Raw genomic sequence first — 230,686 nt, 5'->3', positions numbered from 1 at the left:
GCACCTGGTTTCCCATCGAGTACCGCTACGTCAAGGCAGACGACATACCGCTGAGCATGTTCGAGGGGCGCGACAGTTGTTCGATCTCGGTGCACCAGCACTATCAGATGGATCACCACAACTTGTTCGCCGCCATCGAGCCGATCTTCTGGAAGTACAACGGCCGTCCGCACTGGGGCAAGTTGCACACGCTCAATGCGCGCACCTTGCAACCGCTGTACCCGCGCTGGCGCGAGTTTGTCGAGGTGCGCCAGGCACTGGACCCTAGCGGCAAGTTTCTCAATGCGCATCTTTCGTCGATTCTGGGGGTGAGCTGATGGCGGTCGATCGACGCAATTTCCTGCTCGGATCATTGGGTGTCGGCGCTTTGTTGCTCGGCGTCGGCGCATGGCTGAGGCCGGGTGATCGCGGCTCGCCTTACAGTGAATATTTCCGTGCGCTGAACCGTGAGCTCAAAGAGAAAGGGCCGATGCGCCCGGTGCTGCTGATTGATCTGGACCGCCTCGATCACAACATTGATGTGGTGATGCAGTCGGTGCAGCGCGGCGGCAAGCAGCTGCGCCTGGTGGAAAAGTCGCTGCCGTCGCCGGGGCTGTTGAGCTACATCGCGCAGCGTGCGGGGACGCAAAAGCTGATGTCGTTTCATCAGCCGTTTCTCAACCACGATGCGGTGACGTTCCCGCAGTCGGACATCTTGCTCGGCAAGCCGCTGCCGGTACGTTCCGCTGCGCTGTTTTATCAAACCCACAAGGGCCCGTTCGATCCGGGCAAGCAATTGCAATGGTTACTCGACAGCCCCGAGCGCTTACAGCAATACCTCGCGTTGGCTCAGGGGCTGGGCACGCGGATGCGGATCAACATCGAGCTGGACGTGGGACTGCACCGCGGCGGCGTCAGTGATGTGAATGTGCTGGGGCAGATGCTCGCGCTGATCAACGCCAACCCGCAGCATCTGGAATTCGCCGGGTTCATGGGCTATGACCCGTTCGTGGGCATGGGCGTGCCGGGGATTCTGGGTTCGCCCGAAGAGCTGTTTGCCAAGGTCATGGTGATTTATCAGCGTTGCGTGGATTTCACTCGCCAGCAATTTCCGGCGTTGTGGCACGACGGTTTGTGCCTGAATACCGCCGGCAGCCCGAGTTATCGCATCCATGAAAACGAAACGCTCAGCAGCGAAGTCTCGGTGGGCACGGCGATGCTCAAACCGACGCACTACGACTTGCCGTCGTTGGTCGAGCACGTGCCGGCAGCCTACATCGCCACGCCGGTTTTGAAGAGCACGGGCGCGGTGAATATTCCGGCGCTGGATAACAAGTCGAGACTGTTCTCGTGGTGGGATCAGAACCAGCGCCAGACCTTTTTCATTTACGGCGGCAACTGGATGGCCGAGTTCGAATCGCCGCCCGGATTGCAAAGCAACAGTGTCTACGGCCGAAGTTCGAATCAGGAGATGGTTAACGGCTCCAGTGCCGTTGGCCTGACAGTCGAAGACCAGGTTTTCCTGCGGCCAACCCAGACCGAAGCCGTCCTTCTGCAATTCGGTGATTTGCTGGCGGTGCGCAACGGCAAAATCGTCGACACCTGGCCTGTCTACACCTGATCCAAAATCCCCCCTGTAGGAGTGAGCCTGCTCGCGATAGCGTCCTGTCAGCTGATATTTATTGTGCTGACATACCGCTATCGCGAGCAGGCTCACTCCTACATTGGATGTGTGTACACCCACACGCTGTAATGAAGCTTTTATGACAAAAGTTCGGTAGCACATAGCCAGTCCGGTCATGCCTATGTAACGCGCTTGAGGAGCCCGACAGGGCGCTTTTCACAAGCCGAGGCGGGACGCCGGGAGTGAGGCAATGGGGACTATGGAACGCTACTCGAAAGTGGGCATGCAGGAACTCGATCAACGTCTGTCGAAGATCGTTGAAGCCGCGCGCAAGAAGCCGGTGTCGGTGTATCGCTACGGCGCACCGTGGGTCTGGATCGTTTCGCAGGATGACTGGCAGGGCGCCTTGAAAGAGGTCTCCAGCTACATTCCGCCGGGCCATTCGCTGGTGTTGCTGCGCCCGCAGATCGACGATTTGCTCGACGCCCACCAGGGCCTTCTGCACGACCTCAATGCCGAGCCCGGCATGCTCATTCCCGCGCAAACGGTCATGCACATTCTGCTTCTGCAACTGCTGTATTCGGTGCCCAGCGAACAGCAACTTTACGAACAGCTCAATTACAACCTGCTGTTCCGCTGGTTCGTCGGCCTGGGCCTGAACCAGAAAGTCTGGAGCTTCAACGTCCTCAGTCGCGACATCGCCACGCTGCTCAACGAGCCGCGCGCGGTGCTGCTCATTCAAAAAATCATCGGCGAAGTGTTCTGCGGTGCCTTGCTGCAAATGCCCGAGTTCTCCTTGAACTTCGCGCTGTTGCACACGTGGCTGGGCAAGCACGCCTGCGCTTCGACAGCCAGCAATTGACGCCATACACGCGGCGTTCAAAACGCCAACAGGTCATCGCGAATTCAGGGGGTAGTGTGGAACCGATTTTCAAGTCACGGCTGGCGCTGTGGGGCTGGCTGCTGGTGACGGCGGGTGCGCAGCCGGTATTGGCCGAAGAGGCTGGCGAAAGCGCGGCGGCGCAGCGTCTGGTCGACGTCAACGAATACTTCGTGCGTGGCAACACCGTGCTCGATGCGCGGGCGATCGAGGAGGCGGTGTATCCGTTTCTCGGCCCACAAAAAGCCCTGAGCGACATCGAAGGCGCACGGGATGCGTTGCAGAAGGTTTATCAGCAGCGCGGCTATCAGTCGGTGTTCGTCGAGTTGCCGGAGCAAGCCGTGGCCGACGGCATCGTTTATCTGCAAGTCAGCGAAACCAAGGTCGGCCGGGTGCGTGTGGTCGGCGCCAAACACTATTCGCCGCTGGACATCCGCGACAACGTCCCGGCGCTGAAAGAAGGCGAGGTGCCGGACTTCGCCAAGGTGCAAGGCGAGCTGGCGCAACTCAACAAAACCCCGGGCCGGCAAGTGATGCCGTTGGTGCGCGAAGGCCAGCGCCCCGGCACCATGGACGTCGATTTGCAGGTCGAAGACCAGAACCCGTGGAGCGCCAGCGTCGGCCTCAACAACGACTACAGCGCCGACACCGAAAAGCTCCGCGCCGTGACCAGCCTCGGCTACAACAACCTCTGGCAGCTCGGCCACAGCATTAACCTGACGTACTTCACCGCGCCGCAGGACACCGATAACGCCAAGGTCTGGTCGGGTTCCTACACCGCGCCGTTGACCGAGCGCTGGAGCGTGCAGTTCTCCGGATACCAGTCCGACAGCAACGTCGCCACCATCGGCGGCAGCAACGTGCTCGGCAAGGGCCACAGCTATGGCGTGTCGGCGATCTACACACTGCCATCGAGTGGCAACTGGTCGAACTCGCTGTCGGCCGGCATCGACTTCAAGGACTTCGACGAGCGCCTGACGCTGTCCGGAGAAAGCGACAAGGTGCCGCTGCAGTACGCGCCGTTCACCTTCGCCTACAACGGCTTCCGTTACACCGAAAAGAGTCAGCTCGGCCTCGGCCTGAGCCTGGTCGCCGCCACTCGCAGCATCTTCGGCTACGGCAGTTCTGACGAGGATTTCGACTACAAACGCTATCGCGCCAAACCGAGTTTCGCCGTGCTCAAGGGCGATACCAATTACACCTGGACCTTCGACAGCGACTGGCAGAGCGCAAGCAAAGCCGCATTCCAGCTGGCCTCGGGGCCCTTGGTGTCCAACGAACAATTCTCCGCCGGCGGCGCGACCTCGGTGCGTGGCTACCTGGCCGCCGAACGCACCGCAGATGACGGCTTGCTGCTCAGTCAGGAAGTGCGCACGCCGTCACTGGCCAAATACGCCGGCAGCTGGATGCAGGACTGGCGCTTCTACGCCTTTGCCGAAGGCGCGCAGTTGTACCTGCGCGACGAACTGCCAGACCAGGACGCCAGTTACGCCCTGGCCAGTGTCGGCCTCGGCACCCGCGCCAGCCTGAGCAAATGGCTGTCCGGCAGCCTCGACTGGGGCTACCCGCTACTCGAAGGGCCGAACACCTCGAAACAGGAATCGCGCCTGCACTTCAACCTTCAAGCCACTTTCTAAAGGAGCACGTTCATGCAGCGTCTCATTCTTTCGTTGTTGATCTGCCTGGGCTTCGTGCTCCCGGCCACGGCTCAGGCCTGGTGGCAGGACGACTGGCACTACCGCAAACAGATCGCCGTCGACACCACACCGCAAGGTGCCGCGATCAATCAGCCGCTGGGCCGTACCGCGCTGTTGGTGCGCCTGCATACCGGCAACTTCACCTTCGATGGCGTCAAGGAAGACGGCTCGGATCTGCGTTTCGTCGCTGCCGATGACAAGACCGTGCTCAACCACCAGATCGAAAGTTTCGATGCGCTGATGGGCATGGCGCTGATCTGGGTCGATGTGCCGAATGTCGAGGGCGGGCAGCGTCAGGACATCTGGATGTACTACGGCAACCAGAAAGCTCCGGCCACCGGCAACGGTCAACTGACCTTCGACCCGAACTACACCGCGCTGTATCACTTCGACGGCGCCACCGGCACCCCGGCCAAAGACACCACGGCCTACGGCAACACCGCGCAGAGCGCGACCGGCGCGGCAATCGACGGTGTAGTCGGGCGCGCATTGCAGTTCAGCGGCCAACCGTTGCTGCTGCCGGCCAGTCCATCGCTGCAACATAACGCCGGCAGTGCGTTCACCTTCAGTGCCTGGCTGCGCCTGGATCAGGCCGGCGGCGAGCAACTGATTCTGGCCCGCCGTGAGGGCGCCAACAGCCTGCTGGTCGGCGTTAATCAAGGCGTGCCGTTCGTGGAGATCGACGGCCAACGTGCGCTCGCCACTCAACCGCTGAATCCGGGCCAATGGCAGCATGTCGCGCTGACCGCTGAAGGTTCGAAAGTCACCCTGTACATCAATGGTCGTGAAGGCGCGACCCTCGCTCAGGCAATGCCGGCATTCAACTCGGTAATGGCCATCGGCGCCGATCTGCACGAAGGTCCGTTCCAGCCATTCGCAGGCGCCATAGACGAACTGCGCCTGTCAAAAGTCGCCCGTCCGGCGCCGCTGCTGCTGGCTGATGCCACCTCGCAAGGTGCCGAGTCGAAACTGGTGGCTTATGGTGTCGATGAAGAACAGTCCGGTTTCGGTTTCGGCAGCCTCGGTTTCCTGCTCAACGCCGTGCCGGTGGACGCCTGGGTGATCATCGCGGTGCTGGTGCTGATGATGTTCCAGTCGTGGATCATCATGCTGCGCAAGAACCACACCCTCAGCCGCGTCAGCAAGGCCAACGAAGACTTCCGCGAGCAGTTCGCCAAGGTCGGCACGCGCCTGGAAATGTTCGCCGACGACGCGCAGCTCGCCCAGCGTCTGCAGCACTCGCCGCTGTGGCGCCTGTACTCGGTAGCGGTCAAGGAGATCCGCACCCGCCGCGAGCAGGGCGCCGATACCTCGTCGGTTTCCGCTGCAACCATCGAAGCGATTCGCTGCTCGATGGACGGTGTGCGCACCCGCGAGAACCAGGCCCTCAGCTCGAAACTCTCGACCCTGTCCAACGCCATTGCCGGCGGCCCGTACATTGGTCTGCTCGGCACCGTGCTGGGGATCATGGTGGTGTTCCTCGGCACCGCGATGGCCGGCGACGTCAACATCAATGCCATTGCACCGGGTATGGCCGCCGCTTTGCTCGCAACCGCCATGGGCCTGTTCGTCGCCATTCCGGCGCTGTTTGGCTACAACCGCCTGATCACCCGCAACAAGGAAGTCAGTGCCGACATGCGCGTGTTCGTCGACGAGTTCATCACCCGCCTGGCGGAGATGCACGGCGAGAGCCAGTTCAGTGAGTCGTCGCATCGCGGCCATCACGCCAACCATTCCGTACCGGCCTGAGGAGCACTGACATGGCGTCCGTAAATGCCTCCCACGACGATGACGAAGATGCCGCAGTGGACAGCATCAACATCACCCCGCTGGTCGATGTGCTGATGGTGGTGCTGGTGATGTTCATCCTCACCGCCACTGCGCAGGTCTCGGGGATCCAGATCAACCTGCCCAAGGCCAGCGCCTCCGTGTCGCTGTCCGAAGCCAAGACCAAGGCGATTTCGGTCAATGACGGCGGGCAGGTGTTTCTCGACGCTTACCCGGTGACCCTGGCCGAACTCGAAGAACGTCTGCGCATCGAGAAGGCGCAGAGCCCGGATTTCCCGGTGATCGTGCGCGGCGACGCCACGGTGCAGTACCAGAAAGTCATTGAAGTGCTGGATCTGTTGCGCCGGCTTGAACTGTCCCAGGTCGGTCTCGTCACCGGCAAACCGAGTCAGGGCTGAGTCATGACCGCACAACTCCCGATCGAGCCGTTGCCGGTGAAAAGTCCCGTGCGGCGCTACGTGAAGTGGGGCGCCGGGCTGCTGATCGGCGCTGTCGCGGCGTGGTTCCTCTGGCAGTGGGCCAACGACATGAGCGGCATCCGCCGCGAAGCGCCGAAGGTGCCGATGATCATTCCGTTACCGCCACCGCCCCCCCCGCCGCCGGAAAAACCACCGGAGCCGGAAACCCCGGTGGAAGAGAAAATCGTCGAGCCCGAACCGACGCCCGAGCCGCAAGAGGTCAAGCCCGAGGAAGAAGCGCCGCCATCGCCGGCGGACGACCTGGCCAACCCGATGCAAATGGACGGCGATGCGCAGTCCGGCAATGACGCGTTCAACATCGGCGCGGGCAAGGGCGGCGGCATGGCCGGCGCGGGTGGCGGGCGTTTGGGCACGGGGACGTACAGCCAGTTCCTCGCTTTCACCTTTCAACGCCTGCTGCGTGAGAACCCGGATCTGCGCAACCTCGCGTTTTCGCTGCAGGCCGATGTGTGGCTGAGCGGCGTCGGCGAGATCACTCGCGTGGAGCTGATCAAGTCCAGCGGCAACCCCGAGATCGACACCCAGGTACTGGCGGCGCTGCGCAACGCGCCGCACTTAAGCGAACGGCCGCCGGCCTCCATGACTTTGCCTGTGCGCCTGTCCCTGCAAGGGCGGCGTCCGGGTTAACCCCATTTATTTATCGCCAAGCATTCAAGCTTTGCCAAAAGGAGTTGTGTGCAGATGATTTCCAATGTGAATCGATTGTCTCTGGCGGTCGGCATGGTCATCGCGACCCTGGTCGGTCAGGCCGCGGCAGCGCCTGCGCCCGCGCCTTCGGAGAACGCCACGATCAATCTGATCCGCTTGCTGGTCGAGCAGGGCATTCTGAAACAGGACAAGGCCGATGCGCTGATCGCCCAGGCGCAGAACGAAGCGAACCAGGCGAAACAGGCGGCGTCCACCGCCGTGGCGGCCGGACCGGTTGCCGCGCCGGGCGATGTGCGTGTGCAATATGTACCGGCGGCGGTGCGCGACCAGATCCGCGATCAGGTCAAGGCCGAAGTCATGGCCACCGCCAAACAGGAAAACTGGGCCGCGCCGAATACCTTCCCGGACTGGGCCTCGCGCATCAGTTTCGACGGCGACATTCGCCTGCGCGACGAATCGCGCTACTACTCGGACAGCAACAGCAACGAGATCGTCGACTTCGCCAAGCTCAACAACAATGGCCCGTACGACGTTAACCCGAACAGCAGCACCAATCTGCCGCCGCTGCTCAACACCCGTGAAGACCGGACCAACCAGTTCCGTATTCGTGCGCGGCTGGGCATGAAAGCGGTGATCTCGCCGGAATGGACCGCCGGCATTCGCATCGGCACCGGTTCGGACAACAACCCGGTATCGACCACGCAAAGCCTCGGCGGCGGTTTTGCCAAAAAGGACATCTGGCTCGATCAGGGCTACCTGAACTGGAAACCTACCGATGAGCTGACGCTGACCGGCGGGCGCTTCGCCAACCCGTTCATGTCCACCGACATGCTGTATTCCAACGACCTCAATTTCGACGGCGTTGCCGCGATTTTCGACCACAAGCTCAACCACGACTGGGGCGTGTTCGGCACCGTCGGTGCGTTCCCGGTGGACTACACCAACGACACCGCCAGCAGCAACGGCTTCGACAAGGAAGAGAGCGACAACAAGTGGCTGTACGGTGCGCAGATCGGCGCCAAGTGGGCGATCAACAGCAACAACCGCCTCAAGGGTGCCTTGGCCTACTACCGTTTCGACGACATTCAAGGCCAGCGCTCCAGCCCTTGCGAGCCGTGGGCCGGTGCACCGGGCTGCGACAGCGACGGCAGCCGCGCGGCGTTCATGCAGAAGGGCAACAGCGTGTTCCTGCTGCGTGACATCACGCCGAACCCGCTCAACCCGACGACCACGCCGCAGCCGCAATTCGTGGGGCTGGCCTCCGAATTCAACCTGCTCGATCTGAACCTGGTCTGGGATGCCGACCTGCCGCAAGACTTCAAGCTGCGCAGTCAGGGCAACTACATCCACAACCTCGCGTATGACGAAGGCGACATGCGCAAGCGCTCGGCCGGGCAGATCGTCAACAACCTCGACAGCGACGGCAACGTCGAAAGTGGCGCCAATGCGTGGATGGTGCAGTTCACCCTCGGCAGCGCGCTGGACCTGAAAAAGCAGGGCGACTGGAACATGTTCGCCGGCTACAAGTACATCCAGCCCGACGCCTTGCCGGACGGCTTCAACGACTCGTCGTTCCACCTCGGCGGCACGAACGCCAAGGGCTATTTCCTGGGCGGCAACTACGGTCTGGCGAAGAACGTTTATGCGACCGGTCGCTGGATGAGCACCGAGGCGGTGTATGGCGCGCCGTTCGACATCGACGTCTTGCAGCTTGAGATCAACACGCGCTTCTAAGGCGCCCGGAGAACAATCATGCACGCACGAGTTTTACTGTTGGGGCTGAGTTTTTTCATTGCACAAGGCGCCCATGCCGAAGGCATGGAAGAGCGCCTGCGCACCCAGTTGCGCAGCACCACCCAGCAGTTGCAGGCCCTGCAAAGTCAGCAGGCCCAGGCCAGCGCCGCGCAACTGGCGGCGCAAAACGAGGCCAAGGCCGCACAGGCGCAGATCAAGCAATTGACCGCCGAACTGGCCAAGGCCAAGGGGCTCGCCGAGCAACTGGCCGGGCAACAGCAGAGCCTGCACAGCCAGGCCCAGGCACAAGTGGCGGCCAGTGCCGAGCAGACCGGCAAGTTCAAAAAGGCCTACGACGAGTTGCTGGTCATGGCCCGCGCCAAAGAGGCAGAACGGTCTAAGCTTCAGGCGCAATTGGCTGAACGTGACACACAAGTGCAGCAATGTTCAGTCAAGAATCAGCAGATGTACGGCGTCGCCAAGCAAATCCTCACCGCCTACGAAAACATCGACGTGGCCGAGGTGATGAAAATTCGCCAGCCCTTCGCGGACAGCGCCCGGGTCAAGTTCGATGAACTGGCCCAGGGGTTTGGCGACGAGCTCTACAAGACTCAATTCGACGCGCCGCAAGCTGCGCTCACGCACTGATAAACAAGGAAGAAAATATGACTCAATTGATCACCCACGTTTCCCCGCAATCGCTGACCGACGTCCTGCAAGCAGCGGGTTATCGCGTCAACCAGACCGAACAGAACGGCATCGTGCAGTTGCTCAGTGCCAGCCAGGGCATCGGCTATGCCGTGCGCTTCGGCAACCCGGCGGTGGAGCAGGGCAGCTACGTCGATTTCACCTTCAGCTGCGCGCTGCGCGTGCAGGGTGAGTTGCCGCAGGGCGTGGCCGAACAATGGAACGCCACCCGCCGTTTTGCGCGGTTGTCGTTGCAGGGCGAGTTTCTGGTGATGGAAATGGACGTGGTGGTGGCGGCCGGCGTGAGCAACGATCACCTGCGTGGCAATCTGGAATTGTGGGATCGCCTGCTGCAGGAATTCATTGTCTACCTGCGTGATTTCAGCCAGGCCGCGCAAGCCTCGACCGCCAAAGTCGCCGTCGCCGAGCAAGAGGAAGTCGCGCTGTGAAAAAACCTGCCATGGTGATCGGCGTCGGGGCAGTGGCGCTGTTGGTGGTGGCCGTGGCGCTGGTGCTGCGGCCGGGAAGTGCCCCGGTCGCGGCCCAGCAATCGGCGCCGGCGGTGGCGGCGGGGCCGGCAGTGGCGCGATTGGGCAATCAACAGGTCACGCCTGCGGAGTTGCAGGCGTTGCTGGCAACGGTGCCGCCCGCCACCCGCGAGCAATTGCGCGGCAATCGTGAGGCGCTGGAGCGCTGGATTCGTACGCGTCTGGCGGAAAAAGCCGTCCTCGAACAGGCCGATGCCCAGGGGTGGGCGCAGCGTCCGGAGGTGGCACGACAGACCCGTGCGGCGACCGAGCAGATTGTCTTTCGTGACTACTTGCGTTCAGTCAGCGAAGTGCCGGCGGACTACCCGAGTGCGGCCGAATTGCAGCAAGCCTATGACGCCGGCAAAGCCAATTGGCAGACCCCGCCGCTGTATCGGGTCAGTCAGATTTTCCTCGGGGTGAATGACCCGCAGAACCTGGAGAGCGTGCGCAAACAGGCTGCCGAACTGAGTAAAAAGGCTCAGGCGTCACCGGGGGGATTTGCCGCGCTGGCGACTCAGTACTCGCAGGATCGCGCCAGCGCTGAACGTGGCGGCGACACGGGGCTGCAACCGTTGCAGCAACTGGTGCCGGAAGTTCGCGGTGCCGTCGCCCGGCTGAAAGTCGGCGCGGTGTCCGACCCGGTGCAAAGTGCGGCCGGGTTCCATGTGATCAAACTCACTGAACAACAACCGGCGCGTACCGCGACACTGGACGAACTGCGCGATCAACTGACTCAGGCCTTGCGTGCCCAGCGTCAGGAGCAGATCGCCCAGGCTTATCTGGACGGGATGCTCAACACGGCAACGCTGAGCATCGACGGGGCCGAACTGAACAAGGTCCTCGAAACCAAGCCCTAGAAAACCCGTACACCACAACCCCTGTAGGAGTGAGCCTGCTCGCGATAGCGGTGTGTCAGGCAAAGAGATGTCAGGTGTGCCGATGCTATCGCGAGCAGGCTCACTCCTATAGGGGCTCTGCGTAATGCCTAAATACAAAGATCGACAGGGAGTCATCGATGTCATTCACCGAACCCGCAGGACGACAGGGCAGCGCCGACTACCGTTGGGCGCAGGAGGCCAGTGAACCCTGGCTGGCGCAGGCCGCGACCATCCCTGCAGAGGTCGCCCGTTACTTTCTGGTCAGCGCCCGCTGCGGCTGCTTCATGCAGGCTGCGCGCAGCCTCAATGTGCGCTCGACCTTGCTGCGCAAACAGCTGGCACAGCTTGAACAGGAATTGCAGCACACGCTGTTCAGCTTTCAGGGCAGCGCCCTGAGTCTCACCCGCGAAGGCCAGCAGCTACAGGCCAAACTGGTCGCGCTGGCCAACGAACGCAAACTCCCGGTGATCGAGCAACCGCTGATTCGCCTGGCCGTCGCCGAATCGATCCTGCATGACATCCTCGGCCGCGACCTGATCGCGTTACTGAGGCGCAACGCCAGCGTGCGTCTGGAAATCATCGCCCTCGACAGCGAACTGTCCCTGCGCGCCGTCAGCGCCGACATCGTGCTCTGGCTGGCCCATGGCGACACACCGTACCCGGGCCCGACCTTTGCGATTTCCAAGCCGCAGCGCCTCGCACGGCTGGACTATCTGCCGCACATCGCCAAACGTTACTCACGCGTCACTGCCCGCCCGGCCAGCGCCGAAGACCTCGCCGATTTCATGCTGGTGCAATGGCAGCACGACCGGCAGATCGGCAGTTTCCAGCCATGGAACCAACTGGTCGAACAGCGTCTGGCCGGCGTGGTGCAGATGCAGTCCTACGAGCTGATGCTGGAAATGATCCGCTGCAGCGCCTGCATCGGTTTGCTCCCGGCGTACATGAGCCGCTTCGACCGGGGGCTGGTCGCGTTGCCGGGTTTGTTTGACGAACCGATGCAGTTGCAGGCGTGGCTGGCGGTCAATGCGCAAACCCAGACAGTGGAAGAAGTGCAGGCACTGGTCGAACTGATCCACCACACCTTCGACGAACGCCACGAATGGTTCCAGCCCTGACCCCAATCCCTGTAGGCGTGAGCCTGCAAGTGGTTACCGCTGGCAGATGAGGTGATCGGCGGTTTAGAGTCATTGGCCACACATTCGATCCAGGAAGGATCCACCATGCCCGAGCACACTCCCGCCATCAAAATCGAACGCTTCAACGAATCGCACATCGAGGGCGTTACCGCGCTGTACAACGACCCGGCCGTGACCCGGCAGGTGTTGCAGATGCCGTTCCAGTCCACGGAAGTCTGGCGCCAACGGCTAATGGCGGACAACGAGCGGGCGGTGAAGCTGGTGGCACTGCATCAGGGGCAGGTGATCGGCAATCTGGGCCTGGAAGGCTACTCGCGGATTCGCCGCAGCCACGCCGGCAGCATCGGCATGGGCGTCGCCGTGGCGTGGCAGGGCAAGGGTGTCGGTTCGACGCTGCTGGCGGCGGCACTGGATGTCGCCGACAACTGGATGAACCTGCACCGCGTCGAGCTCACGGTCTACGCCGACAATGAAGCGGCCATTGGTTTGTACCGCAAGTTCGGCTTCGTTGACGAAGGCCTGTTTCGCGACTATGCGGTGCGCGACGGGCAATGGGTCGACACCCTGAGCATGGCCCGTCTGCGCACGCGTCCCACCGCCTGACTCAATCGCCCAGTGCGAACGCCACTGCCGACTGCGCATGCAGTTCGGTGGTGTCGAGCAGGGGCAGGGCGCTGTGCTCGGGTTTGATCAGCAGGCCGATTTCCGTGCAGCCGAGGATGATCGCCTGGGCACCACGGGCAGTCAGGGACTCGATCACTTGCCGGTAAATCTGGCGCGAGGCCTCGCTGATCACCCCCACGCACAATTCTTCGTAGATGATCCGGTGCACATCCTTGCGTTCGGCTTCGTCCGGCACCAATACCGTCAAACCCCGGGCAAGCAGACGCTGCTTGAGAAAGTCCTGTTCCATGGTGAAGGCTGTGCCGAGCAACCCGACCGTGCGTGCATCAATCTCCAGCGCAGCGCTCGCCGCCGGCTCGGCAATGTGCAAAAACGGAATGTTGATCGCTGCCTGAATCTGTTCGGCGACCTTGTGCATGGTGTTGGTACACAGCACCACGCATTCGGCGCCGCCCGCTTCGAGGCGGCGTGCGGCGTCCACCAGAATCGCCGCCGCATCGTCCCAGCGCCCGGCGTGCTGAGCCTGTTCGACAGGGCCGAAGTCAACGCTGTACATCAGCATTTGCGCCGAGCGCAACGGGCCGAGACGATCACGGACCTGTTGATTGATGAGGCGATAGTATTCGGCGCTGGACTCCCAGCTCATGCCGCCGATCAGGCCGATGGTACGCATTGGACTTCCTCTGATGATGCCCGTTGCGAAAAGTCGGGCGCCGGCAGAGTGTCCATTTGTTCAGTGCCTTGTGCCAGTGCAAAACAACTGTACCGCCGAACCTCTCGCAAAGTGTCACGGTGCCCGCTGGCGAGGTTAAACGTACGCCGGCGCTGCGATCTGTCACTATCGGCTCTTGCAGGTTCTCTCAGAGGAATGTACCGATGAACGACGTACAACAACTGGGCGAAATGCTTCGCCACTATGCCGAAAGCGAAGCGCACAAGAAGCAACTGTTCGAATCCCAATCGGCGGTGTGGACGGCGCGGATTACCGAACTGTTCGGCAATATCCAGCAATGGCTGGAACCGGTACAGGCCCCGCATCTGCTGGAGGTGAACCGCGAAGCGTATGTCGCTTTCGGGCCGAGCACGCCGGTGGAAACCTCGACCTTCAAGACTGAAAAGCTGAGCATCCTGATTGCCGGCAAACCGGTGGAGTTCGTGCCCGATGTGATGGGCAGCGCCGGACAGATTTCCCTGGCGGTGATGGGCCTGACGGCAGCGCGCTATGGCAGCATTTCGCTGGTCGGGTTGCCGGACGGCGAGTGGCAGTGGCGCAAGACCAATGGTCTGAAGGACCCGGACACGTTTGCCTTTGACGCCAACTTTCTTGCGCAGCAATTGCAGAGCCTGATTCCTCGCGATCGCTTTTAAGATCAAGGGCTTACCCCCCCTCACCCCAGCCCTCTCCCCCAGGGGGGAGAGGGGGGAAGGGGGCAGACCGAGTGCTGTTCAAAACCTGAGTTCGACTCAATATTTCAGGTCGGTGTAGTTCGCATAACTACTCGGTCAGTTCCCTCTTCCCCAGGTGGGTGTGGGGAAAGGGGGCAGGCCGAGTGCTGTTCAAAACCTGAGTTCGACTCGATGTTTCAGGTCGGTGTAGTTCGCCTAAACTACTCGGTCAGTTCCTTCTCCCCAGGTGGGTGTGGGGGAAAGGGGGCAGACTGAGTGCTGTTCAAAACCTGAGTTCGACTCGATATTTCAGGTCGGTGTAGTTCGCATAACTACTCGATCAGTTCCCTCTCCCTCCGGGGGGCGTGGGGGAAAGGGGGCAGGCCGAGTGCTGTTCAAAACCTGAGTTCGACTCGATATTTCAGGTCGGTGTAGTTCGCCTAAACTACTCGGTCAGTTCCCTCTTCCCCAGGTGGGTGTGGGGGAAAGGGGGCAGACCGAGTGCTGTTCAAAACCTGAGTTCGACTCGATATTTCAGGTCTGTGTAGTTCGCATAACTACTCGGTCAGTTCCCTCTTCCCCAGGTGGATGTGGGGGAAAGGGGGCAGACCGAGTGCTGTTCAAAACCTGAGTTCGACTCGATATTTCAGGTCGGTGTAGTTCGCCTAAACTACTCGGTCAGTTCCCTCTCCCTCTGGGAGAGGGCTAGGGTGAGGGCAACCCGGCTGACACCCCTCACATCTCGAGATTGACCCACCCCGGCTTCGCCACCTCCGGCGCCACCGCTTTCACAGTCTTGCCGGTGGCCATCTCCACCCGCCGCGCCACCTCCGGGTCATCGGCAAACGGCACCATGCTCGCTTCATCCAGACTGTCCGCCGTCTCCCGCCGCAAGCAGTACTCCACCGCCAGCCACAGAAACACCACGCCCAACACATTGAAAAAAATCTCCATCACGACCGGCTCCTTGCCTCAGGCGATCTGCGCTTCACTGCGCGCCAGCGCCACATCGGCCACACGCACCGTGCGCCAGACGTTATAAGCCATCAGCAACATCCCGGTGAGGAAGAACACCCCACCGGCAAACCGCACGATGAACCCCGGATGACTGGCTTGCAGCGCCTCGACGAACGAATAGGTCAGCGTGCCGTCCTCGTTGATCGCCCGCCACATCAGACCCTGGGTAATGCCGTTGACCCACATCGAGGCGATGTACAACACCGTGCCGATGGTCGCCAGCCAGAAGTGCAGGTTGATCAGCGGCGTGCTGTACATCTGCTCGCGGCCAAATACTTTGGGCACCATGTGGTAGGTCGCACCGAACGTAATCATCGCGACCCAGCCCAAGGCCCCGGCGTGCACGTGGCCGATGGTCCAGTCGGTGTAGTGGGAGAGGGCGTTAACGGTTTTGATCGCCATCATCGGCCCTTCGAAGGTCGACATGCCGTAGAACGCCAGCGACAGCACCAGAAAGCGCAGGATCGGGTCGGTGCGCAACTTATGCCAGGCACCGGACAAGGTCATCATGCCGTTGATCATCCCGCCCCAGCTTGGCGCCAGCAGGATCAGCGACATGGCCATGCCCAGCGACTGCGCCCAGTCCGGCAGGGCGGTGTAGTGCAAATGGTGCGGGCCGGCCCAGATGTACAAGGTGATCAGCGCCCAGAAGTGCACGATCGACAAGCGGTACGAATACACCGGGCGGTTGACCTGTTTCGGCACGAAGTAATACATCATCCCGAGGAACCCGGTGGTCAGGAAAAAGCCCACCGCGTTGTGCCCGTACCACCACTGCACCATCGCATCGGTGGCGCCGGAATACACCGGATAGGACTTGAACCAGTCCACTGGAATCGACAGGTGATTGACCACGTGCAGCATGGCGATCACCAGAATGAACGCGCCGAAAAACCAGTTGCCGACGTAAATATGCTTGGTCTTGCGCTGGACCACGGTGGTGAAAAACACGATGGCGTAAGCGACCCAGACCACCGCCATCCACACCGCGCCGGAGAATTCGATTTCGGCGTATTCCTTGGTGGTGGTGTAGCCCAGCGGCAGGGTGATCAGCATGATCACGATCACCGACTGCCAGCCCCAGAAGGTGAACGCGGCGAGCTTGTCCGAGTACAGCCGCACCTGGCAGGTACGCTGCACCGCGTAATAACTGGCGGCGAATTGCGCGCTGCCGGCGAAACCGAAAATCACCAGGCTGGTGTGCAGCGGCCGCAAGCGACCGAAGGTGGTCCACGGCAAGTCCAGATTCATGTCCGGCCATACCAGTTGCGAGGCGATCCATACCCCCATCGCCATGCCCACGACACCCCAGAAAACCGTCGCGATGACAAATTGGCGGACGACCTTGTAGTTGTAAGCCTGTCCGATTGTTGCTGTGCTCATGGTCAGTTCATCCACGGTTGCAAAGTCTTGCCAGGCCACCCTGGTCTGGCACGAGCTGCACTGTAGAAACCCCGCCAGAAACAAAACAGGCTCAGGAATCTTTCATTTGTGCGGATCAGATTGAAGGGCTGACTGCGGCGTTCTGCCGCGCCCTGATATGGTTTTTATGCGTTCAGGTGAATCTGTAACGTGCTGCGCTGCTTCGTCATAGTGCATGCAGAATCTGTAGGAGTGAGCCTGCTCACTCCTACAGCAATTGCGCACAATTCTGATGGGGTAGTTGCTGCATGTACCAATACGATGATTACGACCGCGCACTGGTGTTCGAGCGCGTTGCGCAATTCCGCGATCAGGTCGAGCGCTTCATGGCTGGAGAGTTGAGCGAAGAGGAGTTCCTGCCGCTGCGCCTGCAAAACGGCCTGTACCTGCAAAAGCACGCCTACATGCTGCGTGTGGCGATTCCCTACGGCACCTTGAGTGCCGAACAGATGCGCACCTTGGCAGACATCGCCAGCGATTACGATCGCGGTTACGGCCACTTCACCACACGGCAGAACATGCAGTTCAACTGGATTGAGCTCGCCGAAGTGCCGGACATTCTCGAACGTCTGGCGCAGGTCAACATGCATGCGATCCAGACCTCCGGCAACTGCGTGCGCAATATCACCACCGAGGCATTTGCCGGGGTCGCGGCGGACGAGATGATCGACCCGCGACCGCTGGCGGAAATCCTCCGGCAGTGGTCGACGATCAATCCGGAGTTCCTGTTTCTGCCGCGCAAATTCAAGATCGCCATCTGTTCGGCGAAGCAGGATCGTGCGGCGATCATGATGCATGACATCGGCCTCTATCTTTATCCTGGCCCAGATGGGCAAATGCTGCTGCGGGTGATCGTCGGCGGCGGACTGGGGCGCACGCCGATCCTCGGTCTGCAGATTCGCGAAGGCTTGCCGTGGCAGCATCTGCTGTCCTACGTCGAGGCGGTGCTGCGGGTCTACAACCGCCACGGCCGGCGGGACAACAAGTACAAGGCGCGGATCAAGATTCTGGTCAAGGCACTGGGCATCGAGGCGTTCGCCAAGGAAGTCGAAGAGGAGTGGCAGCACCTCAAGGACGGCCCGGCGCAGTTGACCGACGCTGAATACCAGCGGGTCGCCAGTGCGTTTGTACCGCCGACCTATCGCACCCTGGCCGATACCGATCTGGACTTCGGCACGCGACTGGCCGAGAGCCCGGCGTTCGCCCGTTGGGTCGCGCGCAATGTGCAGCCGCACAAGGTGCCCGGTTACACCAGTGTGGTGTTGTCGACCAAGCCGGGCATGGCTGCGGCGCCGGGGGATGTCACCGGGGTGCAGATGCTCGCCGTGGCGGACTGGTCGCAGCGGTTCGGCTTTGGCGAGATTCGCATCGCGCATGAACAGAACATCGTCCTGCCCGATGTACCCAAATCAGACCTCTACGCTCTGTGGCAACTGGCGAGCAAGCACGGTCTGGGCAGCGCCAACGTCGGTTTGCTCACTGACATCATCGCCTGTCCGGGCGGTGACTTTTGTGCGCTGGCCAACGCCAAGTCGATCCCGATTGCCCAGGCGATTCAGGCGCGCTTCGACAACCTCGACTACCTGCACGACCTGGGCGACATCAGCCTGAACATCTCCGGTTGCATGAACGCCTGCGGTCATCACCACATCGGCAACATTGGCATCCTCGGCGTCGACAAGAACGGCAGCGAGTGGTACCAGATCACGCTGGGTGGGGCGCAGGGCAAAAACAGCGCACTGGGCAAGGTTATCGGCCCGTCGTTCAGTGCTGCCGAAGTGCCGCAGGTGATCGAGCGGATCATCGGCACCTTCGTGCGTTATCGCGAGAGTGAGGAATCGTTTGTCGATACCCTGGCGCGCATCGGGCTGGAGCCGTTCAAGGAGCGGGTCTATCCGAAAACGCTGGAGGTGCCGGCATGAACAATCTGTTGCGACTGGAGCAGGGCGTGGCGCGGGTTGTGGCGGATGATCCGTGGACGCTGGTACGCGAGCCATTGATGCCGAGGCCCAACGGGTTGTTGATTCTGCCACTGGCACACTGGCTCGAATCGCCTTCGACCCACGCCGTGTGGCTTGGTCCGGACGATGAGGTCGAGAGCCTGGTCCCGTGGCTGGCGTCATTGCCGCTGATTGCCCTCGACTTCCCGAGTTTCCGTGACGGACGTGCCTACAGTCAGGCGTATCTGTTGCGCCGTCGTTTCGGCTGGACAGGGGAGCTACGCGCAATTGGCGACGTGTTGCGCGATCAGTTGAGCCATATGCGCCAGTGCGGCTTCGACAGTTTTGCCGTGCGCGAGGACAAGTCGGCTGAGGACGCACTCAAGGGACTCGCCGGCATGAGCGTGCTCTACGGCCGCTCGGTGATCGAGCCACGCCCACTGTTCCGAAGACGCTGACATCTTCCTGATAAAGGACACCGGTGTGGGTTTTGCGTACCGGGGAAACCCTTAGGGCTCCCATGAATCGGGCATTTTTCCTTGGGTCGATGGTGGCCTTTTGGTAGAGTCGCCGTCGCCAGCGGGTTTTCGGCTGGACGATGGAACCGAAGAAGGGAGTCTGATCAGTGAGTCCGGGCAAAAAAATCCTCGGCCTCACCGCGTTGCTTTTGATGCTGACGCTGTGGGCCAGTTACTTTTATGTATTCAAGGAAAACCGTGGCGGTCAGCTCGGCGGTGTCGGCGAAAGCACCGCGTGGTGCGGCACGCCGCCGTCTACCGAAGCGGCGTTGCTGGGCAAGGATCAACTGACCTTGCGCGTCACCAACAACCTGCGCGGCGAGTTCATGCTCAGCGGTTCGCTGGTGGTCTCCGAACGCACTTTCAACCGCTACGACCTCGCTCGCAATGAACTGCGTTTGCGTCTGGAGCCGTTGCAATGGTCCTACGGCGTGACGCCGATCTTTCTTGAGCAAGTCAAGGTTCAGCCCCTGAGCCGCAACCTCTCGGCCACCAACAAAAGCGCTTACGCCGAACTGGAGCCACGCCCGATCGGTGTGCAGGGTCAGGTCACCGAGTTCCCCTTCGACACCTACCGCTACGGCTACAAACCGGTGCTCTATTACCTCAAGGGCAGCGAGCGCGTCGATCTGCGCTTCAAGAACATCACCACGCTGATGGAGATGTCTAACACCTTCACGCCGATCCAGAAGTACAACCGCGTCGACTACATCAACGAGAAAACCTCGATGATCCGCGACGAGGATTACAAGGCGTACGGGCCGCACGAATGTGCCTTCAGCGTCGAGCGCAAAGGCTCGTTCAAGGTTGTCGTACTGTTGCTTCTTCTGGTGCTGTGCCTGCCGTTGCTGTTGGTGTTTTACCGCAATGAACCGGGGATCGACTTCCTTGCCACGCTGTTGGGTGCGGCGATCGTGCGGGTGCTGCTGATCGGGCCGGTGCAGGACTTCCAGTTGTACAACATCGACTTCCTGTTGGGGGCAGCGATTTTGCTGGTGGGCACGGTGTCGCTGATCAAGGCGATGCACATCAACAGCCGGCGGGAGATGGCGTTGCGCAGTGGCGAAACCTCTTCCTGGTAACGGGGTGAACCCCCGAAAAGCCCCTCACCCTAACCCTCTCCCGGAGGGAGAGGGGACTGACCGAGGTGTCTGTGGCCCTGCATCGACGTGAAAGACCGAGTCGATTATGGATTCAAAGCCAATCGCTCAAGTCGGCGGAATTCTTGAATATCCCCCGGTCGGTCCCCTCTATCTACCTCTGAAAGAGGGGACTGACCGAGGTGTCTGTGGCCCTGCACCGATGTGAAAGACCGAGTCGGTTATGGATTCAAAGCCAATCGCTCACGTCGGTGCATCTCTCGCATATCCCCCGGTCGGTCCGCTCTATCTACCTCTGAAAGAGGGGGCTGACCGAGTTGTCTGTCGTCCTGCACCGAAGTGGAAGACCGAGTCGATTATGGATTCAAAGCCAATCGCTCAAGTCGGCGGAATTCTTGAATATCCCCCGGTCGGTCCCCTCTATCTACCTCTGAAAGAGGGGACTGACCGAGTTGTCTGTGGCCCTGCACCGACGTGAAAGACCGAGTCGATTATGGATTCAAAGCCAATCGCTCAAGTCGGCGGAATTCTTGAAGATCCCCCGGTCGGTCCCCTCTATCTACCTCTGAAAGAGGGGACTGACCGAGGTGTCTGTGGCCCTGCACCGACGTGAAAGACCGAGTCGATTATGGATTCAAGCCAATCGCTCAAGTCTGCGGAATTCTTGAATATCCCTCGGTCGGTCCCCTCTATCTACCTCTGAAAGAGGGGACTGACCGAGGTGTCTGTGGTCCTGCACCGACGTGAAAGACCGAGTCGATTATGGATTCAAAGCCAATCGCTCAAGTCGGCGGAATTCTTGAATATCCCCCGGTCGGTCCGCTCTATCTACCTCTGAAAGAGGGGACTGACCGAGTTGTCTGTCGTCCTGCACCGACGTGAAAGACCGAGTCGATTATGGATTCAAAGCCAATCGCTCAAGTCGGTGCATCTCTCGAATATCCCCCAATCGGTCCCCTCTCCCTCTGGGAGAGGGCTAGGGTGAGGGAAGACAATTTCCAGCCGGTCACTTAAGCGCCGGATCGCCCATGTTCATATTCTTCCAGCCCTGCAACAGCATCTGCGGGCATTCTGGCTCAGATTGCTCCAATGCAGCGGATTCTTGAAGTTCACCAATGGCCAAGAGCTCGATGCAGCGTTGCCGGATGCTCGATGTCTTTCAAATGACGCTTGTGATCCGCCGCGCAGCCTTGCGTGAATATTGCGCTGTGCAATCGCAATTACTGAAGTTTTAGCTATACCTGTAACTCCCCCAGGCAAAGTTTTCGGCCTTCTGACAGGAGTTACAGCATGAAGCTAGCAGTGATGATGGGCACTCTGTGCATTGCCACCGTCGCAATGGTGGGTTGTTCCAGCAAAACCGTCGACCCGAAAGAGTACTCAGGATTCCTCAAAGACTACAGCCAGCTCAAGGAGGCCAAATCGCCGTCCGGTGCCGAGGTGATGCGCTGGGTCGATCCAAAGGTGGACGTCAAGAAGTTCACCAGTGTGTACATCGAACCGACTCAGCTCTACCCGAAACCACAACCGACCGCGAAAATTTCCCAACAGACCCTCAATGGCATCACTTCCTACTACGACCAGGCACTCAAGCGTGAAATCGGCAAAGACCTGCCGCTTGCAACCGGCCCCGGCCCAGGCGTAATGGTGGTGCGCGCGGCGATCACCGCTGTCAGCAGCAAGACCGAAGGCCTGCACGGGTATGAAGTGATCCCGATTGCCCTGGTCGCCGCCGCGGTAAGTACCGCCAGTGGTATCCGCGATCAGGAAACCACTCTGGCCACCGAGGCGGTTTTCCTCGATGGCGGCAACAACAAGGTCGTGGCGCAAGTGGTGCGCAAAGGCACCGGCAAACCGTTGGAAAACGACACGCAGGCGATGACGGCAAACGACGTCAAACCCGTGATTGATGGCTGGGCTTCCGACATGCGTCAGTCGTATCTGAAGCTCAAGTCCGCGAAATAACTGCAGCTCACTGCAGGAACTGCCAAAGGCTGCAATCTTTTGATCTCGTTTCAGTCGATCAACATCAAAAGATCGCAGCCTGCGGCAGCGGTTACAGGGGATATTGGGTTCAGCCGTTTTTCTTGGCCTGTTCGCGAACGCGTTCTTCTTGCGCACGCGCTTCGGGGGTGAACTCGGCGCCGAAGTCTTCGGCAGAAAATATCTGGCGGATTTCAATATCGGACTCGCCCGGCATCGGATTAGGGCAGCGCTTGACCCATTCGATGGCTTCTTCTTTTGATTTCACTTCCCAGATCCAGTAGCCCGCCACCAGTTCTTTGGTTTCGATGAACGGCCCGTCTATGACCGTGCGTTTGTCCCCGGAGAAATGCACGCGCGCGCCTTTGCTGCTCGGATGCAGGCCATCGCAATCGATCAGGATGCCGGCCTTGACCAGTTCTTCGTTGAAGTTGCCCATGGCGGTGATCAGCTCTTCGCTGGGCATGATGCCGGCTTCCGAGTCGACGCTGGCTTTTACAAGGATCATGAATCGCATGGCGGTTGCTCCGTGGATTGTGGGGATTTGTTGTTTAGTCGAACGGGCCACACTTGAATCGACAGGGTCTCTGGTAAAAGTGCGGAGAATTTTTCACACCGCAGATCCATTGTTGGAGTGAGCTTGCTCGCGATAGCGGTGTGTCAGTCAACATTTGCGTATATGAAAGTCCGCTATCGCGAGCAGGCTCACTCCTACAGGGGAATGGTTGTGGTTTTGTATACAGTTTTTCGCGCAGGCACCCAACAATTTCCAAACAGGGCATAGGTCGTCGGACAATTTCGTGGTTAACTTCGGCCTCTTGCATGCTTTCCAATCAAAACATCAGAAGGACTCAAGTCATGGCTCAAGTCACCCTTAAAGGCAACCCGGTTCAAGTCAACGGCCAGTTGCCACAAGCCGGTTCCAAGGCGCCAGCCTTTTCTCTGGTTGCCGGCAATCTGTCCGACGTCACCCTGAAAGACTTTGCCGGCAAGCGCAAAGTGCTGAACATCTTCCCAAGCGTTGACACCCCGACCTGCGCCACTTCCGTGCGCAAGTTCAACGCCCAGGCCAACGACATCGCCAACACCGTGGTGCTGTGCATCTCCGCTGACCTGCCGTTCGCCCAAGCGCGTTTCTGCGGCGCCGAAGGCCTGGAAAACGTCCAGAACCTGTCGACCCTGCGCGGCACCGAGTTCATCGAGAACTACGGCGTGGCCATCGCTGACGGCCCGTTGAAAGGCCTGACCGCCCGTGCCGTGGTGGTTCTGGACGAAAACGACAACGTCCTGCACAGCGAACTGGTCAAGGAAATTGCCGAAGAGCCTAATTACGAAGCGGCGCTCGCCGTTCTGAAATAAGTGTTCTGAAACAAGCGCTTTTACAATTGTTAACGGCCTGGCCCTGTCCAGGCCGTTTTCATTTGTGTATCAGTGTTTTGCCTCACACCTTGAAACGTAAGTTGAAGGTAAATTGCCGGTAAAGCTGCTTTGCTTAATTCCCGTCAGTGCTTATCGTTCAGCCTCCCGTAGAAGAAGCCCACGCGCCCAATGGTTAATCAATCCATGCAATCGTCCCCACGCAACTCTCGTCGCTGGCTGATCAGCCTGCTTGTCTTGTTGGTTATCGCCGTCCTCTGCTGGAAATTCTGGCCGGCCGGTTCAGCCCACAAGGAGGGCGGCGAGAAGGCGGCGGCCGGGCATACCGGGCGTTCGGGGATGATGCGGCCGGGCTTCGGTGGTGGCACCGGGCCAATTCCAGTGCGCGTGGCGCCGGCGGTCACGGGGGACTTCCCGCTGTATTACAAGGCGCTGGGCACGGTGACAGCACTCAACACCATCAATGTGCGCAGCCGGGTCGGCGGCGAACTGATGAAGATCAATTTCGAAGAAGGGCAGATGGTCAAGGCCGGCGACGTGCTCGCGGAGATCGACCCGCGCCCGTACCAGAACGCCTTGCTGCAGGCCGAAGGCACCTTGCTGCAGAACCAGGCGCAGTTGAAAAACGCCCAGGTCGATGTCGAGCGTTATCGCGGCCTGTACAAGGAAGACAGCATCGCCAAGCAGACCCTCGACACCGCCGAAGCGCTGGTCGGCCAATATCTGGGCACGGTCAAGACCAACCAGGCAGCGGTCAACGACGCCAAGCTCAATCTTGAATTCACCAAAATCCGTGCACCGATTGCCGGCCGGGTCGGTCTGCGTCAGGTAGACGTGGGTAACCTGGTCACCGCCAATGACACCACGTCCCTGGCGGTGATCACCCAGACGCAACCGATCAGCGTCGCTTTCACCTTGCCGGAAAACAGCCTCGAAACCGTGCTCGCCCGCTATCGCAGCGGCGCCAAACTGCCGGCCGAAGCCTGGGATCGCGGCGACACCAAACTGCAGGCCACCGGGGTGCTGCAAAGCCTCGACAACCAGATCGACGTCGCCACCGGCACCCTGAAGTTCAAGGCGCGCTACGAAAACCGAGATCAGGCGCTGTTCCCCAACCAGTTCGTCAATGTGCACCTGCTGGCCGATACCTTGAAAGGCGTGGTACTGGCGCCGTCGGCGGCCATTCAGTTCGGCACCAACGGTACCTTCGTCTATGCGCTGGACGGCGACAAGAAAGTCACCATCCGCCAATTGAAAATCGGCGCCAGCGACGGCGAAAACACAGTGGTCACCGAAGGTCTCGCGGCCGGCGACCGGGTGGTACTCGAAGGCACCGACCGCCTCAAGGAAGGCAGCGAAGTGGAAGTGGTCAACGACAGCAATCAAGTGCCGACCACGCCAACCGAACACCTGCAAGGCAAGGCCGCCGCCACGGCGCCGGACGCTGCCGTCGCTGACAAGGCCAAGAAGGGCGCATGAACATTTCGCGGCTGTTCATCCTCCGTCCGGTAGCCACCACCCTCAGCATGCTGGCGATTATCCTGGCCGGCCTGATTGCTTATCGCCTGTTGCCGGTATCGGCATTGCCGCAGGTCGATTACCCGACCATCCGCGTGATGACCCTGTATCCCGGCGCCAGCCCGGACGTAATGACCAGCGCCGTGACCGCGCCGCTCGAGCGCCAGTTCGGGCAGATGCCTGGCCTCACGCAAATGGCCTCGACCAGTTCCGGCGGTGCGTCGGTACTGACCCTGCGCTTCAGCCTCGACATCAACATGGACGTCGCCGAACAACAGGTGCAGGCCGCGATCAACGCCGCGACCAACCTGTTGCCGACCGACTTGCCGGCACCGCCGGTGTACAACAAGGTCAATCCGGCGGACACCCCGGTGCTGACCCTCGCGATCACCTCGAAAACCATGCTCCTGCCCAAGCTCAATGACCTGGTCGATACGCGCATGGCGCAGAAAATCGCCCAGATCAGCGGCGTCGGTATGGTCAGCATTGCCGGCGGCCAGCGCCAGGCGGTGCGGATCAAGGTCAACCCGGAAGCGCTGGCGGCCAACAGCCTGAACCTGTCCGACGTGCGCACCCTGATCGGCGCGTCCAACGTCAACCAGCCGAAAGGTAACTTTGACGGTCCGACCCGAGTGTCGATGCTCGATGCCAACGACCAGCTGACCTCGCCCAAGGACTACGCCAACCTGATCCTGGCCTACAAGAACGGTGCGCCGTTGCGGCTCAAGGACGTGGCGGAAATCGTCGATGGCGCCGAAAACGAGCGTCTCGCCGCGTGGGCCAACCAGAATCAGGCCGTGTTGCTGAACATCCAGCGTCAGCCAGGGGCCAACGTCATTGAAGTGGTCGACCGCATCAAGGCCCTGCTGCCGAGCATCACCGACAATCTGCCGGCCGGCCTTGACGTGACGGTGCTCACCGACCGCACGCAAACCATCCGTGCCTCGGTCACTGACGTGCAACACGAATTGCTGATTGCCATCGCGCTGGTGGTGATGGTGACGTTCCTGTTTCTGCGCCGTGCCAGTGCGACCATCATTCCCTCCGTGGCGGTACCGCTATCGCTGATCGGCACCTTCGGCGTGATGTACCTCGCCGGATTTTCGGTCAACAACCTGACGCTGATGGCACTGACCATCGCCACCGGTTTTGTGGTCGATGATGCGATCGTGATGCTGGAAAACATCGCGCGTTTCATCGAGGAGGGCGACAGCCCCATGCAGGCTGCGCTCAAAGGGGCGAAGCAGATCGGTTTCACCCTGATTTCCCTGACGCTGTCGCTGATTGCGGTGTTGATCCCGCTGCTGTTCATGGCCGACGTGGTCGGGCGGTTGTTCCGCGAATTCGCCATCACCCTGGCCGTGGCGATCCTGATTTCGCTGGTGGTCTCACTGACCCTGACGCCGATGATGTGCGCGCGTCTGCTCAAGCGTGAACCGGAAGAACACGAGCAGGGCCGTTTCTATCGGGCCAGTGGTGCAGTGATTGACTGGATGATTGCCGAGTACGGTCGGATGCTGCGCTGGGTGCTCAAGCACCAGCCTCTGACCTTGCTGGTGGCCATCGCTACGCTGGGATTGACCGTATTCCTCTATATGGTCGTGCCGAAAGGCTTCTTCCCGGTGCAGGACACCGGGGTGATTCAGGGCATTTCCGAGGCGCCGCAGTCGATTTCCTTTGCGGCGATGGGCGAGCGTCAGCAGGAACTGGCGAAGATCATTCTGCAAGATCCGGCGGTGCAGAGCCTGTCGTCCTACATCGGGGTTGATGGCGATAACGCCACGCTCAACAGCGGCCGCCTGCTGATCAACCTCAAACCTCACAGTGCGCGGAATCTGACGGCCACCGAAGTGATCGCGCGCCTGCAACCGCAACTGGACAAACTGGTCGGTATTCGCTTGTTCATGCAGCCGGTGCAGGACCTGACCATTGAGGACCGGGTCAGCCGCACGCAGTACCAGTTCAGCATGTCGTCGCCGGACTCCGAGCTGCTGAGCCAGTGGAGCGGGCGTCTGGTCGAAGCGCTGGCCCAACGCCCGGAACTGACGGACGTCGCCAGTGACTTGCAGGACAAAGGTTTGCAGGTCTACCTGTTGATCGACCGCGATGCGGCCTCGCGCCTGGGCGTCTCGGTGCAGAACATTACCGATGCGCTGTACGACGCCTTTGGCCAGCGGCAGATCTCGACCATTTACACTCAGGCCAGCCAGTACCGCGTGGTACTTCAAGCGCAAGCGGGGGAGCAGATCGGTCCGAAAGCGCTCGACCAGATCCACGTCAAAACCACCGATGGTGCGCAGGTGCGCTTGTCGAGCCTCGCCCATGTCGAAGAGCGTCAGGCACAACTGTCGATCACCCATATCGGCCAGTTCCCGGCGGTGATGATGTCGTTCAACCTCGCTCCCGGCGTGTCGCTGGGGCATGCGGTCGATATCATCGAGCAGGTGCAGAAGGACATCGGCATGCCGATCGGCGTGCAGACCCAGTTCCAGGGCGCGGCCGAAGCGTTCCAGGCCTCGCTGTCGAGTACCTTGCTGCTGATTCTGGCGGCGGTGGTAACCATGTACATCGTGCTCGGCGTGCTGTACGAGAGCTACATCCATCCGATCACCATCCTCTCGACACTGCCGTCGGCGGCGGTCGGCGCCTTGCTGGCCTTGCTGCTCAGCGGCAATGATCTGGGCATGATCGCGATCATCGGGATCATTCTGCTGATCGGGATCGTCAAGAAGAACGCGATCATGATGATCGACTTCGCCCTCGATGCCGAGCGCAACCAGGGCATGGCCCCGGAACAGGCGATCTATCAGGCGGCGCTGTTGCGTTTCCGGCCGATCCTGATGACCACGCTGGCAGCCTTGTTCGGCGCCGTACCCTTGATGCTCGCCACCGGTTCCGGGGCTGAGCTACGCCAACCGTTGGGTCTGGTCATGGTGGGCGGGTTGCTGGTGAGTCAGGTGCTGACGCTGTTCACCACGCCAGTGATCTACCTGTACTTCGATCGCCTCGGTCGGCGCTTTGGCAAGACCAATGCCGACAGCGAAGAGGTGGCGGTATGAAAGCAGCTACGAGCATCGAGCCTCAAGCTGCAAGAGAAAAGCAGCAAGGGCGCGGCAACCTGGCTTTTAGCTTGAAGCTTGAAGCTTGGAGCTCTGAGCCATGAATCTTTCTGGTCCTTTCATCAAGCGCCCGGTCGCGACCATGCTACTGAGCCTGGCGATCATGCTGCTCGGCGGCGTGAGCTTCGGTCTGCTGCCGGTGGCGCCGCTGCCGCAAATGGATTTCCCGGTGATCGTGGTGCAGGCGAGCCTGCCCGGCGCCAGCCCGGAAGTCATGGCCTCGACGGTGGCCACGCCACTGGAGCGTTCTTTCGGCGCCATTGCCGGCGTCAACACCATGAGCAGCCGCTCCAGCCAGGGCTCGACCCGGGTCATTCTGCAATTCGACCTCGACCGCGACATCAACGGTGCGGCCCGTGAAGTACAGGCCGCGATCAACGCTTCGCGCAACTTGCTGCCGAGCGGGATGCGCAGCATGCCGACCTACAAAAAGGTCAACCCGTCGCAGGCACCGATCATGGTGCTGTCGCTGACCTCCGATGTCCTGGAAAAAGGCCAGCTCTACGATCTTGCCTCGACCATCCTGTCCCAGAGCCTGTCCCAGGTGCAGGGCGTGGGTGAAGTGCAGATCGGCGGCAGTTCGTTGCCGGCGGTGCGTGTCGAACTCGAACCGCAGGCGCTGAACCAGTACGGCGTGGCGCTCGACGATGTACGCAAGACCATTGCCGAAGCCAATGTGCGTCGACCCAAGGGCTCGGTCGAGGACGGCCAGCGCCTGTGGCAGATCCAGGCTAACGATCAATTGGAGAAAGCCAAGGATTACGAGTCGCTGATCATCCACTACGCCGACGGCGCCGCGCTGCGCCTCAAGGATGTGGCCAAGGTCAGCGACGGCGTCGAAGACCGCTACAACAGTGGTTTCTTCAACGATGACGCCGCCGTGTTGCTGGTGATCAACCGTCAGGCTGGCGCCAACATCATCGAGACGGTCAACGAGATCAAGGCGCAGTTGCCCGCGTTGCAGGCAGTGCTGCCGGCCAGCGTGAAGCTGAACCTGGCAATGGACCGCTCGCCGGTGATCAAGGCCACTCTGCATGAAGCGGAAATGACCCTGTTGATTGCTGTAGCGCTGGTGATTCTGGTGGTGTTCCTGTTCCTCGGTAACTTCCGCGCCTCGCTGATTCCGACATTGGCGGTGCCGGTGTCGCTGGTCGGCACCTTTGCGGTGATGTACCTCTACGGGTTTTCGCTGAACAACCTGTCGCTGATGGCGCTGATTCTCGCCACCGGTCTGGTGGTGGACGATGCCATCGTGGTGCTGGAGAACATTTCCCGGCACATCGACGAAGGCGTCAAACCGCTGCAGGCCGCTTATCTCGGGGCCAAGGAAGTCGGTTTCACCTTGCTGTCGATGAACGTGTCACTGGTGGCGGTGTTCCTGTCGATCCTGTTTATGGGCGGCATTGTCGAAAGCCTGTTTCGTGAATTCTCCATCACGTTGGCAGCGGCCATCGTGGTGTCGCTGGTGGTCTCGCTGACCCTGACCCCGATGCTCTGTGCCCGCTGGCTCAAGCCGCACACACCGGGCCAGGAAAACCGTCTGCAACGCTGGAGCCGGCGCACCAACGACTGGATGGTCGGCAAATACGCCACCAGCCTTGACTGGGTGCTACGCCATCGGCGCCTGACCTTGCTCAGCCTGTTGATCACCGTCGGGGTCAACGTCGCGTTGTATGTGGTGGTGCCGAAAACCTTCATGCCACAGCAGGACACCGGCCAGTTGATCGGTTTCGTGCGCGGCGACGATGGCCTGTCGTTCAGCGTGATGCAGCCGAAAATGGAAATTTTCCGCCGCGCCGTGCTCAAGGACGATGCGGTGGAAAGCGTCGCCGGTTTCATCGGTGGCACCAACGGCACCAACAATGCGTTCATGCTGGTCCGCCTGAAACCGATCAAGGAGCGCAACCTGTCGGCCCAGAAGGTCATCGAACGCCTGCGCAAGGAAATGCCCAAGGTGCCCGGCGCGCAACTGATGCTGATGGCCGACCAGGACCTGCAGTTTGGCGGTGGTCGCGAACAGACCACGTCGCAATACAGTTACATCCTGCAAAGTGGTGATCTGGGCGAGTTGCGCGAGTGGTATCCGAAAGTGGTCACGGCGCTGCGGGCGTTACCTGAACTCACGGCCATTGATGCCCGTGAAGGCCGTGGGGCGCAGCAGGTGACACTGATCGTCGACCGCGATCAGGCCAAGCGCCTCGGGGTGGATATGAACATGGTCACGGCGGTGTTGAACAACGCCTACAGCCAGCGGCAGATTTCCACGATCTATGACAGCCTCAACCAGTATCAAGTGGTGATGGAGGTCGACCCGAAATACGCTCAGGACCCGGTTACCCTCAAGCAGGTGCAGGTGATCACCGCCGACGGCGCGCGGGTTCCGCTGTCAACGTTCGCCCATTATGAAAGCAGTCTGGAAGACGACCGGGTCAGCCACGAAGGCCAGTTCGCCTCCGAGGACATTTCCTTCGACATGGCCGAAGGCGTGACGGTGGAGCAGGGCAGCGCCGCCATCGAGCGGGCGATTGCCAAGCTCGGTCTGCCGGAAGACGTGATTGCAAAAATGGCCGGTACCGCCGACGCCTTCGCCGCCACCCAGAAAAGCCAGCCCTTCATGATTCTGGGGGCGCTGCTGGCGGTGTATCTGGTGCTGGGTGTGCTGTATGAAAGCTATATCCACCCGCTGACGATTCTGTCGACGCTGCCCTCGGCCGGGGTCGGTGCGTTGCTGTCGATCTATGCGTTGGGCGGCGAGTTCAGCCTGATCTCCTTGCTTGGCCTGTTCCTGCTGATCGGCGTGGTGAAGAAGAACGCGATCCTGATGATCGACCTTGCGCTGCAACTGGAGCGTCATCAGGGCATGACGCCGCTGGAATCTATTCGCAGTGCCTGCCTGCAACGCTTGCGGCCGATCCTGATGACCACGCTGGCGGCGATACTCGGGGCCTTGCCATTGCTGCTCAGCCGCGCAGAAGGCGCGGAAATGCGCCAGCCGCTGGGCCTGACGATTATTGGCGGGCTGATTTTCAGCCAGGTGCTGACGCTTTACACCACGCCTGTGGTTTACCTCTATCTCGACAAGCTGCGCCATCGCTTCAACCAATGGCGTGGCGTGCGTACTGACGCCGCTCTGGAAACTCCGCTATGACTGACCGTTCGCTTATCCATCTGGCCACTGTTCGCGGTTCGCGCCTGTTGAGTCTGTCGCTGTGCGTGGCGATGCTCAGTGCCTGCGCTGTCGGCCCTGATTACCAGCGTCCGCAGACCGCTGAAATCGCCCAGTACAAGGAGGCCGAGGGCTGGCGTCAGGCCAATCCCAGCGACTCGCTTGCGCGGGGCGCGTGGTGGGAACTGTATGGCGATCAACAGCTCAACGGCCTGATCGAGCAACTCAACAGTTCCAACCAGACGGTTGCTCAATCCGAAGCGCAATTTCGTCAGGCGCAGGCACTGGTGCGCAGTGCACGTGGGGCGTTTTATCCGAGTGTCGACCTGAGTCTGGGTAAAACCCGTTCCAGTCAGGGCACCGGCAGCAGCAGTTCGAGCCTGAGCAGTTCGTCCAGCGGTATTCGTGACACCTACAACGCGCAGTTGGGGGTGAGCTGGGAGGCTGACGTCTGGGGCAAGTTGCGCCGTGGACTCGAGGCCGACAAGGCCAGCGCCCAGGCGAGTTTTGCCGATCTGGCGGCCATGCGCCTGAGCCAGCAATCGGAACTGGTGCAGAACTACCTGCAATTGCGCGTGATCGATCAGCAGAAGCGCTTGCTCGAGGCCACCGTTGCCGCCTACGAACGCTCGCTGAAAATGACCCAGAACCAATACCGCGCCGGCGTTTCCGGACGTGACGCGGTCGCGCAGGCGCAAACCCAGCTGAAAAGCACCCAGGCCGATCTGGTCGATCTGATCTGGCAGCGGGCGCAATTCGAGAATGCGATCGCCGTGCTGACCGGGCAGGCGCCAGCGGACTTCAAGATTGCCGAAACCCAGACCATTCCGAACCTGCCGCAGGTGCCGTTGAGCCTGCCGTCGCAATTGCTGGAGCGCCGCCCGGACATTGCCTCGGCCGAGCGCTCGGTGATCGCGGCCAACGCCAATATCGGCGTGGCAAAGGCTGCGTATTACCCGGACCTGTCCCTGAGCCTGAGTGGTGGTTACAGCAGCAGCACCTCGAAAGACCTGATCAGTCTGCCAAACCGCTTCTGGTCGGTGGGACCGAAATTGACGTTGCCGCTGTTCGACGGTGGCATCCGTTCGGCGGAAGTCGACCGCACGGAAGCGGTGTATGACCAGACCGTGGCCAAGTACCGTCAAACCGTGCTCGACGGTTTCCGTGAAGTGGAAAACTATCTGGTGCAGCTGAAGGTGTACGAAGACGAAGCGGCGGTGCGCCAGGAGGCGCTGGACGCGGCCCGTGATTCCTTGCGCCTGACCGAAAACCAGTACAAGGCCGGGCTGATTGCCTACATCGACGTGGTGGTGGTGCAAGCGACAGCATTGAGCAACGAGCGCAGCGTGTTGACCATCCTGCAGAACCGCCTGATCGCCAGCGTGCAATTGATTGCCGCACTGGGCGGGGGTTGGGATGGCCAACTTGATGTATCCGACTCCCGCTGACCTGCAGGGGAATGTATTTTCAACCTGCTGGTATAGGCCGGCCTTCGCCCTGGCGGACGATCAAACAAGCGTTTCATCGGGTTGATGGCAATTTGCTCACTTTGTCAGTGCGTTCTTCAGCGCAATCAGTACAATCGCCGCTTTTGCCCGGCCGAGAAAGGACGCTATACCGTCAGGCTGGCTACGAGAATTTCCATGCTCATCGGTAGTTACTCCTACACCCTGGTTTTCATTTCTTTGTGCGTGGCGATTCTTGCCTCATACACCGCGCTCGACCTGACCGGGCGCATTGCCACCTCAAGGGGCCGAGCCGTGCATTTCTGGACGGCAGGTGGTGCGTTGGCCATGGGCGTTGGCGTCTGGTCGATGCACTTTATCGGCATGCTCGCCTTCAAATTGCCGATCGACCTGGGCTACGACATCGGGATCACCGCGCTTTCGCTGTTGATTGCGGTGCTGTCCTGTGGTTTTGCCCTGTGGCTGGTCAGCCAGCCCAAGCTGCCGGTGCTGCAACTGATCTTCGGTGCACTGACCATGGGCGCCGGTATCAGTGCCATGCACTACACCGGCATGGCGGCAATGCGCATGACACCGGGGATCGACTACGATCCGACGCTCTTCGGCGCATCGCTGTTGATTGCCGTCGGTGCAAGTGCCGTCGCGCTGTGGATCGCTTTCCGGCTGCGTCAGCATTCGCCCTATGTGCGCCTGATTCGCGCCGGGGCAGCGGTGATCATGGGCATCGCCATCGTCGGCATGCATTACACCGGCATGGCAGCAGCGCAGTTTCCCGAAGGCAGTTTCTGTGGCGCAACGCTCAATGGTCTCAAAGGCAATGGCGTTGACAGCCTGGTACTGATCACCACGCTGGCGGTGCTGTCGATTGCCTTGCTGACGTCGATTCTCGACGCTCGCCTTGAAGCGCGCACCGCCGATCTGGCGCACTCGTTGACCGTGGCCAATCGCGAACTGACGCAACTGGCCCTGCACGACACCCTGACCGGCCTGCCGAACCGCATGCTGCTGGATGACCGGATCAACCAGGCGATCAAGAAAGTCCATGAGCAGGGCGGTTGCTTTGCCTTGATGTTTATTGACCTGGACGGTTTCAAACCGGTCAACGATGCCTTTGGCCATCACATGGGCGATCAGTTGCTGCGCGAAGTGGGCTTGCGTCTGCGTGAGGATTTGCGCAGCCAGGACACGTTGGCGCGCATTGGCGGCGATGAATTCGTGCTGCTGGTGCGCCTGAGCGAGCCCAATGATGCCTTGAGTCTGGCGGCGCGACAGGTCGGCCTGATCGGGCAGTCGTTCCGCGTCGCCGAGCATGATCTGCAGATTTCTGCCAGCGTCGGTATTGCGCTGTACCCGGGCAATGGTCAGAACGCCCAGGAACTGCTGATGAACGCTGACGCGGCGATGTATCACGCCAAGGGCGGCGGCAAAAACGGCTACAGCTTTTTCGATGCGTCGATGAACAGCAATGCACGAAAACAGCTGCAATTGTTGCAGGACCTGCGTGCGGCACTCGAACACAACCAGTTCAGCCTGCATTACCAGCCGAAGTTCGACGCCGCCAATGGTCATCCGGTCGGCGCCGAAGCGCTGTTGCGCTGGCAGCATCCGTTGCACGGCATGTTGATGCCGGACAAGTTCATTGATCTGGCCGAGAAAACCGGGGTGATCATCGCCATCGGTGAGTGGGTGCTCAATGAAGCCTGCCGGCAGATGCGCGAATGGTACGTGCTGGGCTACACCGACTGGCGCATCGCGGTGAACCTGTCGGCATTGCAGTTCTGTCACGCCGGGTTGGTGCAGAGCGTGGCCAAGGCCCTGGCTACCCACCATTTGCCGGCCAACAGCCTGACCCTGGAAATCACCGAAACCACGGCGATGAGCGACGCCGACGCAAGCATGACGGTGCTGCAAGAGTTGTCCGACATGGGCGTGGACCTGTCGATCGACGACTTCGGTACCGGTTATTCAAGCCTGATGTACCTCAAACGCCTGCCGGCCAACGAGTTGAAGATTGATCGGGGGTTTGTGCGGGATCTGGAGCATGACAGTGACGATGCCGCGATTGTCTCGGCCATTGTCGCGCTGGGTCAGGCGCTGGGCTTGCGGATCGTCGCCGAGGGCGTGGAGACCGGCGTGCAGCAGGATTTCCTCACGCAGTTGGGGTGTGATTCGTTGCAAGGGTATCTGCTGGGGCATCCGATGCCGGCAGAGAAGTTCATGCAGAGCATCGTGAGCGCGGAGAAGCTGGCGGCGCTCTGACGTCACGCTGAGCGTTGTTCAAGACAAACACTGTGGCGAGAGAGCAAGCTTCCTCGCCACAAATGCAATACAACTGCGAAAGTCGCGGTACCGGCCGAGCCTTTGACAGAGCCCATGCAAAACCCGCCAATGGCGGTTATTCTTCCCCCCGACTGTTACGTGTGCATTGGGGGGAAGGTCTGCATGGATAAAGTCATTGTGATCACCGGCGGCGGACGCGGCATCGGCGCAGCCACGGCGCTGCTGGCCGCCGAACAGGGCTATCGGATCTGCATCAACTATCAGTCAGACGAGCAGGCCGCACAAAGCGTACTGGAACAAGTCCGCGCGCTGGGTGCGCAGGCTATTGCGGTGCGCGCCGATGTCAGTATCGAAGACGAGGTGATTGCGCTGTTTCACCGGGTCGATACCGAACTGGGCCGGGTCACCGCGCTAGTGAACAACGCCGGTACCGTCGGGCATAAATCGCGCGTCGATGAAATGTCCGAATTCCGCATTCTGAAAATCATGAAAACCAACGTCTTGGCGCCGATCCTCTGCGCCAAGCACGCGATCCTGCGCATGTCGCCCAAGCATGGCGGGCAGGGCGGCAGCATCGTCAACGTGTCATCCGTGGCTGCACGCCTGGGTTCGCCGAATGAATACGTCGATTACGCGGCGTCCAAAGGTGCGCTCGACTCTTTCACCATCGGTCTGTCCAAGGAAGTGGCGGGCGAGGGGATTCGGGTCAACGCCGTGCGTCCGGGTTACATCTACACCGATTTCCATGCGCTGAGTGGCGATCCGGATCGGGTCAGCAAGCTGGAGTCAGCGATTCCGATGGCCCGGGGCGGGCGGCCGGATGAGGTGGCGGAGGCGATTGTCTGGTTGTTGTCGGACAAGGCTTCGTACGCGACCGGGACGTTTGTTGATCTGGGTGGCGGCCGTTAATTCAACGGTGTCTGGACAGACCCCATCGCGAGCTGGCTCACTCCTGCAGGTGAACGCATTTCAAATGTAGGGGTGAGCCTGCTCGCGATAGCGATAGTTCAAACAACACAGAACTGTCAGAACGACCGCACAATCCGCCCCAGCGTCTCCATCGCCTTCTCCGAGTCCTCGGTCCACGGGCTGCCGTAATTCAATCGGATGCAGTTGCGAAAGCGCTGCGTCGGCGAGAATATCGGCCCCGGCGCAATGCTGATGCCTTGCGCCAATGCCATCTGGAACAACTTCAGCGAATCCATCTGCGGTGGCAATTCCAGCCACAAAAAGTAGCCGCCCGCCGGTTGGCTGACCCGGGTTTGTGCCGGGAAATAGCGAGCAATGGCCGCGAGCATCGCGCTCTGCTGTTCTTCCAGTGCGTAGCGCAGCTTGCGCAAGTGGCGGTCATAGCCGCCATGTTGCAGATAGTCGGCAATCGCCGCCTGTGCCGGCATCGAGGCACAGAGCGAGGTCATCAGTTTCAGCCGTTCGATTTTCTGCGCGTAGCGCCCGGCAGCGACCCAGCCGATGCGGTAGCCGGGGGCCAGGCTCTTGGCGAACGAGCCGCAATGCATCACCAGCCCTTCGGTGTCGAAGGCCTTGGCCGGTTTCGGCGCCTGCTGGCCGTAATAGAGTTCGGCGTACACGTCATCCTCGATCAGCGGCACCTGATGTCGGCGCAGCAGTTCCACCAGTTCCTGTTTCTTCGCCTCGGGCATGGTTGCTCCCATCGGGTTCTGGAAACTGGTCATGCACCAGCAGGCCTTGATCGGATGTCGCTCCAGCGTCTGTGCAAGCACGCCGAGGTCGATACCGTCGCGTGGGTGCACGGGAATTTCCACCGCTTTGAGTTTCAGCCGCTCCAGCACTTGCAGGCTGGCATAAAACGCCGGGGCCTCGATGGCGACCAGGTCGCCTGGCTCGGTCACCGCTTGCAGGCACAGGTTCAGCGCTTCCAGGGCGCCGTTGGTGATCAGCAGTTCTTCCATCGGCAGCATCAGTCCGCCGACCATGTAGCGCAGGGCGATCTGCCGGCGCAGTTGCGGGTTGCCCGGCGACATGTCGGTGACCACCATGCGCGGGTCCATTTCCCGGGCGGCGCTGGCCAGTGACCGCGACAGGCGTTGCAGCGGGAACAGCGTCGGGCTGGGGAACGCCGAGCCGAAGGGCACGGTGCTCGGGTCCTTGATCGATTCCAGCACCGAGAACACCAGTTCGCTGACGTCGACTTCGGTGGAGTCGTTGACGTGGCTGCTGATCACCGGCTCCGAAAACGGGCTCGGCGCATGGGTGTTGACGAAGTAGCCTGAACGCGGCCGGGCGCGGATCAGGCCGCGGCGTTCCAGCAGGTAATAAGCCTGGAACACCGTGGATGGGCTGACCCCGTAGGTCTGGCTCGCGTAGCGCACCGACGGCACCCGCTGGCCGGGGCCAAGGACGCCGGAGCGGATCAGTTCAGCGATGTCGTCGGCGAATTTTTCGTAGCGTTTCATCGAGGAGCCTTGGTGCTGGTTGATGATGAGGTGTGTCAGGAGAACTGCCCCTCACCCTAACCCTCTCCCAGAGGGAGAGGGGACTGATTGGGGGATGCTTGCGAACTACACCGACCTGAAAGTGCTTTGCTGAATCCACAATCGACTCAGCCTGAAAGTGCTTTGCTGAATCCATAATCGACTCAGCCTGAAAAGTGCTTTGCTGAATCCACAATCGACTCAGCCTGAAAGTGCTTTGCTGAATCCACAATCGACTCAGCCTGAAAAGTGCTTTGCTGAATCCACAATCGACTCAGCCTGAAAGTGCTTTGCTGAATCCATAATCGACTCGGTCTGAAAGTGCTTTGCTGAATCCATAATCGACTCGGTCTGTCAGGTCGATGTATAGCGACAGACACCTCGGTCGGCTCCCTCTCCCTCCGGGAGAGGGCTGGGGTGAGGGGAAAAGATTCTAACGGCTCAACGATTCATCGGCGCCACAAACCTGCTTTTCGCCACGCTATAAATCTCGGGTTCATCGCTGTCGGCAATCTTGAAACTCAAGGTCTGTGAACTGCTGGCCGGACGCTCCGTGGTCATCGCCACCGACACCGGCACATCGACAATCTCACCCGGCGCCAGGCTCAGTTCGGTCTTGCCTTGCAACTGGAAACCGTCGCCATCGACCAGGCTCAGGTTGTAGGCCTGGCGTTGCTGGGTCTTGTTGATGACCTTGAGGGTGTAGATGTTTTCGATCTGACCCTGGCCGTTCTCACGGAACAGCCCGCGATCCTTGGTCACGTCCAGCGACACCATCGGCCGTTCGACCAGCGCCATGGCCAGCGCGCCGATCATCACCAGCAGCACCGCGACATAGCCGATCAGACGCGGACGCAGCAAATGGGTCTTGCCCCCCTGCAATTCCCGTTCGGAACTGTAGCGGATCAAACCGCGCGGGTAGTTCATTTTGTCCATGATCGAATCGCAGGCGTCGATGCACGCGGCGCAACCGATGCACTCCATCTGCAGGCCATCGCGGATGTCGATACCGGTCGGGCAAACCTGCACGCACAACTGGCAGTCGATGCAGTCACCGAGGCCGGCCTCGGCGGGTTTCACCTCGCGTTTGCGCGGGCCACGGTTTTCGCCACGGGCTACGTCGTACGAAATTGCCAGGGTGTCTTTGTCGAACATCACGCTCTGGAACCGCGCATACGGGCACATGTGCATGCACACCGCTTCCCGCAGCCAGCCGGCATTGATGTAGGTGGCAGCGGTGAAGAACAGCACCCAGAACAGGCTGACGCCACCGATGTGCAAGGTCAGCAGTTCTTCGGCCAGCGGCCGGATCGGGGTGAAGTAGCCGACAAAGGTCAGTCCGGTCATCACGCTGATCGCCAGCCACAACGTGTGCTTGGCGGCGCGTCGGGCCAGTTTGTTCAGGCTCCACGGCGCCGCTTGCAGCTTGATCCGCTGGTTGCGTTCGCCTTCGGTGATTTTCTCGCACCACATGAAAATCCACGTCCACGAACTCTGTGGGCAGGTGTAACCGCACCAGACCCGCCCGGCGAACACGGTGATGGCGAACAGGCCGAACGCGGCAATGATCAGCAACGCCGAGAGCAGGATGAAATCCTGCGGCCAGAAGGTCGCGCCGAAGATATGGAATTTGCTTTCGGAAAGATCCCAGAGCACGGCCTGACGACCGCCCCAGTTCAGCCACACGGTGCCGAAGAACAGCAGAAACAGAAACCCCGCGCCGCTCATGCGCAACGTGCGGAACAGGCCAGTGAAGCTGCGGGTGTGAATCTGCTTGTCAGTTGAGCCGGCCTTCGCCTTCATCGGGCGACCCGGTACATTTTTTATGGTGGGGCTTGCTTCTACGGTTCGGACGGGAATTTGTTCGCTCATGGTCATTCGCTCATCAGCCTCCATCAGGCCAGCGCACTATGAGCGTCGATCTGTTTGCATAACAGACTCAGGTATTTCAATAAAAAGCGGATCAGATGAGATTCTGTGCAACGCCTGCGACAACTTGAAGCAGCCCGCAAACAAAGGCGCAAACGCCTATATCAGACGTTTGCGCGAGGTGTTGATCAAGGTCAGTCAAATCACCGAACCACTCTCGTCAGCCTTCAAGTGCTTGCGACCGTCTCTGGCGCCTGCAACGGTCAATTCGTCGGCTTCTGCTTCGGTGATGTACACGCGCCGGCCCTCTATTTCCACGAACGACATGGCTTTGTCGCTGTCCGTGCGGACTTCCAGGGTGTCGCAAATGCGGATTTCTTCGCCATTCTCGACCGTGAAAAAACACACTTTTTGTTCGGGATTGGATTCATCGACTCGAAGGGGCATGAGGGCAGTCCTTTTTTCAGGGGGGTCTGAAAGGTTAGGGCACAGGCTTCGCCGATCGTTCTGCGCAACTGATTAATGGTCGCCGCTGTCCATCGTTTATCCAGCCAATAACAAGGACTGTCCATGAACGCTTGGTGGCATGAAGTGTGGGAAACCCTGCAGGCGGAATTCGCCGACATCGGTGATGCGTCGCAGTTGACGCGGATCACCGTGCGTCTGCTGATGGCAGCGATTCTTGGGGGCATCCTCGGTTTCGAGCGCGAACACAAGGGCAAGGCTGCCGGGGTGCGCACGCACATGCTGGTGGCGCTCGGTGCGGCGCTGTTCGTGCTGGTGCCGCAGACGTCCGGCGCTGAATCTGACGCGATGAGTCGCGTGCTGCAAGGGGTGATTGCCGGGATCGGTTTTCTCGGTGCCGGCACCATCCTGAAAAACCGCGAAGGTGATGAAGGCCACGTGAAAGGCCTGACGACGGCGGCGGGGTTGTGGATGACCGCAGCCATTGGTGTGGCAACCGGGTTGGGCAGAGAGGCGACGGCGCTGTTCAGTACGTTGCTGGCGTTGGGGATCTTCAGCGTGATGCCGCGAATTGTCCGCGTGTTCGAAAAGGACGATGAGCGGAACAGGCACCTGTAGGAGCTGCCGAAGGCTGCTCCTACATGAGCCATATCAGCGCGCAGGGAAGAATCAGACGATAACCGGTGGCATCGTCGTCGGCGGTTCTTCCTTGGCCGGTGGCGTGGTGCCTGGCGGTTCCTGCTCGGGTACCGGTTGCGGTTCTGTCTCCGGCAGGGTGGGTTTGTCGATGTTCGGATCAGGCGTTTCGGCCGGAATCGGGATGTTCATCAGGGTGACCTCCGTGTGGCACATGGCGTGAGAAGTGCTTAAGTGGATTGACCACCTTGCGGCGAAAACGATCCGCTTTTTCGCACAGGCAAATCACTGTGAACTTTTCCCGGCGCCAGTCGCTCGGAACCTAGGTGAGTTCATTCCGGGGCAGGCGCTTTGTCGCGCACGCTGATCCGGCACAAGAGCGTCCCTGGGGCGTTAAGGAGAGATGCTCGATGACTGCTGAAAAACCTTCAGAGCTGAGCTACAACCCGCACATGCCGCTGTCGCAGGCGTTGCTGTTGCCGCGCATCGTTATCGAAAACACCATGCCGACCCTCGATGGCGGGCAGTTCGCCGTGAAGTCGATTGCCGGTCGTGAGGTGGTGGTTACCAGCAAGGTCTTCGCCGATGGCCACGACAAGCTGGCGGTGCGCATCCGCTGGCGCGAGGAAGGCGAGGAGACCTGGCAAAGCGAAGTCATGGCCGATCAGGGCAATAACGGCTGGCGCGGTCAGTTCCAGCCCGAGCATCAGGGCCGCTATCTGTATTGCATCGAAGCGTGGATCGATCATTTCGCCAGTTTTCAGTACGAACTGGAGAAGAAGCACACCGCCGCGGTGCCCGTCTCCCTGGAGCTGCAGGAAGGCCGGAGCATGGTGCAACAAGCCGCCGAACGCAGCGAAGGCCAGCTCAGCGAACAGCTGGCGTCGTTGCACCATGAGTTGTCCGGGTTGCTCGAAACCGAGCAGGTTGCGCTGTTTCTGCACTCGCGCAGTGCGCAACTGATGGCGCAGGCCGATCACCGCGCCTACCTGAGCGTCAGTCCCGAGTTCCCCGTGGACGTCGAACGCGAGCTGGCCGAGTTTGCCAGTTGGTACGAGCTGTTTCCCCGCTCGATCACCGACGATCCCGCTCGCCACGGCACCTTTAATGATGTGCACGCACGATTGCCGATGATTCAGGACATGGGCTTCGACGTGCTGTACTTCACGCCGATCCATCCGATCGGCCGCGCTCACCGCAAGGGCCGCAACAATTCCCTGACGGCAGCCCCGGATGATCCGGGCAGCCCTTATGCCATCGGCAGCGAGGAGGGCGGTCACGAGGCGATTCACTCGCAACTCGGCACCCGTGAGGACTTCCGCCGCCTGGTCGCTGCTGCCGCCGATCATGGCCTGGAAATCGCCCTCGACTTCGCGATCCAGTGTTCCCAGGATCACCCTTGGCTCAAGCAGCATCCGGGCTGGTTCAACTGGCGTCCGGACGGTACGATCAAATACGCGGAAAACCCGCCGAAGAAATACCAGGACATCGTCAACGTCGACTTCTATGCGCCGGACGCGATTCCGAGCCTGTGGGTCGAATTGCGCGACATTGTCATTGGCTGGGTCGAGGAGGGCGTGAAGATCTTCCGTGTCGACAACCCGCACACCAAACCATTGCCCTTCTGGCAATGGCTGATTGCCGACGTGCGCGCGCTGTACCCGGAAGTGATCTTCCTCGCCGAAGCCTTCACCACGCCGGCGATGATGGCGCGCCTGGGCAAGGTCGGTTACACCCAGAGCTACACCTACTTCACCTGGCGCAACACCAAGGCTGAGCTGGCCACGTATTTCACCGAACTGAATGAATCGCCGTGGCGCGAGTGCTACCGGCCGAATTTTTTCGTCAATACCCCGGACATCAACCCGGCGTTTCTGCATGAGTCGGGGCGCCCGGGTTTCCTGATCCGTGCGGCGCTGGCGACGATGGGTTCGGGCTTGTGGGGCATGTATTCCGGGTATGAGCTGTGCGAGTCGGCACCGGTGCCGGGCAAGGAGGAATACCTCGATTCTGAGAAGTACGAGATTCGCGTCCGCGATTTCACCGCCCCCGGCAACATCATTGCCGAAATCGCCCAGCTCAACCGTATACGCCGGCAGAACCCGGCGCTGCACACGCACCTGGGGCTGAAGGTCTACAACGCGTGGAACGACAACATTCTGTATTTCGGCAAGCGCAGCGCGGACGGCAGCAACTTCATTCTGGTGGCGGTCAGCCTCGATCCGCACAACGTGCAGGAAGCGAATTTTGAACTGCCGTTGTGGGAAATGGGTCTGCCCGATGACGCCACTACGCACGGCGAAGATTTGATGAACGGGCACCGCTGGGACTGGCACGGTAAATACCAGTTCATGCGCATTGATCCGGGGTATCAGCCGTTCGGTATCTGGCGGATTACGGCCCCTTAAACCATGTGCCAAACAGTGTGGCGAGGGGATTTATCCCCGTTGGGCTGCGAAGCGGCCCCGCTTTTTTTCAGCTGTGACATGTTGTCTGAATTGACGACTGCTGCGCAGCCGAACGGGGATCAATCCCCTCGCCACAGGGGTGACCCTGTGGCATCAGAGAATTCAGCAGGAGTTTCAAATGGCGAAGAAACCCAAGGCAGCCACATTCATCAAAGACCCGCTCTGGTACAAGGACGCGGTGATTTATCAGGTACACGTCAAATCGTTTTTCGACTCCAACAATGACGGCATCGGCGACTTTCCCGGGCTGATCGCCAAGCTCGATTACATTGCCGAACTCGGCGTCAATACCATCTGGCTCCTGCCTTTCTATCCCTCGCCACGTCGTGACGACGGCTACGACATCGCTGAATACCGTGGCGTCCACAGCGATTACGGGACGATGGCCGACGCCAAACGCTTTATCGCCGAGGCGCACAAACGCGGCTTGCGGGTGATCACCGAGCTGGTCATCAACCACACCTCCGACCAGCACCCGTGGTTTCAGCGGGCGCGCAAGGCCAAGCCCGGTTCGGCGGCGCGGGACTTCTACGTATGGTCGGATGACGACCAGAAATACGACGGCACCCGCATCATTTTCCTCGACACCGAAAAGTCCAACTGGACCTGGGACCCGGTCGCCGGCCAGTACTTCTGGCACCGCTTCTATTCGCACCAGCCGGACCTCAACTTCGACAACCCGCAAGTGATGAAAGCCGTGCTGTCGGTGATGCGTTACTGGCTGGACATGGGCATCGACGGCCTGCGCCTCGACGCCATTCCGTACCTGATCGAGCGCGACGGCACCAACAACGAAAACCTGCCCGAGACCCACGACGTCCTCAAGCAGATCCGCGCCGAAATCGACGCCAATTACCCTGACCGCATGCTGCTGGCCGAAGCCAACCAATGGCCGGAAGACACCCAGCTGTACTTCGGTGACACCGATGCCGCAGGTGTCAACGGTGACGAATGCCACATGGCCTTTCACTTCCCGCTGATGCCGCGCATGTACATGGCGCTAGCCCAGGAAGATCGTTTCCCGATCACCGACATTCTGCGTCAGACCCCGGAGATTCCCGCCAACTGTCAATGGGCGATCTTCCTGCGCAATCACGATGAACTGACGCTGGAAATGGTCACCGACAAGGAACGCGATTACCTGTGGAATTACTACGCGGCTGACCGTCGGGCGCGGATCAACCTCGGTATCCGCCGGCGCCTGGCGCCGTTGATGGAACGTGATCGCCGTCGCGTCGAACTGCTGAACAGTCTGCTGCTGTCGATGCCGGGCACGCCGACCCTGTATTACGGCGATGAAATCGGCATGGGCGACAACATTTACCTTGGCGACCGCGACGGCGTGCGTACGCCGATGCAATGGTCGATCGACCGCAACGGTGGCTTCTCCCGCGCCGATCCGGCCAGTCTGGTGCTGCCGCCGATCATGGACCCGCAGTACGGCTATCTGTCGGTCAACGTCGAAACCCAGGCCGGTGATCCGCACTCGCTGCTCAACTGGACGCGGCGCATGCTCGCCGTGCGCAAACAGTCCAAGGCGTTCGGCCGTGGCACGCTGAAAATGCTCTCGCCGAGCAACCGGCGGATTCTGGCTTATACCCGCGAATTTACCGACGCCGACGGCAAGCACGAGATCATTCTCTGCGTGGCCAACGTTTCACGCAGCGCACAAGCGGCGGAGCTGGACCTGTCGGCCTACGTCGGCATGGTGCCGGTGGAGATGCTCGGCGGTAACGCGTTCCCGCCGATCGGCCAGCTGAATTTCCTGCTGACCCTGGCGCCGTACGGCTTCTACTGGTTTGCCCTGGCCGCGGAAAACCAGATGCCGAGCTGGCATGTAGAACCGGCGCAAAGCCTGCCGGACTTCACCACGCTGGTGCTGAAAAAGCGCATGGAAGAACTGCTCGAAGCACCTTCGCGCGCGACGCTGGAGCAAGGCATTCTGCCGAGCTGGCTGCAAAACCGCCGTTGGTTCGCCGGCAAGGATGCGGCCGTCGACAAGGTGCATCTGGCTTACGGCGTGCGCTTCGGCGATGCCCAGCATCCGGTACTGCTCAGCGAAATCGAAGTGACCCGCGGCGGGCAGACCAGCCGTTATCAATTGCCGTACGGCTTTATCTCCGAGGATCAGGTCGGGCCGGCGTTGCCGCAACAATTGGCTTTGGCCCGTGTACGGCGCGTGCGTCAGGTCGGTCTGATCACCGATGCGTTCAGCCTCGAAGCGTTTATTCGCGCTGTGCTGCAAGGCATGCAGAGCAACACTGTGCTGGAATCGACCGAGGGCGAGATCCGTTTCGCGCCGACGCCGCTGCTGGAGACGCTCGGCCTCGGTGCCGAATCGGAAGTGCGCTATCTGTCGGCCGAGCAGTCGAACAGTTCGGTGGTGATCGGCAATAGCCTGGTGCTCAAGCTGATACGTAAAGTCGCTTCTGGCGTACACCCGGAACTGGAGATGAGCGCTTACCTGACCGAGGCCGGATTTGCCAATATCTCTCCACTGCTGGGTTCGGTCATCCGTCGCGATGCCCAGGGTGAGGACAATCTGTTGATGATCGCCCAAGGCTATCTGAGCAATCAGGGCGACGCCTGGGAATGGACACAAAACAACCTCGAACGGGCGCTGCGCGATGAACTCGCCGATGCCATGTCCGAGCAGGAACAGCATTACAACGCCTTGGGCGAGTTGCGCGATTTCGCCGGCATGCTCGGTCAGCGGCTGGGCGAAATGCACAAGGTGCTCGCTGCGCCGACCGACAACCCCGATTTCGCGCCGCAGGTGTCAACCGCCAAGGATGCGCAGGCGACCGGCAAGGATATCGCTGCCCAGGTCGAGCACGCGTTGAAACTGCTCAAGCAGCATCAGGGCGAGCTCAACGCGGCGGACCAGACGCTGGTGAAGACGCTGCTGGACGAGAAAAAAACCATTCTCGGCCACGTGCAGGATCTGGCGAAAAAAGCCGTCGGCGGTCTGCAGATTCGCGTCCACGGCGATCTGCATTTGGGCCAGGTGCTGGTGATCAAGGGCGATGCCTACCTGATCGACTTCGAAGGCGAACCGGCGCGGCCGTTGAGCGAACGCCGAGGCAAGCACAGTCCGTACAAGGATGTCAGTGGCGTGCTGCGTTCCTTCGATTACGCGGCAGCGATGACCATCAACGTGCACAACGTCGATCACAGCGCCGACTCCGAAGCGGCGCGGCATCGCGTTGCGCAACGGTACCTGCGTGAGGCCCGTGAGGCATTTGTCGAGGCATATCGTCAGGCGGCAGCTAGTCTTGAACATGCCTGGCAAGATCCTGAAGGTGCCGATGCCGCACTGGCGTTGTTCGGTCTGGAGAAAGCGGCCTATGAAGTGGCCTATGAAGCCGAAAATCGCCCGACGTGGCTGCCCGTGCCGTTGCACGGTTTGTATGGGTTATTGACGGGGCTTAAACCCTTTTCCGATCTTGGTGGAGAGTAGTCATGAGTTTCTCGAACAAGGAACAGGGTTCAGCGAAAGAAGCACTGCTGCCGGGGGCGAAAGACATCGACGCCCTGGTACGCGCGGAACATCACGACCCGTTTTCGATTCTTGGCCCCCACGGCGATGGCGCCGCTGGGCAGTTCATTCGCGCCTATTTACCGGGGGCGTTGAGCGTGGTGGTGCTGGACAAGGACTCGGGCGAAGAGCGCGGTTCGCTGCAACAGACTGAAACACCGGGGTTGTTTGTCGGTCACTTTGATCAGGCGCGGCCATACTTGCTGCGCACGCGTTGGGCCGGTGGCGAACAGGTCGCCGAGGACCCTTACAGCTTTGGCCCGTTGCTCGGTGAAATGGACTTGTATCTGTTCGCCGAAGGCAATCATCGCGACCTCAGTGCCTGCCTCGGTGCGCAACTGAAAACCGTCGATGGCGTCGACGGTGTGCGCTTTGCCGTGTGGGCACCGAATGCCCGGCGGGTGTCGGTGGTCGGCGATTTCAACGTCTGGGACGGGCGCCGGCATCCGATGCGTCTGCGTCATCCGTCCGGGGTCTGGGAGTTGTTCATCCCGCGTCTGCAAGCGGGCGAGTTGTACAAATACGAAATTCTCGGTGCCCATGGGATTCTGCCGCTCAAGGCCGATCCGATGGCGCTGGCCACCAGCCTGCCACCGGACACCGCCTCGAAAGTCGCCGCGCCCCTGCAGGTCGACTGGCAGGACCACGACTGGATGAACAGCCGTCGCGAGCGGCAGAAACATTCGGCACCGCTGTCGATCTACGAACTGCACGCGGGCTCGTGGCAGTGCGAACTGGATGATCTGGGCGAGGTGGCCCGTCAGTACACCTGGCCGGAACTGGCTGAACGCGTGATTCCGTACGTCAAGGAGCTGGGCTTTACCCACATCGAGCTGATGCCGATCATGGAACACCCGTTCGGCGGTTCCTGGGGTTATCAGTTGCTGTCGCAATTCGCCCCGAGCGCGCGCTACGGCACACCGGAGCAGTTCGCCGAGTTCGTCAACGCCTGCCACCAGGCCGACATCGGGGTGATTCTCGACTGGGTGCCGGCGCATTTTCCCACCGATACTCACGGGCTGGCGCAATTCGACGGCACGGCGTTATACGAGTATGGCAACCCACTGGAGGGGTTCCATCAGGATTGGGATACGCTGATCTACAACCTCGGGCGCACCGAAGTGCATGGCTACATGCTTGCATCGGCGCTGCACTGGTTGAAGCATTTCCACATTGATGGCCTGCGCGTCGATGCCGTGGCCTCGATGCTCTATCGCGACTATTCGCGCAAGGCCGGCGAATGGGTGCCGAACCGGCATGGTGGTCGGGAGAATCTGGAAGCCATCGACTTCCTGCGGCATTTGAACGATGTGGTGCATCTGGAAGCGCCGGGGGCCCTGGTGATCGCCGAGGAGTCCACCGCATGGCCGGGCGTCAGCCAGAGCACCCAGCAGGGCGGGCTCGGTTTCGCCTACAAATGGAACATGGGCTGGATGCACGATTCGCTGCACTACATTCAGCAGGATCCGGTGTACCGCGCCCATCACCACAATGAATTGAGTTTCGGTCTGGTCTACGCCTGGTCAGAGCGTTTCATCCTGCCGATCTCCCACGACGAAGTGGTGCACGGCAAGCATTCGCTGATCGACAAGATGCCCGGCGACCGCTGGCAGAAATTCGCCAACCTGCGCGCTTATCTGAGCTTCATGTGGACCCATCCGGGCAAGAAACTGCTGTTCATGGGGTGCGAGTTTGGCCAGTGGCGCGAGTGGAACCACGATCAGCAGCTCGACTGGTACCTGCTGCAGTATTCGGAACACAAGGGCGTGCAGAAACTGGTGGGTGACCTCAATCGTCTGTACCGCGAAGAGCCGGCGCTGCACGACCAGGACGACGCACCGCAGGGCTTCCAGTGGTTGATTGGCGACGATGCGATCAACAGCGTCTACGCCTGGCTGCGCTGGAGCAAGGACGGTCAACCGGTGCTGGTGGTGGCCAACTTCACACCGGTGCCGCGTCAGTCGTATCGAGTGGGGGTGCCGTTTGCCGGGCGCTGGAGCGAATTGCTCAACAGCGATGCCGACACCTACGCCGGTTCCAATTATGGCAATGGCGGCGGGGCGTTTACCGAAGAAGTGCCGAGCCATGGCCAGTCATTGTCGCTGGAACTGAATCTGCCGCCGCTAGCGGTGCTGATTCTTAAACCGGGGGCTTGATCCAGGCGCCGAAAAACCTGTGGGAGCAAACGTGCTCCCACAGGAATTTCCGGTGATCTGAAAATCACCAGCGCATGCGCACCCCAAGGCTGCCAATCAGCCCATTCAAATCATTGTCATCCACATCGCTGCTGTAATCCGCGCTCACATACAGACTGACCACCGGTGTCACCCGCGCCACCAGGCCCAGGCCCAGCTCGACGGTTGAAGACTTGCGACTGCTGCTGATTTTGTCGACTTGATCCAGGGTCACCGTGCTGCCCGTGTACACCGTGTGCCACAGGTTGGTGCGCACGTAGGGTTCGACCGGCAGACCGTTCAAATCGTAACTGCCTTTCAGGCGCGCGCCGACGCGGCCGCTCCACGCGGTCAGATCGGTGGATGACGCGTTGCCGGAGCCGGCGTAAGGCGTGTCGAGGGTGATGCGTTGATTGATCAATTGCGCCTGGGGTTCGACCACCCAGTTTTCACTCAAGCCAATTGGAAAACCGCCCTCCACCGAGAAGGTCATCGCGTGGCCTTCGGTGGCCTGGCGTGCGCCTTGTTCATTGCGACTGAAACCGCTGACCCGACCACCGCTGGCCGACAGATCGACATGCCAGCCCAGTGCACCGATCAGGCTGTAATAGGCACCGAGGCTCTGACCTTGCAGGTTGAGGGTGTCACGGGTCGGGTCGGACAGGGCGCGGCTGGTGATCACGCCGTTGCCGTTGGCCTGAATCTCGTTGAAACCACCCATCAGACCGATGGTCTGGGTATGGCTGCCGCTTTGCAGGGTCAGCACCGCCGGGCCTTTGAAATCACCGCTGCCGGGTGTGGCGAAACCCGAAGACAGCACATCGGTTTGCGCCTGACGTGCACTGCGTCCATACAACTCGTCCCACGCTGAGGGTGCGAGGTCTTCGGTGATCAGGCGCGTGCCTTGCAGATCGGGCCGTGGACTGAAGCGTTGCGCATTCGGGGTGATCACGGTTGTGGGCAGGGTTAGCACTTGCGCATCCGCGCGATACCACGGGGTGGTTTCATCCGCCGCAGGACCGGCCTGCGCCTCCATGGATGAGCACAGCAAGATTGAACTCGACACTGTGCAGAAAGTGATTTTGATCTCGTGTGGGGTGATTGAAGTTTTCATGGAGGTCTACCTTGCGGGCGCATGCGATATCTCGATGTGGCGTCTCTCCTACCCCGAACGAGGGGCGACCGAATGGAGCGGGGCGAACCGTGGCCGCTCGATTTCGCGAGTGCCCGAGGGTCGCCCCGGATAGTGTTTCCGGGGGTAGTAAGGTAGAGATAAGGAGAGTCGCGCTCATACGTCAAGAAATTGAACGATGAGCGGTAGTGGTAAATCGAGAGTCGCAAGCGTTTGTTTTTCTGCACATAACTAAGTATTTGTTTGCATGGAGAAACGCGATGAAAGTCCCGGGGTAGAGAGGTTCAATTGCCGACGGAAGGTCTACCAGCTGAGGCGAATACCCACATTGCCGACCACGCCGCGCAGGTCATTGCTGTCAATATTGATACTGTAATCGGTGCTGGCGTAAACGCTGACGGCGCGATCGAGCGTTAACACCACGCCCAGGCCCATGTCTGCTGTCGAGGACTTCTGCTCGGTGGTGATCACGTCATTGTCGCCAAATGTCACCGAGTCGGTGCCGGAAAAGGCCTGCCACAGATTGGCGCGCACATACGGTTCCACCGGCAGACCGCTGACTTGAAAACGGCCTTTGAGCCGAACGCCGAGACGACCGATCCACGAACCGTCCGAGTCGAAAGAGACCTTCGAGATCCCGTCGTTCTGGTTGTCGAGGGATATTTTCTGGTGGATGACCTGCGCCTGCGGCTCGATCACCCAGGTGTGATTGATCGGGAAGGGATAACCGGCTTCGGAAGATAACGTCAGGGCATGTCCACGGTTGTCCAGTTTGACCCCGCGAACGGAATGGTTGTCGCCGTCGAACCGGGTGCCCATCACGACCGTGTCGAGGTAGCCGCCGTGCGGATCGGTCAGCGTCCAGTACAAGCCGTAGCTATCGCCTTCCAGCTTGATTTTGCCGGCGCTGTTGTTGTGGAAGCCCTCGTTGAAGCCATCGACATCACCTTGCAAACGGCTATGGCCAACAAAGAAACCAACGCGTTGAGTCTGGCCGCCGGTGGTCTGGGAGCTGTACAGATCATTGCCGACCTGAAAACCGCTGAGCGAGCCGTCCAGTCGCGGTGTCACGGTGCCGGCCCAGGTTTGCTCAAGATTTTTGCCATAGACCCGGCCCCAACCCGCGCCGAATGCCCCGAGTTCCGTGAGCAGGCGCTGATCGCCCTGACGGTCATGAAAAGTGCCCAGCGCATTGAGGCTCAGTTGTGCGGCGGCGGGTGGCAATACCGACCACGTCGGGACTTCCGGGCGATACAGGGGAATTGGTGCGACGCCCGCCATGGCGGCGGGCAGCACAGGCAGGGTGGCGCTGATCACTGCGGGTGTTGGCGTTCCCGGTGCGCCCGATGAGGTTGCCAGAGGTGTGATGGCCGCCAGTACCGGCGTGGCAACCACCGGTACCAGAATCGGTGGCTGGGTCGGGTCGGGGTCAGGCACGCTCACCACTTGTGGCGCGACCACCGCCGAACGCAAATACCAGCTGTTTTCAGTCCCGGCCGTGACGCCACCCTTGAACAGGTAGTAGTCATACGCACCGGCGGATATCGGTGCGCTGAGGGTGAAGGCGTTATCGGTACTGACGGTGCTGCCTTGCGCCTGTACCAGTTGAATACCGTTGAGTTGAGTCAGCGCACCCAGCCCGCCGACGTTGGTGACCGTGATCACTGTGCCACCGCTGAGGCTACCGTTGCTGACCACCAGTTTGTCGCTGGGCGAATCATCGGCACCGACTACGCTCTGCAGCAGTAACCGGCCACTGCTGCCGACATAGTTGCCTTGCACCGTCAGCGCGTCGTCGGTGCGAGTGTTATTGCGCGTCAGGTCGACGATCCCCGAGTTGTTGACGCTGATGGCCTGGCCGACGACGGCCGGGGATACCGCGCCCTGCGCCGAAAACAACGCGCTGTTGGCATCCAGGTTCAACACGCCAGTGCCGGTGCCCGCGTCGCCCAGGGACAAGGTGGACGATCCCAGATCCAACTGCGAGCCGTTGCTCAGGTTGATCGTTTCCCAATTGCCGAACCGCGCGGGCAGCGCCGTTTGTACGTTGTCGAAAGTCAGCGTATCGCTGCCGACGCCGCCATCGACGCCGGGCGTCAGGGCCAGCACGCTGTCGTCGAGGTTGCGCAGGGTGGCGTTGTCATTGCCGACGTCCATCAGGATCGCCGAGCGGATAATGCCGCCGCTCCACAGCAATTGGTCATCACCGACACTGGCGCGAATCTCGCCGACGATTTCTCCGCCACTCACCGTGATGCTGTCGTTACCGCCGCTGACACTGACGTTGCCGCCGATGCGCCCGCCGGAAACAATGATGGTGTCGGTACCGAAACCGGTGACCAGATTGCCGAGAATCTGCCCGCCGGACATATCGAAAATATTGTTGTCGAGCTTCATGTCGACCCGGCCGATCGTGCCGCCGGTGAGACGTGCGACATCGCCGTCCTCGAAGGCACCGACAATGGTGCCGCCCGTCATCAGAAAGGTGTCGCGGCCGTCACCCTGGGCGAGCGAGCCGATCGAGCCGTCCGTCATGACAAAGTCATCAATGCCGTTGCCCTGATTGACTGCGCCGGTGATGACCCCGGAATTGATTTCGACCCGGTCGGCGCCGACGCCAAACGTCACGCTGCCGTTGATCCGGCCGCTGCCGTTGGCGGGGAAGGTCAGGCTGTTGTTGCCGGACAGGTCGGTCAGCGAACCGCTGGTGCCACTGTCGCAGATGAAAGTGTCATTGCCCGGCCCTGGAACAAGTGTGCACGCCGCCGAGGCGGGATAGCTGGTGAGCACCAGAAGCGAGGCAGGCAGGAGGAGCGCGTGCGGCAATGTTCGCAATGGCTGGATGTAGCGCGTCATGGCAATTCCCTAAAGCAGGATTTCGGGAATTCATCCTTGAGCGAGCAGGGGATCGGTACTTCCCGTGCAACTGATGCACTACATGAGATCCATGCTCTAACAAATTGAAAGCGCTACTCCTTAAGCTGATTTAGGTGTAGATGGTTTTCCCCTCGGAGCAAGCAAGACTGACGAGCGGTATTGCGGCAAGCGCCATTACAAATGCACTTCTACCGCCAGCGGCAAATGGTCCGACAGGTGCGTCCACGGCTTGTTGCCGAGGATCTGCGGGGCGTGACTGCTGGCATTGCGCAGGTAGATCCGGTCCAGTCGCAGCAATGGAAATCGTGCCGGGTAGGTCTTGGCCGGGCGCCCGTGATGGCGTTCGAAAGCTTCATGCAGGTAGTCACGCCGAGCGAGGGCGGCGTTGCCCTGCAACTGCCAGTCGTTGAAGTCTCCGGCGATGATGACCGGTGCATCGTCGGGTAACGATTCGAGCAACTGGCAAAGCAGTTGCAACTGCAATTGGCGGTGGCTTTCCAGCAGGCTCAGATGCACGCAGATCGCATGGACTTCGGCATGCCCCGGCACATCCAGCACACAGTGCAGCAGGCCACGGCGTTCGGGACCGGTGATCGACACATCAAGGTTGCGGTATTCGCGGATCGGGTATTTGGACAGTAATGCATTGCCGTGATGACCATCGGGGTACACGGCGTTGCGCCCGTAGGCAAAATCGCTCCACATGCTGTCGGCGAGGAACTCGTATTGCGAGGTTTGTGGCCATTCGTTGTAGCGGTTCGAATGCCGTTCGTGTTCGCCGACCACTTCTTGCAAAAACACCAGATCGGCCGAGGTACTGCGCACCGCCTCGCGTAATTCCGGGAGGATGAAGCGCCGGTTCAGCGCGGTGAAGCCCTTGTGGGTATTGACCGTGAGCACCCGCAGGCGATGAATGACTGGCGCGTCGACCACATGACGCTTGGGATCGCTGGACACGTTCGCTCCTCTGAATTCTGTCTTCCTGTACATGCGACTGATGCCGGTGGCTGGCAGTTCCTCCAATTGCTCGCGCAAACACCTGCAGGCGCAGCCTTCGGCAACGCCTACAGGATATTGGGTCGGGCTGAGAGTTTTTTGCAGGGCTCAGACGAAGACGATTTCGTAGGGCAGGCGCATCCTTTCGAGGATCACCGGCGGCAACATCGGCGCAATGCCGATTGCCGGTTCGCCTTTGAGCTGGCTGGCGTAGGCGTGGGTGGCGTGGCTTTTGCGCGCGACGGTCCAGGTGTCGAGGCGCAGTTTGCGCGCGCGTTCCCAGGGAATCAGTGCATGGTCGCGCTCCGGCCAGTGCCAGGCCCAGACCGGTACGTCGTGGAAGGTCGCTCCGGCCAGTTCTGCGGCTCTGGCGGCGGCGTGGCCGACCGCTTCGTGATCGTCGTTGCCATCCCCGCGCCAGGTGCTGAACACGGCATCGCCGGGGCGCAGGTAACGGCCGATGAAGGCCACCAGTTCGTTTTCCTTTTCGCGCAGGGCGTTGTCGGTGAAGCCGCCGCGCACCCATTTCAGGCTGTGCATCGGCAAGCCGAGGCGGCGCAAGGCTTCGACACTTTCCTGTGGGCGGAACACGCTCAGGCGTTTTTCCGACCATTGTCGGGAGCCGGGATGGCTGGCACTGCCGTCGGTGATCGACAGCAATTGCAACGGGTGGCCAAGGCCGGCGAGCAATTGCAGCAGGCCACCGCAGGTGACCACCTCATCGCCGGGGTGCGGGGCAATCACCACCGCACGGGCGCCGGCGGGCACCAGGCTATGGGTATTGATGACGGGAATGTTGTCGAGTTGGGCGGCGCTGTTCCAGATTTGCGCCGAGGGACTGTTTTCGCTGAGGGATAACGGTTTCATGGGTGCGACGTCCTTGTTGTGTCTGGCCCTCAGTCGGTGGCGTGGCCGCAATGGCCCGGCGCGTCCGACCCGTGAAGGCGGATTGTTTGCCATGCGACGCTCCGAACCCTGGATTGCCGCGCAGCAGAGTATTGCCCATGAAGTTAAATTCGTCGCGTCGCAGATTGATCTGATCCGGTTTTTTTTATTCCAGGTGTGCCAGATGTCGCAGATAGTCACCAAATCCTCCCCGTGCCCGGCTGTCGAGGCGGGCGCTGGTGCGGACCTGCGGGCGATGGCTCCAGGCGATGTTCGCCCCGGACAGTTCCAGCTCGCGTACCAATTGCACGTCTTCGTCGCAAGCCAGCGGTTTAAAGCCTCCGGCCCAGCGATAGGCGTCGGCGCTGATGCCCAGATTGGCCCCATGAATGTGCCGATGGCCGTCGCAGGTCCGGTAATGACGGTGGTAACGAATTTGCGCGGCCTCGTCGAAGGATTCGTCCCAGCGCTCGACCGTCACCGTGCCACACACGGCGTCTGCCCCGAGGCCCAACTGCGCCACCAGCCAGTCATCGGCCACACGACTGTCGGCGTCGGTACAGGAGATCCAGCGTGCGCCGCGCTCCAGCAACATGTGCGCCCCGGCAGCCCGGGCCTGACCGACATTGCGCGCCTCGATGTGCAGGCTCAGCACCGGGTATTGGCTGACGATGTGCGCCGAGCGGTCGGTGCAACTGTCGAGCACCACCAGCACTTCCACCGGTTCGCCAGCGAGCAGTCCGTGCTTGCTGGCGCGCAGGGCGGCGCTGAGGCTCTCGTCGAGCAGCGCTTCTTCGTTGTGTGCGGGAATCAGAATGCCGATCATCGCAAGCCCTCCAATGCTGCGACCGAGCGCGGTTCGCGGCTCCACAGCTCGAGGATGAAATCCGCTTCCTGATGCAGCACCAGGCGCGGTAGATGCAGGTGTTCGTGGATCAGGTCATGGACCTGCCGGGCGTTCAACGGACAGCCGTCGATGGGCGGGCGCCAGTGGCAGGCCAGCAGTTGTCCGTCGGCCGTCAGGGAATCACTGATCCGCCGGATCACTTCTGTCAGATCGGTACGGTCGAGGTAGTAGCCGATTTCGCTAAATACAATCAGGTCGAATTTTTCCTCCGGCCAGTCGCCGGGCAGACGGTTCTGACGGACTTCGGCATGGTCGAACAGGCTCAATCGGGTACGCGCCAGATTCACCGCCGCGTTCGCAGTGTCGCAACACAACAGACGATCGCAACGCCCGGCCAGCTCGGCGCTCAGCTCGCCATTGGCACAACCCGGCTCGAAGATCGCCCGATAGTGCGGACGTGGCAGCGCCGCGAGGGTGATCGCGCGTTTGCGTTGCTCGTACCAACGTTGGCGAAAGGCCCACGGGTCGTCGTTGCCGGCGAACAGGCCGTCGAAATAACGATCGTCGACACTCACAGGAACACCACTTCGAAAGGTTGCAGCAGGCGATCAATCACGTAGGGCGCCAACACCGGAGCCAGGCCGGCGTCGGGGTCGCCCTCCAGTTGACTGGCGAAGGCGTGCACCGCATGGCGTTTGCGCGCCACCTCGGCCGGTGTCAGGAGAATCTTGCGCGCCCGGTTCCACGGCACGCCGGCATCTTCCGGCGCGGCCCAGTGCCAGGTCCACACCGGTAATTCATGACAGGTCGCACCGACACGGCGGGCGGCTTCGACGCTGGCGCGGCCGACCGCTTCGTGGTCGCTGTGGCCATCTTCGCGCCATGTGGTGAACAGCACATCGTCGGCGCGCAAATGACTTTCAATGAAAGCGCTCAGCGCCTGTTCCTGAGCGGCCACCAAGGTGTCGGTGAAGCCACCACGCAGCCACTTCAGACTGTGCATCGGCAAGCCGAGGCGGCGCAGGGCTTCGGCCGATTCCTGCGGGCGCACCACGCTGAGGCGTTCCACCGGCCAGCGTTGCGAACCGGGATGGCTGGCGCTGCCGTCGGTGACGGAAATCAACTGCATCGAACGGCCCGCCGTGGCGAGCAATTGCAGCAAACCACCGCAACCGAGCACTTCGTCGTCCGGGTGCGGGGCGACGATTACGGCGCGTGCACCGGGCGGCACCAGTTCTTCGACGGTTATGCCCGGCACTTCGGCCAAACGTCTTGAACCCTGCCACTGATGCAGTGACGTGCCCTGGCCGACGATCGGATTGCTTCTCATAGCGACCAGACCTCGTCGGCTTGCCGGGTGACCAATTGACCGAGGGCGGCCAGATCGCGTTCGGCATGGCTTTGACGCAGAAACACCGGCAGGTCGGCGACCAGACCGGCGAAATGCCGATCCTTGCAAAAAGGCCCGGCCCCGAGCGCACGGCCGACTTCGCGGATCACTGACTCGGCCGACTGCTCGACCACGGCGCGGGCACGGCGGGCGAGCAGTTCGGCGTTGGCTTCGGGATGCGCGTCGATTTGCAGCGCGCTGAAGCGCAACACATCGGCGGCGGCCTGCAACGCACTGTCGACCGCGCCCAGATGGGCGAGGGCGTGAGGTTCTTCGCGTTGTGCGCAGTGCTGGCGCAGCGACTCGGCAAGCTGCCGCGCGGCACCGTACCAGCACGCGGCAATGCCGATCCCGCCCTGCCAGAAGCCTGGCCGTTGCAGGTAGTCGCCAGGACGGCCGATGGCCTGACCCTCGGCGTCTTCGAACACGACTTCGACGCTGCCGGTGGCACCCATGCCCACGGCGTGCCAGCCCTGATCGGTAATGCGCACCCCGGGTTGATCAAGGGCCACGGCCACCAGTTGCTGCTGATCGTTGCTGTCCCACGCCGTGAGCAAGGCATGGCTGAGCACCGAGGCACCGGAGCACCAGGCCTTGCGTCCGTTGAGCAACCCCATGTGCCCGGCGGGGGTGACCTTGACGCGCGCCTGCGGCGGCTCGGCCGCCCACATCCCCCACGTACTGCCGGGTGTTGGCGTGCCGCCCAGTTGCTCGATGATCGCCTGTGCGTCGGTGTGGCCCTCATAGAGTTTGCACAGCCCCAGATCATGTCCGCCGACCTGGGCCAGGCGCTGAAAGCGTTCCAGCGTGTGCCCGCTGCCCGGTAACGGCAGCCGGTCCAGACCGGCCTCGACCATCGCCCGCAGGCAACTGCCGAGGGCGACGGTGTCGGGATAATCCGGCGGGCGGCGGGCAAGGTAGCGTTGCAGATCCATATCAGTCTTCTTCATCACGTTGTAGTTCGAACAGCAGCAGCGAACGGCCGGTGACCGAATATTCATGCCCGAATTCGAAGCGTTCCTGACCACGGATCGACGGCTGATTGGTGTCGATCATGCAGGTCCAGAAACCGCCGTCAGGCACTTCCGGCAGGGTGAAGTTGACGATGTCGTGGTGCGCGTTGACCACCAGCAGCAGGGTTGCGTCGCCACCCTTGCGGCGAATTCCGGTTTCCTGGGCACGGCCATCGAGCAACATGCCCAGGCAACGGTTATGGGCGTCATGCCAGTGCTCGGTGGTCATCTCGGTCGCATCCGGCGCGAGCCAGGTGACGTCCTTGACGCCGATGTCCTCGTTGTACTCACCGACCAGGAAACGTCCGCGACGCAGGATCGGATACGCCAGGCGCAGCTTGATCAGGCGTTTGACGAATTTCAGCAGGGCCTTGCCGTCTTCGCTCAGGTCCCAGTTGACCCAGCCGATCTCGCTGTCCTGGCAGTAGGCATTGTTGTTGCCGTCCTGCGTACGGGCGAACTCGTCACCGGCGACGATCATCGGCGTGCCTTGCGCCAGCAACAGGGTGGCGAAGAAGTTGCGCATCTGTCGATGGCGCAGCGCGTTGATCTGCGGATCGTCGGTCGGGCCTTCGACGCCGTGGTTCCACGACAGGTTGTTGTTGCTGCCGTCCTGATTGTTCTCGTCGTTGGCCTCGTTGTGCTTGTCGTTGTACGACACCAGATCGTTGAGGGTGAAACCGTCGTGGGCGGTGATGAAGTTCACCGACGAATACGGCCGCCGTCCGCGCTGGTTGAACATTTCGCCGGAGGCGGTCATGCGACTGGCGAAGTCGGCGACCTGGCCGTCGTCACCTTTCCAGAACGCGCGCACGGTGTCGCGGAACTTGTCGTTCCACTCGACCCAGCCCGGCGGGAAATGACCCACCTGATAGCCGCCGGGGCCACAGTCCCACGGTTCGGCGATCATTTTCACCTGACGCAGTACCGGGTCTTGGCGGCAGGCAACGAGGAAACTGTGACGCTCGTCGAAACCGTCGTGATAACGGCCGAGGATGGTCGCCAGGTCGAAACGGAAACCGTCGACGTGCATCTCGCTGGCCCAGTAGCGCAGCGAGTCGGTGACCATTTGCAGCACGCACGGGTGGCTCAGGTCCAGCGTGTTACCGGTGCCGGAATCGTTGATGTAGAAGCGCTTGTCGTCGGGCATCAGCCGGTAGTACGAGGCATTGTCGATACCGCGCATCGACAGGGTCGGGCCTTGCTCGTTGCCCTCGGCGGTGTGGTTGTAGACCACGTCGAGGATCACTTCAAGGTTGGCTTCGTGCAGGTGCGCGACCATTTCCTTGAATTCGGCGATCTTGCCGCTGGCCAGGTAGCGTGGGTCCGGGGCGAAAAACGCGATGCTGTTGTAGCCCCAGTAGTTGGTCATGCCCTTGTGCAGCAAGTGCTGGTCATTGACGAACGCGTGGATCGGCAACAGTTCGACCGACGACACGCCGAGCTTGCGAATGTGCTCGAGCACGTCATCGACCATCAGACCGGCAAAGGTGCCCCGCACGTTTTCCGGCACCGACGGATGACGCATGCTGATGCCGCGCACGTGGGTTTCGTAAATGATGGTTTTGTCCCACGGCACGCTCACGCGGTGATCGTTGCCCCAGGTGTGCGCCGGGTCGATGACCTTGCACTTGGGCACGAAGGGCGCGCTGTCGCGTTCGTCGAAACTCAGGTCGGCATCGGGGTGGCCGATGGTGTAGCCGAACAGCGCTTCGGACCATTTCAACTCGCCGACCAATTGCTTGGCGTAGGGGTCGATGAGCAATTTGTTGTGGTTGAAGCGATGACCATTGGCCGGGTCATACGGGCCGTACACGCGGTAACCGTAGATCATCCCCGGATGTGCATCGGGCAGATAGCCGTGGTAGATCTCGTCGGTGTATTCCGGCAGCTCGATGCGTTCGATTTCGACTTCGCCGGTATCATCGAAGATGCACAGTTCGACCTTGGTGGCGTTGGCGGAAAACAGCGCAAAGTTCACCCCCAGGCCATCCCAGGTCGCACCGAGCGGGAAGGGCAGACCTTCACGGATTCTGGATGGCTCGGCGTGCGCGGCGGGCTCGGCTTTCTTTGGACTGGACATGATTGCTCCTGCAAATCGGGTTGGTTCGAATAACTGATCAACTGTGGGAACAGCATCGGTGGCGAGGGGATTTGGCGAAACGTCGCACCGCCCCGATCAGCTGCGAAGCAGTCGCAAAACCAGTGCACGCGGGATGTCTGACACATCACCGTTGCTGTTTTGCGGCCGTTGCGCGACTGATCGGGGACAAATCCCGTCACCACAGGCTTCTCTCCCTGACAGGGGTTATTTGAGGTTTCTTGAGGACGAGTTGGCCCTCGGTGGCGAGCGAACTCGCCACACAGTCGTTCAATTCAATAATCCGGGTGTGTCAGTTGGCCGGGGGCTTGCGTGGGGTCCGGGGCTTTTTCTCGGCGGCTTTTTCACCCGGCGGCACGACCTTGGCGGCGCTGGCCGGCTTGGCTTTAGCTGCCGCTGGTGCCTTGGGCTTGGCCGCCGGGGCCTTGGTGTCAACGCCTTTGCCGGCGGTTTTGCTGCTGGCGGCTTTCGGCGATTTCTTCGGCGCCAAAGCCTCGGCTTCAGCCAGCTTGCGTGCCATCTCCCAGTGGCGTGCTTCGTGACCTTCAGGTTTACCCTCTGATTCCCAGATCTGATAGGCGAACTCGCGGATGCGTTTATCGTCGGTACTCATCGCAATGCTCCTGAACTGAACTCGTCGTTACGTTAAGTGTTGGATAAAGAGATTGACCGGGACATCCCCCAGCGCTTCGCTGACATTCAGCTCCCTGTTTTTTGTGACTGCGGCGCTTTGAAAAAGTCCCTTCAGGTTTGTGTCGGAGGCGGCGAACGGTAAAACCACCCGCGTATCGCCCCAGCGCAGCGCATTGACCTGAGGGATAGCACCGTTTTCCAGCAGCGCCGCGCAGCGCACCGGGACGATCACGATGGCGTACGTCCCTTGGTGTTCACGGGCAAACGCCAGCACGTTGTGCGCCTGACTGCCGAGCACCTCCAGCGCCTGATAACGACCCCGGCGAAACAGCTCGGCATGCTCGGCACGAAGATTGAGCACCTCGGCGATCAACGCCTGCTTGATGCGCCCGTCACGCCAATTCGACAGCATTTGCTCAACCGGTGCAGGTGCCTGCAACGCCTGCGCCCGCGCGGCGTAATCCACCGGCCGACGGTTGTCCGGATCGACCAGGCTGAAGTCCCAGAACTCGTTGCCCTGATACAGGTCCGGCACCCCCGGCACGGTCATGCGCAGCAAGGTTTGCGCCAGACTGTTGAGCGCGCCGGCCGCAGCGATGTTGTTGACGGTCTTGATCAGCGCCGCACGCAACAGCTCACCTTCATCCCCCGTCAGCAGTTTTTCGGTGAAGGACCGGGCGGCGTGCTCATAGCTTTCGTTCGGTGCGCTCCAGCTGCTTTGCAGCTTGGCCTCGCGCAAGGCTTTCTGTTGCCATTGCCAGATGCGTTTGGCGTAGTCGGCGAAACCCGTCTGATCGCCTTCGCGCAGTTCCAGCGGCCAACTGCCGAGCAACGCTTGGTAGAGGATCAGTTCATCGCCGGTCGAGGGCTGTTGATCGTCGCTGCGCACCGGCCGGGCGAGGGCGCGCCACAGCTCGATCTGCTCGGCGTACCAATGGCTGCGTTCGCTGAGCACGGCGAGCCGTGCGCGGGTGTCTTCACCACGTTTGTGATCGTGGGTGGCGGTGGCCAGCAGGTTGTCGGGGAATTCGGCGAAGCGTTGCTGATTGACCGCGTGGAAATCGCTGAGCGGTGCACTGAACTGCTCGGTGTTGTAGCCGACGTCATTGCGCGACAGCAGCACCGCGGAGCGGTACAGCGCGGTGTCTTCCACGGCTTTGGCCGCCGCCGGCGAGGTCAATTGCTGGAAGCGTACGCACGCATGCTTGAGGATCTTGCGCGAGCGCCCGCGGGGTTTGCGCCGCCACGGCGTGCCACCGAGCCATGCGGCCACACAGTCGAGCACCGGCCAGTCGCCTTCGCCGAGGGTCTGCCGGGCACCGTCCATGGCCTGCTGGAAAAACACTTCATCCTGCGCGGAGCGGCCCATAGCGCCAATGTAAGTGCGGTACACCGGAAAGTGCACGATCAACGCCTGCAACACCCGGCGGATCGCGCCGAGGGTCAGGTCACGCGTCATCAGGTCATCGCGGGCCACCTGCAGCAAGGCCTGGGCAACGCTTTCAAAGTCACTGGCCAGCAAACCGTTGAGGATTTGCTGGCGCGCCAGTTGCGCTTCTTCGATAAACGCGGCGGGGCGTTCGGTGCGCCGTTGCCACAACTCACCGAGGACGTGTTCGCCGTCCGGATCGTGTTGCAGCAGCGACAACTGGTTCATGAACTCGTAACCGGTGGTGCCGTTCACGGCCCAGTCACGGTGCAGGGTTTCGCCGGCACCGAGGATCTTCTCGACGTAGATCGGCAGATGCCGGCCCGGCGCGAGCAGGTCGAGGCGCCGACGCAGCTTGCGGCAATAACCCCGGGGATCGGCGAGGCCGTCGATGTGGTCGATGCGTAAACCGTCGATCAGGCCTTCGCCGATCAACTGGAAAATCTTGCCGTGGGTGGCTTCGAACACCGCCGGACGTTCGACGCGCAGACCGCCGAGTTCATTGATGTCGAAAAAGCGCCGCCAGTTGATGTCATCGGCAGCGGTGCGCCAACTGGCGAGCCGATAGCTTTGTCGTTCGAGCAATTGATGCAGCCTTTGGAAGCCCGCTTCAGTGGTCGAGTCGTAAGCCTTTAGGGTGTCGTGAATCGCTGCAAGGATCGACGGCTCAGTCGCCAGTTCTCGCAACTCGTCTTTCAACGGCATGGCCAGCGCATGGGCGTCGCTTTGGTAACTGAGGGTACTGAACCGCTGGGCCAGAGACTTCAGGGCTAGCGGCGACTTGAGCAGCTCGGCGTAATCGCTCGGGCAGATCGGGAAGTGATGATCATAGTGTTCGACGTAAAAGCTGCCGCGCTGCGGATTGAACAACAGTTTCAGCATGCCTTCCTGCAGGGCGACGCCGTAGTCGCTGCCAAGAAACGGCAGCAGCAGCTGGCCTTCCATGAGCGGGTCCGGCGAATGCCACTGGATGTCGAAGAACTCGCCGTAAGGGCTCAAGCGTCCCCATTCGAGCAAGTCCAGCCACCACGGATTGTCGCTGCCGCCAACGGCCATGTGGTTGGAGACGATGTCGAGGATCAGCCCCATGTTGTGTTCGCGCAGGGTGCTGACCAGACGCCGCAGCGCCGGTTCGCCGCCGAGTTCCGGATTGACCTGGGTCGGGTCGACCACGTCGTAGCCGTGCATTGAACCGGCCCGGGCCGCGAGCAGGGGCGAGGCGTAAATGTGGCTGATGCCGAGGCGGGCGAAATACGGCACCAGCGGCACCGCTTGCTCCAGGGTAAAGCCTTTATGAAATTGCAGGCGCAGGGTTGCGCGCAATGGCTGGATTTGCGTCGGGCTCATTGGTCACGCTCTGCAGCCTGGAGACGCGCGCAGGCCAGCAGTTCCAGGCGTCGTGCGGCGTCGGCAGCGTCAAGTAACGCTTCGCTGGTGGCGGGCAGACGCCGCGCCCAGTTCGGGTGGGTGTCGATCGTCCCCGGCAGGTTGGCCTGTTCATTGATGCCCAGTGCATCTTCGAGGGGCAACAACACCAGGGGCGCGCGGGTGTGGCCGAGGAAGCGCACGCTGGCATCGACCACTTGATCGGCTTCGTGGGATTCCTCGCGGAAGTTCTGCGGGTCCTGGCTCAACGCATTGCGCAAACCTTCACGCTCGCGCTGGCGGTGATGACGCCATTCGATTTCGCCGTTGGCATCGACGAAACCCAGCCGTGCGTTCCAGTCGATGTCGCGGCCATGCCACCAGCCATTGAGCGTCGGCAGGTCGTGGGTGCTGGTGGTGGCCAGCGCATTGTCCGGCCAGTCGAGAATCGGTTTGAAGTAGGTGTTGTCCTGTTCGAACAGCAACACACGCATGCCGAGCATCGAGCGTGCGCTGAGCTTTTCGCGCAGACCGTCGGGCACGGTGCCGAGGTCTTCGCCGAGGACGATGGCCTGATGGCGATGGGATTCGAGGCTCAGCAGGCGCAGCAGATCGTCCACCGGGTAATACAGGTAGGCGCCGTCGGCAGGCGCTGCGCCGTTGGGGATCACCCACAGGCGTTGCAGGCCCATCACATGGTCGATGCGCAGGCCGCCGGCGTGGGCGAAATTGGCCCGCAGCATGTCGATGAACGCACGGAAACCTTTGCGGATCAGCCCTTCGGGCGAGAACGCGGAAATCCCCCAGCCCTGTCCGGAGCGGTTGAGAATGTCTGGCGGCGCGCCCACGGTGAGCGAGGCGAGCAGTTCATCCTGAAAGCTCCAGGCCTGACTGCCGGCGCCGTCGGCACCGACCGCCAGATCGGCAATCAGGCCGATGCTCATGCCAGCACTGCGCGCTGCGGTTTGGGCGCGTTCGAGGCAGCGGTGGATCAGCCATTGGCAGAACGCGAAGTAGCCGATGCGCTCGGCGTATTCTTCGGCAAACGCTTCCAGCGCGGCGCCGCGCGGGTCGTGCCAGTGCTCGGGCCATTGCCGCCAGTCGAGGCTTTCACCACGGGCGGCGCGCATTTCCTGAATGGCTTCGAAGCGGCAGTGGTTTTCCAGCGCTTCGCCACCGGCATGACGGAAGCTGGCGAAGTCCGGGTGCAACGGGTGATCGCCGGCGACGAAACCGTCGTACAACGCTTGCAGCAGCTTATGCTTGGCCTCGGCGGCGCTCGGCCAGTCGATCAGTTTCAGGTCTTCGAGGTGCGCGAACTGCTCCGCCAGACCTGCAGCGTCAATCGCATCGCGCAGCGCCCGTTCGCCGAGAATCGCCCCCGGTGCGGCATACAGCGAATTGAGGAACAAGCGACTGGACGGCGAATAGGGACTGTAGCGGCCAGTGTCGGCGCTGAACATCGCATGCAGCGGACTGATCGCCAGGGCGTCGGCACCGCGTTCGCCGGCCACCCGCGCCAGCTCTTCCAGGGCCTGGGTGTCGCCGAAGCCGCCATCGCCGGGTCGGCGCAGCGAATACAGCTGCACGCTCAGGCCCCAGGCACGGGGGATCGGGTTTCCCAGCGCATCGCCGACGCTGTAGCAGCGCTCCGGCGCCACTGCCAGGGTGAAGAACTGATCGTCGATGTGCACTTGCTGATAACCGACCGGAATCAGCCCGGGCAAAATCGCTTCGCCATCGAGTTTCAGGGTCAGCCGGGAACCGTCCTCGAGGTGAATTTCACACGGGGTGTGCGGCGCGAAATAGCGCGCCAGATCAAGCCCGACACCAACGTCGCTGGTCAGCAGCGGCGGCAGGTGGCGGTCTTGCTGCACTTGTTGCAGCTCCAGCAGGCTGGCGTCGATTTCCTGCGCGGTGCTGGCCGGGTGGCCCAGGCCGATCAGGACATTGCGCAGCACCGCCGGGGCGACTTTTTGCGGGCGTCCGTTGGCGTCGATCCAGTCGACGGCGAGGCCGGCCCGGCTGGCCAGAATTTCCAGTTGCGCATCGCTCATAGGCGCTCTCCATCCAGAGGTTGCAAAAGGGTTGCGGCCGTGAGGCTGACAAGCGCGCAATACGCGGGCAACAGGCCCGGATCCGACAGGGCGACGGCGGGTGGTTGCTGAAACAGCCACACGGTGTCGCTCTGTGCAGGGTTGACCACTGGCGTATCGCCGAGGTTCAGGTCAATTCGTAGCTCGCTGCCATTGCCCAGGCGCCAGCGCGCACTGACCGCTGCGTGACCGAGTATGTGCGCGCCAAGCGCCTGGGTTCCGGACAGGTTCGGGATGATGTATTGATGGCGCAATTGCAGCAGTTGGCGGTACAGCGCCAGGGTTTGCTGTTGCAGTGCGGTGCCACTGCCGATCAGCCGTGGCTGCGACGCGTGGAAGGTCTGTTCGGCGTTGGGGTCGGGGATCCGTTCACGCTGATGGGGATCGGTAAACGCGCTGAAGGCGGCGAACTCATTGCGCCGGCCCTCGCGCACCAGATCTGCCAGCTCACCGTGATGGCTGGTGAAAAACAGGAACGGTTGCTCGGCGGCAAACTCGTCGCCCATGAACATCAGCGGAATCATCGGCGACAGCAGCAACAGCACGGTAGCGGCTTGTACCGCACGCGGATCGGCCAGTTGATGCAGACGCTCGCCAAAGGCGCGGTTGCCGATCTGGTCGTGGTTCTGCAGGAACAACACGAATGCCGTGGAGGGCAGGTGTTCGCTGGGCTCGCCTCGGGGTTCGCCGTGACGGGTGATGTGGCCCTGAAAGACAAAGCCCTGACTCAGGCAGCGGGCCAGTTGCTCGGTGGGTTGCAGCGCGTAGTCGGCGTAATAGGCGTCGGTCTCGCCGGTCAGCAGCACGTGCAGGGCGTTATGGCCGTCGTCGTTCCATTGGGCGTCGTAGTCGTATTCGAGCAGGCTGGACTGGTTGAGCTCGTTTTCCACGGTCAGCCAGACATGCCGCGTCGGGTCGATCTGTTGGCGGATACTCCGGGCCATCTCACTGAGAAAGTCCGGGTCTTCGATGGCATGCACGGCGTCCAGGCGCAAGCCGTCGAAACGGTATTCGAGGAGCCACATCAGCGCGTTTTCGATAAAGAAGTCACGCACTTCGTTGCGTCGAAAGTCGATCGCCGCCCCCCACGGGGTGTGCTTGTCCTCGCGGAAGAAGCCCTTGGCGTAGCGGTGCAGGTAATTGCCATCGGGGCCGAAGTGGTTGTAGACCACATCAAGAATCACCGCCAGACCATGGCCGTGGGCGCTGTCGATCAAATGCTTGAGTTGTTCCGGAGTGCCGTAGGAAGCTTGCGGCGCGTAGGGCAGAACGCCGTCGTAACCCCAGTTGCGATCACCGGGAAACTGCGCCAGCGGCATCAGTTCGATGGCGGTGATGCCCAGGGCGGCGAGGCGAGCCAGATGCTGCTCGACTTCGGCAAAGCCACCGAGCGCACCGACGTGCAACTCGTAAATCACCGCTTCACTCCACGGCCGACCCTGCCAGTCACCGTGTCGCCATGCGTACGCCAGCGGGTCGACCACCACACTGTGGCGGTGAATATCGCCATCCTGCGCCCTGGAGGCCGGGTCGGGCACCTCCAGTTCGCCATCAATGTTGTAGCGGTATCGGGTGCCCGCCGGACAACGGGCCTTAATCACGAACCAGCCGTCTGCCTGTGGCAGCATCGGCAGGGATTGTCCGTTGTCCAGTTCGACACTGACGTAAAACGCATCCGGGGCCCACAGCGCAAATTGCGTGTGTTCGGCATCCTGCATGATCGCGCCGTGGGGCCAGGTTTCAGGGGACCGTAACGGCATTGTCAACGCTTCCTTTTACTTGTGGTGGGCTTTACCCAGCGCCTTGGCGACCAGTTGCTCATACAGTTCGGCGTAGGGTTCAACCGCCTTGCACCAGTTGAACGGCGCGGCCATGGCCCGGCAACGCATGGCATTGAGCAGCTCCGGGAAGGCAAACACCTTGAAGGCGCGGCTCAGGGCTTCGCGATAGCTGTCGGCGGTGGACTCGTCGAAAAGGAAACCGGTCACGCCGTTTTCAATGGTGTCGGCCAGGCCACCGGTATTGCGCGCCACCGGCAGTGAGCCGAAGCGCTGCGCATACATCTGGCTCAGGCCGCAGGGCTCGTAACGCGAAGGCATCAGCAGGAAATCGCTGCCGGCAAACATGCGACGGGCGTCGGTTTCATTGAAGCCGATACGCACGCCGATCTGGCCGGGGAAACGCAGCGCCAGCTCGCGCATGGCTTGCTCTTCTTCCGGTTCGCCACGGCCGATGATGGCGATCTGGCCACCTTGCTGGACGATGTATTCGGACACCGCTTCGGTCAGGTCCAGACCTTTCTGATAGACCAGACGCGAGACCACGGCGAACAGCGGGCCGGTGGAGTCGTTCAGGCCGAACAGCGCACGCACATGCGCGGCGTTGACAGCCTTGCCTTCCCAGTCGCCGATGGCGAACGGCGCGAACAGGTGCGGATCAGTGGCCGCATCCCAGCTCTCGTCAATGCCATTGGGGATGCCGCTGAGCAAACCTTGCTGGGTCTTGGCGGCGAGGAAGCCGTCGAGGCCGCAGCCGAAGTCCGGGGTGGTGATTTCCTGCGCATAGGTGGCGCTGACCGTGGTGATGTGGCTCGAATACGCCATGCCGGCCTTGAGGAACGACATCTTGCCGTAAAACTCCATGCCTTCCTGTTGCAGGGCATGGGTGGGGATACCGAGTTCCGGGCAGGATCCGAGGCTGGTCACGCCTTGATACGCGAGGTTGTGAATGGTGAACAGCGTCGGCGTGCGCTGCCCGCGCCAGTGCATATAAGCAGGCGCCAGGCCGGCGGGCCAGTCATGGGCGTGCACCAGATCCGGGCACCAGTGGATTTGTGCGAGGTTGGCAGCGATGTCGGCAGCGGCCAGACCCAGACGGGCGAAGCGAATGTGGTTGTCCGGCCAGTCGCGACCGTTATTGGCTCCGTACGGCGAGCCTTCGCGCTCGTAGAGTTCGGGGCAGATCAGAACGTAAATCACCAGCCCGTCAGGCATGTCCATGCGGCCGATCTTGCACGGGGGCAGCGCGGCATGCCCGCCGAGTTCGCCGATGATGTGGATCGGGTTTTCGCTGTGCATCACTTGCGGGTAACCGGGGATCAGCACGCGCACGTCGTGCAGGTGCGCCATGGCGCGGGGCAGGGCGGCAGAGACGTCACCCAGACCGCCGGTTTTCACCAGGTCGGCGATTTCCGAGGTTACGAACAACACTTTCTTCTTGTTGGGATTCTGTCTCGCTAACGGAGTCAGTGTCTTGGTGCCGGGGACGTTGATCGATCGGCTGCCGGGAACGCTGACAGTGCTCGCTTCACCAATTGACTGAGCACGCTCTCCCTGAATATCCAATGCCGCACTGATCATATGACTCTCCCGTCTTGTTGATCTGATTCTTGTCTTGAACAAGTGATGTCCATGACCACGTCCTGTGGCTGGGCGCAAATGCGCCACGCATCGGTGAGCAAAGCTACCCAACACGCGCAAGCAGAATGGGTGACGAGGCCATTGCAAGGAATGAACCAGCCGTGTTCGCCCTGCCTTTCAGATGACCTGCCGCCTTCAGCAAAAGTTTCGATTATTTTGCTGTGATGTGACCGGCCGGTCTGGCCCCGCGAAAACCAGTCTAGGCCAGATCCTAGAGCGGGCCAGAGCAAATGGGTAAATTGTTCGACAATCGGTTTGCCGCGAACGGTAACCCTCGTTTAAGAGGGCAAACGCACCGACGAAGTGCAGTTTTTTTTGCAGGCAAGAGCCAAAACGGTGACTGGGTGGTCACGATTATGTGCTAGCGGGAAAGGCGGGCGCACTGTTGTGGTGCGTGCATTTTGTTGATGGGGTGGTTGTTCTGGCCCCATCGCGAGCAGGCTCGTCCCTACAAGAAAAGGTATTTCAAATGTAGGAGAGAGCCTGCTTGTGATGGCGATGGCCAGCTCACAACAGGACCAACAGATTGACTCAGTTCAACAGGCGAATCGGCTTGCCCGCCGCCCACGCTTGAATGTCCTCGATCATCTGCGAAAAGAACTGTTCATAGTTTTGCCGACTGACATAACCCACATGGGGCGTCGCCAGCACATTGTCCAGTGTGCGAAACGGGTGCAGGGCCGGCAGTGGCTCCTCATCGAACACGTCCAGCGCCGCCCCGGCGATGCGTTGTTTTTGCAGCGCCTTGATCAGTGCCGCTTCATCGACGATCGGCCCGCGCGCGGTATTGACCAGCAGCGCCGTCGGCTTCATCCAGTCCAGCGCCTGGGCATCGACCAGCCCGCGACTGCGTTCACTGAGCACCAGATGCACCGACAACACGTCGGCCTGCTCGAACAGTGCCTGCTTGCTCACATACGTTACGCCGGCCTGCTGTGCGCGCTCAGCTGTAAGGTTCTCGCTCCACGCGATTACCCGCATGCCAAACACCTGGCCAAATTGCGCCACGCGCTGGCCGATGCTGCCCAGGCCAAGAATACCGAGGGTCTTGCCGTGCAGGTCGCCACCCAGACCCTGCTGCCAGTGGCCGGCGCGCAGGGAATTGGCTTCCTTCAGCAGATTGCGCGTGGCGGCCATGATCAAGGCCCAGGTCAGTTCCGGCGCCGCGTGTTTGTAGCTGTCGGTGCCGCAGACGCGGATTCCCCGTTTGGCCGCCGCCGGCATGTCCAGCGCGGCATTGCGCATACCACCGGTCACCAGCAGTTCGAGGTGGGGCAGACGGTCGAGCAGGTCTTCGTCGAAGCGCGTCCGCTCGCGCATCACGCAGATCACCTGGTACTTGCCCAGACGCTCGGCGAGTGTGGCATTGTCCGCCGGGTAGTCATGCTCGAACGTCACCTCACCCACGCTTTCGAGTACCGACCAGTCAACCACGTCGCGGGCGACGTCCTGCCAGTCATCGATCACTGCAATCTGCACCGCCATCAGCCTTACCTCATCAACGAACGGGATTGGTTGTATTCAGCCAGCCGAGCAGGGCTTTGTGGAATTGCGCCGGCTCTTCCATTTGTGGCGCATGGCCCATGCCGGGAAATTCCACCAGGGTCGACTGCGGGATCAGTCGGGCCACGTGTTTGCCGAGCACGTCATAGTGACCGATCTTCGCTTTGACCTCCGGTGACGCAAGGTCCTTGCCGATGGCCGTGGTATCCGAGGTGCCGATCAGCAACAGGGTTGGCATCTTCAAGTCCTTGAATTCGTAATACACCGGCTGGGTGAAAATCATGTCGTAGATCAGCGCTGAGTTCCAGGCGACTTGCGCCTTGCCCGGGCCTTTGCTCAGGCCGGCGAGCATATCCACCCAGCGGTCGAACTCGGGTTTCCAGCGGCCATCGTAATACGTCGTGCGCTCGTATTCACGGATGCCCTGGGCGCTGACCTTCAGTTCGCGCTGATACCACTGGTCCACGGTGCGATAAGGCACGCCGAGGGCTTTCCAGTCTTCCAGGCCGATCGGATTGACCAGCGCCAGTTGCTCGACCTGCTCAGGGAACAACAAGGCATAACGGGTGGCAAGCATGCCGCCGGTGGAGTGGCCGAGCAGGGTGGCTTTCTGGATGCCCAAGGCTTTGAGCAACTGCTGGGTGTTGGTTGCCAGTTGCTGGAAGCTGTATTGATAGTGATCCGGTTTGCTGGAGGTGCAGAAGCCGATCTGGTCCGGGGCGATGACCCGATAACCGGCCTCGCTCAAGGCCTTGATCGAACTGTCCCAGGTGGCGGCGCAGAAGTTCTTGCCGTGCATCAGCACCACGGTGCGACCGTTGGCCTTGCCGTGGGCGGCGACGTCCATGTACCCCATTTGCAGGGATTTGCCTTGGGACTGGAAGGCGAAGTGTTTAAGCGTGTAAGGGTATTCGAAGCCTTGCAGCTCCGGGCCGTAGGCCGGGCCTTCGACGGGCGCGGCCTCAGGGGTGGCGTGCGCGAGCAAAGGCATCGCGGCGCAGAGGAACAGGCCGGGCAGCCAGCGGGAAAGCGTGACGGACATAAGGGCAAACTCCATGAAAATCGGCCGATGCTGGAACGGCGGGATTAGGGCGACGTTAAACACAGGCAATGGCCGCGCTCGATGGTTCACCCGAGCCAGCCCAGGGTCAGCAAGGCCAGCACCGCATAACGCGCACCTTTGGCCAGGGTGACAATGAGCAGGAAACGCCCGAGCGGTTCGCGCATCACGCCGGCAATCAGGGTCAGCGGGTCGCCGATGACCGGCAACCAGCTGAGCAGTAACGACCAATGACCGTATCGCTCATAGTGCTTGCGCGCCCTGGCCATGTGCTCGGGGCTGACCGGAAACCAGCGCCGCCCCTGAAATCGTTCGATGCCACGCCCCAGCCACCAGTTCACCAGCGACCCCAGCACATTGCCCAGCGTCGCCACGGCGAGCAAACCCCATAGCCAGTAACGCTCGCTGACAATCAACCCGACCAGCGCCGCCTCGGACTGTAACGGCAGCAACGTCGCCGCGCCGAATGCGGCAAGGAACAGCCCGAAGTACGCAGCGCTCATCAATGGGCCGGGTAGTCCGCCACCACCACGTCAGCGCCGTCCTTCTTCAGACCGATCACTTGGTAGGCATCGCTCATGCCGTCCATTTCCATGCCCGGCGAGCCCATCGGCATGCCCGGTGCGGCAACGCCGAGCAGATCATCACGCCGGGTCAGGGCCAGCACTTGCTCGGCCGGCACATGGCCTTCGACGAATTTGCCGTTGATGATTGCGGTGTGGCAGGAGGCCAGACGCGGTGGCACGCCATGTTGTTGCTTGAAACTGCTCATGTCCGCTTCGACGTGATCGTCGACTTTGAAGCCATTGGCTTCGAGGTGGCTGATCCACTTCTTGCAGCACCCGCAATTGGCGTCGCGATGGACTTCGATCGGAATCAGGTCGGCGGCCTGAGCCAGGGAGGAGAGGAACAGGGCGCTCAGGGCGAGCAGACGCAGGTGGGTTCGCATGACAGGGCTCTCGCTTCGCGGTGGCAGTCAAAAAGAATGCATTTTGACCGTTTTTTATCGCCTGGCATCAACGCAATGTTTCCAGTTGTTGCGAGGCACACGGGGAGGATGATCGCCGATCACGGCTGACAGGTTGCTGAGCTCGAGATGACAAAGTTGTCAGGTGGGCGGATCCGGAGAGGTGTGGGCCTGCTCGAAAATGCGCTCGCTCAGACACTGAAACAGCGACTGAGCGATTGCTTTCGCGAGCAAGCCCGATCCCACAGCGGGCATCTGACTGACAGACAACCCGTAAAGGCGTGCAGCGATCAACGGACCTTGAAGCGGCCCATGATGGCGCTGACGCGGCTGTTGGCTTCCAGCAACTGACGGGTGTTGAGTTCGCTGGCGTGGCCGCTCTGTACCAGCTCTTCGACCATGTGGCGGATCTGCACCATGCTGCGGTTGATCTCTTCGGTGACCGCACTTTGCTGTTCGGCGGCCGTGGCGATCTGGGTGCTGAGGCTGTTGATATGGCTGACCGAGCCGGCCATTTCGTCCAGACCGGAGTTGACCCGAGCGGTGGCATCTGCCGCCGACTGACAACTGGCCTGGGTGTTTTCCATGGCGCTGACCGACGAACTCACCCCTTGGGTCAGGCGGGTCAACATCTCGTTGATTTCCGAGGTGCTGGCCTGGGTACGAGCGGCGAGGGCGCGGACTTCGTCAGCCACCACCGCAAAACCACGACCCTGTTCACCGGCGCGGGCCGCTTCGATGGCAGCGTTGAGGGCCAGCAGATTGGTCTGCCCGGCAATCGCACCGATCACCCCGAGAATCTCGGTGATGCGTTGGGCGTCCTGCTGCATGTTCTCGACTTTGTGAGTGGCACTGGCCACTTCGTCGATCAACGCCACCACACTGTTGGTCGCTTCACCCACGACAACGCGCGAACGGTCGGCGTTTTCGTTGGCGCGCTGGGTGAACGCCGCCGTTTCAGCGGCATTCTGCGCGACGCTTTCGGCGGTCGAGCTCATTTCGGTGATGGCGGTAACGGTCTGGTCGGTTTCTGAAGCGTGACGCAACAGGATCTGGCTGGTATGCGCCGAGGTCCGTTGCAGGTCGTCGAGGCTCGAGGCCATTGCACCGGTGGCCTGCGTTACTTCGCCGATCATGTTTTGCAGGTAGGCGATAAAGGTGTTCACCGAATGGCCAATGGCGCCGAGTTCGTCTTCGGCGCGAATGGTGATGCGGCGGGTCAGGTCGGCGTCACCGCTGGACAGCAAGTCGATGTTGGCTTTCAGCGCTTTCATGCGCTGGACCAACTGACGGATTGCATAAACCTGCAACAGCACCAACAGGATCACCAGTGGTATCTGCAACAGGCTCAGGCTGCTGAGGACATCGTCGCGTTGCGCGGTGAGCAGTTTGGTCGGCAGGGCGGTGGCCAGGAACCAAGGTGTGCCTTCGATGGGGCGCATGAAGAAGGTGCTGGCTTCACCGTTGTTGTCGAACTCCACGCGTTGCGCCTGATCACGGTTTTGCAGGCCGGCCTTGACCTGGCTGGCGAAGGTCGAGCTGCCGGCCAGTTCGCTGATGTTTTTCAGCACGATCGGGCCACTGATGCGCGAACTGTTGCTGATGATTTTGCCGTCAGCTTCGACGATCAGCATTTCGGCGTTGAGGTCCTTTTCCTTGCGGGCCACCAGATCATTAAAGAAGCCGAGGGTCACGTCGATGGTCGACACCCCCCAGGCGGCGCCGTTTTTCTGGATCGCCATGGCGCAGTTGGTGCGCGGTTCGGCGCTGGCGTCGTCCTTGTAGGCCGCTGCCCAGGCGCACTGACCGCGCGCAGTGGCCATGCCGCCCTTGTACCAGCTCTGGTCGTAATAGTTGGGTGCCGCATCGCTGTTCCAGAACGTGTTCACCGCCAGTTTGCCCGAGGCGTCACGGTGCCAGAAGGTGCTGAACTTGTTGCGCCCGGCTTCACGCTGGCCAGGTAGCGGCCAGATCCCGCCCCCGAAGACCTTAAGCTCGCCGTACTGATCCACCAGGCCCGGCAACACCGTGTCGATGGCCGCGCTGTCGAGCAGCGGAATGGTCTGGGTGATGCTGCGCTGTTGCGCCTGCACTTTGTTGAGTTCGCCCTGAATCTGCTCGGCGACTTCGGCGATACGGTTGAGCACCACCTGTTCTTCGGTCTGCCGCAGCTTGGGCGCGACCAGTTGGCTGATACCGACCACGGTCAGCACCGACAACAGCAGGATGAACAGAACCAGCAACAGCGTGTAGCGAGCCTGAATAGTACGAAGTGCGGGCATGGAAACCGGTCCTTGAGCTGCGATTCTTATTGTGGGTTCGGGAAAAAAACGGCGGGCTTTCTTACGTATCGTCGTGTCCGCTCGAAGCTTTAGGTACTTTCGTACAAGAACCTGCATGGCCGACCGGTGGTGCGTATCGAAACGGATACAAGAAAACCGGCCAGCGCGTTTGTCAGAGCAAAAAGCCTGGTGAAAATTATTCGGTTGAAGCCTCAATGCCATGGATTTTCGGCGTGACGCCGGTTTGTATCGAGTTTGTACGAGAATTGTAAAAACCTGATAAAAAAGGTTGGTGCCATTACTTTGCCCGCCGATACTTCCACGCACTAAAACAGGTCATCAAGGACATTCTTCATGCGCGACATTCAAGGAGCACAGTCATGACTATTGGCTACACGGGCGCCTGGCAAAGCAAGGCGGGCCTGTTGGTTCAGGACACCGGTGTGCGCGGCAAACCGGTTTCGCAAAACGCCAGGGTCAAGCAGATGCTCGCGCTGGTCGGCAACGATCCAAACGCACTGAACATCGCCGAAATGGATCGGCAAAAGCTGCACAAGAACGTCAAGGGCTTCGACCCGGAAAACGTCTCGGCGAAACAATTGGGCAACCTCAGCGCATTCCTGCGCGGCAAAGGTCTGATTACCGATCTCACCGCCATGACTCTGCTCAACGCGGGCGACAAGTTCGACCGCTTCGGTGTGCAGAAAGACCCGGACGCCAAGTTCAATGCCCTGGAGTACTTCGCGACTCAGCTGGACACTATCCAGAGCAACAGCATCAAGGGCGATAAATACGCCGCAGGCTTGATCCCCGAATACAAAAAAGCCATTTACGTGCTGCAGAACCTCAAGACCTATGGCATGGGCAACGGGCGAACGGCACCGACGGACAAAGGCGTCAGCGCCAAGGCGTGATCCTCGACAGTGGCCCGTTCCTGTCACGAACGGGCCAGGTCTTGCTGTCAGACGTCGTCGGGTTTTTGCTGAAGCCGATCCTGCAGGCGTTGCATCAGTGGGCAATGCAACTGCAGCGCACGGTCGCTATGCCCGCGGTGGAATAACGCCAGCCACCCGTCGCAGTGGCCATCGCCGGGCGCCAGCCCAGTGAAGACAAAGCCGATACTCGCCAGTCTGTCGACATCCAGCGCAAAGTGCCGAGACAATCCAAGCCTGAGCGAAACCAGCCAGTGCGCCGGCAACTCGCGCAATTGTTTGAGCAATCCCGGTTTGAGCTTTTCCAGCACCAGGTCATGCCGACTGGCGCCATGACCGACATGAATCGGTACGCCGCGCCAATGTGGCAATGGCTCTTCGACCCCTAGCTCATTGCTCAGGTGCAGCATGAACGCCTCATGTTGCATCGGCCACGTCAGGTCGGGCAGCGGACGTTGATAGCCGGGAATGTTCTGGAAACCGACAACGATGGATTCCCGTGTCGGGGGGGCGAGCGGTGACGGCACATAGTCGGGCAGCAATCCGGTGTTATGAAACCCCAGGCTGTGTGCCATGCGCTGTGTGTAGGGGTGACAAGTGACCTGCTTGATGGACAGATAGCGACAACCCAGGGCTTGCGCGTGCACCCGCAACTGCTCGCCCAGACGGGTGGCGATATTCTGGCCGCGAAAGTCAGGGTGGACGACGCTGACCGCCAGTTCTGCACCCTGACCAACGTTTTCGCGCAACAAGGTGGCATGCCCGAGGATCTGCCCGTCGACTTCTGCAACCAGCGAGTGCCAGCGCTGGCGGCTGTGGTGCTGGCTGATCATGTGCGGCAGGTAGACATCGGGTTGCGCGTATTGGTCGCCATACACTTGCCGGATCAGGCCGCTGACCGCCGTCGCATCGGCGTCGCGATAGTTACGGAGAATTAGCGGCTCCATCAGGCAGACTCCGCTGCATCATGTTGATAGTCACGCAGGTCCAGCACGCGCAGGCATTTGCCCGAACGAGGATGCCGCGGCAGGTCCTCGAAGGTGCAGTGCAGAATCCGCAGTTCCAGCAACTGATCCTTGCGCAATTGTTCGATCAACGGATACAGCTCGATGAGTCCGGCTTCCAGCGTCCGGTTAGCCTCGGCCACCGCCGGCGACGGGTGATTCGCCACCCATTTCAAGGTGAGCACGTCCTTGTGCATCGCCTGCTCAATGACCAGTTGCCAGGTGTCACTGTCCACATCGCGCCGGACACGCTCGCCGATTTCCCCCGGCATCAGCGACAAAATCCCGACCCGCACCCGTTCACTGCTTGCGCTGCGGCCCTTGAGGGCGAACTTGCGCATGGCCGTGCCTGCCGGTTCGCGCCAGCAGGCACGGTCGCCCACCGGGTAACGAATCACCGGCATCAAGCGGCGGGTGAGGTTGGTCAGCACCAACAGGCCGATGCGCTCGCAAGTGTCGATGACCTCACCGGTCTGCTCGTCGACGATCTCGACGATGCTGTGTCCGTCGCACATCCGATGCTCGCCCTCGCTGCAGTCACGGTGGCTGGCGCCGATCAATCCGGCGTCGACACTGGCGTAGCCAATGGAGGCGATGCGCGCGGCGGGAAACGCTTGCCGCAGTATTGTTCGCTGCGCGGCAAACAGGCTTTCACCTCCGTAGAGAATGGTCTCGACCTCGGGCAGCGTTTGCCCGCGCCCGCTCAGCCAACTGGCGAACGTGAGCAACTGCGCGGGCACACCGGCCAGCACATTGATCCGTTGTCGGGGAATGGTTTCGGCCAGTGCAGCCAGATCGACGCTGCCGGTGAACGGAAACTCGGTGATGTCGGTATCGACATGCTGCAACGCATCGTGAGTGAACAGGAAACTGGCGTACAGGTCACCGCAGAAAAACAGATTGGCAACGCGGTCACCCGGATTGAATTGCGCGGTCAGGCTTTGACCGAAGTCGGTCACGAACGCGCGCCATTCTTCGCGCTCGTAAATCGACAGTTTGCCGGCACTGGTCGAACCACCGGTCTTGAACACCAGCGCGGATGCCATGGGGCCGGTCAGGACGGGCCAATGGTCGAGCCTCTGGCTTTCGCGCCAGTATTGCAGTGGATCCACCACGGGTACGTTATCCAGCGAGTCATCGGATGCGCTGATAGCCGCCAGATGTTTGCGGTAAAACGGCGAACACTGGCGCGCGAACTTGATCAGTTCGCGTAGTTGGTCAGTAGTTTTCACGGTTATTGCTCTGAAGTTGTCTGGTTTTAGTTCAGGTGTACGGGTGAATAAGAACTAACGGCGCGCATCAATCACCGCGGCGGTTTTGCCACTGTGGGCGTTACGGGTGAACTTTCCGGGTACACAGACTTCAACTTCCATCACTAACAAACCGCTCTCGATAAGGGTCGTTAAAGTTGAATAGTCCGCGAGCCGCGCAAGTACTTCCGACGACGTCAGTTCGCTGCGCAACTGCAGGCGATCCCTGCCGTCGGGGGCGTGGTCGAGGACTAATTGAAACGGCACCTGCAGACGCTGCGTCAATTCGCTCAGGGAAATGAAATCGCTGCCAATGCGTATCAGCTTGCCGTGACGTTGCAACAATTCGAAGCGTGGCGATCTCAGGCCGCACGCGCACGCCCCGTCGACCCAGCGTCCGCTGTCACCGATGTCATAGCGCGTGATGGAATGACCTTCGCGGCCGTGCGAGGTGAACACCAATCGGCCGGTCTCGTTGCCCTTCACCGGAACGTCTTGCGCAAACTCAACGATTTCCAGTTGCTGGATATCGCTCATCAAATGAAACACGCCGTCGGCGCTGGCCGCGCAGGCGTGGCCGAGTGGCCCGGCATCCACGCTGCCGTACACCGCCGAGCGCACACTTGAAACGCCGCAGTCTTGTAGCAGTTCACGGGTGTGTCCGCTCAGGTGCTCACCGCCGAGAAACACTTTGGCGACCCCGCCGTAGGCCCGCAGATGCTGGCCTTCATTGAGGAACAGCCGGTGTACCGTGCTCGGCATGCCGATCAACACCGTCACCCGCTGCGCGATGATCAGTTGCGCAATGTCCCGGTAATCATCATCGCCAGGCGCACCCATCGGCAGGTGCGTGACCTGCAACAGTTCGAGGACTTTGGCAAAGCTGAAGAAGCCGCCGTACATTGCGCCACTGAAGAACAGGTTCATCACCCGGTCGTGCACCGGATCAAGACCGGCGGCGAACAGGCCGTCAGCGGTCGCGCGCATTTGTCGTTGAAAATCGCGATAGCTGAAACCCGCCAGCGCCGGGGTGCCGCTGGTGCCGCCCGAGCGGAACAACAGCTGCGCCTTCGGGTTGATCGGTTGGGCGGCAAACGCCTCTTTAGTCATGATGGGCTGCGCGCCTTGCAGCGCCGGCGCGGGTTGGCAATCAAGGCTGGCCTGTGCGGACAGCGCAGTCTGCGACAGGCTGACCGACACGCGACGGCTCAGGCGCTGCAACGCGTAGACACCATCGTGGGGCTCGCCGGCATAACCGTCGTGAATCGCCGCGACCGGGGCAATGCGGGTCACGCCGGCGCTGATCAATGTCTGCGCCAGTTCGGCGATCTCGGCGTCCTCACAGACCACTGCACAGCTTTGCAAGACGTTGCGCCAGGTCAGCAGGGTCGTGCCGAGCAGCGAGCGCGGCACGGGCTTGAGCAGCACACTGCGAAACAACGGGGACGGGCCGAGTTGACGATCATGGCTCCAGATCACCCGCCAGCCGGGGCCGCTCCAGGTCTGCCCGGTCTTGCCGGCAAAGCTTTGCCCCAGCCGCTCCATCTGTACGTGCGTGGTGATTTGCGCCGCTTCCTGCACGGTCGGCACCAGGGCTGGCCAGTGTTCGGCGCGGCGTGTGAAGGCCTGGGCGAGGCGGGCACCGATGTCACGCAGGACTGCCGGATCGTCGCTGTCGACCAACAGCCATTGCGGACTGGAACAGGCTTGCTGATCGAGTCGGCAGACTTCGTCGGCCACGGCCTCCAGTGCCTGCGCGGAAGCGGCGCTGGCGGTCAGGTAGACAAAGCTAATGCGATGGCCCCAATCGATCCAGCGACAACCGAGCGGGAGCTGCTGTCGTATGGCTTGCAACGCCGATTCGCCGCCCCAGGCCGCGACGCCATTGGCGTGTCGGCACAGTGCGCCGATTTGCGCGGTGGTCACCGGCAGCACGGCCACGTAACTGGCGAGCTGCCCGCTCGGATCGCATTGCAGCAAGGCGTGGAGCAGGCGTGCGGTCAGCCCTTGATCGCTGCTGCTCGGGCGCAGCCAGTTGACGTTCCCCGCGAGCAGGCCTTCGATCACTGCGCAAAATGCCAGCAACGGCGCATTGCCCGGGGTGATGTGCACCACCAGGCCCAAGGGGCTCCAGCGTTCGAAACGCGGTAGCCGGTAGTCGAAGCGGTGCAGCGAGTGCGGCTGCATACCGAGTTCGCGCTCGAGTTTGCCGCACAGCGCTTCAGCCTGGCAGAACTCGATCAACCCCTGGCGTTGCTCGGCATCGAGCGGCAGATCGGTGTCGCGCAGTTGTTCGGCAAACCGTTGCGCCGCGTCGATGATCGTGGCACTTGCCAGGGGAGCACTCAGTTGTCGCGGCAGGTTTTCAAGCAGTGACGCCAGCGCCTGATCGAGGCTGTCGGGTGTGCACAGGTGTCCGTCAAGTAAATACATTTCAATGACTCCCTAACAATTCGGCCGCCGCCATGGCACAGCTTCTGCTGGCCGTGGTGCCGGCGCGGCCATGTAATTCAAACCAGTCGGTGGAAAGCCCGCAGCCACAGCTGGAGCCCGGATGCAGAGTGGCGAGATCGCTCATCACCACGGCGTGGGCGGGGCTGGAGGAGATGTAGGGCGAAACGAAGCCCAGCAGTCCACGTTCGCCGTAGGGCAAGACGCAAAAGTCTGCGGGATTGCGCACGTAGACCCGCGAATAGACCGGCACATGGAAGCGGTGGTGAGCGCATTCGATATAGGGCACGGCATGCTCGACTGCGCCATAGCCGTCGCGACAATTCGCCAGGTCGATCCCCAGTTGTCGGTGAATCTGCGCATACAACTGCGCCCGTGGAATTTCCTGTGCCGCCCGGGTTTTCCAGCCACCGCCGAAAAACGCCAGCGAGCGGGCCGGCAGGCGCAGGTCGGCGACAGCGGTGGCCTGCATCTGTTGCAGGGTCTGCCAGAGGAACGCCGGGAAGCCGAAAATCCTTACCGGCAAGCCTTCTTCGGCAAAGGCTTGCAGGGCAGCGATGACGCCGAACAGATCGAATTGATGTCCGTTGCCGGTGCGTCGCAGGGCGTAACACACGCGATTGACCGGGGCGAAACTGCACAGGAACTGGTCGGTGTAAGAGGTGCCGAGGGCGATGCGCTCCTCCGGTTCGTAACCCAGGATCAGGTAATTGCATGGCGTGTCGGGCGTGTGCCAGTGGTAATGATGAAAAATGCGCGCAACCATGAACTGGGCAGCGGTAAGGCTGCGCTCGTCGTAACGCATGCGGCTTTTTTCGCCGCTGGTGCCGGAGGAGGTGAGTTCCAGGGCCGTTTCGCCGGTGGCGCTGAGCAGCAATTGCCGTTTGAAAAAACTGGCGAAGATCGGTGGCAGGCGCGACCAGTCATCGAGGTTGTCCAGGTCGTTGATCTGCAGTCCGTTAGCGTTCAACCAACGCGTGTAACCGGGGGTCTGCTCGCTGTGAAACCGGCTGATTTCGGCCATGGCGTGTTCGAAGAGACCCGATGGCACGGAATTCGGGCAATAGGGCGCCGCTGACGCGCAAAGCGCATCGCTGAGAGGTAAACCGGTCATGTTCGAGCCTTATGGAGTTGATGCGGAGTGGGACGTGTTGTTGGAGAGGAAGCCCAGCAGCAGGGGCAGGGCCAGCAGGCCGCCGCCGGCCGCCCAAAGGGCAAACAGTGACAAGCTGTTACCCCCGCCAGACGCGGCAATCAGCGCGCCGCCGGCGCCCATCACGGTAATGGAAAGCATGCCGATCAGCGCCGAGACCAGGCCTTTGCTGTCCTCGCTGCAGAACAGGGCCAGCCGATACAGCGCCGCATTGCTCATGCCCAGGCCCACCGCATACAGCGCGAGACTGGCGACGACGGCCTGCAACCCGGCACCGAGCTGACTGGATACGATCAGCGCGCCCAGACCGAGACAAAAAGGCCACAGCGCCAGGCTGACCAGACGCGGCAGCGGCTGGGTGAGCAACAGCCGGTCAAGCAACAGATTGCCGACGATGACCGCCGCGAAAACCGGGATTTGCCATAGCCCGTACGCCAGGGGCGTCAGGCCTTGCTGCTGCATCAATAACACCGGTGCGAGGCCGATCCAGGCAATCAGTGGCAGGCTCATCAGGCCCAGGGCGAGGCTGGCGGCGAGAAAGCGGTGGTTGCCCAGCAATGCCTGATAACGCTGCCGGGTATGGCGCCAGGAGAAAGGAATGCTTGCCAGGCGTTTACCGTCACGGCGCAGCGCCCCCACGGTTTCCGGCATGAAGGCATACAACCCGAGCCAGGCCAGCGTGGCGACCAGGCCAAGCATCAGAAACAGTTCGCGCCAGTCGAGCCATTCCAATAGCAGGGTGCCAACCAGCGGGCCGAGCAACGGAGACAGCAACGCGACGTTGCCGAGCAAGGCCATCAAGCGTACGGCGTCGGCCTCGCAGAAGACTTCCTGAAGGGCGGGGTAACTGACGGCGACGACAAAACCCAGGCTCATGCCTTGCACCAGCCGCAGCAGGTTGAACGCTTCTATGCTGCCGGCAGCGAACGCCGCCGCGCAGGCCGCGCTGAACAGCGCACAACCGGCCAGTAACATGCGCCGCCGCCCCAGTTGATCGGACAAGGGGCCAATCAGCCCTTGCAGGCAGACACCGCCGAGCAAATACAGATTGAACGCATAGGGAACATGACGGCTATCGGCATTAAACGTATGGATGACCTTCAACATGGCCGGCATGATCATGTCACTGGCCATGTAAGTGGTCAGTTCAAACAAGGTCAGTGCCAGACAGAATCCGAGCGCTCGTGTGGGAGGGATGTTTATCAAAATTCTCTGCATATGCTTTCTGGTTCATCAAGTTAAACAGCAAGAGTGCAGAGAGTAAGGGGCGGCTATGCGGGTTTATATGGATTTGGTGTGACGGTATATATCTATAGTTTGCGTATTTTTACTTTGGGAGGAGGTATTACAGTTGATGGCGAATCGTCCTACTGGTTTTGCAGATACTTTACGCAAAATGCGCCTACATTGCGTAAGCGCATTGAATGGCGGGAAATAATTGGACTCGGGTTATATCAGAAGTTCATCACTTAACGATGTTGATAATAGCCAGGGCCGCCCTGGTAATAACGGTGATGGTCATCGTGCCAGCCGCCGTGGGGGAAGATGATGCAGCCACTCAGGGTCAGCAGGGCAAGAACGGGAATCAGCCAGGTGATTCGACGCAGCATTTCAAAAATCCTCATGGTTACGCCGTCATGAAGCCAAAACTCTTCATCGGCTGTAACATGAGACCCCGAATGTCGCGGCGCATCCCCGTAAAAGGGTAAGCGCATGGCATGCAAACGGATACAAACCGGATACATTCCAAAGGTTCAGGAAACCGCAATGACCCAGAAGCAACGCTTGATATATTCGATTCTGATCGCCGTGTCTGTGCTGGTGATCATGCTTGGCCTGTCCTGGCTGCAGAACGCCGGGAAGATCGACGAGAAGACATTCCAGTACATCGCCATTGGCGTGGCAGTGGTTGTGGTGGTGATCAATGGTGTGATGCGCCGCAAGGTCAAGCCTTGACGGCGATCGCCGCGCCTTTCAATCGTTGTTGAGGACGGCTGCAGCCTGTGGATGCAGGCTGTAACTCTTGTCGGCGTTGAAGGTAATCACACCTTCAGCGCACAGGCGCTTGAGGACTTCGCGCACACTGAGGAAGGACAGCGGAATATCCAGATCCAGCAATTGGGTATGGACACCGCGCACGCCCAGACGACGATCGGTCTGCGCGGCGACCAGCAGGGCGTCGAGGACTTTGAGGCGAATCAGGCTGGTGCGCAGCCCGAAACTTTTCAGCAGCAGGCGGATTCGCTCGTTACCGTGACGGTCGACACGTGGCCCGAAATCGCTCGCGTGGGGGCTCATGGAAGCTCCTTGTTGCGCCTGGCTACCGTCCGTTGGTAGTTGCGAGTTGTACATGCGATGGCTCCTTTCAGAGTCTGATCGGGAGGGTTATTGGGGCGTTCTCTAAACAAGACGTATCAGCACGACAAATCATGAAAGAAAAAATGTGGAAAATTTGTCGGAAATTCGTTCTTTCCTTGTAATCACGGCTTGTATCCGCTGTCACGCGGGCTAAATTTTTTTCTCCGGCTTCGTTTCTTGCTCAGGCTCATTGCGCGTGGACGCGTGGGTGTTTTCAGAGCGGAGCGTAGCCTGTGTCGTTTTCCACGGTTGGCGTGATCCGCTCTTCGGCATTTCGATCAGGAGCGAGCGTGATTATTTCCAGGCAATTAACCGGACGGAAGCAGCTGCAAGCTTCGAGCTGCAAGCGGCAAGTTGAACATTCGGAATCACGGGACGGGTTGTGCTTTGACTCGAAGTTTGTTGCCAGAAGCTTGCAACTCACCGTCGCCGGTATGTTTCTCGGGCTGAGCGTGTCGGCCCATGCGTTCAGCCCGGCCACTGCGGCCAGTGCCGATATTCGGCGCACCGGATTTGGCGTGCCGCACATCCGCGCCGAAAACGAACGCGGCCTCGGTTTCGGCATTGGCTATGCCTACGCGCAAGACAACCTGTGCCTGCTGGCCAACGAAATCGTTACGGTCAACGGTGAGCGTTCGCGCTATTTCGGCCCTGAGCAGTTGACCGTCGAACAGCGCGAGAACCGTGTCAGCGATATGTTCTTTACCTGGCTCAATACGCCGGAGGCGGTGCAGGCTTTCTGGCAGGCTCAGCCGACCCCGGTGCGTGACCTGGTCGAAGGCTACGCCGCCGGTTACAACCGCTATCTGGCCGAACGCCGGCAGCAGGGCCTGCCGCAGCAATGTCAGGGTGAATGGGTACGTGACATCGCAGCGCAGGATGTGGTCAGGCTCACTCGTCGTCTGCTGGTCGAGGGCGGTGTCGGTCAGTTTGCCGAGGCATTGGCTGGCGCCACTCCGCCGCAAGCGACTGCCGCCATCAACCACGACTCACGGGCTTATCAACTGGCCGATGCCCGCCAGCAGCGTTTTGCCCTGGATCGCGGCAGTAACGCCGTGGCGGTGGGCAGCGAGCGCTCGTTCAATGGCCGCGGAATGCTGCTGGCCAATCCGCATTTCCCTTGGGTCGGCGGCATGCGCTTCTATCAGATGCACCTGACCATCCCCGGCAAGCTCGACGTGATGGGCGCCGCGTTGCCTGGGTTGCCGATGATCAACATCGGTTTCAACCAGCACCTTGCCTGGACCCATACCGTCGACTCCTCGAAGCATTTCACCCTGTATCGCCTGCAACTCGACCCGAAAGATCCGACGCGCTATCTGCTCGATGGCCAATCGCTGCCGATGAGCAAGCAAACCGTGACTGTTCAGGTCAAACAGGCCGACGGCCAGGTTACCGCTGTGACACGTGACCTCTACAGTTCGCAGTTTGGACCGATTGTGCAATGGCCGGGCAAGCTCGACTGGGACCATCAGTACGCCTACAGCCTGCGCGATGCCAACCTCGAAAACGATCGCGTGCTGAATCAGTGGTACACGATGAATCAGGCGACCAGTCTTGAGCAACTGCAAGCGTCGGTGCACAAGGTTCAGGGCATTCCCTGGGTCAATACGCTGGCCGTGGATGACAAGGGGCAGACGCTATACATGAACCTGTCGGTGGTGCCGAACGTCAACGCCGAGAAACTGGCCAGATGCAGCGATCCGCGCATGGGTACGCAAATGATCGTGCTCGATGGCAGCCACAGCGCGTGTGCCTGGGACATTGATCCGAACGCAGCGCAGAAGGGTATTTATGCCGCCAGCCAACTGCCACAACTGTTGCGCAAGGATTTTGTGCAGCACTCCAACGACTCCGCCTGGCTGGCCAACCCGGCGCAACCGCTGACGGGGTTCTCGCCACTGATCAGCCAGGAAGGGCAACCGCTGGGCTGGCGTTCACGCTATGCCCTGGCGCGCCTGGGCAATCCGGGTCAACAAGGGCCGTTGGGGGTGAAGGATTTGCAGCACATGGTGATGGACGATCAGGTGTATCTGGCGACTCAGGTGCTGCCGGATTTGCTGAGGTTCTGTGCCGGCGACCTCGGTGCCGATGCGCAAGCGTTGCAACCGCTGTGCGCCAGCCTCAAGGCCTGGGACGGGCGAGCCAATCTGGATTCGCGCCTGGGCCTGGTGCACTTTCAGAACATTATGCAAACGCTGCAGAAATCCTCCGATATCTGGCGCGTGGCGTTTGATCCGAAGGATGCCCGCCACACGCCGCGCGGATTGGCTGTCGAGCAGCCAGCGGTGGCCAAGGCGCTGCGTGAAGCGATGCTGGCATCGGTGGTGATGACCAACAAAATGGGCCTCAAACCGGATACGCGCTGGGGGGATATCCAGGTGGTCAGCAGTGGCGGGCAGCAGACGCCGATCCATGGCGGGCCGGGAACCCTGGGCATCTACAACGCGATCCAGAGCGTGCCCCGTGAAGACGGCAAGCTGGAAGTGGTCAGCGGCACCAGCTATCTGCAAGTGGTGACGTTCGACGAGAAGGGCCCGCACGCCCAGGGGCTGTTGGCGTTCTCGCTGTCCAGCGACCCGGCGTCGAAGTATTCCCGTGATCAGACCGAAGCGTTTTCGAAGAAGCAATGGAGCGTGCTGCCGTTTACCGAACAGCAGATCAAGGCTGATCCGCAGTATCAGGTGCAGAACGTCAGTGAGGCGGCAGACAAAGGCGGGAAGGTGGCAGCCCGGTAACGGCTGTCGTTGTTGCGTCAGACTTGAAGGCCGCCTTCCACGGAAGTGCGGCCTTCAGTTTTTTGGCGGTTGCTGCGGGATCGGGTTGATCACCGGATTGCCTTCCTTGTTGCGGGTCAGATAGACCGGCAGCACTTTCGGCAGCGAGCCGGCCAGGTTATTCAGCTCTTTGATGTTGTAAATGCCACCCACCCGAATCAGCCCGGTGTTGCTGTCGGCCAGCATCAAAGGCGTGTTGAGGTAGCGGTTGATCAGCGGCAGGGCTTCATTGAGCGTCAGGTTGTCCAGCACCAGTTTGCCGCTGCGCCAGGCCAGTGCGGTGTCGTTGGGGTAGGTCTGGCTGATCTGTGGCATGTAGTCGCCGTGTTTGTAACGTGCCTGCATCGACGGCCCAAGGCGCAAGCCATCGCCTGGCAGTGCGGTATTGCTGCTCACCAGCACCGAGCCCTCGATCAGGTTGACCCGCACCTGGTCTTGATACATCCAGACATTGAAACGCGTGCCTGTTACCCGAATCCTGCCTTCGCCTGCACGAACGACAAACGGGTGCTGCGTGTCATGACTGACGGAAAAAAACGCTTCACCTTTTTTCAGGGTGACGCGCCGTTCGTCCTTGTAGTTGCTGAAGGTCAATTCGGTGTTCAGGTTCAGTTCGAGCTGGCTGCCATCGCTCAGGGTGACCTGGCGCACCGTGTCGGTAGCGGCGTAATGCTGGTAACTGTCGGGCACCCAGCCCAGGTTCCAGCCGGCATAAGCCGCCAGCGGCAGAGCCAGGGTGCAGAGACCGGCGACGACCGCGTATTGCCGCCATGACCGCGGCGGCTGGCGAGGCGCAACATCCACGGCAGTCTCGGGGCGCGGCAGGTGCTCGGCGACTTCCCAGATTTCCAGCATCGCCTCGTACTCGAACGCGTGCAGGGGATGCGCATCACGCCATTGTTCGAAGGCGCGACGCTCCTGGTCCGTGCAGTCGGCCGCGTGCAGACGCATGCACCACTGCGCGGCGGCATCGGTGATCGCATCGTATTCGGTTTCCGAGAGAGTATCTTGGGTCATTGACTCGTCCTGATTTCGCACATTCTAACCTTGACCGGAAGTTGCCGAGAACCTGCGTTATGGCAACTACCCATCAAAGTGGAACTTATTTTTCGCTCCGGCGCCCAAAAAGCGGGACACATTGGAAGACTTAGCCATAAATGGAGTGAAAAAATGATCAAGAACACTTTCGCCGCAGTGATTGCTGCTGCCACGTTGCTTACTGCGGGTGCCGCGATGGCGGACAGACCGGGCGCAGGCTGGGTGACCATCGAAAAAGCCATTGAAATCGTCAAGACCAAGGCCGGTTATGTCGAGGTCTACGAGATCGAAGCCGACAACGACGGTTACTGGAAAGGCGAGGGGCGCAAGGCCGATGGGGCCGTCTACGAGTTCCGCATCGACGGTGCCTCGGGCAATGTGCTGCGGGATCAGAAGGATTGATTCCCTACGCCGCCAATGGAAGCGCAGGTTGTTAAACCTGCGTTTTTTTTTGCGCAATCAGGGCGTGATCGCCGGCGGCGGATCGAGCTGGCGACCCATTTCGCAAATCAGGTGGGCGATCGAATCGGCATTGCGCAAAATCACGTCGATGCGTATGTCCGATGAGCCCTGATCAAGAAACGCCGTGCGTGCCTCGTCAAGCGTCGGGCTCGAGGTCAGATCGAGAATGATTTTGCTCAAGTCTTTGCCACCAGGGGCCTGATCCAGGTTCACATAGGTGTTTCTTGTTCTGCTCCAGTGTGAAAACAGTTCGTCCCTGGGTGTGGCCAATGAAAGCGCCCGACGCTGGAAGGATTGCAGATCGTGTCGCATCGACAGTCCCAGCAGCGTGACGGTCGAAATCAGATCGGCAAACGGTCGGCGCGACTCCAGCGAGGCAATGTCTTCAGCCTTGCAGAACTGATGGGCGAACTCGTGAATCAATGTCGCCGCCTGAGCGTGAGCATCGACATCGAAAGGCTGAGTCATTACCGCGTTGTAGCGATCCAGAGCCGGGTTGAAGAAGTGTTCGGTGAAGTGCACCCGTTTGCGCTGATCGTTATTGAGCACGAATGCAATGATTGATGAGTAGGCGGTGTTCGAACCGACGACGAAGCGGTCGGTGTTCATCAGGTCGTCATCCGGGTCCACCAGTGCGTTGCAAATGGGCACGATTGCATTGTGGATTTTTTTCAACAGCCCGGTATCCACTTGCTGCACACCAAAAAAATCTCTGAAGAACGCCTCCAGTCGAAGACTCGGGGCATTGTTTTTCAAGAGCGCCAGATTGTGCAAACTGTTGAAGGCGTAGAACCGCGCTAGGTCGACGGCCTGCTGGATAGCTTGAGCTTTTCGTGGATGCTGTGCCTGAATGTCCTTCATTCCGACGGCCTCGATGTTCAGAACCGCCCGACGTTCCCGCTCGAGTCTGTAGGGCTCGTACAGTCTGGAGACGACTTTGCCGAAGTGAGCGGTATGGCGGTCGGCAGCGATCACCAGGTGCGTACCGTGCATTCTTAACGACGGGCCAGGCGTGGCACCGTTGACCAGTTGCCAGACGGCGCCGGGTTGTTCGACACCATAGACTTTGCCTCCGACGGTGGCGTAGCTGTGTCCGCTTATGCTGTCTTCGTAAACCCCGGTCCTGCGATTGTGCTTGAGGTCTGCGAGGGCCACCGCGTGGGTTTCGAATGACTGCAACTCGGTGCGCAGCGGGGAAGTCGTGCGCATGTGATGCCATGTCGGTGCTTGCGCGGCGGACGGCGACGTCGCGTCTTCAACGGCTGGCGCTTCGACCCTGGCTGGCACGTCTTCGGCGTCCTGCAGACTCTCGCGACTCAAACTCAGCATCTGCACGGCGCCGCCAATGAACGCCTGCAAGGCCTGTTTCCAGTGGTGGTTCTGGAGGGCTTCGGCCGAATCCTTGAAGTCTTTGTAGGCTTGCCAGAGAAACGTCACGTAAGACAACTTGCCCGGCAACAATCTGGACAGCAGGTGGATGCCCTTGCTGAACAGATTCTTCGCAGCCTCCCAGTCATCTTGCGCCGCAGGGAGGGACTGACAGCCGAGAAAGCGCTGCAACAGCGCAAGGTTGTCAGTGAACAATCGTGCCAGCAGGTTGCCCTGAACAGGGATCCCGACGTGGACCATTTCACTGGTTTCGCCAACGCTGGATTGCAGCAGCCGTTGAAACACAGCCTGCTGCTCCGTTGGCAAGCGGCGCAGCAGCAGGTCCTGCAAGGCCCCCGGTTTGTTCAGGGCGGCGATCAGCCCCTGCGGTTCCTCGAATTCATGGAACACCTCGTCGGCATACAGTGAATAAAGCACTAGCGGGCCTTGATCTCCGTTACCCGGTCCAATCACGTACAGGCCCGGAACTTCCACGGCCGTCACTCCGGCCGTCTTGGCCAGCGACAACGGTGCGACAAGCGCATGCGCACCCTCGACCGTCGCGCGTGCAACGCCGTCGGGCATGTCGAACACCTGACAGAGGTAGTCGAATGCCTTGGCGGACAATCGCTGTTGCAGTTTCAATCCGTGGGCGTGTTGCAGCAATTGCCAGGGCAGTTGCCGAAGGAAGCGCTGTTGACGCACTTCGGCACTGTCACTGCCGGGCGCGAGCGTCTTCGCTACCTGTTGGCTGTAGGTGGTGGAAATGTCCAGCGACAGCAGCAAGCGCCGCACAGCGTTTTGATCAAAGCCTTGGGGTAACGCCTGCGTGGTGGTGGAGGCAACCTTGAATCCGGTGCTCTGAGCCACGTTGATATGGTTCAGGGCAAACTCGCTAAGCGGGCGTGGGGGCCCTGCCAGGGTGAGGTTGGGAGTGATCCTGATCTGTTTCGGCTCGAGCCGGTTACCGGGAAAGCGTTGATCGAGCAGCGTCTTCAAGCGTCGGTCTACGTAGTTGGCAAGGTCGGGGAGGTCACTGAGGTAATCCTTGTGATCGGTGACACTGTGGCGCCATTGCTCGAGCAGCTCCAGATGCCGTTGTTGATCCTGTGGCGACGCCATGCCCAGCCAGGCAGGCAGCGACTGCTGCTGGTCAATGGCCTTGCCCAGTTGAAGGGTGCGCAACAGGTTGGTGTCGATCACGGTTTTTTTCAGCGTCGTCAGGACCGATGCCAGGCGGCTGTCGCCGTGCAGGCGCTGGCGAGCCTGATCGCAGCGCGCAAGAAAATACTCGATCGCCGATTGCATCGAATGTCGGGACACATCGCCTTTGATCAGTTGCAGTGCACCCAAGGTGTAGTCCTGGTGGAACTGACGATCTTTCGGAGCAAGATTTTCGACGAGGGCAAGGCGTCCCACACTGTCTTTCAGTCGCTGGTTCAGCACTCGTCGTGCATCGACGACGTCGGCAAAAACCTCAAGCCCCGTCGCGGGTGTCCACAGCACGGCGTGCCCCGAGTGTGCCGCATCGAGGCCGCCGCGTTCGGTCAGCATCACGCAGTGTGCCAGCGGCAATTGCGTCTGCCCTGAGGCACTGTCGAGGGTCAGCGACCAGGCATCTGGCCGGAAGCCGTTGAGCGAGCCCCGGTTATCGCGGTTGGCGTGCTCGGTGGTGAATACCGTATCGACTATTGCCTTGATGTCGGCCCTGAGCGAGCCACTCAGCACCCGCAACTGCGCCTCCCCCGTGATCCCTTCCACCCAGCCGTCGGCGAGCAGTGGTTGCAGATTTTCAAGGTACCGGCGCTGCTCGGTCACAACGGCACTGGGCTGAACCCGGAACGCGCCGGCGAGCAAGGCTTCGCGGTTGGCAAGGGTGCGTACCCGCTCGCGGGTTTTTTCCGCCAGCACCTCGGACGCCTGTTGAACCCCGGGCAGTGCCGGGCGGGTGGACCAGCGTTCGCCGGTGTTCAGTTCCAGCAAGCGTTCATGGATCATCGAGCGAATATCCAGCGCCTTGTCGAACAGTGCATGGATATCGACGGTGCCATCGCTGAGGCTGAACACCTGTAAGGCGAATTCGATGTTCTTGCGTTGCTTGGTAATGATCGCCTCGAACAGCACGGCGAAGGTCTCGCCGGCGAGACTTTCTCCGCTGACATACGGGTTGCCGAAGCCAATGAAGCGTTTGCGCTCTTCCAGGCTCAGCAGACCGAACAGTTCGTCTTCATGGCCGGGCGCGAGAAACTTGCTGTGCACGGTGTCCTTCAGATCGTTGTAGTCCTGGAGCACCTGCAAGCCCATGCTCGGGGTGTAAAGAAAGGCGTTGGCATGGCTGATCATCAGCGAGCCCGCCAGTTCGACGTAATTGGGTTCGTACTCCCACAAACGCACGTTTTCCAGGATCGGACGGCCGCCCGGCAGGCTCGCCGGGCTGATCATCTGGTGCAGGGTGGCAAACTGGCTGGCAGTGAGGATTTCGCTTTCGCGTTTGATCATCAGGTCGGCCCGAGCCTGTTCCGTCAGGGCCTTGGCGAAAAAGACGCGGCGCGGCGAACCGTCGGCGGAGGGTCCATCCCAATAGCGTTCCATTTCGCGAAACAGCCACATCACCAGTTTGCCCGCCACTTCCTTGAGGGCGGCTTCCCAGGTGGCCTGGTCACCGCTGGCAGGGTCATGGCCCGGATTGGAGAACTCGTGCAACCGGTTCGCCGGCCAGTCTCGGTGATACAGCCTCAGCACCGCTTCACTCAGACTCATTGAGTCGTGCCAGTGTTTACCGGTCTTGTCCGGGGCGCTGCCGTCGGCCTGCACAGTGCTATAGAAGCTGACGCGCGACAGCGTCTGCTCAATGTTGGGGAAGTGCGGGCTGAGCCGGCCATCGAGAATCTTCTCCAGCAACGAGGCCAGAGACGGCAGTTGTTTCAACTCATCGAGCATGGCTTCGGCGTTCAGTTGCTGGGCCGCCTGAATCGCGGCGCCCTGATGAGCAAAAATATCGCCTTCGATGGTTTCGTAGCTCAGCGTCAGGCGACTGTGTGCGGTCACCTGCCGGCGCTGGGCCAAGGCCAGAAACGCGAACATGTCGTCATCTTCATCCGTGCTTTCCAGATGGTTGCGCAACGCTGTCTGCAGGGCCGGGAGGCTGTCGTATTTCTTGATGCCGCCGTACGGGGTATAGAGGATGGCACCGCAGTCGTCCGGCGTTGCACTGAGGATGAACACCCCGGCCAATGTCAGGGCGGGCAGGGTGCCTGCCTTGATCTGAACGCTTTGGGCCAGCATCGGTGGCGACTGTTGGCTGCGCAGTGCCTGGGTCACCAGCGTGACATGGGCCAACCAGTCGAAATCTTTGTCGTTCAGGCCGTGGGTCTTGCCGAGTTCTGCCCTCAGCCCCTTGTATTTCAGGGCTTCGGGAAATAACAGCGCAGCGACGGGATTGAGCATCTTCAAGTCTCTTTGCGGGGCGCACTGATGAGCGCCGTCAGAAGGAGGCACGAGACTAGGAGGGGGGCGCGATTCACAGGTGGTAGATAGTTATTGCACGTTGCAGGTAAATGTCTGTCAGGCGGGTGCGCGGCGGGCACGCTCGCGATGATCGCGGCGTTATTGAGGGTTGACAGGCGGCAGCCCGGGCATGGTTAATCGACTGGCAAATTGTCCATACGCTGTTGTTCCCTCCAATAATCATTCTGGAGCTTCAGATGTCTGCGCCACACGATCATGTGTCCTCTGCTGCCTCGTCGTCGGTATCGCTCGACGCGCTGACGCAACTGCTTGAAACGATTTTCCTGCGCCACGGCACGTCTGACGAAGTGGCCCGGGTGCTGGCCGCCAACTGCGCCAGTGCCGAGCGCGATGGTGCCCATAGCCACGGTGTCTTCCGGATTCCCGGGTACGTCTCGACCCTGAAAAGCGGCTGGGTCAATGGCCATGCCGTGCCGCAGGTGGAAGACGTGGCTTCCGGGTTTGTCCGGGTCGACGCCGGCAACGGGTTCGCCCAGCCAGCACTGGCCGCCGCCCGGTCATTGCTGGTGGAGAAGGCGCGCCAGGCGGGGATCGCGGTGTTGGCGATTCGCAACTCCCATCACTTCGCCGCACTGTGGCCGGATGTCGAACCTTTTGCCGATGAAGGCCTGGTCGCGCTGAGTGTGGTCAACAGCATGACCTGCGTGGTGCCGCACGGCGCCGACCGCCCGCTGTTCGGCACTAACCCGATCGCCTTTGCCGCGCCGCGCGCCGGTGCCGCACCGATTGTCTTCGACCTTGCCACCAGCGCCATCGCCCATGGCGATGTGCAGATCGCCGCGCGCAAGGGCGAACGATTGCCGGCAGGCATGGGTGTGGACAGCCTCGGCCAGCCGACCCAGGACCCCAAAGCGATTCTTGAAGGCGGCGCGCTGTTGCCGTTTGGCGGGCACAAGGGCTCGGCGCTGTCGATGATGGTGGAACTGCTGGCAGCGGCGCTGACCGGCGGCAACTTTTCTTTCGAGTTTGACTGGTCCGGGCACCCCGGCGCGAAAACCCCGTGGACCGGGCAATTGCTGATCGTCATCGACCCGAGCAAGGCGGCCGGGCAGAGTTTTGCCGAGCGCAGCGAGGAGTTGGTGCGGCAGATGCACGGTGTCGGGCTCAAGCGTTTGCCCGGTGATCGTCGACACGCCCAGCGCGCCCGTTCACTGGCCGAAGGCATCCTGCTGGATCAGCAGACGCTGGCGCAGTTGCGCGAACTGGCAGGACAGTAATTTCGTTGCGCGCAAGAAAAAGGCGAGCCCTGAGGCTCGCCTTTCGTTGTCTGCCCGTTGCTTAACGGCGGCCCAGCAACAAGCCGACTACCAGACCGAAACCGGCCGAGATGGCCACGGTCTGCCACGGATGGCCGCCGATGTAGTTCTCGGTGGCATCGACCGCCGGTTTGGTGCGATCGCGCACGCTCGATACCGAGTCCAGCGCCTGCTGCAGTTTCACAGCGATTTGTCCGCGCAGGGTTTCCGCTTCCTCGCCGATCAGTGAAGCGCTGCTTTTGAGCAGTTTGTCCGACTCTTCGATCAGAGCCTGAAGTTCGCTGAAGGCTTGATCCTTGATTTGGTCTTCGGCAGCTTGCACGGCGGATTTCCGGGCCATTGGGTGACTCCTTGCAGTTGAATGGACAGTGATCAATGGAGTATGGCGGTACTTGAAAAGTTGCACCGAATTTCTCCTGGAAGAAAAACCAGCGCCGGAGATTTACACCAAGCGTGTAAGATGTCGCCATTTTACGCAGCAGGATAATTCCCCATGAGTTTCAATCTGGCCGACAAATCCCTCGCCGAGCGCGCCGCGCTGGAAGACGAGAAATCCCGTCTGTTCGAACTCTGGCAGAACAATCTGGGCAAAGCCAAAGGCGAAGCCGCACGGTTGTTCGGTGAACGTGCCAAGCGCAAGGGGAAGTGGGCCGAATGGGTCCGCGCGGAACTGGACGGCATGTCGCCACCAGAGTTCGCCAACATGGTACGCAGTGAGGTCAACCGCTTGATGGCTGCCAACAAGTAAGCAGCCTTAATCGCGGGCGAAACAGCGAACAATCGCTTCACGCACTTTCACCACCACCGGGTCGGTCTGGGCGTTGGTGCGCCAACCCAGTTCAATCGGATAACGCGGCAAGGCCAGTGGGCAGGGCAGCACGCTCAGCCCACTGAGCGCCGCGATGCTCCGGGCGGCATGTGCCGGAATCGTCGCCACTGCCTGACTGCCCGTGAGCAGATACGGCAGCGCGGCAAAATGCGTGGTCGAGGCACAGACGCGTCGACTCAGGCCCAGCGCGGCCAGGCCCTCATCGGTAATGCCGATAAAGCCGCCGGACGACACCAGCAGGTGCTCGCGGGCGACGAACGCCTCCAGGTCCATTTGCGGCTGGCCGGGCACCAGACTCGCAGGATCGACCAGACAGGCATAACCGCCTTCACCCAATACCTGACGGCTGAGCAGACGTTCGGCAAAGCCGCCAGCGGTGATCGCCAGATCAAAATGGCGCTCCATCAGCGCCCGGGCGACGATCTGACTGTGGGTCTGACGGAAAATCAGCCGCAGTTTCGGCGCACTGTGGGCGATTTCCTCGATCAGGCGCCGGCCGTAGGCAATTTCGAAATCATCTGACAGGCCGATCGTCACTGAGCGGCCCTCGTAGTGCTCGGTGGTCGGGTCGATCATGGCCAGGCTCTGCCGACACTTGTTCAGTGCTTCGCTGACCACCGGTTTCAACTGATCGGCCTTGAGCGTCGGCGCCAGTCCGCGCCCGGTGCGCACGAACAATTGATCGCCATAGACTTCACGCAAGCGGCGCAATGCCGCGCTGACGGCCGATTGGGTGACGCCCAGCCGCAGCGCCGCGCGGCTGGCACTGGATTCTTCATGCAGGGCTTCGAAGACTTTCAGCAGATTGAGGTCGACGGCAGCGATATTCATTTGGCTCATATCATTCAGCAGTGAACGGGGCTTTATTCATGATCGCGTGGCGCCGGACAATCAGCAACCTCTGAACCTGATGGAGTTACCGCGATGCCCAAATCAATTGTTGCTGCCTTGCAGATCGGCGCCTTGCCCGGTGGTAAAGGCGAAACCCTGGAACAGATCCTGAGCTGGGAAACCGCGATTATCGAATCCGGCGCAGCCCTGGTGGTGATGCCCGAAGCGTTGCTCGGCGGTTATCCGAAAGGCGAAGGCTTCGGCACGCAACTGGGCTATCGCTTGCCGGAAGGCCGTGAGGCTTATGCGCGGTATTTCGCCAACGCGATCAATGTGCCGGGCGCCGAAACCGAGGCCTTGGCCGGTCTGTCGGCGCGCACCGGCGCCCATCTGGTCATTGGTGTTATCGAACGTGCGGGCAGTACGTTGCATTGCACGGCCCTGTATTTCGATCCGCAAGCCGGGCTGCTGGCCAAGCACCGCAAGCTGATGCCGACCGGCACTGAGCGCCTGATCTGGGGCAAGGGCGACGGCTCGACGTTGCCGGTGCTCGACACCCAGGTCGGCAAGCTCGGCGCGGTGGTGTGCTGGGAAAACATGATGCCGCTGCTACGCACGGCGATGTATGCCAAAGGCATCGAAGTGTGGTGCGCGCCGACGGTGGATGAGCGGGAGATGTGGCAGGTCAGCATGCGTCATATCGCCCATGAGGGCCGCTGTTTTGTGGTCAGCGCCTGTCAGGTGCAGGCGTCGCCGCAGGCTCTGGGGGTGGAGATTGCGAACTGGCCGGCGGATCGTCCGCTGATTGCCGGCGGCAGCGTGATCGTCGGGCCAATGGGCGATGTGTTGGCCGGGCCATTGCGTGGCGAGGCCGGGTTGTTGACCGCCGAAATCGACACCGATGAACTGGTTCGCGCCCGCTATGACTATGACGTGGTCGGCCATTACGCCCGACCGGATGTGTTCGAACTGTCCGTTGACGAGCGAGCGAAACCCGGCGTGCGCTTCACCTCATGATTTGCCGATGGCCGCAGACCTTCAGGGGGTGCGCTGTTGCAGCCATTGCTCGCGGGTGATTTCCCAGATTTCCCGAGGCAGGCGGCCGGCGACAAAATCGTCTTCATCGGTTCGGATCAGGCGCATGCCGGCGCGCTCGGACAGCCTGCGCGAGCCGAGGTTCGGCGCGGCTTTCGGCACGCGCATCAGCGGGCGATTGAGCGTTTTGAACCAGTAATCGGTTACCGCCACGCTGGCTTCAGTCATCAAACCCTGACCTTGCCACGCCGGCGCCAGCCAGAAGCCACGATGATTGTCTGGTTGATCCATCAGGCTGATAGCGCCGATCAACTGTTGCGGTGCGCGCTGGAGGCGAATCGACCAGTGCCACTCCTGGCCCGCCGCCACCGCTGGCAAGGCGATGTCACGCAGATAGCTGAGCGCACCATTCTCCGGGTAGGGCCAGGGAACGGCAACGTTCAGATAGCGCACGACCTCCCAGTGCGGGAACTGGCGTTGCACGGCTTCGGCGTCCTCCAGTTGCAGTGGGCGCAGGATCAGCCGTTCGGTGTACAGCGTCGGTGTGTCTTCCATAAACCAGCGGCCTCCATGAGTGTTCTGGACGAACGCGCAGGCTAGCGCATTTTTACCAGGTCGCGGCACTGGCCTTGGGCAGGCTGAGCTTGCCACTGTCGACGAAACGCATGGTGCCGAACAAACCGCCGGCAAGTTTGCCGTGCAGCACGTAGGGCAGGTTATCGAGGGTTTGGGTCTGGCTGAGGCCCAGGGTCTGGCGCAACACCGAGAACGCGGAAATGCTCACCGGCACGCTGACGATGGTTTCGGAAAAACGCGGGATCGAACCGCTCTGATCACTGACCCCCGACGCCAGTGAATGGCCGTTGACCTCCAGATCCAGGGCAATGCCGTTGTAGTCGATGGCGGTTTCGTTGGGGTTCTGCACGCGCAATTTGATCGCGAAGCGCACTTCCAGATCCTGGCTCGGCAACGGTTCGAGGCCGACCACGTTGATGTTGACCGGATCGCGGTTGGGAAACAGCGCGCAGGCACTGAGGGACAGCAGGAGCAGTGACAGAATGACAGCGTGGACGCGGCGCATAAGCGGTCTCTCAACAAAAAAGGGCTGAACCGTCACCGGCTCAGCCCTTTTTCAAGGCGTAGCGTTTAGCGGTTCAACTGTGCGACAGCCACAGGTTGGCCAGGTTCACCTTTGGCCGCAACATCGGGGTTTTCCATGACCTGAAGAATAGAAGCTTCCGGGTCGAAGTCGTCTTCTTCCAGCTCGATGAATTCTTCTGGCAGAAAGATGTTCAGCACGATTGCGCACAATGCGCCGACGGTGATTGGCGATTCGAAGATGTTGCGCAGTGCCTGTGGCAGTTCGCGCAGCACTTGCGGTACGGCGGCGATGCCCAGGCCCATACCGATTGAGATCGCCACGATCAGCATGTTGCGCCGATGCAGGCCCGCCTCGGCGAGGATCTTGATCCCGGCCACGGCCACGGTGCCGAACATCACCAGCTCGGCGCCGCCGAGCACCGGTTTCGGCATCAGTTGCAGCACCGCGCCAATCATCGGAAACAGCCCCAGCAGCACCAGCAGGCCGGCGATGAAAAACGCGACGTATCGACTGGCCACGCCGGTGAGCTGGATCACCCCGTTATTCTGCGCAAAGGTCACCATCGGCATGCTGTTGAACACGGCCGCCATGGCCGAGTTCAGGCCGTCGGCGAGCAGGCCGGATTTGATCCGGCGGATGTACAGCGGGCCTTTGACCGGTTGCCGCGAGATCATCGAGTTGGCCGTCAGATCGCCTGCGGCCTCCAGCGGCGACACGAGGAAAATCACCGCCACCGGCACGAACGCCACCCAGTCGAAGTTGAAACCGTACTTGAACGGCACCGGCACGCTGACCAGCGGCACCTCGGGCAGGCTGGCAAAATCCACCGTGCCCATCAGCCACGCGACCACGTAACCGAGGGTCAGGCCAATGACGATGGCACCCAGACGCAGGAAGGGCACATCGACGCGGTTCAGCACGACGATGGTGCCCAGCACCAGTGCCGCGAGGAACACATGGCTGGCTGCGCCGAGATCCGCTGCACCGAAACCGCCAGCGATGTCGGTCATCGCCACTTTGATCAGAGACAGGCCCATCAGGGTGATGATGGTGCCGGTGACCACCGGGGTGATCAGCATGCGCAATTTGCCGATGAACTGGCTCAGCACCACCTCGATAAACGCGGCGAAAAAACACACGCCGAAGATCGTCGAGAGGATTTCATCGGTGCCGCCGCCCCGCGCCTTGACCATGAACCCGGCGCTGAGAATCACGCTGATAAAAGAGAAACTGGTGCCTTGCAGGCACAGCAGGCCCGACCCGACCGGGCCGAAACGTTTGGCCTGCACGAAGGTGCCGAGGCCGGAAACGAACAGCGCCATGCTGATCAGGTAGGGAATTTCGCTGTGCAGGCCGAGGGCACCGCCCATGATCAGGGTCGGCGTGATGATGCCGACGAAGCTGGCCAGTACGTGTTGCAGCGCGGCGAACACAGTGGCGGTGAGGTGCGGGCGATCGTTGAGGCCGTAGATCAGGTCGTTGTTGCGCGGGGTTTTTTCAGAGGCGGTCATGGTGGTTTGCGTGCCGCGAGGCGGGGCCGGGTCAGAAAATGGAGGCGCAGGATGCCGGAAGAGGTCGGCGAGGGCAACGAGCAATAACTGCCTGAAAGGTCAGGTTTTATTGGGGGAGGTGCTTATCGGCCCAACCTGACACACCGCATTGTGGCGCGGGAGCGTGCTCGCGCTCGGCGGCGCAGCAACCGTAAATGGGTGCATGGCTGAAAAAAACCAGGGGCCGCTGCGCAGCCCGGCGCAAGCAAGCTCCCGCGCCGCACGGGGGCTGTGTGTCAGGAGAAGGCCGCGAGCAAATCCTCCTCAAACGCCTTTTGCGCATCCCCCGGCACCTGTGCGCGATGCCGGGCCAGATGAAACGCCACCTCAAAACTCAACTCTCCTTCACGTACCGGCCGCAACAGGCCTCTGTCTTGCCAGCTGCGCGCATAGTGTTCGGGCAGATAGCCCACGTGTTTGCCGGACAGGATAAAGGCCAGCGTGCCTTCCACCTGTTCCGAGCGCGCCGAACAGACCTTGCCCTGAAACGGCTCGTCACTGCGCAAAAAACGGTACGGGTGATCGACCCGGTCACAGGCGGCCAAGGCCTCGTCGCCGGGCGAAGCGTCGGTGAATAACGGATGCCCCGGTGCACAGTACAAATGCTGGGTTTCACTGAACAACTGGCGATAGTCGAAAGCGCTCTGTGCCTGAGAGAAGTAACCGATCGCCAGATCCAGCCGTTGTTGCAGTAACAGGCGCTCCATCTCACCGGGCATCGCGCTGATCAGCTCGATGCGCACCGATTCGTCGCGTTCGCGAAAACGCCGGATCGCCACAGCCACGCGTTGCAGCACGGATTGATCGACCGCCTCGGAAATGCCCAGTCGCACCTCGCCAATCAGCCGCCCGGCGACGCCGTTGGATTGATGGCGAAAGGTTTCGATCGACTCGAACAGGCTGCGGATGGCAATCAACAATTGCTCACCCTTGGGCGTGACGCTGAAACCAGCCTTGCCACGGCTGCACAGGCGATAGCCCAGGCGCGTTTCCAGCCTGGCCATTTGCTGGCTGATGCTCGACTGGCTCAGGCCCAATTCACCTTGGGCGGCGCTGAATCCGCTGCACTCGACCACGCTGACAAACAGGCGCAGCAACTGCAGATCAATATCGTGAAGCTGGCCGAGCATCACATTACTCCGGGGTAAAGTCAGGATAATTATTTCGCTATTTTTCTAATGTATCCGAAGGCGCATCCTGCCACCACTTCCTCCGGTCAGGTGTTCGTCATGGCTCCCGTGTTCAAGCTGTGTTTCCCCGCGCTGTTGTTGTCCGTGGTCATCCATGCCCAGGCCGAGGACAAAACCCTCAACCTCTACAGCTGGGCCGATTACGTGCCGCCGCACACCCTGCAGCGTTTCGAGCAGGAGACCGGCATTCACGTGCGTTACGACACTTTCGATACCTCCGAGGTGCTGGAAACCAAATTGCTCACCGGTGGCAGCGGTTATGACGTGGTCGTGCCGTCCTCCACTGTGTTGGCGCGCGGATTGGCTGCCGGCGCGTTGAAAGAAATCCGCCACGACGGACTCAAGGGTTACGCCAATCTGGACCCGGATCTGCTGGAAAAGCTCGCCGCCGTCGATCCCGGCAATCGCTACGGCGTGCCGTACACCTGGGGCACGCTCGGCCTGGGCATGAACGTCGAGGCGGTGAAACAGCGGCTGCCAGATGTGCCGCTTAACAGTCTCGACCTGCTGTTCAAGCCCGAATACGCCAGCAAGCTCAAGGATTGCGGCATTGCCATTCTGGACTCGCCGCAGGAAGTCATCGGCCTGGCACTGCATTACCTCGGGAAAGATCCCTACAGCACCGAGCGCAATGATCTGGCCGCCGCCCAGACGCTACTGCAGAAATTGCAGCCGTCAGTGTTGTACGTCGCCACCGGCCGGCAGATCAACGATCTGGCCAGCGGCAACGTGTGTCTGGCGCTGACCTATAACGGCGACGCGAGCATGGCCGCCGATCAGGCCCGTAAGGCCGGCAAGCCGTTCGATGTTGCCTACCGTATTCCACGGGAGGGCACGCTGGTGTGGCAGGACAACCTGGCCATCCCCAAAGACGCGCCGCACCCGGACGCTGCGCGAGCATTCATCGAATTCATGCTGCGCCCCGACTCGGTGGCCGAGCTGACCAATACGCTGTTCTTCGCCACCGCCAACCAGGCCGCGACGCCGCTGGTGGATGAAGCCGTGCGCAGCGACCCCGACATCTACCCGCCGGCCGCCGTGCGCGAACGGCTGTACGCCGACCGCAGCATGAGCCTCAAGGACATGCGTCAGCGCACCCGTTTGTGGACCACTTTCCGTAGCCATCAATAACACCAGGAGTGAACCGAGATGGACGTGCCCATGCAAAACGATCAGGCCATCACGCGCGACAGCCTCTACGGCACTGCCGCCGAAAGCACCTACGCCGGGATCACCAGTTTCATGCGCCGACGCTACAGCCGCGACTTGCGCGGCGTTGACGTGGCGGTCAGCGGTGTGCCGTTCGACACCGCCACCAGCAACCGCCCCGGCGCGCGTTTCGGCCCGCGCGGGATTCGCGCGGCGTCCACCGGGATTGCCTGGGAGCGCCACTGGCCGTGGACGTTCGATCCGTTCGATCATCTGGCGGTGATCGACTATGGCGACTGCGACTTCGATTACGGTTCGCCGCACAGCATTCCAGAAAGCATCGAAGCCCATGCCGAACACATCCTCAATGCCGGCAGCGCGATGCTGACCTTCGGAGGCGATCATTTCATCAGCTATCCATTGCTCAAGGCGCATGCACGCAAGCATGGCAGGCTGTCGTTGATCCACTTCGATGCACACAGCGACACCTGGCCGGACGAGGCGGGCAAACGGGTCGATCACGGCACCATGTTCTGGCACGCGGCGCGCGAAGGGCTGGTCGATCCGGCGCGCTCGGTGCAGATCGGGTTGCGCACGACCAACGACGATCACATGGGATTTCAGGTGCTCGATGCGCGGCAGGTGCATCGGCGTGGCTGCGAGGCGATTGTCGAGGCCATCCGCGCCCGGGTGGGCGATAACCCGGTGTACCTGACGTTCGACATCGACTGCCTCGATCCGGCCTTTGCGCCAGGCACCGGTACGCCGGTGTGCGGCGGCTTGAGTACGGTGCAGGCGCTGGAGATTCTGGGCGGTTTGCGCGGGATCAATCTGGTCGGCATGGACGTGGTGGAAGTGGCCCCGGCCTACGATCATGCCGACCTGACCTCACTCGCCGCAGCGACCCTGGCGATGGAAATGCTCTGCCTCTATGCGGCCCGGCACAAAGTCGACGTCTGACACCCTGTAGAGACGGGTACATCCTTTACACCTGTTAAACGTAAAGGATGTAGCCGGTCTTTATCCCCACTGCCTGCTTCCACCACTGAATGCCGTTGTTCATCCAGGCTCCTGCCATTTCCTGACACCAGCCTCTGCTAAGCTGCGCGCACCTTCCCGTGCAGAGCCTGAACATCGTGTCGCGTACCACTCGTCTTTTGACTTTGCTGCAGGTTTTGCGCGGCAAGAAACGTGCGGTGACCGCCGCGAGTCTGGCGGCCGAGCTGGAAGTCTCCGAGCGCACGCTCTATCGCGACATCGCCGAGCTCACCGCGCTCGGTGCGCCGATTCATGGCGAGGCGGGCATTGGTTATGTGTTGCGCAGTGGTCTGTTTCTGCCACCGCTGATGCTCAATGCCGACGAGACCGAGGCCATCGTGCTGGGGCTGCGTTATGTCGATCAGCGTGGCGACGAGGTCTTGGGCAAGGCCGCCGCAGACGCCTTGGCCAAGATTGCCGCAGTGCTCGATCCGCAGGCCCAGGAGGCGCTGCGCAATCCGACGGTGATGCCAGGACCGCCGGGTTACGGGTTTCCTCAGAATGCCGTGGCGTTGAATGTGTTTCGTCACGCGATCCGCGATCAGGCCAAGTTGCATATCGACTATGCCGACGCCCGCCAGATGCCCAGCCAGCGACTGATCTGGCCATTAGCGCTGGGGTTTCTCAATGAGGTGCGGATCATCGTCGCCTGGTGTGAGTTGCGCAGCGCCTACCGTACGTTCCGAACCGACCGCATCAGCGCTGCCAGTGCGCAGGGCGAGCGCTATCCGGGCCGACGCAGCGATTTGCTGCGCACTTGGCGCGAGCAAATGAAACTGGATGAAAGCGGACGCTTCACTGCTGACAAAAACTGACGCAGGGCTGCTTTAGGATGGCGCCAGAACCCGACAAAAAAGGAGCTGCAATCATGTCCCATCCCGTCTCTACCCTGGCCCCGGCCATCGCGGCGTACCTCGACGCGGCCAACGCGCGTGACACCAGCCGCGTCGCCAGTTTCTTTGCCGAGGATGCCAACGTGTTCGATGAGGGTCAGCATCAGGTTGGTCCACGCGCCATCGCGCAATGGATGCAGGACACTGCGCAACGCTATCAGCCTCGGGTCGAGGTGCTGGACGTCCAGCAGCGCACCGGCAAGGTGCTGGTACACGGCCTGATCAGCGGAACGTTTCCTGGCAGTCCGGCGCAATTGCGCTACACGTTCCGTCTCAACGAACAGGGCAAAATCGCGCGGCTGGATATTTCCCTGTAGCCATCGTGGCATACTGCCGCGCATGACTTTCGACTCTCCGCTCAGCGCCTGGCAGCACGCCATCGAACACAAGGGCTTCATCCAGGATGAGGCGCAGGAACATGCCGTGTTCGCCCTGCAAAAATGCCATGAAGCCCTGCACGCCGGTGCCCGTTCGGTCACCGGCGTTTATCTGTGGGGGCCGGTCGGGCGCGGCAAGACCTGGCTGATGGACCAGTTCTATCAGAGCCTGCGGGTGCCAGCGCGGCGTCAGCATTTTCATCACTTCATGGGCTGGGTGCATCAGCGCTCGTTCCAGTTGACCGGGATCGCCGATCCGCTGCGGGCACTGGCCAGGGAACTGGCAGCGGAAGTTCGTGTGCTGTGCTTCGATGAGCTGTTCGTCAATGACATTGGCGATGCGATCATTCTCGGCCGCCTGTTTCAAGTGATGTTCGATGAAGGCGTGGTGGTGGTCTGCACCTCCAATCTGCCGCCGGACGAGCTGTACGCCGATGGCTTCAATCGCGACCGGTTTGTCCCGGCGATTGCGGCGATCAAGGCGCATATGCAAGTGGTTGCGGTCAACGGTGCCGAGGATCATCGCCTGCACCCGGGGGCGATCGAGCAACGCTACTTTGTCGCCACGCCTGGCTCGGCCAGCGCCTTGGGCGATGTCTTTCAAGCCCTGACGGCCGGGCAAACGGCCCATCCGGAACCGGTGGCGGTTGGTCATCGTGTTCTGGACGTGGTGCAGGCCAGCGAGAGCGTGCTCTGGTGCCGCTACGCCGACCTCTGCGAGCAGCCTTTTGCCGCGATGGATTTCATCGCGCTGTGCGACAACTATCGGGCTATTCTGTTGGGCGACGTGCCGAACCTCAGCGCTCGCAAACGCGAGGGGCGCATCGCCCGCGGTACCGAGGACGGAGCCGAGCGGGTCGTGGCGGGCGACCGTGAGCTGCCGCAATTGTCGGTTCATGACGACGGTGTGCGGCGCTTCATCGCGCTGGTCGACGAGTGCTACGACCGCAAGGTGCCGCTGTTTGTCGAGGCACAGGTGCCCATGGACGCGTTGTATACCGAGGGTTATCTGGAGTTTCCGTTCCGCCGCACCCTCAGTCGCTTGCAGGAGATGCAGTTGCAACGCTTCGCCGAAGCCTGAAGTGAGGAGGGCGCAATCATGCCGCAACCGCTGTCCCACCATCTGCTGACCCAGGCCTATCAGAATGCCTGGGCCAATCACCGCCTGGCCAAGGCCTGGTCGCAACTGCCCGACACCGAGCTGGCAGCGCCGCGAGTGAGCTTCTTCCCGAGCATTCGTCTGACCCTCAATCACATCCTCACCTGCGACTGGTTTTACGTCGATGCGCTGGAACGTGAGCTACGAGGCGCCGAGCCGCATCCCGATTGCTACGTGTTTTTCAATCAGGACGAGCCCTTCACCGACGCCGCAGCACTGCATGAGGAGCAGACCCACGTTGACCGGCGCCTGATCGCCTATTGCGAACAACTGCGCGATGCCGATCTCGGCCGGATCGTCACCATCGCCCGCGACACGCCGCAGCACGACAGCCGCTTGCGCCTGCTGTCGCATCTGTACGAACACCAGATTCATCATCGCGGCCAGGTGCATGCGATGCTCAGTGGTACATCGGTCAAGCCGCCGCAGCTGGACGAGTTTTTCTGCGCCGGTGAGGCCCGGCTGCGGGCGCAGGACTTTGCCGAACTGGGGTGGACGGAAGAACTGATCTGGGGCCATTGAATGGCACGGCACAAAGCCCAAGATCGGCGCATGCGGCAGTGCTTGCAGGTCACACGGTGCAGGCGCTGCCGAATCTTTGGTTTTTTATAATTGCCGACCTGCACACGTCCGCGTTAAGGTCGAGTCAGCCTTTCAGCCCGCCCTTTGCGTGCCGGGGCTCATCATGTGTTTGGGGATGGAAATGGATTCCGCAGAAATTCTTGTACTTCAGGCCAGTTACAGCAATCCACTGCACGCCGAAGCCATCGGCATTGTGCTCAATCATTACGCCGAAGACCCGATGGGTGGTGGTCAGCCACTCGATCCCGACTTGCTGCGTCGATTGCCCGCAGAACTTGCCCGCCGTCCGCACGCCTTCAGCGTGCTGGCGTTCGTGGGCGGTGAGCCGGCCGGGTTGGTGAACTGCTTCGAAGGATTTTCCACGTTCGCCTGCAAGCCACTGGTCAACGTGCATGACGTGGCAGTGGTGAGTCAGTTTCGCGGTCTGGGGCTGAGCCAGAAAATGCTGCGCAAGGTCGAGGAAATCGCCCGCCAGCGTGGCTGCTGCAAGATCACCCTGGAAGTGCTGGAAGGCAACGCCGTAGCCCAGAATGCCTACAGCAAGTTCGGTTTTACGCCGGGCATGTTCAACCCCGATCACGGGCGCATGCTGTTCTGGATCAAGACTCTGCAGGCATAAAAAAAGGCGCCCGCCATGGGCGCCCAACTGTCTTCTCCCGGGCCAGAGCGGAGCCACGGGAGGTCCATCGGTTGCTCGGTAAACCTCAGTTGCGATAAGACTCGGTGGCTTGCGCCGTCTGATCGGCGGGAACGCGAATCTCTCTGGCGTCGGCGTCGTTCGCCTGCGCGCTTTGCGTGGTGTGGACCGGGAAGTGGTCGAAGTAGTGACGCATGCGCTCGGCGCCGCCTTCGGCAAAGGCGCTGGCTGATCCGAGGGCAAGCAGCCCGGCAAGTAATACGGTGGTGATTTTCATGGTGCCTCCTACTGAACAAGTCGGAGCCGTTCATCCATGAAACAGAACTCGGGACTGAGTCTGTGGGCGGTTAATTAACTCGGGGTTAACACCGTTGACGGGAGGGGTAAGGCGCAGGAGAGGGCGGGGGCTGCGAGCATGAAAAAGGGGCCGGTTTCGGCCCCTTTTTTCGGGTTACTTCTGGACGATATCCGCCGGGGCGGGATCGGCTTTTTTCGGCTTCATCAGGCTGAAGTCGATCAGCGAGCGCTGTTCCGTCTGATACGGATCGCCGATCAGCAAAGGGCGAGCCTTGAAACTGTCACTGACCAGGCTCTTGCTGCGGTCCAGCTCATCGAAGTTCAGCCCGGCCATGTCGGCCCAGGTGTGGATCAGGTGCGAGCTGCTGTAAGGACGATCCAGGTCCGCCGCGAAGTTCCAGTCATGGTTCTCGCGCCATTTCGGCGAAGCCCAGGCCATGAACGGAATGGTGTACATCGGTGCGGTCGGCTTGTTTTCGTTACGCCCCAGGGTGTTGTGGCCGACCGAGTCGAACACGTCTTCACCGTGGTCCGACAGGTACAGCAGGAAGCCGTTCGGATCGGACTTTGCGTAATCCTTGATCAGACTCGACACGACAAAATCGTTGTACAGCACGGCGTTATCGTAGCTGTTGTAGGTCGGGACCTGGTCGTCACGCACACCGGCCGGTACACCGTTGCGATCCTGGAACTTGTCGAAGCTCGGCGGATAGCGGTACTGGTAGCTCATGTGAGTGCCGAGCAGGTGCACGACGATCAATTTGCGCTGCGCCGGATCGTTCAGGGCCTTGTTGAACGGCTCGATCACGTCGCCGTCGTACTGGGCGGCGTTCTGGTTGCGGTTGTTGTTCAGGTACACCTGCTCGTCGGCCTGTTCGGAGAAGGTCGTGAGCATGGTGTTGCGCTTGGTCATGGTCTGCTGGTTGGTGATCCAGAAGGTCTTGTAACCGGCCTGTTTCATCATGCTGACCAGCGACGGCGTCGTCAGGTACAGATCCGGGTGTTCTTCGTCAGCGAAGGTCAGCACCTGCTGCAACGCCTCGATGGTATAGGGGCGCGGGGTGACGACGTTATCGAATACCGCCAACTGATCCTTGAGCTTGTCCAGTTCCGGCGTGGTTTTACGCGGATAGCCGTAAAGGCTCATGCGCTGACGGTTGGTCGATTCGCCGATCACCAGCACCAGGGTCTTCGGCTGATCGGCCGAGGCATCCTTGAGGTTTTTCAGCGGCGGGATCTTGCTCACGTTGTGCAGCATGCCCTGCATGTCGGCGAGGGTATCCAGATAACGGTGATAGGCCACGGCCATCTGCCAAGGCACGGCTGGCTCGATGCGGGTTTCGAATTTCTCGAAGCCTTGCGCGAAGGAGCCCATGCGCATCGTCTGTTTGACCAGCGGGTAGCCGACCACGGCGATGACGATGGCGACGGCCGCCACCAGAGCGCGACCACGAGGCATGTACACCGGACGCAGGCGAGTCCACAGGAAATAGGCGAACGCGGTATGGGCGAGGAACGCGACCACCATCCACCAGGCAAAATACTGAGTCATGTATTCGCCGGCTTCGGACACGTTCGACTCGAACATGATGAAGATGACGCTCTGGGAGAATTCCTGCTGATAGATGAAGAAGTAGCCCAGACTGGCCATCGAACAGGCCCACAGCACCAGGCCGATCAAGGCGGCCAGCAGTTTCGTGCGCTTGGGGAACAGCAGCATCGGTGCCAGCCAGAGCGCGCTGGTGAAGAACGCTTGGCGGAACCCGCTGAAGCCGGAGGTGCCGGTGATCTGGATCAGCAGTTGGGTGATGCCGGAAAAATACCAGAAGAATACAAACAGCCAGATAAAACCGGCCCAGTCGAAACCTGTCGCAGTCGTTTTGCTGCGTTTGAACAATGCCATTCGGCGCTCCAGCTGACTCGTTTACAACCACCGCCGGGACATTCATGAAGCCGACGAACGAAGGCCATACGCGAAGGTACGGCCAGAATGGAGGCGGAGTATTACGAAGAGAATGTGAAAGTTTTGTGAGTTGGCGAAAGCGGCCGGGGGTAGAGCGTAGGGAACCGCGGTGACGGTTCCCGAGAAAAGAGGGATCAGGCGTGTGGGTGACGCTGAACGACCGGCACCGGTTTCGACTGCAGGCCGTGGGCCATCTGCAGTTGGGCCAGTTCCTGCTTCAACTGGTCGCGCTCGTCTTTCAACTGACGCAATTCATCGCGACGGATTGTCACGTACAGGGTTTGTGGCGGCATTGCTGTGTGTACTGTGCCCATTGCTCACCTCGCAAATGGCGTGTCTCAACTGTAAGTAGCCCCCGGTTTCGAGGTGCTCTCTTACTATCGGCGCCGATTTTGATTTCTTTTGCCTGTGAATGGAACTTTTTTATTTTTCATGGTCGGTGTGTCTTCGGCAGGATTCGGGGCGTTATCAGTCTGGATCGGGCACAATGCCCGGAAACTTCATCGCAACGCTCTGGACTAACCTCCATCAGTCGCGTTGGGCTATAACCAATGACACACATTTATTTGTAGTAAGGAGCATCAGCACATGCAACTCGGGATTATTGGACTGGGCCGCATGGGCGGCAATATTGCGCGGCGTCTGATGCTCAACGGTCACACCACCGTTGTTTACGACCGCAATACCGCTTTCATCGACAACCTGGTCGCCGAGGGCTCCACCGGCGTCGCCGACTTGCCGGCACTGGTTGCCGGCCTGGCCAAACCGCGCGCGGTCTGGGTCATGCTGCCGGCCGGCGCGCCGACCGAAGACACCATCAACACCCTGAGCACTTTGCTCGAAGCCGGCGACACCATCATCGACGGCGGCAACACCAACTATAAAGATGACATTCGCCGCGCCAAGGCCTTGGCCGAGAAGGGCCTGCACTACATTGACGTCGGCACCTCCGGCGGCGTCTGGGGCCTGGAACGCGGTTACTGCATGATGATCGGCGGCGACGCCGAAACCGTGCAGCGTCTCGATCCGCTGTTCGCCGCACTGGCGCCGGGCATGGGCGACATTCCGCGCACCAAGGACCGCAAGTCCGAGGATCACCGCGCCGAGCACGGCTATATCCACGCCGGTCCTGCCGGTGCCGGGCATTTCGTGAAGATGATCCACAACGGTATCGAGTACGGCATGATGGCGGCCTTCGCCGAAGGCTTCGACATCCTCAAGACCAAGTCCAGCGAACGTCTGCCGGAAGATCAGCGTTTCGATCTGAACGTGGCCGACATCGCCGAAGTCTGGCGCCGTGGCAGCGTGGTTTCATCGTGGTTGCTCGACCTGACCGCTGATGCGCTGGCAAGCGATCCTAAGCTTGACGGCTTCTCCGGTTCGGTAGCGGACAGCGGCGAAGGCCAATGGACCATCGAGGCTGCCATGGAACAAGCGGTGCCGGTCCCGGTGCTGTCCAACTCGCTGTTCTCGCGCTACCGCTCACGCGGCCAGGGCACTTTTGGCGACAAGATTCTTTCGGCCCAGCGCTTCGGCTTCGGCGGCCACGTGGAGATACCGAAGAAATGACCCATACGATCCGCAGAAAATCCAAGGCAGAACCCGCACCACCGACCACGCTGTTTCTGTTCGGTGCCCACGGCGACCTGGTCAAGCGCTTGCTGATGCCGGCGCTGTACAACCTCAGTCGCGACGGCTTGCTTGACGAAAATCTGCGGATCGTCGGCGTTGACCACAACGCCATTACCGATGAAGCCTTCGCGCAAAAGCTCGAAGACTTCATCCGTACCGAAGTGGCGGCGAAGGTCGGCAAGGGCGATCAGATGCTGGATCCGGCCTTGTGGGCCAAGCTCGCCAAAGGTATCAGCTACGTCCAGGGTGATTTCCTGGACGACAGCACTTATTCCGCGCTGGCGGCGAAAATTGCCGACAGCGGCACCGGCAATGCGGTGTTCTACCTGGCCACCGCGCCGCGTTTCTTCAGTGAAGTGGTGCGCCGACTGGGCAGCGCCGGTTTGCTTGAAGAAACTCCAGAAGCGTTCAGAAGGGTGGTGATCGAGAAGCCGTTCGGCTCCGACCTGCAAACCGCCGAAGCGCTGAACGCCTGTTTGCTCAAGGTGATGTCCGAGAAGCAGATCTACCGGATCGACCATTACCTGGGCAAGGAAACCGTGCAGAACATTCTGGTCAGCCGGTTCTCCAACAGCTTGTTCGAAGCGTTCTGGAACAACCATTACATTGACCACGTGCAGATTACCGCCGCCGAAACCGTCGGCGTTGAAACCCGTGGCAGTTTTTACGAGCACACCGGCGCACTGCGCGACATGGTGCCCAATCACCTGTTCCAGTTGCTGGCGATGGTTGCCATGGAGCCGCCGGCCGCGTTCGGTGCCGATGCGGTGCGTGGCGAGAAGGCCAAAGTGGTCGGGGCGATTCGCCCGTGGACCGTCGACGAGGCGCGAGCCAATTCGGTGCGAGGCCAGTACAGCGCCGGCGAAATCGACGGCAAGGCGTTGAACGGTTATCGCCAGGAAGCCAACGTTGCCCCGGACAGCACCACGGAAACCTATGTCGCGCTCAAAGTCATGATCGACAACTGGCGCTGGGTCGGCGTGCCGTTTTACCTGCGCACCGGCAAGCGCATGAGCGTGCGCGACACCGAGATCGTCATTTGCTTCAAACCGGCACCGTACGCGCAGTTCCGTGACACCGAGGTCGACGAACTGCAGCCGACCTACCTGCGTATCCAGATCCAGCCCAACGAAGGCATGTGGTTCGACCTGTTGGCCAAACGCCCGGGACCCGCGCTGAACATGGCCAATATCGAACTGGGCTTCGCCTACAAGGATTTCTTCGAGATGCAGCCGTCGACCGGTTACGAGACGCTGATCTACGACTGCCTGACCGGCGACCAGACCCTGTTCCAGCGTGCCGACAACATCGAGAATGGCTGGCGCGCCGTGCAACCGTTCCTCGACGCCTGGCAGCAGGACGCGAGCGTGCAGACCTACGCCGCCGGTGAAGATGGCCCGCAAGCCGCCAATGATCTGCTGACTCGCGATGGTCGCGTCTGGCATGGTCTGGGATGAGTCACTCGATCCGCTTTTTGCTCAGCGACATGGATGGCACGCTGTTGCTGCCTGATCACAGCCTGAGCCAGCGCACCATTGACGCCGTGCGCTCGTTGCGCGAGGCCGGCGTGTTGTTCAGCCTGGCGACCGGGCGCCCGCCGAAGGCCATGTTGCAGCAGATCGAAGCCTTGGGCGTCGATCTGCCGACCGCGGCGTTTAATGGCGGCACCCTCGTCAATCCTGACGGCAGCTTGCTGGTGGCGCATTACCTGCCAGCGCCGACGGCGTTGATTGCCCTGGCAACGTTCGCCGATCAGCCGGATGTGGAAATCTGGGTGTTCAGCGGTGGCGACTGGCTGCTCAAGGATCCTCACGGCCCGATGGTGCCGCGCGAACAACACGGCCTCGGTTATCCGCCGGTGGTGGTCGAGAGTTTCGAGCCGTACCTGGAGCGCATCGACAAGATTGTCGCCACCAGCCACAACACGGATCTGCTGATCGAGCTTGAGGCGCGTCTGCAGGAGAAGGTTAACGGCATGGCGCAGGTCTCCCGTTCGCAACCGGTGTATCTGGACGTAACGGCGCTGGAAGCCAACAAGGGCAGCGCGCTGGCGACCATTGCCGCGCATCTTGGTATTGCGCTGGAACACACTGCTGCGATTGGTGATGGCGGTAACGACCCGGCGATGTTCCAGTGTGCCGGACTGTCGATTGCCATGGGGCAGGCGGAAGAAGCGGTGAAGCGGCAGGCCGATGTGGTGACAGCGCCGAACACCGAGGATGGCGTGGCGCAGGCCATCGAGAGATACATCCTCCCGCGCTGAACAAACGCAAAAACAACTGTAGGAGCGAGCAGGCTCGCTCCTACAGATTATTCGCTGTGATTACAGCCAGTAGCTCACGGCATACCAGCCCAGCAGCCCCATCACGAAGGTATACGGCAACGCCATCCACACCATCCGCCCGTACGACAGGCGCACCAGCGGTGCAATCGCCGACGTCAGCAGGAACAGGAACGCCGCCTGGCCATTGGGCGTCGCCACGCTCGGCAAGTTGGTGCCGGTGTTGATCGCAATCGCCAGCGTCTCGAAATGCTCGCGGCTCATGTGGCCGGCGAGGAAAGCCTGTTTCACTTCGGTGATGTAGATGGTGGCGACAAACACGTTGTCACTGATCGCTGACAACAGGCCGTTGGCAATGAACAGCATGCCGGGTTGCTGATCGGCCGGCAGCGCCAGCACCCACTCAATCAGCGGTGCGAACAGTTGTTGGTCGTGAATCACCGCCACCACCGCAAAAAACACCACCAGCAACGCGGTAAACGGCATCGCGTCCTTGAATGCACTGCCTAGACGATGCTCGTCGGTGATCCCGGTAAACGCGGTGATCAGCACGATCACCATCAAGCCGATCAGACCGACTTCCGCCACGTGAAACGCCAGACAACCGATCAGAATCAGCGCCGCGGCACCTTGCACCAACAGTGCAGCGCGTTGGCGCGCCGTGCGCTCGGCGTTGTCTTCGGCGGCGTAGTTGGCCAGGACGGCGCGCACGTTATCAGGCAGCAGCGTGCCGTAACCGAACCAGCGCAGCTTCTCCAGCAACACACAGGTCACCAGACCCGCCGCCAGCACCGGCAGCGACACCGGCGCGACTTTCAGGAAGAACTCGCCGAAGTGCCAGCCCATCTCATGGCCGATCAACAGGTTCTGCGGCTCACCGACCAGCGTGCACACGCCGCCCAGTGCGGTGCCGACCGCGCCGTGCATCAACAGGCTGCGCAGAAACGCACGAAACTGTTCCAGATCTTCGTGATGCAGCTTCGGCAGGTTCTGGTCGTCGCCAAACTCACTGTCCTGACGCGGGTCATTGCCTGAGGCGACGCGGTGATACACCGAATAAAAGCCCACTGCGGCGCTGATGATCACCGCCGTCACGGTCAAGGCATCGAGAAACGCCGACAGAAACGCCGACAAAAAGCAGAACATCAGCGCGAGGATCGCTTTCGAGCGCACGCCGAGCAACAGTCGCGAGAACAGGAACAGCAACAGATCCTTCATAAAGTAGATGCCCGCCACCATGAACATCAGCAGCAGGATTACCGGAAAGTTGTGCACCAGTTCATCGTAAAGCGCCTGCGCGGTGGTCATCTTCAACAACAGCGCTTCGATCAGCAACAGGCCGCCGGGCATCAGCGGATAGCACTTGAGCGCCATGGCGAGGGTGAAGATGAACTCGATCACCAGCAACCAGCCTGCGGCGACCGGACCCACCGTGAACAGCACGAGGGCGTTGAGAATCAGGAATCCGACGATGGTCGCCTTATACCAGCGTGGCGAGTGCCCGAGAAAATTATGCGCGAACGCCTGGGCCATTGAACCGGACATCGGTTGCTCCTTGTATTTAGAAGCGAGCAAGTTGCCGGATGTGTCTGACAAGTTCAAGTCGTGAATGGCGAAACACGTTCCTCAATACCGTAGGCGCTGCCGAAGGGGGCATTACTGATTGAGGTATCGCGCAACCATTGCCCGGTAGTTGCCATCCAGCGAATAACCGCCGACGAGGAGAGCGCCATCCGCCTGCACGGCCAGCGAATTGGCGGTGTCCAGGCTGCGGCCCAGGCGCGTGCGCAACCAGCCGCGACCTTCACCGAAACTCGGATCGAGATGACCGTCAGGGCAGTAGCGGGCGACGATGAAATCAGCCTCGAACCCGCCAATGGTCGCGCCAACCGCTATCAGACGGCCGTCGGCCATGCGCTGCGCCGCGCTCCACTGACAACCGCTGGAGCCGATTTCCAGCAGCTGTGGCAAGCCGGCGTTGTGGTGCTGGTCGGGGCGTCCGTTGGTGTGCAGGCTGAGCGCCAGGCAACGGATCGGATCGCGGCTGCTGCCGAAACAATGCAGCGCTTCGGCGGATTCAAGCACCTGACTGACCAGTGCACTTTTGCCGTGGGCCTTGAATGCAAGGAAGCCGTCCACTGCGAAACGCTCGTCCAGACGACCATCGGGCAGGTAACGCGCCAGCAGGCCTTCCTGAGGAAAGTCGATGGAGCCGGCGACCACGATACGTCCGTCGTCCTGCAGCAGCAGGCTACTGAGCCAGGTATTGAGCAAGAGATGCCGGATCATGACGAAGCCACGACCGTTGAACGACTGGTCCAGGCGCCCGTCGGGCTTGAGGCGGATCAATATGCCGGCATGGTCGGCGAGTTCGAAGTGATGATTGGCGATCAGCAGGATATGCCCGTCTGGCTGGACCGCGAAGTCGCAGGCCTCGGCGCCCGGTACGCCCGGTGGCAGCCAGCTGTCGCGGGTGCCCATGGACAACTCGCCTGGCAGACGGACAATTTGCCGGCCGTTATCGCCGAAGGACTGCTGCAGATGACCGTGGGTATCGAACAAGGCGAGGGCGGGCAAGGTGCGATGGCTGTTTTCATAATGCAGACCGGCCAACAGGATGCGCCCGTCAGGCAGCGTCTGCACTTTGCTGGCGGAGGCTTCGAAGCCTGAGGCAAACGCGTCGATCACGCTGCCCTGATGACCGAAGGTCAGATCGGCGGAGCCATCGGCGAGCAATCGTGCCAGGCCGAAGCGGCTGCCTTCGGCGATGCCGACTTTCGCCGCCACAAGGATTCGGCCTTGGGCATCCAGTGCGACACCCTGTGTCAGGCTGGACAGGCTGCCGGCAAAGTACACCTGAGCGACACCGCTGCCAGCGAATGTCTTGTCGAGTTGACCGGCATTATTCGATAACGTCGGGAGGGCATAGGCGTTCAGGCTGGACATGCACGCTTCTCCTTGCGAGTTGACCAACGCCGCGAGCCGGCCGGCAAACTGCATGAGCGGAACATTCAATCCCTGAACAGCAGGAAGTACAACTGTAAGAACTAACAGGTGGAGGGTCACACTGTGCCAGAACAGTGTCTTTTTGAACCAATAGCAAGCATGCCAAGCAGTTACGCTTGAAGCCGTTGCAAAAGTTGTACAGGCGTACGCGAAATTAAATCGCTATGGCAACTAACAGGAAGCGTGCGGATAACTGAAAAGTTATCCGCATCATCCCGCTATCAATGTGGCATCGACCAGGATTGCAGCATGTAACCTTCTTCGCTCAGTTCGGCGCGAGCCTGTTGCAGCAGTTGCTCGAGTTGGGCCGGGTCGGAGTAGGCGCTGCTCGGAATCTGTTTGCGGCCGATGTGCGAGTTGGTGCGGTCGATAACGGTCAGGCTCAGTTCGCCATTGCCGTCTTGTGGAGCCCAGGCCACGCATTGAAAAGGTTTAAAGGCGTGGTTGGCAATCAAAAGAGCTTCGTTGATACGGAGCGGGGCGGTCATGGGGTCTTCTCTCTGTAGTGCCCAATCAAGTGATATGCCGTCGGTTGGGCTTACCGTTCGGCTGGTTACTTGTACTGATGCACGCAACCCTCTGACAGGTCACACATGCCACAAAGAAATTTCAACTTTCTTTCATATCGCTGGTTTTATGAGTGCTTTTGTAAGCTGGATGAAAGCTTCATGGCACAAATCAGTCGATAGCTAACTAACAAAGCCGCTGCTTATAACTAGTTCGCTTGTACGCCTATAAGCAAACGATACAAGGTCCTGTCAAATTCTTGCTAATGTTACAGCCAGGTCTGCCAAATGACTGTTTTTAAAACCTTTTCCTAAAATTTGGCGCCAAGGAACAGTCATGAGCGAAGCGCCCGCGTTACGACGTTTACTGGTGGTCGATCCTTGCGACGACTGTCACCGATTATTGCCCGGTTTACGCGCGGTAGGGTGGGATGTCGACAGCTGTACCCTGGAAAATGCTGCCGACCGCAGTTGTGATGTCGGCTTGCTGCGCTTGCAGCCTTTTCACCTCGAGCGACCCGAAGCCGTCAAGGAACTGATCAGCCGCAGTGGCACCGAATGGATTGCCGTGCTGAATCAGGAAGTTTTGCGGCTGCAGAACGTCGGCGACTTCGTTTGTGAATGGTTCTTCGATTTCCACACCTTGCCGTTCGATGTGTCGCGGGTCCAGGTCACTCTTGGCCGCGCCTTCGGCATGGCGCGCTTGCGCGGGCAGGGGACGATTCATGTCGACCAGCCCGAACACGAATTGCTGGGTGACAGCAAACCGATCCGCGAGCTGCGCAAGTTGCTCAGCAAACTGGCACCGACCGAATCGCCGGTCTTGATTCGCGGCGAAAGCGGTACCGGTAAAGAACTGGTCGCGCGCACCTTGCACCGTCAGTCTCAGCGTCACAGCAAACCGTTTGTGGCCATCAACTGCGGGGCGATACCCGAGCACTTGATTCAGTCCGAGCTGTTCGGTCACGAGAAAGGCGCCTTCACCGGCGCGCATCAGCGCAAGGTCGGGCGCATCGAAGCGGCCAACGGTGGCACGCTGTTTCTCGATGAAATCGGTGACCTGCCGCTGGAATTGCAAGCCAATCTGTTGCGCTTCCTGCAGGAAAAACACATCGAACGCGTGGGCGGCAGTCAGCCGATCCCGGTCGACGTCCGGGTGTTGGCGGCGACCCACGTTGATCTCGAAGCCGCTATCGAGAAAAAACGCTTTCGCGAGGACCTGTATTACCGCCTCAACGTGCTGCAAGTGGTCACGGCGCCGTTGCGCGAACGCCACGGCGATCTGTCAATGCTGGCCAACCACTTTTCCCACTTCTACAGCCACGAAACCGGCCGACGCCCGCGCAGTTTCAGCGAAGATGCGTTGATCGCGATGGGCAAGCATGACTGGCCAGGCAATGTGCGGGAACTGGCCAACCGCGTGCGTCGCGGTCTGGTGCTCGCTGAAGGCCGGCAGATTGAAGCCCGCGATCTGGGACTGATCAGCCAGCACTCGATCGCCACGCCGATGGGCACCCTGGAAGATTACAAGACTCGCGCCGAACGCCAGGCGCTGTGCGATGTGTTGAACCGGCATAGCGATAACCTGAGCGTTGCGGCCAAGGTACTGGGGGTTTCACGGCCGACGTTTTATCGCCTGCTGCATAAACACCAGATTCGCTAGACGCCGAAGATCAAAAGATCGCAGCCTGCGGCAGCTCCTGCATGAGAGATGTGTAATCTCTGTAGGAGCTGCCGCAGACTGCGATCTTTTGCTGTGGCTTTAGAAGTAGTACGGGAATTTCAGGCTAAAGGAAAAGTCCGGGGCATCGTCGGTCAGACCGATCGACAGGTTTGGAACAATGGTCAGGTTGTCGGTGGCTGCAATGGTCATGCCGACGTTGAAGTAACCGGCGTTGGCGTCGCTGGACACCACCGATTGCCAATCGCCGCCATCCTGTTTCAGCTTGCTCTTGCGCTGCACCAGGTCAGACATCGAGAACGACATACTCATCTTCTCGTTCAGCGCAAACGCGACACCGGCGCCGATCTGGAAGCTGTCGCCGATCTTCACCTTGCCCGGGTTTTTCTGGTTGACGGTGGAGCTGATGTCGTCAAACGATTCCTCCAGGTTGTGGGTGTAGGACAAGCTGCCGAACAGCACGGCCGGATCGAACGTCTTGACCAGCGAGATCCCCGGCGTGACCGACCAGACGCCGTTGCCCGTCGGCAGGGTGTCCGGCACGAACAGGTTGGAGTTGGCGTCGGTCTGGCGCAGTTTGATCCCGAACGGATCCTTGCCGGTAGGCGCCTTGACGCGCAAGGTGACTACGGCATCCGGCGTGTTGACCGACTCGTCGAGGAACTTGTAGGCGATGCCGAAGTTGACGTCGCCGATGGTTGGATCGCGATCAACGTCCTGTTCGGTGGTGACGTTAGATGCGCCGCCATTGCCGCCGCCGGACTGATAAGTCGAACTGCGGTAGACCACCGGCACGTTCAGGTCGAACTGCCAGCGGTTGTCGAAGTTGTAGCGACCCGTGAGGTCGAGGGTCCAGGTGTCGGCCTTGATCCGGTCCAGGTTGATGTTGCCGAGAAAGATCGAGTCCAGTGCCAGGAAGCCGTTGAGGATCAACTGACGGGTGTCGTAGCGCGAATAGGTGATGCCGGTTTCAACGCTGAATTTGCCCCCGCCGAAGAAGCCGCTGGCCTCGTCGTACAGGTTGGACACACTCTGTGCCGGTTGCGAATCGTCTGCCAGCGATTGCCCGTAAGAAGCACCACTGCCCCCAGCCGCGCCCCCCGACGCTGCGGCGGCACCGGTACCGGTAGCCACTTTGGGATTGCCTTTCATGTCAGACGGCGACTTGGCCAGACGTTTCGGTTGCGGTGCCGCCGGCTGGTCTTCGACCTGGCGGACCCGTTGTTCGAGCACCGCCAGGGCCTTTTGTTGTACTTCGTAGCGTTGCTTCAGCTCCAGAAGCTCTTGTTTCAGGGCCTCTACGTCGGCGTCCGGTGCCGCTTGCAGCATTGCTGCAGGTAGAAGTGTGCTCAAACATACAGCGGCACGCAGTGATACTGATCGATACATGAATAAGCCGTCCCTTTAAGCCCAATGATCGAGACTCAGCGTAGTTCAATATCCGATATTGCGTAGTGCCCTGAGTTGAGTCAGGTTGCAGTCCAGTGCACCGGCGCTCATACCGTTATTGTTCAGGACGACGTTGAGTTGAGTCATGTTGTTGACCACGTTGGCACTGCCCAGCAAGCGCGTGTTCTGCAGCAGGCCACCCTGAGCGACTTGTTGCAGCGCCGTGCCCTGGTTTCCCGAGGCCTGGATCGCCATCTGCACGCCACTGCCGGAGGCCGAAACGGCGACGCTGCCGGCGGCGTTGCTGGCACCGATGGTCTGCCCGGCCATGAGGGCCTGGCCTTGTGCGGGCGCCAGTGGTGGAGGGGTGTTGGCTTCTTTTACATTGATGGCGACATTGTTATTGGCGGTGTTGCCGTCGCCGGCGGCGCGTACGCTCTGGGTCACGCCCTGGCTGCTGTTGAGGCCGGCGCCACCGGAGATCGTGCCGGTACCCGTCGCGAGGGTGCTGCCGTTGCCGTGCTCCTTGATCGTTTGCACATAGAATTCAGGTTTTACCGTTGCAGCTTGAAGTTGCATCGAGGTCGAAGCCCCGATCAGATCGCCACTGGCGTTGCGCCAGGTACTGCTCATGACAATGCCGAAGCTGATAATCCGCCCCGGCATGACGTAACGACCACGTAGTTCGGACAACTCCTTGTCCTGTATCTCGATAGGTTTGAATCCTGCATTGGCATAGCCTGACGCGCTCGCTGCCAGGCAGGCGGCGGCCAGCCAGTATGAGGTTTTCATTTGCTGCTCCCGGGACATCCAGCCCCATTCTTTATAATCGGCGATTAAAAGAAGTCGCTCTGTATGAACCCGAAGTCCATCAATTCAGCATCTTTGACCGGGTTGAAGCCATCTAGCTTGTTCTTGGCCGTCAGCGGTACAGGAGGGCTACGCAAGGCGTTGGCCTTGTCATATCCGGGACCGACGATGGCGAAAACGATGCCGTTCCAACCTTTGACAAAGTCATCATGTTTGTAGCGTTTATGGCCGAGTACCGGGTCTCCGATGTAAACCCAATCCTTGTCCGAACGCTGCAGCACGACGAAATGCTTGTAGCCGCGAATTTCCATCAGTACCACCACCGGGATGGTTACAGCGTCGAGTTTTTCCGGTGGGATCTTGTAGCCCCTGGCGCGCATGCCGATGCTTTCTATGTAGCGCTTCATGTCGAGCATGGAAAACCCTTGAGTACGAACAAGGTCCTGGTCTGCGTTGACCAGCATGCCTTTGATGATGTGCTCCTCATCGACGTCGAGCCAATAGGCCTGGCGTAACACCGTTGCCAGGGCGGCAGCGCCGCAGCTGAAATCGGTTTTCTGTTCGACAATGTCGGCAAACTTGCGCTCACGAATGCTTTGCACGTCCTTGTAGATCAGCGTGCCACCGGGCAGGGCAGCCACGGGCATCTGACCGGCCTGAGTCAGGCCACAGACACAAAGCAGAGCGAAAAGGGCAGTTTTACGCATGATCGATACGCCTTTGCGGACTGAGGAAAAGCCCCGTTTCCGGGGCTTTCGTTTCGATCGCGATTACATGCAGGCTTTGCAACCTGCAGCGATGGACAGCGAGTTGCTTTGTTGGTTGCCAACACCTGCGGCGTTGTTGTAACCAGCGTTGCCGGAGAAGTTGTTACCAACGTTGGAGATGTTTGCATTGTTGGTCACAGGGTTTTTCCAGCCGTCTGGGGTCAGCACTTGTTGCGTGGTTACACCAGCGAGACCGAAGATGCCGACAGCTTCAAAGGTCGCTTTCTGATCTTTGCTGCCGCCGTAGCCGCCATTACCACGGTCGTTGTCGCCATAACCGCCACCACCATGGCCTTTGTCGCCTTCGATGGTCGCTTTGCCAGCTGCCACGAATGCGCCGGCAGCGGTGAAGGTGCCTCTCAGAGTATCGGTTTTGTAGGTTTGAGTGCCGTTGTTGGACACAGTCAACCCAGTGGAGCTTTGGTTGGCAGCGGCAGCAGCGTTAGCTACACGACCACCGGATACAGCGATGGCCAGGTTGTTTTTCTGTTGGTTAAAGTTGCCGGCACTGTTGTTCACACCGATGTTGCCGGAACCACCGTTACCCACGTTGTTGAGGCTGGCATTGTTGGTTGTGGAGTAGTTGGCAACCGCGTTGTTGTTGTTGACCTGAGTCGCGCTGGAAACGGACACGGCACTGCCGAAGATGAAGCTTTCGTCGGCAGTTGCCAGTGCAGCGGCGTTGTCTTGTTGGTTGCCATCCCCGGCGGTGTTGTTCATGCCGACGTTGCCGTTGGTGCCATTGGCGGAGTCGCGAACGGAGGCATCATTTTTGGTGCCTTGGTTGCCAACCAGGTTGCCATCGCTGTTCTGCGTGTCGAGTACGGCAGCACCAGCGCCGGCGCCGATTTGCAGAAGTTGTTCCAGGGTAGGGCCTTTTGGTTCATGGTTGCCATGACCATTGCCGTGCCCGTTACCATGATCGTCATCACGACCGCCTGCCTGTGCTGCGATTGCCATCACTGCTGCAAGTGCGAAAACCAGTGGTTTGAGAGCCATTGTAGGTTTCATGGTGTTTCTCCATCGTGCTTATTAGTTGGTTAAGTGTTGGTACTTTCTAATTGCACTGCTTTTGTTGTTTGGGTCAGTCTGCGACCCGGATGCTCAGGGTGTTAGCCATTCGGTTCCCCACCCCGGCACTCTGGTTCACCTGGATTACCCCTCGGCTGCCGGTGAAGGCCTGATCACTTGTCGTGACCTGGCGACTGCCGGATGAGGTACCAGTTGCTCCTGAGCTCGGTAAAAGCGCCACGTTCTGTTGTGAAAGGGCACTGTCGTCAACGCTCTGCGGGGCAGCACTGATGCTGACGCGTGTCACGTTGGCCATCTGGTTGTTGGCACCGGCACCCTGGTTCACACCCAGGATCCCGTTACCATTACTGAAAGAATTGCCGCCAATGGTGGTGCTGGCGTTCATCGACGGGTTGGCAGGTGTATCAAGTGTTTGCCTGACGATGGTCGTAGCGCTGGCATTGGTGCCGATGGCGATCGCCTTGGTGTTGGTCTGTTGCATCTGGTCGCCGGCGGCCTGGTTAACGTTGAAGTTGCCGCGGTACTGGATACCGGTGTCCTGAATGTCGGCGTTGTTCACTGAAACGGGATCGGCGGCCATTGCACCGGCACAGCCGAAAAGGGCAAGCAGCAGAAGGGAATGATTCATCTCATTGGCCTCCAGCCATGCGGGTCAGCGGTGCCAGACCGCTGCTCAGCGAGCGATTGATCGTGTTGGAAATCGTGCCGCCGCCACCGCCGCCGTGTCCGCCACTCATGCCTGGCAGGCCGTTGGGGTTGGTCAGTACGTTCATGCCGGGCATGTCCGAGTTCGGCGTGATCACGTTGCTGCGAATCGAACTGCCGCTGGCGACACTGGCAAAGTCACCGTCATTGAGTTCGGTGCTGGTCATCGCTTGATTGATTCGACTGGAAGGGTTGGCATTGACCGTGGTGGGATAGGGGTCTTTGCCGCCGCTGCGCCCGATGGGAATGGGCTGGACGTCGCGGTTAAGAACGATCACGCCATTGCCTTCGGCCTGAACGTTGAAACTGATGAATGTGCTGGCTGCCGATCCAATCAGCAGAAGGCAGGTCAGGCCTTTATTGAAGTTCCCCACGGCGGCAATTCCTTCTTCAGTGGGCTGGCTCTTGTCAGCGTTGGGAAGGAGAGAGCGAAAGCTGTGCCGCTTTTGAATTATTTTTTAAATTCAATGGGTTGTGAGAAAGGTGTGCGCTAATGAAACATAACCTGTTTCAACGCTGATACAGCCACCCGGCTGTGAGGTCGTCTGTTGGTGCCATAAAGCTCTGGAACAAGGGTTTGCGCGGAGGTGTTTCACTGGTGTAACACCTCGTGTGACAAAGCGAAGAATGCCGCTGAAACGGCCACTTTGCACTCGGGCGAGTGTTTCAGGAACGGACACTTTGCCCTCAAAACAGGGAGTACCCGCAGGGGAAAGGCGCGCGTTAAGCCGGGTCAGGCAGCCAGTAGATCCGCCACCGCAGCAAAGGCCTGGGCCTGACGCCCGGCCCAATCGCCCTGAATCACCTGATAGCGCTGATGATGGGTTTGCAGCCAATTGTGCGTGGCTTGGTAAAACGCCAGGCGCTGGTCCAGATCCGGCTGACAGCGCTGGCCGTCGTCGGTCCAGTCGATGTGTTCCGGGGACAACAGCAGGTGCAGATCGTAATGCCGGGCCAGCAGTTCCGGTTCCAGCCAGTCCGGGCAATCGCCGAACAACGTCTGGCTCCAGAGGATATTGCTCAGCAGGTGGGTGTCGAGAATCAGCAGCGAGGGGCGTTGCGCACGCGCCTGATCTTCCCATTGCAACTGGCCTCGAGCGATCTGGGGAATATCGCTCAAGCGGGTGTCACGCGGATTCTGCTCGATGAACCAGCGTACATATTCGTCCACCCGCACGCCGCCGAACTGTTGTTGAAGGCCCGCTGCCAGCCAGCTCTTGCCGGTGGATTCGGGGCCGGTCAGCACCACCACTTTCATGGGCGCAACGCCGGGTCGGCGCGCCATTCGCGAAAGCCCTGAACCGCAATCAGCGTGAACAACCCATAGAGGGCAGCCGTGAGGTACAGGCCTTTATAAAGAAAGAGGCCGACGAAAATCACGTCGAGCACGAACCACAACACCCAGCATTGCAGACGTTTCTGCGCCATCCACAGTTGCGCCACCAGGCTGAAACCGGTGAGCGCTGCGTCGAGCCACGGCTGTGCAGCGTCGGTCCAGTAGGCCATGGCGGCGCCAAGCAGCCCGCTGCCGACGGCGCCGATGCTCAGGCCGATCAGCAGCGAACGTCGATCAAGACGTGTCACTTCACGGCCATCGTGCATCGTCCCGGCCTGGGTCCATTGCCACCAGCCGTAGACTTGCAGCGCGGCGTAGATCACTTGCAGCAACATGTCCGAGTACAGCTTCACGTCATAGAAGATCCAGCTGTACAGCAGCACCATGACCAACCCGATCGGCCAGCACCATGGATTCTGTTTGACCGTCAGCCAGACGGCGATCACGCCGAGGGCGGCGGCAAACAGTTCAAGCCCGGACATGTGGGTTCCTTGGAGGAATTGAGGAGGGGGCGGATTGTACCCAAAAACGCTGTTGGCGGATTAAACGTCGCCCCACGAAGACCTGTGGGAGCCAACCTGCTGGCGATGGCGGTAGGTCAGACACTGAATGGGTGTCTGACACAACTGATGGCTAACAGGCTGACGCCCTCATTGTGATTTAGGTCAGACGCGGAACTGGCGCAGCAACTGGTTCAGTTGTTCACTCAACTGCCCCAGCCTCACACTGGCCACGCTCGACTGTTCTGCCGCCAGCGCCGTGCTATGGGATAACCCGGCCGCCTGAGTCACGTTCTGATTGATGTCCTCGACCACGTGCGCCTGTTGCAGGGTGGCGCTGGCGATCGAGGCATTCAGGCCATTGAGATTGCGCAAGGCCTGGCCGATGGCATTCAGACTTGCCCCAGCCAGTCCGGCCTGCTCAATGGTCAGCTGCGACGCCTTGCTGCTGTCGCCGATGACCTTGACCGCTGCCTCGGAATGATTCTGCAAGCGCTCGATCATCGACTGGATCTCTGCGGTCGACTTCTGCGTGCGCTGAGCCAGCAGGCGCACTTCATCGGCCACCACGGCAAAGCCGCGACCTTGCTCGCCGGCCCGCGCGGCTTCGATGGCGGCGTTGAGGGCGAGGAGGTTGGTCTGTTCGGCAATCGAGCGAATCACCTCCAGCACGCTACCGATTTGCGTACTCTCGGCGGCGAGGGTGTGAATCACCTCCACGGCCTGGTCGATGGTGCCGGATAGCCGGTCGATCTGCTGCAAACTGCCGTCGATGTTGATCTGGCCCTGTTGCGCCTGTGCTTCGGCGTCACGCATTTCGGCAGCGGCATGCTCGGCGTTTTTCGCCACATCCTGCACGCCGTAGGTCACTTCGTTGATCGCGGTGGCTACCAGCTCCATCTGCTGCGACTGCTGCTGGCTACGTTGCTGCGCCTGCGTGGCATCGTTGCCCAGCTCGCTGGACGACTGGCCAAGGGCACTGGCCGACACCTGCAAGTCGCCGATCACTCGGCGCAGTTTGGCGGTGAACGCGTTGAAGTGATGCGCCAGCTCAGTGACTTCATCCTTGCCGTGAGTATCGAGGCTACGGGTCAGATCGCTTTCGCCGCTGGCGATGTTGGCCATGGCGTTCACGGTTTCCTGCAGCGGACGAACGATGCTGCGCGCGATAAGGATCACCAGCATGGCCATGATCAGTGCGATGACCAGGCCGATTACCGACGCCTTGATCACCTGGCCCTGAAACTCGGCCTGAACATCGTCGATATACACGCCGGAGCCCAGCACCCAACCCCACGGTTCGAACAGTTTGACGTAGGAGGTCTTGGCCACCGGCTCGCTCGCACCGGGTTTCGGCCAGCGGTAATTGACCATGCCGGCGCCTTTGGATCGGGCGATGGCGACCATCTCGTTGAACACCGCAAAGCCGTCCGGATCGCGGATCGCCGAGAGGTTCTGGCCTTCGAGTTTCGGGTTGGTCGGGTGCATGACCATCACGGGCGTGAGGTCGTTAATCCAGAAGTAATCGCTCTGGTCGTAGCGCAAGCCACGGATGGCGGTGAGCGCCTGCTTCTGCGCGGCCTCTTTGCTCAGGGTGCCGGCCGTTTCAAGGTCGTGGTAATAGCTCAGCAGGCCACTGGCGGTCTGCACCACGTGTTGGGTTTTCTGGGCTTTGGCGTGATACAGGTCGTCGTGGATCTGCTTGAGCATCAACACGCCCAAGGTCAGCAACATGACCACCGCCACAATCAAAATGAGCCACAAGCGTCGGCTGATCGACACACTGCGCAAGCTGTTCATAACGCTGTCACTCCGGATTCTTTTTCTTGTAATAAAGCACCGCCAGCATCCAACCACGATTTCGTGGGCGGGCATACGCGACCCAAGTCGAATAACGCGACAGCGCTATTAGGGCTTGTCTGTTAGGATTTCGGCCCCGCGCGTGAAAACCTGAATCCAAGTTGATATTTCACGGAATTTTGACCGTTTCGTGTAGATCCTGTGCGCGCGGAATCGGTACAGCCATAAACAGCTACGCTGAACGCAGTGAACCAAAAAATACTATCGGAGCATGCCGGCGTGCATCGCTCTTTGGGGGATTGATGGATCTTTGGACGGCCTTGCAGGCACTGATACTAGGCGTTGTAGAAGGGCTTACGGAGTTTTTGCCCATTTCCAGTACCGGACACCAGATCATCGTTGCCGATTTGCTCGATTTCGGCGGCGAACGGGCCATGGCGTTTAACATCATTATCCAGCTCGGCGCGATTCTCGCGGTGGTCTGGGAGTTCCGGCGCAAGATTGCCGACGTGGTCATCGGCTTGCCGACCCAACCGAGTGCACGGCGCTTTACCGCCAATCTGCTGATCGCCTTCCTGCCGGCCGTCGTGCTCGGGGTGGTGTTTGCCGACCTGATCCACGAATACCTGTTTAACCCTATCACCGTTGCGACGGCGCTGGTGATCGGTGGCCTCATCATGTTGTGGGCGGAAAAGCGTCAACATCAAGTGCATGCCGAAACGGTCGACGAAATTACCTGGAAAGACGCGTTGAAAGTCGGCTTCGCCCAGTGCCTGGCAATGATTCCCGGTACGTCGCGTTCTGGCTCGACCATCATTGGCGGGCTGTTGTTCGGCTTGTCGCGCAAGACCGCGACCGAGTTCTCGTTCTTTCTGGCCATGCCGACCATGGTCGGTGCCGCCGTTTACTCGGGCTACAAGTACCGTCATCTGTTTGTGCCGGCGGACGTTCCGGTGTTCGCCATCGGCTTCGTCACGGCGTTTATTTTCGCCATGATCGCCGTGCGCGGCTTGCTCAAATTCATCGCCAGCCACAGCTATGCGGCGTTTGCCTGGTACCGGATTGTCTTCGGTCTGGTGATTCTGGCGACCTGGCAGTTCGGCTGGGTGGACTGGTCGGCCGCCAAACCATGAGTGACTCCCGTGCACGTCGCCCGGAGGGTCGTCCGTCAGGCGGCAGTATTCAGAACCTGAAGCTGAAACTGCTGGTTTTGGCGATCGTCTGTGCGTTGCCGCTGTTCGGTTCGCTGTCGATGTGGCTGCGCGGGATCTCGCTGGTGCCACTGACCGCCTATGGTGTGGTCAGTGTGCTGGCGTTCTTCATGTATTGGGCGGACAAGCGCAAGGCACGCGCCGATGCATGGCGCACGCCGGAAAACATTCTCCACGCCGTGGAACTGGCCGGCGGCTGGCCGGGCGCGTTGATTGCCCAGCAAGTGCTCCGGCACAAGACGCGCAAAGTGTCGTTTCAGATTCTGTTCTGGGTGATTGTGGCATTGCACCAGGTGTTCTGGATCGACCAGTTGTTCCTCGGCGCGAACCTGCTTTCATTGTTCTGAGAATCAGCCAATCCCCTACAGGATTGGCGTCAAAGCAATAATCCGATTCGGGTTTTCTTGGGCAACTTACTCACCACCAGTTGATGCGAACGCATCAGCAATCCCTGCAGTTCCTCCGCACCCAGCGGGTAGGGCGGGTGCATGATGATCCACTGCGCCCGCGCCAGATACGGCGCCGGGTGAATGCCCGGGCGGTCGCAATGGCCGAGGAACAGATCCTTGTCGACCTTGAATGCCAGCGAATCGCCGCGCAAACCCTGCAAGGCGAACATCTTGTTACCGGCAATCGAGAACACCCGCACGCCGCCCCATTTGTAATCCTCTCGAGCGCCCGGCAACGCCAGGCAGAACGCTGCCACGTCGGCTTCGCTCATCTTTCCCTTGCTCATAACAACCGCTCCCCACAGGCATTGAACGATTCGACCAGGTGGTCGATCCACGCGCGCACCGCCGGCATCACCCCGCGTCGATGCGGGTACACCGCTTGCAGCCAGCCGCCGGGCAACGACCATTCGGGCAGCAGTTGCACCAGCGAGCCGTTCTGCAGTTCCTCTTCGCAGTACATCATCGGCAGCAGGGTGAAACCCTGGCCGGCCAGCACGCAGGCCTTGCGCACTATAAAGTCGTCGATACCCAGCCGTGCCTCCATATTCAACTCGAAACTTTTGCCGTGCTGGTCGAGCAGGCGCACATGGACCAGGCGATCGGCTTCCAGTGCGCCGAGCACCGGCAGGTTCTTCAAATCCTGCGGATGGCTGATCGACTGCCGCTCGGCGAACGCCGGGCTCGCCACCACGACTGTCTGCGCCTGGCGCAGGCGCCGGGTGACCAGCAGCGGGTCTTCGTCACCCGATTCGCGTACTCGCAGCGCGACATCGAAGCCCTCGGCCACGAGGTCCACCCGCCGGTTCAGCAGGACCACTTCCAGCTGCACCTGGGGGAATTTGCCGAGAAAATCGCTGATCACCCACGGCAACATTTCCCGCGCCAGACCGGTCGGGCAGGACACCCGCAGGCGCCCACGCGGTTCGCTGGACATGCTGGCGACGGCTTCATCGGCCATTTCCGCTTCCAGTAACATGGCCTGGCAGTGGCGCAGATAGCGTTCGCCAACCGCGGTGAGGTTCAACTGGCGCGTGGTGCGTTGCAGCAAACGTGCGCCGAGGCGTTCTTCCAGTTCGGCAATGCGTCGCGACAGGCGCGACTTGGGAATGCCCAACAAACGGCCGGCCGCCGCAAAGCCACCGGCTTCGACCACCTTGGCGAAATAGTAGAGATCGTTGAGATCTTGCATGGTGATATCCAACTGTTCTATCAGTGGGACGAACTATCGCATTGTCGGCGGCTAATCATCTATTGGTTTCTTCCGTAGGATTGTCTCCATTCCGTCGCCACCGGCGATTCATTCCAGGAGATTCCACATGAAACTGCTGCATATCGATTCGAGCATTCTGGGCGACAACTCGGCTTCCCGTCAGTTGAGCAGCCAAGTCGTCAAAGCCTGGCAAGCCGCCGAGCCAACTGCTGTGGTGACTTACCGTGACCTCGCCGCTGACGCCATCAGCCACTTCTCGTCGACCACCCTGGTTGCCGCCGGGACGACTGCAGAACTGCGCAACGCCGCACAACAGCACGAAGCCGAACTGAGCGCCTCGACCCTGGCCGAGTTCATCGCCGCTGACGCCGTAGTGATCGCGGCACCGATGTACAACTTCACCGTGCCGACCCAGCTCAAGGCCTGGATCGACCGCGTTGCCGTCGCCGGCCAGACCTTCCGTTACACCGAAGCCGGCCCTGAAGGCCTGTGCGGTGGCAAGAAAGTGGTGATCGTTTCCACCTCCGGCGGCATTCATGCTGGCCAGGCCAGTGGCATCGCCCACGAAGAGTATCTGAAGCTGGTGCTGGGCTTCCTCGGCATCACCGATATCGAAATCGTCCGCGCCGAAGGCCTGGCGTATGGTGAGGAAGTGCGCAACAACGCCATGACCGCCGCTCAAGCGAAGATCAGCGAGCAACTGTTTGCCGCCGCGTAAGGCTTGCGTAAAGAACAGCTGATGTTCAGGCAAGGCCCAAAAAACTCTGTATTCTGGTTCCGCAAGGGCTAGGTACAGAGTTTTTTGTTTCTGACTGTTGCATAATCTGGCCCGGGTTATGCAATCAAACGATCAACGTCTGCGTGCAACGCCGCGCCGGATCACCGAACCTCAGGGTTTCGGGCGTGTCGGAACATAAAGGATCTTTCGCTTGAGTAACACAGGGTGGGCCATCCCATGATGCGTCTTTGTGCAACGTTACTGATTTGCCTGCTTGGCAGCCTCGGTTCAGTGCATGCCGCGCCCGGGCGACACCCCGTGTGGAGTGTCGGTTACCACGAGATGACATTCCTCGATCCGCTGGACCTGCAACCGATGCGCGCCATCGCGTTCTATCCTTCCAGCGATCGTGAACACACCAGCCTGCTTGAAGGCTACAAGGTCGAGGCTGGCGAAGACACCAAGGTCGCCATTGGCCGCTTTCCGATGTTGATGCTGTCCCACGGCAACACCGGCACCCCCATCGCGCTGCATGACCTGGCCACCTCGCTGGCCCGCAAGGGTTTTGTCGTGGTCGCGGTGATTCATCCCGGCGACAACTCCAAAGACCACAGCCGACTCGGCACGTTGAGCAACCTCTACGGGCGGCCGATCCAGATTTCCGAAGCGATCACCGCCACCCTCGGCGACCCGATGCTTTCACCATTCGTGAATGCCGATCAGGTCGGCGTGATTGGTTATTCGGCCGGCGGCGAGACCGCGCTGATCCTCTCTGGCGCGCAGCCGGATCTCGATCGTCTGCGCCGTTACTGCCTGGAACGCCCCGACGACCGCGATGCCTGCAACACTCAGGGCGAGCTGATCGTCGATCGCGATGACTTGCAGCCAGTGGCCGATTCGCGCGTGCATGCGCTGCTGCTGATGGCGCCACTGAGTCTGAAGTTCGGGCGCCACACCCTGGCGGACGTACATGTGCCGGTGCTGCTGTACAGCGGCGATGGCGACAAACTGGTGGCTTTCGACAAAAACGCCGCCGCTCTGGCACGCAAACTGCCGACTGCCCCGGACTTCAAACTGCTCGCGGGGGCAGGGCACTTCGTGTTCATGGCGCCGTGCAACGAAGAGCAGATCCGCGCCATGCCGGCGCTGTGCACCGACGCCGACGGCGTGGATCGCGAAGACATCCACCGCAACCTGATCTCCGAAGCCGGGCAATTCTTCTCGCGCACGCTGGGCAAGCCGAGTCGGGCGGGGATGCAAACGGCGGATCAATGATCCTGGTCCTTTGCAAGCTCACTCCTGCAGGGGGCTGTCCAGTCAAGACATCGCCCGGCGCTTGAGCAGCAAGGTCAACCCCAGCCCGGTCACCGACAGTAGCGCTGCACTGAAGAAAATCCACGAATACCCCAAATTCAGCGCCACCGCGCCCATCAGCGGCCCGGCAATCGCCAGCGCCAGATCGAAGAACACCGCGTACGCGCCCAACCCCGAACCCCGGCTGGAGTTGGGCACCTGCTTGATCGCCTCAACACCCAGTGCCGGGTACACCAGCGACAAGCCAAAACCCGCCAGGCCCGCCCCGATCAACGCGAACGCGGTGGACGGGGCCAGCCACAACAGCACCAGGCCAACGGTTTCGATGGTCATGCAGGCAATCGCTGAATTGAATCCGCCAAAACGACTGATTGCCGAAATGAACAGCAGCCGCGACACGATGAAACATACGCCAAACACCGTCAGGCAATACGCCGCGCCGCTCCAACCCCGATTGAGGTAATACAGAGTGATGAAGGTAGTCAGCGTGCCGTAACCGATAGACGCCAGACTCAAACTGGCGCCAAACGGTGCAATGCGCCCGAACACTGCCCAAAAAGGCAGCCGTTCACCGCGCACCACCGGCACTGAGGGTTTATTGCGGATCAGCACCAGAGCGCCCGCCGCCAGTACTGACAGCGCGATGCCGAGGCTGGCAAAACCGTAATCGGCGACCATGACCACGCCCAGCGGCGCGCCAATCGCAATCGCGCCGTAGGAGGCAATGCCGTTCCAGCCGATAGACCTTGCGGTGTGCTCGGCACCGAGCTGGCCCATGCACCAACTGATGGTGCCGACCCCGATCAAGCCCTGTGCGACCCCGAGCAATAGGCGTCCGACAATCAAAATCAGCAGGCTCGGCAGCGGGTAGTCTTGCAGCAACGACGAGATCAGCGTCAACAAGCCACTGAGCGCAATCCCCGACAAGCCATAAACAATCGCGCGTTTGGTGCCGATGGTGTCCGACATGCGTCCGGCCATTGGCCGGCTGAGCAGGGTGGCCAGGTACTGTGAGCCGATCACCAGCCCCGCCACAATGGCGCTGAACCCCAACTGTTCATGGACGTAACCGGGCAACACCGCGATCGGCAGGCCGATGCAGAGGAAAGCGATAAAGGTATAGAACACGATGGAGACGATCTGCAGGGTGATCGCCATGGTGCTCTGCGGGGGCGGTTGCTGCGCAGACATGAGGACTCGTTCGCGGGCGGCGGTGGGAGAGTCGGCATGATGGCTTGGCGCTGGAACAAAAGGAAGCAGGCTAACTATTTTCCTGGCTATCCCGATTGTTGCTGATAGCCTGCTCGCGATTGTGTCGGTACTCGGATAACTACTGGCTCTGAAATGCAAAAAGCCCCGTCACATGGACAGGGCTTTTGCTTGAGGCTCGCGGCTTAACGCTGGCAGCTGCTCTTAGAGCACCACACCCTGACTACGCAGGTAGTCATCGTAAGTGCCGCTGAAGTCAGTCACGCCATTCGGGCTCAGCTCGATGATGCGCGTGGCCAGGGACGATACGAACTCACGGTCGTGGCTGACGAAGATCAGCGTGCCCGGGTAGTTCTCCAGCGCCAGGTTCAGCGCCTCGATCGATTCCATGTCCAGGTGGTTGGTCGGTTCGTCCATGATCAGCACGTTCGGCTTTTGCAGGATCAGCTTGCCGAAGAGCATGCGACCTTGCTCACCACCGGAAATCACCTTGACCGACTTGAGGATCTCGTCGTTGGAGAACAGCATGCGGCCCAAAGTACCGCGAATCATCTGCTCGCCCTGAGTCCACTGACCCATCCAGTCGAACAGGGTCACGTCGTCTTCGAAGTCGTGCGCGTGGTCCTGAGCGTAGTAGCCCAGCTCTGCGGCGTCGGTCCACTTGACGCTACCGGCATCCGGGGTCAGTTCATTGACCAGGGTGCGCAGCAGGGTGGTCTTGCCGATACCGTTCGGACCGATGATCGCTACGCGCTCGCCGGCTTCAACCTGGAAGCTGAAGTCCTTGAACAGTGGCTTGCCGTCGAAACCTTTGGCCATCTTTTCGACCATGACCGCCTGGCGGTGCAGCTTTTTGTTCTGCTCGAAACGGATGAACGGGCTCACGCGGCTGGAAGGCTTGACCTCGGCCAGTTGGATCTTGTCGATCGCCTTGGCGCGGGAAGTGGCCTGTTTGGCTTTCGAGGCGTTGGCCGAGAAGCGGCTGACGAACGATTGCAGCTCGGAAATCTGCGCCTTCTTCTTGGCGTTGTCCGACAGCAGTTGCTCGCGGGACTGGGTCGCCACGGTCATGTACTCGTCGTAGTTGCCCGGGAACAGGCGCAGCTCGCCGTAATCCAGGTCAGCCATGTGCGTGCACACGCTGTTCAGGAAGTGACGGTCGTGAGAGATGATGATCATCAGACTGTTACGCTGAGTCAGGATGTTTTCCAGCCAGCGAATGGTGTTGATGTCCAAGTGGTTGGTCGGTTCGTCGAGCAACAGCACTTCGGGATCGGAGAACAGGGCCTGAGCCAGCAATACGCGCAGTTTCCAGCCTGGGGAGACTTCGCTCATCGGGCCGAAATGCTGTTCCAGTGGAATGCCCAGACCCAGCAGCAGCTCGCCAGCACGGGATTCGGCGGTGTAGCCGTCCATTTCAGCGAACTCGGTTTCCAGCTCGGCCACGGCCATGCCGTCTTCTTCAGACATTTCCGCCAGTGAGTAGATGCGGTCGCGTTCTGCCTTGACCTTCCACAGCTCTTCGTGACCCATGATCACGGTGTCGATCACGGTGAATTCTTCGTACGCGAACTGGTCCTGGCGCAATTTACCCAGACGCACGTTCGGCTCGAGCATGACCTGGCCGCCGGACGGATCAAGGTCGCCGCCGAGGATTTTCATGAAGGTCGACTTGCCGCAACCGTTGGCGCCGATCAGGCCGTAGCGGTTGCCCGCGCCAAATTTGACCGAAACGTTTTCGAAGAGCGGCTTGGCGCCGAACTGCATCGTGATGTTAGCTGTAGAAATCAAGAGTTTTTCCTGCGAAGCATTCTTAAATTGCGAGGGTGCGGCCGGAGCGCTGGGCCCGAGTCGAAGTGCGCTGAAGCGGGACAGTCCCGTCATCAACCAAGGGGGGCGCGTAAAGTTTGGCGGCGATTGTACTGGTCTGGCTCTTTAAACGATAGGGCGATGATGCCGCGGCTGCTGTTTGGCTGATTCAGCGGACAGTTTTTCACAGATGAGGTTCACCATCGGTTACAAAGTATGGCTAAAATGCCATCCATTCGCCCGGCGCCCACTCCGGCGTCGGCTCAAGGACGTGCCATCTGTTTCCAGACCACTGCATAAGACGCCCGGCCCCGAGCCGCCAGGTGCGCAGTTTGTTCACTTCTGACGTGTGACGATTTCCGTGAAACTCATCATTGCTGCTATTTATGTCATTTCCATTGCATACGTTCACCTGCGGGGGCGTGTGCGTCACAAACTGGGTCGGCAACTGAGCGATCACTCGACCTTCCTCGCACCGATCAACTGCTTCCTTTATTTGTTCTCGAAGATCCCCAGCAAGCCTTACCTGAATCCGGCGGAGTTTCCTGATCTCAGCCCGTTGCAGGCGCATTGGCAGGAGATCCGCGAAGAAGGCCAGAATCTGTTGCGTGCCGGCGAGATCAAGCGCTCCAACCAGTACGATGACGTCGGTTTCAACTCGTTCTTCAAAAGCGGCTGGAAGCGTTTCTACCTGAAGTGGTACGGCGAAAGTCATCCATCGGCGATGAAGCTGTGCCCGCGCACCACGGAACTGGTGCAAAGCATCGGCTCGATCAAGGCGGCGATGTTCGCCGAACTGCCGCCGGGGTCGAAACTGGTACGGCACCGCGACCCCTATGCCGGTTCTTACCGCTATCACCTGGGCCTGGATACGCCCAATGACGCCGGTTGCTACATCAACGTTGACGGTGAGAACTACCACTGGCGCGACGGCGAGGCGGTGGTGTTCGATGAGACGTTCATCCATTACGCCGAAAACGCCACGGACAAGAACCGCATCATCCTGTTCTGCGACATCGAGCGCCCGATGAAGTACCGCTGGGCGGCGGCGTTCAACCGGTGGTTCAGCCGCACGGTAATGTCGGCGGCGGGTGCCCCGAATGATGCCGGCGACAAAACCGGCGGCATCAACCGTCTGTTTACCAGAATCTACAAGATTCGCCTGCGCGGCAAAGAGCTGAAAAAACGCAACCGCATGCGGTATTACCTGGAGAAATGGGCGATTTTCGCTGGCTTGCTGGCGATCTTCATCCTGATCTGAAGACCGCGGCGCCTGTGGGGCCGCCTTCGCGGGCAAGCCCGCTTCCACAGGTTCTGGCGCTGTGAATGAGTTCTGCGCATCACACCAGCCCCTGTCGAAGCGGGCTTGCCCGCGAAGGGGCCCTGACCATCGGCGCAAGTGATCAAGAAGCCTTCTTGGTCTTTTTCGCCGGGGCCGCCTTGGCCGGCTTCGCTGATTTTGCCTTGGGTTTTGCCGCTGCTTTCCCACCCAGACTGCGTTTGAGCAGCTCGGTCAAGTCGATAACATCCGCCGTTTTGCGCTCCTCTTCGCCACCCACAGTCTCGACATCCTCGATCTTGCCTTCATGGGCTTTCTTCTCGACCAGCGCCATGATCTTGGCTTCGAACTCGTCCTTGTAGTCTTCGGGCTTCCAGTCTGCGCTCATGTCTTCAACCAGGCGCCTGGCCATGTCCAGTTCGCCCTTGGCCAGTTGCGGCTTGGTCACTTCGCTGCCCAGATCCAGCTCGTCGAGCCCGCGGACTTCCTGCGGCCAGCGTAACTTCACCAGCACCAGTGCCGACTCCAGCGGCATCAGCGCGGCCAGATACTGGCGCGTATGCAGCACCACCCGAGCGAGGGCGACTTTGTTGGTCTTGCTCAGGGTTTCACGCAGCAGCGCGTAGACCTTGCCGCCCCGTTTGTCCGGTGCCAGGTAGTAGGGCGTATCGATGTTTTGCAGGGGAATCTGATCAGCCTCGACAAACGAGAAAATATCAATGGTCTGGGTGGACACCGGGTGCGCCGAGCGAATTTCCTCCTCGCTGAGCACCACATACCGACCTTTTTCGTAAGCCACGCCCTTGACGATATGGTCTTTGGTGACCTCTTTGCCGGTCACCTTGTTCACCCGTTTATAGCCCACCGGGTCCATGCTGCGGCTGTCGAGCCAGTCAAAGTCGACGCCTTGCGAGGCGGTCGCCGACACCAGCGCGACCGGGATGTGAACCAGACCGAAACTGATCGCGCCTTTCCAGATTGCCCGAGCCATGATGTGTTCTCCACGTGATGATCAGGTGACCTTGAGCGCGCCACGAAAGTTTCCGCTGACTGCGCTTCAGCAGGCGCAGCAGTCAAGTCGTGTTACATGTTGTTTAAAGCGGACGGGTTAACAAATCCGAACCCTGAGCGTAGCGTGGACTCGAACGCTGCAACCCCAGCCCATTCCCTGCGCATCGAGAGGCTGCTTCATGAACCGCTTTCTGCTTGGCATCGTTGCCTTGGCTCTCAGTGCCGGCCTGGCTCACGCTGAAGCCCCGAGGCCATCCGCGCCGTTGCTGCTTGCGCAAAGTCCTGCCGGCAACAGCAACAATCCCTATAACAGCCCGATTCGCCGGGCCAACCCCAACAGCATGCAGGGCACCCAGCCCAGCACGCCGCCCGTGCGCGGGCCGAACACCGTACCGACACCGCGTCAGCCCACCGTAGAGAACCGCGGTATCGGCAACGGCCAGCCGATTCGCTCAGTGCCGGCCACGCCACCCACGTTCATTCCCAACCCGCCCTCGCGGGATACCGGCAGCAACCGTTGAACGGCAGGACCGCGTTCTGTCAGCCTTTCAAATGACAAAAGGAATCGTGCATGTTGCGTAAAACCCTTTTAGCCAGCCTGTGCGCCGGCGCGCTGATCAGCGTCCCGGTACATGCCGCCGCCCCCAAGGCGCTGCAAAGCGAACAGGGCAGTCTTGAAGTCACCACTCTGGCCCAAGGGCTGGAGCATCCCTGGGCGCTGGCCTTTTTGCCTGATCGGCAAGGCGTGCTGGTGACTGAGCGGCCGGGCAACCTGCGGGTCGTCGCGGCCGACGGCAAGCTGTCCGCGCCCATCGACGGGGTCCCGGAAGTCTGGGCCAAGGGGCAGGGCGGTTTGCTCGATGTCGTGTTGTCGCCGGACTTCAAGGCCGACCGGCTTGTGTATCTGTCCTACGCCGAGGGCGGTGCTGAAGGGGGCAAGGCCGGGACGGCGGTCGGGCGCGGGCGCTTGTCGGAGGACCTGAAGAGCCTCAAGGACTTCAAGGTGATCTTTCGTCAGGAGCCGAAGTTGTCGGTGGGCAATCATTTCGGCTCGCGTCTGGTGTTCGATCGCGACGGTTATCTGTTTATCACCCTGGGCGAGAACAACGATCGGCCGACCGCACAGGACCTCGACAAATTGCAGGGCAAGATCGTACGTCTCTATCCCGACGGCAGAGTGCCGGACGACAATCCATTCGTGGGCCAGTCCGGCGTGCGCCCGGAGATCTGGGCCTATGGCATTCGTAACCCGCAGGGCGCGGCACTCAACCCATGGACGGGCACCCTGTGGGAAAACGAGCACGGGCCTCGGGGTGGCGATGAGGTGAATATCATTGAACGCGGGAAAAACTACGGTTGGCCGTTGGCGACCCACGGCATCAACTACTCGATGCAACCGATTCCCGAAGCGCAGGGTGAAACCGCTGAAGGCACGGTCGCGCCGCATCATGTCTGGGAAAAGTCGCCGGGCGTCAGCGGCATGACGTTCTATGACGGTGACCGCTTCAAACCGTGGCAACACAACGCGTTTATCGGCGCGCTGGCGACTCAGGAGCTGATTCGCCTGCAGTTCGATGGCGACAAGGTGGTGCATGAAGAGCGGTTGCTGGGCGAGCTGAAACAGAGGATTCGCGATGTGCGCCAAGGGCCGGACGGTTACTTGTATGTGCTGACGGATGAAGAGAATGGATCACTCTACAAACTCGGCCTGAAGTAACACCTCCCAAGGAGGCAATCCACCTAACTGTGGCCAGGGGATTTATCCCCGTTGGACTGCGCAGCAGTCACCTGCTTCTCACAGGGGGCCGCTACGCGACCCAACGGGGATAAATCCCCTCGCCACAAAAGCGATCCTGCTCATTGCTCGCGGGTATACAACACCACCGCCGCCCGCAACTTGCCCCGGCCAAACCGGCACATCTTCTCGAACTCGCCATGACTGACCGGTACATGCTGGCAGTCCATGGGCTGCCGATGCTGGCTGTGATCGACATCGGGGTCATGCAGGTAAACGAAATCTTCGTCGCAGTCGGTCACCACCACCCAGTGCGGCGACTTGGAGCGGGTCAGCCGGTAACTGCTGATCAACACCAGAGGCTGCCCGCCCGTATCCAGCAAGCGGGGTAGATCCAGCGGTGTACCGATCAGACACTCGACATCGGTCTCTGCCAGCTGCGCGGTGAATTCCTCATGGACCAGGCGCATGACGTCTTTTTTATGCGCATCGCGCACGCCGTCGAGAAACAGGGGACCTGCCAGGCTGACTTGCAAGCGCACGCGAAAGCCGCGGCACCACGCGGCCAGCGCCAGACCTTGCGGGCTGCAGCCACCGTGCCCGGAGGTCATGAACACTGTGGTTGCTTCACGCCAGAGCTGCAATTCTTCGCGTCGCTCCAGCAAGCGCTGCGATTGCAACGCGCCCATGGCCATCAACAGGCAGGCCGGGCCGCAGGTGAATTCAGTGGTTTGCGGGTAGTAGGGCACCTTTATGTTGCGTGAGTCGCGATGCTGAAGAATGCGTTTTTCCAGGCGCAAGGCGTCGGCATGGTCTTCGTAGTAATCGTGTATCAGGGCAAAGCGCCGGTAGCCGTTACGTTCGTACAGGGCAATGGCGGCGGGGTTGTCGATCCGCACCTCAAGACGCAGGTAGGCGCAATCGTGTTCCAGGGCGATGGCTTCGATGCGTTGCAGCAGTTGCTTGCCCCATCCGCCGCCGCGCGCCTCGCTGGCGATCGCGATGGAGTACAACCGCGCCAGCGACGTGCCACGATGAAACAGGACCAAGGCGTAACCGAGCAATTGGCCTTCGCGCTCCGCCACGAGCAACTGGCCATGGGCGCGAGTAATCATCCACTGAAAACTGCGCGCCGTGAGCCGGTCCGTGGTGAAACATTGCATTTCCAATGCCAGCAGCGCCGGCAAATCTTCAACTACCGCCAGACGAAAAACAGCACTCATATGACCACCGTAAAAGTTGCGTAACGAAACGGGACTTTCGAAAAACTTCGTGCTTAATAGAAATGGTCTTGTTCTCCAACGGATCAATCTCTATGTCAGCGGTACAGGGTCATTGGCGCGAAGTATCCGAGCAAAGTTTGCCGGCGGCAACTTATTTAAATTCAACGGCGAGAACTTCCAGTCAAGTGCTGATCATTGTCGAACGCAAGGAAGACTGGGCCTCGTATTTTCCCAGCGAAGGCATCGTCACCGCCCAGGAATATCTGGAACAGACCCGCGAAGCCGAACCCGGCAAGCGGGTGCAGGTGATCAATCTGTGCCGCAGTTACAAGTACCTGGGCCACGGTTATTACTGCTCGCTGTTGGCCGAAGCCCGCGGGCACAAGGTGATTCCGTCAGTACGCACGATCAGTGAACTGACCCGGAAGTCGCTGTACGGGCTGGCACTGGACGACCTGGATAAAACCCTCGAAAAAGCCCTCAGTCATCATCTCTACAGCGATACCGAAGGCTTTACCCTGACCCTGTATTTCGGCCGGACGCATATCGAACCGCTGCAGGATTTGGCCCGGCAGTTGTTTGAAGTGTTTCCGTGTCCGATCCTGTTAGTGGAGTTCGGTCGAACTAACGGCTGGCACATCGAAGGTATAAAGTCCGGCGCGTTGCATAAGTTGCGCGATGATCAGGAAGATCAGTTTGCCAATGCGCTGGATGGCTTCAGCCGTAAAATCTGGCGTGTTCCGCGTTCTCCGCAAGTGGCGCGTTATGACCTGGCGATCTTGCACGATCCGCAAGAAGCCTTGCCGCCTTCCAACGCCAAAGCGCTGGAGAATTTCGTCCGGGTCGGCAAGACCATGGGCATTGATGTCGAACTGATCGAGCGCAAGGACTATGCGCGCCTGGCCGAGTACGACGGTTTGCTGATCCGCGAAACCACCAGCGTCGACAACCACACTTACCGCTTCGCGAAAAAGGCTGAAAGCGAAGGGCTGGTGGTGATGGATGACCCGACGTCGATTCTGCGCTGCACCAACAAGGTCTACCTGACCGACTTGCTCAACAGCCATCAACTGGGCATGCCCGCCACCGAAATTCTCTACAAGGAGCGACCCGAAGACTTCGAGCGGGTGGGCGAGCGCCTCGGGTTTCCCTTGGTGCTGAAGATTCCCGATGGTTGTTTTTCCCGTGGTGTGATCAAGGTCGAGAGCCAGCAAGCCTTGCTCGAAGCCACCGCCGAGCTGTTCGAGCACTCGGTGCTGTTGCTGGCCCAGGAGTTTTTTTACACCGAGTACGACTGGCGCATCGGCGTGCTCAACCGCAAACCGATCTTCGCCTGCCAGTACTTTATGTCCAAGGGCCACTGGCAGATCTATAACCACAAGGCCAAGGGCCAGGACGTCAACGGCGAGTGCCGGACGCTGGCGGTGCACGAGGCGCCCCGGGCAGTGGTCGAGTTGGCGGTGAAGACGGCCAACCTGATTGGCGACGGTCTCTACGGCGTCGATCTGAAACAGGCCGGCGACAAGGTGGTGGTGATCGAAGTCAACGACAACCCCAACCTCGACGCCGGCATCGAAGACGCGTATTTGCAGGACGATCTGTATTCACTGGTACTGGAAGAGTTCGTGCGACGGCTGGAACTGAAGCGTCGCGGCCAGGCCTGGTGACCTGCCGATGATCAACAGTTTCGCATTGAGCCACGGCGCCTTGCAGCGGGTAGAGCGACTGGACGCCGAGGTGATGCTGTTCAGCAACCCGGACGCCGCCGAACGTGACTTGCTGCACAGCCATTTCAAGGTCGACGAGCACGCGCTGGCCTCGGCGCTGGATCCGGACGAGGTATCGCGGATCGAGTTTCACCCCGATCATCTGTTCCTGATCTGGAAGCGGCCGGAGAACTATTCTGGCGGTGGCAGCCTGGCGTTTGAGGTGTCTTCATGCGGTCTGCTGTTTGCGCCCGGGCAATTGCTGGTGATTGCCACTGACGACACACCCTTGCATGGCCTCGGTTCCCGGCAGCCGTTGAACACCCCGCTGGATGTGTTGCTTGATCTGCTGTTCAACAATATTCATCACTACCTGGGGCACTTGAAGGTGATCAAGCTGGTCGCTCGCGAGTTGCAGCAGAAATTCAATGCTTCGATGCAGAACCAGCATCTGATTCAGATGTTCAATCTCAGTGAGAGCCTGATTTATTACATCAATGCCTTGCACAGTAATGGCGCGGTGCTGACGCGGTTGCGCAATCATGCCGAGAAGCAGCATTTCGGCAGTGAGGCGATCGGGTTGATTGATGATCTGATCATCGAGAACAACCAGTGCTACAAGCAGGCGGAAATCTACTCGACGGTGTTTTCCGGGCTGATTGATGCGCGGGGCAATTTGATGAACAACAGCATGAATAATCTGTTGCGCAAGCTGACGTTGATCAATGTGGTGTTTTTGCCGTTGAACCTGGTTGCGAGCATTGGCGGGATGTCGGAGTTCAGCATGATGACGGCGGGGACGCCCTGGTGGGTTTCTTATCCTTTGTTTCTTGGGGTGATGGTGTTGGGGGCGGGGGGGATGTTGCTTGGGCTTCGGCGGTTGGCCCGGTGATCTTGGCGGCCTTTGGGCCGACCATGCTCTGGTCGGGGGGTGTGAATATCCGTTGCTTCGGGTGTGGCGGCTGGCGGTTTCGCCCTTACGGCGACTCACTTTTTTGACAAACCCCTCCGTGTCAGGCTACCTGTCGCCCTTATTGATTGACTCAAATAATCAAGAGGGCGAAGGTGAATAACCATGTCCAAAATGGGCAAACGCTACGACAACGACTTCAAAGATTGGGTCGTTCTGCAAATGATGCCGCCCCTCAATCGATCAGTGGCGGAACTTGCCGCTGCACTCAATCTCACGCCACAGTCACTGCGAAACTGGAGACAAATGGCTAGAGATAAAGGCTTGATCGTTCCGGGAAACGGCAAGACCAGTGACCAATGGTCTAGCGCCGATAAATTCAATGCCGTCATGGAAACCGCGCCGTTGAGCGAGGTCGAGATCTCTCAATACTGCCGAATCAAAGGCATTTACCCTGAGCAAATCCAACAGTGGCGAGTGGCATGCCAAAACGCTAATCCCGTTGTTGATCTCACCTCTCGAACTTCAAAAACGGCCGAGCAACGGCGCATCAAAATACTTGAGCGCCAACTGATTCAGTCTGATGCCAGTCGTGCAGAGGCGGTGGCGTTGCTGGAGCTCAGAAAAAAAGCCAATGCGATCTGGGGCAAGGACAAGGAAGACTGATCAACGCCTCTGATCGTACGCAAGCCATGAAGTTGATTGCCGACGCAGTGCTGAATGGCGCTCGTCGATATCGCGCTTGCAATGAACTGGGTCTGAGCCTGCGCACAGTTCAACGCTGGCAACACACTGAATGTGACGGGCGACAGCTGGCTCAACGTGCAGCTCCGGCTAACAAGCTCAATGATACGGAGCGTCAAGCGGTGCTGGATGCTGCCAATCAGGCTGGCTACGCCAGCCTGACCCCGCACCAAATCGTGCCTAAGCTGGCTGATGAAGGCATTTATCTAGCTTCGGAATCGACGTTTTATCGTGTGTTGAAAGCCGCCAATCAAAACGTCCGTCGCGGCCGGGCCAAAGCCCCAAAACGAAGAGTACTGACGACGCATCGCGCTGATGGCCCCAATCAGGTGTGGTGCTGGGATATCACCTGGTTGCCGAGCACAGTGAAGGGCCGTTTTTTCTACTGGTACATGGTCAAGGACGTCTACAGTCGCAAACTGGTCGCCAATGAAGTCCACGAAGTGGAGAGCGCCGAACACGCCTGTGAACTGCTCAGAAAGGGATGTTTACGCGAACAGACGGCAGGTCGTCCGCTGGTGTTGCACTCAGATAACGGACACGTGATGAGAGGTTCTTTGCTGCGTGAAAGCATGGTCGCGCTGGGCGTAGAGCCTTCTTTTAGTCGGCCAAGGGTGAGCAATGACAATGCTTACGCCGAAGCACTTTTTCGCACCGCAAAGTATTGCCCGCTTTGGCCGGATCAACCATTTGATACGGTCACTGATGCAAGGCTTTGGGTGCAGAATTTCATCGATTGGTACAACGAAGATCACCGCCACAGTGCCCTGAAATACGTCACGCCAAACCAACGGCACGAGGGCAAAGCAACCGCCCTATTACAAGCCAGGGCAGAGCTTTATGAGGATGCCAGGCGAACTAACCCAAGCCGGTGGAGCACTCGCACACGCAACTGGAAGCTGGCAGATGCCGTTTACTTAAATCCTGAGCGCCCTGAAATTAAGGGCGCAATGGACTAGCAACCGTAAGACCAAGGCGACAGTTACCTTGACACGTACCGAAACGCCTCAAAAAAGTAAGCAAAAAAGGGCTTGCCCCGGCGTTCGGCCCGCTCGCTTGGGCTCGGGGTTCCTTCGCTCCGGGATCCATCCGGGCGCATCGCCTCCGGTTTGCTTCGCTGCACCTCCTCTCGATGTGTTTGGCTTCGCCAAACGGCGCTGCGCGCCTGCCCCCGGATGAATCCCTCCACTCAGCCTGCCGAAGGGGCCTGAAGATCAAGATCAAGAGCACGCGAGCTGACACTCGGCCTAGTGGCTGGTTCGGTCATTGTGGGAGACCGGCTGCTGGCGGCTGGCAGTCGACCAGGCTCGGTGGGTGTGCTTGTTTCCTGTAGGTGTGCCGAGGGTTGCGATTTTTTGATTTTGTTTTTCAGAGGCAAGGCTAAAAGGATGCAGTCTTGCGCAGTGCCTGCTTCGCCCTGTGGTTTCCACAGTCCCGCATTTGGCCGAACCGCCACGGTGATGCCTTGTTATAGTTCGGACCTCTCTTTCTGTCCGGTAAAGGATCACTGCCATGTCTCAATACTCCGCCTTCAGCGTCGAACTGGCCGACAATATCGCTCATGTGCAGATCAATCGTCCGGAGAAGATCAATTCGATGAACGCGGCGTTCTGGAGTGAGATCGTCGAGATTTTTCAGTGGGTCGATGACACCGATGAAGTGCGCGTGGTGGTGCTCAGTGGCAACGGTAAACATTTTTCCTCCGGTATCGACCTGATGATGCTCGCCGGCGTCGCCAATGAACTGGGCAAGGACGTCGGCCGTAATGCGCGCCTGCTACGCCGCAAGATTCTCGCCTTGCAAGCTTCGTTCAACGCGGTCGACAACTGCCGTAAACCGGTGCTGGCGGCGATTCAGGGCTATTGCCTTGGCGGGGCGATCGACCTGATCGCTGCCTGTGACATGCGTTACGCTGCCGAAGACGCGCAGTTCTCGATCAAAGAAATCGATCTCGGCATGGCCGCCGATGTTGGCACGTTGCAACGGTTGCCGCGGATCATCGGAGACGGCATGCTGCGTGAACTGGCTTACACCGGTCGCACCTTTGGTGCTGATGAGGCGCGGAGCATGGGGTTGGTCAATCGTGTCTATGGCGACAAGGACGCGTTGCTCGAGGGCGTGTTCGACATCGCTCGCGAGATTGCAGCCAAGTCGCCGATTGCCGTCACAGGCACCAAGGAAATGATCAGCTACATGCGCGACCATCGCATCGACGATGGCCTTGAATACGTTGCCACCTGGAACGCCGCCATGTTGCAATCCACCGACTTGCGCGTGGCCATGGCCGCCCATATGAGCAAACTGAAACCCGAATTTCTGGATTGAGAAACCATGACATCTCGCTGGACCACTGCAGTACTGGACACCGATCATCCCGGCGGCTGGGCCGTGGCGCGCAGCCCTGAAGGGTTTTTGTTCGATGACAACGGCGCGCTGTTCCCGCGGGAATGGCTCAAGCGTCAGGACTTGTCGATCCTCGCCGAACACGGCATTGGCCATCTCGATGGCGAGCCGGTGTACCTGCTGGAGTTGCACAGTGTCAGCGAGGTGCCGGGGTGCAACTGGAAAGGTCTGCGGGCGTTCATGCTCGATGGCGATCACACGGTCTACAAAGTTTTGGGTTATGCCGCACAGATCGGCACCTGGGCGCGGGAGCATCGTTTTTGCGGCAATTGCGGGCAGGCCATGACGCAGGTGCCGCGGGAGCGGGCGATGCATTGCCAGCCGTGCGAACTGCGCAATTACCCGCGCATTTCGCCGAGCATGATCGTGCTCGTCACCCGGGGCGACGAGGTCCTGCTGGCGCGCTCACCGCGTTTCGTCACTGGGGTCTACAGTACGCTGGCCGGATTTGCCGAGCCGGGGGAGTCGGCCGAGGATTGCCTGATTCGTGAAGTGCGCGAAGAAGTGCAGATCGAGGTCAAGAACATTCAGTACATGGGCAGCCAGTGCTGGCCGTTTCCGCATTCGATGATGCTCGGCTTCCATGCCGAGTACGCCGGTGGCGAGATTGTCTGCCAGGAAGACGAGATCGAAGACGCCCAGTGGTTCAACGTGCACGATTTGCCGCCATTGCCGGCGTCCAAATCGATTGCCCGTTACCTGATCGACGTCTACGTGGCGCGGCGCTTAGGCCACGCTGAACCAGTGCTGCCAGGCTAGGCGCACGGTCAGACCCAACACCACGGTGATGAACACCGGACGGATGAATTTGGCGCCACCGCTGATTGCGGTGCGCGCACCGAAGAACGCGCCGACCATCACCGACAGGCCCATGCTCAGGCCGATGATCCAGTCCACTTGCCCGGAAAACACGAACACCGACAGCGCCGCAATATTGCTGACGAAGTTCATGCTGCGCGCCACGCCGCTGGCCTTGACCAGGTCGATCGGGTAGAGCAACAGGCTGCTGACCGTCCAGAATGCACCTGTGCCCGGACCGGCCACGCCGTCATAGAAGCCGAGACTGAAACCCTGGCTCGATTGCCATTTCTTTTTGATCGGTGCGTCGCTGTCCAGTGGCGCTTTCGGTGTGCCGCCGAACAACAGGTACAGGCCGCAGGCAAACACGATCACCGGGAGCATTTTGTTCAGCCATTCCGCCGGCAGGTAATGGGCGACGATCGCACCGGTCAGCGCACCGACCAGCGTGCCGACGATGGCGTGCGTCCACTGCCGAGGGTGGAATAGCTTGCGCCGGTAGAAAGTGAAACTGGCGGTGGCCGAACCGAAGGTCGAACTCAGTTTGTTGGTGCCCAGCACCAGGTGTGGCGGCAGGCCGGCAGTCAGCAGCGCTGGTGTGGTCAGCAGGCCGCCACCGCCGGCAATGGCGTCGATGAAACCGGCAATGAATGCGACGAGGGCAAGAATGGCGAGGGTGGTGAGGTCAACGCTGAGTTCGAAAGGCATGGAATCGGCTTATTCGGCAGGGCGCAGACGGGCTGCGGGAAGGGCCGACATGTTACTCATTTCCAGTTGTTGCGGCGACCCATAAGGCCCGATCGCTGGCAAGCCAGCTCCGTCAGGTTTCGGCATGTCCGCCATATGTGTGTGCGCTAGAGATCCCTGTGGGAGCTGGCGTGCCAGCGATGAGGGCTGAACAGCCACAGGCTATTGAACTGTTGCCCAACCAACACCGCGACAACAAATCACCCTCCAACCATGCATCTCCATCAGTCTCAAGCCCAATAAAAACGGGCATTTGCACGCTGGCACGCTTGCTGCTCTGACACCTTGACCTTCCCAATGTCCCGAGGACACGCCAATGAGCAAGCACGCGGTGAAATTCGCCTACTGGGTACCGAACGTCAGTGGCGGGCTGGTGGTCAGCAAGATCGAGCAGCGTACCGACTGGGGCATCGACTACAACCGCAAACTGGCGCAACTCGCCGAGGCGGCAGGTTTTGAATATGCGCTGACACAGATTCGCTTCACCGCCGGCTATGGCGCTGAGTTCCAGCATGAATCGGTGGCGTTCAGTCACGCGCTGCTGGCCGCCACCCACAAACTCAAGGTGATCGCGGCCATTCTGCCGGGGCCGTGGCAACCGGCACTGGCGGCGAAACAGCTGGCGACTATCGACCAACTGACCAATGGCCGTATTGCCGTGAACATCGTCAGTGGCTGGTTCAAGGGCGAGTTTCAGGCGATTGGCGAGCACTGGCTGGAACACGACGAGCGCTATCGGCGTTCCGAGGAATTTATCCGTTCGTTGCGCGGGATCTGGAGTGAGGACAACTTTACCTTCCGTGGCGACTTCTACCGGTTTGACCATTACAGCCTCAAGCCGAAACCGGTGGGGCGTCCGGAGATCTTCCAGGGCGGCAGTTCACGGGCAGCGCGCGACATGGCGGCGCGGGTGTCGGACTGGTATTTCACCAACGGCAACAGTGTCGAAGGGATCAAGGCCCAGGTCGATGACATTCGCGCCAAAGCCGCGGCGAATAATCACTCGGTGAAGATCGGCGTCAATGCCTTCGTCATTGCACGTGACACCGAAGCAGAGGCGCGGGCCGTGCTGGCGCAGATCATTGATCAGGCCGATCCGGAAGCGGTGAATGCCTTTGGTGACGCCGCAAAGCAGGCGGGCAGGGCCTCGCCGGAAGGTGAGGGCAACTGGGCGAAGTCGACCTTCGAGGACCTGGTGCAATACAACGATGGCTTCAAGACCAACCTGATCGGCACGCCGTTGCAGATTGCCGAGCGGATTGTGGCGTTGAAAGCGGTGGGCGTGGATCTGGTGCTGGCGGGGTTTCTGCACTTTCAGGAGGAGGTGGAGTATTTCGGCCGGCGGGTGTTGCCGCTAGTGCGCGAGCTTGAGGCCGAAAAGACGGCCGCCATCGCCTGAATCCAACAAATCTCCTGGAGGCGTGAGCCTGCTCGCGATGGCGGCGTGTCAGTCAACATTCAGGTTGAGTGTTCAGACGCTGTCGCGAGCAGGCTCACTCCTGCAATTGGATCTGCGTGAACTTACAGACCGAGGTCCGACAGCCCCGGATGATCATCCGGACGTCGGCCCAGCGGCCAGTGGAACTTGCGTTCGCTTTCCTTGATCGGCATGTCGTTGATGCAGGCATAGCGCTGGAACATCAGGCCATGCTCATCGAATTCCCAGTTTTCATTGCCATAAGAGCGGAACCAGTTGCCGGAGTCGTCATGCCATTCGTAGGCGTAGCGCACGGCGATGCGGGTGTCCGAGTAGGCCCAGAGCTCCTTGATCAGGCGATAGTCCAGTTCCTTGGCCCATTTGCGGGTCAGGAAGGCTTTGGCTTCTTCGCGGTTGTTGGCGAATTCGGCGCGGTTGCGCCATTTCGTGTCGAGGGTGTAGGCCAGCGACACTCTTTCCGGGTCGCGGGAGTTCCAGCCATCCTCGGCCAGGCGAACTTTTTCAATCGCCGATTCACGGTTGAAGGGGGGTAATGGCGGACGTACCTGGGCTGCAGTAGACATGTTCAGTCTCCCGATCTCATTAATAGTTAAACAACGTGTCCGGCTTATTTAAGGCGTTACAGGTCCAATAACTTACGCGCCATGCATTGCGCATTATCAGCGGCACTGTGATCACCCATCACAAGCGCTACGGTAATGGCACCGTCAATCAGGATCAGCAATTGTCTGGCCAGCAATTGCGGATCTTCGGCGCCATGTTCGGTACACAGCTCGCACAGGTAGTCGAGCAGCTTCTGTTTGTGGTCTTTGGCGACCTGGCGCACCGGGTCCTGAGGATCACCGGTCTCGCCACTGGTATTGATAAAGGCACAGCCACGGAAGCCTTCCGAGGCGAACCAGCCCTTGAGTACGGTAAACAGGTTGATCAGGCGCTTGGCCGGGGTTTCGGCCTGATCGACAGCATTTCGGTACCAATGCATCCAGCGCACATCGCGGCGTTGCAAAGCGGCGACGGTCAGCTCCTCCTTGTTGGCGAAGTAGCGGTAGATGCTTTTTCTGGAGACGCCGGCGGTTTTCACCAGCAGATCCATCCCGGTGGCAGCGATGCCACTCTTGTAGATCAGCTTTTCGGTGACATCCAGAATGATGTCGCGGGTCGAGGTGTCTGTGATTTCGTTCATGCGGCCAACAGTAGAACGATCGTTCTCCTTGGTCAAGTGTTGTTTTTTGATCGCTTTCGCGAACAGGCTCGCTCCCACAGGGGATTGCATTTCAAATGCAGGAGCGAGCTCGCTCGCGAAGGCTTCATTACAGACACTTACGAGACCCGAACCGAGTGATGGTGTAAGCTCTCGGGTTCTTCGGATTCGACCCATTGCGAGCCCTATGCCGTTGCTTTTCAAACGTTCTCTGCTGCCCAAACTGCGCAGCTTCCCGCTGACCGCCGAGGCCGTGACCATTCTGTCCGGCGCCGCCGAGTTTCGTCGTAGCCTGCTGGAGAAAATCGCCACGGCGACCCGGCGCATCTACATCGTCGCGTTGTATCTGCAACAGGACGAGGCCGGTCAGGAAATTCTCGATGCCTTGCACGCCGCCAAACTCAAGCGCCCAGAGCTTGAAATTGCCGTGGTGGTTGACTGGCTGCGGGCTCAGCGTGGCCTGATCGGCGCGGGCAAACAGCCGGGGAATTCGGCGTGGTATCAGGAAATGACCCGCACGCACCAGAGCGAAGTGCCGGTGTACGGCGTGCCGGTGCAAACCCGCGAGCTGTTCGGCGTCCTGCATCTGAAGGGCTTTGTCATCGACGATTGCGTGGTCTACAGCGGCGCGAGCCTGAACAACGTCTACCTGCACAAGTTCGAAAAGTACCGGTTCGACCGTTACCATGTGCTGCACAGCCGCGAACTGGCGGACTCGATGCATCATCTGGTCAAGCATGGCCTGATCGAATCCAAGGCTGTGCATCGCCTCGACCTGCCGAACCTGCCGACCACCCGCAGCCTGCGCAACGACATCGGTGACCTGCGCAGCCGGCTCAAATACGCGACTTACGACACTGCAGCCGGCAGCACGGCGCACACCGGTCTGTCGGTGAGTCCGTTACTCGGCGTGGGCAAGAACAACCCGCTGAACCGGGCGATCCTTGAGTTGATCGCCAGCGCGCAACAGCAACTGACGATCTGTACGCCGTACTTCAACCTGCCGCTGGGAGTGATTCGCGAGATCAACCGTGCGTTGGCCCGTGGCGTGAAGATTGACATTGTGGTCGGCGACAAAACCGCCAATGACTTCTACATCCCGCCAAGCGAACCGTTCAAGGTGATCGCGGCGCTGCCGTATCTGTACGAGATCAGCCTGCGCCGCTTTGCCAAGCGGCATCAGCGCAACATCGACAGCGGCCAGTTGAACCTGCACCTGTGGCGGGATGGTGACAACACCTATCACCTCAAGGGCATGTGGATCGATCAGCGTTATACCTTGCTGACCGGCAACAACCTCAATCCACGGGCGTTCCGTCTCGACCTGGAAAATGCGCTGCTGATTGATGACCCGCAAGGCGAATGGCTGGCACCACGGGCGAAGGAACTGGAGGAGATTTTCCGCAACACCACGCGAATTGCCAGCTTCCAGAACCTGGAGACCTTGCCGGAGTACCCGGCGGCGGTGGCGAAGTTTTTGAAGCGGGTGAGCAGGGTGCGGATTGAGCGGTTGCTCTACCGGATTTTGTAAACCTTCAGGTTATTCAGGGCGGTTGAAACCGCTATCGCGAGCAGGCTCACTTCTACAGGGGAATGCATTCCAACTGGAGGAGTGAGCCTGCTCGCGATGGGGCCCTGAAAGTCTCTACATCAAATCAGTTCAGACCGAGCTTGCCACGCAACGTGGAAAGGTCTTCCGCCAAGGTATTGACCGGGCCAACCAGCGCCTTGCGGTCGTTGTCTTTGACTTTGTCATACGTCTCGAAACCACCGTCCCTGGTCTTGTATTTGGCGAGGATCTTGTCCACGGTGGCAAAATTCTTGTCGACTTTGGCGACAAACGCCTTGTCCTGTTTCTCGATCTGCGGACGGAACAGGTCGACGATTTTCTTCGCACCGTCGATGTTGCCCTGGAAGTCGTACAGGTCGGTGTGGCTGTAGCGGTCTTCTTCACCGGAGATCTTGGTCGCGGCGACTTCTTCGAGCAGCACGGCGGCACCACCGACGACTTTTTCCGGCGGGAAGGTCAGGCCGGCGACGCGGGTTTGCAGGTCTTTCACATCACTGTCCAGTTTGTCCGCCAGGGCGCTCAGACCTTCGGTGCTCTTCTCCGAGAACAGCGAGTATTCGAGGCTATGGAAACCGGTGAAGTCTTCGGCCTTTACGCCTTTTTCATGGTCGTCGACCCGGGAGTCGATGGACGCATCGAGGTCGCTGAACAGCTCGGCAATCGGTTCGATCGACTCGTAGTAGACGCGGGTCGGCGCGTAGAGCTTTTGCGCGGTGGCCAGATCGCCTTTCTTCACCGCATCGGTGAATTGTCTGGTGTGGCTGCCCAGCTCATCCAGCTGCTCGGTGACGTAGATCTTGTAGTCCGACACCGGGCCGACCAGGTCCAGCGGCGCGGTCGCGGCGAACGCCGACAGTGGGGTGTTGAGCAAACCGAGGGTCAGCAGTAACGCGAGTGGCGACTTTTTCATGGAGCGGCTCCGAGGTTTTTTATGGTTAGGCAGCTGTTTTGGGGTGGGTGGCGTTGAGCAGCGAGCGACCAATGAAGTCCTTGTCGCCGGTGACACCCGGCAGGGTGAAGAAGTAACCGCCGCCGACCGGTTTGAGGTATTCCTCCAGCGGTTCGCCGTTGAGCCGGGTCTGTACGGTGATGAAGCCTTTTTCCAGGTCGGCCTGGTAGCAGATGAACAGCAGGCCCATGTCGAGCTGGCCGTTCTTGTTCACGCCGTTGGAGTAGTTGAACGGCCGGCGCAGGATCAGGTTGGCCTGGCTCGCGGCGGTGCGCGGGTTGGCCAGGCGAATGTGCGCGTCGAGCTTGGTCAGCTTGCCTTCCGGGTCTTTGCTGTAATCCGGAACCTCGGTTTCGTGCCGGGCGCCCATCGGTGCGCCCGTGGTCTTGACCCGGCCGATGATGCTTTCCTGTTCTTGCAGCGGCGTGCGGTCCCAGCGTTCGACGAAGTTGCGGATGATCCGCACCGCTTGATAGCTGCCATGCGCCGCCCAGGCGGGTTCATCGCTGCCTGGTTGCACCCAGACAATCGTGTCCATCGCCTTGGCGTCGTTGGAATCGGGGTTGGCCGAGCCGTCGCGAAAACCGAGGAAGTTGCGCGCCGATTGGGCCGGCACTCCCGGTTTGGCCGGGGCTTGCGGCGGCACGCTGCCTTCCTGCTTCCAGCGCACCAGCAACAGATCCGGCAGGTTCTTGACGATGTCGCGCAGCGCGTGAATGTTAGTGTCGGCGGTGTTCGAGCAGAACTGCAGGCCCAAGTCGCCGTGGCAGCAATCGGCCTCCAGCGCATCGTTGGGGAAACCGACCATGCGTTGCAGGCGCTTGGGTTTAGCGGCGGCCAGACCAAAGCGCTCATCGAACAACGAGTCACCTACCGACACGGTGATGGTCAAGTTGTCCGGGGTCACGACCGGGCCGAGGATGCCGGAATCCGGCGGCGGCAGTTTCGGGTCGATCTGCGCCACCGGGCCGCCCGTCATCAGGAACGCGATGCGTTCGTTGAGGGTGCGGAACAGACGCTCGAGGTCTTCGCGATCGCTGGCCAGTACGTCAAAGGAAACGAACATGCCGGACGCCGGACGCGGGGTGACGATGCCGGTCTGGTGCACACCATGGAAATCGTGACGGTCTTCGGTCTTGTCGCTGCTCGGCGCTTCGGTGACTTGCGCCGGCGCCGCAGCCATGGCGGGGCAACTCAGGGCCGAACCGGCCAGTGCGACACCGGCGACACCCATGCCCATCAGGAGGCGGCGACGTTGCAGATCGAGGTTTTGCAAATCTTTCATCGGTATTCGTCTTCTGCTTACAGGCCGGAGAGGCCGAGGGCGGGATCAATGCCATCCAGGGCGTGGGCAAGTGCCCTGGCCTTGTCGGCGATCTGTTTACGTTGTTCGCCGCTGACGGTGTCGTAAGTGGCGTAGCCGTCCTTGACCTTGAAGCTGCTCAGTACGGTGTCGAAATCGCTCAGCGCGGCATCAATTTTCGGCAGCAGATCCGGCGCCGATTTCGTCAGCATCGGCCGCAGCAGCTCGGCCACTTTGTGTGCGGTTTCCAGGTTGCTGGCGAAGCCGTTGAGATCGCCGTGGCTGTAGCGTTCCTCTTCACCGCTGGCGGCGCGCACGTCAGCCAAGGTGTTGAGGTTGCGCACCACGATGTTGACCAACTGCTCCGGCAGCAGTGACTGGGCCAGCAGTTGTTGTTTGAGGGTGCTGACGTCGCCCAGCAGACGCTCGGCCACCGGGTTCAATCCGTCGAGGCTGCGTTGCTGGAACAGGGCGTATTCCACGCGGTGGAAGCCGACGAAGGCCGGGTCCTGCTCGCGTTTTTCGAAATAATCGGCGCGGGCGTTGATGCTGTTGTCCAGTTCGGCCAGGCGTTGCGCCGCCGGTGCCAGACGCTGATAGGCGGCACGGGCTGGCAGGTACAACGCCTGCGCCTGACTCAGGTCGCCGCTGGCGATCGCCTGATTCAGCGCCGTGACGGCTTTGATCAGCGCACTGCTTTGGCTGGCCAGATACACGCGAAACTCCGACAGCGGCCCCACGAAAGCCACCATCGACGGTCTGGCTTTGGCGGCGGCATCCGATGCGGCGGTTGGCGTTACGTGCAGCACGCCGCGCGGGTTGCTCAACAGCCCGCAAGTGATGGCGTAGTCGCCGGGTTGCAGGTTGGCGTTGATCACCTGGCTCAGGCCCGGCGCGATGTTCTCGCGCTCTTCGATCACCAGCACGCCGTCGAGGATTTCCCATTCCACCGCCCGGTCGGAGCGGTTGACGATGCGGAAACTGGCACGGCCGGCCGGTACGCTCAGCTCGTTCGGATCGCAGCTGTGGGCGTTGATGTTGACCACCACTTCGTCATGGTTGTGCTGACGCTTGGCCGCGGCCATTTTCGAGGCGTAGTAGAACAGGCCTCCGGCAGCGATCATCACGACCACCGAACCGGCCACCGCCCAGCGCAAGGCGCGGGGAGGCGAGGCCTGAGGAGTATTAGGCTTTGACATGGGTGCCCTTATTGGCTGGAAACGGAAGACGATTTGCCGGCTGACTGGGTGCCGGAGGGCGCGGCGGGCAGGAAAAACATCACCAGCGCCACCAGCAGATAGATCAGGTACGCGCCGAGGGTGCTGACGGTCGGCGCATCCTGATAACCGAACATGCCGGCCAGCACCGAGCCCAGCGGGCCATCCATCGGCAGCGTCGCGCTGAAGTCGAAGAGCACGGTCTGCAGGTGGTTCCATACGCCCGCTTCATGCAGCGCCTGCACCGAGTTGGCGAGGATGCCGGCGGCGACCACGAGGATGAACAGCCCGGTCCACTTGAAGAACGCCGACAGGTTCAGGCGCATGCTGCCGCTGTAGATCAGGAAACCGACGACGATGGCCAGGATCAACCCGAGCAGGGCGCCGATCGGCGCGCCCGGGCCTTCGCTCTGCTGGAACACCGCGAGCAGGAAGAACACGGTTTCCAGGCCTTCGCGAGCAACGGCGAAGAACACCATGGCGATCAGTGCGATCACCTGGTGCCTTGAAGACGTCAGCGCGTGGTCCAGCGAAGCTTGCAGCGAGTGCTTGATTGAGCGTGCGACCTTGCGCATCCAGAACACCATCGAACTGAGAATGCCCACGGCCACCAGCCCGACTACGCCTTCGAACAGTTCCTGCTGCTTTTGCGGGAACTCGGCACTGACCAGTTCCAGACCACCGCCCACCAGCAGGGCGAGGGCGGCGGCGAGGAATACGCCGATCCATACGGCGGGCATCCACTGGCCACGACCGGTTTGTTGCAGGTAGCTGGCGATGATGCCAACGATCAGCGCGGCTTCGATGCCTTCACGCAGCATGATCAGAAAGGGAACGAGCATTCGGTGTCCACTAAGTCATTCGAAGAGGTTACAAGTTGTAACATAATGACAACCATTCTCACATGACAATGATTGACATAAACCTGAACGCAAGCTGAACAACCCGTTTTCTGTTTTTTGCCACGCACAGATCCCTGTGGGAGCGAGCTTGCTCGCGAAGGCGGCTGACCGGTCGACATCTCTGTGACTCACCCAACGCTTTCGCGAGCAAGCTCGCTCCCACAGGGGATCTGAGTCGTGTTTGGGTTAAGATGCCCGTCCCTCGAAAACAACAAGGTCTGCCTCGCTCCATGTCGGAAAAAGACACCATCGCCGTGCAACTGGTGCGTGAAGCGCTGCTGCAAAGTTGTGCCCCGGGCGTGGCCACGGAAGATGTCTTGAACAAGGTCGGTATCGACTCGGCCGTGCTGCAAAGCGCAGAAGGCCGGGTACCCGCTGCGCAATACGCAAAACTCTGGCGCTTGCTGGCCCGGCGTGGCGATGACGAGTTCTTCGGCATGGACCCGCGCCCGCTCAAGTCCGGCAGCCTCGAGTTCCTCTGTCGCAGCGCCATGGCCCAACCGACCCTGGCCGCCGGCCTGGGCATGGGCCTGAGTTTTCTCTCGTTGATGCTGGAAAAAATGCCGGCGCAACTTGTGCATCAGCAAAGCCTGGCGGAAGTCGTGCTGCTCGAAGACGACCCCGAACCGCGCCGCGCCTTCACCTATTTCACCTACTGGATGATCGTCCACGGCGTGGCCTGCTGGCTGGCCGGGCGGCGGATTCCGATTCTGGCGATCGAACTGCGTTGCGCCGAACCGGACTTTTGCGACGACTACCGGGTGATGTTCTCGGAAAACCTGCGGTTCGAGCGTCCACGCACGCGGATGATCTTCGCCGCCGATTGCCTCGACCTGCCGATCAAGCGTACAGCCGAGGAACTGAAACGCTTTCTGGCCCATGCGCCAGCAAACATCCTGGTGAAGTATCGCGACCCGGAGAGCCTTGCCAGCCGGATCAAGCACAATTTGCGGCAGTTGCCCGCCGAACACTGGCCGGAAACCGAGCCCCTGGCGCAGCAACTGTGCATGTCCGCCTCGACCCTGCGCCGACGCTTGTCGGAAGAAGGCCAGACTTATCAGGGCCTGAAGGACAGCGTGCGCAAGGAACTGGCGATCACTTGGCTGGCGGAGCCGTCGATCAGTTTTGTCGAGATCGCCACGCGGCTGGGGTTTGCCGATGCGAGTTCGTTCTACAAGGCGTTTCGCAAGTGGTCGGGGTCGAATCCGGGGCATTACCGCACCTTGATCCTGAACGAAGCGCTCTGATCCTGCACAGGCATTGATCGCTCTGACCTCATCGCTGGCAAGCCAGCTCCCACAGGTTTTGCGCTAACCCTGTGGGAGCTGGCTTGCCAGCCATAGGGCCGGTCAAGGCAACACATACTTTGATCCTTGGCCAAACCAGTCAGCCAACTTGATGGCTTTGACCATTGCCGCCTCCGCGCCGCAGCGCGACTATCCCTGTGTTGTTTACGGTTCCCAGCCTAATAAAAACACCGAGGGATTCTGGCAATGCGCGATTACTTGTCTGCCACCGAACAGTTCAACTATCAGCACACCGTGGACGCTGCGCTCAGCGGTTCGCTGGAGGCGCTCAACGCCTGCGTCGAATGTTGCGACCGTCACGCCTTGCCGGGGCGCATCGCGTTGTTCTGGGAGGGCCGCGACGGCGCCAGTGCGACCTACACCTTCAGTGACCTGCAGGACAAAGCCGCACGTTTTGCCAATTTCCTTCTGGCCCAGGGCGTGCAGAAGGGCGACAAGGTTGCCGGCCTGCTGCCGCGCAATATCGAACTGCTGATCACCGTGTTCGCCACCTGGCGTATCGGTGCGGTGTATCAGCCGCTGTTCACCGCGTTCGGCCCCAAGGCCATCGAACATCGCCTGAACAGCTCCGGCGCCAAAGTGGTGGTCACCGATGCGACCAACCGGCCGAAACTCGCCGAAGTCGGCGATTGCCCGACTGTGGTCACCGTTGGCGGCGCCAAGGGCCAGGGCATTGTCCGTGGCGACTTCAGTTTCTGGGCCGAACTGGCCAACTATTCCAACGTCTGCGAGCCGGTATTGCTGACGGGCGAGGAGCCGTTCCTACTGATGTTCACCTCGGGCACTACCGGCCCGTCGAAAGCGCTATCAGTGCCGCTCAAGGCGATCGTCGCGTTCCAGAGCTACACCCGCGACGCGGTGGATTTGCGTCCTGAAGAGTCATTCTGGAATGTCGCCGATCCGGGCTGGGCCTATGGCATCTATTTCGGCGTCACCGGCCCGATGGCCATGGGGCATCCGATCACCTTCTATGATGGCCCGTTCACTCTCGAAAGCACCTGCCGGGTGATCAACAAGTACAACATCACCAACCTCACCGGTTCGCCGACGGCCTATCGTCTGCTGATCGCCGGCGGCAACGAATTCGCCAAGTCGATCAAGGGCAAGCTGCGCATCGTCAGCAGCGCCGGCGAGCCGCTGAACCCGGAAGTGATCCGCTGGTTCGCCGACAACCTCGGCGTAGTCATTCACGACCATTACGGCCAGACCGAACTGGGCATGGTCCTGTGCAACCACCACGGCCTGGAGCACCCGATCCACCTCGGTGCCGCCGGTTTCGCCTCGCCGGGCCATCGCATCGTGGTGCTCGACGAGCACTGCAACGAACTCGGCGTCGGCCAGCCGGGGATTCTTGCCATCGACCGTCCGCAATCGCCGATGTGCTGGTTCGCCGGCTATGAAGGCGTGCCGACCAAGGCCTTCGTCGGCAACTACTACCTCAGCGGCGACACTGTGGAGTGGAACCCGGACGGCAGCATCAGCTTCGTCGGCCGCAGCGATGACGTAATCACCACATCCGGTTATCGCGTCGGTCCGTTCGATGTCGAAAGTGCGCTGATCGAGCACCCGGCGGTGGTCGAAGCGGCGGTGGTCGGCAAGCCCGATCCGGAGCGCACCGAACTGGTCAAGGCCTTCGTCGTGCTCAACCCGCAATACCGCGCCGAACCGGCGCTGGCCGAGGAGTTGCGGCAACACGTGCGCAAGCGTCTGGCCGCGCATTCATACCCGCGTGAAATCGAATTTGTCAGCGAATTGCCGAAAACCCCAAGCGGCAAATTGCAGCGCTTTATCTTGCGCAACCAGGAAATCGCCAAGGCTCAAGAGGCCGCGGCGCACAACGTTTCAGCTTGAATCAGGAAGTCAGTCATGCAGATCGAGAACAAGGTTTTTATCGTCACCGGCGGCGCGTCCGGCCTGGGTGCGGCCACCGCTGAGTTGCTGGTCAACGCCGGCGCCAAAGTGATGCTGGTGGACATGAACGCCGAAGCCGTTGCCGCCCAGGCCCAGCGCCTCGGCGCGCAAAGCGTGGTCGCCGACATCAGCAACGAGGCCGCTGCCGAAGCAGCGGTGCAGGCGACGGTCAAAGCCTTTGGCAGTCTCAATGGTCTGGTCAACTGCGCCGGCATCGTCCGGGGCGAGAAGATCCTCGGCAAGAACGGCCCGCATGCGCTGTCCAGTTTTGCCCAGGTGATCAACGTCAACCTGATCGGCAGCTTCAACATGCTGCGTCTGGCCGCGGCGGCTATCGCCGAAAGCGACGCGAATGCCGACGGCGAACGCGGGGTGATCATCAACACCGCTTCGGTGGCCGCGTTCGACGGCCAGATCGGCCAGGCCGCGTATTCCGCCTCCAAAGGCGCGATTGCCAGCCTGACCCTGCCGGCCGCCCGTGAACTGGCGCGCTTCGGCATCCGCGTGATGACCATCGCCCCGGGCATTTTCGAAACGCCGATGATGGCCGGCATGACCCCGGAAGTCCGCGACTCCCTCGCTGCCGGCGTGCCATTCCCGCCACGCCTGGGCAAACCGGCGGAGTACGCTGCGCTGGTTCGGCATATCATCGAAAACAGCATGCTCAACGGTGAGGTGATCCGTCTCGACGGCGCCTTGCGCATGGCCGCCAAGTAAGGAGGATTTGTCATGACTATTTCCAATGATCCGATTGTTATCGTCAGCGCCGTCCGCACGCCGATGGGCGGTTTCCAGGGCGAACTGAAAAGTCTCAGCGCCCCGCAACTCGGTGCTGCGGCGATCAAAGCCGCCGTTGAACGCGCCGGAGTTGCCAGCGACGCGGTCGACGAGGTGCTGTTCGGTTGCGTGTTGCCGGCTGGCCTCGGCCAGGCGCCGGCACGTCAGGCGGCACTCGGTGCCGGGCTGGACAAGTCCACCCGCTGCACCACGGTCAACAAGATGTGCGGCTCCGGCATGGAAACCACCATTCTGGCTCACGACATGTTGCTGGCCGGCAGCGCCGACGTGGTGATCGCCGGCGGCATGGAAAGCATGTCCAACTCGCCATACCTGCTGGACCGCGCTCGCGCCGGTTATCGCATGGGCCATGGCCGAGTGCTGGATTCGATGTTCCTCGACGGCCTCGAAGACGCCTACGACAAGGGCCGCCTGATGGGCACCTTCGCCGAAGACTGCGCCGAAACCAACGACTTCAGCCGTGAAGCGCAGGACGCCTTTGCCATTGCCTCGACTACCCGCGCCCAGCAGGCAATCAAGGACGGCAGCTTCAAGGCCGAGATCGTGCCGCTGACCGTGACTGTCGGTAAAGAGCAGGTGCTGATCATCAACGACGAGCAGCCGCCGAAAGCCAAACTGGACAAGGTTGCCTCGCTGAAACCGGCGTTCCGCGAAGGCGGCACGGTGACGGCAGCGAACTCCAGCTCGATCTCTGACGGCGCTGCGGCTCTGGTGCTGATGCGCCAGTCGCAAGCACAGAAACTTGGCCTCAAGCCGCTGGCGGTGATTCACGGCCATGCGGCGTTTGCCGACACCCCGGGCCTGTTCCCGGTGGCGCCGATCGGTGCGATCAAGAAGCTGGTGAAGAAGACCGATTGGGCGCTGGATCAGGTCGATCTGTTTGAAATCAACGAAGCGTTCGCCGTGGTGGCGATGGCGGCGATGACCCATCTGGAAATCCCCCACGACAAACTCAATGTGCATGGCGGTGCCTGCGCGCTGGGCCACCCGATTGGCGCCTCGGGCGCGCGGATTCTGGTGACCTTGCTCTCGGCCCTGCGCCAGAAAGGCCTGAAACGCGGGATTGCGGCGATCTGCATCGGCGGTGGTGAAGCCACGGCCATGGCGCTGGAATGCGTCTATTGAAGTTGACACTCGTCCCTGTGGGAGCGGGCTTGCCCGCGATGACGGAGTGTCATGTGGCCGATACGTTCACTGACACGGCCCCATCGCGGGCAAGCCCGCTCCCACAGGGTTCTGTGTTGCAACCCTGATTAAGGATTCACCATGATTCCCAACGAAGACCAAACCCAGATCCGCGACATGGCCCGGCAGTTTGCCGAGGAACGCCTGAAACCGTTCGCCGCCGAGTGGGATCGCGAGCACCGTTTCCCCAAGGAAGCCATCGGCGAAATGGCCGGGCTGGGCTTTTTCGGCATGCTCGTGCCGGAGCAGTGGGGCGGCTGTGACACCGGTTACCTGGCTTACGCCATGGCCCTGGAAGAAATCGCTGCCGGCGACGGCGCCTGCTCGACCATCATGAGCGTGCACAACTCGGTGGGGTGCGTGCCGATCCTCAAGTTCGGCAACGACGATCAGCGCGAGCGCTTCCTCAAGCCGCTGGCCAGCGGCGCCATGCTCGGCGCTTTCGCCTTGACCGAGCCGCAGGCCGGCTCCGACGCCAGCAGCCTGAAAACCCGCGCACGGCTGGAGGGCGATCACTATGTGCTCAACGGCTGCAAACAGTTCATCACCTCCGGGCAGAACGCCGGGATCGTGATCGTGTTTGCGGTGACCGACCCGAGCGCCGGCAAACGCGGAATCAGCGCGTTTATCGTGCCTACCGATTCGCCGGGCTATAAAGTCGCCCGGGTCGAAGACAAGCTCGGCCAGCACGCGTCCGACACCTGCCAGATTCTTTTCGAAGACGTGAAAGTGCCGGTGGCCAACCGTTTGGGCGAAGAGGGAGAGGGCTACAAGATTGCCCTGGCCAACCTTGAAGGCGGGCGCGTTGGCATCGCTTCGCAAGCGGTGGGCATGGCCCGTGCCGCGTTCGAAGCGGCGCGCGATTACGCCCGTGAACGCGACACCTTTGGCAAGCCGATCATCGAACACCAGGCCGTTGCCTTCCGCTTGGCCGACATGGCCACGCAGATCGCCGTCGCCCGGCAAATGGTGCATTACGCCGCCGCCCTGCGTGACAGCGGCCAACCAGCACTGGTCGAAGCCTCGATGGCGAAACTGTTCGCCTCGGAAATGGCCGAGAAGGTCTGCTCAATGGCGTTGCAGACGCTGGGCGGTTACGGTTACCTCAACGACTTCCCGCTGGAGCGCATCTACCGCGACGTGCGCGTCTGCCAGATCTACGAAGGCACCAGCGACATTCAGCGCATGGTCATCTCTCGAAACCTTTAAATCCACCCTCTGCAGGAGCTGCCGCAGGCAGTTCCTGCAGTGCAAGCATTCAGGAGTTTTATATGAGCTACGAAACGATTCTGCTGGAAGTCCACGACCGTGTCGGCCTGATCACCCTGAACCGCCCCCAGGCGCTGAATGCCCTGAATGCGCAACTGGTCAGCGAAGTGAATCACGCCCTCGATGGCCTGGAAGCGGATGCGAACATCGGCTGCATCGTTATCACCGGTTCGAAAAAAGCCTTCGCCGCCGGTGCCGACATCAAGGAAATGGCCGAGCTGACTTACCCGCAGATCTACATGGATGACCTGTTCAGCGACAGCGATCGCGTCGCCAACCGCCGCAAGCCGATCATCGCGGCAGTCAACGGCTTCGCCCTCGGTGGCGGCTGCGAATTGGCGCTGATGTGCGACTTCATTCTGGCCGGTGACAACGCCAGATTCGGTCAGCCGGAAATCAACCTTGGCGTGCTTCCGGGCATGGGCGGCACCCAGCGCCTGACCCGTGCCGTGGGCAAGGCCAAGGCCATGGAAATGTGCTTGAGCGGGCGCATGATCGACGCGGTGGAAGCCGAGCGTTGCGGCATCGTCGCACGGATCGTGCCGAGTGATGAGTTGCTCGACGAAGCGCTGAAGGTCGCCGCGGTGATTGCCGGCAAGTCGCTGCCGATTGCGATGATGGTCAAGGAAAGCGTCAACCGTGCTTTTGAGGTCAACCTGACCGAAGGCGTGCGCTTCGAGCGCCGAGTGTTCCATGCGGCGTTTGCCACGCAGGATCAGAAGGAAGGGATGGCGGCGTTTGTGGCCAAGCGGGCGCCGGAGTTTCAGGGCAAATAATGCAACGTTTGAGCTGACCTCATCGCGAGCAGGCTCACTCCTACAGTGGAATTGCGGTTGACACAGGTTCTGTGTACATCCGAAGACCCTGTAGGAGTGAGCCTGCTCGCGATGCTTTTAGAGCTGGTAGTTTTTCAGCTCCCGCGCAATCACCATCCGCTGAATCTCGCTCGAGCCTTCATAAATCTGGGTAATCCGTGCATCGCGGTAGTACTTCTCCACCGGATAGTCCTCCAGATACCCATACCCGCCATGAATCTGAATCGCCGAGGAGCAGACCTTCTCGGCCATCTCCGACGCGAACAGCTTGGCCTGCGATGCCTCCGACAAGCACGGCTTGCCCGCCGTCCGCAGTCGCGCCGCATGCAGGATCATCAAGCGCGCGGCGTTGATTTGCATCTGCATGTCGGCCAGCAGGTTGGCAATACTCTGGTGTTCGTTGATCGGTTTGCCGAACTGGATGCGATCGCGGGAATACACCAGCGCCGCTTCGAACGCGGCGCGAGCAATGCCGAGCGCCTGAGCCGCGATGCCAATGCGGCCGCCCTCAAGGTTGGACAAGGCAATCGCCAGGCCCTTGCCGCGCTCGCCGAGCAGATTGGCCTCGGGAATGCTGCAGCTGTTGAGCGTCACCGCACAGGTGTCGGAGGCACGGATGCCCATCTTGTGTTCGGTGCGATCGACGATGAAACCCGGCGTATCGGTCGGCACCAGGAACGCGGAAATGCCTTTTTTGCCCAAGTCCGGATCGGTCACCGCAAACACGATCGCCAGTTTCGCCCGTTTGCCGTTGCTGACAAATTGCTTGGCGCCGTTGATCACCCACTGGCCGTCGCGCAGTTCGGCGCGGGTGCGCAGGTTGTGCGCTTCGGAGCCGGCCTGTGGTTCGGTCAGGCAGAAACAGCCAATCACCTGACCGCTGGCGAGGTCGGCCAGCCAGGTGTTTTTCTGCGCTTCGCTGCCGTAGTTCATGACCGGCCCACAACCCACCGAGTTGTGGATGCTCATGAAGGCGCCGGTCGCGCCGTCGCCTGCGGAAATCTCTTCCACGGCCAGGGCGTAGGCCACGTAATCGACGTAAGTGCCGCCCCATTCCTCAGGTACGACCATGCCGAGCAAACCCAGCTCACCCATCTTCGCCACCAGCGCGTCATCAATCCAGCCAGCCTTTTCCCAGGCCTGCGCGTGAGGCGCGATCTCGCCACGGGCAAAGTCCCGGGCCATGTCGCGGATCATTACTTGTTCTTCAGTCAGTTCGAGATCGTGCATGGCTCAGCTCCCGCTCTCAGCAAACCCGTGGAAGAAACTCGCGACATGCGCAGCGTCCAGCGCAGCGAGGGTCGGCGGGTTCCAGCGTGGTGTCTTGTCTTTGTCGATCAGCAAGGCGCGCACGCCTTCGATCAGGTCGCCGCGCTCGAACCACTGGCGATCCAGATGCAGTTCGAGGGCGAAGCAGTGTTCCAGGCTCAAGTGCCGGCCACGACGGAGCATCTCCAGCGTCACGGCCATGGCCAGCGGCGAACGGGTTTCCAGGAGGTCAGCGGTGGCGGTTGCCCATTCGTGGCTGTCGGCAACCGTGACTGCACGCAGTTGCTCGACCATGCTCGGCACATCGGGCAAGGCGAAGAAGTGGTCGATGACCGGACGCAGTTTTTGCAGCGGTGCATCGGCCAGGGTCTGCACGCCGTTTTTTGCGAGCAGGCTTTGCAGGTCCTTGAGCGGCGTGTCATGCCATTCCAGGTGATCGAGCTGTTCATCGAGGCTCGCCAGTTTACGGCTGTCGACGTACCAGTCGGCCAGCCCGCAATACAGCGCATCGGCCGCGCGGATCTGCACGCCGCTGACACCCAGATAAATCCCCAGCTCACCGGGGATGCGCGGCAGGAAGTAACTGCCGCCGACATCCGGGAAATAACCGATGGCCACTTCCGGCATCGCCAGACGGCTCTTCTCGGTGACCACGCGCAGATCCGCGCCTTGCACCAGGCCCATGCCGCCGCCGAGGACGAAACCGTCCATCAAGGCCAGCACCGGTTTACGGTAGTGATGAATCGTCAGGTCGAGGGCGTATTCCTCGACGAAGAAATCTTCGTGCAGCGTATCGCCGCTTTTGAAACTGTCGTAAAGGGAACGAATGTCACCGCCAGCGCAGAAGGCTTTTTCACCGGCGCCGCGCAGCACCACGGCGCGGACATCGCTGTCGGTTGCCCAGGCGTCGAGCTGCCGTTGCAGTTGGCGAACCATGTCGAGGGTGATGGCGTTGAGGCCGGCGGGGCGGTTGAGGGTCAGGTGACCGATGTGGTTGCGAACCTCGGCCAGCACTTCGTTTTGCGTGGCATCCATGGACGGTGTCCGCGGGGATGAAGCCTGAGCAGTCATCACTAACTCCCTGCTTTTATTGTCTTTATTCGAGAAGCTCGCGCGCGAGCGTTAGCGGATCGTAACAGTGCAAATTTGCCGTGTACAACGGGGATATGTGCAGGGGGAGTTTGCGTTTTTGCAGCAGGCGCAAGATTGTCTTTGTGGCGGGAGCTTGCTCGCGGCGGGCTGCGAAGCGGCCCCATTATTCAACACCATGGGGCTGCCTCTGCTGAGCAGCCGAGCTGGAGCAAGCTCCCTCGCCACAAGGATTCAGGTCGTTATCGAGTGAAGACTTCACCGATGCTACGACGCTTGGCGTGCAGTTCGCTGGCATGAATCAGTTGTTCGAGATCTTCAGGTGTAACGTCGATAAACGCTTCCATATCCGCCAATGCCAGTTTCAAGTCAGCGGCGGTGATGGCCTGGCTATCGACCGGCGCCAGTGCCGGTGCTGGCTCGGCCGGGCGTTTCGGGTAGTGGATGCGCGTCAGGTTGTTGTAGGTCAGAGCGCTGAGCAGCATGCACGCGGCGGCGAGCATCACCGGTTCCATGGCCTTCCAGTCCATTGCGATGGTGGCTGGATCGGCCAGCACCAGCGTCAGCGCGAGCGCACCAGCCGGTGGGTGAAGGCAACGCAGCCAGCACATCAGGATCAACGCCATGCCCGCCGCCAGGCAAGCGCTGCCGAGGGTTCGGCCGAGGACGTGGGCCACCAGCAGCGCGACAACGCTGGCGCACAAGTAGCCGCCGATGATCGACCATGGCTGTGCGAGGGCGCCGGAAGACACGGCAAATAGCAACACGGCTGAAGCACCCAGCGGCCCGATCAGGTGATACGCGACCTCGATGCCGAACACCTGACTGCACGCCCACACACTGAACAAGGTGCCCAGCGCCATGCCGATGGCGGCGCGGCTCCATTCGGTGGGGCGGGTGTTGATGGCAGCGGGCAACCAGCGAGCGAGCATTTAAATCGGGTCCTTGCAGCAAATTCGAGGCAAAAAAAAGGACTGTCCGGCAATCCGGAAAGTCCTCGAAGCGTTCCAACTATTGGGGGAGGAACGCGCACAGTGTGCCGTGCAAACTCGATGCTGACAAATTCATATAAATGCTGCTTCAGTGCATTATTTTTGAGTTAAAGCGACGCGTCTCCCGCTCATGAAGCACAGCAGTCCACCCATTGCGGTCAACGCGCTCAGCGCATAGAACATCGTTGGCGCCGGAGTGTGCATCAGCAGGAATCCGCAGATCACCGGACTCAACGCGCCGCCCAGAGCCGCCAGATTCTGTGCGCCGTAGTAGCTGCCACGCAATTCTTCCGGAGCCAGGGTGTCGACGAACAGGAACTCCGACGGGTAAATGATCATTTCACCCAGAGTGAAGATGAACATCGCGATGCACCAGGTGAGCAGGCTGTTGGCCAGACTGAAACCGATCAACCCAAGAATGAACAGGCTGGTGCCAGCAGCAATCCAGTAGCGCAACTTTTCGCGACTGAGGAAGCGACCGATCTGGTATTGCAGCAGGATCACCGTGATGGCATTGCAGGCGAGCAGGGCGGCCATGGTCTGCAGGGCGCTTTTCGAGTCTTCGACCACCAGCAGGTATTGCGACAGGTACAGGGTGAAGCGCCCGTGCACCACGGTGCTGAGCAGGCAACCGCAGGTGAACATGATCAGCGTGCGGTCGTTTTTCAGGGTGAACAGGGTTTTCAGAAAGCTTTGCGGTTGGCCGATGGCGGTAACCGGGCCGGAATCCCTGGGAATCCCGCTCATCAGAAACACACTGGCGAAGGCAATCGCGGCGGCGATCAGGAACGGCGCAACAGGGTAGACCCCGGCAATCACCACGCCGAGCATCGGCCCGGTGGCGTAACCGATGTTGGTCAGCGTATAGCGCAGGGAAAATGCCTTGGCCCGTTGGCTCATAGGCAGGTTTTCACTGAGGATTGCCTTGGAGCCGATCAGGAACAACGCCGAGGCGGTTTCGGTGATGATCAGGGTAACGGTGGTCAGATAAAGGTTTTGGGCGAACGTCAGCAAGAAAAAGCCCACGGCGCTGGAAAGCATGGCGAGAATCAGCAACCGGCGCTTATCCAGGCGGTCGATGATGTAGCCGCCATACAGTGCCAGCAGGGTCGCGATGAACACCGCGATACCCAGGAGCAGACCGACGTCCTGCTGGTTTAGCCCGAGCTTGTTGCTCAGGAACAGTGTGAGCAGCGGACTGGTGATGGCGCGGCTGACCACGATGGTCAGCGAGACGATCATCAGGCGACGGATAACGAGCGAGTAGGTGGCCACGGTGGGGCGAATGTCCTTATTTCAGTTGTTTTTGTGATCGGCTGGGCACCGAGTCGGCTGCATCGCGAGCAGGCGGCACACTCATTACATCAGCCACCGATCCAGATCGCCCACAGATTCGAGGCTCTCCAGTCGCCGCACAGCGCCCAGCAACCCGTCAGCCTGCCCGCGCGGTAACACCCGCAACGCCAGGCTGAAAAACTTCTCCTCCAGTGCCGCATCACTCAGCGGATTGCCCGGCGCGCCCAACGGCACCTCGACACACAGGCTGGCCATGCGTCCATCGACGGTTCGAAGTGTCACCCACGGCTCACCATCCTCGGACAGTAGCGGATCGACTTCAAGGTGAATGCGCGCCAGCCACCAGGCGATGTGTGGGTCATGGCGTGGCCCTTCGTCGTAGGCCTCCAGCCGACAGTGGCCATGCACCAGCCGCGACGCAAGCGCATACGGCAGGCTCATTTGCGCGGCAGCCAGACTGCCGACATCGCGCCCGCCACACATGTCTTGCAGGAACGGGCACAAGCGCACCTGTACATCCTCGACCTGATCAGCGCCGACCTGCAGTTGCGCCAGCAACAACCCAAGCGCGTCGATTGCCGAATGCGTTCCGCGACAGGCCGCGTAGGGTTTGATCGAACAACGCGCGAGCTTCCACACCGCGCCCAGATCGGCGTCCAGCGCGTCAGGGCGCGCGTTGTCACCTGCGAAGGTCTTGAGAAAACCACCCCAGACTTCATCGAACAGTAGCGTGGGGCCGCTGATCCCCTCGCTGGCAAACCGCGCCGCCAGCAATCCGCCTTCGGCGGCGCGACCGCTGTGCAGTTTTTTACTCTGTGAGCCGTCGTGGATGAACGCCCACAGACCGCCACTGAAGCTGCCGGCGATGCCCAGCGCGGCCACTGTCTGCTGCACATCCAGGCGCAGAATCCGCGAGCACGCCGCCGCAGCGCCGAACACTCCGCAGGTGGCGGTAGAATGCCAGCCTGCGCCGTTATGCGCCGAATAGCTGCCACAGGCTTCCAGTACACGCCGGCCGATTTCATAGCCGATCACCACGGCCGTGATCAACTCGCAACCACTGATGGTCCTGTCGCTCAACGAAAGCGCAGCCATGATTGCCGGCAACACCACCGCACCGGAGTGATCGCAACCACCAGTGTCGTCCAGCTCCAGCGCATGGGCGGCGATACCATTGAGCAGCGCTGCCTGACCCGCGCCGACCCGAAACGAAGTGCCCCAGACGGGCACCGGACCGGACTCGCTTGCCAGCACTCGCCGCGACTGAAACGCCACGGCGCTGTCCGCCCCGGCCAGCGCTGCGCCAAAGGTGTCGAGGATGTGCCGCTTGGCTTGCTCGACGAGTGCCGGTGGCAAATCGTCGAAGTGTGTCGCGACGCAAAACTGCGCCAGACGCTGCATGCGCTGGGTCATACGAGGTAGTCCCGATAGTGCCGCTCATAGACCGATGCCGGATGATCGGCGCTCACCTGTTGCGCCGATTGCGCCCACCACTGCGCGACCTCGGCGCCGCTGGCGATCCACACGTCGTCATGCTTTTGAATGCCTTGCAGCAATTCGCGCAGCACGCCGATCCTTCCTGGCGTGGCAATGATTTCCGGGTGCAGGCGCAGCACATAACACAGACCGAACCGGTGGAACCCGGCGAAGTCCATCTGCAGGTTATCCAGCGTATGGCTGTAGGAGGCGATACGCGATTGTGCCGGCGGCACCGCCGGGCTCAGGTTGAAGGCGAAGTACGGCTCGTCTTCCAGTTCGTAATGCAGCGGCAGTTCGATGACATCGGGGGCCGTTGGATGAGCAAACGGCAAGTCGTCGCCACGCCACGATGAGCACCAGCGTATGCCATGACCCTTGAGCGCTTCGATAAACCCTGGCGCGCCGTTGCCGGCGGGAATGCGGAAGCCGTTCGGCCGTTCGCCGGTCAATGCGTGGAGCGCGGCACAGCCCTTGGCGACCTCGGCACTTTGCGTTGCAAGGTCGAGATGGTCGTAGTCCAGATGGCGATAGCCGGCGCAGGCAATCTCATGGCCGCCAGCCTTGATCGCCGCAATGTGCTGCGGGTTTTCCTCGGCGACGATACCAGGGACGAACCAACTGCTGGTCACCCCGAGTTCCTCGAACAACCGGAGCAGACGATCGACGCCGCGTTGCGTGCCATAGCGCCACACCGACAGGGTCTTGTCGCGTCCGGCCACTTCCGGGGCCTGAGTCAAAATACCGTGGATGTCGTTGTAATCGACGGTCAGGACCACGGCGCAGCGCTTGCCTTCGGGCCAGACCTGGTTGGGCAAAACAGCGAAGTCAGCCATGGTGATGCTCCTTCAGCCACCAGCGGGCGACGTCGCGGCAAGTGGCGAACCACACGTCATCGCGTTGGCGCATGTGTTCGAAAAGTTGCTCCAGCAACAGGATGCGTCCCGGTTTACCGGTGATTTTCGGGTGAAACAGGGTGGTCAGGCACAGGCCTTCATCCATGGCGCCGTCGTACTCACGCTTCCAGTTATCGAGGGTCAGTGCGTAGCTGGCGGTGCGATCCAGCCCCGACGGGAAATTCGGCGCGCGGGTGTAGGCGAGAGAGGCGTAATCGTCCATCTCCCAACGACCGGGGATTTCCACCAGCGGTGTGCTGTGACCGGGGACGTTGACCAGATACGGACGATCATCGCCGCGCATGCTGCTGGAATAGATGACGCCGGCGTCAGCGAGCATCGCCGGGGTTTGTGCGCGCCAGTCGCCGGACGGTGTGCGAAAGCCTTCGGCGCGGATGTGCAGGTGTTGCCAGAACACGTCCCTTGATTTCGCCATCACGGCTTGCTGTTGTTCCAGCGTCAGGGCGTAGAAGGATTCGTGTTTGTAACCGTGGTAGGCCACTTCATGGCCACGTTCGACGATGGCCTGGCACTGCTTTGGCCAGTTCTCCACGACCCAGGCCGGGACGAAGAACGTGGTCGGAATATTAAAGGCGTCGAGCAGATCGAGCAGCCGGGGCAGGGCGCGGTAAGGGCCATAACCACCGAAACCGAAGTATTCGGGCTTGTGCCAGATCGAGCCGTTGAGCATCGCATCGCCGGTCGGGCCGTCGAGGTCGAAGGCCAGGGCGAGGCAGGCTTTGTGCTGCTCGGGCCAGGCCGGTTGAAGCAAGGAGGACATCACAGCGCTCCGTTATTCATGGGTGAACGCCAAATCCTGCAGGAGCTACCGCAGGCTGCGATTTTGATCGTGTTTTCAAGACCAAGATCAAAAGATCGCAGTCCGCGGCAGCTCCTGCAGGGAGCTGCGGCGAAGTGTTACTGGCCGGCGTTGATCGTCACTTCCTTGATCGCACCCAGCTCCAGGTCCCACTTCTTCAGAATTGCGTTGTAGCTGCCGTCATCGACCATGCTCTGCAACGCGACTTTCACCGCTGCGCTCAGCTCGGGTTTTTTCTTGCTCACGCCAAGGCCGGTGAACTGCACCGAGATCGGCTGGCCGACGGTCTTGTACATGTCCTTTTCCTGAGTCTTGAGGTACGACAGCGTTTCGCTGCCCTGCATCGCCGCATCGATCCGGCTCTGGCGCAGTTGCGCACGGGCGTCGGCCGAGCCTTCGGTGCCGATCACGTTGATCGCCGGTTTGCCGGCCGCCTCACAGTTGGCCTTGCTCCACGCGGCGATTTCCGCCGGGAATGTGGTGCGACGGCTGGTGCCGACTTTCTTGCCGCACAGGTCGATGATCTCGTTGGTCGCGGTGTTCTTCTGCAAGGTGTAGAACTGCGGGCCGCTGGTGAAGTAGTCGACGAAGGTCACACTGGCCTGGCGCTCGGCGGTATCGGTCATGCCCGACAACACCATGTCGACGCGGTCGGTGGTCAGCGCATTGATCATTTGCTCGAAGCCGGTTTCCTGCCATTTGATCTTCACCCCCAGACGTTCGGCCAGCGCGTTGCCCAGGTCATAGTCCAGGCCTGTGAGGGTGTTGGTGGCCGGGTCCTTGAAGTCCATCGGCGGATAGTTCGGCATGATTGCCACGACGATCTCGCCTTTTTCCTTGATGCCGGCCGGCAGATCGGCGGCCACGGCAAAACCGCAAGACATGACAGAAGCGAGTGCAGCGGGGATTACGAAATTCTTCATGGTCGTTCTCTTATGAGTGTTGTGGCACCAATCGGTGCTTAGGTTCGAACGGCAGAAATGAAGCTTTGGGTGCGCGGGTTTTGCGGACTTATTAGTATTTCTTCGGGGCTTCCAGCCTCCACGATCTGCCCGCCGTCCATGAACACCATGCGATTGGAAACTTCGCGGGCGAAGCCCAGTTCATGGGTGACGACGATCATGGTCATGCCGGTCTGCGCCAGATCGCGCATGACCGACAGCACCTCACCGACCAGTTCCGGGTCGAGTGCCGAAGTGGGTTCATCGAACAGCATCAGTTTCGGGCGCATGGCCAGGGCCCTGGCGATGGCGACTCGTTGCTGCTGACCACCCGAAAGTTCGATCGGGTAGCTGTTGCGTTTGTCGGCCAGGCCGACGCGGGCCAGCAGTTCCAAGGCTTCTTCGTGGGCTTCCTTAGGCGAGCGCTTGAGCACCTGGCACGGGCCTTCGATGATGTTTTGCAGCACAGTCATGTGCGGAAACAGGTTGAAGCGCTGGAACACCATGCCGGTCGCCAGGCGCTGGCGGGCAATCTGCGACTCATTGAGTTCGTGCAGTTTGTTGCCTGCGACCCGATAGCCGACCAGTTCGCCGTCGACCCACAAGCCGCCCTTGTCGATCTTTTCCAACTGGTTAACGCAGCGCAGCAGGGTGCTCTTGCCCGAGCCGGACGGGCCGATGATGCACAGCACTTCGCCTTGCTCGACTTCGATGTTGATGTCCTTGAGCGCGTGGTACTGGTCGTAATACTTGTTCAGGCTGACGGCCTTGACGATGCTTCTCATGTTCGATTCCTCAAGAACGCTTGCCGGCGCCGCGAGCGAAGCGACGCTCCAGACGGCTTTGACCAAAGGACAGCACGGTGACAGTGGCCAGGTACCAGATACCGGCAACGATCAGCAGCTCCATCACTCGGGCGTTGGCGTAGTAAATGTTCTGGGCGTTGTAGAGCAGTTCCGAGTACTGGATCACGCTCGCCAGCGAGGTCATCTTGACCATGCCGATGAATTCGTTGCCGACCGGCGGAATAATGATGCGCATGGCCTGCGGCAGGATGATCCGGCGCAGCGCTTGCAGACGCGGCATGCCGATCGACTTGGCCGCTTCGTACTGTCCGGTGTCCACCGACAGCAGGCCGGCGCGCACCACTTCAGCGGTATAGGCGCCCTGGTTGATGCTCAAGCCGAGCAGCGCTGCCACGAACGGGGTCATCAGGCTCACGGTGTCGAGTTCGAACAGGCCGGGAATGCCGATGGTGGGGAAAATCAGCGCCAGGTTGAACCACAGCAGCAGTTGCAGAATCAGCGGCGTACCGCGAAACAGCCAGGTGTAGGTCAGCGCCACGTAGCGCAGGATCGGGTTGGCCGACATGCGCATGATCGCCGTGATCACCCCGAACACGATGCCCAGCGCCATCGCCAGGACGGCCATGATGATGGTGTTGAACAGGCCCCACATGATCGCCTGGGAGGTCAGGAACTGGCCGATGTACGACCATTCGATCTTGCCTTCGGCGAAGGCGCGCACCAGGCCGATGATCGCGATGACGATCAGCGTGGCGAAAAAAATCCGCCCGTAGTAGCGCCGTGGCACATGCTGGTACTGGGTGATATCGAACTGGTTTTCCGCCAGTTTACGCTCCGCCTGGAGTCGTTCTGCCTGAGTCTGGCTCATGGTGTTTCTCCGAACTGTACTTTCAAATCCAACACGATCACTGTGGGAGCGAGCTTGCTCGCGAATAGGCCGTGTCAGGCGACATCGAGGTTGAATGACACACCGCATTCGCGAGCAAGCTCGCTCCCACAAGGTTATGTGCCATGGCCGTTAGAGGCGGAAGCCCTGGTAGTTTTCTGTCCACTGCTGTTGCGCGGCGAGGGCGGTTTTCAAGCGGCCGATCTGCTCGCGCACCTGTTGCGGCGCGGTACCGCCCCAACCGCTACGGGCAGCGATGGCGGCCTCCAGTGTCAGGCTGTCGCGTACATCAGCGGTCAGGCGCGGATCGATCTCGGTCAGCAGCGCCGGCGAGGCTTCCCATAATTCGATGCCATGTTTCTCGCAGGCCTGCACCAGCGCGCCGGTGATTTCGTGCGCTTCTTTGAAAGGCACGCCGCGCATCGCCAACCAGTCGGCGACTTCGGTGGCGAGTGTGAAACCGAGAGGTGCCTGACGCCGCAGTTCTGCCACGTTGACGGTCATGGTCGCGACCATCCCGGCCATCGCCGGGAGCACCAGCAACAAGGTGTCGACACTGTCGAGCACGCCGTTCTTGTCTTCGCTCAGATCGCGGTTGTACGACAGTGGCAGGGATTTGAGCGTCGAGAGCAAACCGGTGAGATTGCCGATCAAGCGCCCGGCTTTGCCCCGCGCCAGTTCGGCGATGTCCGGGTTTTTCTTCTGCGGCATGATCGAACTGCCGGTGGCGTAGGCATCGTCCAGATCAACCCAGCGGAACTGGCGCGACGACCAAAGGCAAAACTCTTCGGCCAGACGTGAAATGTTGATCCCCAGCATGCTGGCGATGAACAGGAATTCGGCCACGTGATCGCGGCTGGCGACGGCGTCGATGGAGTTCTCGCAGACGCCGGCATAGCCCATTTCCTTTGCCGATTGCTGCGGCTGGCGAGCAATGGCGGAACCGGCCATGGCGGCAGCACCGAGTGGCGACAACGAGGTGCGGGCGTCCCAGTCCACCAACCGTTGCACATCACGCAGCATCGACTGTGCGTGGGCCAGCAAATGGTGGGCGAAGACGATCGGCTGCGCCTGCTGCAAGTGCGTGAAACCGGGACAGATGCTTTCGACATGCTGTTCGGCCTGGTCGACCAGCGCCTGTTGCAGAGCGAGGACTTCCACGGCCAGGGTGCGCACATGGTCACGCAGGAACAGACGCAGATCGTTGGCGGTCTGGTCGTTGCGCGAACGCCCGGCGCGCAGCTTGCCGCCCAAGGCGCCGAGGCGCTCGGTCAGCAGGCGTTCGATGAAAGTGTGGACGTCTTCGTCGTCCAGCGTCGGGGCGATGCTGCCAGCGCGGAAGTCTGCACCGATGGCGTCCAGCGCGGCGAGCATGGTCCGGGTTTCCTGCTCGGTGAGCAGACCGGCACGCTGCAGTTCACCGGCATGCGCCTTGGAACCGGCCAAGTCGTACGGGGTGAGGCGGAAATAGCGCTCAGGGCAACGGGACAACGCCGCCAGGGCAGCGGACGGGCCGCTTTTGAATCGGGCGCCCCAGAGACGGTCGGTGGTTTGAGACATTGGTTGTTTTCCTCGTCGGTAACGCGAACTGAAATCGGTGTGCATGACCTGCAAATTCCGGCTGAACAATCAGCGGACGGATTCAGGCCAAAGCAGTTTTCAAGAGGGCAGTTGCAATGTCGCGAGAGCTGATCGAAGTGTCAGCTTTTAATGTTTGACGATCAGTCAGTTGGCACTGATGTTCGGGATTTTCTGGCAGTTGCCAAGCCGTGTTTTCTGTGATCATTATTATTAGTCGGCGATGTTTTTGTTGTTGGACACAGATTGTTGAACATTGCGCCAGAGGTAAATCAGCATTATGGAAACCCCACTTTCCAATTCCGGAAACCCGCCGGTCAAAACGGCTCACCGAGCACCGCTGGCCCTCAGCGGACTGGATTTCAAACTGCTCAAGGTGTTCAAGGCCGTGGTCGAAGCTGGAGGCTTCAGCGCCGCGCAGAACGAGCTGAATGTGGGCCTGGCGGCCATCAGCAAGCAGATCTCCGATCTGGAAATCCGTATTGGCATGCGTTTGTGTACCCGTGGGCGCGAGGGGTTTCACCTCACCGAAGAAGGGCGCCTGGTGTATCAGGCGTCAATTGATCTATTTGCTTCTGTCGACAACTTCCGTGACCGGCTTAGTTCTGCACAAAACGAACTTATTGGTGATCTGGGCGTGGGCGTTATTGACAATACGATCAGCGATCCTGGTTCACCGTTAGTTGCAGCGCTGAAGAAAATCAATGAAGAGTCGCCAAAAGTAAGATTTCAACTTCAGGCGTCGCAGTTGGATGAGATTGAAAGAGGTGTCGTAGAAGGACGATTAGTTGCTGGAATTGTTCCGGTTTATCAACGCCGTGAAGAGTTTGATTATTACTCGCTGTATGAGGAACGCTCGCAAGTTTACTGTGCGCTCGGTCATCCGCTGTTCGATATGCCCGAGACGCAAATGAGCGGCAATGTGCTGCAGGATTACGAGTGCATCAACCACCGCTATGCGATCCACCGCGATAAGCTCAACTATGCGCGCTATGACAGTTTTTCCGCCTCTGCCACTCAGGTCGAGGCCGTGGCATTGCTGATCAAGACCGGCCGTTTCGTGGGTTTTCTGCCCGAGCATTACGCTGCAACACTGGTCGCGGCCGGAGAGTTTCGTGCGGTGCTGCCGCAGCGCATTCACATCGTTACGCCGTTCAATCTGATCCTGCGTCACAACACGGTGCGCAGTCCGTTGGTCAAGGCGTTTGCCCAAGCGTTGGGGGTCGATCTCAAGGCTGCGGTTTGAGTTCAAGATGCATGGCGCAACGCCGTTCAATCGGCAATCCGTGGGCTGCTTCGCTGTTTAACGCATCGACTAGATGCGCCGGTGTTTCTTGCGGGGTTAACAGGCTAAAGCCGATTTTTTGATAAAACGGTGCGTTCCACGGCAGATCGGAAAATGTTGTCAGCGTGACGGCGCGAAGTTGCTGGTCAGCGGCGTACTCAATGGCCATCAACAGCAACTTGCGACCCATTCCCTGACCCTGAAAATGTTGGCTGACGGACAGTTCCTCAACGTGCAGTTGTTTGTCGACTTCCACCGCCCGCAGAAAACCGCCAAGTTGCTGATCAGTGTGTTCGGCCACCCACACCAAAGCGCTGCGGATTGCCTGTAAGTGCTGCTCGGCATCGGGCACGGGGGCATCGGCCAGCCAGGCGAGGGTAGGGTCTATGCGAAACAATTCGGCGGCCGAACGTTCGATGGCGGGGAGGGCGGCGGCATCACGCTGCTGCGCCCGGCGTACAACAAAATGCATGGTCACTAAATCCCTTCAGATGCTGCCACTGGCGGCGATCTTTTGCTGTTGATGCTTAAACAGCAAAAGATCGCAGCCTTCGGTAACGCCTACAAGGGCTTGAGGAACAACAGGACGTAGTTGTTTTTGTCGAAGCTGCCAGTCAGTACCGGTTTTAACTCACCGATTGGCGTGCCTTGCAGGGCCTGGAAATCGCTGCGATCCATCATCAGCCACGCCGGGCCGTGAACCGCCTCGAGTTGCTGGATGCTGTCGCTGAACTGCGGTTGCAGGTCCTGCTCGAGGTTGACCATGAACTTGATCGCCTTCGCATCCTTGCCCATGCCGTGCAGCACCACCGGCGCGGGATTGCGCTGAATCTGCGCGAAGGCGTCACGGCTGAAGGTTTGCGTGTCGTACAGACGCCGCTCGGCCGGTTCAAATACCGCGACATAAACCGTCCACAATGCCAGGACCGCCGTCAGTGCCAGGACTTCCGGGCGCCAACGCGGCATCAACAGCCGTGACAGCGCCACCAGTTGCAGTGCACCGAGGCCGATCAAAACAAAGGTGACGTCTTGCAATTGCTCGGGAAAGCGCCGGCGCGCCACGAACAACAGCACCATCAGGACACCCGGCGTCAGCAGCCACAGGCCAAGCATCAACCCGCGCAACCCGCGAAACACCCAGCCATGTGCCACTTGGAACGGATACGCCGCAATGATCGCCGCCATCGGCAACATCGGCAGCAGATACCGCGCTTTCTTCGCTTGCGGGATCGACAAACCGACCATCACGATCAACGCGGCCGCCGTGCAATACTGCACCAGACGCAACGCGGGGCCGCGCTGCTGCGGTTTGCCCAGCCATGACGCCGCCAATGCCAATAACGCCAACGGGTAGGCCAGCGCATAGTTGCCGAAGGAACTGGTGAAGTAATACAGCGATCCGCTGACCCCTTCGCTACCGTCCATGCGCCCCATGAACTGCATGCGGATCACGTCCTGCATGAATCCCGGACCGCCGCTGACCCGGGCCAGCCACAACAGCAGACCGACGCACGCCACCAGCAACACCGCTGCCAGCACACCAAACACCAGCAGACGCGACCACTGTCGATTGAGCAGGTAATAACTGCAGAGCATGCCGGTCGGCACCACCAGGCCGATGGGGCCGCGAATGCCGAAACCGAGCAACAGCAAAACGAAAATCAGCGGCCAACGGCGCCCACCCGCGAAATGGTCGTGGGCATAACCGAGGTAAAACACCGCGAACGCCACCGCCGCCAGCAGCAGATCCTGCGACACCGCGCGCACTTCGGTCACGAAGCCACTGGTCAACATCAGCAACGCGATACTGATCAACGCCCAGCGCCGCGAGTACGGCGCCAGCAAGCGATACATCAACGTGACGATCACGGCGCCGGCCATCGCGCTCGGTGCCCACGCGGTCAAGGCATTCACCGTCCCGAACGGTAGCGACAGCAGCCAGACAAACAGCGTCGACACCGCCGAATAATCCGCGTACGGCTGGCCATACGTCGTGGGAAAGACCGTCGGCCCGTGGCGCAGCATTTCCTGTGCGAACAACACAAACCGCGAATCGAAACCGATAGGGGCCTGCCCGTAGACCCCGGCCATGCACAATAAAAACGCCAACAGCCCTGCGAGCAGGGACTGTCGGCGAATCTCGGGCGACAACGTAATCAAGCGACGTCCGCAGTGGCGGACCACTGCTGCAGCGGGATCGGCAGTTTGCGCGAATCGCCTCGGCCGATCGGGAAGTACTTGAAGCCATTGCGAGCCAGACGGTCGGCGTCGTACAGGTTGCGGCCGTCGAAGATCACCGGGGCTTTCAGGCGTTGCTCGATCAGGTCGAAATCCGGCGCCTTGAACTGTTGCCATTCGGTGCAGATGATCAGCGCATCGGAACCCGCCAGCACTGATTCCGGGGTGCCCATCAGCATCAGTTTTTCTTCGTTCGGGTACAGGTGCTGGGTTTCCTGCATCGCTTCCGGGTCAAACGCGCGAACACTGGCGCCGGCGGCAAACAGCGAGTCGAGCAGGACGCGGCTCGGTGCGTCGCGCATGTCGTCGGTGTTCGGTTTGAACGCCAGGCCCCACAGGGCGAAGGTCTTGCCGCGCAGGTCGCCTTTGTAGAACGCATTGATGCGGTCGAACAGCTTGTGCTTCTGCCGCTCGTTGATCGCCTCGACCGCTTGCAGCAGGTCGCTGGAGCAGTGTGCCTGTTCGGCGCTGTGGATCAGCGCGCGCATGTCTTTGGGGAAGCACGAACCGCCGTAGCCGCAGCCCGGGTAGATGAAGTGGTAACCGATGCGGGTATCGGCACCAATGCCTTGACGTACCGACTCGATGTCGGCGCCCAGGTGTTCGGCCAGTTCGGCGATCTGGTTGATGAAGCTGATCTTGGTCGCCAGCATGCAGTTGGCGGCGTACTTGGTCAGCTCGGCGCTGCGCAGGTCCATGAACATGATGCGGTCGTGGTTGCGGTTGAACGGCGAGTACAGGTCGCGCATCACATCGCGCACTTCGTCACCTTCACAGCCGATGACGATGCGGTCGGGACGACGGCAGTCGGACACCGCCGAACCTTCCTTGAGGAATTCCGGGTTGGAGACGATATCGAACTGCAGTTCACGGCCGGCGGCGTCCAGCGCGGCCTGGATGTGCGCACGCAGGGTGTCGCCAGTGCCGACCGGTACGGTGGATTTCTCCACCAGAATCAGCGGCTGCTCACGGTGGCGTGCCACGGCGTCACCCACCGACAGCACGTATTTCAGGTCGGCCGAGCCGTCTTCGCTGGACGGTGTGCCCACGGCGATGAACGCGACGCGACCGTGTTGCACGGCGAGTTTTTCATCGGCGGTGAACGTCAGGCGACCGGAGTCCAGGCCTTCACGCACCAGGCTCGACAGACCTGGTTCGAAAATGCTGACGTGGCCTTGGCGCAGCAGCTCGACTTTCTTCTGGTCAATGTCCATGCACACGACGTCGTGACCGACTTCGGCCAACACGGCGGCCTGTACCAGACCGACATAACCGCTACCAAATACTGTGATTTTCATGGAGCACTCCTGAATTCGGGCGCACGAGACGGACGAGTGTTAATAGTGATGACTCCGAGCATGACCAGTGCCACGCCCAGCGATTTAGTGAAACTGAAAGATTCGTTGAACAGCGGCAGACTGGCCGCCAGCAGGTACACCAGCGCGTAGCTGATGCTCAACAGCGAATAGGCCCGCCCCAACGGCAGGTCGCGTAGCGCCGCGAGCCAGCAGAGCATCGACAGGGCGTAGGCGAAAATCGCCGCCATCACCACGGCCAATGCGCTCAGATCAACACTGCCGGCGCTCAGCGCCGTCAGCCATTGTTCCGGTTGCGGCAGGCGCGTCATGCTCCAGCGCATGCCCAACTGGGCACTGCTGACCAGGCCCACACTGGCCAGGGCAAAGCCGATACCGCGTGCCTTGTTCATGACTGTTGCCCCAGCAGCACCACGCCGCCGATCACCAGCGCCACGCCCAGCCAATGCCGGCGGTCGATGGGCTCGCGAAAGACGAAGCGGGCGATCAGGGTGATCAGGACAAAGTTGAGGCTGAGCATCGGGTAAGCGATGCCCACTTCGAGGCGCTGCAACACCAGCAGCCAGACCAGCAGCCCGCTACCGAGGGCCAACAGCGCCAGCCACAACCATGGTGAACGCAGTTTGTCAGCCCAGGACGACTCGACGCCACGCCAGCTTTCCACGGCGAATTTCTGCGCCACTTGCCCCAGGCACGTCAGTAGACACGCCGTCAGTAACAGCAGCCAACTCATGACGCGACCTTGGGCAGGACCATAATCACCAGATTGCCCGATTCGTAACGGGTGCCGTCCTTGGGCAGCAGGTCGAGCTCTTCCAGCTCGTCCTGACCCTTGACGCGCATCAGTACGCCGACCGATCCGGTGCGGCGGGCTTCGCGGACCCATTGTTGAACGGTTTCTTTGGTGAGCCGGCGTTCGGCGCCTTCAGGATAGGAAAGTCCGTACTTGAGTTCGCCGACCGTGTTGTACAGCGCGACCTGCGGCGTTTTCAGGCGCCAGGCCAAGGCTGCTGCAGCGCCCAGGTCGTTGCTCAGCAAATGCGTGGTGCCGGACAGTTCAGTGACGTGATGCCGGATGAACTGATCCGGGGTTTTGTTGGCCACCACCGACTTGGGCAACGCCGCCGGCAGCACCCCCGCCAGCAACAGGCTGCCCAGTGCCGGTGCCGCCCAGCATTGCAGCGGCAGGAACGCTTGCGCGAGGTTGGCGATGATCCAGCCGATCAGGGCGATGAACACCAGCACCATGCTGTGCAGTTCGTGGTCGTACACCGGTTTTTTCAATTGCAGGTAAACCAGTGCGATCAGCAGGACCACGCCCAGCAGCAGATTCAGCAGGCCATTGATCCCCAGTGCCCGGCCTTGCTCCAGCCGCAAGCGATCAGCCAGCGCATTGCCCAGCAGCAACGCCATCGGCAACAGGCACGGCAGGATGTAGGTCGGCAGTTTGCCGTTGCTCAGGCTGAAAAAGCCCAGTGGCAGCAACAGCCACAACAGCAGAAAGACCATCTTCGGCTGGGCCCGGGTTTGCCAGGCTTGCCGGAAAGCGCTTGGCAACAGGCCGACCCACGGCAGACTGAATGCCACCAGCAGCGGCAAGTAGAACCACCACGGCGCATCGTGCTGCGCATCGTCGCCGGCAAACCGGCGAATGTGTTCGTGCCAGAAGAAGAACCGCCAGTAATCCGGTTCCTGCGCATGCACCGCCAGTGCCCACGGCAAGCTGACGACGATCGCGATGGCGATGGCCACCGGACCGAACACCAGCAGTTCGCGCCAGCGTTTCTGCCAGAGCATCCACGGCAACGCGATCAGCACCGGTAACAACCAGGCGAGAAAACCCTTGGTCATGAACCCCATGCCGCAGGCCAGTCCCAGCACTGCCCAGGCCCCCAGACGTTGGCCGGTGCTTTTGCTGTCGAGCGCAAACCACAGCGCCACCAGACTCAGGTTGACCCAGAAGGTGAACTGCGGATCGAGGTTGGCGTACCCGGCCTGACCGGCAACGACGGTGAAGCTCATGTAGAGCAGGGCGCAGACGAAACTCTTGCGCGGATCGTTCCACATCCGGCGCGCGATCAGGTAGGCCAGCAGCATACTCAAGGCCGTGCTCAGGGCCGACGCGAAACGCACGCCGAACAGATTCTGCCCGAACAATTCCTGGCCGATGGCGATCATCCAGTAACCGGCAATCGGTTTCTCGAAATAACGCAGCCCCATGAAATGCGGCGAGACCCAGTTGCCGCTCAGCAGCATGTCCTGGCTGATCTGTGCGTAACGGGTTTCGTCGGGGATCCACAGGCCATGTGTGCTCAACGGCAACAGATAGGCCAGCAGACAGAGCCCGATCAACAGCGGCAGTGCCCAGCGTCTGGTCATGCGCCTTGCACTCCCAGCCAGCCTTCACGGCCTTCGAGCGCACCGCGTTGCACGCGACCCACGGGCAAGGAGTTGAAATACTCGGGCAACAGGTTGCCCAAGGGTTGGAAGTCAATACTGCGCTGGCGAGCATTGACCAGCAATTGACGAAAGTCCTGAGCCATCAGAATCCCTTCTACTTCGGCATGAATGGTATAGACGTTGAGTGCCTGCGGCCGGAACCGGTCGAGGATGAAGGCGTTGAAGTCCTTCGCCGCCACGTGCGGGCCGACCACTTCATCGAAGGTCGGCAAGTCCACCGGAACCTGCGGCGTGCCCGGTGTTCCGTCCGCCAGCAGCGGACGGAACAGGCTTTGCCCGCGGCAATCGCTGTTGTAGCGAAAGCCGAAGGCCTGCTTGGCTTCGATCACCCGTTCGTCCGCACGCCAGCCGGCGGAGGCCGAACACTCGATCTTCGCCCCGAGGATATCGCTCAACGTGTCGACGCCCTGACGAATCTGCTCGATCAGTTGCGCCTGGCTCCAGCGCCCGGCATTGGCTTGCCAGCCGTGGTGATCCCAGGCGTGCAGGCCGACCTCATGACCGGCGTCCCGGGCCTGACGCATCAGGTGCCCGAGATCGCGGCCAATCGGTTTGCCCGGCCAGGCAGTGCCGGCCAGCAGAATGTCCCAGCCGTACAGGCCGGCGGCGTTGGAGCGCAGCATTTTCCAGAGGAACTGCGGGCGGATCAGGCGCCACAGATGCCGGCCCATGTTGTCCGGGCCGACACTGAAGAAAAACGTTGCCTTGACCTGAGCCTCGTCGAGCATCTCCAACAGTCGCGGCACACCTTCACGGGTGCCGCGGTAGGTGTCGACATCGATACGAAGTCCTGCCTGCATTACTTCTTGTCCGCGATTTCGAGCATGGCTTCACGCAGGAAGAAGTCCAGGGTGTTGCCGATGGTTTCGCTCATCTCCACGGTCGGTTCCCAGTTCAGCAGGCGCTTGGCGTTGGCGATGCTTGGCTTGCGGTGTTCCACGTCCTGGTAGCCGGCACCGTAGAACGCCTTGCTTTCCACGTCGCGGAAACCGGCGAACGGAGGGAAGTTGTGGCGCAGCGGGTGCGCTTCGAACTGACGCAGCAGCTCTTCGCCCAACTGACGGATGCTGGCTTCGTTGTCCGGGTTGCCGATGTTGATGATCTGGCCGTTGCAGGCATCGTTTTCGTTATCGACGATGCGGGCCAGAGCTTCGATGCCGTCAGCGATGTCGGTGAAGCAGCGCTTCTGCTCGCCACCGTCGAACAGACGGATCGGCGTGCCTTCCACCAGGTTGAGGATCAGCTGGGTGATGGCGCGGGAGCTGCCGATACGGGCCGAATCCAGACGGTCCAGACGCGGGCCCATCCAGTTGAACGGACGGAACAGGGTGAAGTTCAGGCCTTTGGCGCCGTAAGCCCAGATCACGCGGTCCAGCAGTTGCTTGGATACGGAGTAGATCCAGCGCTGCTTGTTGATCGGGCCAACGATCAGGTTCGAGGTGTCTTCGTCGAAATTCTTGTCCTGGCACATGCCATAGACTTCGGAGGTCGACGGGAAGATCACGCGCTTGTTGTACTTGACGCAGTAGCGAACCAGTTTCAGGTTCTCTTCGAAGTCCAGTTCGAATACGCGCAACGGGTTGCGGGTGTATTCGATCGGAGTGGCGATGGCCACCAGCGGCAGAACCACGTCGCACTTCTTGATGTGGTATTCGATCCACTCGGAGTGAATGCTGATGTCGCCTTCGACGAAGTGGAAGTTCGGGTGGCTGCGCAGACGCTCGATGGCGTCGGAGCCGATGTCCAGACCGTAGACATCGTAACGGTCGTCACGCAGCAGGCGCTCGGACAGGTGGTTACCGATGAAACCGTTGACGCCGAGGATCAGTACGCGGGTACGACGTGGCGCACGACCGGACTCGGCACCGCGCAACAGCGAGCCGTCAACCAGACCCAGTTCGTTGGCCAGTTGCGGGCCACTCAGGTACAGACCGTTGTCGTTGCGCTGACCGGCAGTGACTACCAGCGAGTCTTCACCGCAGGCAATGCGCAGTGGATCGACGCTGATCACACGGCCAGGGGCCTGACCTTCGTTGCCCTTGACGACTTCGGCGCTCCAGACGATCAGCTTGTGCTCGCCCACGGCGCAGAAGGCGCCCGGGTACGGACGGGTCACGGCACGCACCAGGTTGAACAGCTCTTCAGCCGGTTTGGCCCAGACCAGTTTGCCGTCCGCCGGAGTGCGACGACCGAACACGGTCGCTTTGGACTCGTCCTGCGGAGTTTCGGTGATCTTGCCTTGCAGCATGTTCGGCAGGGTGTCGCGCAGCAGATCGCTGGCGGCAGTGCGCAGTTTGGCGTGCAGGGTCAGACCGGTGTCGCTGCGCTCGATGGCTACGCGTTGCTGGGCCACAATGGCGCCGGCATCAGCGCGTTTGACCATGCGGTGCAGGGTAACGCCGGTTTCGGTTTCACCGTTGACCAGCACCCAGTTCGCCGGTGCGCGACCGCGGTAGTGTGGCAGCAGCGAGCCGTGCAGGTTGAACGCGCCTTTTTTGGCGGTGGCCAGCAGTGCTTCGCTCAGCAGGTTGCGATAGTAGAAGGAGAAAATGTATTCCGGGTTCAGCTTGGCAATACGTTCGATCCACAGTGGGTGGTTGGCGTCTTCCGGGGCGTGCACCGGGATGCCTTTGCTGGCGCACAGTTGCGCCACCGACGCGTAGAACGCGTTTTCTTTCGGGTCATCGGCGTGAGTGAACACTGCTGCAATGTCATAGCCGCTGTCGAGCAGGGCTTCAATGCCGGCGCAGCCAATATCGTGGTAGGCGAAGACAACAGTTTTTGCACTCATGAGAGAACCTGATCGGAAGAAGTAGGGGAAGAAGAGAGACCATCAACGGTGACCGCAGGGGCCGGATCGGCCGGCTGACTGCGCAGCACCTTTTCAATGAAGAAGCGTGGGCGGGCGCGCACGTCGCTGTACATGCGACCCAGGTATTCACCCAGCAGACCCATGCCGATGAACTGGCCACCGGTAAACACGAACAGTACGGCGAACAGGACGAACGTGCCGTCACCCGCCCAGCCGGCGCCGAACGCCAGGCGCAGCACGATCAGCGCAATGGCGAACAGCACGCCCAACCCTGCCATCCCGAAGCCGACGATGCTCAGCAGACGCAGCGGTGTGGTGGTCATGCACGTCACCAAATCGAACATCAGGTTGATCAGGCGCATCGGGCTGTATTTCGAATCGCCGTGTTCACGCTCGGCGTGGGCGACAACGATTTCGGTGGTGTGGCGGGCGAAGCTGTTGGCGAGGATCGGGATGAACGTGCTGCGTTCACGGCAAGCGAGCATCGCGTCGATGATCGTGCGGCGATAGGCGCGCAGCATGCAGCCGTAGTCGCTCATGGCGACGCCGGTGGAGCGTTGCACGGCGAGGTTGATCAGCTTCGACGGGTAGCGGCGCAGCGCCGAGTCCTGGCGATTGCCACGCACGGTGCCGACCACGTCGTAGCCTTTTTCGGCCTCGGCGACCAGGCGCGGGATTTCTTCCGGCGGGTTCTGCAGGTCGGCGTCGATCGTGATCACGACATCGCCCTTGCACTGCTCGAAGCCGGCCATGATCGCTGCGTGCTGGCCATAGTTGCGGTTGAGAATGACCGCCACGAACGGGCTGTCTACGCGGGTCGCCGCTTCTTCAAGCAACTGGGCGGAGTCGTCGCGACTGCCGTCGTCCACCAGGACGATTTCAAATTCATGATGCAGCATCCGGCACGCCGCTTCGGTGCGGCGCAGCAGTTCCGGCAGGCTGTCCTGTTCGTTGTAGACCGGGATAACGATCGACACACATCGGATTGGATAGGGTTTCACGGGCGTTTGTCCAAAAGGGTGGCGATGGCACCGACGACACGATCAAGGTCTTGATCGGTCATGTCGGGGAACAACGGAATCGAGCAGAGTCGCGCCGAGTTCCATTCGGTGTTAGGCAGATACAGGTCAGGGTCACGCTGGCGATACCAGGTGTGCAGGTGGGTGGCAATGAAGTGGATACCGGTGCCGATGCCCTGATCCTGCAAGCCTTTCATGAAGGTTTCGCGGTCCATGCCGCAGCGCTCGCTGTCGATGCGCAGGATGAACAGGTGCCAGGCGTGTTGCTGGGCATAGCCGGGCAGGGCCAATGGCTGTACCGGCAGGCCCTCGAATTTTTGCAGATAGGCGCTGGCCAGTTCGGTACGGCGGGCGTTGATTTCGTCCAGACGTTGCAATTGCACCAGGGCAATCGCGGCATTGATGTCGGCCAGGTTGTACTTGAAGCCCGGCTCCATCACTTGTGCCTGCGGCTTGCGGCCACCGGTCAGGCGGTCATAGGCATCGACGCCCAGGCCGTGGAATTTGAGCATGCGCACGCGGCTGGCCAGGGCTTCGTCGTCGGTGACGAACATTGCGCCTTCGGCACAGGTCATGTTCTTGATCGCGTGGAAAGAGAAAATCGCTGTGCCTTGCGAACCGACGTGACGCCCCTTGTAGCGGGTGCCGGCGGCATGCGCAGCGTCTTCGATGACTGCGATGCCGTGCTTGTCGGCCAAGGCATACAGCGGATCCAGATCGAACGCGGCGCCGGCGTAATGCACCGGGATGATTGCCTTGGTCTGCGGGGTGATGGCCGCTTCGATGCGCGCAGCGTCGGTCATCAGCGTGTCGCGGTCGACATCGACGAACACCGGTTTGGCGCCGAGCAGGGAAATCATGTTGGCGGTCGAGACCCAGGTCTGCGACGGGGTGATGACTTCGTCGCCCGGCCCAATGCCCAGGGCCAGCAGGGCAATGTGCATCCCGCCAGTTGCCGAAGACAGGGCCACCGCATGGCGGCAACCGACGTACTGCGCAAATTGCTCTTCGAGTGCCTGGTTTTTCGGCCCTGTCGTGATCCAGCCCGAGCGCAACACCTGCTCTACAGCGGCTATTTCCTCATCGCCGATACTCGGACGAGAGAAGGGGAGAAACGCCTGACTCATGGGCACCTCATTGAAAAAAAATAAAGGATGGACTCACAGACACGTTGGATCCAACCTCAGCGTAGACACAGAAAATCGTTCCTGCATCAATGACTTGGCAAAAAAAGCATGACGTCGGGGATAGATTGACTTTTCACCATTTGCCCGGCAGGTTGGGCAAGGCCAGCACTGAACCGATAGGAATTAAGGTTATGCCGGTTTTTGTGAAAGGAACATGAAAAACCGGTTGGCGAATCGTTTATCTGTCACTTATACAGCCGCTGTTCAGGCTTGTGCCGTCCATCGCAGTTTTTGTCCGGCAGTGCGGCCAAGTACCTTCTTTACTTCAAGTACATTGCAGTTGTTAGTTGTTGTTGTGTCGTACACTTTTTACTCAAGGTTTAACGTTTGATTGATTTAGTTGCTGCAACCCCGGTCGCTTCGAAACCCAACCCGATGAGCCTGTACCTCGCGCGTTTGGCGCCTTCCAGCCAACTCACCATGCGCTACGTACTACAAGACGCAGCTGATCGCCTGGGTTTTGAAGACATGAATGTCGAAGAGATTCCCTGGCACGCCCTGCAGCCCGAAGATGTTGTAGCACTGGTGGCGGCATTGCGCGCAGACAACTACGCGCCGAACACTTCTTCGCTGTATGTCAATGCCGTGCGCGGGGTCATGAATGAAGCCTGGCGTATGAGTCTGATCAGCCAGGAGCATCTTTTAAAGATGCGCTCGGTCAAGGGCATCGCCGGTACGCGACTGTCCCAGGGACGTAATCTCAAGCGCACGCTGATTCACGAATTGATGGAAGTCTGTGCCGCCGACCCGCGCCCGCAAGGCCTGCGCGACGCTGCAATCATTGCGTTGCTGTACGGCACCGGCATGCGCAAATCGGAATCAGTGGATCTGGATCTGAATCAGGTCGACTTCACTGAACGCAGCCTGACGGTTACCGGCAAGGGCAACAAACAACTGATCAAGTACGCCCCGGCGTGGGCGTTCGCCAAACTCGATGCGTGGCTCGAATTGCGCCGTTCACACCTCAACGAGGGCGAGAGCGACGATGGGTTCCTGTTCAACCGCATTCGCCGTGGCAGCCACATCACCCGCGAGCGCATTACCAAGCACGCGATCTATTACATCGCCCGGCAGCGGGGCACCCAGGTCGGGGTGAAAATCATGCCCCACGATTTCCGTCGTTCATTCATCACCCGGGTGATCGAGGAACACGACCTGTCGATCGCACAGAAACTGGCGCATCACAGCAATATCCAGACCACCGCCAATTACGATGTGCGCGATGACAACGAGCGGCGGCGGGCGGTGGATCGCTTCGATCTCTGATCAGCCCAGGCCAAACACATGCGCCGCACCGAGCACTGACAGGTACACCGAACTGCCGGCGGACGGGGCGTGCATGCCGGTGCTGCGCACCAGGATCGAACGGGCCGATGCTTGCGTGGTAGAGGCGCTCAGCTCGACCGTCAAGGTACAGGTGTTGCCGGCAAAGTCGCGCTCAGTGACGGTCGCATGGCATCCCTGACGGTCACTCGCCACTTCGGCGATCTGCAATTGTTCGGGGCGAAGCATGATGTGCGCGGCGCCGGTAAAGCCGTTGCTGTTGACCGGCATCTGACCCAGATCGCAGTGCGCCCAACCGGCCTCGATTCGTGCGGGCAAGACCACGGCTTCACCGAGGAAGTGCGCGGTCTGTTCATCGTCCGGATAACGGTAAAGGTCCATCGGATGCCCGGATTGCACCAGCCGTCCGGCGCGCATGACCGCCAATTGATCGGCGAATGACAACGCTTCGCTCTGGTCGTGGGTCACCAGAATGGTGGTGACGCCGGCGTCTTCGAGCAGGCGCGCGACCATTTTGCGCATGGCGCTGCGCAAACCGGTGTCGAGTGCAGAGAACGGCTCGTCGAGCAGCATCAGGCGTGGCTGCTGCGCCAGCGCACGGGCCAGTGAGACCCGCTGTTGCTGGCCGCCGGACAGCTCGTGGGGCCAACGGCTGGCCATGTTCGCGTCCAAAGCGACACTGTCCATCAACTCGAGGATCCGCTGGTTGCGGGCCGCGCCAGTCAGGGCCAGGCCGAAGCCGATATTGGCGGCCACGGTCATGTGCGGGAACAGGGCACCGTCCTGCGGCACGTAGCCGATCTGCCGTTGATAGGCCGGCACCGCGTGAGTGCGATCAACCAGCGTCTGGCCGTTGAGGGTCAGGCTGCCGGTGTCGGGAAATTCGAACCCGGCGATCATCCGCAGCAGGGTGGTCTTGCCGGAGCCGGAGGGGCCCACGATCACCGTACGGCTGCCGGTCGGCACATTGAGGCTGACGTCGTCGAGCGCCTTTTGCGCGCCGAAGGTTTTACTGAGGTTGAGCAGTTCGAGAGCGTTCATCGGCCAGCGGTACGCCTGGATTGGTGATAGAGAATGGCCGTCAGCGGCAGTGAAAGCAGGATCATCAGCAACGCGTAAGGCGCGGCAGCGGCGTAGTCGATTTCACTGGTCATCGCCCAGAAGCCCGTGGCGAGGGTGCGCGTGCCATTGGGCGCGAGCAGCAGGGTCGCGGTCAGTTCGTTGGTGATCGCCAGAAACACCAGCGCCGCACCGGCGGCAGCACCCGGTGCTGCCAGCCGGACGGTGATCAGCCACAACGCCCGTATTGGCGAGCGCCCCAGGCTTTGCGCGATGTTTTCCAGCTCCACCGGCGCTTGCGCGAAACCGGCACGCAGGCTGACCAGTGCGCGCGGCAGAAACATCAACAGATACGCGAGCAGCACGGTAATGCTGGTCTGGTAGATCGGCCGGGCGAAATGGATAGTCACGGTCACCAACGCCAGTGCCACGACGATGCCCGGCAGCGAGCTGGTGATGTAGTTGCAACCTTCCAGCAAACGCTGCAGTTTGCCGGGCGAGCGGATCGACAACCAGGCAATCGGAATGGCCGCAACGCTGGTCAGCAAGGCGCCGGCCACCCCATACGACAGAGTCTGCAGCAACGCAGGCAGCAATTCGTCGCCTTGCCAGACTTGCACGCCACCGGCCAGCAGCCAGCGACCCAGTGTCAGTAAGGGCACACCCAAGGCCAACAGGCAGGTCAGGGCTTGCAGCAATAACGCAAAGGTTGTTGCGCCTCGACCCAGTTGCACGTTGCGTTGATCCCGGGCGCTACCGGAGCCGACTCGGGCATAACGCGCCTGGCCACGGGCGGCGGATTCTGCCGTGAGCATCGCCAGGCAGCACAATGCCAGAACCCCGGCGAGCATATTGGCGGCCGGGCCGTTGAAGGTCGATTTGAACTGGTCGAAGATCGCCGTGGTGAAGGTGTCGAAACGGATCATCGCGTACAGACCGTATTCGGCCAGCAGGTGCAGGCCGACCAGCAACGCGCCACCGCAAATCGCCAGCCGCAATTGCGGCAACACCACGCGAAAAAACACCGCCCACGGCTTGAGCCCCAGCGACTCCGCGACGTCTTCAATAGCCGGGTCGAGACGGCGCAGGGTCGCGGCTACCGGCAGGTACAAAAACGGAAAATAGGCAATCACCGACACCAGTACGCCGGCCGGCAACCCATGAATCGAGGGAATCAGACTGACCCAGGCGTAACTGTGAACGAACGCCGGCACCGCCAGTGGTGCCACTGCCAGCAATGACCACAGGCGTCGGCCGGGCAGGTTGCTGCGCTCGGTCAGCCAGGCCAGCGCGGTGCCCAGCAGGATGCACAACGGCAGGGTGATCAGCACCAGCAGCACGGTGTTGATCAGCAGTTCGGCCACGCGCGGGCGGAACACCATGGCTTCGATGGTTGGCCATCCGGTGTACCACGACACGCCGAGCACAAAGCCGATCGGCAGCAACGACAGCACCGATATGAAAACAGCCAGAGCGACCATCGACGACCGCCCGCGACCGTTGAGTGCGCGGGCGCCACGCGAGCGATGGGCGGGGGCTGCCAAAACAGCCTTTGCCGGCAAGGTTTCCGGCATCACTTACAGCAGTCCGGCCTGGGTCATCAGTTCGACGGCCTTTTTGCTGTCGAGCTTCGAAGCGTCAACCTTTGGCGCATCGAGCTCTTTGAGCGGGACCAGTTTCGGGTTGGACGGGGCACCCTGGCCTACGGCGTATTCAAACGAACTGCCGGTGTGAAGAATCTCCTGCCCCTGTTTGCCGGTGATGTATTTGAGGAACTGCTGGGCTTCATCCTGATGCTTGCTCGACGCCAGGACGCCGGCGCCGGAAATGCTCACGAAGGCGCCCGGGTCCTGGTGCTTGAAGTAGTGCAGGCGAGTGTTCTTGCTGTTTTCGCCGGTCTTGGACTGATCGACGAAGCTGTAATAGTGGTAGATCACGCCGCTGTCGATTTGCCCGGCGTTCACGGCTTTGAGCACGGCGCTGTTGCCACGGTAAATGGTTGCGTTGGTTTTCATCGCTTTGAGCCAGTCGAGCGTGGCGGCTTCGCCTTTTTGCTCAAGCACAGCAGCGACAATCGCCTGGAAGTCGGCACCGGCGGGCGAGGCGGCCCAGCGGCCTTTCCAGGTCGGGGTGGCGAGGTCAAGCAGGGATTTGGGCAGGTCTTTCTCGCTCAACTTGTCCGGGTTGTAGACGAACACCGTGGAGCGTGCGGCGATACCGACCCATTGGCCGTGGGCCGGGCGATAGGCGGAATCCACTTGTGCCAGGGTGGTCGCCGCCACCGGCGCAAACAGTTTGGCGTTATCGACCAGCACCATGGCCGGGGAGTTTTCGGTCAGGAACACATCCGCCGGCGAGGCCGCACCTTCTTGAACCAGCTGGTTGCCCATTTCCGTGTCGTCACCGTTGCGAATAGTCACCGGGATCCCGGTTTCTTCGGTGAATCCGGCCACCCAGGCTTTGGTCAGGGTTTCGTGTTGCGCGTTGTAGACCACCAGTCCTACCGAGTCGGCGGCGAAGGCGTGCCCGGCGCCGAACAACGCGGTGGCCAGCAGCGCACGTTTCAAAAAGGATGGAAAGCGTGGGTTCATTCGGGCAGCTCCTGTTGTTAGACGTTATGAGCGAAACCTTCGCAGGCAACAATGCGAACGATTTGCAAGTATCGGGTCGCGGCAATGTAGGGTGGCAAATGAGAAAAAAACGTCAAAGAAACCGTTAATCCTTGTCATTGCCATTCAAATTGTCGCGACCCGCCCCTTGTCGCTGTCTACGGCATCAATCAGGAACGGGGAATGTAGGCCACGCTCTGGTCTTCGCGTCCGTGGAATACCTGCTCGCCACGGGTGGGGGTGGTGATGATGACCTGGTGGTCCGTTTTCAGGTAGTCGAGCGGCATTGCATCACCGTTGCGGTACTGCGCAACGACAATCGTGCGTTGCGGATCCCAGTGTTCGCCACTGGTACGTTCAAGCCAGGTCATTAATGCTGCGGTATCGCCACTGCGCGGAAAGTCCTGGGTTTCTGCCACGTAATAGAACGGCGCGCCGCCGGTTTGCAGGTACATCGGGACTTTGTTGTCCACCTCGACCATAACCATGCGCCACTGATTCAGCGGTGCCTGTTCGCTGGCCTGCTGGCGAACCTGCTCGCCGAAACGGATGACGCCACCGCCGCTGTTGGTCCACGGGTAGAGCACACCCAGTATTGCGACCAGCAGCGCCGTGGCAACAGCAAAGCCGATTTTCAGCCCACGGCCTTCACTGTTGCGTTCGGCCAGGCGCCGGGTGACCCACCAGGCGCCAAGCAGTTGCGCGAACGGCACCAGCGGCAAGACGTAATAACTGCGACGACTGCCGCTGGCGGTGAAAAACAGCATCAACAACGCAAGCCCCTGGATCAGCCAGCGGGTATCCGGTTCGATGTGCTTCCAGTTTCGCGCGGCGACCCACAGTGCGATCAGCCAGCACGGAGCCCAGGGCAGGGTGTAGACCGGCAGGTAGATCAGGTAGGTGTAAATCGGCCCGAACTGGTCGAACGGCTGGAAAAACCGCACGACGTTCTCGCGCAACACCAGCCCCAGACCGCTTTGCTCGTAGGTGGGCGCGCCGTAGAAGTGCGACAGCACGAACGGCGTCATGTAAAACGCCCCGGCGATCACCAGCGCCGCGAGCAACCGCAGATTGAGGTGGCGTTTCCAGCGATGCTCACTGAGCAGGTGCGGCAGCAGCACCAGGCCCGGCAGAATGAAGCCGATCAAGCCCTTGAACAGCGAGGTCAGCGACAGCAAGCCGAAGAACACCACGTAGCGCCAGAATCGGCTGTCATCCGGCCCGCGCCAGTACCACCAGACCGCGGCGAGCACACCGCACACCGTGAGAATGTCGGCGGTGGCGACCCGCGCCCAGAACACGAAGTAGAAGGTGGTCGCCAGCATCCAGCCAGCGATCAGCCCGGTGCCTTTGCGAAACAGCTGTTCACCGAGCAGGTACACCAGCCACACGCTGAACCACGCGGAAATGACCGAAGACAAGCGCAACGACCAGTGCCCCAGGCCGCCGGTGAACCATGAGGTGGCGGTGATCAGCCAGTACGACAGCAGCGGCTTGTCGTAATACGGACTGCCCTTGAGGTACGGGTCGAAATAGTCGCCACTTTGCAGCATCTGCAGGGCGATGTTGGCCCAGCGGGTTTCAGCGCCCCAGAGTTCGCGACTGCCCAGGCCGAGCAGCAACAGCAAGGCAGTCGCCGCCAGCAGGAGCAGCAACGGCCCCCGTTCAGACTTGGTCTGGATCATGGCTGGCTCTGGTTAAAAATAAGGATTTCCAGTTGGCCACGACGGTAATGCTTACCGTCGATGGGCAGCAGTTCGAGTTGCTGAGCGTCCGAAGTGCTGTTGACCCGCATCACCACGCCGACCGAGCCTTTTTTGCGGGCGTCGGCCATCCACTGCGCAACACCGTCCAGACTGACCTTGCGCGAGGCCATGGCCGGATCATCGAGGCCGTACTTGAGCTCGCCAACGGTGTTGAACAGATCCACCTGCGGGCGTCCCAGGCGCCACGACAAGGCCGACGCAGCACCCAGATCGTTACTCAGCAACGAGGTGGTTGCGCTCAGTTCCTGCTGGTGTTCGGCAATGAACTGATCCGGCATCTTGCTGTTGACGACGGTCGCCGGCATGGCGGCCGGCAACAGCGCGACGAGCAGGCCGATGCCCAGCGCCGGCATGGCCCACAGCGCCAGTGGCCGCAAGGTTTGCAGCGAGCCGGCAATCAGCCAGCCGAGCAGCACGATGTAAGCCAGCGACAGGCTGAACATTTCGGTGTGTTCGTATACTTCGCGGGTTGCTTGCAAATAGATCAGCGCAATCAGTGCAGCAACAGCCAGCACCACGTTGACCGCGCCGTTGGTGCGCAAGACGCGAGCGTCCTGGCGATCGAGCCAGCCCATCAGTGTGTGGCCCATCAACAAGGCCAATGGCAGCAGACACGGCATGATGTAGGTCGGCAGTTTGCCGCTGCTGGCGCTGAAAAATGCCAGCGGCAGCACGAACCACAAGGCCAGGAAGCCGATTTTCGGGTCGCGCTTTTCGCGCCAGGCGCGCAGCAGTGTCGACGGCAACAGCAGTGCCCACGGCAAGGTGGAGGCAAACAGCAGCGGCAGGTAGAACCACCATGGGCGTGCATGCTGGGCGTCTTCACCGGCGGCAAAGCGGCGGATGTGTTCGTGCCAGAAGAAGAAACGCCAGAAGTCCGGTTCACGGGCGTGCACGGCCAGTGCCCAGGGGACGCTGACCAGAGCGGCCACCACAACAGCGACCAGGCCATAACGCACCAACTCGCCGAAACGCCGTTGCCAGATCATGTAGGGCAGGGCGATCAGCACCGGCAGCATCAGGGCGAGGAAACCTTTGGTCATCAAGCCCATGCCACAAGCCAATCCCAACAATGCCCAGCCGCCAATCCGCGCGCGCGGGGTGTTGCTGTCGATGGCAAACCAGATCGCCACCAGACTGAGGTTGACCCACAAAGTGAACTGCGGATCGAGGTTGGCATAACCGGCTTGCCCTGCGATCAGGCCAAAGCTCATATAAAGGAGGGCGCAGGCGGCGCTGAGGCGCGGGTTGTTCCACAGGCGTCGGGCCAGCAGATAGGCCAGCCACACGCTCACGCCGGTGCTGAGCGCCGAGGCGATGCGCACGCCGAACAGGTTTTCACCGAAGATGGCCTGGCCGATGGCGATCATCCAGTAGCCGGCAATCGGTTTTTCAAAGTAGCGAATGCCCATGAAGTGCGGCGCCACCCAGTTGCCGCTCTGCAGCATTTCCTGGCTGATCTGGCCATAACGGGTTTCATCGGGAATCCACAAGCCGTGGGTCATCAATGGCAGCAGATAAAACACCACGAAGGCCAGCACCAGCCCGGGGATCGCAAAACGCTCGATCAGGGTGCTCTGGTGGAGGCGCGGCAAATTCAACGCTGCATGGTGCAGCGGCTTGTTAATAGACGTCATGACTGGACCTTGGTGCAGTACAAAGTGTGCGTTTCAGTGACGGCCTGGCGATGTCCGTTGCAGGCGCGGCACTGGGTTGAATGAATGCAGAGGCGAGCACGCCCGGTGGCGTGTCCTGTATTCAGAGAACGGGTTTGCTTCCAGCTTTAAGTTCTCCTTGCGAAGACAAGCTCGAAAATGAAATATTTCCAGTTTTCGAAACTAAAAAACATTTCTTATTACAAATGAGCAAATGCCAAGGCTCCAAATAGAGCCTTGCTTGCGAAATACCGGAAAGTTACGCAAAAAAAGCCCGCTGATTATTTGTTCAATTGTGGCCAGCCGTCCGGGTTCATGATGCCAATGACGTTGAGTTGACCCTTGGGATCAATTTGCACCAGCACTGCGCTGCCATATTCCGCAGCGACGGCACGGGGGTAGCCGGTCTGTTTTTCAAAGTCGCTGATGCAACCGCTGTGGGTCACCAGGATCATGTTTTGCCCGGGCGTCTTGTGCGCCACGACGTCATTGCGCAAGGTCGGGCCGCACACTTCCAGCCATTCCTGGGCTACGGCGTCGTGGCCGAACATGTAATGGGCGGTCTGCAGGGTGCGCGTCAGCGGGCTGCTGAAGACCTGGGTGTTCTGCAGCCCCAGTTGCGTGAAGGCCCGGCCGATGCCGGTTGCAGCAGTGCTGCCGATCTGGGTGATACCGTCTGCCGGCCCCAGGCACGTATTGGTCGAACGGTCGCAACGTTCGGTATGGCGCACCAGCGCGACCACCTCGCCGGCCTGCCAGGCTTTCACCCATTCCTGAGTGGCCGAGGCGCTGGCATAACGCAGGTTGGCGGGCGAGCGTTGCATCCAGGCGAAGCCGCAAATCAGTGCACTCAGCAGCAAGCCGACAGCGATCACCGCCCAGGTGCGCGGGCGAGACAGATCCCATCGTTTGGATGCCGATTGTATTTGTACTAATTCAACCACGACGTTGCCTCTTGTCATTCCCGAGTTCCATTCAGTTCACACGTAAAGTGCAACGTAAGCCCCAGGAGGAAGTTACTTTACGGAGATTTACTTGAATGGCTGCTGAACACTACGTCCACAGTCGTGGCAGAGCAGTGAAGAACATGTGAAAAATTTGCGAGGGCCACGGAGTTTTAACTAAAACGACTATTTGATAAATAAACTCAAATACTCATTTTGTTTATCGGTGCTACTTAACAACAGCGACGCTGGAGGCGAAGCTGCGCCCTTTGAGCAACGGCATCGTGCGCAAGCTGGCGTGTTGTTCTGATATCAGTACTGGAGTCATTGAAGCGGATGGACCTCAAGCAAAGCCTCGCCAACCGGATTGTGATCGTGTTCGCCTTGATGAGCGCTCTGGTTGCCGGTGTGTTCGCCATGGGCATTGTCGCCACCGTACATGTGGTTGAACACAAGCTGACCATGACGGCCCTGAGCGGCGGTTTACGCCGGTTGCTGGCGATGGACGACATCAACCAATGGCGGCATGAGCCGGAAAAGAGCGAATTGTTTTTTTTCGAGGACGGCCCCGGTCCCATGGCGCTGACGGAACCCCTGGCCAGTCTGCCCCTGGGATTCCAGGAAATCAGCTTCAACGGTGATGACTTCTACGCCATGGTCGACGCTGTCGGCGGTCGCAAATACGTGCTGCTGCGCAATCAGGAAAGCTTCGAGCAACGTGAGCACCTGTTGTTCGTCGTGGTGATCGTCGGTTTCATCCTCAGCGTCATGCTGGCCGTCGCCCTCGGCAGGCTGTTGGCGCGCCAGGTCATGGCGCCGGTGATTCGCCTGGCGCGTCAGGTTCGTCATCGCGATCAGTTGATCTCGATGGCCCCGGCACTGCAGCCCGACTACGCCGATGACGAGGTCGGGGCGCTGGCACTGTCCTTCGATCAGACTCTGGGCCGGTTGAGAGCCACCCTGAATCGGGAAAAGCTCTTCACCAGTGACGTGAGCCATGAACTGCGCACGCCGTTGATGGTGCTGGCCAGCTCCTGCGAGCTGTTGTTGGCCAATCCGTCGCTTGAACCACGTTCCACCGAGCAAGTCAGGCGCATAGCCCGGGCCAGCAGTGAAATGCGACAACTGGTCGAGACCTTTTTGATGCTCGCGCGCAAACCCGAAGAACTCGGAACTGCCGCCACGTGCACGCTCAAGGAAATCGCCGATGCCCAGGTGGAAGTCTGGGGACGATTGATCGGTGAAAAAGGCCTGGAGTTTGTCTATGAGCCGAAGCTGGCCGGTAACGGGCGCTATGACCTGACGCTCCTGCAGTCGGTGATGGGCAATCTGTTGCGCAATGCCTGGCATTACACCGATCAGGGTTTTGTGCGATTGACCCTGCTCAATGACAGCTTCGTCGTCGAAGACAGTGGCATCGGTATCCCCGAAGAGAAACGCCATGCCATGTTTCAACCGTTCGTGCGCGGTGATGAGCAGCGCGGTGAAGGCCTTGGGTTGGGGCTGTCCCTGGTGCAGCGAATCTGCAGCCATCAACAGTGGCAGGTGCAACTGGTGACCCGCGAGCCTAATGGCTGCCGCTTCACAGTCACGCTATCGCCGGCGATTCAAGAGACTGGCGGGCAGGCGCGGGAGTTGCCCGCCGCCTGACTGATCAAGGCCGCCAGGCGTCTGACATTGTTCTGCTGCGCGACCACCAGATCGTCAATCCCCGGACCTGACGGCGTTTGCAACGTGGAGCGACACGTCAGCAGGCTGTTGTCCGCCGCACCGCTGGGGCGCAGGCGCCATTTGACGTCGATCAGCCCGTACTGGCCAGGGATTGAATCGAACCGCTGCACGTCGATGCGCACCGAGACATTACCGTGACTGCCGGTATTGCTCAGTTGATCGCTGAGCGCGCTGCGCAACTCATCCGCCAGACTCGCGCCCCACCATTGGGTTTCCAGAATCGCCAGGCCGCTGTTGCCCTGGCGGATGACGATTTGCGGCCGGTCGACCTGCGGCGGCACCGTGATTCCCTCGATGGGGATCTGCGCGCCGGCCCGGGTGTTGGGCAATTGCACCGGGGTCAGGGTGTGAAAACTGATGGGGTCGCTGCGACACGCGCCGAGTAGCAGGCACGCGGCGAGCACGGTGATCTTCAACGGTGCAGCCATGGTCTGACTCCTGTGCTCAATTGCGCGGTGGCCCTTTCAGATCCAGCGGTGCGGCGTTGTCGGGACGACCACGGATCAACGATTCCGGATGCCGGCCGAGATAGTCCGACAGCTCCCGCAGCGAGCGCGACATGCGCCCGAGTTCATCGAGGGTTTCGGTGAGTTTTTCACGCTGTGGCGAATCTTCGGCCAAAGTCGAACTGGCGGACTGCAAGGTTTTGCTCACGTCGGCCAGGGTGTTCTGCACGCCCGGCAGGGTTTTTGCGTTGAACTGCGTCAGGCTTTTGCGCAGCTCGACCAGATTGCTGTCGAGGTTACCGGCAATGCGTTCAACCGGCAGTTTGTTGAGCTTGTCGACCATCGCTTCGAGCTTTTCCTGCAGTTGTTCGAGACTGCCGGGAACGGTCGGCAAAACGACCGGGCGAGCGCTCGGATCGAACGCGACTTTCTCCGCTTTCGGGAAGAAGTCCAGCGCGATGTACAACTGGCCGGTCAGCAGGTTGCCACTGCGGGCCTGGGCGCGCAGGCCATTATCGACGAAGGTGCCCAGCAGACGGATGCCGGCGGCTTCGTCGTTGGGGTCGTGCTTGAATTCGCTGAGCATCTTTTTATAGGCCTGACCGAGACGCTGCGGATAAATGACGATGCCGACGTTGAGGGGGAACGTGCGTTTTTTCGCATCGAAATCCAGGTTGATGCCCACGACTCGGCCGATTTCCATACCGAGGAACTCAACCGGCGCATCGACCTTGAGTCCGCGCAACGACTGGTCGAAACGCAACACCATGTATTGCGCCTTGCCGTTCGGCGGGGCGAGGGCGGTCTGCTGGTCGGCGAACAGTTCGAAATCCCTGTCATCGGTGGCGGCCACATCGTTGGGGCTGTAATCCGGGGCACGGAAGGCAATACCGCCCACCAGCAGGGTCGACAGCGATTCGGTCTTCACGGCGAAGCCGTTGGCACCGACATTGATGTCGATGCCGCTGGCATTCCAGAAGCGCGTGTTTTCGGTGACGAACGCGTCGTTCGGCGAGTGAATGAACACTTCGATATCGACCCCTTTGCCTTCGGGGTTGAGGGCGTAGGTGACCACTTGGCCGACCGGAATCTTGCGGTAGTAAACCGGAGAGCCGATGTCCAGCGAACCGAGGTCCGGTGCATGCAGCATGAAGCGCTTGCCGGGTTCGCCATAGGTGATCGGCGGCGGATTCTCCAGACCTTTGAAGTGCTTTGAATGGCTATTGGACTGGCCGATGTCGGCACCGATGTAGTCACCGGAAAGCAGGGTGTCGATGCCTGAAACACCGCCGGCGCCAATGCGTGGGCGCACCACCCAGAACTGTGAATCTTCGCGAGTGAAAGTTTGCGCCTGTTTGGCCAATTTGATGGTGGCGTCGACGCTTTTCTGGTCGCCACTCAACTCGACGTCCGTCACCTGACCGATGACCACGTTGCGGTATTTGACCTCGGTCTTGTTGGCCGTCAGGCCGCTGCCGGTCTTGAAGTTGACGATGATCGTCGGGCCTTCCTGCATCAGGTTGTGCACCACCAACGAAATGCCCACCAACACTGCTACGATCGGGACGATCCACACCAGCGAGATGCTGAAGCGGCGGGTTTTGATCGGGGCCTGGCCCGGTGCTCGCGGCTCATCGACGGCTGACGACTTCATCCAGGTCCTCCTTGGTTTATTGGGCACACTGAGCGTCAGGAACGCAAAAGCACTTCATCAATATAGAAGTGCTTGGCGATAGAGCAAATGTGTATAGCTCGCGAGCTGCGGAACAGCGTGAGGGGGCAGTGACTTGTGGCGAGGGAGCGAGCTCCCTCGCCACCAGGACGATATTGCGTCAGCCGAGGATTTCCCGCAGGCGATACCAGAACATACCCAGTGCCAGCAGCGGCGAACGCAGGGCCGGGCCGCCGGGGAACGTCATATGTGGCACGCCGCTGAACACGTCCATGCCCTGGCTGTGCCCGGCATGAATGGCTTCGCCGAGCAGCTTCGCGCACCAGTGCGTCACGTTCAGGCCATGCCCGGAATAACCTTGGGCATAGAACACGTTTGGATGCTGTTTGAGCCGGCCGACCTGCGGGAAGCGGTTGGCGGTGATGCCGATCTTGCCGCCCCACTGGTAGTCGATGCGCAAGTCCGCCAGTTGCGGGAAGACCTTGAGCATTTTCGGTCGCATATACGCGGCGATGTCCGCCGGATCGCGTCCGGAATAATGACAGGCGCCGCCGAACAGCAAGCGCCGATCAGCCGAGAGCCGATAGTAATCAAGACCGACTTTCTGGTCGCACAGCGCGAGGTTATGCGGAATCAGTTGCCGCGCACGTGCTTCGGACAGCGGTTCAGTGGCGATGATGTAGCTGCCGGCGGGCAGCACTTTACCGCTGAGTTGCTGTTCGAGGTCGTCCAGGTGCGCGTTGCAACCGAGCACCAGACTGCCGGCGCGCACGCTGCCGCCCGCGCAGCGCACTTGCACGGTTTGGCCGTGGATGATTTCCAGCACCGGGCTCTGCTCGAAGATGCGCACGCCGAGTGAAGCCGCCAGGCGGGCCTCGCCCTGGACCAGATCCAGCGGATGCAAGTGACCCGAGCCCATGTCGACCAGACCACCGGCATACCCATCGGCATTGACCACCTGCTGACGGATCTGCTCGGGGCCAACCAGGCGGGTTTCGTGGGCATAGCCAAGTTCGGCCAGATCGACTTGCTCTTGCTGGAAGGCTGCGAACTGCGCGGGCGTGTTGGCCAGCTCGCAGAAGCCCCAACGCAGGTCGCATTCGATAACGTTATCGGCGATGCGCTGGCGCACCAGCTCCACCGAGTCGATCCCGGCACGGTGCAAATAGCGCACGCCCTCCTGACCGACATATTTTGCGAAGCCGTCCACTGCATGGCCGATGCCGCGGATCAACTGGCCGCCATTGCGCCCGCTGGCCCCCCAACCGATCCGCCGGGCTTCGATCAACACCACCGACAGCCCGCGCTGAGCCAGTTCAATGGCGGTGTTGACCCCGGTGAAGCCGCCGCCGATCACGCAGACATCGGCACTCACATCGCCGTCCAGCCTGAGGTAAGGCGTGCTCGCCCGAGCCGATGCAGCGTAATAGGAGCGCGCGTGTTCTTCGGTGTACTGATTCATTTGTTCGACTTCACTTTGCTCCAGGAGCGGGTCATCAAACGCATGATGGCCTGGGGCGGGGTAGAGGAGATGTAGAGCTTGTCGAGCACCGCTTGCGACGGATAAACCTCAGGGTTATTGACCAGCTCCTGATCCATGTACTGCTTGGCGGCCGGGTTCGGGTTGGCGTAACCGACCGAGGCGCTGACCTTGGCGATCACTTGTGGATCGAGCAGGTAATTAATGAAGGCGTGGGCCTCTTTGGCATTGCTCGCGTCGGAGGGAATGGCCAGCAAGTCGAACCAGAGGTTGGCACCTTCTTTCGGGATCGCGTAGGCGATATTCACGCCGTTCCTGGCTTCCTTGGCGCGGTTGGCGGCCTGGAACACGTCGCCGGAATAACCGAACGCCACACAGATATCGCCGTTGGCCAGGTCGGACACGTATTTGGAGGAGTGGAAATAGGTGATGTACGGGCGAATGCTCAGCAGTTTGGCTTCGGCCTTTTTATAGTCTTCCGGGTTTTCGCTGCGCGGGTCCAGGCCCATGTAGTTAAGGATCGCCGGGAACACTTCATCGGCGGAATCCATCATCGACACGCCACACTGGGTCAGTTTCTTCAGGTTTTCCGGCTCGAACAGCACGGCCCAGGAATCAATGTGGTCGATGCCCAGCACCTCCTTGACCTTGTCGACGTTGTAGCCGATGCCGTTGGTGCCCCACAGGTACGGCACCGAGTGCGCGTTACCCGGATCGTTTTTTTCCAGCAGTGCCAGCAGTTTCGGGTCGAGGTTCTTCCAGTTCGGCAACTGCGAGCGATCCAGTTTGAGGAAGGCGCCGGCCTTCACCTGACGCGCGAGGAAGTGATTGGACGGCACCACCACGTCGTAGCCGGTACGGCCGGCGAGGAGCTTGCCTTCCAGGGTTTCGTTGGAGTCGAAAACGTCGTAGATCACCTTGATGCCAGTCTTGGCCTGGAAGTCGGCGAGGGTGGTTTCACCGATGTAATCGGTCCAGTTGTAGACGCTGACCTGGGGCTGGGCCAGTGCGGCGGCGCTGCACAACAACGCCAGTGCAGCGGGGACCATGGATTTCAACAGACGCATATCGACACCTCTTTGAATTATTGGATTTTTCAGGCGTTTCACTCTTCCTGTGGGAGCGGGTGTGTCCGCGATGAGAACGGCAGCCTCGACCTCATTTTTGAATGTGCCGCCGCCATCGCGGGCAGCCAGCTCCCACAAGGATTTGTGCAGATCTGGTTTAAACGCTCAGCATCAGGAACTCACGCTCCCACGAGCTGATCACGCGCTTGAAGTTTTCATGCTCGGCGCGCTTCACCGCGACGTAGCCGCGCACGAATTTGTCGCCCAGGTATTGCGCAACGGTTTCGCACTCTTCCATTTGCGTCAGCGCGTCTTCGATGGTGATTGGCAGGCGCAGGTTGCGGCGTTCGTAAGCGCGCCCTTGTACCGCAGCGCTCGGCTCGATGCCTTCGACCATGCCGATGTAACCGCAGAGCAGGCTCGCGGCAATCGCCAGATACGGGTTGGCATCAGCGCCCGGCAAGCGGTTTTCCACGCGCATCGCTTCAGGGCTGGAGGTCGGCACACGCAGGCCGACGGTACGGTTTTCTTCACCCCATTCAACGTTGACCGGCGCCGAGGTGTCCGGCAGGAAGCGGCGGAACGAATTGACGTTTGGCGCGAACATCGGCAGCACTTTCGGGATGTACTTCTGCAGACCACCGATGTAGTGCAAGAACAGCTCGCTCATCTGCCCGTCGGCGTTGGCGAACACCGGTTTGCCGGTGGCGATGTCCACCACGCTCTGGTGAATGTGCATGGCGCTGCCCGGCTCGTCGCCGATCGGCTTGGCCATGAATGTGGCGGCGACGTTGTGCTTGAGCGCGGCCTCACGCATGGTGCGTTTGAACACGGTGATCTGGTCGGCCAGGTCCAGGGCGTCGCCATGACGGAAGTTGATTTCCATCTGCGCCGGGCCGTCTTCGTGGATCAGCGTGTCGAGGTCCAGGCCTTGCAGTTCGCACCAGTCGTAGACGTCTTCGAACAACGGGTCGAATTCGTTGGCGGCGTCGATCGAGAACGACTGCCGGCCACTTTCCGCACGGCCCGAGCGCCCCAGCGGCGCCTTGAGCGGCAAGTCCGGGTCTTCGCAACGCTGGGTCAGGTAGAACTCCATTTCCGGGGCAACAATCGGCTTCCAGCCTTTGTCGGTGTAGAGCTGCAGAACTTTCTTCAAGACGTTGCGCGGCGACAGTTCGATCGGGTTGCCGAACTTGTCGAAGGTGTCATGGATGACGATTGCGGTCGGCTCAATCGCCCATGGAATCACGTAGACCGCATCGGCGACGGGCTTGCAGACCATGTCGATATCGGCCGGATCGAGCAGGTCGTAGTAGATGTCGTCGTCGACAAAATCCCCGGTTACCGTTTGCAGCAGCACACTTTCCGGCAGGCGCATGCCTCGCTCATGCAGGAACTTGTTGGTCGGTGCGATCTTGCCGCGGGCAATGCCGGTCAGGTCGCTGACCACACATTCGACTTCGGTAATCTTGTGATCTTTCAGCCACGTGAACAGCTGATCGAAAGGGGCATTCATAAAGACCTCGTTATTGGTTTTATAGACGCCGGGGAGGGCGGGTTTCATCTTCCGCCCCTTCCCCTGTGGCGCGTTGACGACTATCTTGGGCGAGCCTTGCAGTTCCATCTATCCACTTTAAGCAGCACCAAAGCGCACCAAAAGAGTGCGCAAGGTCACCTCATGACAACGTGCAATCCGCTCCAGGTTCAAGCGTTCAACACCGCCGATGTAGCCGAACAAATCCGTGCCACACCGGGCTGGGTTCAGCATTACCAACAGATGTCGCCAGGCCATTTCGCCGGGCAGATCCGCTACCTGGATCTGCAAGGTGTGGAGGTCTACGAAGAACAGATGAACACCCGCGTCGAGCAGAATTTCAGTGCGCCGTCGGGGGCCCTGGCGTTCTGTTTCGATCGCAGCGACAACGCGCTGTATCTGCTCAATGAAGAGAGCCGCAACATCTGGATCACCCCGGAGAACTACCAGGAAATCGCGGTGGTGTTCGGCCCGGAATTCGTCCGCCAGCACGGCCTGGACGTGACGAAACTCGAAGGTTTGTTCATGGCGCCGCTCAACTGTGGGCAGAACGCTTTGTTCAGTCGCTGGTTAAGCTCGATTCTCACGAAGTTGACACAAGTTATTGATTCGCCTAGCAAAGAGTCGCTGACTCAGCAGTTGCTCGAGGATTGCCTGTTTATTCTCGACAACGCTCAGGTGTGCCTGGATCGCGGAGGATTGCAGCGGCGTACCGAAGAGCGAACCATCATGAAACGCGTTGGCGACTGGGCCGCCGATTCACCGGAAGAGACGGTGAATCTACTGGAGCTGGCAAACGTTGCGGGCGTTTCACTGCGCCAGTTGCAGCAAGCATTCAAGGCTTACACCGGGATGACGCCGAGCCATTGGCTGCGCCTGCGCCGGCTGAACAGTGCTCGCCGCGAACTGCTCAAGCGCCGGCCAACGGAAACCACGGTGGCCGAGGTGGCGATGCAGTGGTCGTTCTGGCATTTGGGGCGCTTTTCCAGCAGCTATCGCGCTCTGTTCAACGAACTTCCCAGCGAAACCCTCAAGCGTGCCCACCGATAAACAGCCTTGTCATTTCGCCGGAAGTTGGGGTGGGAACAGGGTTTGCAGGACCGCGCCGTGCGCTGGGTCCCATACCCATGGGGTGATACTTAAGAAATCACTTTAAGTGTTGTTCAATTCCTTTTATATCAATGAGTTATCAGATGTTTGTGATGTTGATTGGATCATTTGAGCCGTAGCGGCGGGGCATCCAGCGTTCTGCTGGCCGATGCAATGGTGTGTCGGCTTCAAGCATTGAGGCTATCGAGATCGAGCCTCGGTAAACGCCCACTGTCCGCCAGCAGACCAGCGCTGCGAGCAAAGCCCCACTCGAGATCCTGCAATCCAACATTCATAAAAACTTAACGAAATTGCTGCAGTGTTAAGGGGCCCCTATAAGGAGTTTCCTTGATGAAACGTTTGATCAAGTCTGCTGCGTTCGTTGTGACTGCATCTCTGTTGGCTACCTCGATGTCCTTCGCGGCGGAAAACGTCCGTCTGACAGGCTCCGGCGCCAGTTTTCCGGCTCCGATCTACCTCACCTGGTTCAAGGATTTCAGCAAGAAGTCCGAAGGTGTCACTGTGGATTACCAATCCAAGGGCAGTGGCGCCGGCGTACAGGACTTCTTGAACAAGACCGTTGATTTCGCCGCCAGCGACTCGGCTATGAAAGATGAAGACATTGCCAAGGTGGCCGAAGGCGTGCAGTTGCTGCCGATGACCGCGGGTGAAATCGTGCTGGCGTATAACCTGCCGGGCAATCCCAAGGGTCTGAAACTGCCACGTGACGTCTACTCCAATATCTTTTTGGGCAAGATCACGCGCTGGAACGATCCGCAGATCGCCGCAGCGAACCCGGGCCTGAAACTGGCCGATACGCCGATCACGGTTGTGGTGCGCGCTGACTCCAGCGGTACGACTGCGGTGTTCACCAAACACTTGGCGGCGATCAATCCCGAGTTCAAGCAGGCGCTGGGTGAGGGCAACACGGTCAACTGGCCGGCCAGCGACAAATTCATCAAATCGCCGAAGAATGACGGTGTGACCGCGACCGTGCGCCAGACCCCGGGGGCCATTGGCTACATCGAATACGGCTTCGCCAAACTCGCCAAGGTTGATTTTGCGCAGTTGCAGAACAAGGCCGGTCAGTACGTCGTACCGAACGCGGAAAGCGGTGCCGAGGCACTGGCTGCGGTGAAAATGCCCGAAAGCCTGGTGGCCTGGCTGCCTGATCCTGACGGCGCCAAATCCTACCCGATCACGTCCTACACCTGGATGATCTTCCGCAAGGACAACGGCAATCCGGCCAAGGCCAAAGCCATGCGCGAGATGGTCGAGTACAGCTTGACCGAAGGGCAGAAGATCGCCGACTCGATGGGTTATATCCCTTTGCCGCAATCGGTCGTCGATCAGGTTCGTAAAGCGTCTGCCAACATCCAGTAAGCGCTCGTGAGGTCTCTCTCGGCGTGGGCTTTGCGCCTGGCCGGGAGAGTTTTCCCCCATTGCGGAATCAGCCAATGAACCCACCTTTTGTCGTACCGGTCAATCCGGCTTCCGCGTGCCAACCACCGTCCGCCAAGGACTTTCTGGTCGACCGCATCTTCCGTGCGCTTGCGCAAATAGGCGTGGTGCTGATTCTGGCGTTGGTCTTTGCGCTTATCTTTGAAGTAGGGCGCAAGGCCATTCCCGGCATGGAGAAGCACGGTCTGGATGTGTTGTTGGGGTCCGTCTGGGATGTCAATCAAGGCAAGTACGGCATTCTGCCGGCGATTTGGGGCACGCTCTACAGCGCTTTCATCGCGCTGCTGATCGCCGGTTTTTTCGGCGTCAGCATGGCGATTTTTCTGACCCAGGATTTCCTTCCCGCGCAACTCGCCGCGGTGTTTCGCACCATTGTTGAATTACTCGCTGCCATCCCGAGTGTGGTGTATGGCCTGTGGGGGATCTACGTGGTGATTCCGGCGATTCGGCCGCTGGCGGAGTCGCTGAACAGCGAACTCAGCTGGATACCCTTTTTTGGCACATCGTTGAGCGGGCCTGGGCTGCTGCCGGCGGCGCTGGTGCTGGCGATCATGATTCTGCCGACCATTGCTGCCGTCTCGCAGGACGCCCTCACCGGCGTCCCGATGAAAACCAAGCAGGCCGCCTATGGCATGGGAACCACCCACTGGGAAGCGATTCTCAAGGTCATGGTGCCGTCGGCCGCTACCGGTATCTTCGGTTCCCTGGTGTTGGGGCTGGGCCGCGCGCTCGGTGAAACCATGGCGCTGGCCATGCTGGTGGGCAACGCGAACAACATCTCGCTTTCGCTCTTTGCCCCGGCCAATACCCTGGCCGCCTTGCTGGCATTGAACTTCCCCGAGGCAGGGCCGAACGAGATCGAAGTATTGATGTACGCCGCTCTGGTCCTGATGTTTATCACGCTGCTGGTGAACATCATCGGTTCCATGATCATGGTCTATGCCCAACGGGGTACTAAATAATGACGGACATCACGCCCTCAGCCGCTGCATTTCCAAGCCTGCAGCGCAAGTTCGAAGGTCGCGCGCTGCGCAGCCTGGTGTTGACCACACTGGTCTGGGCTGGCGCTCTGTTAGCCAGCGTGCCGTTGATTTCCGTGCTCTACATGCTGATCACACGTGGAGGCGCACGCCTGAACCTGGAAGTGTTCACCGAGTTGCCGCCAACTGGTTTCGAAACCGGTGGTGGCTTCGGCAACGCGATGGCGGGCACGTTCCTTATGGTCGGTATCGCCGCAGCGATCGCGGTGCCGGTCGGTATCATGGCGGCCATCTTTCTGGCTGAACTGGGCCCTGACAGCAAGCTGGCAAACGCCGCGCGCTTTGCCGCCAAGATGCTCACGGGGCTGCCCTCCATTCTGGCCGGGGTGTTCGCCTACGCGCTGGTCGTGATGACCACCGGCACCTACTCGGCACCTGCCGGGGGCGTGGCACTGGCGGTGCTGATGTTGCCCATCGTCGTGCTGACGGCTGAAGAGTCGATGCGCATGGTGCCGAAAATCATGAAGGATGCCGCCTACGGCATGGGCTGCACCCGCTCGCAGGTCATCTGGAAAATCGTCTTGCCCACCGGCATGCCGGCGATCCTCACCGGGGTCATGCTGGCCGTGGCCCGCGCGGCGGGCGAAACCGCGCCCTTGTTGTTCACGGCGCTGTTCAGCAACTACTGGATCTACCACGACGGCAACCTGGCGGTCATGAATCCGACGGCCTCGCTCGCCGTGCTGATTTACAACTTCTCCGGCATGCCCTTCGACAACCAGCTCGAACTGGCATGGGCGGCTTCGCTGGTGCTGGTGATGATCGTACTGGTCGTCAATATCGTCAGCCGTATTTTCGGCAAGCCCAAGTACTGAGAACGGAGCACCTGAATCTTGAACGCATCAAATCTGCAAATCGCGGCTCCGTTTGTCACTCAGGCGCCAGTGGTCATGGACTGCAAGCTGGACAAGATTTTCTACGGTAACTTCCTGGCCGTGCGTGACAGCCATGTCCCGATCGAAAAAAACAAGATCACCGGTTTCATCGGGCCGTCGGGTTGCGGCAAAAGCACCGTGCTGCGCAGCCTCAATCGGATGAACGATCTGGTCAAAGGTTTTCGCTTTGAAGGGCACGTGCATTTCCTCGGGCAAGACGTTTATGGAAAGGGCGTCGATCCAGTGGTCGTGCGTCGTTATATCGGCATGGTGTTTCAACAGCCGAACCCGTTCTCGATGAGCATTTTCGACAATGTTGCATTCGGCCTGCGCCTCAATCGCTACAAGGGCGATCTGGGCGACCGCGTGAAACACGCCTTGCAGGGCGCCGCGCTGTGGGATGAGGTCAAGGACAAGCTCAAGGTCAGCGGCCTGTCGCTGTCCGGCGGCCAGCAGCAACGGCTGTGCATCGCCCGCGCCATCGCCACCGAACCGGAAGTGTTGTTGCTCGACGAACCGTGCTCGGCGCTTGACCCGATCGCGACCCGACGGGTCGAGGAATTGATGATCGAGTTGAAGAAGGACTACACCATCGCCCTGGTGACCCACAACATGCAGCAGGCCATCCGCGTCGCCGACACCACGGCCTTTTTCTCGGTGGATATTTCCCAGGGGACGCGCACCGGCTATCTGGTCGAGATGGGCCCGACCACGCAAATTTTCGATAGCCCGCGGGAGAAAATGACCGAGGACTACATCAGCGGCAAGTTCAGCTAGACCAACGATCTCCCTGCACAGACCGCATCCGCCGGCGGGCAGAGTGTCCGCGCGGTGGTTCGGTCGTTTGACCTTTTTGTTCAGCGTTTCTCAGGATTGCCAATGTCTGCAACGCCTCGTCTTGATTTGCCAGCGATTGAACGGGTACTGCGAGAGGTGCAGGGCCGTTTTGCCGAGCTCAGCAGGCACTTTACCGAGCCGCGCGATCCCTTCACCGACGAAGTGCTACACAATGTGCTTGAAGGCTATGCGCTGATTGACGACTATGTGGCTCGCGGTGTCGACCTGTTCGACCTTCAGCAACTGAACCTGATGCTGGAGATCAATGCCACCGTCCTTTGTGGCCGGGACCCGGTACGCCGACTGGAGTACGCCCAACATCTGGCGGCTACCGAAGCGCACTTCTTCAACAACGTTGAGGGCGGCATCAAGGACTTGTTCAATTGGTACTGCGCCTATCGCAGTGAATCCGTCTGGAAGCGTGCGGCCGGTGTCTATGTGCGCATCCTCAGCAAGCCGCAATTGTTTATCGAGGGCAATAACCGTAGTGGTTCGCTCATCGTCAGCTATTTGCTCATGCGGGCGGGGTTACCCCCGTTCGTGCTGACGCTGGAAAACGCCGAGGGTTACTTCAATCCGTCCTCGGTCATCCGCAACTCCGCCAAGCATGGGATCAAGGCGTTGTATGAATTGCCGAAAATCAAGAAAAAGTATGCAGCCTTCCTCGAAGGTCAGGCGCCTGAGTCGATGAACTTTCTACTCAAGAACAAGGCCTTGCCCGTCTTTCAGGGTGGGCAGTGATGAACGGTCAGCCACTCTCCGCCAGGTACCGGGCTTCCGCCAGCCGGGTCTGGCAGGCCATCGCCGGCGCGATGCCGATGCACCTGTTCAGCCGCCCGCGCATCCGGGTTTCGTTCGATATCGACGACACGCTGGCCTGCCAGCTCCATCACTGCGCAGTCGAGCACAGCTGGTTGCCGGCCTGTGTGCACCGTTGGCTGGGCGAACCGCTGCGAACCGGCACGCGCTCATTGACCCGCGAGTTGCGCCGCCAGGGCTGCAGTATCTGGGTTTATACGTCGTCCGGGCGGACACCGGCCTATATCAGGCGTTGGCTGTTGCTGTATGGCATCCGCGTCGACGGGGTCGTCAACAGTGTGCTGCATAACCAGGCGTTGACGACCAAGGGGCTGTCAAACGGTCCGTCGAAATTTCCCCCGGCCTTCGATATCGACTTGCACGTCGATGACTCCGAGGGCGTGCGCACGGAAGGCCATGCTCACGGTTTTCGCGTGGTTGTCGTGCACCCGGAGGATGAGCACTGGGCACAGCGAGTGCTGGAGGCCGTCGCTGATGTGCAGGCACTGCTCACCCGGCAACAACAGGTCAGGCGCAAGAGCCCCGTGCGGCAATGTTCAGAGGCCGTGTCCTGATTTTTCAGTGCCTGCAAAAACGCCGCTCAATGAGCGGCGTTTTTTGTAGCGGACCTTAAAGCGTCGCTGGACGTTGCGAGCCTCAGGCTACGCCATTCCAGGGACGATCTCCGTGCTCATCCTTGATACGGGTCGGCAGGCCCATGACATCCAGCGCGTTGAGGAACGGCTCAGCCGGCAGTTCCTCGACGTTGACCATGCGCTGCACATCCCACTCGCCGCGAGCGACCAGCAGGGCGGCGGCAACCGGCGGTACGCCAGCGGTGTAGGAAATGCCCTGGCTGTCGGTTTCGGCAAAGGCTTCCTCGTGGTCGGCCACGTTGTAGATGAACACTTCGCGCGACTGACCATCCTTGGTGCCTTTGACCAGATCACCGATGCAGGTCTTGCCGGTGTAGCCGGGCGCCAGCGAACTCGGGTCAGGCAGCACGGCCTTGACCACTTTCAGCGGCACGACTTCCAGGCCTTCGGCGGTCTTGACCGGTTGTTCGGACAGCAGGCCGAGGTTCTTGAGGACCGTGAACACGTTGATGTAGTGCTCGCCGAAGCTCATCCAGAAACGCACGTTGGGCACGTTGAGATTCTTCGACAGCGAGTGCACTTCGTCGTGACCGGTCAGGTACAGGTTCTGCGACCCTACGACCGGCAGGTCGTCGGTACGTTTGACTTCGAACATGGTGTTGCTGGTCCACTGGCTGTTCTGCCAGCTCCACACCTGCCCGGTGAATTCACGGAAATTGATTTCCGGATCGAAATTGGTGGCGAAATATTTGCCATGGGAACCGGCATTGACGTCGAGAATGTCGATCGAATCAATGCGGTCGAAATACTGTTGTTGCGCCAGTGCTGCATAGGCATTGACCACACCCGGGTCGAAGCCCACACCGAGAATGGCGGTGATGTTCTTCTCTTGGCACTCTGCGAGGTGGTTCCACTCATAGTTGCCATACCAAGGCGGGGTTTCGCAGATTTTGCCCGGCTCTTCATGAATGGCAGTGTCGAGATAAGCGACGCCGGTATCGATGCAGGCACGCAGCACCGACATGTTGAGGAACGCGGAGCCGACGTTGATGACGATCTGGGATCCGGTTTCGCGGATCAGCGCCTTGGTCGCCTCGACATCCAGGGCATTGAGCGAGAAAGCTTTGATGTCGGCGGGTTGTTTGAGGCTACCCTTGGCCTTGACGCTGTCGATGATGGCCTGGCATTTGGAGATGTTGCGCGACGCGATAGCGATACGACCGAGTTCATCGTTATGCTGCGCGCACTTGTGGGCCACCACCTTAGCGACACCTCCTGCACCAATGATAAGAACGTTCTTTTTCAATTGCTTTTTCTCTCCTTTATCTGTCCGTTTCAAGAAAGGCTGGACAGGTAGTCTTCGTAACCGAATTGGCGAACCACTTCGACGGTACCATCGAGTTGTTTCACAACGATGGATGGCATTTTCAGGCCGTTGAACCAGTTCTTTTTGACCATGGTGTAGCCGGCGGTATCAATAAATGACAGTCGATCGCCAATGGCCAGCGGACGGTCAAATTGGTACTCGCCGAAGATGTCTCCGGCCAGGCACGATTTGCCGCACACCATGTAGGTATGTTCACCCTCGCTCGGTGCCAGCTTGGCGTTGAGGCGATAGATCAACAGGTCGAGCAAGTGGGCTTCAATAGAGCTGTCCACCACCGCCAGGTGCTTGCCGTTGTAGAGGGTGTCGAGCACGGTGACTTCGAGCGAGGCACTGTTAGTGATCGCCGCTTCGCCAGGTTCCAGGTAGACCTGCACGCCGTACTTTTGCGAGAACGCCTTGAGACGTGCGCAGAACGCGTCCAGCGCATAGCCTTCACCGGTGAAGTGAATGCCGCCGCCCAGGCTGACCCAGCTGACTTTGTGCAGCAGCTCACCGAAGCGTTCTTCGATGGTGCAGAGCATTTGGTCGAACAGGCCAAAGTCGCCGTTCTCGCAGTTGTTGTGAAACATGAAACCGGAGATCTGGTCGATGACGCCTTCGATCTTCTGCGGGTCCCACTCGCCGAGACGGCTGAACGGACGCGCCGGGTCGGCCAGCAGATAATCGGAGCTGCTGACTTGAGGGTTGACCCGCAGGCCGCGGACTTTGCCTTCGGAGCGCTCGGCGAAGCGTTGCAGCTGGCTGATGGAATTGAAGATGATCTTGTCGCAGTTGGCGAGCATCTCCTCGATCTCATCGTCGGCCCATGCCACGCTGTAAGCATGGGTTTCGCCTTCAAACTTCTGGCGGCCGAGCTTGAGTTCGTACAGCGACGACGACGTGGTGCCGTCCATGTATTGCTGCATCAGGTCGAACACCGACCAGGTTGCGAAGCACTTGAGCGCGAGCAGGGCTTTGGCCCCGGACTGTTCGCGCACGTACGCAATCTTCTGCATGTTGGTCAGCAGTTTCTGTTTGTCGATGAGGTAGTACGGCGTTTTGATCATTTCGAGGCCTCCGGCAAGGCCAGCCAAAAAAGGATGCGCATTGTGCCCGGACTGACCACATATCGAAAGAGCAGAGCGCATGGTGCACTGATTTAATCCGCCCGATTTTGCTCGGCACGCGCCGGGAAGTGCAATGCCACGGGTCGCTTTGGTCGTCTGGTCGTGGTATCTCGTCGGGCGTGCATGGGCGCAATGTTCAACATGAATCACGGCTGAAGCAGGGAGTGTCATGGACAAGTTGCTCGCATTGAAGATGTTCGTCCAGGCGGTGGATTCAAAGGGCTTTTCGTCTGCCGCTCGACAACTGGGGCTGGCGACATCGTCGGTGACGCGGATGATCGATGCACTCGAGGCGGAACTGGGTGCGGTCCTGCTGAATCGGTCCACGCGGCAAATCTCGTTATCCGATGCCGGCGCCGCCTACTACTTGAAAGCGCGGGAGGTGCTCAACGCTGTCGCCGAGGCGGATGCGTCGGTCACTGATCGCGGGGAGCTGCCGGCAGGGCATCTGCGTATTTCCGTGCCCGTCGCGCTGGGCCGCCGTCTGATTGCGCCTCATATCGCTTCGCTGTTGAAGCGTTACCCGCAACTCGTGCTGGACATGACGCTCTCTGATGACATCGTTGAATTGCTGGGGGAACGCGTCGATCTGGCGATCCGGTTGGGATCGGCAGCCGCCATGGACGGTGTTGTCAGTCGTCCCCTCGGTCATTTTCGACGCCGGGTGGTGGCCAGCGCGGAGTATCTGAATACGCGGGGTTATCCGAAGCATCCCATGGACCTCGTGCAGCACGAGTGCCTGCGCTTCAGTTATGGCCCAAAGCAACAGGTCTGGACGTTCTTGAAGGACGGTGAGGCGACGCGGGTACTGATTGAGGGCCACTTCAAAAGCAATAATGCCGAGGTGTTGCGCGAGGTGGCGCTGGCAGGCGGCGGAGTGGCGCTGTTACCTGACTGGCTGGTCGACGACGATATCGGTCGTGGTGATCTGACGTCATTGTTCGAGTCATTTGTGATCAATCCGAACGATGCCAGTTCAGCGATTTCCGCCCTGTACCTTCCCAATCACCGTGGTTCCAAACGCGTTAATGCATTTATTGATTTCGTCAGCGAGTTGCTCGGGCCTGAAGGCCTGGTCGTGCGCTGATCGTCTCGTGGTCGCCGGGCGGTGCAAGTGATCCTTCACCGCCCGTTTTCCATTCGGATGGCCCATCGGTCATGATCCCAGTGCATCCTGCCAGCCACGCCGCGCCAGTGGCAGGTCCAGCAAGCGCTTGCCGGTTGCATCACTGATGGCGTTGCCCAGTGCTGCGGCCATGGGACCCTGGACGATTTCCGCCGCCCCAAGAAAGGGTTGCCCCGGCTGATCAAGCATGTGCACCTCGACCTGTTGCGGCAAATCCGGAAAACGCATGATCGGGTAGCCGCTCCAGTCGAAGCTGTGCAGGCCGCTGGCGTCATAGAGGATTCGTTCATAGAGCGTCCAGCTGGCGGATTGCACGATGCCGCCCTGGATCTGGTTGAGCAGTCCGTCCGGGCTGACAATTTGCCCCACGTCGACGGCGGCGACTACGCGATCAATCGTCACCTGCCCGGTCTGGCGCTGTATGTGCAACTGCACAGCGATCGCGCAATAGCCCATGATGTTTTTGTAACGGGCAAAGGCGAAGCCGATGCCGCTGCCCGGTCCTGTGGCTTTTTGCGGCCAGCGGAACTCAGCGGCCACACGCTCCACCACCGCCCGCGCGCGCGGATCGCTCAAGTGGTTCAGGCGAAACTGCACCGGGTCGACGCTGGCCCGCGCCGCCAGTTCGTCGACAGTACTTTCGATCGCGAACACGTTGATATGGGCACCGAGCGAACGCATGGCCGAGGTCCTGAATGGCATGCTCAGCACAAAGTTCAGATCGACCTTGAGGTTGGGGATCTCATACAACGGAACGGCATTACGGTCGCCGTCCCCCTCGGGCTGGGCGATCGGCACGGAAGGTGCCGGCGTGAAGGGCTTGGCCAACAGCCACGCCGGCAGCAGGCGCCCGGCATTGACGATACGTTCGTTGTGCGGGGTACTCCAGAGTTCGTATTTCCAGTCACGCAGCTGCTTGCCCTCATCCAGTTCCGCCTGCACCTCAACCAGCATGGCGGAGCTGTAGGGTTCCCAGAGGTTTTCCTGCTCGCGCATCCATTGCAGCCGAATCGGTTTGCCCGGCAGCGCCATGGCGATCAGTGCCGCGTCGGCGGCGGCGTCATCGGCGCCATTGTGGCCATAGCAACCGGAACCTTCGGCGTGGATACAGCGGACTTGTGTCACCGGCAGTCCCAGCATTTCGGCGATACCCGCACGCAACGGGTAGACACCTTGAGAGTGGGTCCACACGGTCAGTGTGCCGTCCCTGAACCAGGCCACTGCGCAGGATGGCCCGATGGAACCGTGCATCAGGTATTGCTTGGTGACCCGCGCTTTGTAGGTGTGCGGCCCCGGTTGCGCGAGGCTGCCCTTGGCACTCACCGGGTAGCGACGGGCAGGCAATTGGGTGAGCAGTTGATGAATGTGCGCCGAGTCGGGCAGGGGATTACCTTCAGTCCAGCGGGCGGCGGCATAGCCTTCGCGCATCGCTTTGATCGCCAGCCACTCATCGCTGGCGACCACGGCGAGGTAGCTGCCGTTGCGGATCAGTTTCACCACGCCGGGAAGCTTCGTGAGGGCAGCTTCGTCAATGTCCAGCAACTGACTGCCGCGCCGGGGCGGTCGTATCACCCGCGCGTGCAACATGTCGGGCAGGCGCATGTCCTGCACATAGGCCGCACCGCCGCTGACCTTGGCTGGAATGTCCAGGCGCGGCAACGACTGGCCGATCAGAGTGAAGCGGTCGGCGGGCTTGAGCGGGGAACTGGCTGAAGCGAAACGATGCAGTTGTACCCCGGCCACTGCCTGCGCGTAAGTCATGCTGCGACCTTGCGCACCGTGGATCACCGCATCCCGCGTGGTCAGGCTGTCGACGCTGATCTGCCATTGCCGTGCTGCGGATTCGAGTAACAACTGCCGAACCTGAGCCGCGGCGTTGAACAGCGCAGTGCCGCTGTCGACGATCGTATGGCTGCCGGCGGTGTAGCCTTCGTTGGGCGTCAACGCGGTGTCGGCCGTGAGAAAACGGATGAGTGCCGGCGGCACTTCCAGGCGTTCGGCGGCGATCTGCAGGAGCGCCGTTTTAACACCGGTGCCCAGCTCCACTTTGCCGGTGTAGACGGTGATGCCATTTTTTTCGTCGATGCGGATCCAGGCGTCCAGATAGGGCGTGGCGCGCAGGCTGCCGGGCAGATCCGGCGCCAGGATTGCCGTGCCCAAAGTGTCCACCTCGGTGTCGGCGAAGGCGCGGGGAATGCCCGGAAGTATCGCGAACCCCATCATCAGTGTGCCGTTTATCACAAAGGCGCGGCGGCTCAGATTGACGTTTTGTGCGCGCTGTTTCATACCTTGCCTCCCTGCGCGACGACCGCCTTGATCGCGGCGAAGATCCGCACATGGGTGCCGCAGCGGCACAAGTTGGGCGCCATGTGGCGGCGGATCGTGTCATCGTCTGGATGAGGGTTGCTTTCCAATAGCGCCTGCGCCCGAACGATCATTCCGGCGATGCAATAACCACACTGGGCGGCTTGTTCATTGATAAAGGCTTTCTGCAGTGGCCCCGGCTGGTCGATGCTGCCCAGGCTCTCGACGGTGCGTACCGATTTGCCCGCCAGCGCACCGCAAGGCGTCAGGCAGGAAAAGACCGGTTTGTCGTTGACCAGCACGGTGCAGGCGCCGCACTGACCCAGGCCACAGCCGTATTTCGCACCGTTGAGCCCTACCTGGTTGCGCAAGGCATAGAGCAGGGGCATGTCGTCTGCGATATCCAGTTGGTGCGTCTTGCCGTTGATGTCGAGTGTGATCACGGTTGCTGCTCCTGAGCCCGAATGCTTTTGATGGTCTTGTCGAGATCCGTCCAGGGGCGGTTGGCACAACTTTCGTTGCGCAAGTACTCGGCAAGTGCAGCCACATGGCTGTCGTCCAGGCTATGGGCGAAGGCAGGCATGTAGTGGCTGGAAGCGGCGCTGGACATCGGGATGCCCTGCAGGATGGTCTGAATCAAATTGCGTGGTGAATCAGCCAGCACCGCCGAGGTGGTCGCCAGTGCCGGCCGCGATTCGATGACGCGCATCGGCGCGGCGCGGCCGTGGCAACCTGCGCAGGCGCCGTCGAACAACGCTGCGCCCGCAAGCGCCTTGGCGTTCGGTTTGACAGCAGAAGTGCAGGCCGCTGACGGGGCATCCGCCGAGGTCTTCTTCAGATCAAGAATGTACTGCGCGATGGCATGGGCGTCTTCCGCCGGCAAACGGGCGATGCTCAGGCTGACCGGCAACATCGGACCCGCTGCGGCGCCGTGCCCCTCAGCGACTTCCCCCGTGAGATAGGCGACCAGTTGTGCTTCATTCCAGGGGTGGTGCGCCTCGCTCATGCCGCGCAAGGCCGGGGCTGTCCAGCCGTCGACGACACCGCCGTTGAACAATTCGCTGCCTTTCTCCCCGCCAATCAGATTCAGGGGCGAATGGCAGGATGAACAGTGCCCCGGCCCCTCGACCAGATAGCGTCCGCGGTTCCATTGTGCTGAACGGTCGGGAACCGGCACCAGCGGTTGGCCATGCAGGAACAGCAAGTTCCAGAAAGACACCAGCGGCCGGAAGTTCATGGGGAACACCATGTGATTGTCCGGTGCGGTGTATTTGATCGGGTCCACGCTCATCAGGTAGGCATAGGCGTCGGCGATATCGGCATCGCTCATTTTCCGGTAATGCACGTAGGGGAAGGCCGGATAGAGAAAGTGGCCGTCACGCGCGATGCCTTCGCGCATGGCCCGCTCGAAGGCGTCCAGTGACCATTGGCCGATACCGGATTGCGGGTCCGGGGTAATGTTGGTGGTGAAGAGGGTTCCGAAGGGCGTGACCAGCGGCAAACCGCCAGCCATGTAGGCGCCACCAGGCCGTGTGTGACAGACCGCACAGTCGCCCGCTTCGACGACTCGGCGGCCTCTGTCGAGCGTCTCGCGATCGGCCTTCAGGGTTTGGCTGACAGGGGCAATTTCCGGCCTCCACATCATCCACAACGCAAATCCCGCCCCCGCAACGGCGATTGCCAGAACGGCTCCGATGATCGTCTTGCGCTTCATCGCCTTACCTCTCGAGCTGAATAAACGACAGTGGTTTCAATCCGCGACGTGCCCTTGGTGTACGGCGGTTTTCATCGACTGAGCTTAGAGAGGACGGTTGTGACGGAGTACCCCAGCCAGGCGCAACGCTACATTGCGCCAGACGCAACGGGCGCAATGTCAGCATCAGGCGTGATCGGCTCAGCGTTGCGTTTGGCGAAAAACAACGTTGTGCAACAGGTGGATTCTCTGGCGGCGCCCGGACACCTACCTTGGGGGGGTGCAACATTCAACCACGGAGCCCCTCATGAGCATGCACTCATCCACGATTCAGGTGACTTACGACTTCATCTGCCCATGGTGCTGGATCGGTGAGGAAAATCTCGAACGCGCACTGGCCGCCACGGGGTTTTCAACCAGCCACTCTATTCGTTTCCTGCCTTATCAGTTGAACCCGGACATGCCTGTTCAAGGCATGGATCGCAAAGCCTATCGCTCTGGCAAGTTCGGCAGCTGGGCACGTAGCCAGGCGCTGGACGCTCAGGTCACCCACGCCGGTAAGGCTGTCGGCCTTGAGTTCGATTATGAGCGCGTCGAAAAAACGCCCAACACGCTCGCCGCGCATCGCTTGGTATGGCGCGAGCAACAGGCGGGCAGGGACGCGTCCCCGCTGGTCAGGGCCATTTTCAGGGCGTATTTCGGCGCAGGGCGGGACATCGGCGACCTTACGGTGCTGGCTGACATCTGTGCCGAAACCGGGCAGGACAGAGGCGCCATTGTCGACTTCCTCAAGGCCGATGAAGGCACAGCGCAAGTCTTGGCACTCGAAGGCCGATCCAAGGCGTCCGGTCTGCGCTCGGTGCCGACTGTGCAGATCGCCGATGACGTCATCAACGGCGCCCAACCCATCGAAATAATGATCCAGATACTGGAACGCAACCAGGCCGCCTGAGGCGTCTGTTCAGTCCCTCCCCATACAGGAAATATCATCATGACTCAGCACTTGTTCAGCCCGATCAAGCTCGGCCAACTCAGCTTGAAGCACCGCGTCGCCATGGCACCACTGACTCGCTCGCGGGCGGGCCAACCGGGCAACGTCCCCACATCAATGAACGTCGAGTATTACCGTCAGCGTGCCAGTGCCGCTTTGATCATTACCGAGGCGACCCAGATTTCGCAGCAGGGCCAGGGTTACGCCTGGACGCCCGGCATCCATAGCGACGAGCAGATTGAAGGCTGGAAGGCTGTCAGCGAGGCCGTACACGCAGAAGGCGGGCGCATTTTCCTGCAACTGTGGCATGTGGGCCGAGTGTCGCACCCGGTGTTCCAGCCCAACGGCGGCTTGCCGGTGGCGCCGACCGCGCAGCCGGTGCCCGGCAAGACTTTTATCTTGAACGAACGGGGCGAGGGCGTCTGGGGCGATGTGCCTGTCCCGCAAGCGCTGGACATTCCAGGCATCGAAGCAATCATCGCCGACTTCCGCGCCGCCGCCCGTAACGCGATGCTCGCCGGTATGGATGGCGTGGAAATTCACGCGGGCAATGGCTACCTGCTCGACCAGTTCATTAACAGTGCCAGCAATCAGCGCAGTGACCGCTACGGTGGAAGCATCGAAAACCGTGCACGCTTGCTGCTTGAAGTCGTCGATGCCGTGACTGCGCAAATCGGTGCCGAGCGGGTTGCCGTTCGCCTGACACCGATGGGACGTTTCATGGGAATGGGCGATGACACCCCGGAGCAAACCTTCGGCTACATCGCATCCCGGCTCAATCACTGGGATCTGGCTTACCTGCACCTGGTTGAACCGATGATGGTCGGCACCGTGCTCGATGAAAGTAATGATCCACGCTGGGATGCGATCATCAAGCAACTGCGCGCGCAGTTTCACGGCGTTCTGATGTTGGCCGGAGGCTACAGCGGCGAAACGGCCGAGCAGGCCATTGCGCAGGGCCGTGCGGACATCATCGCGTTTGGTCGTCCGTTTATTGCCAACCCTGACTTGCCCACGCGCTTGCGCGGTCGCAAGCCACTCAACGTTGCCGACGGCAACAGCTTTTTTGGCGGCGACGCCAAGGGCTACATCGACTATCCGGTGTTGGCATGAGCCATCGCTCAACGGAGTCTGGGGAATCACCCGGCAACGAGGAGAAAGCTATGAAGAGTTCAGGCGTTTCGAAGGCCTTGGTCATTGGTGGTTCTCTGGGAGGGCTGTTCGCCGCCACGGCATTGCGCGCGATCGGTTGGCAGGTCGATATTTACGAGCGATCTCCCGCCGCGCTGGATAGCCGCGGCGGAGGCATCGTTCTGCAAGCGGATGTCCTGCACCATTTTCGTTATGCGGGCATTCATCCTGCCGGGGCGCTCGGCGTCCGCTCCCATGATCGGCTTTATCTGGATCGGGCAGGCAGCGTCGTGCATAAAGAGCCGATGCCGCAAACCCAGACGTCCTGGAACGCCCTGTACAGCTCATTATTGTCTGCATTTCCTGCCGAGCATTATCACCGTGGCAAGACGTTGGTCGATCTGACGCAGAATGAACACCGCGTCACGGCGATGTTTGCCGATGGCAGCGCTGCCGAGGGCGACTTGCTGATTGGCGCTGATGGCGCGGGGTCGAGCGTGCGCAGCGTGGTGCTGCCCGGTGCGGCGCCTGCCTACTCGGGGTATGTGGTGTGGCGTGGGCTGGTCGATGAACAGCAGCTGCCAGACTTCGCCAAGACACAGCTTTACGAGGACTTTGTTTTTCAGCAAGACCCTGAATCGCTGATGCTCGAATACATGGTGCCGGGTGTGAGTGGTTCCGTTAAGCCTGGCGAGCGTCGGTTCAACTGGCTGTGGTATTTGAAAGCGGCACCAGGGCCGGAACTGGATGCCGTGCTCACTGACAACAACGACCATCGGCGCAGCCACTCGATTCCACCCGGGACCTTGGCCGCTGGACAGGAGGCTTACATCCGGGAAATGGCTGAGCGGCTGGTGAACCCGGCTTTCCGCGAGCTGATTCGCCAGACCCGGGACATTTTTGTGCAAGCGATCCTTGATTTCCAAGTCCCGCAAATGGTGTTCGGTCGCGTGCTGTTGACGGGCGACGCCGCGTTTGTGCCGCGTCCTCATACCGCCGGCAGCACAGCCAAGGCAGCCCGCAATGCGCTGTCCCTGGCGCAAACCATCGACGACTCCGGCGACCTCGATCATGCCCTGTTGGCCTGGCAGCAACAGCAACTTGCAGAAGGCCGGCGCATGGGGGATTGGGGCGTGAGCATGGGCAATCGGATCATGGGGATTGCCCAGGCCTGACAGCGCGGGCTGTGGGCGTTGATCCAACAGAGCACAGCCATGCAAGACTCGCGCTGCCAGGTCGTGCACAGTCGCTGTGTTTACCTTTCGATTCCGGAATCAGGACATGGATAAGTTGCTGGCGCTGAAGATGTTTGTCGAAACGGTGCGCTGCGGAGGTTACTCATCTGCAGCGCGCAAGCTTGGCATCTCGACTTCATCGGTGACGCGACAAGTCGCGGGGCTGGAGAGTGAGCTGGGCGCCAGCCTGCTCAACCGCACGACACGCAACACCAGCGTCACGGTGGCGGGGCAGCACTATTTCGATAAAGCTGTGGCGATTCTCGCGGCCATCGACGCCGCCGATGCCACCGTTGCCGACCGTGGCAGCGAAGCTCAAGGACGTTTACGGGTCAGCGTGCCGGTGGAGTTTGGCCGGCGAATCATCGCTCCGCACTTGGGGCGCTTGCTTGAGCGTCATCCGGGCCTGGAAATCAGTCTGTCGCTGAGCGACGAGGTCAGTGACCTGCTGAGCGAGCAAATCGATGTGTCAGTGCGCCTCGGTTCATCGGTCGTCAGCGATGACATCGTCAGCAAGCGGCTGGGTGGTTTCCAGCGCTGGATTGTGGCCAGTCCCGACTATCTGAGGCGAACCGGCCTGCCGCGACATCCACGTGATTTGCTTGAGCATCAATGCCTGCGTTTCGATTACCGCAAGGGCGAGAACAACTGGACATTCAAGGGCGCAGGGGATGTCACCCACGTGGATGTGCAAGGACGGCTGCAAAGCAACAATGCCGACATTCTGCGCGAGGCGGCCTTGGCCGGTGGCGGGATGACGCTATTGGCCGATTGGCTGGTGCACGAGGATGTCAGTGCAGGCCGGTTGACGCGGGTGCTGGAGCACTATGAGATCAACCCCGGTAGCGCAAGCACCTGCATCAACGCGCTGTATTTGCCCAACCACCGGGGTTCGAGTCGCATCAATGTGTTCATCGCGTTTCTTCAGGAAATACTCGCGGCCTGAGCACGGCCTGCGCCAGCCGTTGGTAAAGATTGTGCGTATTGTTAATTCTCTGTTGTTTGCGTTGCTGGCGAGGTGCCACAATTTAGCCTGTCGATTCATCATGTTCAGGCGGATTAAATGGATGATCTTGAGCTAGGAAGTGATCAGGGCTCACACATAGCCGAACAGGTTCGAACAGATCGCTTGCAGCAGTTATTTCGACAATCAGGTGCTGCCGTTTTCGGCAGTTATATGGCAGCCGTCATGCTTTGTTGGCTGTGTTGGGATCGGTTCGATCACACGGTGGTTGTTGGATGGATAGCGTTATTGACGGTGTCGACGTTACTGCGTATCTGGATGTTCATTGGCTATTTTCGTAGCCCCGTCACTGAACGCACGCCCAAGCGTTGGGAGCGAAAATACTGGTGCACACTTGTGTTGTCCGCCGGTATATGGGGCGCCGGGGCACTCGCGGTCATACCGGCCCATGACCTGTTGGCCCAGGCGATGGTGATGCTTTTTACGGTCGGGATGTCTGTCAGCGCGGTATCGTGTTATTCGGCCTATCGGAACATGACGATGTTATCCATCGGCCTGGTTCTATTGCCTTGTTCAACGTGGCTGTTGTTTCAACCCTCAACCTTGCAAGAAGGCATGGCCCTCGCCGTGTTTGTGTTTGCCTCATTTGTAGCCAGCGCCACTCGCAGAATGTCAGACGCCCTGGAAACCGCGTTTCGTCTGACCCGTGAAATGGAGCGGGAAAACAGGCTTTCCATCAGAGCCGCTCGAACCGATGAACTGACTGGCCTGAAGAATCGCCGCGCTTTTTTCGATGACGCCCACCAGCTCTACAGTGAATGCAAAAGCAACGGTTCGGTACTTTGCGCCGTGATGCTCGATATGGATCACTTCAAGCACATCAACGATTCTTACGGTCACCAGGTAGGGGATCAGGTTCTGCGTCAGGTGGGTGCGGTCATCAGTGCGTCGATCCGTAAAAACGATGTACATGGCAGGCTAGGGGGCGAGGAATTCGCTATTTTGCTTCCCGATACCAGCATTGAAGTGGCGACGAGTATCGCGCAGGAGCTGATGCAGGCTATCGCCGGACTGAAGGCAGAGCCTGCTGACCGCATAACGGCCAGCCTTGGCGTGGCGTCATCGGATTTCACCGACGATAGTCTCTACAGTTTGATGAACAATGCCGACAGAGCGCTATACAGAGCCAAGTCATATGGTCGTAATCAAGTGGCTGTTGCTCAATAGCGCTTTTCGCTCAGTAGGGCATCACGGCGGCGGCCGCTGATGACTTCGGCTGGAAGGTCGTCGTCATTGTTTCGCAGTCCTGGAGCTCGCCGACTCACTGCGTCTTTAAAAACCGCTCAATCTCCTCAACGGTGCTGCGCGCTGTGCGGGTGACGCCAATCAGTGTCGCTGAAGCGGCGCCGGTCCAGTCTCCATAACCGACCAACCACAAGCGCGGCTCCTTCATCGAATGCGTGCCTTCAACGGCCACACGCCCGTCGGCGGTGCATACACCCAGTGATTGCAGATAGCCGAGGGCAGGGCGGAAGCCGGTGCACCAGATGACAACATCGACCGGCGTCTGCAAGCCATCGGCCCATGTCACGCCGTTTTCGGTGAAGCGCAGGAATGGCCGAACCGCGTGCAGTACGCCGCGTTCCCGGGCCTCGAGGACCGGCGGCACCATCACGATGTCACCCAAGCCACCGACCGGTTGCTCCACGACTTTGCCGGCGAGCTGGGCTTTCCAGCGTTCGGTGGCGCGTTCGAACAGTACCCGGCCATCTACGTCATCGGCGAGAAATTGCGGCGGTTGCGGAGTGACCCACGTGACGTCGGCCACCTTTGAGACTTCCGCGAGGATCTGTGCACCGGAGTTGCCACCGCCCACCACCAGGACTTTTTTCCCGGCAAACGGCCTGGCATCGACGTAGTGGGCCGAATGCAACTGTTGGCCATTAAAGGTTTCGCTGTCGGGGTAATGCGGCAGGTAGGGATGGCGCCAGGTGCCGGTCGCGCTGACCACTGCGCGGGCTAGCCAGCTGCGGTCTTGGGCCTTTACATGAAGGCGATTACCCCGGCGCTCGATGGCATTCACCCAATAGGGACGTTCGATCGGGAATTGGTAGCGTTGCTCATACTGACGCAGATAATCCAGCACGTTGTCGCGGCTGGGGTAGCCGTCTGTGACCGGTGGCATCATCCAGCCTGCGATGGAACTCCACGTCGCGGGTGAAAACAGTCGTAGAGAATTCCAGCCATGTCGCCAGGCGCCACCCGGTGCGTCTTCAGCGTCGATGATTACGAAGGAGCGCCCGGTTCGGCGCAGGAAGTAAGCCACCGCGAGTGCAGACTGGCCACCGCCAATAATCGCAACATCCACGTCAATGCAGTTGGCAGGCATACGGAATCCTCAGGTCAGCGAGCGTCAGGCTACGTTACCCCATCCAAACCGAGTGTTTTCTGACGTTCCTCAAGCAGCTGCGATTTAAACCACTGCCCCGAACAACGACCCCACCAGCGCCGTGATACCCATGGCCAACACACCCCACACCGTCACGCGCCAGGCACCGGTCAGGATGCTGGCACCCCCAGCCCTGGCTGCCACGGCCCCCAGGCTACCGAGAAAAACCAGCGACATGCCGCACATCCACGGCACGACACTGTTCGCTGGCGCGATGAAAGTCACCGCCAACGGCAGCGCTGCGCCGACCACGAAGCTGGCGGCCGAGGCGAGGGCGGCCTGCAGAGGTTTGGCAGTGAGTGTTTCGCTGATGCCCAGTTCGTCCCGCGCGTGAGAGCCGAGGGCGTCATGGGCCATCAATTGGTCGGCCACTTGATGAGCCAGTTCGGGCCAGACACCGCGCTGGATGTAAATGTTCGCCAGTTCGATGTGTTCCGCCTTTGGATCGCTGGCCAGTTCGGCCCGTTCGCGCGAAAGGTCGGCCCGTTCGGTGTCCGCCTGAGAGTGCACCGATACGTATTCCCCTGCCGCCATGGACATCGCGCCCGCTACCAGTCCGGCCATCCCGGTGACTAGCAGCGTGGCGTGACTGGCGTTGGCGGCGGCGACGCCGATCAACAGGCTGGCGGTGGAAACGATTCCGTCGTTGGCCCCCAAGACGGCTGCACGTAGCCAGCCAATACGATCACTGCGGTGTAACTCGGTGTGCCTGTGCATGAATTTCATGGTTTAGCGGGGCTCACGTTCGTGGGGCGAATCAATCGCACGGCTGTCAATGTGCGCCTGCAACTGGCCGCCGACTATAGAAATCTCTTTAAACTGTTGACCATCGTGCAGCACGAACAAGGCGTCCATCCCGCGTTCCTGCGCCAGGCGCGGGCCTTCGGTTTCGCCCAACACCATCAGCGCCGTGGCCCAGGCATCGGCGAGCATGCACGAGGCCGCTACCACGCTGACCGCTGCCAGCCGGTTGCGCAGTGGCGCTCCGGTGGCCGGATTCATGGTGTGGGCGTAGGTTTGTCCGTTCACCTCGACCCACTGTCGATAGTCCCCCGATGTTGCGATGGCAGCATCGCCGAGCTCCATCACGCCCATCACTTCACGCACGCCCCGCCGGGGTTTTTCAATCGCCACGACCCAGGGTTGCGCATCCGGCTTGATCCCGCGGGCGCGCATCTCACCATCAATGCCGACCAGATAGCGCGTGATGCCAAACCCTTCCAGGCAGCGGGCCAGTTCATCTACGCCGAAGCCCTTGGCGATGCCATTCAAATCAAGGTGCAGCGGCGCTCGTTTGCGCACCTGATGGCGTTGCAGGTCAACCATCAACGCAGCGCAGGCGGACGGTCGCGTGTGCGCTGAGGTTGGCACCGGTGCCTGTTCAGTCACCGTCTGTTCGCCGGGGCCGAACCCCCAGGCGCCCACCAGATCACCCACGGCAATGTCAAAAGCACCGCTCGATTGCTGACTGACCCGTAGCGCGGCGGCCAGCACCGTGGCCAACTCCTTGGGCACTGACAACCATTGCTGCTCGGGGGCGGCGTTGAGACGGTTGAGGTCGGAGTCGGCTTTCCAGGTGGACATTTGTTGGTCAACCAGGCCCACGGCCTGGGCGAGACGGTGGCCGATTTCGTCGGTGTCGATGCCCGCATCGGCATAGAACAACGCCGTGTAGCGGGTGCCCATGGTCTCGCCGTTCAGGCTGTAGCGTTGCCCATCAGTAGACATCTTCACGGTAGCGTCCTTGTGTCTTGAGGGTCAGCACACTCAGGTTGAGCGGCGCCAAGACTTCGTCCAGGGCCTGCATCACGCCTTTGGCCATTTCGCGGCTGCCACATACCAACACCTGAGCGCCTTTTTCAATCAGCCGACGCAACGCCAGGGCATCACTGATCAGCCGGTCTTGCACGTAACTGTGATCCTGAACCTGGGAGAACGCTGCGCGCAATGCGGTCAGGCGCCGGTCGGCCAGGTAACGGTTGAGCTCCGGTTCGTAGAGGAAATCCGACGCTGGGTTGCGCCCGCCCCAATACAGATGCATCGGATGCCGGGCTTTGTTGTTGCGAATAAACCCGGCCAACGGACCAATGCCAGTGCCGGCGCCGATCAGGATCACCGGGTGGGCGCCCGATGCAGGTCGAAATTGTGGATTGGGCTGGATAAAGGCCTGGATCGATGCGCCAAGGCTCAAGCCATGCAGGAACGCCGAGCACAAACCGCCTTCGTGTTTACGGACGCAGATCTCCAGCACGCCGTCGTCGGAGCCGCTCGCCAGTGAGTAGTAGCGCGGGACGGGGCTGCCCGGCGGTAGAATCCCGACCAAGTCTCCAGCCTGGAAGGCTGGTAACTCACCCAGTGCCTTGAAGCGCAGAATGTGGGTCGGCGTATTCACCTGCTCGCCGTAGACAATGCATTCGTGCAACACCAGTTGATGAGTACGCGGCTGCTGCGGGGTGTGGACCAGGGGCAGATCATGTCCCAGTGCATCGCCTAACGCATGCCCCCATCGCGCGAACTCTTGAGGGGACTGGCGATTGATTTTTTCCAGCTCCACTAATGCTGTGCCACCAGCCTGCACCAACGCATCGTGAACTTGATGGGCGTATTGACAGAATTTCGGAAACTGTCGATCCCCCAAGCCCAGCACCGCAAACGGCAGGCCTGGCTTGAGGCCAACCCGAGTCAGCCGTGTCAGGAATTGCGACGCCGAGGCAGGGGCATCTCCGTCGCCATGGGTAGCGGTAAGAATGAACAGCCGTTGGGCGCTGCGGTAATCGCCGCTCCATTCATTCATCTGTGCGCTGTGCACGCGATGCCCGGCCTGGTGCAAGGCATCGTGCAGGGTTTTGGCAAAGCCCCACGTGCTGTTATTTTCACTGCCCACCAGAATCACGCTATCGGCGGAGTGGACGGGGCTGTTGTGACGGATGTTCGGACCAGCCTTGCGGCGGCGCCACCAGAGCAGGATGCCGGTTACGCTCATCAACGGCACACAGAGCGCACAGAGACCGAGCGGCAGGCCCAGCCACCAGAGGCCTTGACCGGTGTGCAATTGGTAGATCAGCTCGTAAGCCTGGCGCATCGAGTCGTGGGCTTGCCAAGACAGCAAAGTGCCGCTGACCGGGTCCACATAACCGTCGCCTTGGGCGGTACGCAGCGAGAACACGTCTTGCGGGTTGCCGGGGCTGGGGTAGACCAGCTCGCGCAGGTCATTGACGTCGGTGGCCTGCAAGGCTTGCAGGTTCGCCACCGGCAACGCCGTGCCGACGCTGAGGTGAGTGGGGAAGGCGGGCTCGTACTGACTGCCGTCGGTGATCAAACCGAAGGTGGTGGCGGACATGTAAAGCCCGCTCAGGGCCGACAATAGTAAGCCAAGCAAAGCCAGGCGCCCGACTTCGGCATGCCAGCGCTGACTGAAGCTGCCGCGCAGCGGGCGCAGCAGGTTGCGCCAGCCGCCCAGGCGCCGGGCCAGCAGCAACGAGCCGGACACTGACAGGATCAACATGAACAGCGCGCCAATGCCCGACACCCCGTGGCCGGGTGTCCCCATGAACAGTGAACGGTGCAGGTCTTTCATCCAGCGTGAGAAGGCCGAAAGCTCATAAGGCGCGAGGCCCTGGCCGGTCAGTGGGTCAACTTTTTCGGCCCCGGCCTGACCGTCCTGGTTGTAATAAACGATGACGGTTCCCGACGCAGTGCGCTGGATTTGCTCCACCCCCGGAAAGTGGCTGGCTACGCGCGCGGCCAATTGACCGACATTGAGTTGGCCGGCCGCCGTGGACGTGCTGTGCAGGCGCTCAAGCGCTGGATCGACGGACAATACGGCGCCGCTGATGGCCAATAACATGACCAGCAGGGCCGCGATCAGGCCGGGCACAGAATGGAACTGGCGAAGCATATTCAGCCTCCAGAAATGACGGGAGCTACAGGTCGTAGGTAAAGGAGTCGACGTAAGTGCTGCCCGTCACCGGGGAACCCGATCCTTTGGAGGTCAGGGGGACGCTGATATCGACGCGAGCTTCGCGTTTGCTCTCCACGGCACTGTCGATACGGATCTGATACCCGGCGTCAATCAAGGTGTCGGCCAGTTCGACGCTGACTTTGAGCGTTTGACCGCTGCCGACACTGGCGCCACTGACCCCGTCAAATTCACTCCGGTTCATACCGCTGCCACGGGCCCAGTCGGTCAAGTGCCGGTAATACTTGGCCTTCTTGCCGGCCACCCACAGGGTTTTCTGGTACTGGCCATTGGCGTCGGTGACGTAGATCGCCAGGTACGCATCATTTCCGCTGTAGTTCTTGAGTTGGGTCGTCAGGGTCACTTCACGGGCCTGGGCCAGCCCCGGCAGGGCAATGGCACCGATGAGACAGCTTGCAGCGATGATCTTTTTCATGAGGGTGTCCTGTTTGAGCATTGAGGCGAAAGCCTGGACCCTTTGGCTGACAACAACCTGAACAACCTGGAATCATCGGCCACGATCATTCGCGGACAGGGCTGGCGAGGTAGTCCCGCGCATCGCCGTTGTCGCCGAAATCGATCTGTAACGTGCGCAACCGCAGGGAGGCGGGGGCATAACGGGCCTCTATAGCGTTGCCCCTGCGATCAGCGCCGTTGAGTTGGTAGCAACCGTCGTCAACCTTGATGCGCTGCACGCTCCAGCCCCATTGCTGCTCCACTTGCAGACGCAGGGTTTCGCGTGGCTGCCAGTCGCTGACGGGGTCGCTGCACTCATCATCGGCCAAGGCATAAGCGCTGAGTAGCACACACAACAGCGTGGAACTGGCAATAAATGCTGATTTCATGATCTGTCTCCTGCCGGGTTGGCGTGTGTGGCATACCCTGACGGTTATTCCTGACAACCCGCTGAATCTTCAGATTCACGTCAGCTAAGGTCGTTAAGGTGTTACCCGACAACCATCGCAGGAGGTGCCAGATGCGGGTTTTATTGGTCGAGGACGCACCCGGCTTAGGGGAGGCGGTGCGCGAGCAGATTGCCGATGACGGCCACGCCGTGGACTGGGTGCAGCGTCTGGACCATGCGCGCAACAGTGTGCGCACGACGCCTTATGACCTGATCCTGCTGGATTTGATGCTGCCGGACGGTCGCGGGCTGGACTTCTTGCGTCAGCAGCGCGCAGCGGGGGACGTGACCCCGGTCATCATCCTCACCGCCCAGGACCAGATTTCCGATCGCATTGCCGGCCTCAATGCTGGCGCCGACGACTACCTCGTCAAACCGTTCGATCTGTTCGAACTCTCGGCTCGGGTAGCGGCGGTGGCCCGGCGTTACAGCGGTAATCCCAATCCGCAAATCAGGTTCGGTGATTTGCAAGTCGACATGAACGCACGCACCGTTCAGCGCGCCGGCACTACTGTCGACCTTACGGCCCGTGAATGGGCGTTGTTCGAGGCCTT

The 230,686-nt window shown here is 60.6% G+C and carries 196 protein-coding genes and 2 pseudogenes (2 of these 198 cut by a window edge); 84 read left to right on the top strand and 114 right to left on the bottom strand.

The annotated features are described in order from the left end of the window. The 13 genes from HV782_RS16250 to HV782_RS16190 all read left to right on the top strand — a co-directional run. A protein-coding gene (locus HV782_RS16250; RefSeq protein ID WP_186747988.1) for a D-arabinono-1,4-lactone oxidase crosses the window boundary here: on the top strand, nt 1-317 show its end. It extends 1,012 nt beyond the left edge of the window; the window shows 317 of its 1,329 coding nt (coding positions 1,013-1,329); its start codon lies off the left edge, out of view; the stop codon is at nt 315-317. Nucleotides 318-391: 74 nt separating this feature from the next. After that, nucleotides 392-1,600 (top strand): DSD1 family PLP-dependent enzyme, encoded by a 1,209-nt coding sequence (locus tag HV782_RS16245; protein WP_186747989.1) that lies wholly within the window; start codon nt 392-394, stop codon nt 1,598-1,600. A gap of 253 nt (nt 1,601-1,853) precedes the next feature. Then, nucleotides 1,854-2,465: a transposase gene (locus HV782_RS16240; RefSeq protein ID WP_186747971.1), complete on the top strand. Its 612-nt coding sequence runs from the start codon at nt 1,854-1,856 to the stop codon at nt 2,463-2,465. Between the two features lie 56 nt (nt 2,466-2,521). Further along, a complete protein-coding gene (locus tag HV782_RS16235) occupies nt 2,522-4,120 on the top strand; it encodes a ShlB/FhaC/HecB family hemolysin secretion/activation protein (RefSeq protein WP_186747972.1) in 1,599 nt (532 codons plus the stop codon). A 12-nt stretch (nt 4,121-4,132) separates the two neighbouring features. Next, nucleotides 4,133-5,929 (top strand): DUF2341 domain-containing protein, encoded by a 1,797-nt coding sequence (locus HV782_RS16230; RefSeq protein WP_186747973.1) that lies wholly within the window; start codon nt 4,133-4,135, stop codon nt 5,927-5,929. A gap of 11 nt (nt 5,930-5,940) precedes the next feature. Further along, a complete protein-coding gene (locus HV782_RS16225) occupies nt 5,941-6,366 on the top strand; it encodes an ExbD/TolR family protein (RefSeq protein WP_007915482.1) in 426 nt (141 codons plus the stop codon). Nucleotides 6,367-6,369: 3 nt separating this feature from the next. After that, entirely contained in the window at nt 6,370-7,074 is a 705-nt protein-coding gene (locus tag HV782_RS16220) for an energy transducer TonB family protein (RefSeq protein ID WP_123469117.1), read from the top strand. A 54-nt stretch (nt 7,075-7,128) separates the two neighbouring features. Then, complete coding sequence (locus tag HV782_RS16215) at nt 7,129-8,829, top strand: putative porin (protein WP_186747974.1); 1,701 nt, start codon at nt 7,129-7,131, stop codon at nt 8,827-8,829. A gap of 18 nt (nt 8,830-8,847) precedes the next feature. Next, complete coding sequence (locus HV782_RS16210) at nt 8,848-9,477, top strand: DNA repair protein (protein WP_186747975.1); 630 nt, start codon at nt 8,848-8,850, stop codon at nt 9,475-9,477. A 17-nt stretch (nt 9,478-9,494) separates the two neighbouring features. Then, nucleotides 9,495-9,965, top strand: a complete 471-nt coding sequence (locus tag HV782_RS16205) for a YbjN domain-containing protein (RefSeq protein WP_186747976.1) — start codon at nt 9,495-9,497, stop codon at nt 9,963-9,965. Further along, complete coding sequence (locus tag HV782_RS16200) at nt 9,962-10,903, top strand: peptidylprolyl isomerase (RefSeq protein ID WP_186747977.1); 942 nt, start codon at nt 9,962-9,964, stop codon at nt 10,901-10,903. The genes HV782_RS16205 and HV782_RS16200 overlap by 4 nt, the downstream gene beginning before the upstream one ends. A 158-nt stretch (nt 10,904-11,061) precedes the next feature. Next, complete coding sequence (locus HV782_RS16195; RefSeq protein WP_128614496.1) at nt 11,062-12,042, top strand: LysR family transcriptional regulator; 981 nt, start codon at nt 11,062-11,064, stop codon at nt 12,040-12,042. A 105-nt stretch (nt 12,043-12,147) separates the two neighbouring features. Beyond that, nucleotides 12,148-12,666, top strand: a complete 519-nt coding sequence (locus HV782_RS16190) for a GNAT family N-acetyltransferase (protein WP_128614497.1) — start codon at nt 12,148-12,150, stop codon at nt 12,664-12,666. Between the two features lies 1 nt (nt 12,667). Here HV782_RS16190 and HV782_RS16185 read toward each other — a convergent pair whose 3' ends face one another. After that, on the bottom strand, nt 12,668-13,360 hold the full coding sequence (locus HV782_RS16185) for an aspartate/glutamate racemase family protein (RefSeq protein WP_186747978.1): 693 nt from the start codon (nt 13,358-13,360) through the stop codon (nt 12,668-12,670). A 203-nt stretch (nt 13,361-13,563) separates the two neighbouring features. Here HV782_RS16185 and HV782_RS16180 point away from each other — a divergent pair, with 203 nt between their 5' ends. Beyond that, a complete protein-coding gene (locus tag HV782_RS16180) occupies nt 13,564-14,055 on the top strand; it encodes a hypothetical protein (protein WP_186747979.1) in 492 nt (163 codons plus the stop codon). Nucleotides 14,056-14,808: 753 nt separating this feature from the next. On the opposite strand, the gene HV782_RS16175 is transcribed toward HV782_RS16180, so the two are convergent. Together HV782_RS16175 and ccoN are read right to left on the bottom strand one after the other, a co-directional pair. Then, nucleotides 14,809-15,027 (bottom strand): cbb3-type cytochrome c oxidase subunit 3, encoded by a 219-nt coding sequence (locus HV782_RS16175; RefSeq protein WP_128613641.1) that lies wholly within the window; start codon nt 15,025-15,027, stop codon nt 14,809-14,811. An 18-nt stretch (nt 15,028-15,045) separates the two neighbouring features. After that, on the bottom strand, nt 15,046-16,473 hold the full coding sequence (gene ccoN, locus HV782_RS16170) for a cytochrome-c oxidase, cbb3-type subunit I (protein WP_123469203.1): 1,428 nt from the start codon (nt 16,471-16,473) through the stop codon (nt 15,046-15,048). Nucleotides 16,474-16,760: 287 nt separating this feature from the next. On the opposite strand from ccoN, the gene HV782_RS16165 reads away from it, so the two are divergent. The 4 genes from HV782_RS16165 to HV782_RS16150 all read left to right on the top strand — a co-directional run bounded on the left by HV782_RS16165 (nt 16,761) and on the right by HV782_RS16150 (nt 22,035). After that, nucleotides 16,761-18,434: a nitrite/sulfite reductase gene (locus HV782_RS16165; RefSeq protein ID WP_186747980.1), complete on the top strand. Its 1,674-nt coding sequence runs from the start codon at nt 16,761-16,763 to the stop codon at nt 18,432-18,434. Continuing rightward, on the top strand, nt 18,431-18,910 hold the full coding sequence (locus tag HV782_RS16160) for a DUF934 domain-containing protein (RefSeq protein WP_186747981.1): 480 nt from the start codon (nt 18,431-18,433) through the stop codon (nt 18,908-18,910). Before HV782_RS16165 ends, HV782_RS16160 begins: the two co-directional genes overlap by 4 nt. Before the next feature lie 167 nt (nt 18,911-19,077). Next, on the top strand, nt 19,078-20,052 hold the full coding sequence (locus tag HV782_RS16155; protein ID WP_123469094.1) for a hypothetical protein: 975 nt from the start codon (nt 19,078-19,080) through the stop codon (nt 20,050-20,052). Nucleotides 20,053-21,360: 1,308 nt separating this feature from the next. After that, a complete protein-coding gene (locus tag HV782_RS16150) occupies nt 21,361-22,035 on the top strand; it encodes a DUF3313 domain-containing protein (protein WP_128615893.1) in 675 nt (224 codons plus the stop codon). Between the two features lie 109 nt (nt 22,036-22,144). Here HV782_RS16150 and HV782_RS16145 read toward each other — a convergent pair whose 3' ends face one another. Then, nucleotides 22,145-22,570: a YciI family protein gene (locus tag HV782_RS16145; RefSeq protein WP_186746820.1), complete on the bottom strand. Its 426-nt coding sequence runs from the start codon at nt 22,568-22,570 to the stop codon at nt 22,145-22,147. 341 nt (nt 22,571-22,911) lie between these two features. Between HV782_RS16145 and tpx the strand changes: the two genes are divergently transcribed. The 7 genes from tpx (at nt 22,912) to HV782_RS16110 (ending at nt 35,888) form a co-directional block, all read left to right on the top strand. Beyond that, nucleotides 22,912-23,412: a thiol peroxidase gene (gene tpx, locus HV782_RS16140; protein WP_123469088.1), complete on the top strand. Its 501-nt coding sequence runs from the start codon at nt 22,912-22,914 to the stop codon at nt 23,410-23,412. Nucleotides 23,413-23,601: 189 nt separating this feature from the next. Next, complete coding sequence (locus HV782_RS16135) at nt 23,602-24,909, top strand: MdtA/MuxA family multidrug efflux RND transporter periplasmic adaptor subunit (protein ID WP_186746822.1); 1,308 nt, start codon at nt 23,602-23,604, stop codon at nt 24,907-24,909. After that, nucleotides 24,906-28,007, top strand: a complete 3,102-nt coding sequence (locus HV782_RS16130) for an MdtB/MuxB family multidrug efflux RND transporter permease subunit (protein ID WP_186746824.1) — start codon at nt 24,906-24,908, stop codon at nt 28,005-28,007. Before HV782_RS16135 ends, HV782_RS16130 begins: the two co-directional genes overlap by 4 nt. A gap of 100 nt (nt 28,008-28,107) precedes the next feature. Then, nucleotides 28,108-31,215 (top strand): efflux RND transporter permease subunit, encoded by a 3,108-nt coding sequence (locus HV782_RS16125; protein WP_186746826.1) that lies wholly within the window; start codon nt 28,108-28,110, stop codon nt 31,213-31,215. Further along, nucleotides 31,212-32,681: an efflux transporter outer membrane subunit gene (locus HV782_RS16120; RefSeq protein WP_123469081.1), complete on the top strand. Its 1,470-nt coding sequence runs from the start codon at nt 31,212-31,214 to the stop codon at nt 32,679-32,681. The genes HV782_RS16125 and HV782_RS16120 overlap by 4 nt, the downstream gene beginning before the upstream one ends. A 195-nt stretch (nt 32,682-32,876) precedes the next feature. Then, nucleotides 32,877-34,958 carry a putative bifunctional diguanylate cyclase/phosphodiesterase gene (locus tag HV782_RS16115; RefSeq protein WP_186746828.1) on the top strand — a complete coding sequence of 694 codons (2,082 nt, stop codon included), beginning with the start codon at nt 32,877-32,879 and terminating at the stop codon, nt 34,956-34,958. Between the two features lie 183 nt (nt 34,959-35,141). After that, a complete protein-coding gene (locus HV782_RS16110) occupies nt 35,142-35,888 on the top strand; it encodes an SDR family oxidoreductase (RefSeq protein ID WP_123469077.1) in 747 nt (248 codons plus the stop codon). Nucleotides 35,889-36,004: 116 nt separating this feature from the next. On the opposite strand, the gene mapR is transcribed toward HV782_RS16110, so the two are convergent. The 3 genes from mapR to HV782_RS16095 form a co-directional block, all read right to left on the bottom strand. Further along, nucleotides 36,005-37,414, bottom strand: a complete 1,410-nt coding sequence (gene mapR, locus HV782_RS16105; RefSeq protein ID WP_008087199.1) for a GntR family transcriptional regulator MpaR — start codon at nt 37,412-37,414, stop codon at nt 36,005-36,007. Between the two features lie 459 nt (nt 37,415-37,873). After that, complete coding sequence (gene ccoG / locus HV782_RS16100) at nt 37,874-39,304, bottom strand: cytochrome c oxidase accessory protein CcoG (RefSeq protein ID WP_123469201.1); 1,431 nt, start codon at nt 39,302-39,304, stop codon at nt 37,874-37,876. A 195-nt stretch (nt 39,305-39,499) separates the two neighbouring features. Continuing rightward, complete coding sequence (locus tag HV782_RS16095) at nt 39,500-39,748, bottom strand: DUF3203 family protein (RefSeq protein WP_128614270.1); 249 nt, start codon at nt 39,746-39,748, stop codon at nt 39,500-39,502. Between the two features lie 123 nt (nt 39,749-39,871). On the opposite strand from HV782_RS16095, the gene HV782_RS16090 reads away from it, so the two are divergent. Further along, on the top strand, nt 39,872-40,384 hold the full coding sequence (locus HV782_RS16090; RefSeq protein ID WP_186746830.1) for an MgtC/SapB family protein: 513 nt from the start codon (nt 39,872-39,874) through the stop codon (nt 40,382-40,384). 51 nt (nt 40,385-40,435) lie between these two features. On the opposite strand, the gene HV782_RS16085 is transcribed toward HV782_RS16090, so the two are convergent. Then, entirely contained in the window at nt 40,436-40,594 is a 159-nt protein-coding gene (locus HV782_RS16085) for a hypothetical protein (protein ID WP_177490452.1), read from the bottom strand. A gap of 218 nt (nt 40,595-40,812) precedes the next feature. Here HV782_RS16085 and HV782_RS16080 point away from each other — a divergent pair, with 218 nt between their 5' ends. The 3 genes from HV782_RS16080 (at nt 40,813) to glgB (ending at nt 48,564) form a co-directional block, all read left to right on the top strand. Beyond that, the gene (locus HV782_RS16080; RefSeq protein WP_186746832.1) at nt 40,813-42,810 is read left to right on the top strand and encodes an alpha-1,4-glucan--maltose-1-phosphate maltosyltransferase; all 1,998 of its coding nucleotides are present in this window, start codon (nt 40,813-40,815) and stop codon (nt 42,808-42,810) included. Between the two features lie 178 nt (nt 42,811-42,988). After that, complete coding sequence (gene treS / locus HV782_RS16075; RefSeq protein ID WP_186746834.1) at nt 42,989-46,330, top strand: maltose alpha-D-glucosyltransferase; 3,342 nt, start codon at nt 42,989-42,991, stop codon at nt 46,328-46,330. Nucleotides 46,331-46,332: 2 nt separating this feature from the next. Beyond that, nucleotides 46,333-48,564 carry a 1,4-alpha-glucan branching protein GlgB gene (gene glgB, locus HV782_RS16070; RefSeq protein WP_186746836.1) on the top strand — a complete coding sequence of 744 codons (2,232 nt, stop codon included), beginning with the start codon at nt 46,333-46,335 and terminating at the stop codon, nt 48,562-48,564. A 64-nt stretch (nt 48,565-48,628) separates the two neighbouring features. Here the strand turns inward: glgB and HV782_RS16065 are convergent, their stop codons facing one another. The 20 genes and pseudogenes from HV782_RS16065 to HV782_RS28965 all read right to left on the bottom strand — a co-directional run. Continuing rightward, nucleotides 48,629-49,696 carry an autotransporter domain-containing protein gene (locus tag HV782_RS16065; RefSeq protein WP_128614266.1) on the bottom strand — a complete coding sequence of 356 codons (1,068 nt, stop codon included), beginning with the start codon at nt 49,694-49,696 and terminating at the stop codon, nt 48,629-48,631. A 321-nt stretch (nt 49,697-50,017) separates the two neighbouring features. Then, nucleotides 50,018-52,570 (bottom strand): autotransporter family protein, encoded by a 2,553-nt coding sequence (locus tag HV782_RS16060; protein WP_186746838.1) that lies wholly within the window; start codon nt 52,568-52,570, stop codon nt 50,018-50,020. 195 nt (nt 52,571-52,765) lie between these two features. Then, nucleotides 52,766-53,548: an endonuclease/exonuclease/phosphatase family protein gene (locus HV782_RS16055; protein ID WP_186746840.1), complete on the bottom strand. Its 783-nt coding sequence runs from the start codon at nt 53,546-53,548 to the stop codon at nt 52,766-52,768. A 147-nt stretch (nt 53,549-53,695) separates the two neighbouring features. Further along, nucleotides 53,696-54,454 carry a PIG-L deacetylase family protein gene (locus HV782_RS16050; RefSeq protein WP_128614264.1) on the bottom strand — a complete coding sequence of 253 codons (759 nt, stop codon included), beginning with the start codon at nt 54,452-54,454 and terminating at the stop codon, nt 53,696-53,698. A 184-nt stretch (nt 54,455-54,638) separates the two neighbouring features. Beyond that, nucleotides 54,639-55,298, bottom strand: a complete 660-nt coding sequence (locus HV782_RS16045; RefSeq protein ID WP_186746842.1) for a glycosyltransferase family 2 protein — start codon at nt 55,296-55,298, stop codon at nt 54,639-54,641. Further along, nucleotides 55,295-55,894 (bottom strand): SAM-dependent methyltransferase, encoded by a 600-nt coding sequence (locus tag HV782_RS16040; protein WP_128614262.1) that lies wholly within the window; start codon nt 55,892-55,894, stop codon nt 55,295-55,297. The genes HV782_RS16045 and HV782_RS16040 overlap by 4 nt, the downstream gene beginning before the upstream one ends. Further along, entirely contained in the window at nt 55,891-56,649 is a 759-nt protein-coding gene (locus HV782_RS16035; RefSeq protein ID WP_186746845.1) for a PIG-L deacetylase family protein, read from the bottom strand. Before HV782_RS16035 ends, HV782_RS16040 begins: the two co-directional genes overlap by 4 nt. Continuing rightward, on the bottom strand, nt 56,646-57,644 hold the full coding sequence (locus HV782_RS16030) for an acyl-CoA dehydrogenase family protein (RefSeq protein WP_186746847.1): 999 nt from the start codon (nt 57,642-57,644) through the stop codon (nt 56,646-56,648). The genes HV782_RS16035 and HV782_RS16030 overlap by 4 nt, the downstream gene beginning before the upstream one ends. A 1-nt stretch (nt 57,645) precedes the next feature. After that, nucleotides 57,646-59,805: a glycogen debranching protein GlgX gene (gene glgX / locus HV782_RS16025; RefSeq protein ID WP_123469053.1), complete on the bottom strand. Its 2,160-nt coding sequence runs from the start codon at nt 59,803-59,805 to the stop codon at nt 57,646-57,648. A 310-nt stretch (nt 59,806-60,115) separates the two neighbouring features. Further along, a complete protein-coding gene (locus tag HV782_RS16020; RefSeq protein ID WP_123469051.1) occupies nt 60,116-60,436 on the bottom strand; it encodes a DUF2934 domain-containing protein in 321 nt (106 codons plus the stop codon). A gap of 27 nt (nt 60,437-60,463) precedes the next feature. Then, nucleotides 60,464-63,232, bottom strand: a complete 2,769-nt coding sequence (locus HV782_RS16015; RefSeq protein WP_186746849.1) for a malto-oligosyltrehalose synthase — start codon at nt 63,230-63,232, stop codon at nt 60,464-60,466. Next, on the bottom strand, nt 63,229-65,307 hold the full coding sequence (gene malQ / locus HV782_RS16010) for a 4-alpha-glucanotransferase (protein WP_186746851.1): 2,079 nt from the start codon (nt 65,305-65,307) through the stop codon (nt 63,229-63,231). The genes HV782_RS16015 and malQ overlap by 4 nt, the downstream gene beginning before the upstream one ends. After that, entirely contained in the window at nt 65,304-67,106 is a 1,803-nt protein-coding gene (gene treZ / locus HV782_RS16005) for a malto-oligosyltrehalose trehalohydrolase (RefSeq protein ID WP_186746853.1), read from the bottom strand. Before treZ ends, malQ begins: the two co-directional genes overlap by 4 nt. A 15-nt stretch (nt 67,107-67,121) precedes the next feature. Then, a complete protein-coding gene (glgA, locus tag HV782_RS16000) occupies nt 67,122-68,705 on the bottom strand; it encodes a glycogen synthase GlgA (protein ID WP_186746855.1) in 1,584 nt (527 codons plus the stop codon). A 591-nt stretch (nt 68,706-69,296) separates the two neighbouring features. After that, nucleotides 69,297-70,250, bottom strand: a complete 954-nt coding sequence (locus HV782_RS15995) for a D-2-hydroxyacid dehydrogenase family protein (protein WP_128614488.1) — start codon at nt 70,248-70,250, stop codon at nt 69,297-69,299. Nucleotides 70,251-70,263: 13 nt separating this feature from the next. After that, the gene (locus HV782_RS15990) at nt 70,264-71,310 is read right to left on the bottom strand and encodes an alpha/beta fold hydrolase (RefSeq protein WP_186746857.1); all 1,047 of its coding nucleotides are present in this window, start codon (nt 71,308-71,310) and stop codon (nt 70,264-70,266) included. A gap of 86 nt (nt 71,311-71,396) precedes the next feature. Then, nucleotides 71,397-71,831 (bottom strand): YqaA family protein, encoded by a 435-nt coding sequence (locus HV782_RS15985; protein ID WP_123469036.1) that lies wholly within the window; start codon nt 71,829-71,831, stop codon nt 71,397-71,399. After that, the gene (locus tag HV782_RS15980) at nt 71,831-72,277 is read right to left on the bottom strand and encodes a DUF411 domain-containing protein (protein WP_128614491.1); all 447 of its coding nucleotides are present in this window, start codon (nt 72,275-72,277) and stop codon (nt 71,831-71,833) included. Before HV782_RS15980 ends, HV782_RS15985 begins: the two co-directional genes overlap by 1 nt. 308 nt (nt 72,278-72,585) lie before the next feature. Further along, a pseudogene (locus HV782_RS28970) lies at nt 72,586-73,113 on the bottom strand (methyl-accepting chemotaxis protein); the annotation flags it as partial. Between the two features lie 333 nt (nt 73,114-73,446). After that, nucleotides 73,447-74,577 (bottom strand): annotated as a pseudogene (locus tag HV782_RS28965) (HAMP domain-containing protein); the annotation flags it as partial. 380 nt (nt 74,578-74,957) lie between these two features. On the opposite strand from HV782_RS28965, the gene HV782_RS15970 reads away from it, so the two are divergent. Continuing rightward, nucleotides 74,958-75,491 carry a hypothetical protein gene (locus tag HV782_RS15970; RefSeq protein WP_123469030.1) on the top strand — a complete coding sequence of 178 codons (534 nt, stop codon included), beginning with the start codon at nt 74,958-74,960 and terminating at the stop codon, nt 75,489-75,491. A gap of 47 nt (nt 75,492-75,538) precedes the next feature. Here the strand turns inward: HV782_RS15970 and HV782_RS15965 are convergent, their stop codons facing one another. From HV782_RS15965 to HV782_RS15940, 6 genes are all read right to left on the bottom strand, one after another. Next, on the bottom strand, nt 75,539-76,456 hold the full coding sequence (locus HV782_RS15965) for a GNAT family N-acetyltransferase (RefSeq protein WP_186746859.1): 918 nt from the start codon (nt 76,454-76,456) through the stop codon (nt 75,539-75,541). Then, nucleotides 76,456-77,745: a phenylacetate--CoA ligase family protein gene (locus HV782_RS15960; RefSeq protein ID WP_186746862.1), complete on the bottom strand. Its 1,290-nt coding sequence runs from the start codon at nt 77,743-77,745 to the stop codon at nt 76,456-76,458. The genes HV782_RS15965 and HV782_RS15960 overlap by 1 nt, the downstream gene beginning before the upstream one ends. A 54-nt stretch (nt 77,746-77,799) precedes the next feature. After that, nucleotides 77,800-80,196 carry an aldehyde dehydrogenase family protein gene (locus HV782_RS15955; protein WP_186746864.1) on the bottom strand — a complete coding sequence of 799 codons (2,397 nt, stop codon included), beginning with the start codon at nt 80,194-80,196 and terminating at the stop codon, nt 77,800-77,802. Nucleotide 80,197: 1 nt separating this feature from the next. Further along, on the bottom strand, nt 80,198-81,328 hold the full coding sequence (locus HV782_RS15950; protein ID WP_186746866.1) for a LuxE/PaaK family acyltransferase: 1,131 nt from the start codon (nt 81,326-81,328) through the stop codon (nt 80,198-80,200). Between the two features lie 9 nt (nt 81,329-81,337). Continuing rightward, nucleotides 81,338-82,585, bottom strand: a complete 1,248-nt coding sequence (locus HV782_RS15945) for an MFS transporter (protein WP_186746868.1) — start codon at nt 82,583-82,585, stop codon at nt 81,338-81,340. Nucleotides 82,586-82,836: 251 nt separating this feature from the next. After that, nucleotides 82,837-82,977, bottom strand: coding sequence for a hypothetical protein (locus HV782_RS15940; RefSeq protein WP_007918111.1), 141 nt, complete (start codon nt 82,975-82,977; stop codon nt 82,837-82,839). 157 nt (nt 82,978-83,134) lie between these two features. Here HV782_RS15940 and HV782_RS15935 point away from each other — a divergent pair, with 157 nt between their 5' ends. Further along, nucleotides 83,135-83,323, top strand: a complete 189-nt coding sequence (locus tag HV782_RS15935) for a hypothetical protein (RefSeq protein ID WP_123469017.1) — start codon at nt 83,135-83,137, stop codon at nt 83,321-83,323. An 18-nt stretch (nt 83,324-83,341) separates the two neighbouring features. Here the strand turns inward: HV782_RS15935 and HV782_RS15930 are convergent, their stop codons facing one another. Further along, nucleotides 83,342-83,719 carry a fe2+ zn2+ uptake regulation protein gene (locus tag HV782_RS15930; RefSeq protein ID WP_128616413.1) on the bottom strand — a complete coding sequence of 126 codons (378 nt, stop codon included), beginning with the start codon at nt 83,717-83,719 and terminating at the stop codon, nt 83,342-83,344. A 419-nt stretch (nt 83,720-84,138) separates the two neighbouring features. On the opposite strand from HV782_RS15930, the gene pvdQ reads away from it, so the two are divergent. Further along, on the top strand, nt 84,139-86,463 hold the full coding sequence (gene pvdQ, locus HV782_RS15925) for a bifunctional acylase PvdQ (RefSeq protein WP_437180128.1): 2,325 nt from the start codon (nt 84,139-84,141) through the stop codon (nt 86,461-86,463). Nucleotides 86,464-86,517: 54 nt separating this feature from the next. On the opposite strand, the gene HV782_RS15920 is transcribed toward pvdQ, so the two are convergent. Continuing rightward, nucleotides 86,518-87,519 (bottom strand): FecR family protein, encoded by a 1,002-nt coding sequence (locus HV782_RS15920; protein WP_186746871.1) that lies wholly within the window; start codon nt 87,517-87,519, stop codon nt 86,518-86,520. A gap of 153 nt (nt 87,520-87,672) precedes the next feature. On the opposite strand from HV782_RS15920, the gene HV782_RS15915 reads away from it, so the two are divergent. Continuing rightward, a complete protein-coding gene (locus HV782_RS15915; protein ID WP_128616414.1) occupies nt 87,673-87,942 on the top strand; it encodes a PepSY domain-containing protein in 270 nt (89 codons plus the stop codon). 57 nt (nt 87,943-87,999) lie between these two features. Here the strand turns inward: HV782_RS15915 and HV782_RS15910 are convergent, their stop codons facing one another. Beyond that, complete coding sequence (locus HV782_RS15910; protein WP_186746873.1) at nt 88,000-92,817, bottom strand: dermonecrotic toxin domain-containing protein; 4,818 nt, start codon at nt 92,815-92,817, stop codon at nt 88,000-88,002. A 257-nt stretch (nt 92,818-93,074) separates the two neighbouring features. Here HV782_RS15910 and HV782_RS15905 point away from each other — a divergent pair, with 257 nt between their 5' ends. After that, entirely contained in the window at nt 93,075-94,115 is a 1,041-nt protein-coding gene (locus HV782_RS15905; RefSeq protein ID WP_128616415.1) for an Ldh family oxidoreductase, read from the top strand. Nucleotides 94,116-94,176: 61 nt separating this feature from the next. On the opposite strand, the gene HV782_RS15900 is transcribed toward HV782_RS15905, so the two are convergent. Further along, entirely contained in the window at nt 94,177-94,494 is a 318-nt protein-coding gene (locus HV782_RS15900; RefSeq protein ID WP_123469003.1) for an ElaB/YgaM/YqjD family protein, read from the bottom strand. 153 nt (nt 94,495-94,647) lie between these two features. Here HV782_RS15900 and HV782_RS15895 point away from each other — a divergent pair, with 153 nt between their 5' ends. Continuing rightward, nucleotides 94,648-94,902 carry a hypothetical protein gene (locus tag HV782_RS15895; RefSeq protein ID WP_038363082.1) on the top strand — a complete coding sequence of 85 codons (255 nt, stop codon included), beginning with the start codon at nt 94,648-94,650 and terminating at the stop codon, nt 94,900-94,902. Between the two features lie 6 nt (nt 94,903-94,908). Here the strand turns inward: HV782_RS15895 and HV782_RS15890 are convergent, their stop codons facing one another. Further along, nucleotides 94,909-95,823, bottom strand: coding sequence for a LysR family transcriptional regulator (locus tag HV782_RS15890; RefSeq protein ID WP_186746875.1), 915 nt, complete (start codon nt 95,821-95,823; stop codon nt 94,909-94,911). An 84-nt stretch (nt 95,824-95,907) separates the two neighbouring features. Here HV782_RS15890 and HV782_RS15885 point away from each other — a divergent pair, with 84 nt between their 5' ends. Beyond that, nucleotides 95,908-96,831 carry a carbon-nitrogen hydrolase family protein gene (locus HV782_RS15885; protein ID WP_123468999.1) on the top strand — a complete coding sequence of 308 codons (924 nt, stop codon included), beginning with the start codon at nt 95,908-95,910 and terminating at the stop codon, nt 96,829-96,831. A 21-nt stretch (nt 96,832-96,852) separates the two neighbouring features. Here the strand turns inward: HV782_RS15885 and HV782_RS15880 are convergent, their stop codons facing one another. From HV782_RS15880 to HV782_RS15865, 4 genes are all read right to left on the bottom strand, one after another. Then, nucleotides 96,853-97,404: a GNAT family N-acetyltransferase gene (locus HV782_RS15880; protein WP_128613709.1), complete on the bottom strand. Its 552-nt coding sequence runs from the start codon at nt 97,402-97,404 to the stop codon at nt 96,853-96,855. A gap of 52 nt (nt 97,405-97,456) precedes the next feature. Further along, a complete protein-coding gene (locus HV782_RS15875; RefSeq protein WP_128613710.1) occupies nt 97,457-97,930 on the bottom strand; it encodes an LEA/WHy family protein in 474 nt (157 codons plus the stop codon). Nucleotides 97,931-97,995: 65 nt separating this feature from the next. After that, the gene (locus HV782_RS15870; protein WP_186746877.1) at nt 97,996-99,462 is read right to left on the bottom strand and encodes a nucleobase:cation symporter-2 family protein; all 1,467 of its coding nucleotides are present in this window, start codon (nt 99,460-99,462) and stop codon (nt 97,996-97,998) included. 275 nt (nt 99,463-99,737) lie between these two features. After that, on the bottom strand, nt 99,738-100,631 hold the full coding sequence (locus HV782_RS15865) for a LysR family transcriptional regulator (RefSeq protein WP_186746880.1): 894 nt from the start codon (nt 100,629-100,631) through the stop codon (nt 99,738-99,740). Nucleotides 100,632-100,730: 99 nt separating this feature from the next. Here HV782_RS15865 and HV782_RS15860 point away from each other — a divergent pair, with 99 nt between their 5' ends. The 7 genes from HV782_RS15860 to HV782_RS15830 all read left to right on the top strand — a co-directional run bounded on the left by HV782_RS15860 (nt 100,731) and on the right by HV782_RS15830 (nt 106,508). Beyond that, nucleotides 100,731-101,822: a polyamine ABC transporter substrate-binding protein gene (locus HV782_RS15860; protein WP_186746882.1), complete on the top strand. Its 1,092-nt coding sequence runs from the start codon at nt 100,731-100,733 to the stop codon at nt 101,820-101,822. 18 nt (nt 101,823-101,840) lie between these two features. Next, the gene (gene speB / locus HV782_RS15855; RefSeq protein ID WP_186746884.1) at nt 101,841-102,800 is read left to right on the top strand and encodes an agmatinase; all 960 of its coding nucleotides are present in this window, start codon (nt 101,841-101,843) and stop codon (nt 102,798-102,800) included. A 176-nt stretch (nt 102,801-102,976) separates the two neighbouring features. Then, complete coding sequence (locus HV782_RS15850; protein WP_123469197.1) at nt 102,977-103,693, top strand: helix-turn-helix transcriptional regulator; 717 nt, start codon at nt 102,977-102,979, stop codon at nt 103,691-103,693. Between the two features lie 53 nt (nt 103,694-103,746). Continuing rightward, nucleotides 103,747-104,088 carry a nuclear transport factor 2 family protein gene (locus HV782_RS15845; RefSeq protein WP_123468987.1) on the top strand — a complete coding sequence of 114 codons (342 nt, stop codon included), beginning with the start codon at nt 103,747-103,749 and terminating at the stop codon, nt 104,086-104,088. Between the two features lie 22 nt (nt 104,089-104,110). Continuing rightward, nucleotides 104,111-105,229: a cell division protein ZapE gene (gene zapE, locus HV782_RS15840; protein WP_186746886.1), complete on the top strand. Its 1,119-nt coding sequence runs from the start codon at nt 104,111-104,113 to the stop codon at nt 105,227-105,229. 18 nt (nt 105,230-105,247) lie between these two features. After that, nucleotides 105,248-105,829: a DinB family protein gene (locus tag HV782_RS15835; protein WP_186746888.1), complete on the top strand. Its 582-nt coding sequence runs from the start codon at nt 105,248-105,250 to the stop codon at nt 105,827-105,829. Between the two features lie 181 nt (nt 105,830-106,010). Next, nucleotides 106,011-106,508 (top strand): GNAT family N-acetyltransferase, encoded by a 498-nt coding sequence (locus HV782_RS15830; protein ID WP_186746890.1) that lies wholly within the window; start codon nt 106,011-106,013, stop codon nt 106,506-106,508. An 85-nt stretch (nt 106,509-106,593) separates the two neighbouring features. Here the strand turns inward: HV782_RS15830 and HV782_RS15825 are convergent, their stop codons facing one another. The 3 genes from HV782_RS15825 to HV782_RS15815 form a co-directional block, all read right to left on the bottom strand. Then, nucleotides 106,594-106,803: a hypothetical protein gene (locus tag HV782_RS15825; protein WP_186746892.1), complete on the bottom strand. Its 210-nt coding sequence runs from the start codon at nt 106,801-106,803 to the stop codon at nt 106,594-106,596. A gap of 174 nt (nt 106,804-106,977) precedes the next feature. Next, complete coding sequence (locus HV782_RS15820) at nt 106,978-108,726, bottom strand: phosphoethanolamine transferase CptA (RefSeq protein ID WP_186746894.1); 1,749 nt, start codon at nt 108,724-108,726, stop codon at nt 106,978-106,980. A gap of 194 nt (nt 108,727-108,920) precedes the next feature. Further along, nucleotides 108,921-109,100 (bottom strand): DUF6026 family protein, encoded by a 180-nt coding sequence (locus HV782_RS15815; RefSeq protein WP_123468977.1) that lies wholly within the window; start codon nt 109,098-109,100, stop codon nt 108,921-108,923. Nucleotides 109,101-109,374: 274 nt separating this feature from the next. Here HV782_RS15815 and gnd point away from each other — a divergent pair, with 274 nt between their 5' ends. The 3 genes from gnd to HV782_RS15800 are packed head-to-tail and all read left to right on the top strand — an operon-like array spanning nt 109,375 to nt 112,681. Beyond that, a complete protein-coding gene (gene gnd, locus HV782_RS15810; RefSeq protein WP_123468975.1) occupies nt 109,375-110,355 on the top strand; it encodes a phosphogluconate dehydrogenase (NAD(+)-dependent, decarboxylating) in 981 nt (326 codons plus the stop codon). Next, nucleotides 110,352-111,875 (top strand): glucose-6-phosphate dehydrogenase, encoded by a 1,524-nt coding sequence (gene zwf / locus HV782_RS15805; RefSeq protein WP_123468973.1) that lies wholly within the window; start codon nt 110,352-110,354, stop codon nt 111,873-111,875. Before gnd ends, zwf begins: the two co-directional genes overlap by 4 nt. Then, on the top strand, nt 111,872-112,681 hold the full coding sequence (locus HV782_RS15800; RefSeq protein WP_186746896.1) for an HAD family hydrolase: 810 nt from the start codon (nt 111,872-111,874) through the stop codon (nt 112,679-112,681). Before zwf ends, HV782_RS15800 begins: the two co-directional genes overlap by 4 nt. A 60-nt stretch (nt 112,682-112,741) precedes the next feature. On the opposite strand, the gene nhaB is transcribed toward HV782_RS15800, so the two are convergent. From nhaB to HV782_RS15785, 3 genes are all read right to left on the bottom strand, one after another. Then, nucleotides 112,742-114,244, bottom strand: a complete 1,503-nt coding sequence (nhaB, locus tag HV782_RS15795; protein WP_186746906.1) for a sodium/proton antiporter NhaB — start codon at nt 114,242-114,244, stop codon at nt 112,742-112,744. Nucleotides 114,245-114,355: 111 nt separating this feature from the next. Further along, entirely contained in the window at nt 114,356-115,645 is a 1,290-nt protein-coding gene (locus HV782_RS15790; RefSeq protein WP_186746908.1) for an NHL repeat-containing protein, read from the bottom strand. A gap of 281 nt (nt 115,646-115,926) precedes the next feature. After that, entirely contained in the window at nt 115,927-116,193 is a 267-nt protein-coding gene (locus HV782_RS15785) for a hypothetical protein (RefSeq protein ID WP_123468967.1), read from the bottom strand. A gap of 355 nt (nt 116,194-116,548) precedes the next feature. Here HV782_RS15785 and HV782_RS15780 point away from each other — a divergent pair, with 355 nt between their 5' ends. Beyond that, nucleotides 116,549-117,874 carry a sigma-54 dependent transcriptional regulator gene (locus HV782_RS15780; RefSeq protein WP_016983762.1) on the top strand — a complete coding sequence of 442 codons (1,326 nt, stop codon included), beginning with the start codon at nt 116,549-116,551 and terminating at the stop codon, nt 117,872-117,874. Between the two features lie 99 nt (nt 117,875-117,973). On the opposite strand, the gene fapF is transcribed toward HV782_RS15780, so the two are convergent. From fapF to HV782_RS15735, 9 genes are all read right to left on the bottom strand, one after another. Beyond that, a complete protein-coding gene (fapF, locus tag HV782_RS15775; protein WP_186746911.1) occupies nt 117,974-119,281 on the bottom strand; it encodes a fibril amyloid transporter FapF in 1,308 nt (435 codons plus the stop codon). Nucleotides 119,282-119,326: 45 nt separating this feature from the next. Next, nucleotides 119,327-120,073 carry a fibril amyloid subunit FapE gene (gene fapE / locus HV782_RS15770; protein ID WP_186746913.1) on the bottom strand — a complete coding sequence of 249 codons (747 nt, stop codon included), beginning with the start codon at nt 120,071-120,073 and terminating at the stop codon, nt 119,327-119,329. A 44-nt stretch (nt 120,074-120,117) separates the two neighbouring features. Next, nucleotides 120,118-120,798, bottom strand: coding sequence for a fibril amyloid maturation endopeptidase FapD (gene fapD, locus HV782_RS15765; RefSeq protein ID WP_186746915.1), 681 nt, complete (start codon nt 120,796-120,798; stop codon nt 120,118-120,120). 63 nt (nt 120,799-120,861) lie between these two features. Next, the gene (gene fapC, locus HV782_RS15760; protein ID WP_186746918.1) at nt 120,862-121,869 is read right to left on the bottom strand and encodes an amyloid-like fimbrin subunit FapC; all 1,008 of its coding nucleotides are present in this window, start codon (nt 121,867-121,869) and stop codon (nt 120,862-120,864) included. A gap of 73 nt (nt 121,870-121,942) precedes the next feature. Then, complete coding sequence (gene fapB, locus HV782_RS15755) at nt 121,943-122,518, bottom strand: fibril amyloid subunit FapB (protein WP_128615491.1); 576 nt, start codon at nt 122,516-122,518, stop codon at nt 121,943-121,945. A gap of 1 nt (nt 122,519) precedes the next feature. Then, the gene (gene fapA, locus HV782_RS15750) at nt 122,520-122,969 is read right to left on the bottom strand and encodes a functional amyloid chaperone FapA (RefSeq protein ID WP_128615492.1); all 450 of its coding nucleotides are present in this window, start codon (nt 122,967-122,969) and stop codon (nt 122,520-122,522) included. Nucleotides 122,970-123,328: 359 nt separating this feature from the next. Then, on the bottom strand, nt 123,329-123,853 hold the full coding sequence (locus HV782_RS15745; protein WP_128615494.1) for an AAA family ATPase: 525 nt from the start codon (nt 123,851-123,853) through the stop codon (nt 123,329-123,331). Further along, a complete protein-coding gene (gene pnuC, locus HV782_RS15740; RefSeq protein WP_186746920.1) occupies nt 123,850-124,413 on the bottom strand; it encodes a nicotinamide riboside transporter PnuC in 564 nt (187 codons plus the stop codon). Before pnuC ends, HV782_RS15745 begins: the two co-directional genes overlap by 4 nt. A gap of 183 nt (nt 124,414-124,596) precedes the next feature. Beyond that, a complete protein-coding gene (locus HV782_RS15735) occupies nt 124,597-126,231 on the bottom strand; it encodes a methyl-accepting chemotaxis protein (protein WP_186746923.1) in 1,635 nt (544 codons plus the stop codon). Nucleotides 126,232-126,533: 302 nt separating this feature from the next. On the opposite strand from HV782_RS15735, the gene HV782_RS15730 reads away from it, so the two are divergent. Continuing rightward, nucleotides 126,534-127,364: an undecaprenyl-diphosphate phosphatase gene (locus HV782_RS15730; RefSeq protein ID WP_186746925.1), complete on the top strand. Its 831-nt coding sequence runs from the start codon at nt 126,534-126,536 to the stop codon at nt 127,362-127,364. Further along, a complete protein-coding gene (locus tag HV782_RS15725) occupies nt 127,361-127,789 on the top strand; it encodes a DUF1294 domain-containing protein (protein ID WP_186746927.1) in 429 nt (142 codons plus the stop codon). The genes HV782_RS15730 and HV782_RS15725 overlap by 4 nt, the downstream gene beginning before the upstream one ends. Nucleotides 127,790-127,818: 29 nt before the next feature. Here HV782_RS15725 and HV782_RS15720 read toward each other — a convergent pair whose 3' ends face one another. Further along, entirely contained in the window at nt 127,819-128,178 is a 360-nt protein-coding gene (locus HV782_RS15720) for an MmcQ/YjbR family DNA-binding protein (RefSeq protein WP_123468943.1), read from the bottom strand. Further along, nucleotides 128,175-129,083 (bottom strand): LysR substrate-binding domain-containing protein, encoded by a 909-nt coding sequence (locus HV782_RS15715; protein ID WP_123468941.1) that lies wholly within the window; start codon nt 129,081-129,083, stop codon nt 128,175-128,177. The genes HV782_RS15720 and HV782_RS15715 overlap by 4 nt, the downstream gene beginning before the upstream one ends. Nucleotides 129,084-129,210: 127 nt before the next feature. Here HV782_RS15715 and HV782_RS15710 point away from each other — a divergent pair, with 127 nt between their 5' ends. Then, a complete protein-coding gene (locus tag HV782_RS15710; RefSeq protein WP_123468939.1) occupies nt 129,211-129,822 on the top strand; it encodes an FMN-dependent NADH-azoreductase in 612 nt (203 codons plus the stop codon). A gap of 237 nt (nt 129,823-130,059) precedes the next feature. Continuing rightward, nucleotides 130,060-131,097, top strand: a complete 1,038-nt coding sequence (locus HV782_RS15705; protein ID WP_123468937.1) for an alpha/beta hydrolase family protein — start codon at nt 130,060-130,062, stop codon at nt 131,095-131,097. 42 nt (nt 131,098-131,139) lie between these two features. On the opposite strand, the gene HV782_RS15700 is transcribed toward HV782_RS15705, so the two are convergent. Together HV782_RS15700 and HV782_RS15695 are read right to left on the bottom strand one after the other, a co-directional pair. After that, a complete protein-coding gene (locus HV782_RS15700) occupies nt 131,140-132,327 on the bottom strand; it encodes an MFS transporter (RefSeq protein ID WP_186746929.1) in 1,188 nt (395 codons plus the stop codon). A 222-nt stretch (nt 132,328-132,549) separates the two neighbouring features. After that, nucleotides 132,550-134,136, bottom strand: a complete 1,587-nt coding sequence (locus tag HV782_RS15695) for an ABC-F family ATPase (RefSeq protein WP_123468932.1) — start codon at nt 134,134-134,136, stop codon at nt 132,550-132,552. 379 nt (nt 134,137-134,515) lie between these two features. Here HV782_RS15695 and lpxO point away from each other — a divergent pair, with 379 nt between their 5' ends. Beyond that, on the top strand, nt 134,516-135,415 hold the full coding sequence (lpxO, locus tag HV782_RS15690; protein ID WP_123469190.1) for a lipid A hydroxylase LpxO: 900 nt from the start codon (nt 134,516-134,518) through the stop codon (nt 135,413-135,415). A gap of 142 nt (nt 135,416-135,557) precedes the next feature. Here lpxO and ku read toward each other — a convergent pair whose 3' ends face one another. Next, nucleotides 135,558-136,424: a non-homologous end joining protein Ku gene (ku, locus tag HV782_RS15685; protein WP_123468930.1), complete on the bottom strand. Its 867-nt coding sequence runs from the start codon at nt 136,422-136,424 to the stop codon at nt 135,558-135,560. A gap of 199 nt (nt 136,425-136,623) precedes the next feature. On the opposite strand from ku, the gene HV782_RS15680 reads away from it, so the two are divergent. Together HV782_RS15680 and HV782_RS15675 are read left to right on the top strand one after the other, a co-directional pair. After that, nucleotides 136,624-136,965, top strand: coding sequence for a hypothetical protein (locus HV782_RS15680; RefSeq protein ID WP_186746932.1), 342 nt, complete (start codon nt 136,624-136,626; stop codon nt 136,963-136,965). A gap of 50 nt (nt 136,966-137,015) precedes the next feature. Next, on the top strand, nt 137,016-138,161 hold the full coding sequence (locus tag HV782_RS15675; RefSeq protein ID WP_123468926.1) for a PQQ-dependent sugar dehydrogenase: 1,146 nt from the start codon (nt 137,016-137,018) through the stop codon (nt 138,159-138,161). A 140-nt stretch (nt 138,162-138,301) separates the two neighbouring features. Here HV782_RS15675 and HV782_RS15670 read toward each other — a convergent pair whose 3' ends face one another. Further along, the gene (locus tag HV782_RS15670; protein WP_186746934.1) at nt 138,302-139,402 is read right to left on the bottom strand and encodes a GNAT family N-acetyltransferase/peptidase C39 family protein; all 1,101 of its coding nucleotides are present in this window, start codon (nt 139,400-139,402) and stop codon (nt 138,302-138,304) included. A gap of 92 nt (nt 139,403-139,494) precedes the next feature. Between HV782_RS15670 and HV782_RS15665 the strand changes: the two genes are divergently transcribed. The 5 genes from HV782_RS15665 (at nt 139,495) to nudC (ending at nt 145,924) form a co-directional block, all read left to right on the top strand. Beyond that, on the top strand, nt 139,495-141,069 hold the full coding sequence (locus tag HV782_RS15665; protein WP_123468922.1) for a RimK family ATP-grasp domain-containing protein: 1,575 nt from the start codon (nt 139,495-139,497) through the stop codon (nt 141,067-141,069). Nucleotides 141,070-141,076: 7 nt separating this feature from the next. After that, a complete protein-coding gene (locus HV782_RS15660; RefSeq protein ID WP_123468920.1) occupies nt 141,077-142,000 on the top strand; it encodes a magnesium transporter CorA family protein in 924 nt (307 codons plus the stop codon). Nucleotides 142,001-142,192: 192 nt separating this feature from the next. Beyond that, a protein-coding gene (locus HV782_RS15655; protein WP_225931082.1) for an IS3 family transposase occupies nt 142,193-143,721 on the top strand; the annotation gives its coding sequence in 2 pieces (ribosomal slippage) (nt 142,193-142,634 and nt 142,634-143,721; 1,530 coding nt in all). A 553-nt stretch (nt 143,722-144,274) separates the two neighbouring features. Further along, nucleotides 144,275-145,087: a crotonase/enoyl-CoA hydratase family protein gene (locus tag HV782_RS15650; RefSeq protein WP_186745449.1), complete on the top strand. Its 813-nt coding sequence runs from the start codon at nt 144,275-144,277 to the stop codon at nt 145,085-145,087. A 6-nt stretch (nt 145,088-145,093) separates the two neighbouring features. Continuing rightward, nucleotides 145,094-145,924, top strand: coding sequence for an NAD(+) diphosphatase (gene nudC / locus HV782_RS15645; protein WP_123468914.1), 831 nt, complete (start codon nt 145,094-145,096; stop codon nt 145,922-145,924). On the opposite strand, the gene HV782_RS15640 is transcribed toward nudC, so the two are convergent. Next, nucleotides 145,892-146,671: a TSUP family transporter gene (locus tag HV782_RS15640; protein WP_123468912.1), complete on the bottom strand. Its 780-nt coding sequence runs from the start codon at nt 146,669-146,671 to the stop codon at nt 145,892-145,894. The genes nudC and HV782_RS15640 overlap by 33 nt on opposite strands. A 355-nt stretch (nt 146,672-147,026) precedes the next feature. Here HV782_RS15640 and sfnG point away from each other — a divergent pair, with 355 nt between their 5' ends. Further along, complete coding sequence (gene sfnG, locus HV782_RS15635) at nt 147,027-148,109, top strand: dimethylsulfone monooxygenase SfnG (protein ID WP_186745447.1); 1,083 nt, start codon at nt 147,027-147,029, stop codon at nt 148,107-148,109. 122 nt (nt 148,110-148,231) lie between these two features. Here the strand turns inward: sfnG and HV782_RS15630 are convergent, their stop codons facing one another. Beyond that, the gene (locus HV782_RS15630; protein WP_123468908.1) at nt 148,232-148,711 is read right to left on the bottom strand and encodes a nuclear transport factor 2 family protein; all 480 of its coding nucleotides are present in this window, start codon (nt 148,709-148,711) and stop codon (nt 148,232-148,234) included. Nucleotides 148,712-148,767: 56 nt separating this feature from the next. Then, complete coding sequence (locus tag HV782_RS15625) at nt 148,768-149,331, bottom strand: TetR/AcrR family transcriptional regulator (RefSeq protein ID WP_128614592.1); 564 nt, start codon at nt 149,329-149,331, stop codon at nt 148,768-148,770. Between the two features lie 205 nt (nt 149,332-149,536). On the opposite strand from HV782_RS15625, the gene pssA reads away from it, so the two are divergent. After that, complete coding sequence (pssA, locus tag HV782_RS15620; RefSeq protein WP_128614593.1) at nt 149,537-150,880, top strand: CDP-diacylglycerol--serine O-phosphatidyltransferase; 1,344 nt, start codon at nt 149,537-149,539, stop codon at nt 150,878-150,880. 124 nt (nt 150,881-151,004) lie between these two features. Here pssA and efeO (HV782_RS15615) read toward each other — a convergent pair whose 3' ends face one another. The 4 genes from efeO (HV782_RS15615) to efeU are packed head-to-tail and all read right to left on the bottom strand — an operon-like array spanning nt 151,005 to nt 155,230. Beyond that, on the bottom strand, nt 151,005-151,829 hold the full coding sequence (efeO, locus tag HV782_RS15615) for an iron uptake system protein EfeO (RefSeq protein ID WP_186745444.1): 825 nt from the start codon (nt 151,827-151,829) through the stop codon (nt 151,005-151,007). Nucleotides 151,830-151,854: 25 nt separating this feature from the next. After that, a complete protein-coding gene (gene efeB, locus HV782_RS15610; RefSeq protein WP_186745442.1) occupies nt 151,855-153,153 on the bottom strand; it encodes an iron uptake transporter deferrochelatase/peroxidase subunit in 1,299 nt (432 codons plus the stop codon). 17 nt (nt 153,154-153,170) lie between these two features. Next, on the bottom strand, nt 153,171-154,370 hold the full coding sequence (gene efeO / locus HV782_RS15605) for an iron uptake system protein EfeO (RefSeq protein ID WP_186745440.1): 1,200 nt from the start codon (nt 154,368-154,370) through the stop codon (nt 153,171-153,173). Nucleotides 154,371-154,378: 8 nt separating this feature from the next. Continuing rightward, nucleotides 154,379-155,230: an iron uptake transporter permease EfeU gene (efeU, locus tag HV782_RS15600; protein ID WP_186745438.1), complete on the bottom strand. Its 852-nt coding sequence runs from the start codon at nt 155,228-155,230 to the stop codon at nt 154,379-154,381. A 290-nt stretch (nt 155,231-155,520) separates the two neighbouring features. Between efeU and HV782_RS15595 the strand changes: the two genes are divergently transcribed. The 6 genes from HV782_RS15595 to HV782_RS15570 all read left to right on the top strand — a co-directional run bounded on the left by HV782_RS15595 (nt 155,521) and on the right by HV782_RS15570 (nt 162,536). Then, nucleotides 155,521-156,537, top strand: coding sequence for an AraC family transcriptional regulator (locus HV782_RS15595; protein ID WP_186745436.1), 1,017 nt, complete (start codon nt 155,521-155,523; stop codon nt 156,535-156,537). Nucleotides 156,538-156,783: 246 nt separating this feature from the next. After that, nucleotides 156,784-158,448, top strand: coding sequence for an AMP-binding protein (locus HV782_RS15590; RefSeq protein WP_186745434.1), 1,665 nt, complete (start codon nt 156,784-156,786; stop codon nt 158,446-158,448). Nucleotides 158,449-158,463: 15 nt separating this feature from the next. After that, nucleotides 158,464-159,225, top strand: a complete 762-nt coding sequence (locus HV782_RS15585) for an SDR family NAD(P)-dependent oxidoreductase (RefSeq protein ID WP_108562077.1) — start codon at nt 158,464-158,466, stop codon at nt 159,223-159,225. Nucleotides 159,226-159,237: 12 nt separating this feature from the next. Next, nucleotides 159,238-160,431, top strand: a complete 1,194-nt coding sequence (locus tag HV782_RS15580; RefSeq protein WP_186745431.1) for an acetyl-CoA C-acyltransferase — start codon at nt 159,238-159,240, stop codon at nt 160,429-160,431. 141 nt (nt 160,432-160,572) lie between these two features. Then, entirely contained in the window at nt 160,573-161,700 is a 1,128-nt protein-coding gene (locus HV782_RS15575) for an acyl-CoA dehydrogenase (protein WP_123468892.1), read from the top strand. Nucleotides 161,701-161,762: 62 nt separating this feature from the next. After that, on the top strand, nt 161,763-162,536 hold the full coding sequence (locus HV782_RS15570; RefSeq protein ID WP_123468890.1) for an enoyl-CoA hydratase: 774 nt from the start codon (nt 161,763-161,765) through the stop codon (nt 162,534-162,536). 117 nt (nt 162,537-162,653) lie between these two features. Here HV782_RS15570 and HV782_RS15565 read toward each other — a convergent pair whose 3' ends face one another. The 11 genes from HV782_RS15565 to argH form a co-directional block, all read right to left on the bottom strand. Beyond that, nucleotides 162,654-163,805, bottom strand: a complete 1,152-nt coding sequence (locus HV782_RS15565; RefSeq protein WP_123468888.1) for an acyl-CoA dehydrogenase family protein — start codon at nt 163,803-163,805, stop codon at nt 162,654-162,656. Between the two features lie 3 nt (nt 163,806-163,808). Beyond that, entirely contained in the window at nt 163,809-164,915 is a 1,107-nt protein-coding gene (locus HV782_RS15560; RefSeq protein ID WP_123468886.1) for an enoyl-CoA hydratase/isomerase family protein, read from the bottom strand. A gap of 260 nt (nt 164,916-165,175) precedes the next feature. Then, the gene (locus HV782_RS15555) at nt 165,176-165,865 is read right to left on the bottom strand and encodes an HPP family protein (RefSeq protein ID WP_123468884.1); all 690 of its coding nucleotides are present in this window, start codon (nt 165,863-165,865) and stop codon (nt 165,176-165,178) included. Between the two features lie 156 nt (nt 165,866-166,021). After that, nucleotides 166,022-167,200 (bottom strand): MFS transporter, encoded by a 1,179-nt coding sequence (locus HV782_RS15550; protein WP_186745429.1) that lies wholly within the window; start codon nt 167,198-167,200, stop codon nt 166,022-166,024. 84 nt (nt 167,201-167,284) lie between these two features. Beyond that, complete coding sequence (locus tag HV782_RS15545; RefSeq protein ID WP_186745427.1) at nt 167,285-168,634, bottom strand: MmgE/PrpD family protein; 1,350 nt, start codon at nt 168,632-168,634, stop codon at nt 167,285-167,287. Beyond that, nucleotides 168,631-169,533: a polysaccharide deacetylase family protein gene (locus tag HV782_RS15540; protein WP_186745425.1), complete on the bottom strand. Its 903-nt coding sequence runs from the start codon at nt 169,531-169,533 to the stop codon at nt 168,631-168,633. Before HV782_RS15540 ends, HV782_RS15545 begins: the two co-directional genes overlap by 4 nt. Next, entirely contained in the window at nt 169,526-170,374 is an 849-nt protein-coding gene (locus tag HV782_RS15535) for a polysaccharide deacetylase family protein (RefSeq protein ID WP_186745423.1), read from the bottom strand. The genes HV782_RS15540 and HV782_RS15535 overlap by 8 nt, the downstream gene beginning before the upstream one ends. Before the next feature lie 137 nt (nt 170,375-170,511). Further along, nucleotides 170,512-171,336, bottom strand: a complete 825-nt coding sequence (locus HV782_RS15530; protein ID WP_123468874.1) for an ABC transporter substrate-binding protein — start codon at nt 171,334-171,336, stop codon at nt 170,512-170,514. Nucleotides 171,337-171,374: 38 nt separating this feature from the next. Continuing rightward, nucleotides 171,375-172,139: an amino acid ABC transporter ATP-binding protein gene (locus HV782_RS15525; protein ID WP_123468872.1), complete on the bottom strand. Its 765-nt coding sequence runs from the start codon at nt 172,137-172,139 to the stop codon at nt 171,375-171,377. A 10-nt stretch (nt 172,140-172,149) separates the two neighbouring features. Further along, nucleotides 172,150-173,028: an amino acid ABC transporter permease gene (locus HV782_RS15520; RefSeq protein WP_123468870.1), complete on the bottom strand. Its 879-nt coding sequence runs from the start codon at nt 173,026-173,028 to the stop codon at nt 172,150-172,152. Nucleotides 173,029-173,178: 150 nt separating this feature from the next. Beyond that, the gene (gene argH, locus HV782_RS15515) at nt 173,179-174,606 is read right to left on the bottom strand and encodes an argininosuccinate lyase (RefSeq protein WP_186745420.1); all 1,428 of its coding nucleotides are present in this window, start codon (nt 174,604-174,606) and stop codon (nt 173,179-173,181) included. Between the two features lie 298 nt (nt 174,607-174,904). On the opposite strand from argH, the gene HV782_RS15510 reads away from it, so the two are divergent. Next, nucleotides 174,905-175,870, top strand: coding sequence for a LysR family transcriptional regulator (locus HV782_RS15510; RefSeq protein WP_123468866.1), 966 nt, complete (start codon nt 174,905-174,907; stop codon nt 175,868-175,870). On the opposite strand, the gene HV782_RS15505 is transcribed toward HV782_RS15510, so the two are convergent. From HV782_RS15505 to arnB, 10 genes are all read right to left on the bottom strand, one after another. After that, nucleotides 175,854-176,381 carry a GNAT family N-acetyltransferase gene (locus HV782_RS15505; RefSeq protein WP_186745418.1) on the bottom strand — a complete coding sequence of 176 codons (528 nt, stop codon included), beginning with the start codon at nt 176,379-176,381 and terminating at the stop codon, nt 175,854-175,856. The two genes, HV782_RS15510 and HV782_RS15505, sit on opposite strands and share 17 nt — an antisense overlap. Nucleotides 176,382-176,470: 89 nt before the next feature. After that, nucleotides 176,471-178,069 (bottom strand): ArnT family glycosyltransferase, encoded by a 1,599-nt coding sequence (locus HV782_RS15500; RefSeq protein WP_186745416.1) that lies wholly within the window; start codon nt 178,067-178,069, stop codon nt 176,471-176,473. Next, complete coding sequence (locus tag HV782_RS15495; protein WP_128616456.1) at nt 178,066-179,445, bottom strand: UDP-glucose dehydrogenase family protein; 1,380 nt, start codon at nt 179,443-179,445, stop codon at nt 178,066-178,068. Before HV782_RS15495 ends, HV782_RS15500 begins: the two co-directional genes overlap by 4 nt. Beyond that, nucleotides 179,442-179,855 carry a 4-amino-4-deoxy-L-arabinose-phosphoundecaprenol flippase subunit ArnF gene (gene arnF, locus HV782_RS15490; RefSeq protein WP_186745414.1) on the bottom strand — a complete coding sequence of 138 codons (414 nt, stop codon included), beginning with the start codon at nt 179,853-179,855 and terminating at the stop codon, nt 179,442-179,444. Before arnF ends, HV782_RS15495 begins: the two co-directional genes overlap by 4 nt. Continuing rightward, nucleotides 179,852-180,196 carry a 4-amino-4-deoxy-L-arabinose-phosphoundecaprenol flippase subunit ArnE gene (gene arnE / locus HV782_RS15485; RefSeq protein ID WP_186745412.1) on the bottom strand — a complete coding sequence of 115 codons (345 nt, stop codon included), beginning with the start codon at nt 180,194-180,196 and terminating at the stop codon, nt 179,852-179,854. Before arnE ends, arnF begins: the two co-directional genes overlap by 4 nt. Next, complete coding sequence (gene arnT / locus HV782_RS15480; protein ID WP_186745410.1) at nt 180,193-181,842, bottom strand: lipid IV(A) 4-amino-4-deoxy-L-arabinosyltransferase; 1,650 nt, start codon at nt 181,840-181,842, stop codon at nt 180,193-180,195. The genes arnE and arnT (HV782_RS15480) overlap by 4 nt, the downstream gene beginning before the upstream one ends. Next, a complete protein-coding gene (arnD, locus tag HV782_RS15475; protein WP_123468852.1) occupies nt 181,839-182,723 on the bottom strand; it encodes a 4-deoxy-4-formamido-L-arabinose-phosphoundecaprenol deformylase in 885 nt (294 codons plus the stop codon). The genes arnT (HV782_RS15480) and arnD overlap by 4 nt, the downstream gene beginning before the upstream one ends. After that, a complete protein-coding gene (gene arnA / locus HV782_RS15470; RefSeq protein WP_186745408.1) occupies nt 182,723-184,714 on the bottom strand; it encodes a bifunctional UDP-4-amino-4-deoxy-L-arabinose formyltransferase/UDP-glucuronic acid oxidase ArnA in 1,992 nt (663 codons plus the stop codon). Before arnA ends, arnD begins: the two co-directional genes overlap by 1 nt. Continuing rightward, nucleotides 184,711-185,736, bottom strand: coding sequence for an undecaprenyl-phosphate 4-deoxy-4-formamido-L-arabinose transferase (arnC, locus tag HV782_RS15465; protein WP_186745406.1), 1,026 nt, complete (start codon nt 185,734-185,736; stop codon nt 184,711-184,713). The genes arnA and arnC overlap by 4 nt, the downstream gene beginning before the upstream one ends. Continuing rightward, complete coding sequence (gene arnB, locus HV782_RS15460) at nt 185,733-186,881, bottom strand: UDP-4-amino-4-deoxy-L-arabinose aminotransferase (RefSeq protein WP_186745404.1); 1,149 nt, start codon at nt 186,879-186,881, stop codon at nt 185,733-185,735. The genes arnC and arnB overlap by 4 nt, the downstream gene beginning before the upstream one ends. Nucleotides 186,882-187,316: 435 nt before the next feature. Here arnB and HV782_RS15455 point away from each other — a divergent pair, with 435 nt between their 5' ends. Beyond that, entirely contained in the window at nt 187,317-188,207 is an 891-nt protein-coding gene (locus tag HV782_RS15455; protein WP_128616442.1) for a site-specific integrase, read from the top strand. Here the strand turns inward: HV782_RS15455 and HV782_RS15450 are convergent, their stop codons facing one another. From HV782_RS15450 to pmrG, 6 genes are all read right to left on the bottom strand, one after another. Beyond that, entirely contained in the window at nt 188,208-189,266 is a 1,059-nt protein-coding gene (locus tag HV782_RS15450; RefSeq protein WP_186745402.1) for an ABC transporter ATP-binding protein, read from the bottom strand. Then, complete coding sequence (locus HV782_RS15445) at nt 189,263-190,858, bottom strand: ABC transporter permease (protein WP_186745400.1); 1,596 nt, start codon at nt 190,856-190,858, stop codon at nt 189,263-189,265. The genes HV782_RS15450 and HV782_RS15445 overlap by 4 nt, the downstream gene beginning before the upstream one ends. A gap of 3 nt (nt 190,859-190,861) precedes the next feature. Further along, nucleotides 190,862-191,875, bottom strand: a complete 1,014-nt coding sequence (locus HV782_RS15440; protein ID WP_128615396.1) for an iron ABC transporter substrate-binding protein — start codon at nt 191,873-191,875, stop codon at nt 190,862-190,864. Between the two features lie 188 nt (nt 191,876-192,063). Beyond that, nucleotides 192,064-193,578, bottom strand: a complete 1,515-nt coding sequence (locus tag HV782_RS15435) for an ArnT family glycosyltransferase (RefSeq protein WP_186745398.1) — start codon at nt 193,576-193,578, stop codon at nt 192,064-192,066. After that, the gene (gene arnT / locus HV782_RS15430; protein ID WP_128615394.1) at nt 193,575-195,296 is read right to left on the bottom strand and encodes a lipid IV(A) 4-amino-4-deoxy-L-arabinosyltransferase; all 1,722 of its coding nucleotides are present in this window, start codon (nt 195,294-195,296) and stop codon (nt 193,575-193,577) included. Before arnT (HV782_RS15430) ends, HV782_RS15435 begins: the two co-directional genes overlap by 4 nt. 299 nt (nt 195,297-195,595) lie before the next feature. Further along, nucleotides 195,596-196,138, bottom strand: coding sequence for a lipopolysaccharide core heptose(II)-phosphate phosphatase PmrG (gene pmrG / locus HV782_RS15425; RefSeq protein WP_367616124.1), 543 nt, complete (start codon nt 196,136-196,138; stop codon nt 195,596-195,598). A 456-nt stretch (nt 196,139-196,594) separates the two neighbouring features. On the opposite strand from pmrG, the gene HV782_RS15420 reads away from it, so the two are divergent. After that, nucleotides 196,595-197,908, top strand: coding sequence for a sensor histidine kinase (locus HV782_RS15420; RefSeq protein WP_128615392.1), 1,314 nt, complete (start codon nt 196,595-196,597; stop codon nt 197,906-197,908). Here the strand turns inward: HV782_RS15420 and HV782_RS15415 are convergent. The 5 genes from HV782_RS15415 to HV782_RS15395 all read right to left on the bottom strand — a co-directional run bounded on the left by HV782_RS15415 (nt 197,866) and on the right by HV782_RS15395 (nt 204,170). After that, nucleotides 197,866-198,417 (bottom strand): PqiC family protein, encoded by a 552-nt coding sequence (locus HV782_RS15415; protein WP_123468836.1) that lies wholly within the window; start codon nt 198,415-198,417, stop codon nt 197,866-197,868. The genes HV782_RS15420 and HV782_RS15415 overlap by 43 nt on opposite strands. A gap of 16 nt (nt 198,418-198,433) precedes the next feature. Beyond that, complete coding sequence (locus HV782_RS15410) at nt 198,434-200,089, bottom strand: PqiB family protein (RefSeq protein WP_128615391.1); 1,656 nt, start codon at nt 200,087-200,089, stop codon at nt 198,434-198,436. A gap of 178 nt (nt 200,090-200,267) precedes the next feature. Continuing rightward, nucleotides 200,268-201,569, bottom strand: a complete 1,302-nt coding sequence (locus HV782_RS15405) for an NAD(P)/FAD-dependent oxidoreductase (protein WP_186745395.1) — start codon at nt 201,567-201,569, stop codon at nt 200,268-200,270. Beyond that, a complete protein-coding gene (locus HV782_RS15400; protein WP_128615389.1) occupies nt 201,566-202,654 on the bottom strand; it encodes a polyamine ABC transporter substrate-binding protein in 1,089 nt (362 codons plus the stop codon). The genes HV782_RS15405 and HV782_RS15400 overlap by 4 nt, the downstream gene beginning before the upstream one ends. Nucleotides 202,655-202,811: 157 nt before the next feature. Then, nucleotides 202,812-204,170 (bottom strand): glutamine synthetase family protein, encoded by a 1,359-nt coding sequence (locus HV782_RS15395; RefSeq protein ID WP_123468828.1) that lies wholly within the window; start codon nt 204,168-204,170, stop codon nt 202,812-202,814. Between the two features lie 162 nt (nt 204,171-204,332). On the opposite strand from HV782_RS15395, the gene HV782_RS15390 reads away from it, so the two are divergent. The 7 genes from HV782_RS15390 (at nt 204,333) to HV782_RS15360 (ending at nt 210,863) form a co-directional block, all read left to right on the top strand. Then, complete coding sequence (locus tag HV782_RS15390) at nt 204,333-205,238, top strand: helix-turn-helix domain-containing protein (protein WP_128615388.1); 906 nt, start codon at nt 204,333-204,335, stop codon at nt 205,236-205,238. A 390-nt stretch (nt 205,239-205,628) separates the two neighbouring features. Continuing rightward, nucleotides 205,629-206,660, top strand: a complete 1,032-nt coding sequence (gene pstS, locus HV782_RS15385) for a phosphate ABC transporter substrate-binding protein PstS (protein ID WP_128615387.1) — start codon at nt 205,629-205,631, stop codon at nt 206,658-206,660. Between the two features lie 74 nt (nt 206,661-206,734). Beyond that, nucleotides 206,735-207,700, top strand: coding sequence for a phosphate ABC transporter permease subunit PstC (gene pstC / locus HV782_RS15380; RefSeq protein ID WP_123468822.1), 966 nt, complete (start codon nt 206,735-206,737; stop codon nt 207,698-207,700). After that, on the top strand, nt 207,700-208,593 hold the full coding sequence (gene pstA, locus HV782_RS15375; RefSeq protein WP_186745393.1) for a phosphate ABC transporter permease PstA: 894 nt from the start codon (nt 207,700-207,702) through the stop codon (nt 208,591-208,593). Before pstC ends, pstA begins: the two co-directional genes overlap by 1 nt. 75 nt (nt 208,594-208,668) lie before the next feature. Beyond that, entirely contained in the window at nt 208,669-209,430 is a 762-nt protein-coding gene (gene pstB / locus HV782_RS15370) for a phosphate ABC transporter ATP-binding protein PstB (protein WP_217890363.1), read from the top strand. Nucleotides 209,431-209,532: 102 nt separating this feature from the next. After that, nucleotides 209,533-210,231, top strand: coding sequence for a hypothetical protein (locus HV782_RS15365; RefSeq protein ID WP_123468816.1), 699 nt, complete (start codon nt 209,533-209,535; stop codon nt 210,229-210,231). A gap of 71 nt (nt 210,232-210,302) precedes the next feature. After that, entirely contained in the window at nt 210,303-210,863 is a 561-nt protein-coding gene (locus HV782_RS15360) for a hypothetical protein (protein WP_186745457.1), read from the top strand. Nucleotides 210,864-210,945: 82 nt separating this feature from the next. On the opposite strand, the gene HV782_RS15355 is transcribed toward HV782_RS15360, so the two are convergent. Both HV782_RS15355 and HV782_RS15350 read right to left on the bottom strand, forming a co-directional pair. Then, on the bottom strand, nt 210,946-212,190 hold the full coding sequence (locus tag HV782_RS15355) for a saccharopine dehydrogenase family protein (RefSeq protein ID WP_123468813.1): 1,245 nt from the start codon (nt 212,188-212,190) through the stop codon (nt 210,946-210,948). A 29-nt stretch (nt 212,191-212,219) separates the two neighbouring features. Then, entirely contained in the window at nt 212,220-213,317 is a 1,098-nt protein-coding gene (locus HV782_RS15350; RefSeq protein ID WP_123468812.1) for a carboxynorspermidine decarboxylase, read from the bottom strand. 229 nt (nt 213,318-213,546) lie between these two features. Here HV782_RS15350 and HV782_RS15345 point away from each other — a divergent pair, with 229 nt between their 5' ends. Beyond that, on the top strand, nt 213,547-214,464 hold the full coding sequence (locus tag HV782_RS15345) for a LysR family transcriptional regulator (RefSeq protein WP_186745391.1): 918 nt from the start codon (nt 213,547-213,549) through the stop codon (nt 214,462-214,464). A 69-nt stretch (nt 214,465-214,533) separates the two neighbouring features. On the opposite strand, the gene HV782_RS15340 is transcribed toward HV782_RS15345, so the two are convergent. The 3 genes from HV782_RS15340 to HV782_RS15330 are packed head-to-tail and all read right to left on the bottom strand — an operon-like array spanning nt 214,534 to nt 218,521. Further along, nucleotides 214,534-216,789 (bottom strand): xanthine dehydrogenase family protein molybdopterin-binding subunit, encoded by a 2,256-nt coding sequence (locus HV782_RS15340; RefSeq protein WP_186745389.1) that lies wholly within the window; start codon nt 216,787-216,789, stop codon nt 214,534-214,536. After that, on the bottom strand, nt 216,786-217,250 hold the full coding sequence (locus tag HV782_RS15335; protein WP_186745386.1) for a (2Fe-2S)-binding protein: 465 nt from the start codon (nt 217,248-217,250) through the stop codon (nt 216,786-216,788). The genes HV782_RS15340 and HV782_RS15335 overlap by 4 nt, the downstream gene beginning before the upstream one ends. Then, entirely contained in the window at nt 217,247-218,521 is a 1,275-nt protein-coding gene (locus HV782_RS15330) for a c-type cytochrome (RefSeq protein WP_186745384.1), read from the bottom strand. The genes HV782_RS15335 and HV782_RS15330 overlap by 4 nt, the downstream gene beginning before the upstream one ends. Before the next feature lie 286 nt (nt 218,522-218,807). On the opposite strand from HV782_RS15330, the gene HV782_RS15325 reads away from it, so the two are divergent. The 5 genes from HV782_RS15325 (at nt 218,808) to HV782_RS15305 (ending at nt 224,048) form a co-directional block, all read left to right on the top strand. Beyond that, the gene (locus HV782_RS15325; RefSeq protein WP_186745382.1) at nt 218,808-219,452 is read left to right on the top strand and encodes a DsbA family oxidoreductase; all 645 of its coding nucleotides are present in this window, start codon (nt 218,808-218,810) and stop codon (nt 219,450-219,452) included. A 39-nt stretch (nt 219,453-219,491) separates the two neighbouring features. Further along, nucleotides 219,492-220,604 carry an alkene reductase gene (locus tag HV782_RS15320; protein WP_128615380.1) on the top strand — a complete coding sequence of 371 codons (1,113 nt, stop codon included), beginning with the start codon at nt 219,492-219,494 and terminating at the stop codon, nt 220,602-220,604. Between the two features lie 50 nt (nt 220,605-220,654). Next, on the top strand, nt 220,655-221,797 hold the full coding sequence (locus tag HV782_RS15315) for an FAD binding domain-containing protein (protein WP_186745379.1): 1,143 nt from the start codon (nt 220,655-220,657) through the stop codon (nt 221,795-221,797). A gap of 106 nt (nt 221,798-221,903) precedes the next feature. Then, a complete protein-coding gene (locus HV782_RS15310; RefSeq protein WP_186745377.1) occupies nt 221,904-222,803 on the top strand; it encodes a LysR family transcriptional regulator in 900 nt (299 codons plus the stop codon). Between the two features lie 117 nt (nt 222,804-222,920). Further along, entirely contained in the window at nt 222,921-224,048 is a 1,128-nt protein-coding gene (locus HV782_RS15305; RefSeq protein WP_186745375.1) for a GGDEF domain-containing protein, read from the top strand. A 94-nt stretch (nt 224,049-224,142) separates the two neighbouring features. Here HV782_RS15305 and HV782_RS15300 read toward each other — a convergent pair whose 3' ends face one another. The 6 genes from HV782_RS15300 to HV782_RS15275 all read right to left on the bottom strand — a co-directional run bounded on the left by HV782_RS15300 (nt 224,143) and on the right by HV782_RS15275 (nt 230,073). Next, nucleotides 224,143-225,210 (bottom strand): ArsO family NAD(P)H-dependent flavin-containing monooxygenase, encoded by a 1,068-nt coding sequence (locus tag HV782_RS15300; protein ID WP_186745365.1) that lies wholly within the window; start codon nt 225,208-225,210, stop codon nt 224,143-224,145. Between the two features lie 84 nt (nt 225,211-225,294). After that, complete coding sequence (locus HV782_RS15295) at nt 225,295-225,996, bottom strand: VIT1/CCC1 transporter family protein (protein ID WP_123468791.1); 702 nt, start codon at nt 225,994-225,996, stop codon at nt 225,295-225,297. Nucleotides 225,997-225,999: 3 nt separating this feature from the next. Continuing rightward, complete coding sequence (locus HV782_RS15290; protein ID WP_186745455.1) at nt 226,000-226,998, bottom strand: FAD:protein FMN transferase; 999 nt, start codon at nt 226,996-226,998, stop codon at nt 226,000-226,002. Further along, nucleotides 226,988-229,168, bottom strand: a complete 2,181-nt coding sequence (locus tag HV782_RS15285; protein ID WP_186745363.1) for a PepSY domain-containing protein — start codon at nt 229,166-229,168, stop codon at nt 226,988-226,990. The genes HV782_RS15290 and HV782_RS15285 overlap by 11 nt, the downstream gene beginning before the upstream one ends. 25 nt (nt 229,169-229,193) lie before the next feature. Beyond that, nucleotides 229,194-229,664 (bottom strand): DUF2271 domain-containing protein, encoded by a 471-nt coding sequence (locus tag HV782_RS15280; protein ID WP_123469186.1) that lies wholly within the window; start codon nt 229,662-229,664, stop codon nt 229,194-229,196. Between the two features lie 85 nt (nt 229,665-229,749). After that, nucleotides 229,750-230,073 carry a PepSY domain-containing protein gene (locus tag HV782_RS15275; RefSeq protein WP_123468786.1) on the bottom strand — a complete coding sequence of 108 codons (324 nt, stop codon included), beginning with the start codon at nt 230,071-230,073 and terminating at the stop codon, nt 229,750-229,752. A gap of 131 nt (nt 230,074-230,204) precedes the next feature. Here HV782_RS15275 and HV782_RS15270 point away from each other — a divergent pair, with 131 nt between their 5' ends. Then, nucleotides 230,205-230,686, top strand: the 5' portion of a protein-coding gene (locus tag HV782_RS15270) for a response regulator transcription factor (protein WP_123468784.1). Its footprint extends 178 nt past the window's final position; the window shows 482 of its 660 coding nt (coding positions 1-482); the start codon lies at nt 230,205-230,207; the stop codon falls past the right edge of the window.

Source organism: Pseudomonas monsensis, assembly GCF_014268495.2.
In the GTDB taxonomy this organism is placed as follows: domain Bacteria; phylum Pseudomonadota; class Gammaproteobacteria; order Pseudomonadales; family Pseudomonadaceae; genus Aquipseudomonas; species Aquipseudomonas monsensis.
Note: the sequence above shows the minus strand (reverse complement) of the source record. Positions and strands in the feature narration are given on the sequence as shown.

Coding starts and splice junctions, on each gene's coding strand:
- HV782_RS16240 (WP_186747971.1), top strand. CDS start 1,854: ATGGGGACTATGGAACGCTACTCGAAAGTGGGCATGCAGGAACTCGAT.
- HV782_RS16230 (WP_186747973.1), top strand. CDS start 4,133: ATGCAGCGTCTCATTCTTTCGTTGTTGATCTGCCTGGGCTTCGTGCTC.
- HV782_RS16225 (WP_007915482.1), top strand. CDS start 5,941: ATGGCGTCCGTAAATGCCTCCCACGACGATGACGAAGATGCCGCAGTG.
- HV782_RS16220 (WP_123469117.1), top strand. CDS start 6,370: ATGACCGCACAACTCCCGATCGAGCCGTTGCCGGTGAAAAGTCCCGTG.
- HV782_RS16215 (WP_186747974.1), top strand. CDS start 7,129: ATGATTTCCAATGTGAATCGATTGTCTCTGGCGGTCGGCATGGTCATC.
- HV782_RS16210 (WP_186747975.1), top strand. CDS start 8,848: ATGCACGCACGAGTTTTACTGTTGGGGCTGAGTTTTTTCATTGCACAA.
- HV782_RS16205 (WP_186747976.1), top strand. CDS start 9,495: ATGACTCAATTGATCACCCACGTTTCCCCGCAATCGCTGACCGACGTC.
- HV782_RS16195 (WP_128614496.1), top strand. CDS start 11,062: ATGTCATTCACCGAACCCGCAGGACGACAGGGCAGCGCCGACTACCGT.
- HV782_RS16190 (WP_128614497.1), top strand. CDS start 12,148: ATGCCCGAGCACACTCCCGCCATCAAAATCGAACGCTTCAACGAATCG.
- HV782_RS16185 (WP_186747978.1), bottom strand. CDS start 13,360: ATGCGTACCATCGGCCTGATCGGCGGCATGAGCTGGGAGTCCAGCGCC.
- HV782_RS16180 (WP_186747979.1), top strand. CDS start 13,564: ATGAACGACGTACAACAACTGGGCGAAATGCTTCGCCACTATGCCGAA.
- HV782_RS16175 (WP_128613641.1), bottom strand. CDS start 15,027: ATGGAGATTTTTTTCAATGTGTTGGGCGTGGTGTTTCTGTGGCTGGCG.
- ccoN (WP_123469203.1), bottom strand. CDS start 16,473: ATGAGCACAGCAACAATCGGACAGGCTTACAACTACAAGGTCGTCCGC.
- HV782_RS16165 (WP_186747980.1), top strand. CDS start 16,761: ATGTACCAATACGATGATTACGACCGCGCACTGGTGTTCGAGCGCGTT.
- HV782_RS16160 (WP_186747981.1), top strand. CDS start 18,431: ATGAACAATCTGTTGCGACTGGAGCAGGGCGTGGCGCGGGTTGTGGCG.
- HV782_RS16150 (WP_128615893.1), top strand. CDS start 21,361: ATGAAGCTAGCAGTGATGATGGGCACTCTGTGCATTGCCACCGTCGCA.
- HV782_RS16145 (WP_186746820.1), bottom strand. CDS start 22,570: ATGCGATTCATGATCCTTGTAAAAGCCAGCGTCGACTCGGAAGCCGGC.
- tpx (WP_123469088.1), top strand. CDS start 22,912: ATGGCTCAAGTCACCCTTAAAGGCAACCCGGTTCAAGTCAACGGCCAG.
- HV782_RS16135 (WP_186746822.1), top strand. CDS start 23,602: ATGGTTAATCAATCCATGCAATCGTCCCCACGCAACTCTCGTCGCTGG.
- HV782_RS16130 (WP_186746824.1), top strand. CDS start 24,906: ATGAACATTTCGCGGCTGTTCATCCTCCGTCCGGTAGCCACCACCCTC.
- HV782_RS16125 (WP_186746826.1), top strand. CDS start 28,108: ATGAATCTTTCTGGTCCTTTCATCAAGCGCCCGGTCGCGACCATGCTA.
- HV782_RS16120 (WP_123469081.1), top strand. CDS start 31,212: ATGACTGACCGTTCGCTTATCCATCTGGCCACTGTTCGCGGTTCGCGC.
- HV782_RS16115 (WP_186746828.1), top strand. CDS start 32,877: ATGCTCATCGGTAGTTACTCCTACACCCTGGTTTTCATTTCTTTGTGC.
- HV782_RS16110 (WP_123469077.1), top strand. CDS start 35,142: ATGGATAAAGTCATTGTGATCACCGGCGGCGGACGCGGCATCGGCGCA.
- mapR (WP_008087199.1), bottom strand. CDS start 37,414: ATGAAACGCTACGAAAAATTCGCCGACGACATCGCTGAACTGATCCGC.
- ccoG (WP_123469201.1), bottom strand. CDS start 39,304: ATGAGCGAACAAATTCCCGTCCGAACCGTAGAAGCAAGCCCCACCATA.
- HV782_RS16095 (WP_128614270.1), bottom strand. CDS start 39,748: ATGCCCCTTCGAGTCGATGAATCCAATCCCGAACAAAAAGTGTGTTTT.
- HV782_RS16090 (WP_186746830.1), top strand. CDS start 39,872: ATGAACGCTTGGTGGCATGAAGTGTGGGAAACCCTGCAGGCGGAATTC.
- HV782_RS16085 (WP_177490452.1), bottom strand. CDS start 40,594: ATGAACATCCCGATTCCGGCCGAAACGCCTGATCCGAACATCGACAAA.
- HV782_RS16080 (WP_186746832.1), top strand. CDS start 40,813: ATGACTGCTGAAAAACCTTCAGAGCTGAGCTACAACCCGCACATGCCG.
- treS (WP_186746834.1), top strand. CDS start 42,989: ATGGCGAAGAAACCCAAGGCAGCCACATTCATCAAAGACCCGCTCTGG.
- glgB (WP_186746836.1), top strand. CDS start 46,333: ATGAGTTTCTCGAACAAGGAACAGGGTTCAGCGAAAGAAGCACTGCTG.
- HV782_RS16065 (WP_128614266.1), bottom strand. CDS start 49,696: ATGAAAACTTCAATCACCCCACACGAGATCAAAATCACTTTCTGCACA.
- HV782_RS16060 (WP_186746838.1), bottom strand. CDS start 52,570: ATGACGCGCTACATCCAGCCATTGCGAACATTGCCGCACGCGCTCCTC.
- HV782_RS16050 (WP_128614264.1), bottom strand. CDS start 54,454: ATGAAACCGTTATCCCTCAGCGAAAACAGTCCCTCGGCGCAAATCTGG.
- HV782_RS16045 (WP_186746842.1), bottom strand. CDS start 55,298: ATGATCGGCATTCTGATTCCCGCACACAACGAAGAAGCGCTGCTCGAC.
- HV782_RS16035 (WP_186746845.1), bottom strand. CDS start 56,649: ATGAGAAGCAATCCGATCGTCGGCCAGGGCACGTCACTGCATCAGTGG.
- HV782_RS16030 (WP_186746847.1), bottom strand. CDS start 57,644: ATGGATCTGCAACGCTACCTTGCCCGCCGCCCGCCGGATTATCCCGAC.
- glgX (WP_123469053.1), bottom strand. CDS start 59,805: ATGTCCAGTCCAAAGAAAGCCGAGCCCGCCGCGCACGCCGAGCCATCC.
- HV782_RS16020 (WP_123469051.1), bottom strand. CDS start 60,436: ATGAGTACCGACGATAAACGCATCCGCGAGTTCGCCTATCAGATCTGG.
- HV782_RS16015 (WP_186746849.1), bottom strand. CDS start 63,232: ATGAGCCCGACGCAAATCCAGCCATTGCGCGCAACCCTGCGCCTGCAA.
- malQ (WP_186746851.1), bottom strand. CDS start 65,307: ATGAGCGATGCGCAACTGGAAATTCTGGCCAGCCGGGCCGGCCTCGCC.
- treZ (WP_186746853.1), bottom strand. CDS start 67,106: ATGCCGTTACGGTCCCCTGAAACCTGGCCCCACGGCGCGATCATGCAG.
- glgA (WP_186746855.1), bottom strand. CDS start 68,705: ATGATCAGTGCGGCATTGGATATTCAGGGAGAGCGTGCTCAGTCAATT.
- HV782_RS15995 (WP_128614488.1), bottom strand. CDS start 70,250: ATGGCGGTGCAGATTGCAGTGATCGATGACTGGCAGGACGTCGCCCGC.
- HV782_RS15990 (WP_186746857.1), bottom strand. CDS start 71,310: ATGTCCGTCACGCTTTCCCGCTGGCTGCCCGGCCTGTTCCTCTGCGCC.
- HV782_RS15985 (WP_123469036.1), bottom strand. CDS start 71,831: ATGAGCGCTGCGTACTTCGGGCTGTTCCTTGCCGCATTCGGCGCGGCG.
- HV782_RS15980 (WP_128614491.1), bottom strand. CDS start 72,277: ATGCGAACCCACCTGCGTCTGCTCGCCCTGAGCGCCCTGTTCCTCTCC.
- HV782_RS15970 (WP_123469030.1), top strand. CDS start 74,958: ATGACTATTGGCTACACGGGCGCCTGGCAAAGCAAGGCGGGCCTGTTG.
- HV782_RS15965 (WP_186746859.1), bottom strand. CDS start 76,456: ATGGAGCCGCTAATTCTCCGTAACTATCGCGACGCCGATGCGACGGCG.
- HV782_RS15955 (WP_186746864.1), bottom strand. CDS start 80,196: ATGTATTTACTTGACGGACACCTGTGCACACCCGACAGCCTCGATCAG.
- HV782_RS15950 (WP_186746866.1), bottom strand. CDS start 81,328: ATGACCGGTTTACCTCTCAGCGATGCGCTTTGCGCGTCAGCGGCGCCC.
- HV782_RS15945 (WP_186746868.1), bottom strand. CDS start 82,585: ATGCAGAGAATTTTGATAAACATCCCTCCCACACGAGCGCTCGGATTC.
- HV782_RS15940 (WP_007918111.1), bottom strand. CDS start 82,977: ATGCTGCGTCGAATCACCTGGCTGATTCCCGTTCTTGCCCTGCTGACC.
- HV782_RS15935 (WP_123469017.1), top strand. CDS start 83,135: ATGACCCAGAAGCAACGCTTGATATATTCGATTCTGATCGCCGTGTCT.
- HV782_RS15930 (WP_128616413.1), bottom strand. CDS start 83,719: ATGTACAACTCGCAACTACCAACGGACGGTAGCCAGGCGCAACAAGGA.
- HV782_RS15920 (WP_186746871.1), bottom strand. CDS start 87,519: ATGACCCAAGATACTCTCTCGGAAACCGAATACGATGCGATCACCGAT.
- HV782_RS15915 (WP_128616414.1), top strand. CDS start 87,673: ATGATCAAGAACACTTTCGCCGCAGTGATTGCTGCTGCCACGTTGCTT.
- HV782_RS15910 (WP_186746873.1), bottom strand. CDS start 92,817: ATGCTCAATCCCGTCGCTGCGCTGTTATTTCCCGAAGCCCTGAAATAC.
- HV782_RS15905 (WP_128616415.1), top strand. CDS start 93,075: ATGTCTGCGCCACACGATCATGTGTCCTCTGCTGCCTCGTCGTCGGTA.
- HV782_RS15900 (WP_123469003.1), bottom strand. CDS start 94,494: ATGGCCCGGAAATCCGCCGTGCAAGCTGCCGAAGACCAAATCAAGGAT.
- HV782_RS15895 (WP_038363082.1), top strand. CDS start 94,648: ATGAGTTTCAATCTGGCCGACAAATCCCTCGCCGAGCGCGCCGCGCTG.
- HV782_RS15890 (WP_186746875.1), bottom strand. CDS start 95,823: ATGAGCCAAATGAATATCGCTGCCGTCGACCTCAATCTGCTGAAAGTC.
- HV782_RS15885 (WP_123468999.1), top strand. CDS start 95,908: ATGCCCAAATCAATTGTTGCTGCCTTGCAGATCGGCGCCTTGCCCGGT.
- HV782_RS15880 (WP_128613709.1), bottom strand. CDS start 97,404: ATGGAAGACACACCGACGCTGTACACCGAACGGCTGATCCTGCGCCCA.
- HV782_RS15875 (WP_128613710.1), bottom strand. CDS start 97,930: ATGCGCCGCGTCCACGCTGTCATTCTGTCACTGCTCCTGCTGTCCCTC.
- HV782_RS15870 (WP_186746877.1), bottom strand. CDS start 99,462: ATGACCGCCTCTGAAAAAACCCCGCGCAACAACGACCTGATCTACGGC.
- HV782_RS15865 (WP_186746880.1), bottom strand. CDS start 100,631: ATGCTCGGCCAGCTTCACGATATTGATCTGCAGTTGCTGCGCCTGTTT.
- HV782_RS15860 (WP_186746882.1), top strand. CDS start 100,731: ATGGCTCCCGTGTTCAAGCTGTGTTTCCCCGCGCTGTTGTTGTCCGTG.
- speB (WP_186746884.1), top strand. CDS start 101,841: ATGGACGTGCCCATGCAAAACGATCAGGCCATCACGCGCGACAGCCTC.
- HV782_RS15845 (WP_123468987.1), top strand. CDS start 103,747: ATGTCCCATCCCGTCTCTACCCTGGCCCCGGCCATCGCGGCGTACCTC.
- zapE (WP_186746886.1), top strand. CDS start 104,111: ATGACTTTCGACTCTCCGCTCAGCGCCTGGCAGCACGCCATCGAACAC.
- HV782_RS15835 (WP_186746888.1), top strand. CDS start 105,248: ATGCCGCAACCGCTGTCCCACCATCTGCTGACCCAGGCCTATCAGAAT.
- HV782_RS15830 (WP_186746890.1), top strand. CDS start 106,011: ATGGATTCCGCAGAAATTCTTGTACTTCAGGCCAGTTACAGCAATCCA.
- HV782_RS15825 (WP_186746892.1), bottom strand. CDS start 106,803: ATGAAAATCACCACCGTATTACTTGCCGGGCTGCTTGCCCTCGGATCA.
- HV782_RS15820 (WP_186746894.1), bottom strand. CDS start 108,726: ATGGCATTGTTCAAACGCAGCAAAACGACTGCGACAGGTTTCGACTGG.
- HV782_RS15815 (WP_123468977.1), bottom strand. CDS start 109,100: ATGGGCACAGTACACACAGCAATGCCGCCACAAACCCTGTACGTGACA.
- gnd (WP_123468975.1), top strand. CDS start 109,375: ATGCAACTCGGGATTATTGGACTGGGCCGCATGGGCGGCAATATTGCG.
- zwf (WP_123468973.1), top strand. CDS start 110,352: ATGACCCATACGATCCGCAGAAAATCCAAGGCAGAACCCGCACCACCG.
- HV782_RS15800 (WP_186746896.1), top strand. CDS start 111,872: ATGAGTCACTCGATCCGCTTTTTGCTCAGCGACATGGATGGCACGCTG.
- nhaB (WP_186746906.1), bottom strand. CDS start 114,244: ATGTCCGGTTCAATGGCCCAGGCGTTCGCGCATAATTTTCTCGGGCAC.
- HV782_RS15790 (WP_186746908.1), bottom strand. CDS start 115,645: ATGTCCAGCCTGAACGCCTATGCCCTCCCGACGTTATCGAATAATGCC.
- HV782_RS15785 (WP_123468967.1), bottom strand. CDS start 116,193: ATGACCGCCCCGCTCCGTATCAACGAAGCTCTTTTGATTGCCAACCAC.
- HV782_RS15780 (WP_016983762.1), top strand. CDS start 116,549: ATGAGCGAAGCGCCCGCGTTACGACGTTTACTGGTGGTCGATCCTTGC.
- fapF (WP_186746911.1), bottom strand. CDS start 119,281: ATGTATCGATCAGTATCACTGCGTGCCGCTGTATGTTTGAGCACACTT.
- fapE (WP_186746913.1), bottom strand. CDS start 120,073: ATGAAAACCTCATACTGGCTGGCCGCCGCCTGCCTGGCAGCGAGCGCG.
- fapD (WP_186746915.1), bottom strand. CDS start 120,798: ATGCGTAAAACTGCCCTTTTCGCTCTGCTTTGTGTCTGTGGCCTGACT.
- fapC (WP_186746918.1), bottom strand. CDS start 121,869: ATGAAACCTACAATGGCTCTCAAACCACTGGTTTTCGCACTTGCAGCA.
- fapB (WP_128615491.1), bottom strand. CDS start 122,518: ATGAATCATTCCCTTCTGCTGCTTGCCCTTTTCGGCTGTGCCGGTGCA.
- HV782_RS15745 (WP_128615494.1), bottom strand. CDS start 123,853: ATGAAAGTGGTGGTGCTGACCGGCCCCGAATCCACCGGCAAGAGCTGG.
- pnuC (WP_186746920.1), bottom strand. CDS start 124,413: ATGTCCGGGCTTGAACTGTTTGCCGCCGCCCTCGGCGTGATCGCCGTC.
- HV782_RS15735 (WP_186746923.1), bottom strand. CDS start 126,231: ATGAACAGCTTGCGCAGTGTGTCGATCAGCCGACGCTTGTGGCTCATT.
- HV782_RS15730 (WP_186746925.1), top strand. CDS start 126,534: ATGGATCTTTGGACGGCCTTGCAGGCACTGATACTAGGCGTTGTAGAA.
- HV782_RS15725 (WP_186746927.1), top strand. CDS start 127,361: ATGAGTGACTCCCGTGCACGTCGCCCGGAGGGTCGTCCGTCAGGCGGC.
- HV782_RS15720 (WP_123468943.1), bottom strand. CDS start 128,178: ATGAGCAAGGGAAAGATGAGCGAAGCCGACGTGGCAGCGTTCTGCCTG.
- HV782_RS15715 (WP_123468941.1), bottom strand. CDS start 129,083: ATGCAAGATCTCAACGATCTCTACTATTTCGCCAAGGTGGTCGAAGCC.
- HV782_RS15710 (WP_123468939.1), top strand. CDS start 129,211: ATGAAACTGCTGCATATCGATTCGAGCATTCTGGGCGACAACTCGGCT.
- HV782_RS15705 (WP_123468937.1), top strand. CDS start 130,060: ATGATGCGTCTTTGTGCAACGTTACTGATTTGCCTGCTTGGCAGCCTC.
- HV782_RS15700 (WP_186746929.1), bottom strand. CDS start 132,327: ATGTCTGCGCAGCAACCGCCCCCGCAGAGCACCATGGCGATCACCCTG.
- ku (WP_123468930.1), bottom strand. CDS start 136,424: ATGGCTCGGGCAATCTGGAAAGGCGCGATCAGTTTCGGTCTGGTTCAC.
- HV782_RS15680 (WP_186746932.1), top strand. CDS start 136,624: ATGAACCGCTTTCTGCTTGGCATCGTTGCCTTGGCTCTCAGTGCCGGC.
- HV782_RS15675 (WP_123468926.1), top strand. CDS start 137,016: ATGTTGCGTAAAACCCTTTTAGCCAGCCTGTGCGCCGGCGCGCTGATC.
- HV782_RS15670 (WP_186746934.1), bottom strand. CDS start 139,402: ATGAGTGCTGTTTTTCGTCTGGCGGTAGTTGAAGATTTGCCGGCGCTG.
- HV782_RS15665 (WP_123468922.1), top strand. CDS start 139,495: ATGTCAGCGGTACAGGGTCATTGGCGCGAAGTATCCGAGCAAAGTTTG.
- HV782_RS15660 (WP_123468920.1), top strand. CDS start 141,077: ATGATCAACAGTTTCGCATTGAGCCACGGCGCCTTGCAGCGGGTAGAG.
- HV782_RS15650 (WP_186745449.1), top strand. CDS start 144,275: ATGTCTCAATACTCCGCCTTCAGCGTCGAACTGGCCGACAATATCGCT.
- nudC (WP_123468914.1), top strand. CDS start 145,094: ATGACATCTCGCTGGACCACTGCAGTACTGGACACCGATCATCCCGGC.
- HV782_RS15640 (WP_123468912.1), bottom strand. CDS start 146,671: ATGCCTTTCGAACTCAGCGTTGACCTCACCACCCTCGCCATTCTTGCC.
- sfnG (WP_186745447.1), top strand. CDS start 147,027: ATGAGCAAGCACGCGGTGAAATTCGCCTACTGGGTACCGAACGTCAGT.
- HV782_RS15630 (WP_123468908.1), bottom strand. CDS start 148,711: ATGTCTACTGCAGCCCAGGTACGTCCGCCATTACCCCCCTTCAACCGT.
- HV782_RS15625 (WP_128614592.1), bottom strand. CDS start 149,331: ATGAACGAAATCACAGACACCTCGACCCGCGACATCATTCTGGATGTC.
- pssA (WP_128614593.1), top strand. CDS start 149,537: ATGCCGTTGCTTTTCAAACGTTCTCTGCTGCCCAAACTGCGCAGCTTC.
- efeO (WP_186745444.1), bottom strand. CDS start 151,829: ATGAAAAAGTCGCCACTCGCGTTACTGCTGACCCTCGGTTTGCTCAAC.
- efeB (WP_186745442.1), bottom strand. CDS start 153,153: ATGAAAGATTTGCAAAACCTCGATCTGCAACGTCGCCGCCTCCTGATG.
- efeO (WP_186745440.1), bottom strand. CDS start 154,370: ATGTCAAAGCCTAATACTCCTCAGGCCTCGCCTCCCCGCGCCTTGCGC.
- efeU (WP_186745438.1), bottom strand. CDS start 155,230: ATGCTCGTTCCCTTTCTGATCATGCTGCGTGAAGGCATCGAAGCCGCG.
- HV782_RS15595 (WP_186745436.1), top strand. CDS start 155,521: ATGTCGGAAAAAGACACCATCGCCGTGCAACTGGTGCGTGAAGCGCTG.
- HV782_RS15590 (WP_186745434.1), top strand. CDS start 156,784: ATGCGCGATTACTTGTCTGCCACCGAACAGTTCAACTATCAGCACACC.
- HV782_RS15585 (WP_108562077.1), top strand. CDS start 158,464: ATGCAGATCGAGAACAAGGTTTTTATCGTCACCGGCGGCGCGTCCGGC.
- HV782_RS15580 (WP_186745431.1), top strand. CDS start 159,238: ATGACTATTTCCAATGATCCGATTGTTATCGTCAGCGCCGTCCGCACG.
- HV782_RS15575 (WP_123468892.1), top strand. CDS start 160,573: ATGATTCCCAACGAAGACCAAACCCAGATCCGCGACATGGCCCGGCAG.
- HV782_RS15570 (WP_123468890.1), top strand. CDS start 161,763: ATGAGCTACGAAACGATTCTGCTGGAAGTCCACGACCGTGTCGGCCTG.
- HV782_RS15565 (WP_123468888.1), bottom strand. CDS start 163,805: ATGCACGATCTCGAACTGACTGAAGAACAAGTAATGATCCGCGACATG.
- HV782_RS15560 (WP_123468886.1), bottom strand. CDS start 164,915: ATGACTGCTCAGGCTTCATCCCCGCGGACACCGTCCATGGATGCCACG.
- HV782_RS15555 (WP_123468884.1), bottom strand. CDS start 165,865: ATGCTCGCTCGCTGGTTGCCCGCTGCCATCAACACCCGCCCCACCGAA.
- HV782_RS15545 (WP_186745427.1), bottom strand. CDS start 168,634: ATGACCCAGCGCATGCAGCGTCTGGCGCAGTTTTGCGTCGCGACACAC.
- HV782_RS15540 (WP_186745425.1), bottom strand. CDS start 169,533: ATGGCTGACTTCGCTGTTTTGCCCAACCAGGTCTGGCCCGAAGGCAAG.
- HV782_RS15535 (WP_186745423.1), bottom strand. CDS start 170,374: ATGTCCTCCTTGCTTCAACCGGCCTGGCCCGAGCAGCACAAAGCCTGC.
- HV782_RS15530 (WP_123468874.1), bottom strand. CDS start 171,336: ATGAAGAATTTCGTAATCCCCGCTGCACTCGCTTCTGTCATGTCTTGC.
- HV782_RS15525 (WP_123468872.1), bottom strand. CDS start 172,139: ATGAGAAGCATCGTCAAGGCCGTCAGCCTGAACAAGTATTACGACCAG.
- HV782_RS15520 (WP_123468870.1), bottom strand. CDS start 173,028: ATGAGCCAGACTCAGGCAGAACGACTCCAGGCGGAGCGTAAACTGGCG.
- argH (WP_186745420.1), bottom strand. CDS start 174,606: ATGTCTCAAACCACCGACCGTCTCTGGGGCGCCCGATTCAAAAGCGGC.
- HV782_RS15510 (WP_123468866.1), top strand. CDS start 174,905: ATGGAAACCCCACTTTCCAATTCCGGAAACCCGCCGGTCAAAACGGCT.
- HV782_RS15505 (WP_186745418.1), bottom strand. CDS start 176,381: ATGCATTTTGTTGTACGCCGGGCGCAGCAGCGTGATGCCGCCGCCCTC.
- HV782_RS15495 (WP_128616456.1), bottom strand. CDS start 179,445: ATGAAAATCACAGTATTTGGTAGCGGTTATGTCGGTCTGGTACAGGCC.
- arnF (WP_186745414.1), bottom strand. CDS start 179,855: ATGAACAAGGCACGCGGTATCGGCTTTGCCCTGGCCAGTGTGGGCCTG.
- arnE (WP_186745412.1), bottom strand. CDS start 180,196: ATGAGTTGGCTGCTGTTACTGACGGCGTGTCTACTGACGTGCCTGGGG.
- arnT (WP_186745410.1), bottom strand. CDS start 181,842: ATGACCAGACGCTGGGCACTGCCGCTGTTGATCGGGCTCTGTCTGCTG.
- arnD (WP_123468852.1), bottom strand. CDS start 182,723: ATGCAGGCAGGACTTCGTATCGATGTCGACACCTACCGCGGCACCCGT.
- arnA (WP_186745408.1), bottom strand. CDS start 184,714: ATGAGTGCAAAAACTGTTGTCTTCGCCTACCACGATATTGGCTGCGCC.
- arnB (WP_186745404.1), bottom strand. CDS start 186,881: ATGAGTCAGGCGTTTCTCCCCTTCTCTCGTCCGAGTATCGGCGATGAG.
- HV782_RS15455 (WP_128616442.1), top strand. CDS start 187,317: ATGAGCCTGTACCTCGCGCGTTTGGCGCCTTCCAGCCAACTCACCATG.
- HV782_RS15450 (WP_186745402.1), bottom strand. CDS start 189,266: ATGAACGCTCTCGAACTGCTCAACCTCAGTAAAACCTTCGGCGCGCAA.
- HV782_RS15445 (WP_186745400.1), bottom strand. CDS start 190,858: ATGCCGGAAACCTTGCCGGCAAAGGCTGTTTTGGCAGCCCCCGCCCAT.
- HV782_RS15440 (WP_128615396.1), bottom strand. CDS start 191,875: ATGAACCCACGCTTTCCATCCTTTTTGAAACGTGCGCTGCTGGCCACC.
- HV782_RS15435 (WP_186745398.1), bottom strand. CDS start 193,578: ATGATCCAGACCAAGTCTGAACGGGGGCCGTTGCTGCTCCTGCTGGCG.
- arnT (WP_128615394.1), bottom strand. CDS start 195,296: ATGACGTCTATTAACAAGCCGCTGCACCATGCAGCGTTGAATTTGCCG.
- pmrG (WP_367616124.1), bottom strand. CDS start 196,138: ATGCAACGCTCGCCCGCCAACCTGCGTTATGCCAGCGCCTCGGCCACT.
- HV782_RS15420 (WP_128615392.1), top strand. CDS start 196,595: ATGGACCTCAAGCAAAGCCTCGCCAACCGGATTGTGATCGTGTTCGCC.
- HV782_RS15415 (WP_123468836.1), bottom strand. CDS start 198,417: ATGGCTGCACCGTTGAAGATCACCGTGCTCGCCGCGTGCCTGCTACTC.
- HV782_RS15410 (WP_128615391.1), bottom strand. CDS start 200,089: ATGAAGTCGTCAGCCGTCGATGAGCCGCGAGCACCGGGCCAGGCCCCG.
- HV782_RS15405 (WP_186745395.1), bottom strand. CDS start 201,569: ATGAATCAGTACACCGAAGAACACGCGCGCTCCTATTACGCTGCATCG.
- HV782_RS15400 (WP_128615389.1), bottom strand. CDS start 202,654: ATGCGTCTGTTGAAATCCATGGTCCCCGCTGCACTGGCGTTGTTGTGC.
- HV782_RS15395 (WP_123468828.1), bottom strand. CDS start 204,170: ATGAATGCCCCTTTCGATCAGCTGTTCACGTGGCTGAAAGATCACAAG.
- HV782_RS15390 (WP_128615388.1), top strand. CDS start 204,333: ATGACAACGTGCAATCCGCTCCAGGTTCAAGCGTTCAACACCGCCGAT.
- pstS (WP_128615387.1), top strand. CDS start 205,629: ATGAAACGTTTGATCAAGTCTGCTGCGTTCGTTGTGACTGCATCTCTG.
- pstC (WP_123468822.1), top strand. CDS start 206,735: ATGAACCCACCTTTTGTCGTACCGGTCAATCCGGCTTCCGCGTGCCAA.
- pstA (WP_186745393.1), top strand. CDS start 207,700: ATGACGGACATCACGCCCTCAGCCGCTGCATTTCCAAGCCTGCAGCGC.
- pstB (WP_217890363.1), top strand. CDS start 208,669: ATGGACTGCAAGCTGGACAAGATTTTCTACGGTAACTTCCTGGCCGTG.
- HV782_RS15365 (WP_123468816.1), top strand. CDS start 209,533: ATGTCTGCAACGCCTCGTCTTGATTTGCCAGCGATTGAACGGGTACTG.
- HV782_RS15360 (WP_186745457.1), top strand. CDS start 210,303: ATGCCGATGCACCTGTTCAGCCGCCCGCGCATCCGGGTTTCGTTCGAT.
- HV782_RS15350 (WP_123468812.1), bottom strand. CDS start 213,317: ATGATCAAAACGCCGTACTACCTCATCGACAAACAGAAACTGCTGACC.
- HV782_RS15345 (WP_186745391.1), top strand. CDS start 213,547: ATGGACAAGTTGCTCGCATTGAAGATGTTCGTCCAGGCGGTGGATTCA.
- HV782_RS15340 (WP_186745389.1), bottom strand. CDS start 216,789: ATGAAACAGCGCGCACAAAACGTCAATCTGAGCCGCCGCGCCTTTGTG.
- HV782_RS15330 (WP_186745384.1), bottom strand. CDS start 218,521: ATGAAGCGCAAGACGATCATCGGAGCCGTTCTGGCAATCGCCGTTGCG.
- HV782_RS15325 (WP_186745382.1), top strand. CDS start 218,808: ATGAGCATGCACTCATCCACGATTCAGGTGACTTACGACTTCATCTGC.
- HV782_RS15320 (WP_128615380.1), top strand. CDS start 219,492: ATGACTCAGCACTTGTTCAGCCCGATCAAGCTCGGCCAACTCAGCTTG.
- HV782_RS15315 (WP_186745379.1), top strand. CDS start 220,655: ATGAAGAGTTCAGGCGTTTCGAAGGCCTTGGTCATTGGTGGTTCTCTG.
- HV782_RS15310 (WP_186745377.1), top strand. CDS start 221,904: ATGGATAAGTTGCTGGCGCTGAAGATGTTTGTCGAAACGGTGCGCTGC.
- HV782_RS15305 (WP_186745375.1), top strand. CDS start 222,921: ATGGATGATCTTGAGCTAGGAAGTGATCAGGGCTCACACATAGCCGAA.
- HV782_RS15300 (WP_186745365.1), bottom strand. CDS start 225,210: ATGCCTGCCAACTGCATTGACGTGGATGTTGCGATTATTGGCGGTGGC.
- HV782_RS15295 (WP_123468791.1), bottom strand. CDS start 225,996: ATGAAATTCATGCACAGGCACACCGAGTTACACCGCAGTGATCGTATT.
- HV782_RS15290 (WP_186745455.1), bottom strand. CDS start 226,998: ATGTCTACTGATGGGCAACGCTACAGCCTGAACGGCGAGACCATGGGC.
- HV782_RS15285 (WP_186745363.1), bottom strand. CDS start 229,168: ATGCTTCGCCAGTTCCATTCTGTGCCCGGCCTGATCGCGGCCCTGCTG.
- HV782_RS15280 (WP_123469186.1), bottom strand. CDS start 229,664: ATGAAAAAGATCATCGCTGCAAGCTGTCTCATCGGTGCCATTGCCCTG.
- HV782_RS15275 (WP_123468786.1), bottom strand. CDS start 230,073: ATGAAATCAGCATTTATTGCCAGTTCCACGCTGTTGTGTGTGCTACTC.